Below are 230,686 nucleotides of genomic sequence, written 5' to 3'. Positions count from 1 at the left end.
ATGGACGGCCGCGCCGTCCAGGTCGGTCCGCTCGTCGAGAAGGCGGAGGGCGGCCCGCTGAGCGCCTACTACGCGAGGTTCGGCAGGGGCGAGGGGGCCGCGCTGCCAGCAGGTTACGCGAAGGTGTGGATGGTCATCACCGGTGCGCTGACCCTACGCACCGGCGGGAGCACCCTCCCGGCGGGCCCCGGCGACCTCCTGCATGTTCCGGAGGACTCCCCCGGCGAGCTGACGGCGGACGAGGACACCGAACTGGCGTGCGTGTCGGTTCCGGTTCATTGAGGAGCCAACAGAACCGCCGCCTTTATGTCGTAGATTTCCGAAGTGCCCGGAAATTGTCCCCGTCAGTCCGTACCCGAAAATAGAGACCGCCGCCCCCAAGCGACTCATCGCCACCGAACACGCCGCGCTGGCAGCCGACCTCAAGGGGCTGAGCGGTCCGGGCCTGAGCGAACTGACCCTGCGGGTGGATCGGTGACCGGGGGCCATCGGGTCAGGACGGCGGCTGCTCGTCGTCCCCCGACACGAGCATGGTGTGCTCCCGGCCCCGATTCGCTCCGGGTGGGACCGGTCCCCTGCTCCTGGGTGACGATAGGAGGGGTGCTGGACGCGGAGGCCGGCTCCACCTGCCAGGTGGGCGCCTACCCGCGAGCCCGTGGCTTCAGCCACGGGTAGTCGCCCGCGCTGCGACCGCCTGAGCTCCTGCCGCACCCGCGCGCCGTCGAGGGCCACGCGAAACAGCAGAGGAGAACCGTTGTGCCTGCTCACATCCCTCCTGAAAAAACCTCTGAGAAAAACTGAACCGAACCCGTCGAGCATCCGTGTACCGGGTGACAACGAAACTTCGGGTCGGGACTCAGCAGCCGCGGATTCTGATCGCAACCCGGAACGGGAAACGACGGAAGGACGCGAAGCATGCGTGCGAAGAGGTTCCACTCCCTGGCCGCGGGAGCGCTCGGCCTGGCACTGCTCACCGGCTGCGGGAACGCCGCCCCGACCACCACCGACCCCTATGCCGCGGACCCTCCGCAGGAGCAGCCTGCCGCAGACACCGGGGTCGAGGACACCGGCATCGCCGACGGCGTGCTGAACCTGGTCCTGCGGGGGCACGAGACCCTCGGCGAGCTGGTCACCGACGCCGCCGGTCACACCCTGTACCGCTTCGACGAGGACTCCCCGGACGAGGAGTCCTCGGCCTGCTACGGCGACTGCGCCGACAACTGGATCCCGGTCGCCGCGGCGCAGGAGATGACGATCCCCGGCGGCGACGAGTTGTTGGACAGCTTCGAACGCGAGGACGGCATCGAGCAGGTCACCCTGGACGGATGGCCGCTGTACCGCCACGCGGCCGACGCCGGTCCCGGCGACACCAACGGGGAGGGAGCCCAGGAGGCCTGGTACGCCGCGAGCCCGGTGGGCACCAAGGCCCAGGACGAGCCCTGGACCGAGGGCTACTGCCCGCAGGGCTTCCAGGTGCGGCAGGATCCGGAACTGGGCGACATCGTGGTCGACGACGAGGGCTTCACCCTGTACCGCTTCGAGGAGGACTCCGCCAACCCGCCCGAGGCGACCTGCTTCGACGAATGCGCCGAGATCTGGCCCCCGGTGCTGGCCATGTCCCAGTTCGACTTCGGCCAGGGCCTCGACACCGCCCTGTTCGGCGAGGTGGAGCGGGAACACCGGCTGTCCCAGGTGACCCTGAACGGATGGGCGCTCTACCGCTACGCCGAGGACAACGCCCCCGGCGAGGTCAACGGCCACGGGGTGGGCGACGTCTGGTACGCGGTCACCCCGGAGGGCGCGATCGCCGGCGGCGGAGCCGACAGCGGTAACGCCGGCAACGACGATACCGGCGACAGTGACAGCGGCTACGGCGACGATGACGACTCCGGCAGCGGCTACTGACCCCGCGCACAGCGCGTACCCGCGGCCTCTGGGCGGGGGCCGACTCCCTCCCCCGTCCAGAGGCCCCCGCCCGTCCTCCGACTCCGCTCCTGCCGACATACCTCGCCTCGATCCTCCAGAGGGATTGCGCTCGCAACCCCGCTCCGCAAAGCTTGGGGTCCTACCGTCGAAGGAGGAGGGATGGATGGCGTTGTGGGGATCGCGTCGTCGGCGCGAAGCCGAGGACGAGGCGCTGATCCGTTCGCTCTACAACGAGCACGGCAGGGCCCTGATCGCCTACGCCACCCGCCTGACCGGTGACCGGGCCGCGGCCGAGGACGTCGTCCAGGAGACCCTCATCAGGGCCTGGCGCAACCCCGACGCGCTGGTGAACTCCAAGGGATCGGTCCGCGGCTGGCTGCTGACCGTGGCGCGCAACATCGTCATCGACCGGGTCAGAGCCCTCCAGGCACGGCCCGCGGAGGTGGCCCCGGTCGCGGGGGCCGAGCCGACACAGGACGACCACGCCGACTCCGTGGTGGACTCGATGGTGGTGATGGAGGCGCTGGAGAGTCTCTCCGAGGACCACCGCGCGGTCCTGATGGAAGTGTATTTCCGCAGGCGCAGCGTCGCGGAAACCGCCCAGACACTGGGGATACCGCCGGGTACGGTCAAGTCACGATCCCACCACGCCCTCCAGGCGCTCAGACGCCGTTTCGGCAGCCGCACACCGTCAGGGAAGGGGTGACCAGATGGCAGCAGGTAACCACGACCCGAAGCCGTTGGGCGCCTACGCCCTGGGCACGCTGAACGCGGAAGAGGCCGCCTCCCTGGCGGCCCACCTCGCGGGCTGTGAACCGTGCCGGGCGGAGCTGCGCGAGCTGAACGCCGTCCGCGACACCCTGGGGGAACTGCCCCCCGAAGCCCTGTTGGACGGGCCTCCGCCCGAGGGAGGCGCGGCCCTGCTGCGCGCCACGGTCGAGCGGGCTGGGACCGAACGCGCCGTCGGCCGCCGCCGACGCGCACTGCGCCTGGCCTTGGCCGCGGTCCTGGCCGGAGCCGTTCTCGCCGGGGTCGGGGGCGTCGTCGGACGGGCGTCGGCGCCCGCACCGGAGCAGGGGGAGGTGACCCAGCTGGCGGCGGGAACCGTGATCGCGGCGCAGGAGAACCCGGACACCGGGGCGAGCGCCACCATGCGGCTGGAACCCGAAGGCGCGGGCCTGCGGCTCCAGTCGTTCATCACCGGCATCCCGGAGGGCGAGGAGTGCGAGCTGGTCATCCTCACCGAGGACGGCCGCACCGAGGTCGCCGCCGTCTGGACGGTCTCCGCCGAAGCGGAGGCCGAGGGCAGCCGCCCCGGCGGGTTCGCCGACATCGACCCGCGGGACGTGGCCTCGGTGGTGGTGCGCAACACGGCCGACACGGAGTTCGTGAGCATCACCTTCTGAGCCGGGCCGGGCCATGGGAAACAGGAGGGGGCGGTGACCGGTTCGCCCGGCCACCGCCCCCTCCTTGTCTGCCGCTCACCTCTCGTGCGCGCCGGTCCCATACACGCCGGCGGCGTTCTCCGCCGGTCCGCGCCCTCGGCGGTCACGGTGTCCGCGCCCCCACCCAGCTGGGCGGCGGCGACCCCGGGCGCCACCGCGTGAAGGTCGGGGTGCCCGCCGCGCCCGGACCGGTGCGGGTCAGAGGGGCCGAGTGAGAGCTCGGCTCAGCGCCCGGGCCCGCGCGAGGCACGAGCCATCAGTGGCGCCCCGTTACCCATCGGCTCCGCGCGGGGCGTGCACTCGTCCGGACCCGTGGGTATGAGCAACACAGGCCCCGGCAGGGGCGAGCCGGTCGGCAGCCGATCCGGGCCGAAAGGCCGGTAGGGCGTGTGCCCCAGGTCCCTGGTCCGGCCCCGCCTGTGGTGTGAGGCTGATAGCCCGGACGTGTACGCGCAGGCGAGGCCCTACCGACCACGGACCGGTGCCGCGGAGGTGGTGCAGCAGTGACGAACAGCAGGAGACCCGCTCTTTTCCTGACCGAGATCGAGGCGGTCGCCTTCGACATGGACGGGGTCGTCACCGACACCGCCTCCGTGCACGCCGCCGCGTGGCAGCGAACCTTCGACACCCTGCTGAGCACGCTGGAGCCGGGCCCGAACACGCGGCCCTTCGACCCTGTCGGCGACTACCTCACCCACCTGGACGGCCGTTCCCGCACCGACGGCGTCCGCGCTTTCCTCGCCGCCCGCCGGATCAACCTCCCCGAGACCTCGGAGGGGCACTCCGGTACCCCCAGTGTCGCCTCACTGGCCCGTGACAAGGACCGCTTCTTCCTCGAACAGGTAGCCGCCCACGGGGTGAGGGCCTTCCCCTCCACCCTGGACCTGGTCCGCGCCCTGCGCGCCGCAGGAGCGGGCGTCGCGGTGGTCACCGCCAGCCGCAACTGCTCCGTGGTCCTGGAAGCCGCCGGGGCCGCCGACCTGTTCGACGCCCGCGTCGACGGAGTCGAGGCGGCCCGGCTCGGCCTGCCCGGCAAACCGGACCCCGCCCTCTTCCTGGAGGCCGCGCGCAGGCTGGGCCGGCCCGCATCCCGGACGGCGGTGGTGGAGGACGCGCTGTCGGGGGTGACGGCCGGGGCGCGCGGCGGGTTCGGGCTGGTCGTCGGCGTGGACAGGTCGGCCTCCAACGCAGCGGGACGCCGGGAACAGTTGTACCGGTACGGCGCCGACGTCGTCGTCACCGACCTGGCCGAGCTGCGGATCGAGGCGGCTTCGCGGTGAGCGCGTGGACGCTGGTCCACGAGGGCTTCGCCCCCGAGGAAGAGGGTCGGCGCGAAGCCCTGCGCACCCTGGGCAACGGGTACTTCGCCACCCGCGGCGCGGCCCCCGAGGCGCGGGCGGACGGGGTCCACTACCCCGGCACCTACGTCGCCGGGTGCTACAACCGCCTCGTGTCCCGCGTCGACGGGCGGGCGGTGGAGAACGAGGACCTGGTCAACGCCCCCGACTGGCTCTGCCTCACCTTCCACCTGCCCGGTTCACCCTGGCTGGCCGGCGGCGACCCGCGCGTCCGGGAGCAGCGGACCGAGCTGGACATGCTCCGGGGCCTGCTCACGCGCACCTTCCTCGTGACCGAGGACGACGGGCGTAGCACCCGGGTGTGCCAGCGCAGCCTGGTCTCGATGGCCGACCCCCACCTGGCCGCGGTCGAGACGACCTTCCTGCCCCGGAACTGGTCCGGGACCCTCACGGTCCGCTCCGGCCTGGACGGGCGGGTGACCAACGACGGCGTGGCTCGCTACCGGCAGTTGGACGGACACCACCTGCGCGCCCGCGGGAGCGGTGGCGCCACCCCCGACCTGACCTGGCTGCTGGCGCGCACCAGCGCTTCGGACATCACGCTCGCCATGGCAGCGCGTACCCGGGTCGCTCATGGCCCCGCACCGGCCTCGGGACGGGTCGGAACCCACCACGACCTGGTCACCGCCGAGCTGGGCATCGAACTCACCCAGGGGACGGAGGTGACCGTCACCACCACCGTGGCCCTGCACACCTCGCGCGACACGGCTGTCAGCGACCCGCTCACGGCGGCCCGCGAGAGGGTGGGATCGGCTCCGGGCTTCGACCAGCTCCGCACGGAGCACGCACTGGCCTGGCGGCACCTGTGGAACCGGTGTTCGGTGGACGTGGGCGACGAGGGCGACCAGCGCGTGCTCAACCTGCACCTGTTCCATCTGCTCCAGGTCCTGTCCCCGCACATCGTCGACCTGGACGCGGGGGTCCCCGCCCGGGGACTGCACGGGGAGGCCTACCGCGGGCACGTCTTCTGGGACGAGGTGTTCGTCTTCCCGTTCTTGGACCTGCACTTCCCCGAGACCGCCCGTGCCCTGCTGCGCCACCGGTGGCGCAGACTGCCCAAGGCGCGGGCCGCCGCCCGCGAGAAGGGTCTGAGGGGAGCGCTCTTCCCCTGGCAGAGCGGCAGCGACGGCCGTGAGGAGACCCAGCGCGCCCACCTGAACCCGATGTCGGGCCGCTGGTTGCCCGACCACTCCCACCTGCAACGCCACGTGAACGTCGCGATCGCCTACAACGTGTGGCAGCACCACCGGGCCACCGGCGACCCCGGCTTCCTCGCCGACTTCGGCGCCGAACTGCTGCTGGAGACCGCCCGCGCCCTGGCGGACCTGGCCGTCTACGACCCCGGCCTGGGCCGGCACGTCATCCGGGGTGTCATGGGCCCCGACGAGTACCACCAGGGCTACCCCGACCGCGCCGGCCCCGGCCTGGACGACAACGCCTACACCAACGTCATGACCGCCTGGGTGCTGCTGCGCGCCCTCGACGCCCTGGAGGCCCTGCCCACGGCACGGCGCCGGGAACTGGCCGCGGAGATCGGTCTGGGCGAGGAGGAACTGGAACGGTTCGTCGTGCTGACCCGCACCTTGCGGGTGCCCTTCCACGACGGGGTGATCAGCCAGTTCGCGGGTTACGAGCACTTGCGGGAACTGGACTGGGCGGGACTGCGCGCGGAGTACGGGGACATCCGGCGCCTCGACCGGATCCTGGAATCGCGGGGCGACAACTGCGACCGCTACAAAGCGGCCAAACAGGCCGACGTGCTCATGCTCTTCTACCTGCTGCCAGCGGAGGAGCTCGGCGACACCCTCAGACGGTTGGGCTACCCGGTCGACCCCGGACTGATCCCGCGCACCGTCGCCTACTACCTGGAGCGCACCTCCCACGGCTCCACCCTCAGCTCCGTGGTGCACTCCTGGGTGCTCGCCCGTACCGACCGCGAGCACTCGTGGCGGTTCTTCCGCGAGGCGCTGCGCTCCGACATCGACGACACCCAGGGCGGCACCACCGCCGAGGGCGTGCACCTGGGGGCCATGGCGGGCACCGTGGACCTTCTCACCCGCTGCTACAGCGGCCTGAGTACCCGCGGCGGCGTCCTTGACCTGAGCCCGCTGCTGCCCGCCGAGCTCGACGAACTCTCCTTCGAGCTGCGCTACCGGGGGCACTGGGGTATCCGTCTGCGCCTGTTCCGGGACCGGGTGGAGGTCCGGGTGCCGCCGTCGGACCTGCCGCCCCTGGAGGTGCGGGTCAAGTCGCGTACGGCCACCGTGGCACCGGGGACCTCGTGCTCGCTGCCCATCCGCTGAAGATCCGCCCGGACCGTCCGGGCCGAACCTGAAGGAGGCGCTCCCATGCTGGTCGCACAGGTCATGCGCACCCCGACTGTGCTGTTGACCGAGGAGAGCTCGATCCGCGAGGCCGCGGCGGAGTTCGTGGCACAGGGGGTGATCGCCGCCCCCGTGGTGGACCGCGCGGGCGAACTGGTGGGGATCGTGACCGAGATCGACCTCCTGCGCCGCGGTTTCCTGACCGACCCCCGGGCCACGGCGGTACGCGGGCCCGAACCCCGACAGGACCCGCCGCGCACCGTGGGGGAGGTGATGACCCGCAATGTGGTCACGACCCGGGAGAACCGCGACGTGGCCGAGCTGACCGAGCTCATGGTGCGCGAACGCATCCGGACCGTACCCGTGGTTCGGGACGGCCGTCTGGTCGGTCTGGTCGGCCGTACCGACCTCCTGCGCGCCCACAGCAGCCCCGACGCCCACGTCGAGGCTGCCCTGGACGAAGCGCTGTCCGTGGGGGCGCCCTACGTCAAGGGATGGAAGGCCGCCGTCACCGCGGGCACGGCGCGGATTTCCGCGCCCGGCGCCAACGCCGCCGAACAGGGGCTGCTCGCCCTGGTGGCCCGGACGGTACCGGGGGTGAACCGGGTACTGGTCACCGACGGGGCCGAGGAAACCGCCAGCGCTGAGGAGACCGCGACGGGCACGCACTCGGCACCGGCCGACGAAGGGTAGGCGATCATGTCCACGAAGACCGGGTACGCAACGGCCGAGTTCGTCACGGATACCATGGCCGCCTGGGAGGTGGCCGAACCCGGACCCATCGAGTCCGAGCCCCTGCGCCCGGTGCGCAGGCCGGTGCCCGAGCCAGGACCGGACGAGCTGCTGATTCGTGTCCTGGCCTGCGGTGTGTGCCGCACCGACCTGCACGTCAGCGAGGGTGACCTGCCGGTACGCCGGCCCCGGGTGGTGCCCGGACACGAGGTCGTCGGTGAGGTGGTCGGCACGGGCCGCGACGCACAGGGCGCTCCGGTCGGCTCGCTGGTGGGCGTGGCCTGGCTCCGCCACACCTGCGGGCGGTGCCGGTTCTGCCTGCGGGGTGAGGAGAACCTGTGCCCGCGTTCGCGCTACACGGGCTGGGACGCCGACGGCGGATACGCCGAGTACACCACGGCCCCGGCCGCCTACGCCTACCGCCTCCCCGCCGGGGCCGACCCACGAGGGACCGCGCCGCTGCTGTGCGCGGGCATCATCGGCTACCGGGCCCTGGAGCGCGCCCGCCTGCCCGAGGGCGGCCGTCTGGGCGTCTACGGCTTCGGCGGCAGCGCCCACCTGGCCGCCCAGGTCGCCCTGGCGCGAGGGGCTCGGCTGCACGTGCTCACCCGCGACGAAGCGGCGCGGAGGCTCGCCCTCGAACTCGGCGCGTCCTCGGCACGGGGCGCCTACGACCAACCGCCGGAGAAGCTCGACTCCGCGATCCTGTTCGCCCCGGTCGGCGAGCTGGTCCCCGTCGCGCTGAGCGCGCTCGACCGGGGCGGGGTGCTGTCCGTGGCCGGGATCCACCTGAGCGACGTGCCCCCGCTCAACTACCAGGAGCACCTGTTCCAGGAACGGGAACTGCGCAGCGTCACCTCCAACACCCGGGCCGACGGCCGCGCCTTCCTTGAGGAGGCCGACCGTGCCGGTGTCTCGGTGACCGTCACGGCGTACCCGCTCGGACAGGCACAGCAGGCGCTCAAGGACCTCAAGGCGGGCCGGTTCGCCGGAGCAGCCGTCCTGGTCCCCGGGGCCGACTGACGGCGGACCCGGACGGCCCTGCTCCTGGTTCACCTGTTTGTCGGGCGTGCAATCCCAGTCGTTCACCACTGTGCCCGAGGAGTCGCGCACCGGTCGTGGCGGTTCTGCCCTCGTGCCGTCCCTCCCGGGTTTGAGGTCCTCCACCACGTCCAGCACGAAACACCCTCTGGTGGTCGGTCCGACGGATGGCTGGACTGCTGGCGCGGCCGCTCGGCCGAGTGTTGTGTTGCCGCTCACTGCGCCTGCCCCTAAAATGAATGTTGATCATTTAACTGTGGCCTAGGAGACATCATGGGCAGCCGCCTGCAGAACTTCATCAACGGCACATTCGTCGACGCGCACGGACAGGGGCACCTCGACGTCGTCAACCCCACGGACGGAACGACGGTGGCCGTCTCCCCCGTCTCCGACCAGGTCGACGTCGACGCCGCCTTCGGCGCCGCCCGTGACGCCTTCGCCACCTGGAAGAAGGCCACGCCCGGCGAGCGCCAGCGCCTGCTGCTGAAGCTCGCCGACGCGGTGGAGGCCCACACCGACGAGATCGTCGAGGCCCAGCACCGCAACACCGGTCAGCCGCGCTGGCTCATCTCCCAGGAGGAGGTCGGCATGGGCGTGGACCACCTGCGCTTCTTCGCCGGGGCCGCGCGCACCCTGGAGGGCCGCGCGGCGATGGAGTACATGGAGGGCCACACCTCCTACATCCGCCGCGAGCCGGTCGGCGTCGTGGCCCAGGTGGCCCCGTGGAACTACCCGCTGCTCATGGCGGTGTGGAAGATCGGCCCCGCCCTGGCCGCGGGCAACTGCGTCGTGCTCAAGCCCTCGGACACCACACCCGAGTCCACCCTGGTCCTCACCCGCCTGATCGGGGAGATCTTCCCGGCCGGCGTGTTCAACGTGGTCCTGGGCGACGCCAGCACCGGACAGCTCATGGTGGAGCACCCCGAGCCCGTGATGGTCTCGATCACCGGTTCGGTCCGCGCGGGCCAGCACGTGGCCGCCTCAGCCGCCAAGAACCTCAAGCGCGGCCACCTGGAGCTGGGCGGCAAGGCCCCCGCGGTGGTCTTCGCCGACGCCGACCTCCCCGCCACAGCCAAGGCGCTGGTGGAGTTCGGCACCTTCAACGCCGGCCAGGACTGCACCGCCGTGACCCGGGTGCTGGTCGAGGAGAGCGCGCACGAGGAGTTCGTGGAGCTGCTCGCCGAGGCCGCGCGTGCGACGCGGACCGGTGACCCCGACGAGTCCCAGAACGACTTCGGCCCGCTGAACAACGCCCGTCACTTCGCCTCGGTCACCGACAAGCTCGCCCGGCTCCCCGAGCACGCCACCGTGGTCACCGGGGGCAAGGCCGTCGAGGGCTCCAAGGGCTTCTACGTGGAGCCGACGGTGATCACCGGCGTGCGCCAGGACGACGAGCTGGTCCAGGAGGAGACCTTCGGGCCGATCCTGACCGTGCAGACCTTCAGCTCGGAGGAGGAGGCCGTCCGGCTCGCCAACGACGTGGAGTACGCGCTGGCCTCCAGCGTCTGGACCGCCGACCACGGCGCCGCCATGCGCCTGACCCGCGACCTCGACTTCGGCTGCGTCTGGGTGAACACGCACGTGCTGCTCACCGCGGAGATGCCGCACGGCGGCTTCAAGTCCTCCGGGTACGGCAAGGACCTGTCGCTGTACTCGGTGGAGGAGTACACCCGGGTCAAGCACGTCATGCACGCCCTGGAGGCGTGAGGACGGCCTGACTCGGCGGTCCGGGCCTCAGTCGACTCCGGCGTCGGTGAACTTCTGGCGCAGGCCGCTGATCAGGGCGTCGAGCGCGAGCTCGAAGGCCCGGTCGGCGGCCGCCCGGGGGTCCGGCGAGCGCTGGGCGGCGAAGCGGATGAAGGTCGGGGCCAGGTCCCCCAGGCTGCCCGGATCGAAGATGTCGGTCGGGGCGGTGGCGTCGTAGGCGGCACCGAAGACCAGCGCCTCGATGCCGACGATGATGTCCACGGCGTCCGCGCCGACGATCCCGGCGTCGTGCAGGGCGCGGGTGACGCGCTCGTACATGCGCAGCGTCTGGGGCGAGTCGGCCACGGGCAGCACCGCCATGACCGGGATGAGCGCGGTGTGCTCCATGAAGCACTGCCGGTAGGAGCGCGCCCAGTCCCGCAGCGCCTGGTCCCAGGGTTCGGTGTCGAAGGACGAGCAGTCGATCTGTTCGTTGATGCGGTCCTGGATGAGCACCAGCACGTCGCGTTTGGACGAGACGTGGTTGTACAGGGCCGAGGCCGCCACCCCGAGCTCGCGGGCCAGTGAGGCCATGGTCAGATGGCGGTAGCCCTGGTCGGTGACGATCCGGATCGCCGCCTGGCTGACGCGTTCACGGGACAGGATGGGTGAGGAGGGCCTGCCCCTTCCCCGTCCGCTGCGCGCTTGCTGGGTCACTGACGCCTACTTCCTGTTGTCCGTCCGGTCGGGCACCAACCAGATTTCCCTCAAGTGTAGAAGCGGCGCGCACGCGTCGGATCGGCGTAGTGGTGGGCCTTCGGCCCGCTGACCGGCCTCTTTGGCCCCCTGATGGCGAGTGTGAGCCACTTGACATCGGGGACGCCTTCCCCGTTAATGAATACAGTTCATTTTGATGTTCGAAGGAGCACACCCATGAGTGGCACACACGTCATCGGCAGCGACGAGATCCTCGATCGTGATGTCGTGATCGTGGGCGCCGGCCCCGCTGGGCTGATGGCCGCACGCACCCTCCAGGCCTCCGGCCGGTCCGTGGCGGTCCTGGAGGCCCGGGACCGCGTGGGCGGTCGCACCTGGTCCCGCGAGATCGACGGCGCCTTCCTGGAGATCGGCGGCCAGTGGGTCTCACCCGACCAGACCGAGCTCCTCGGGCTCCTGGACGAGCTGGGAATGAGCACCTATCCCCGCCACCGCGAGGGTTCCAGCGTCTACCTGGCCGCCGACGGCTCCCGGCACGAGTTCAACGGGGACATGTTCCCCGCCGGTGAGCAGACCGAGGCCGAGATGGAGCGGGTCATCGCGGCCCTGGACAAGCTGGTCGCCGAGATCGGCGTCGAGCGCCCCTGGGCCCACCCGCTCGCCCGCGAGCTGGACACCGTCACGTTCACCGAGTGGCTCCGCCAGCAGACCGACGACGAGGCCGCCCGGGAGAACATCGGCATCTTCATGGCCGGCGGCATGCTGACCAAGCCCGCCCACGCGTTCTCCGCGCTCCAGGCGGTCCTGATGGCCGCCTCGGCCGGGTCGTTCTCCAACCTCGTGGACGAGGACTTCATCCTGGACCGCCGTGTGGTGGGCGGTATGCAGTCGGTCTCGCAGAACATCGCCGCCGCCCTGGAGGAGGGCACGGTCTTCCTGGAGACCCCGGTGCGGACCATCCGCTGGAGCGAGGACGAGGCCGACGGCCGGGTCCTGGTCCGGTCCGAGCGCGTAACCGTGCGGGCGGACCACGTGATCGTGGCCGTGCCGCCCAACCTCTACTCGCGGATCTCCTTCGAGCCCGCCCTGCCGTGGCTCCAGCAACAGATGCACCAGCACACCTCGATGGGTCTGGTCATCAAGGTGCACGCCGTCTACGAGCGCCCGTTCTGGCGGGACAAGGGCCTGTCCGGCACCGGCTTCGGCGCCAAGGAGCTGTGCCAGGAGGTGTACGACAACACCAACCACGGGGACACCCGCGGCACCCTGGTCGCCTTCGTCTCCGACGAGGTCGCCGACGGCCTCTTCCGTCAGCCCGCGGAGCAGCGCCGCGCCGCGATCCTGCGCTCCCTCGCCAACTACCTCGGTGAGGAGGCGCTGGAGCCGACCGTGTACTTCGAGTCGGACTTCGCCTCCGAGGAGTGGACCCGCGGCGCCTACGCCGCCAGCTACGACCTGGGCGGGCTGCACCGCTACGGAGCCGACCAGAGCACCCCGGTGGGTCCGATCAGCTGGGCCTGCTCGGACCTGGCCGCCGAGGGCTACCAGCACGTGGACGGGGCGCTGCGCCAGGGCCGTCGGGCCGCGGAGGCCATCCTCGCCGCGAACGGCTGAGACGGATGACCCGGGCGGGTGTTCGGTGAGATCGCGATCGGACACCCGCCGTCCCCGGGGAAACGCAACGGCGCGTGAACCCCGCCCCCTGGTGAGTTCGGCCCGCCCCGCTCACCGGTTCCCGCGGCGTCGCCCCGTCGGCGCCGACACCCATCCCGGCGACCATCAGGAAGTACCCATGACCCACACCACCGATCGGCCCGCGCAGGCAGGTGCCGACACCCCGAACAACTGGAAGGGCCTCAGCAGGGGAGCCATCGGACTCCTGGGAGGCCTGGTCATCGGCGTCTCCACCATCGCCCCGGCCTACACGCTCTCCGGTGCCCTGGGCCCGACCGCCTCGGCCGTCGGTGAGCACCTGCCCGCGATCCTGCTGGTCGGTTTCGTTCCGATGCTGCTGGTGGCGATCGGCTACCGGCAGCTCAACAAGGCCATGCCGGACTCGGGCACCACCTTCACGTGGGCCTCCCGGGCCTTCGGCCCCTGGATCGGGTGGATGGCCAGCTGGTGTCTGCTGGCCGCGACCATCCTGGTGCTGTCCAACCTCGCTGGCATCGCGGTCGACTTCTTCTACCTGGCGATCGCACAGCTGACCGGGCAGGAGCAGATCGCCGCCCTGACCCGCAACGTGCCGGTCAACATCGCGACCTGCCTGGCCTTCATGGCGGCCGCCGCATGGATCTCCTACCGGGGTCTGGAGGCCACCAAGGCCTTCCAGTACATCCTGGTCACCTTCCAACTGGTGGTGCTGGCGTGGTTCTCGATCGCCGCGTTCATGCAGGTCAGCGCTGGATCTGCGTTCGATGCCACCCCGGTGCGGCTGGACTGGTTCAACCCGTTCGGGGTGGAGTCCTTCTCCGCCTTCGCCGCCGGAGTGGCGCTCTCGGTCTTCATCTACTGGGGCTGGGACGTGGTCGTGACGATGAACGAGGAGAGCCGCGGCGCGACGAGCACCCCGGGCAAGGCGGCCATCGCCACCATCCTGGTGGTCGTGGCGCTCTACATGGCGGTGTCGGTGGCCACGCTCTCCTTCGCGGGTGTCTCCGACGGTGAGTTCGGCCTGGGCAACACCGACATCCAGGAGAACATCTTCGCGGCGCTGGCCGGTCCGGTGATGGGGCCCTTCGCGGTCCTGATGTCGCTGGCGGTGCTGTCCTCCTCGGCCTCCTCCCTGCAGTCCACCATGATCTCCCCGGCGCGCACGATGCTCGCGATGGGCCACTACGGGGCGCTCTCCCCGAAGTACGCCCGGGTCAGCCCGGTGCACAAGACCCCCGGGTACGCGACGGTCGTGTCGGTGGTGATCGCCTCGGTCTTCTACGCGGTGATGCGCGTGGTCTCCGAGAACGTCCTGTGGGACACCATCACCACGCTGGGCATGATGGTCTGCTTCTACTACGGCGTGACCGCCCTCGCGTGCGTCTGGTACTTCCGCCGTGAGGCCACCGCGTCGTTGCGGAGCCTGGCGACCAAGGTGGTGGCACCCCTGCTGGGCGGACTCCTGCTGCTCGTCTTCTTCTTCCAGACCGCCTGGGACTCCATGGACCCGGCCTACGGCTCCGGATCGCAGATCGGCGGGGTGGGGCTGGTGTTCCTCCTGGGGGTCGCCATCTTCGTGATCGGGGGCGCGGCCATGGTCGTCCAGTACCTGCGCAGCCCCGAGTTCTTCCGGCGCCGGTTCGAGACCACGGAGTACCCCACCGCGAGCTAGAGGTTCGAGGTGCGGGGGCCGGATCCAGCACGGGTCCGGCCCCGCTCCGGGCCCCGGGACCACCGGCGCCCTGTTCCATGACAAGGATTGAGATGTTCGCTCACAAGTCCGCCGACCAGTCCGGCGGCGCCTCGCCCGCCACGGTGATGCCGCCGGAGTGGGCACCGCACGAACGCACGTGGATGGCGTTCCCGCCCGCCAACGACACCTTCGGCCGGCCCGGGAGCGACACCCTGGAGCGGGCCCGCAGGGCGTGGGCGACGGTGGCGCGCACCATCGCCCGCCACGAGCCCGTGACGGTGGCGGTCGCGCCCGAGGACGCCGAGGCGGCCCGGGCTCTGCTCGGCGGCGGGATCGAGACCGCGGTGATGCCGCTGGACGACGCCTGGATGCGCGACATCGGGCTGACCTTCGTACACGGGCCGGGCGGTGAGGTCTGGGGCGTGGACTGGGTGTTCAACGGCTGGGGCGCCCAGGGGTGGGCGGCCTGGGAATCGGACCGGCTGGTGGGCGGCCGGATGGCCGAGCTCGCCGGGGTCCGCCGGATGCCGAGCACGCTGGTCAACGAGGGCGGCGGCTTCCACGTGGACGGTTCGGGCACGGTCCTGCTCACCGAGACCGTCCAGCTGGACCCGGGGCGCAACCCGGACCTGGGCAAGGCGGAGGTCGAGGCGGAGATCCACGCCAGGCTGGGCACCGCCCACGCCGTGTGGCTGCCGCGCGGGCTGACCCGCGACTACGACGAGTTCGGCACCCGCGGGCACGTGGACATCGTGGCCGCCTTCACCGAGGCGGGCACCGTGCTGCTGCACCGCCAGCACGACCCACGCCACCCGGACCACCAGGTCACGCGGGGCCTGCGCGAGGTCCTGGAGCAGGCCGTGGGCGCCGAAGGCGAGCCGCTGCGGATCGTGGACGTACCGGCGCCCGAGCAGATCCGGGACGAGGACGGCGAGTTCGTCGACTGGTCCTACATCAACCACTACGTCGCCAACGGGGTCGTGGTGCTGTGCGCCTTCGACGACCCGCAGGACGAGGTCGCAGCAGGCATCCTGGCCGAGGCCTACCCGGGTCGCCGGATCGAACTGGTCGACGCCCGAGACATCTTCCTCTTCGGTGGCGGCATCCACTGCATCACCCAGCAGCAGCCCGCCCCGCGAGCCCAGTGGAGGACCCTGTGACCGAGAACAACGCCATGACCGAGTACTACGACGTCGTCGAGACCCCGATCGCGCAGCTGCGCACGGACCTGGAACGGGGACGGGTCACCAGCGAGGCGCTGGTGCGCGCCTACCTGGCCCGGATCGAGGCCTACGACCGGGGCGGGATCCGGCTCAACGCCATGGTGGTGATGAACCCCGAGGCCCTCGCCGAGGCCCGGGAGTCCGACGAACGCCGGGCGCGCGGGCAGGCCCTGGGCCCGCTGGACGGCATCCCCTTCACCGCCAAGGACAGCTACCAGGCCCGCGGTCTGACCGTCGCGGCCGGGTCGCCCGCCTTCGAGGACCTGATCGCCCAGCGCGACTCGTTCACCGTGGGACGGCTGCGGGAGAGCGGGGCGGTGCTGATCGGGCTGACCAACATGCCGCCCATGGCCAACGGCGGCATGCAGCGCGGTGTGTACGGGCGCGCCGAGAGCCCCTATAACGGCGACTACCTGACCTCGGCCTTCGCCTCCGGTTCCTCCAACGGTTCGGGGACCGCGACCGCGGCCAGCTTCGCGGCCTTCGGCCTGGCCGAGGAGACCTGGTCCTCCGGGCGCGCGCCCGCGTCCAACAACGCGCTGTGCGCCTACACCCCCTCCTGGGGCGCGATCTCCATCCGGGGGAACTGGCCGCTGGTGCCCACCATGGACGTGGTGGTTCCGCACACCCGCACCATGGCGGACATGCTGGAGCTGCTGGAGGTCGTCGTCACCGACGACACCGAGACCCGCGGGGACTTCTGGCGATGCCAGCCGTGGATCGAGGTCCCGCCGGCCTCCAGGGTGCGGCCCGCCCGCTTCTCCGACCTGGCCGTGGCCGACGCCGACGCGGGACGGCAGGCGCTGTCCGGGCTGCGGATCGGCGCTCCACGGCTCTACACCGGCCGGGACCCGCAGGCGGGTACCGCGGAGAACCCCGGTATCGGCGGGCCGACCGGGCAGCGGGTGGCGACCCGGCCCAGCGTGCTGCGGCTGTGGGAGGAGGCACGGGCCGACCTGGAGGCCTCCGGGGTCTCGGTCCAGGACACCGACCTGCCCGTGGTGACCAACTACGAGGGCGACCGCCCGGGCGCACCCACCATCAAGTCCCGGGGGCTGGTGAGCCGGGAGTACCTGGACCGCGAGCTGATGGACCTGTCGGCGTGGGCCTGGCAGGACTTCCTCCAGGCCAACGGCGACCCGAAGCTGAACGATCTGGGCCAGGTGGACGGCACGCGGATCTTCCCGGACGTCCCGGGCGCGCTGCCGGACCGCTACGACGGGTTCGACGACGACATCGCCGCCTACCCGGAGTTCGTGCGCCGCACGGGGATCTCCTCGTTCACCGACATCCCGTACCTGGAAGAGGGTGTCCGGGGCCTGGAGCGCACCCGCCGGATCGACTTCGAGGACTGGCTGGACGAGCTGGGCCTGGACGCGATCGCCTTCCCGGCGGTGGCCGACGTGGCTCCGGCCGACGCCGACGTGAACCCGGAGTCCGCCGACATCGCCTGGCGCAACGGGGTGTGGGTGGCCAACGGCAACCTGGTCTGGCGCCACCTGGGCATCCCCACGGTGACGGTCCCGATGGGCACGATGCCCGACACCGGCATGCCGGTGGGGCTCACCTTCGCCGGACGCGCCTACGACGACGCGCGCCTGCTGCGCATCGCGGCGGCTTTCGAGGCGACGGGAGAACGCCGCCAGGAACCGCCCCGTACCCCGCGCCTGCGGTAGAAGCCGGGGAGGGAAAGATGGTCAGCCGCGCTGGGGGCAGAGCCCTCAGCGCGGCTTCAGTGTGCCCGGGGCCAGGCCCAGTTCGCGTTCGGCCACGGACTGCACCAGTCCGTCCAGTACCGGGTGCTCGACCCGGGTGTCGCTGTTGGCGGAGGCGTGCAGCCCGTCGATGACGACCAGGAGGACGAGGCAGACGCGTTCGGGATCGGCCGCGGTGAACTCGCCCGCGTGCTGCCCCGCGGTGATGAGTTCGGTGAGGCCGGCGCGCATCCGCGCCTCCTGCTCGTCCACCACCCGGCGCAGCTCGCCCCGGTAGCGGGCCAGGTGGCGCCCGTTGATCCAGAGGCGGCCCAGTTCAGCGAACCGCTCCCCCGCGACCCGGCCGAGGAACTCCCGTAGGCGGTCAAGGGCAGGGGCGCCCTGGGGTGCTTCGAAGAGCGCTTCCCGTTCGGCGGTGACGGCGTGTTCGAAGGCCTCGCAGTGCAGGGCGTCGATCGAGGCGAAGTAGTGGCTGATCAGCCCGGGCCGCACCCCGAGTTCGGTGGCGACCTGTTTCATCGTCACGCGCTCGATCCCCTCGTCCAGGGCGAGCCGCGCGGCGGCGTCGAGGATCTCCGCGCGCCGCTCCTCGGGGGCTTTGCGGACGCGTTTGCCGGGGGTGCTTGACGTGATCTGGGCCATGCTGTTGAATGCTACACCAATAGCTATTGGTGTCGACACCAATAATGCTTGCCCTCCCAGCGCCCTCCCCGAAGCCGAAGGGTCCCCCGAGCATGCGCAGCACCAATCCCGGACACACCGCCAGTCGCGGTGTCGACCGCCCCGGCAGCATCGAGACCCGCGGTATCGACCAGGTACCCGCCGAGGAACGCCACGGCTCCCCGCGTGAGCTGTTCGTCGTGTGGGCCGCCCCCAACGTCAGCTACCTGAGCATCATCGTGGGCGCCGCCCTCGTCCTCATGGGGCTCTCACTCATCGAAGCCCTGCTGGTGATCGTGGTCGGCAACCTCTTCTGGCTGCTGACCGGGTTCATCGGCGTCAGCGGCACCGCCTCCGGCACCACCGGGTCGGTCATCTCCCGCGCCATGTACGGAGTGCGGGGCAACAAGGTCCTGGTGGCGATCTCCGGGTGGCTGATCGCCGCCCTGTACCTGGGGCTGAACTGGGCCGCGGCCTCCGTCGCCGGGTTCGGCCTCACCCGCTACCTCGGGCTGCCCGAGACCGCGCCCGTGGAGGTCGGTGTGGTCTGTGTGATCGCCGCGGCCACGATCCTGGTCTCGGTGTACGGCCACGCCACCATCGTGCGGCTCTACTCGGTGCTCACGATCCTGCTGCTGGCGGTGTTCGCGGTACTCACGGTGCTGATCCTGGCCAACGCCGACTTCGCCTACGTCCCGGCCGAGCCCCTGACCGGCTGGGGCAGGTGGATGGTGCTGACCATCGCGTTCACGATCGTGGCCTCGACTTCCTTCTCCTACGTCAACAGCCCCGACCTGGCCCGCTACCTGCCGCGCGACTCCAGCAGGGTCGGGATCACCTTGTGGAGCGCCGCCGGAGGCTTCGTACCCAGCGTGGTCTTCACCGCAGCCGGAGCCCTGGCCGCGACGGGACTGGACATGAGCGACCCGCAGGGCGCCCTGGAGAGCATCATGCCGGGCTGGTTCGTGCCGGTCTTCGTGATCGCCGTGGTCCTCAACACCATCGCCAACAACGGCGTGACCGCCTACAGCGCGGGGCTGGCCATGCAGTCCGTGGGCGTGCCGCTGCCGCGCGTGCCCGCCGTCCTGGTCATCGGTCTCATGGGCACCGCCCTGGCGGTCGCGGCCGTCAGCGTCGTGGACTTCATGGACGCGGTGAACATGATGCTCGAACTGGTCGTGGTGCTCACCGTGCCCTTCATGACGGTCTTCGCCACCGACGTCGTCATGCGCCGCAACCGGTACCTGGGCGAGCAGCTCCACGACCAGGGCCGGGGCGGGCCGTTCTGGTACCGGGGCGGGGTCAACCCGGCCGGGGCCGCGGCCACCGCCGTCGGCGTCGTCGCGTCGGCGCTGTGCGTGAGCACCGAGATCTGGGCCGGTCCGGTCAGCGAAGCGCTGCACGGGCTCAACCTGGCGGTTCCCGTGGGCCTGGTGGTGTCCGCGGCCCTGTACTGGTTGCTGTCGCGCGGCAGCCGGTCCGCACGCGCCGAGCAGATTTCTGAAACACCTGTGAGCAGCATGGAGGCCAGCCGTTGAAGATCGACCGCGTCATCACCGCCGGTGAAGTCGAGACGCTCGACGCCGTGACGGGCGCTACGCCCAGTGCCGTGGCACTGCACGAAGGCGTCATCACGGCGGTCGGCGGTCCCGAGCTCCTCCAGGCCTGCCGTGGCTCTGACGCCAAGGTCACGGAGTTTCCCGGGGCGACGATCCTGCCCGGGTTCACCGACGCCCACACACACCCGGTGTGGGGGTCCGTCGACGCCGAGACCGGGCTGGACCTGGCCGGGGAGAGCACCCTCGACCAGGTGTGCCGGCGGGTCGGTGAACGGCTGCGCGACCTTCCGCACGGGGAGTGGGTCACCGGGTTCAACCTGGACGTGAACGTCTTCGACGACGCACCCGGCGGCGCGGTGTTCGAGCGGGAGTTCCCCGACGCGCCCGTGTCCTTGATGACCAACGACGCCCACGCCCTGGTCGTGAGCCCGCGGGTGGTCGAACTGTGCGGTCTCACCGGTCGGGAGGTCTTCGACGACGCCTCCCAGGTGGTGGTCGGAGCCGACGGCGCACCCAGCGGGTACGTGCTCGAACTCCAGGCGATGGACCTGGTCCTGGCGCACTACGCCCGCCCCCCGGTCGCCGAGACCGCCGCCCACGTGGCCAAGCATCTGGGTCTGTTCGCCGCCGCGGGGGTGACCCAGGTGCACGCGCTGGACTTCGCCGACCCCTCCGAGGACGTGCTGCGCGAGATCGAGCGGACCGGTGAGCTTCCGGTGCGGGTTAGGGCTTCTCCGCTGGTGCCCGCCGACTCTGGTGTGGCGGCCTGGCGACACGCGCTGGACCTTCAAGGCGTCGGCGGGCGGCGCTGGGAGGTCCGGGGGGCCAAGTTCATGCTCGACGGGACCGCCGACAACGGATCGGCCTGGTTCGACGAGCCGGACTGCCTGGACCAGAACACCCGGCCCCTCTGGAAGGACCTGGGCGCCTACCGCCGCGCCGTCCGCTTCTTCACCGGGCACGGGGTGCCCACCGCCACCCACGCGATCGGCGACCGGGCGGTCCAGTTCGTGCTGGACGTGATCGAGGAAGTCGGGCACCCCGAGCGCGGACCGCACCGGATCGAGCACGTCGAGTCGGTCCCCGACGACCTGGTGGGCCGGTTCAGCGAGGTGGGGGCGGTGGCGAGTATGCAGCCCACCCACGCCACCCGGATGACCCGGGCCGACCAGAGCGACAACTGGTCGCGTCGGCTGGGGCCCGAACGCGCCGCGCACGGGTGGCGGATCCGGGACCTGATCGACGCGGGCGCGACCGTGGCGCTGGGTTCGGACTGGCCCATCGGCCACCGGGATCCGCGGGTGACCATGGCCGACGCGCAGCTGCGCCGCCCGGTGGAGCGGGCTTCGGTACCGGCGGTCCAGCCCGACCAGCGGATCAGCGCCAGTGAGGCCCACCTGGGTATGACCCGGGGCCCCGCCCTGGCCGCCGGTCTGGGCCCGGTCGCGGGGCGCGTCGCTCCCGGTTACCGGGGCGACCTGACCGTCCTGGCCCGCAACCCGCTGACCCTGACCCCGCAGGACCAGGCCGCCAACCCGGTCCTGGCCACCGTCGTCGCCGGTGACGTCATCCGGCACATCTGAGGAGAACCATGGACCTGTCCGACTTCCGCCCGACCGAGCGCCCGCACCTGGTGATCGACTCCGCGGACCCCCGGGAACGCGGCCGCCTGCGCGGCCGGGCCCTCGAGCTCGCGCACACCCTCGACACCTACGACCGCCTCTTCCGCAGCGCCGGTCTCACCGAAACCCAGGTCCGCGACGCCGGGCACCGAGCCCTCGACATCATCGCCAGCCACCGTGCCGGTCTCGCCGGGCAGATCCTCGGCCTGGCCCAGGGAGCGGGACTGGAACCCTGGCAGATCGCCGCGCTCAACGCCCGCACCGAAATCCTCGCCCAGTCGGCCTCCGCCCCCGGCGAGTGCTCCACGGTCGTGCAGGAACTCCCCGGCCGAAACGCCCACGTTGGGGTCCAGACCTGGGACTGGCACGTCGAACTGAGCGCCAGCTGGCACACCGTCGAGTCCGGCGGCGCCGACCACCGCTACGCGGGACTGACCGAACACGGCATCCTGGCCAAGATCGGTGTGAACTCCGCGGGGCTGGCCCTGCACTTCAACATCCTCGGCCACCGGCAGGACCGCCTGAGCGGTGTCCCCATGCACATTCTCGCCGCCACCGTTCTGGAAGAGGCCGAAAGCCCCAACCACGCCCAGGAGATCGTGCGCGGCACGCCGGTCACCTCGTCGGGTTCCCTGATGCTCTTCACCGAACACGAGTCCGTTCTACTCGACATCAGCCCCGAAGGCGTCTACGTCGTCCCCTCGAAGGTGCGCACCAACCACTTCCTCACCGAGCGCCTCTCCCCCAACGAGAAGTCCTGGCTGTACCAGCCCGACTCCACCCAACGCCGCGACCTCCTCCTCCAACGCCTGGCCCGAGCAACCCCCCGGACCGAGAAAGAGCTGCTCTCCCTCCTGGTGTCCACCCCCGAAGAGGCCTCCCTCACCTGCCTGCCCGACTTCGCCCTCCCCCTGGGCCGACGCTGGGCCAGCCTGGCCACAGTGCTCCTGGACCCGGGGCGGAAACGGGCCACCATCCTGGACGGCACCCCCGCCGAACAGACCACCCGCCCCTGGTACACCCTCCAGGCCTGAGCCCAGCCCGAGGCCCGGTTGCCCGCGTATGCCCGCCAACCACAACCCCGAGTGGAGAACGACAGCGAAGGCGGCGGTCTCCTGCCCCCGCACAGACCGGGCCGGACGTCGCGGCCAGTCATGCCGCGCAGCGCCAGAGGGCGCGGGGTTGCCCACAGGCCGGAGTGGACGCCACGGCGCCGCCCCTAACCGGAGATCGCGCCGTGAACAAGCAGGTCGGGCAGTCCTGCGAGCACCCGGTCCGCGGCCTGGGGCGGGGTGAGGCGGGTGTTGTCGACGACCACGTCGGCCCACTCGCGTAGCCACTCCTGGTAGGCCTCGTAAAAGGGGTCGACCTTGGACCGCCGGAAGGCGCGGGCGTCCTCGCTCGCCTCGGGGTGGCCCGGGGCGACGTCGTGGCCGGCGACGCGCTCCTCGAGCACCGACCGCTCAGGGGCGAGGACGACCCGGTGCACCCCCAGTCCTCGGGACCTCAGACCGGTCTCGACCTCCTCGGCGTACTCCCGGCGCAGGATGCTCATCGGGGCGATGAGGGCCTGCCCGGTGAAGGCGTGCACCTGGGCCGCGGCCGCGTGGAAGAGAGCCCGCCAGGGCGGGAGGTCCTGGAAGTCTCCGGGGTACTCGGGCAGCAGGTGGCGGAGCATGAAGCCGATCTCCTCGGGATCGAAGAGCCGACTGCCGGGCACCTGTTCGACGAGGAGTTCGGCGGTGGTGCTCTTGCCACCGCCGAACGGTCCGTTGAGCAGAACGATCACGTTGGACTCCCGTTCCCCGTCGGTCTCGCGGTACCCAACCACCGGTGAGCCGAGGGTAGCGGAACACGTTCAGGCCCGCTGTTCGGTTGCGATCCGCGCCGGTGCTCGTCGTTCGCGGCCGTGTACTCCGCGCTCGATCGCCCACTCGGCGAGCACGAGGGTGATCACCAGGCTGGACCACACGCCGATACTCGTCGCGCTCTGCAGCATCAGTTCCTCGCTGCCGCCGAAGCGGGTCTCTGTTCGAGGCGCCAGGAAGACGATCGCGGGCACGCTGACCAGCCTGCTCACGATGATCGACATGGTCAGCGCGAAGCTGCGCAGCATCCACCTTCGGTGTTCGGCGAAGCGCAGCCGCAGGGCCATCCGAAAGCCGATGGCGGTGACGGCGAGCCACAGCAGCGCGATGACGGTGTTGGCCACTTGCACGGAGGGACCGAAGGGCGTGAACTGCCCGACGTAGAGCCCGGTCAGCCCGGCCGGAAGCACTCCGGCGAGCACGTAGATGCGACCGGTGAGCCGGTGCCCTCCGGGGTGGCGGCTCCGGAACCGGGGCCAGACCTGGAAGCAGCAGGTGATCATCGCGACGGCACCGAACAGGACGTGCGCGACCAGGATCGGGTAGTAGACCGGGTTTCCGGGTGGCGGTTCCAGGTTGGACAGCGCCGGGTCCAGGGTCAGGTACCGCGGGACGGAGAACCCGAGGAACACCGCCACCAGCAGGAACAGAGGGCCCATCCAGGGTCTGCGCCACCAGGGGGCGACGGGGCGGCTTCGGGTGGAGATGCTGGTGGTCATGGAGGGCCCCTCGTCCGAACAAAAACTCTGTATGCCATACATGTTAATGTATGACATACAGAGTTTTAGAGTGGGGGCATGACGAGCAACAACGGACTCGAGCGCAGCCTGGCCCTGCTCTGGCAGGAACAGGCACCGGGACGACGAGGCCCACGCGCCAAGCTCAGCGTCGGTCGGATCGCCCGGGCGGGGGTCGAGGTGGCCGACGCCGAGGGCCTGGACGCCCTGTCCATGCAGCGGGTCGCCTCGTGGCTCGGCTACACCACGATGTCGCTGTACAACCACGTCCCCAGCAAGGACCTGCTGTTGGAGGTCATGGCGGACACGGCGGCGGGCGAGGCGCCCGAGGTCGCCGGGTTCGACGACTGGCGCGAGGCGGTCCTGCACTGGGCGGCCGAACTGTGGGGCGCCTTCCAGGCGCACCCGTGGGTGCTGCGCATCCCCATGGACCACGCGCCCATGGGCCCCCGACAGCTGGCCTGGCTGGACCGACTCCTCCACCCGCTCCTGGGTCGGGGGTTGGCGCCCCAGGAGGCGATGGCGGGGGCCCTCCAGATCATCGCGTCGGTGCGCGGCGCCGCCCAGGTGGACACCGACATCGCCCGGAGCAGCGACACGTCGGAGGCGAGCCCCCGAATGGACCGCCTGATGGCCGATGTCCTCGACTCCGAGCGCTTTCCCGCACTGGCCCAGGTGTACGCGGCGGGCGCCCTCTTCACCCCGGGAGCAGACGGGGCGCCTGCCGAGGCCTCCCGGAGCGTTCTGCCGCCGCACGTGCGTTTCGGACTCGAACGCCTGCTGGACGGCCTGGACTCCTGGTCCCGCTGAGCCCCTTGCATCGGGCACCGGGCCGTGGGTCCTGAGCTGCGCACTCCGATTCCCCGTCTCGGGTCTCGCGGTGGAGCACCACATCGTACTCTGCCCGCAGGTGGGGCTCGGCGGAAGCACCGCCGTCGGGAGCCTGGCACGCCGAGGGATCGGTGAACGGCACGACCGGCTCGTCCCTGGCCCCGAAGACCACGTCGGTGGCGAGGTGGTCCGCGCCCTCCTGGAACAGGTGGGTGATCAGGCGCGCGAAGCCCGGCTCCTCGATCGGGAAGCGGGTGCGCGCGGCCGGAAGGAGCTGGTGTCCGCACGGTTGACGGGCTCGCCCACGGGCCCGTCCAGCGGAATGGTGTACCGCTACGTCGAGTTTCATCAACTCTCGGCATCCCGGGCGTTGCCGTCCGGGAGGTCCGGCACAGTCTCGCCGCGGCCCGAGCTGTTCGGCCCCTTGGGGACGGTGTTCCGTTTCCTTCCGCTCGCTCGGTCTCGCGCGGCCTGGGCGTCCCGCACCTGCCCCTCGTCAATCGTTCGTTATACGGACACAGGTCAACGTTTGTGATGCTGCGTTCCGGCCCGGCTCAGGTCAAGCCCTCGATGAGGACTTCGACAGCTCGAGGGAAACCCCCTGGCCCTCCTCCCGGACAAGAGCGAGATCCCACCGAGGGGTGGCCAGTAGTCCGGCGACCGCACATGGACCTTCGTCCGGGATATCGGTGAAGCAGCGGTGCCTCGACCGGATAGCGTCAACCCGGAGAACACCGACATCGAGGAGAGACTCCCCATGAACGCGCACGCCGATTTCCCTTCAGGCCGCCCCGTCGTGCTGCGCGGCGGCACGGTCCTGACCATGGACGCCGCACGAACGGTCCTGGAAGGCGCCGACGTCCTGGTCGTCGACGACCGGGTGAGCGCGGTGGGCCCGAACCTGTCGGTTCCCGTGGGCACCGCGGAGATCGACGCACGCGGCGGCATCGTCATGCCGGGGATGATCGACACCCACCGGCACATGTGGCAGACGGTCATGCGCGGTTACGGCGCCGACTGGACCCTCACCCAGTACTTCGTATGGAACTACCTGGAGCACGGCAGGCACTTCCGCCCCCAGGACGTGCGCGCGGGCAACACCCTCGCCGCCCTGGAGGCACTGGAGGCCGGGGTGACCACGGTCGTGGACTGGTCCCACGGACTACAGACCCCGGACCACGCCGAAGCCGCGGTGGAAGGCCTGAAGTCGGTGCCCGGCCGCTACGTGCTGGCCTACGGCAACATCCAGCAGGCACCCGCCGAGTGGAGCGCGACCCCCGAGTTCCGCTCCTTCGTGGAGCGCCACCGCGGCGGTGACCTGTTCGACCTCCAGATCGCCTTCGACGTCACCGGCGACCCGTCCTTCCCCGAGAGACCCGCCTTCGAGGTGGCCCGGGAACTGGGGCTGCCCGTCACCACGCACGCCGGGGTGTGGGGCGCCACCGGCGACAACAGCATCAAGCTCATGCACGAGAACGGTTTCATGGGACCCGAGACCATCTACGTGCACGCCGCCTCGCTGTCGGACGACTCCTACCAGCGCATCGCCGCGACCGGGGGTTCGGTGTCGGTGTCCACCGAGAGCGAGCAGAGCGCCGGTCAGGGTTACCCGCCGACCTGGACGCTCCGCAGGCACGGCATCCCGGTGTCGCTGTCCATGGACACGAGCGTGTGGTGGAGCGGCGACCTGTTCAGCGCGATGCGTTCCACGCTGAGCGCCGACCGCTCCCGCGAGCACCTGGAGGCGCAGCGCCAGGGGAACACCGTCACGCACTCCGCGCTGCGGGCGGCCCAGGTGACGGAGTGGGCCACCCGGGGCGGGGCGGCCGCACTGGGCCGCGACGACCTGGGCCGGATCGCCCCGGGGGCCAAGGCCGACCTCGTGCTCATCCGCAACGACGACTCCCCCGTCTCGTTCCCGATCCTGAACCCCCACGGCCACGTGGTCTTCCAGGCCCAGCGCGGTGACGTGCACACGGTGCTGGTGGACGGCCGGGTGGTCAAGTACCGGCACCGGCTCGTGGACGCGGACCTGGCGGCGGTACGCGCGGATGTGGGCGCCACCGTCGACTACCTGCGTTCCACCATCGGTGAGCAGGAGTGGGCGGCGGGCATGAACCCGGACGTCCCCGAGTCGAAGGTGCTGGACAACCCCTACACCTACACCGACTACCGGGACGCGAGCACCCACGCCGGTTAGACCGCGAGAACCGCTCGGTACCGGGGCGTCCGACCTCCCTGACGGCTCGCGGATATGCTGGCGCTTCCACGGCGCCGACGGAGGGAAGGCACGCCGCGCGAGGCATCGGGCCTGACTTCGCCGAGGCCCTGGCACGAGGCCTGGACGTGATCCGGGCCTCCCACCGCAGCGGCCGGTGATGACGCTGGCGGAGGTCGCGAAGGAGACCGGGTCGGCCCGGCCGACGGCGCGGCGGATCCTGCTCAGCCTGCAGGAGTTGGGGCACATGCGCCCGGACAGCGCGAGGTTCGTGGGGCGTTCGACCGGGCTTGTGGGAGATGGCCCGTCCGCACCTGGAGAAGCTGTCCGAGAGCACGGGTGAGTCGTGTTCGGTCGCACGGCTGGACGGGTCCGGCGTCGTCCACATCGCCCGGTTCGCGGTGCCCGAGACCGTCACCCCGGCCCTGCGGATCGGCACGCGTTTCCCGGCACTGCCGACCTCCCCGGGCAAGGTGATGCTGTCCGCGCTGCCCGCCGAGGAGGTGGATCGGGTGCTCGCCGAACCGCTCGGGCCTGGAGCACCTGATCCAGCACCACCTGCCGCTGCTGTTGGCCGCGACGGGAGAGATGGGCGCCGACTTCGCCCGAGCGGAGTCCGCGCCCCGGGTGACCCGCGAGCTCTGAGCCCTGTTCCTGCGGGCGGAGGCGCCGAAGAGGTCCGCTGTGCTCGCCTCGCGACTGCTCCTCCGGCGTTGCCCCGCAGGTCGGAGCGAAGGCCCTACCCGCCCCGATCCCACCCCCTCGCGATGCGGCCCGGGGTGGGATCGGCGGCCCCGTGGTCAGTCCAACGAACGCGGGGTGCTGCTACTCGGAGGTTGAACCTGGGGTGCGGCGGCGGACGCCGGGTGTCAGTCCACTCCCGCGGCTTCCAGGGCCCGGGTGCTGGGGGCTCTGGTGAGCAGGCTGGCGACGACCAGCGCCAGCACGGCGGCGGGCAGGGCCACGATCACGCCGTTGAATCCGCCGGGTGCTCCGAGCACCTGCCAGCCGATGGTGACGGCGGTGCCAACGACCAGGGCGGCCACGGCACCGGCCGTGGTGGCGCGCTTCCAGAACAGTACCGCCAGTACGGCGGGGGTGATGGCCGCCCCGTAGATCGTGTACGAGTACATCTGGAGGTCGAGCACGGTCGGGAAGTACAGCCCCAGGGCAATCGCGATCAGGGCGATGGCCACGACGGACAGGCGTTGCACCACCAGCGTCCCCCGTTCGCCCGCTTTGTCCCCGCCGAACCTGGCGAACAGGTCGAAGGCGATGTTGGAGGCGGCGGAGAGCATGAACGAGGAGCCGGTGGTGATGACGAACGCGACGGCTCCGGCGAGCAGCAGGCCGCCGATGAGCGTGGGCAGGTGGCCCTCGGAGGCCAGTCGCAGAACGGACTCGTCGCCGTTGATGTCGGGCATGATCACGGACGCCGAAGTGGCCAGGATGATCACGGGGACGAAGACCAAGAAGCTGGCGAAGAGCATGCCCAGCGTGGAGTTGCGGGCGGAGCGCTCGTCCTTGGCCGCGGCCAGCCGCTGGTAGAGGTTCTGGTCGCCCAGCAGGAGCAGGAAGAGGGGGAGGAAGTAGCCGAGCAGTTGGAGGGGGCTGAGACCGCCGGTGGGGGTGCGGGAGGTCTCGGGGAGCCCTTCCCAGTAGACGGGCAGGCCTCCGAGGGCGACCAGGACCAGCGGCACGGCCACGATCAGGGCGCTGAGGACGAGGACGGCGGAGACGAAGTCGGTGTAGGCGACGGAGAACAACCCGCCGGTGACCGTCAGGACCGTCACGACCCCGGCGACGATCAGTGCTCCCTGGGTGGTGGTGAGCGGGGTGATGAGGGCCAGGACGTAGCCGCCGCCGACGAACTGGGAGGCGACCAGCCCGACGTAGGCGAGGGCGGTGACGACTGCCGCCACCGTGCGCACCCCGGCACCGAACCGGGCTTCGAGGAGTTCGGGGACGGTGTGCCGGGCCGCCCTGCGGATACGGCGCGCGGCCAGCAGCAGCACGAGGATCCCCAGGGGCGTTCCGGCGAAGAACACCATGCCCGCCACGGGTCCGTAGTTGTAGGCGAAGTTCGCGCCTCCGATGATCGTCCCCGAACCGACCCAGGTGACGACGAGTGTCGCGACCATGACGGGGGTGGGCAGGCTCCGCCCGGCGAAGAGGAAGTCCTCGCCGGTGCGGATCTTGGAGGATCGGGAGTGGTACAGGCCGATCCCGACCATCACCAGGAGATAGAGGGTGATGAGGAGCAGGTGGGTCGTTTGCATGGACTGCCTCGGAAGGGGACGTGAACGGGTGAACAGCGGGTGAGGCCCGATGTAACCAGCAACACCTTCACGCATGCAATGGTTGTTGCATCTAATGTGATCCAGATCACTGAAATGGATCCGCCCAGTTCAGAACAGTTCCGCGCGCTCCCAGAGCCGTTCCGCGCGCCTCACGGCGACGAGAGCCTCCTCACCACCGATCCGGGCCAACTCCGCCAGAACCGCGTGCACGACCGCCATCGCCGCCGTCAGCGACGGGAACATGCCGACCCCCTCGCTGGGCACGGCCACGACGTTCCCGGCCAGCGGCACCAGGGGGGAATCACGCCGGTCCGTGATGAGGGAGACCGCCACGTCGCCCTCGGCCGCGATCTCCACCGCGCGGCGCAGCGCCACCGGAAGCATCCACAGGTCGCACACCACCAACAGGTCGCCCTCCCCCATCCTGGCCAGCGAGTTGGCCAGAGCGGTACCACCGGAGTCCTGGACCCGCACGTCATAGCCCATGATCGCGGCGGCGTGGGAGAGCTGGACTCCGGGTGCCGCGAAAGTGCCCGAACCCAGTACCAGGGTGCTGCGGGCCCCGTGGATGGCCGCGGCGATCGCCCTGACCCGTTCGGGTTCGAGCGTGCGCTCCAGCAGCCTGAGGTTCTCCCGGTCCGAGCGCACGGCGGCGCGCACCGGGTCGACGTCGGACCCGGAGTGCTCGGCCAGCACCTCCCCCGCGCTGAGCGAGGCCAGGTAGCGCGAGCGCAGCTCCACGCGCAGCGCGGGCCAACCGGTGAACCCCAGCTGTTGGGCCGCGCGCACCACCGTGGCGACGTTGACCTCGGCCCGGCCGGCCACCTCGGCCGCGGTTGCGTACGAGACGAACCGGGGTTCGTCGCGCAGCACGTACAGCACCCTCTCGGTGGCCCTACCCAGGCGCCCGCGCGCCAGCGTCTCCTCGATCCAGTCCGCCATCGGTCTCCTCTTCCTCCGTTCGAGCGGTCCGGAGCACCCGGGTCACGCCAACCACAGCGATACCACCCCGCCTCGACCACGGAAAGCACATGCAACGTATATTGCATTAAGTCGTTGCGAGTCGCTCCGCAGCGGACCGCCTATCCGACCCATGGAGGTTCCCCGTGTCCGAGAGTCCTCGGCCCACCGTCCACACGAACACCGCTCTGCTCGACCCCGAGACCGGCTCCCGCGCCCCAGGGTCCTGGCTGCTCGTCGAGGACGGCGTCATCGCGGCCCGCGGGACGGGCGAGGTACCGGCCGCCGTCACCGACCGGGCCGAAACGGTCGACCTCGGCGGAGCCACCCTCATGCCAGGGCTCATCGACGCCCACGTACACGTCACCGCCCTGAGCGCTGACCTCGGTGCTGTCGTCGACCATTCCCCCTCCTACGTCGCCGCCTACGCCGCCAACTCCCTGTCCGACATGCTCGGCCGCGGCTTCACCACGGTGCGCGACGTCGGCGGCGCCGACTGGGGACTCGCCCAAGCCGTGGACGAGGGGCTCGTGGACGGCCCCCGGCTGATCTTCGGCGGCAAGGCCCTCTCCCAGACCGGCGGACACGGGGACTTCCGGCCGCGGGGCCGACACGGCACGGACCAGCACGGGTGCTGCCCCGGCGCCGGGCTGGTCTGCGACGGCCCCGTCGAGTTCCGCCGGGCCGCCCGCGAGCAGCTCCGCACCGGAGCACACCATGTCAAGGTGATGCTCTCGGGCGGGGTGGCCTCCCCCACCGACCGGATCGACTCCACCCAGTCCTCGGAAGACGAGCTGCGCGCGGTCGTGGAGGAAGCCGAGGCCGCCAACCGCTACGTCACCGGTCACGCCTACACCGCGCGGGCCGTCAACCGTGGTCTGCGCCTGGGGGTGCGTTGCATCGAGCACGGCAACCTCATCGACCAGAGCAGCGTGGAGCTGTTCGTGGAGCACGGCGCGTTCCTGGTCCCGACCCTGGTCACCTACCGCGAACTCGCACGTCAGGGCGCGCGCAACGGACTGCCCGCCCAAAGCCAGACCAAGGTGGACACGGTCCTGCACCGAGGGCTGGAAGCTCTTCGGATGGCACACGAGGGGGGTGTACGCCTGGTATTCGGCACAGACCTGCTCGGCGGCATGCAGACCCACCAGAGCGCGGAGTTCGCCATCCGCGGTCAGGTCCAGCCCGCTGCGGACGTGGTGCGCTCGGCCACCAGCGAAGCGGCGGCGCTGCTCGGCCTGGAGGGTGAGGTCGGCACGCTGCGCACGGGGGCGCGCGCGGACCTGATCGTGGTCGACGGCAACCCGCTCGCCGACCTCTCCCTGCTGGCCGAGCCCGAGCGGGGGGTACGCGCGGTACTGCGTGCGGGTGTCGTGCGACGCGAACGCTCCTGAGGCCGTGCTCTGCGCGACCGCCGGTCACGGAGGCGGTGTCCGGGTCCCGTAGGCCGACCTGCCGAACCGGGAACATGCGGGCACGACGACTAGAGAACCCTGCCGTGAGGCAGCGAACCGAAGTGTGGGCCACCGTCTCCCCATATCGTTCCGGTGGCCTTCCGGCACCATTGGCATCCTGGGGGTGTTCGCGCATGAGCGGCGCGTGGTCATGGCCTCCCCGATCCCAGGGGCCCGCCGTCTCAGGGATACCGACGCACCCGCCGATGTCCGCTTCCGGCCGTCCGGTGGCCGGAATCCCCTTGTGACCCCGTCGACCAACCGGAGTAGTTCAGGTCCTGGGCGAGGTGGCGCGGCACGGGGCCGTAGTCGGGATGGGCCAGGGCTGAGGCGAACTGGGCGACCAGGTAGTCGGCCGGGTTTCCGGTGTCGTACCAGCGGCCCCGAATGACCTGGCCGTAGACCGGGTGCGCGGCGGCGTGGACGTTGATGGCGTCGGTCAGGTAGATCTCGCCGGTGCGATGCGTGTACCACTGCTCGGTCTGGGCGCGCAGTTCCTCGACGATGTCCGGGGTGATCACGTAACCGCCGATCGCGGCGTAGCCGGAGGGCGCGTCCTCGGGTTTGGGTTTCTCAACCAGGCCGGTGACGCGCAGGAGGCCGCCGGAAAGGTCTTCGGCCACCCTCGGAACACCGTAGCGGCGCGAGTCGGCGGGGTTCATGGGCATGAGGGCGAGCACAGGGTGTCCGGTGCGTTCATAGGCGCTGACCAGCTGCTGGGCACGGGGATGTCGGCGACGAAGACGTCGTCGGGCCACAGGACGAGTATCGGTTCGTCGTGCGCGCCGCGGGCCGCGTTGAGGACCGGGGTGCCGTTGCCGTAGGGACCGTGCTGGTCCAGATGGGTGATGTGCCCCAGGCGGGCCAGTTCGCCGACCTCCGCCACGGTGTCGGCATGATCCCGTTTGCCGTCCGCGCGCAGGCGCTCGACCAAGTCGGGGCGGGGCGGAAATGGTCCTGAATGAGAGACTCGCCGCCGGAGACGACGATCGTGATGTCGGTGATCCCGGAGACCACGAGCTCGCGGACGGCGTGCTCGATGACCGGCTTGTCGCCGACGGGGAGCATCTCCTTGGGGATGGCCCTGGTGAGCGGTAGGAGCCGTGACCCCAGGCCTGCGGCGGGGATCACCGCGCGTCGGATCGTCGTGGTCATGTGTGTTGTCCCCTTGGCCGTGGGTCGCCGGTGGTGGCCGATGCTATCCGCGGGAGGGGCTGTGTTGGCGAAGGCATGGGCCGCGACTCGGGCGCTTCGGACAGTTCAGGCACCAGGTCTTGCCGCCAGCCGCGCCCCGGATAGAATGAACACATGTTCATTCAAAAATTGGGGAGTTGACGGCTCGATGCCACGGAGTCCCGAGCAGTACGAGGCGATGCGCGCCGCCACCCGCGAGCGGGTGCGCTCGGCGGCGGTCCGGCTGTTCGCACGCCAGAGCTTCGCGACGGTGAACATGCGGCAGATCGCGGAGGAGGCGGGCATCAGTACCGGATCCATCTACCGCCACTTCGCCACCAAGGAGGAGCTCTTCGGCGGCCTGGTCGCCGAGGCGGCCCGCGGGTTGGGGAGGACCGTCGACCTGTTCCGCGGCTCCGGAGACCCCGCGGAGTCGCTCCGGGCGTTCACCGAGGAGTTCCTGGCAGATCTGACCGGCACGGGCGACTTCGTCGAGTACTTCCTGCTCATGCATCAGGCGTTCACTCAGGGGACCGCTTCCGGGGAGGATGCGCCGACCGCCGTCCGCGACCTGATCGCACGCAACGCGGAACTGCTCGAGGCGACCGTCCGGCTGATCGAACGCGGCCAGGCCGAGGGGTCCATGCGCCCGGGACCGGCCGAGGAACTGGCGTCCTGCTACTTCGCGATGTTCGACGGCCTGGTGACCATGCGTTTCGCTCTGGGCGAGGGGTGCACCGTGCCGAGCACGGCCACCGTGATGGGGCTGCTGCTCAAGGAGGGTGAAGATGCCTGAGACATCTGGGGAAACGGTGCCGATCGAAGTCAGACGGGCAGACGAGCTGGGCGAGCGGTACCGAAGGCGCATCGCCCGGGTGTTCGTCGAGGGGTTCGGCCAGGACCTGGAGTACTTCGCCAGGGACCCGGAACGGCTCACCGAGGCCGTCGAGCACATGCTGGTACCGGAGCGGTTCCACGTGGCACTGATCGACGGCGAACCCGCGGCACTGGCCAGCCTCACCGAGGCAGACCAGGAGGCCATCGACCACGACGCCAGCGTCCTGCGCAGGCACCTGGGTCTGGTCAAGGGCACCATCGCGGACCGGGTCTTCCGCACCCACTTCCAGGGGAGCTCCCCCGTACCGAAGCCGGGCCTGGCCGAGATCGGCTTCGTCGCCAGCGCCAGGCGCTTCCGGGGCAGGGGCGCCGCCAAGGCCGTCCTGAACCACCTCCTCACCCTCCCCGCGTACGACGAGTACACACTGGAGGACATCAAGGACACCAACGAACCCGCGATCAGGCTCTACGAGCGCGTCGGCTTCCACGAGTACAGACGGCGCGAGGTCAACCATTCCAGGTGGAGCGGCTTCAACGCGTACGTGTCCATGAAACTCACGCAGCGCTGACCCCGGACAGGCGCGGATACCAGCGAGGGGGCGGCGGCCGGGGACGGTGCGAGGACTGGCGCCGGGGAGGGCAACGGGTTCGAGGTCGAGGTACGGTCTGGGGGTCGGGGGCGCGGGCTCACAGAACGGTCACGTCCACCTTGCGGCCGTCGGGATCGGTGAGCAGGTGCTCGCCCGGGGAGAGCGGTGGATTGGTATCAGCCCCCGCCAGGGCGAGGCTCAGCCGGAGGTCGCTGGTTCGATGGTTGTGCGTGGTCGGGTGGATCTCCAGGACGGGGCCCAGGGGCATTCGGCAGGAGTAGCGCATCAACCCGTCGGCGAGGGGATAGCGCTCCTCGCCGAAGGACAGGCCGAGCGAGGCGTAGAAGTCCCGGCACTCCTCGACCCGGTCGGTGTAGATCACGATCGCGTCGAGGCAGGCGTACGTGTCGAACATGGCTTCCGGCATGACCGTCCCTACTGCTCGATGAAGGGGAGAGACGGGGTGGACGGCTCTCCCGAACCCAAGTCTGCGGGGCGTGTCCAGCAGCGGCAAGGGCGAACTGCCACCTGTGGACAACTGGCCCGACCCGGCTCCGGGGCCCAGTTCAGGTGGGGGTCTCAGCTGGACAGGTGATGGAACTCGTTGATCGCCATGGCCGCGCCCCTCGGGTCCTGGAAGGCGCCGTAGCGCATACCGCCCATGTCGGCCAGGGGTGTGACGACCGTGCCGCCGAGCTGTGCCGCGCGAATCAGGACCGACTCCGCGTCGGCGACGGAGAACTCCACCGACCACTGCGCGACGGTTTCGGCGAGAGCCTCGTAAGGCACCGCGGACAGCCAGCCGACCGCGTCCGAGAACCCCTCGGGTGCGCCGGACTCGGCGTGCCGGTCCTTGGTGCCCGGCGCCAGTTCCTCCAGGAAGTCGCCGTATCCCGGCAGGAGCAGCATCGTGGCGTCCTGCGCCCCGCCCCCGAACCGCACGTTCTGGGTCCGCCAGCCGAACACCTTCCCGTAGAAGTCGGCCGCCGCCTCGGGGTCGGAGGTCACGAGGTTGCTGAAGTTCCAGGTATCGGGCCGGTTCACCAGGTGGGCACCACCGCTCCCCCGCGCTTCCCAGAGGCCGAACCGGGCCCCCGCGGGGTCGGTGCAGACCGCCACCCGGGCGACGCCCTCGACGTCCGTCGGCCCCTGGAGGACGGTGCCACCGGCCGTGCTCACCCGCTCGGCCGACTCATCAGCGCTGTCCACCCGCACGTAGGTGGTCCACACCGGGTTCTGGACGGGTTCGGCCAGCAGTGAGCCGAACCCCGCGACGTCTCCGTCCTGGTCGGGCAGGCTCGCCACGAAGTACGGCGCCGCCGCGCCCTCGGGTGCGCGGTCCTCGAACCGCCATCCCAGCAGGTCCCCGAAGAACGAGGTCGAGAGCTCGCCGTTGGCTTCGGTGAGCTCCACCCAGCAGGGCACCCCGGCCGGGTACCGGGCCTGTTCACGCGTGGCCATCACGCCCCCTCGCGTTGACGTCCGATGCCTCAAGGACCCTTCCCCGAAGTCAGTCCCCGGAATCCGGGAGCGAAGGCGCCGATCAGACCTGCCAGGGTGCGCAGTAATGGATGTTGGACCTGTGCACCCGTACCCGCTGCTTCACGCTCCCGCCTTCTTGCCGTGTCCTCGACCAGAAAGCCGCACTCTAGCCAGGTGTGCCGGCCTCGGTCAGGTCCTCTTCGGCGGATCCCCGAACGGGCGCGGTCGCCCTGGCATAGGACCAGACCGTCGCCCCCAACAGGGCCGTAACGGCGACCCCCGCCACCCCCTGGTACCACTCCCAGTCCGCGCCGAGACCGAAGAACCCTCCGGCCGCGACCATCACGGCACCCGAGGCGACCCCCAGCAGGGCCAGGGCCAGCAGCACCAGCATCAGCGGGCGCGGAATCCGGCGGCCCGCGGCGGTCACGGTCGCCAGGACCAGCGCGGCGGCGGCGAGTCCGGTGGCCACAGCCATCCACTGAGCCGTGGCCACGTCCACCACCTGGGAGTAACGCTCGTAATCCCCGGCGGAGGGGTCCGGCCCGCCGGGGAAGCCGAGGCGCCCCTGTGCCGCGCGGACGGCCTTGCCCAGCGCGTAACCGAGAAACAGCACCGCCATCGTGTACGCGGGCCACCGCACCCGCCCTTGCGGCCTCTGCCTCCGCGACCCCTGTTCTCCGTGGCTCCGGCTCCTGGGACTGAACGCCATCTCATCGCTCCCTGGTCGTGGTCGGCTCTGCCCCAGGATGCTCGCCCCGACCCGCCCCCGCCTCCCCCGCAAGCGGGTCCCCCTCCCTCTCCCGGGGGAACACGCTGCCCGCTCCCGCTTGCGAGGAGGGGCTCATGGACGAACGCGAGGACCTGGCCCGGCGCACCGGATGGCCGACCTGGCCGGGTCGGCCCACGTCGCCCCGGTCGCGCCCCACCCTCGGGCGCAGCCGACCGTAGTGGCCGAACTCGGGGGCGTCAGCACCTTCCCTTCCACAGCCGCCTCGTACCGGGGAACAGGGTCAGGGCGGGGTGACCAGGCCGCTGTCGTAGGCGGCGATGACCAGCTGGGCGCGATCTCGGGCGGTGAGTTTGGCGAGCAGGTTGCCGATGTGGGTCTTGACGGTCTTGACGGAGATGGTGAGGGCGTCGGCGATCTCGGTGTTGGACAGTCCGCGGGCGACCAGGGCCAGGACCTCGGTTTCGCGCTCGGTGAGACCGTCGAGCCCACGCGCGGGGGCCGCGCCGGGGCCGTGCAGGAAGTGCTCGACCACCCGGGTGAGGATGCTGGGCGCCAGGAGGGACTCCCCGGCGTGGGTACGGCGGATGGCGTCGACCAGCTGGTCGGGGTGGGCGTCCTTGAGCAGGAACCCGCTGGCTCCGGCGCGCAGGGCCGCGTGCACGTACTCGTCGAGTTCGAACATGCTCAGCACCAGCACCCTGGTTCGGGCCCGGTCGGGGTCGGCGGTGATCGACCGGGTGGCCTCGATCCCGTCGCCGCCGGGCATGCGGATGTCCATGAGGACCACGTCGGGGGCCAGATCGCGGCTGAGGGACACGGCGTCGCGTCCGGTGCCCGCCTGGCCGACCACGGTGATGCCGGGGGCGGCGTCGATGAGCAGGGTGAGGCTGCGCCGAAGCAGGGGTTGGTCGTCCACGACCAGCACACTTACGGCCGGGTTCGCAGTGCTGCGGGTGCTGGTGTCGGGCTCGGGCTCGGTCACGGCGCCTCCCGGTCGGGGATCCGCGCGGTGAGCACGAAGCTGGTGTCATCGGAGCCCGAGCCCGGCGCCCCCTCTGCCCCGGGGCCGGTGGTGTCGAGGGTGCCGCCGAGGGCACGGACGCGTTCGCGCAGGCCGATGAGCCCGTAACCGGCGCCCGGGCGGGGTTCCCAGTCGGTTGCCGGTCCCTCGTCGGCCACGGAGACCAGGATCGCGCGATCCTCCGCTCGGCGCACGCCCACCCGAACCGTGGTGGGTCCCGCGTGTCGGGCGGTGTTGTTGAGCGCCTCGCGGACCACGGCGCAGAGCGTGAGTTGCACCCCGGGTGAGACCGAGCCGAGTTCGGACAGGTCGAGGGTGACGGTCAGGCCCTGGTCCCGTGCTGCACGGACGATCCCGGGCAGGGATTCCAGGGTCTCGGCGGGCCGTACGGGGGCGGTCTCGGGGTCGGTGGAGCGCAGCACGGTGAGCATGCGTCGCAGCTCGGTGGTGGTGCGCCGGCTGACCTCCTCGATGTCGGCCAACGCGGTGACCCGCTCCCCGGGACCCGCCGGGCCGGTCGCCCTGACCGCCGCCGCGGCGCGCACGGTGACGGTGCCGAGCCCGTGGGAGACCAGATCGTGCAGGTCACGGGCGATCCGGATCCGCTCCTCCTGGACGGCCCGCTCCCCCGCCCAGGCCGCCAGTCGCTGTTCGTACTCCTCGCGTTGGCGGCGGGCACGCAGCACCGTCCACGTCGTCACCCCGGTGGCGGCCGCGGCGACCACCGCCATCAGCGCGAGGACGGCGGTCCCGCTGCCGCTGCTGCCCGTGGTCAGGGCCGCCAGGGCCACGGCGCAGAGCGCCAGTACGGGGATCAGCCACAGGCGGGGGACTCGGGACGGTCTGAGGTTGTGCACCGTCCTGATTCTAGGAGCGCGCTTCCGGCTGGACATCGGACCTGGGTCTGAGAGACCAGGGTCCCGGTCGGGCGGCCAGGTCCGGTCCAGGGCCCGATGCCCGGCCCGGGGCCGCGGTGTTCGCATGGCGCCATGCTGTCCATAGACAACCTCAACAAACGGCGCGGGTCCCGCGTCATCCTCTCCGACGTGACTTTCCGCGCCGAGCCCGGCCGGGTGACCGGTTTCCTCGGCCCCAACGGCGCCGGCAAGTCCTCCACACTGCGGATTCTGCTGGGGCTGGACCGGGCTACCAGCGGCAGCGCGCTGGTCGCCGGGCTCCCCTACCGGAGTCTGCGCTCGCCGCTGCGGACGGTGGGTTCGGTACTGGACGGTTCCGGGGCGCACCGGTCCCGGACCGCCCGCGACCACCTGGCCTGGGTGGCGCGCAGCAACGGGATTCCGCGCCGACGGGTCGGGGAGGTCCTCGAACAGGTCGGGCTGGCCGACGCGGGTCGGACGCGGGTGAGCCGGTTCTCCCTGGGGATGGGGCAGCGCCTCGGGTTGGCCGCGGCCCTGCTCGGCGAGCCCGGGGTTCTGGTGCTGGACGAACCGGTCAACGGCCTGGACCCGGAGGGCATCCGGTGGCTCCGGCGGTTGTTGCGCGCACACGCCGACGCCGGGGGCACTGTTCTGCTGTCGAGCCACCTGATGAGCGAGGTCGCGGAGATCGCGGACGACCTCGTGGTGATCTCCGGCGGCCGGATCGCCGCCACCGGACCGCTGCGGGAGATCACCGCGGGGTACGGGAACCTGGAGGAGGCCTTCTTCGCCCTGACCGATGGAGCCCGCGCATCTGAGGGGGGCCACCGGTGAACCTTCTCCGTCAGGTGAGCGCGGAGACGCGCAAGGCCCTCACCCTGCCAGCCGTGTTCGCCGGGCTGGCGGTGGCGATCCTCGGATCGCTCGCGGTCACCCTGCTGAACTCGTTCAGTGTCCGCAACGCCGTGGCGTCGGGCAACCCCGAGCTCGTCGCCGACACCTCGCCGATCGAGACCGTCTTCGCGGCCGTACCGCTGGGCACCATGGGCGCGGTGGTCCTCGGAGTGGTCGTCATCAGCAGCGAGTACACCGCCAACAGTAGTGACGCCGGTGGCGGGCGGCAGATCACCGCCACCCTCACCGCGGCCCCGAGCCGCCTGTCCGTGCTGACGGCCAAGGCCGCCGTCGTCACGGCGTTGTCAGCGCTCACCGCCGCCGTGACGATCCCGGCCGGCCTCGTCCTGGCCCGGGCCGCCATCGGTGACGCGGCGAACGAAAGCGTGGGGACCGGCGAGTTCGCGGCCCGCTCGCTCGGCGTCTTCGCCTACTGGGCGCTGACCGCGCTGTTCGCCCTGGGGCTGACCACCCTGACCCGCAACGGGATCATTCCGCTGATCCTGCTCATCGTGAACAGCTCCCTGGTGTCGTTCTCACTCTTGCTGTCGGACGTCACCCGCCTGGCCCGGTACCTGCCGGACCTCGCCGGGACCGCCATGGTGCTCGGCCCGAGCCCGGACCTGTTCGTCGACCCCGAGCTCCTGCTCGCCCCGCTGCCGGGCGGACTGGTGATGGCGGCCTGGACGGCCGGGATGCTGGTCGTCGCCGCCGTCGTCCTGCACCGGAGGGACGTATGAGCCGCCGTGCCGCGCCGGATTCCGACGTCGATCACGTCCCCGTACCCGTGCGTTTGCCCGAACCCGGAATCGAGCCAGCACGCACCTTCGCCGCCGAACTGGTCAAGCTCGTCACCCTGCCCGCGGCCCGCGCCACCGTGCTGGGCACGATCGCGGTCTCCGCGGGGATGGCGGCGCTCACAGCCGATCCTGAGCACGGTCCGGCGGACGCGGCCTCGACGGTCTTCGGGCTGATCGTGTTCCTCCAGGTCGGCACCGTACTGTTGGGGGTCCTGACCACGGCCAGCGAGTACGCCGGCGGCCAGATCCGCACCACCCTGGCCGCGACCCCGCGGCGCGGCGTACTGCTGGCGGCCAAGTCCGCCGCCTGTCTGATGGTCAGCGCTCTCACCGGGGCCGTCGCCGTGGGTACCGCGCTGACAAGCGCATGGCTGGTCACGGAGGGGAGCCTGCTCGGCGGGGCTTCCCCCTGGCGGCTGGTCGGAGCGGCGGTCTACCTGTCCCTGCTCGGATTGCTGGCCCACCTGATCGCGGTGGTAGCGCGCGCACTCCTGCCGCCGCTGGTAGGGGTGCTGGCCTTGGTCCTGATCGTCTCACCTCTGCTCGGCGGGCTCACCGAGCACGCGCGCTGGCTGCCGGACCGGGCCGGGCAGCCCCTCTACCTCCCCGGGGCCGACACGGTGTTCACGCCCTGGACCGGGCCCCTGGTGCTGTGCGGCTGGCTGCTGGCGGTGGGAGCGGTCGCTGCCCTGCTCTTCACCCACCGCGATGTCTGACGGATTCCCGGCCCTGTCCACCGTTCTCAGTACTCCCCGCCCCCGCTCGGGCACGCACTCAGTTACTCGTGCTCCAACTCCTGCTCAGTCAGCATCGGGCAGCCGGTAGACGGACACGTGGGAGCCGGAGTCGCCGGTGAACTCGCTCCCCTGCCAGTCCGCGTGCCGGGATTCCAGCTCGAAACCGGCGATGTGCGCCATGAGGTCGAGTTCGGCGGGCCAGATGTAGCGCTGCTTCACCCGGATCACCCGGGGTTCGCGTCCCTTCGTGAAGCTGATGTGGTGCGAGACCAGGTGCTGGTGCTTGAGGTCGAAGGTGTCCAGACCCACGTACCCGTCCCGGTGCGCGAACACCAACCCGTCCTGGCCGGGCGGAAGCCGTCTGAGACTGGGGACGCCCAGCTCGACGACGAACCGTCCGCCGGGCCCCAGGTGCCGGGCAGCGTTGCGGAAGCACTCGACCTGCTCGGCCTGGGTGAGCAGGTTCGAGACGGTGTTGTAGACCAGGTAGACCAGCGAGAAATCGCCCGCCACCCGGGTGGTGGCCATGTCACCGATCACCACCGGAACCGTGTCCTCGTCGGCCTTCGTCCGCAGCCGCTCGACCATCGCCACGGACAGCTCGATCCCGGTGACCGGGACCCCGCCCTCCGCCAACGGCACCGCGATCCGGCCGGTACCGACCGCGAACTCCAACGCCGCGCCGCCCTCGGCGAGTTCGGTCAACCGGGCGACCGCGGGGTCGACCTTCTCTGGCGCGAACATCCCCTCCCCCGGGGTGTCGTAACTGCGCGCCATCTCGGCGTCCCACACCGGTGCCGCTTCGGTCCGTGTCCGATCAGTGTCAGCCATGCGGGCAACCTAGTGCCGTCCCGGCGCCGCCGCCATGGGTTTTCCGGACAGTTTTCGGACAGTTTCTCCGGGATGCCCGGGCCGGGGCCCCGGTTGGGCTCGAGCGCCGGGGCCGGGGCGCTCGGGTTCAGTAGTTCAGCCTGTTCGGGATCAGCGGGTCTGGGGCCAAAGGCGGGGGCAGAGGCCGGGGTAACGGGGACCGGGCCAAGGGGTCCGGGTCAGGGGTGTTCGGTCCGGCCGTAGCGGTCCAGGAGTGCTCGGGAGCGGGTGACGACGTCACCGTCGGCCCGCGGCGGGCGCGGAACACCGTTCGCCAGGAAGGCTTCCTCCCGCTCGGCCAGGGCACGCTCCAACTCGTCCGAGGCCCCGGCCCGGTCGGTCGCGGCCCGTTCCAGCCCCTGCCCCCACAGCTCCCAGCGGGAACGGTAGTAGTCGCCGACCAACCCGGCCCACAGACGGCTGGCGTAGTCGTCGAGCTCTCCGTCACCGACGGTGGTCCACACCGTGAGGATCCGGCGGGCGTTGTCGATCAGCACCCGTCGCTCCTCCGGGGTCCGCGCCCACGCGAGGGCCTGGTCCTCCCAGCGCTGGTAGTGGTACTCGGGCCGGGTGGCCAGGAGCGAATCGAGGTCATCGACCACCGCCAGGAGCCCGTTCAGCTCCTCCCTGGAACCGGGCCCCTCCGTCCGGTCGGTCCCCTCTCCCGGTCGAGGACCGGCTCCCGACCGGGGACCGCCCGCGCCCACCCGCTCGACGAGGTTCAGGTAGCGCTGGTCGAAGACCCGGAGCACGACCGCCATGGCCACGTCGGCCAGGTCTGTGCCCAAGGCCCCCTCCACCGGTTCCGGGCTGCGCTCGGCCGCGCCGACCAGCTGTTCCCAGGCCGCGATCAGGTCCGGCCAGTCGTACCAGACCCGGGCGCTGACCCGGGCGCGCAGGTCCTCGGGGTCGGCCAGGTCCTGGTAGTGCGGACGATGGCCCAGGACCCCGTACTCGTCGGCCGGATGGCGGAGGTCTCCCGGTACCGAGTGGATGGTGGCGAGCAGCCCCCGCCAGCCCTCCAGCAGTGCGGGGTCGTGCCCCCTTCCGTAGCGGCGCCGCACGAACCCGGGCAGCCAGTCCGGTGCCACGTCCTCGGTCCGCTGCCACACCTGGTCGATGACCAGGTCGAAGAAGGCCGGGTTGTTGCGGGTGGCCTCCATGGCCAGCCCGATCCCGGCGGGACGGTTGCGGGCGCCCTTGGCGGCGTTGATCCCGTCGAGGGTGCGCTGAAGGTTGGCCATGGGATCGGTGCGGCCGCCGAAGTTGAGCAGCGCGCACCAGATCCAGCTCTTGTCCCCGAAGGAGTCGAACCGCGACCACTGCGGCTCGCGCTCACCGAACAGGTCGAGCAGCAGGAGGCGCTCGGCGGGGATGGCGTCGAGAAAGGCGGCGACCCTCTCATCGCTCCAGAAGGAACGCTGGTAGGAGAACGGCCAGCTCTGCAGTACCCACACGGCCTCGGGGTCGGCACGCACGAGCCCTTCGAGGGTGGCGTCGGCGACCGCCCCGGGAAAGGAGATGTCGGCGTCGACCGGGACCATCTCGATGAAGGGGTCGATGGCGTACAGGTGGTCGGTGCCGAGCAGTTCGATCTGGCTGCGGGTGATCTGCGCGCCGATCTCCGCGTAGAGGGGGTCGGCGGGGTCGAGCACGTGGGTGAGGAGCTTCTGCCAGCTACGGGTCCGGGTGCGTTCGCCCGGCCGTTCCCGGGCGATCTCGGGCGGGACGTGCCCGGTGAACCCGGGCAGGACGGGCGTCATGCCGAGCTCGCGCTGCCGGTTCAGGATCCGCCGTCCGAGTTCCAGGTGGCTGTCGGCCCAGGAGGCGGGCAGCGGTCCGGCGAAGTTGTCCAGGTTGCCCATGTAGTGCCAGGGCAGGTAACCGGGGCCGCCGATGAACGCGCGCGCCTGCTCGTCGCTCAGGCCCAGTTTGGCGTAGGCGTCGCGCAGGACCGCCTCGTGCCCCACCGCGGTCAGGGGTGTGGTGATCCCGTGCAGGGCCATCCAGTCGACCTCGCGCTCCCACTCGTCCCAGCCCCAGTAGGGGGAGGTGTAGCCGGTGGTGCAGAAGTTGAGGTAGTAGGCCCGGTCGACCTCGGCGGTGCGGCGCGTGGTCGGGGCGTCCGAGAACTCGGCGACCGGTAGCGGTAGATGCGCGTCCCAGTCCACGGTGACGGCACAGACCTCGCGCAGGTAGGCGTGCAGGCCCACGGCGGCCGCGATGGCGTCGGAAGCCGTGACCGTGAGTTCCCCGCACTCGGCGCGGTACTCGAAGAAGCGTTCCGGCCCGGCCTGTTCACGGAAGACGATCGTCCGGTGCTCCGGGCCGAGGATCCTGTCGGCCAGTGCGCTGAGGGCCGCGCTCCAACCGGGCGTGCTGGGCTCGCGACCGGTGTCCACCATTGACTCTCCTGGTTGCCGGGGGCACGTGTTGTCGGGGGTGCGGTCCCTCCGGGCATACCCGGGGCCCTGTGCGCGCATCCCCGCGACGCCCTGCGCGTTAGGGGGGCAAGCCGCCGGAGCAGGCGGTGAGGGAAGGGGACGCCCCTGCCATCATGTCGGCATGGGCGGGGGCCGCTGGGTCCTGGTCATCACGTGTTCGGTCGTCGCACCGCTCGCCGCGGACTCCCTCGGCCTCAGGTGGAACCAGGCCACCCGCTGGCCGCATCGGCCTCCGCGTCGGGGAGGCGTACCAGCACGCGACGCCCAGGCCCCGCCCGTACCAGGTGCGCGAGACCGGCACGGAGAGGTTGAAGGGCCGCGACGAGGAACTCCAGCACATGATCGAGTTCTGCGCCCGCTCTGGGCCCCGGACAGCCCTGCCGTCCAACGAGCTGCCCTCGTCCTTCGACTACGGGCTGGCGTCCCCCTCACCCGACTTCGCCGGGAGCCTGGTGTTCGGTGGCCAGGATCGGTCAGGTCCCGACCAGATCGGGCTCCGCAGGGGAGCAGCAGGTGGGAGCCGCGGCTGCGCGGGGGTGCAAGGCGCAAGAGCATGCTGCCGAAGCCACCCCGACGCCCCTGGCCAGCACGCCTCCCGGGGGTTATGAACTGCCCCCCTTTGAGTACATACGGGTGGGCATGCGTGTACATGAGCGGGTCCGGCAGGGACGGGGGTTCTGCTGGCACCGCACGGTCGTGGTCACCATGTGCGTGCGCCTCGGGACAACGGGTGCGGTGTCAGTGTTCGGGCCCCTTGCCACCAGCGCGATGGCCCGGCGCCTCCCGCACACCCTGACCGCACCCGCACGACCGAGTCGTGCGGGAACCGGCCTCCAGGAACCGGACCACGCACAGGACGCCTGTCACCGCCCCGGGGCCCGAGTACGCCGGGGAGCAGTGCGCCCAAGACCGTTCGGGGTGCGCGGCCGAGCGTGTGCGGCCCGTGCACAGCCTTGAGGAACGGTCGGAAACCGGCGCCTCAAAGGGTCTCGGGTGGGCGCGGCCCGGTCCGGCCCGTCGCGTCGTCCGCGAGCGCGCGTATCTGCGCAGCGACGGTGTGCCACACCGGCGCGGAGACCTCGTGCCCGACGCCCGGCAGCATGACCAGGCGCGCGCCGGGGATACGAGCGGCGATCGCGGTGGCCGCGCGCGGCCGGATCAAGGGATCGTCCTGGCCGTGCAGCACCAGGGTGGGTGCCGTGATGGCGCTGATCGCCGGGCCGTGCCACTGGGCCCCGATCTGACGGCTCTGCGCCTGGACGTCGCGGGCCCCGGTGTCCGCGAGGCGTTCGGCCCTCGTGCGTTCCTCGTCCTCGTCGAAGGGCTGATGGGGTGAGGCACAGAACCGGGCGACAGCGAGGCTGGCTTCGACGGCGCCCTCCCTGGTGTCGGGGAAACGCGTCCGACTGAGCCGGGCGAGGGCCCGGATGTTGATGTAGCGCAAGGTGCCCAGCCCCGCAGCGTCCGCGGGCACCGCCGACATGGAGGTCAGGGTGCGGACGCGGTGCGGATGGCGGATCGCGACTCGCTGGGCCACGGCCCCGCCGAGGGACACGCCGAACAGGTGTGCTGAGTCCCACCCCAGTTCGTCCAGTACAGCGATGACGTCGTCCGCCATGTCCTCGGCCGTGTAGGCCCTGCCGCGTCTGCCCAGGAGCGCGGTGACCGGCAGGCGGGTCCTCGTCGGCGGCAGCAGCGTCGACTCGCCGGAGTCGCGCTGGTCGAAGCGGGCGACCGCGAAGCGCTGGTCTGCCAGTACTCCGCACAGGCCGTCCGGCCACCACAGTCGGCTGACGCCCAGGCCCATGATGAGCAGAAGCGGATCGCCCTCGTCCGCGCCGATGAGCGTGTCGAAGGCCAGCCGGACATCGCCGTTCCGCGCCCACCTGGTCGGGGTCCACTGTCGTTGGCCCATGCGCCCGCTCCCTCTAATACTGCGATCATCGTTCTCAGTATTAGGATAGGGGGCGCGTCGCAACAGAACGAAACGGGGGGCCGGTGACCGAGGAACCGAGGACGGTGTGGAGCCGCCCCGAACGGGGCACCCGCGGCCCCGCGCCCTTGCGCGACCGAGCGCAGATCACCGCCGTCGCGATTGAGCTGGCCGACGCGGGCGGGCTCGCCGCGGTGTCCATGCGGCAAGTGGCCAAACGGCTGGGCACCGGCCCCGCCTCGCTGTACCGCTACGTCTCCACCAGGGACGAACTGCTCGACCTCATGGCCGACGCCGCCGCCGGGGAGATCGACCTCGGTGATCCGCTGAGCGGGGATCCGGTCGAGGACCTCGCCGTGCTGGCGAGTCGGGCGAAGCAGGTACACCTGTCCCATCCGTGGCTGCTCGATCTATCCGCGGCACCCACGCTCGGCCCCAGGGGCATGGACTACCTGGAGAGGTCGCTGCTCGCACTGGCCCCGACATCGCTGCCCTACCCGGCCCAGCTGGAAACCATCGGACTAGTGAACGGCATGGTGACGCTGTTCGCCCGAACCGAACTCAGCCGACAGCACCCGCCCGCCGATCCCCGGCGCGCGCACGGTTCCTACCTGGCCTCCGCCGCGACCGAGGAGCGACACCCGCTCATCACCGCCGCGTTGGCGCACGGCACCGGAACCGAGGCCCCCCAGAACACACACGTGCTGTTCGAACGGTTGGTACGCCGGGTGCTCACCGGCCTCGTCGACAGCCCCTGAGCCGACCGCTCTACCAGAAGTAGTCCACGATGACCTTGGCGTCGTCGGCCTGGTAGCCGTAGCGGTCGGGGTAGGCCGAACGCTGCACGTCCTGGGCGACGACACCGATCGAGGCGTCGTTCCAGCTCTCGTTGGGGTAGACGTTCTCCAGCTCGTCGAAGAAGGCGTCGGTGGCCCAGGCGACGTCGAGTCGGGACTCCGCGGAGCCGTAGTGGTCGCGCTGCTGGTACAGACCGACGCTGTCGCGGTCACCGCCGGTGAGGTTCTCCAGGTGGGTCTCGACGATGACCGTGGCCATCGCGATCGAGGCGGCCTTCTCGTCGAGTCCGCGTTCCTTCGCGGTTTCGACCACCCCACGGGCGCAGGAGGCGCGGTGGCCGTCCATGTGGCCCGCCATGTCGTCGCTCAGCTTGCCATTGAGGTCCTTGGCGGCCTTCTTGTCGGCGTCGGTGTACACATCCGCGCTGTCGTCGGAGCTCAGCGCCGCACACCCCTTCTCGGAGTTGTCGGAACCGTCATCGGCAGCGGCCACACCCGGCCCCGCCAGAAGGATTCCACCGGCCAAAAGCAGGCCAGTTGTCGCGGTAAACACACTCTTTGGCATCAGTTCTGTAAAGTTCACCCCTGCAACGTACGTCATGACCCGGGCTTTGACCAGGGCTGAAAATGCCCTGACCAGGTGCGATACGCAACACCACCCCGAAGCAACCTTCAGGCGCATGCGCCCACACCTCACCCGCTCCCCCGGTGCGGTCGGAGCCGAAGCGGGGACGTTGCACCGCCGTGACTTGACCTGAACGCGGGTGGCGATGGTCAGCCTCGGTTCCACCGCCCGCCATCAACGGCCCCGGTCCGGGTCAAGCCCACCGGTGGGAGTGGCGGGGATCGCGGCACGCATCGAGGTGAGCGCCAACAGGAGCACCGCCGCCACGGCGAACCCGACGCGCAGGTCGCCGGTGACCTCGCCCAGGGCACCCGCGGCGATACCGCCCAGGGCGGTGCCGCTCATCATGACCAGCTGGTTGCCCGCCGATACCCTGGACAGGTGGCTGTCGGGGGTCGCGCGTTGCAGGGCGGTGATCGCCATGACGCCGAAGACCGCGGCGGCGGCCGAACCCACGACCAGTCCCACCGCGATCACCCAGATCTGGGTGGTGAGAGCCAGCGCGACACTGTCAGCGGCCATGAGCGCGCAGGAGAGCGTGAGGAGGCGGAGCTCGCCCACCCGCGCCGCCAACCGGCCCGCGAGCAGGGCGCCGATCAGGCCGCCCAATCCCAGTGACGCCATCAGCAGGCCGAAACCCCAGGTGTCCAAACCGACCGGCCCTGGCGCGACCAAATGCAGGGCGAGCACGGCGAAGGTCAGGCTGCCCGCGAAGTTGACCATCCCGCCCCACAGCGCGATGACGGCGATACGGCGGCTGCGCACCAACAGGACGAGCCCCTGCCGTATCTCGTTGAACAGGGCGGTGCGCCTGGTCTCCGGTTCCGGTGACCTGTCGGGGACGGCACGCATGCGCCAGAGCATCAGCGCGGACAGTGCGTGGCACACGGTGGACACCAGCAGCGGCGCGGCCTTGGAGAGCGCGAACAGGGTGCCGCCGGCGGCGGGCCCCACGAGTTCGTTGGCCGTCATGGCGACGGCGTGCCGGCGGCCGTGCGCGCGGGGAAGCTCCTCCTCGGGGACCAGCCCGGGAACCATGGCGGGGGTGGAGGTGTCGAAGAACGCCTCACCGGCCCCGAGCAGGAAGGCCGCCGCGAACAGCATCCCCACCGTGAGCTGGTCCGTGAACAGGAGGACACCGACCGCACCCAACAGGACCGTTCTTAGGAGGGCGGCGCTCATGGCGATGGTGCGCCGGTTCAGCCGGTCACCGAGCGCCCCGGCCGGAAGGCCCACGAGGATCCAGGCCAGGGTGGTGGTGACCGCGACCCCGGCGACCAGTGCCGGGGACCGGGTCAGTTCGACCGCGACCAGGGGCAGCGCGACCCGGACGAGCCCGTCCGCCAGGCTCGCGCTGCCGGAGGCACCCCAGAGCAGGGTGAAGTCACGGCCCAGCGGCTGCGGCCGCCGCGCCGCCCTCTCGGGGTGTTCGGGTGTGGAGGGCGGGGGTGGAGAGGACACGGCGCTCATTCTGCTCGGGGGTTGTGGACGGGTGTGCGGACACAGCGGAAACCGTTGCCCAGTCCGCGCCACCAAGGCGGATGGTGCCCGCGGTCAAACACGCGAGCGGACCAGGAGGGGTACCCGAAGGAGCCGCCCCTGCAGACGCGTTCGGGCACCGTGGCCCCGGTGCCGAACTGCGCGTCCGCGCACCATTCCCATACGTTGCCACTCATGGAGCGCACACCGAAGGGAGAGCTCTGCCCGTCCCCGTCCAGGTCGGGCAGGGTGAGGCAGGCGTCGCGCCACGGGCGCCGGTCAGCGAAGGAGACCTGCCAGTCGCGCATGCTCGTGATGGTTCTGCCGAGCCACCGTTCGCTGGTGTTCGCCGCGGCGGGGTCGAACTCGTCGCCCCAGGGGAAACGGCGCCCGTCGTCCCCTCTGGCGGCCCTTTCCCACTCTGCCTCGCTGGGGAGCCTAGCGCCGGACCACCGGGCGTAGGCGTCGGCCTCGAACCATGAGACGCCGACGACGGGGCGCTCCTCCCTCCGCCATTCCCGCCAACCGTCCCGATCCCAGAACGCGGGGGCGCTGATGCCCTTGGCCCGCCGCCAGCGCCAACCCAGTGGAACCCAGAGTTCAGGACGTTCGTACCCTCCGTCAGAGACGAAGTCCGCGAACGCGGAGTTGGTCACCGAGAACACACCAATGGCGAACGGATCAACGTGGGCGGCCCTCATCGGCACCATCGTGCCGTGCAGGATCGCGGGGGCGTCCGGGTAGTGGTCCCGCATCCACTTCCGCTCGCCTTCGGGTGCTCCGACCAGGGTCTTACCACCGGGGACGGTGACCATACCGTTGGCCTCGGTGGGGATCACCGCCCGGCCCTCAGCTCCGCCAGCAGGTGAGAGCGCCCCGCGAGCTCCTCCAAGCGCTCGTCGTTCACAGGCCCCTGACGCAGCGCGACGTCGATCTGGGCGAAGGTGAGCGAGAAGCCGCGCATCACCATGGCCATGGTCAGCTGCGCCCCCGGAGGGCGCTCGGTCTTCTCCTCGAACCTGGTACCGGTGAACTCCACCTGTTCGTCGCCGGGCCACAGGCACCTGATCGCCTCCGCGACCACACCCATGGTGTAGATGATCTGGGGGCAGTGGACGCAGGGGCCGCCGACCTCGAGCAGACAGTGATCTGAAGCCAGCTCACGGATGGAGGTGCTCCCTCCGTCATGGTGCTGGCACTCGTTGATCCGACGCACCACGCGCCGTACCGCGGCCTCGAAGTCCTCGACGAGTGGCTCCGTGTCACCGTCGCGCCGCCGGAGCAGGGCATCGACACCCTCATAACTGATCTGGCCGAAAGCGACAGAGACCACGTCCACGTCACGCGGCGTGATTTCCCCTGCCTCGTGCAGTCCGGCCAGTCCCATCTCGCGAGCGCGGCTGCCACCCGGTGTCGGCCGCATCAACGCCTCCTCAAAGACCCGAGGTCGAGGGGGATGAACGTCGCTCCCCCAGGTGCTCCCCCGTCGGGGGAACCTCCCGAGCTGGGACAACCGCCGCACCCTCCTCCCACTGACGGGGACGGCAAAGTGTCACTGAGTCGGACCGGGAAGTCGTCCGTCGCGTTCAGCGGCCGCATACCTCGTCGGACGAGCGCCTTCTCGTGCCGGACCAGGTGCTTCTTGAAGTGGAATTCTGCCAGGGAGTCCTTGGTGCAGTACCTGGGCTCGTAGCTTCCGGTACGAACCACGGACTCGTACGCGCACCCCCCGGCGCACACCGGGAGGTAGGAGCAGCGCTCCTCGACACACTCGGATATGCGTTTGGTGGCGTTCATCTGACGGTCGTACGCGGAATCGTACTGTTCGCTGAAGACCGTTCCCACCGAGACCTCGGGGCGCCCGACCATGCTGATGCATTTGTAGAGGCTGCCGTCGGAACCGATGATGACACCGTGTTCGGACGTGAACATGCAGGGTGTGGTGTGCGCGGTCGACCCGTCGACGCGAAATCCCTTGTCCCGGGCGATCTTCCACCCACCGGTGTAGGCGTTGGCCATCTCCGGTGATTCCGGTGGAATGGGGTAGTCCGGGTCGTGGGAAACCGAGCTGTCCTCGAGTTGGGCGGCGATGGCTTCCAGTTTGACGTCGATCCTGTCACGCAGTCCGGCGGCGGCGACCTCGTCGAAGAGCTGGGCGAAGTATCCGACGTTCTGTCGGTCGAAGTTGACCTTCAGGGTCACACTCTCGAAATGGTCTACGGCGATGTGCAGCGCCCGCAGCGATTCCTCGAAGCTGGGTTGGTCCCTGTGGCCCTTGCGACGCAGGTTGTGGATGTGCGCGGGGCCGTCGAGTGAGATCTGGATCTGGTTGAGGCCCCGCGCGGAGAGTTGGGACGCGAGTTCATCGGTGAGCAGGACACCGTTGGTGGAGCAGTAGAAATACCCGGAGGCGCCGTGTCGCTCCATCATGGTGTTGAACTCGTCCATGAGCCGCAACAGCATCTTCGGCCGCATCAAGGGCTCACCACCGAACAGCCCGGGGTTGATCTCCGTGATGCCGTCCTCGACGACACGCCTTTCGAGCCAGGCGACGACGGCGTCGATGACTTCGTCGGTCATGTGCTGGGACTTGATGCCCTCCTCATAGCAGTACGTGCAGGCGATATTGCAAGCGGTCGTCACTGTGAGGAGGGGGAAGATGCGGGGAGGGTGGCGGCGCTTGTCCTCGAAGTCCTGGACGGCTCGGGCGATTTCGTCCTCGCCATGGGGCACCAGGTATCGGGATACGGCCAGTTTCCTGAGCGTGGTCTGGATCTGTGGAGTGGCTTCACCGTACGCCTTCGCCCCCTGAACGATACGTTTCCAGTCCTGGTCCGCGACGGTGAAGGATCTTCCGGTCTCGGTGTTGAAGACCAGGAGCTGACCGGGCATACCCCATTCGGACAGGTCCCTCGTTACGGTGAGATCACTGACTTTCAGCATGTGCGGGCGGCTCCTTCGCAATTCGTCTGGCTCTTGCGGCGTCGCTGAATTCGATGATTTTCTGTTCGGGGATGAGCCACCGCGAGTCCGGGTCCAGGGTCGCTCTGAACGGGGGTGAGCTCGTCAGGAAAACCGCGTTGGCCCGGCCCGTCTCCACACGGACATCCTGCCGTGATCGCGCACCGGAACAGAGTTCCAACTCGACGCACAGATGCGCGCCCGGCGTGAAAACGCTGAGCGTGCGAATGTCTATCGAGGTCCGGTACCGATCCGGCCCCCTTGTTTCCGTACTGCCGCTCATGTCGAATTCCAGGGTCCCCCGGTGGTGGATCCACTGCTCTCCGAACCAGATCAGGTCGCTGGAGGCCCGGGCCATGACGGTGAAGGCGTCCAAGGGCTGAGTCTGAGACCAGGTCAGCAGGTCGTGCAGGAAACCTCGGAAAGCCCTCTGCCCCAGGGACTCTCGCAGCATGGACACGAAGAAGCCCGCTTTGACACGCAGGGCAGCCATCCCGTCGGGGCCCTGGCGGGTGTTCCACAGTTCCGCCAGCGGCACGGCGGCCAGGCCACCGAGGCTGCGCAGGGCCGCCTTCCGGTAGGCCAGGCGCGGGCGGGCGTCCTCCAGCAAATGGAGCGTGAACTCGGCCAGCCCCTCTGCTATCCAGGCGTCTTCGTGCTCGAACTGACCGGGGCGCCCCCACCACAGGTGGCCCGCCTCGTGCGCCAGCACCGGCCATTGGTCGGGGCGGTCGAGCATCCCGGAAGGGATACGGACATAACCGGGTCGCGTGTAGCAGAAAGTGGAGTCAGCCCGGACGACCACGGGTTCGGGGCGCTTGGCCGGGCCGACCAGTTCGGACCACACCTCCATACCCTTGTCGAACCACGCCATCGCGGGGGCAGCCGCGGCGGCCCTGTTCCGTGCCGGTGTGTCCTCGCGGACGCGCATGACGAAACCGGGCGACCAGCTCCCGTCGTCGGGTTCGCTGAGGCGGAGTTCCCATCCGTCGGCGGGCCTGAGGTGCACCCCGGACCATCTGATCCCTCGGACGTGTTCGGTCACCGGCAGCCAGGCGGAGAGACCGTCCACTTCCACCAGGTCCGTGCGGAACCGGGCACCGCCCCGTGGGCGTCCACGAAGAGTGAGGTGTGCCGTGGTCTCGCCCTGCCGCCAGGTCAACAGCTCACGGGAGCAGCCGCCCACCACTGGGAGCGAGCGGTCGGGGGCGGCTTTCCCCCAGGAGCGGAGGTCGCCTCCGGAGCGGACGCTCACCGTGTAACCGTCGTTGATCACCAGGACCACTCGGTCGGCTCCGCCGTTGCGAGTGAGGCTGATGTCGAGCCTGAACCCGTCGGGGTCACACGTGCCCCTGACCGTCCCGGTGACCGGGGCGGGGGAGGCGGGACCGGGACGGAGGCCGCTCCAGGACGAACGCAGGGATCGTCGTGTCCGGTGAGCCGGGTCTTGTCCCCTCCCTGTCGTGCGCGACCACAGTTCGTGCAGGTCGGCGCGGTCGGTACGCAGTGTCAAAGCCGGACCCAGATACTGGTCCGCGTCGGGGACGGCATTCAGTAGAACCGCGTTCACCAGCGCGTCCACACGGTCGTCCGACCAGTGGGAGGGGTCGGCCGTGTCCCCGGGCGAGGCGAGACGGAAGGCGTAGCGCGCCGCGTCCCTCCCTGCCTTCTCGTCCCCGGCTGACGCATGGAGCAGCGCCAGCGCGTTGAGGCAGCTGACCGTCGGGCGCGAGTCCAGTGATCTCCGCAGCACGGCCACGGCAGCGCGGTGGTCGCGCCGGGAGAGAATCCGCCCGCGAATCTCCAGAAGCCTCTCCGGGGGCGCCCCGGCCTTCTTCGCCCGTTCGAGCCAGGCCGACGTGGAACGGTAGTCCGCCAGCGAAGCCGCCGAGCATGCTGCGGCGGCCGAGCGGTCGGCGGTGCCCTCGGAGAGGGCGTCGAGCCGCTCCCATGTCCGGAGTTCGAGTTCGTACTCGCCGAGCCGGTGCAACGCGTCAGCCAGACCGTGCAGGACCCGCTGGTGCGCCGGTTCCGTCGGGCGTGCGGCTGTCTGTTCATCCATCGCTGGCGCGGACCCTCCACGGGCTTGTGTCCGGCAGCCCTCCGATCGTGCAGGAAAGGGCTGCCGGACTGGGGGCTTCCCGGCAGTCACTGTCAGTCGGAGGACGCGGCCTTGTCCGCCGCGACGCGCTCCGCTGCCGCGTAGAGGTCGGTCGGCTGAACAGTCCCCTCGCGGACCAGGACGCCGATGACGGACAACAGTTCCTCGTCGTTGAAGCCGTAGAGCTCCAGGAGCTCCTCCGCTCCGGTGGTCTCGTCCGCGTAGGTGGGGCGCACACGGCAACCGGCCGCCATCAGATCGATGTCGAGCTCGTCGTCGCCGTTGAGGTCGTTGATAAGCGGGGAATCCGCCATAGTCGCACTCCTTGGAGTGTTGCCTTCAGGACGAGGAGTAACGTAACCCGCGAGACACGGGCAAAGAAGTAACCCTGAGCAATTATCGACAACTAAAAGCAATGAAAGGGTTCCTTGCGCAGGTGGGATCCAGAAAAACTGCAACCGTCCACAAACGGACAGTGATCACACCTGTCGGTCATTCCCACACTGTGGTATCCGCCCGGGCCCCGCTCGCCCCGAACCGTGCCGGGGGAACCTCATGAGGTTCCCCCGGCTGTCACCGAGCCCGCGGGCCACCTCGGTGACGCTACCGATCTCGGCCATCAGCTCCGGGAAACGTTCCCCCATCCGGGCCAGTTCTTGCCTGGAAACGACACGGTGGCCGCGACCTACCCAGAATCAGGGTTTCGCGGCCACCGGCAGAGCCCAAGGTGCCACCGCGGGGCCCGGAACGTCCTGGTCAGGGAATCAGGGTGTCAGGAGATCAGTTTGATGCTGACTTCTTCGGTGACGCCGTTGACCGTCACGCGGAGGGCGATGGTGGCCTCCGTGATCGCGGTGAGTTCCCCGGTGGCCGGGTCGAAGGCGGCCGCGTGGTCGGGGCCGGCGCCATCGACCGGACCGACGTGCAGGTTCTCCGAGCCGGACCAGTCCGCGCTGACCGGGTAGGCGACCGGGACGTCGGTGCCGTCGTTGTCCACCGTCGCGGTGACCTCGGCCTCTTCCCCGACGTCGATCGAGGTCGGGGCGTCCAGTTCCAGACCGTCCACGTGAGGGCGCAGCTCGGTCACCAGCCAGTCCTGGTCAGGGTTTCCGCCGGTGTCGGCGCCCCACAGCGACCAGCCGGTGAAGCCGCCGTCCGCGGGGCCCGCGGAGGGGTTCTTACCGACGTTTCCGCTGATGACGTAGGGCACGCCGTCCACCCGTTCGGCGTGGAACACACCCACGTGCGCTCCTATGAAAGCGGCGCCCTTGCCGGTCTGGGCCTGGAACTCGGACAGCCAGTTCTCGACGGTGGCCGCCTCCTTGCGGTCCGACAGTTCGCTCGCCTTGGAGGGCAGGGGGTCGCGGAAGGGCACGTGCTGGGCGACCACCACGGACGTCACCGCGGGGTCTTCGGCCGCGTCGTCGAGCTCCCGGCGCAGCAGCGGCAGCTGTGACCAGTCGCTGGCCCGGTAGGAGAACCGGGCCGTGTCCAGCAGGATGAACCTGGTGCCGTGGTGGTCGACCACCTGTCGGGTGTCGCCGAACGCGTCCCGGAAGTTGTCCAGCGTCCCCTCGGACACCTCGTGGTTTCCGGGCACGTAGTAGTAGGGCAGCTCGCCCTCCAGTTCCTCGTCGAGGATGCGCCGGGCCAGCGCGAAGTCCTCGGGGGCGGCCTCGTCGACGAAGTCGCCGTTGATGATGAGGAACTCGGCGTCGCTGGCGCGGATCTCGCGGAGCGCGCGCCGGGTGTAGGCGATGATCTCACTCTCGGGGTCCCGGGCGACGAACTGCGCGTCGGCCAGGACGGCGAACCGCCAGTCCTGGTCGGCCACCACCCGGCCGGGCGCCACGACCGGGTCGGCGACCGGTTCGGCGGGCGGCAGGTCCACCGGGGGCGGCACCATCGCGGTCAGTTCGTCCACGATCACCTCGCCGTGGTAGCTGGCGCCCGGTTCGGTCTCGGCGAAGTAGATCCGCCGCAGCGACAGCGGGTAGTGCGTGCCCGGGGGTACCCGGAAGACCAGCTCCTGCCAGCCCGGTTCGTCGAGGTAGCCGGCGCGCATCGCGGGCAGCAGCTGACCGGCGCCGTCCCATGCCTGCAGGCTGGCCCATTCGCCGTTGCCCTCGGCGTGTACCCACGCGCGCAGTTCCTGCGGCTGGCCGGGGATCTCCAACGCTCCCGGTGGCGCGATGCCGCCGGTCCGGGTCTGGGTAGAGGTGGTGAAGTCGTAGGTCAGCTCCAACGCGGAGCCGTCCCGGCCCTGGGTGAGCGCGACGCCTCCCTCGGCGCGCTCACCGAAGTAGGTCCAGTCGGCCGCGTCCTCGAAGTCGGCGACGACCACCTCGTCCAGTCCGACGGTGACCGCGAAGCTCGTCTCCACCTCGCCGACCCGGGCGGTGGCGACCGTGGCGCCGCTGTCGGTGGCGGCCCGGATCTCGAACCGCCCGTCCTCGTTCACCGAAGCCTTGGCGACGCTCTCGTCGATGGTCAGCTCGACGTCGGCCGGTTCGATCGGCGCGGCGAACCCGTGCGGGTCGTAGCCGATCACCTCGACCGCGGTGGCGGCATCGGCGTCGGCGAGCCCCACCCGCTCGGGTGTGGTCTCGATCCGGGCCAGCCCGCCCAGCACGGTCAGTTCGATGTCGCCGGTGGCGCTGCGCCGCGTGGCGGTGACGGTGGCGGTGCCGGTCGCACGGGCGGTGAACACGCCCTCGCGGTCCACGGTGCCGACGCGGCTGTCGTCGGAGCGCCAGTGCGGGTCCGCCTCGGCCGGGGCGTAGGTCTCGTCGTGACCGGCCGCGGTGAGTGCGCGGGTCAGACCGGGGAAGACCCGGTCGGGCCGGCTGGGAGCGACGTAGCCGGAGCCGTTGGCGCGTTCGGGTTCGATCCGGGTCCGGACCCAGAAACCGTCGAGCTCACCGCTGCCTTCGGGGGCGAACAGGGCGAGCCCGTTGGGGACCGGGCGTTCCTCGCCGTCCGAGGGCCGGTTCTCCAGTCGCACCTGCTCCGCTCCGGGGGTGCGCGCCACCATGGTGGCCGATCCGCCGCCGTCGAGGTTGACCGCGGTGTGCGCGCCCGCCTGGGCCATCATCTCGCCCAGCTCGTCCAGGCCCACGCCCTCGGCGAAGGAGGGCTGGCGTCCGTCCACGCTGAGCAGGTACATCTGGGAGCCGTCCGCGGAGAACCCGAGGGCCATGCGCGGGGCGCCCGGAACGTTGTTGCCCTCGCTGGCGCGCTGGACCTCGCCGTCGACGACGAGCATCTGGCGGCCGTTGAGCGCGGCGTGGATCTCCTGGTCCGCGCCGTCCCGCACGTCGTAGTCGATGCTGACCGCGTCGCCCTCGGCCAGGTCGGACAGTGCTTGGGCACCGTCCTCGCGGCCGACCAGGACGAAGGCGTCCTCGGCGATCCCGCCTTCGCGCGGTTCGGTCACGATCTCGGTGACGACGCCGTCGGTGACCACGACCTCCAGCGTCTCCTCCGCGCCCTCGACCGCCCGGCAGCGGCAGTACTCCCCCCACAGCGGGGTGAAGGCCGCGATCTCACCGGCGCCCAGCGCGGGTTTGTTGATCGCGTCCAGCGACGGTGTCCGACCGTTCGGCAGCTCGACGGTGCCCTCGAAGAACACCTCCCCGATCGAGCCGAGGCCGTCGGGGGTGAAGATCGCGGCGGACTCGCGGTAGTCGTTGGTGATCGGGGACTGGACCAGATCACCGTCCTGGACGCCCACTCCCTGCGGTGCGCCGGAGGCGTTGATGTCGAAGAAGTCGCCGTTCACCGCGGCGACCGCTTCGGTCCGGTCCGCCTGCTCGCTCAACGGTTGCGGGTCGGTCAGCCGGCCGGGGAAGAGGTAGTCGACGCTGACCCCGCCGGTGAGGTCGGTGGTCAGCAGGTCGGCCTGCAACCAGCTGGGGGTACCGGTGTACCCGTCGGGCCCGTAGGCGTCGAACGAGGTGAGCGTGACGCCGGGGGCGACCGGGCGTTCGGTGTTGAAGGTCTCCAACCGGGACTCGGGGGCGTCGGCCCGCGTGACCGAGCCAGCCGGTGGGATCTCGACGGTCTCGCTGAACGCGGTGTGTTCGCGCGGGTCCTCGTGCGGGGGACTCGCGACGGCGGCCGGAGCGAGGGTGAGCACGAGGACCAGGGCGGAACCCGCGGCCACCGCGGCCCTCGCGGACTTCGTACGTGAACGGGTCGGCCATCGGCGGTTCATCGCAAGCCTCCGGGCGGGGGATGACGGGGGAACCCTGTGCGTTGACTTCCTACCATCCGGTGGGACCGTTGTGTAGGAAGTCAACAAGTGTCGAATCCCGTTCAGTCCCAAGCCTTCCCGTCGACTCCGGCTGTTCGAGCACGTGTACCGGAGACCGACGGGCCACCCTGGCAGCGGCGTTGGAGAGCTTCGTCCTTGCGATCGCAGAGAGGAAGACATGGAACAAGACGAGGGCCCGGAGAGCGTCCCGCACCGTTTCGCGCAGGCCTGGAACCGCGGCGACGCCGACGGGATCGCGGAGCTGTTCGCCCCGGACGCGGATTTCGTGAACGTGGTGGGGCTGTGGTGGCACGACCGGAAGAGCATCCGCGATGCCCACGAATACGGTCTGCGTGTCATCTTCCCCGGGTCCACCATGCGTGTGTCAGGCGTCCGTTCCCGCATGCTCGGCACGGAGGCGGCCGTGGTGCACTGCCGCTGGTCGGTCAGCGGACAGGTGCTGCCCGACGGGTCTCCCTCGGGCCTACGCAGGGGTGTCTTCACGTTCGTGGTGAGCAGGTCGGACACCGGCTGGACGGCCGTGGCCGCGCAGAACACCGACCGCGTGTCCGGAGCGGAGAGCCTGGCACAGCAGGAGGGTGGCACCTCCCCCGTCGACTACCGCTGAGACGCCGGAGCCAGCAGGTCGTGCCCGGCCGGAGTCTGACCGCCCTGGGACGCAGTGCCGGAAACTTGACGCTTTGACCTCCTTGTGGCGGCAAGTCACCACGATGAGAATCGGCGTGACCCCACCGGGTCACCAAAAGCATCAGCGCCCCGCACCCCCAGGGAGACCCCCTCATGCTGAGACGCTTCCCCACACCGCTACTCGTCGCGCTGTGCGCGCTCACACTCACGCTGGTCGGCACCGCCCCGGTGAGCGCTGCGCCAACGAGCGCGGCACCCTCGAATCAGGCCCGGCAGCTGAACCAGACGATCCTGTACTACGACTCCAGCCGGGCCGCGGAGTACAGCTCCGCCGTCTCCTCGGCCGTGGACGTGTGGAACGCCAGCGTCGGCAACGTCCGCCTGGAGCCCGCAGCCAGCGGGCAGCACGCCGAGATCCGGATCATCACCGACGATGGCTGGCCGCGCGCCCATCTGGGGCCGGTGCGCCCGGGCGGGCAGGTGACCGTCTGGATGGGACGCCAAGGCACCGCCGAGGGCTACGACGCGGTGCGCATCGCCGCGCACGAGCTCGGTCACAGCCTGGGCCTGCCCGACACCAAATCCGGTCCGTGCTCCTCGCTGATGTCGGGCTCCACCGGCGGCGTGAACTGCACCAACGCCGCACCCAACGCTTCCGAGCGTTCGAGGGTCGAGGCCAACTACGGCCGCGGTCCGGCGGGCGAAAGCGCAGCTGACGGACGGCTCCTGGTCGACCGCCGCTGACCGGCCCCCTTTTACGTGAAGGGCACCGGGGTACGCTCCCGGGCGCATCTGCTGTCTGGGGGCGTACCCGGATCACGGGCCCGCCTGGAAACGAGGGTTCCGTTGGGTTCACCCGAGGCCGCCTACCAGTCCGGTGAGGGCAGCGCCCTCAGTGCCGACACCGCCTTCTACGACCGGCTCGCCGAACACGTCGAGGACCGCGAGCTCGTGGAGAGGTTCGTACTGCCGATCCGGTCCGGTCGGGCCTGGGAGGTCCCCGCCGGTTATCTGTGCCGAATCTCCACGCCGGAGGGCCCACAGGTCGGGGACCTCAACATCTGGAACCGGCACAACCCGCGCGAACGCCTGTGGGCCGCGCGGACCCGGCAGCTACAGGGCGCGCACGTGAGCAGGCACGACCGCCTGTGGTCGACGCTGCCGTACCTGCGCCCCCTGGTGACGATCACCGGCGACAGCCTGGACTGGTACGGGACGGACGAGGACGGCGGCCGGGTGCACGACCTGCTCGGTACCAGGTGCGACCCCTACGCGAACCGGATGCTGACCGGGGAGGACTTCGACCGGCACTGCCACTCGAACCTGACCCGCGCGGTGCTGCCCTTCGGGCTGACCGAGTTCGACGTGCACGACGTCCTCAACGTCTTCCAGTGCACCGGTCTCAACGAGCAGGACCAGTACTTCATGAAGGCCTCCCCCGCCCGGCCGGGTGACTTCTTCGAGTTCTTCGCCGAGCAGGACCTGCTCTGCGCGCTCTCGACCTGCCCCGGCGGGGACCTGTCGGTCCCGCTGTGGGGGCCGCGGGCCCGGGACCCGATCGACGTGTGCCGTCCCCTGGGTGTGGAGGTCCACCGCCCCTCCCCCAAGCTCGTCGAGGGGTGGAGCACGCCACCAACCGCCGCCTACCAGGGAAGACACGGGCTGATCGACCCCGGCTGACCTGTCGGTGCCGGTGGTAGGCCGGGTGGCCGACCGAAGCCGCCCCCTTGCATGACGAACCCGCAGCCCGGGAACGGCATCCCAGTCATCGTGCTGCCTGATCCCCCGACTCCCCCGTCATCCCCGTCTTCTCCGGCCTCTGCCCCTACGGTTACGGCGGCCCCGCCGCCCCGGCCGTTGCGCCGGGCCTGGGCGCTCCTCGCCCGGTATCCGCGTGTGCTGTTGGCGGCGGCCGCGCTCCCCCTCGTCCCCGGTTGGACGCTGACGGCGTACACGTCGATCACCGACGTGGAGGGCTGCCGGATGGTCAACGGCAGGGCCCACCCGGCGGTGGACGCCGCCCCCTCCGCTTTCCTGGAATGGACGACGGCACTGGTGTCCGTGCTCGGCGGCGCGTTCTCACTCGGGTTGACCGCGCTGGTGGCCGCGGGGCTCCTGCTCGACCGCCCGATCCCGTTCCGTGCCGCGCTGCGCCGCCTGTTCACCCGCCCTGGGTACTCATCGGCTGGTGCGCTCTGATCACTCTGGTCACCGCGGCCGCCGTCGCCGTGGCAGTGTTCGGGGTGGTGTCGGCGGTGGCGTCCTTCCTGTCGGGCACGTCTGCGCTCCAGGGCCTGCTGTGGATCCCGGGGGCCCTGCTCCTGTTCCTGCTCCTCCTCGTACTCGCCGCCGTGGCCCCGGCCTGGCCGATCGCGCTGTTGGAGGACCGCCCGCTGGACGACGCGATCGCCCTGGCCTGGAAGGCAGGTCGGGACCGTCGGGGCCCGCAACGTCCTGTGCATCCTGCTGGCGGCCGCTCTCGTGGTGGCGCCGGTTGTCGCGGGTCGCCTGTTCTCGGGCCCGGTGGAGGCGACCGGTCCCGCCCTCGCGGTCGGTTTCGCGGCCCAGGGCCTGCTCGAGTTCCTCAGGGCTCCGTTGGCGGCGCTCCTGGTCTGTGCCCCGGCGCTGTTCGCCGGGGGCGGTTCGCCCTCGGTCCTGAACTCGGACCGCGTACTGGAACGGCTGCCGGGGAAGGAGGCCCGGAAACCTTCGCGCCGCCCGGGAGCGGCCGCCCTCCTGGTCGCCGCCCTGGCCCTGCCCCCGCTCGCGGGCGCAGGAGTGCAGTGGTCCAATCCACACAGCGTTCCCGGGTCCACGGTGCCGTCCCTGCCTGACACGGAGGGACAGCTGTCGCGAATGTCGGTGGAACACGAGGGAGGCGCCGTACGGGTGGAAATGGTACAGGCCGCCCATCCGCAGACTCTCCTGTGCGACCCCGACTGCACGACCAGCGACGGCAACAACGTGCGCGGCTGGTCCAGGTCTGACCTGCCCGACGCGCAGACAGCGGTGACGGGCGGCTACGCCGCCACCCAGTGGCGCTGGCGGAGCGAGGACGAACGGGCCCACAGCGAACTCGAGCTGCGCGTGTGCCGGGACACCTGTGCGGACGGTGCGGAGACGACCGTGATCGACACGTTCTCCCACAACTCCGCGGACCCGGGCCCCTCCGACCGTTGGGGGCTGGTGTCCGCCGTGGCGCCCATGGGCGACGGCCTTCTGGTCGCGGCCGTGGACACCCCCTTGCGGGAGTCCTCCATGGCCCCGCCGGAGGAACCGATGGGGCTCCTGGCCTACCACTGCGCGGACCCGGACTGTTCGGCGCCCGAAAGCGTCCGCCTGCCGGACCTGCCCATGCCCGACCAGAACGTCTCCCCGTACCACTACAAGCTGGAGCTGGCGGCCGGGGGCGACGGTGCGTACTCGGTCCTGTTCCGGGACCTGAAGTCGGGCACCACCAGCCTGGTGACCTGCTCGGACCTCGAATGCGCCGAACCGGCCGCACGCGAGCTGCCCGATCTTCCCGGCGCGCGGGTCGCGATGCGCCCGGGCGGCGTCCCCGTCATCGCCCATCGCGCCGACCGGAACGCGGTACACCTGCTCGACTGCCAGGACCCGGGCTGCGCCGACTGGAACATCCGTGAGTTCGCTAGGGCCGGGCAGGAGAACGCCCCGGGGCTGACGGTGGACTCCCTGGGCCGCCCCCAACTCGCCTTCACCGGCCCGGACCCGGACAGCCTCACCTACGCGGCCTGCGCGGATACCGCCTGTTCGACGTGGGAGAGCTCCGTGGTCTTCCACCGCGAGGACGTCACACAGCCCTATCGGTTCAAGGACGTCCGCATCACCAGGGTCCTCCTGGACGAGGAGGACCGGCCGACTCTGGTGTTCGACCACGACGTCGTGCGCTGCGCGGAGCCCCGCTGCGGTGTGCCGGGCTGACCGGGGCTCCGGCCAGTGGCGCGTGTCGAATCAGTGCCGGTCACCAGGTGTACGGACGAAGACCGGCGGTTAGGGGACACGACAGGAGAACCGCAAGGCGAAGGAAAGAGAGTCATGAACGATCAGCAGCCACCAGCGCAGAGCCAGCCACACCCGGGGCGGACCGAACCCATGGATCCGCAGCCGCGCGACGAGATGCGCGGCTATGAGGGCCGAGGGCTTCTGGAGGGCAAACGAGCGCTGATCACCGGGGGCGACTCGGGTATCGGCAGGGCCGTCGCGGTGGCCTTCGCCAAGGAGGGCGCCGACGTCGTCTTCGGCTACCTCAGCGAGGACGCCGAGGCCCAGCACACCGTCGGCCTGGTCCAGCAGGAGGGCCGCCGGGCCGTGGGGGTCAGGGGCGACCTGGCCGACGAGTCGCACTGCGCGCACCTGGTCCGCCGGGCCGTGGAGGAACTGGGCGGGATCGACGTCCTGGTGGAGCACGCCGCCACCCAGAGACCGGTGGACAAGTTCACCGACCTGACCACCGAGCAGCTGCGGCGGACCTTCGACGTCAACGTGATGGGGGTCTTCTGGACGGTGCGTGAGGCGCTCCCGCACATGTCCGAGGGCGGCTCGATCATCATCACCGGGTCCATCAACGGTCTGAGGGGCAATGACTCGCTGATCGACTACGCCTCCAGCAAGTCCGCCGTGATGAACCTGTCCCTGTCGCTTTCCCAGGTGCTGATGGACCAGGGCATCAGGGTGAACTGTGTGGCCCCCGGGCCGGTGTGGACGCCGCTCATCCCGGCCACGCTCGGTGAGCAGGGGGCGGAGGGCTTCGGCAAGCAGGCGCCCATGGGGCGGGCCGCCGATCCGGACGAGATCGCGCCCTCCTACGTGTTCTTCGCGAGTGAGCGCATGTCGTCCTACTACACGGGTGAGACCCTCACCCCGACCGGCGGCGAGATCCAGGGCAGCTGAGGGCACTCTCTGACGGGTCAGATGAAGGGGACCACGGCACAGAGGGTGACCGCGCCCAGGATCAGGGCGAGCACCCGGTAGTTGCCGTACCACGGGGTCCCCTTCAGGTCCTCGGACTCCTTGAGCCAGGTGGCCCTGCTCCAGGTGATCGCCTCGACCTTCTCCTTCGCGGGGGCTTCGGTGGCCAGCGTCACGACCACGAACACCACCACGCTCAGCAGGAACATGATGCCGGTGGCGTACAGGAACTGGAGGTCGAACAGGCCGAAGACCTCACCGGCGAAGAAGGCCACCAACCCGAACGGCACCACCGCCAGGGTCCACACACCCGCCGCCGTGGAGGCCCTGCGCCAGAAGATCCCGCCGAGCAGCACCACGACCAGCGGCATGGTGACGTACCCCAGGAAGGACTGGAAGTAGGCCACGATGCCCGAGAACGTCGTGATCACTGGCGCCCACAGGGCCGCCACCAGCATGAACAGTCCCACCAGCAGGCGTCCGATCATGAGGAGCTGCCGCTCGGTGAACTCCCGTCCGCGGGTCTTGACGAAGTCGTTGACCACCAGGCTCGCCGCGCCGTTGAGCACCGAGTCGAGCGTGGACATCAGAGCGAAGATCAGCGCGGCCACCACGATGCCGCGCACGCCCACGGGCATGAAGTCGAACACCAGGGCGGGCCAGACCAGGTCGCTGTCGGGGACCTCGTCGGGTTCGTAGACGCCGCGGCCCAGGATGCCGGGAAAGATCAGGAAGATCAGCAGGGGCAGCTGCAGGGCGCCGGCGAAGAGCGCACCCCAGCGCCCGTGGTCGATGTTCTTGGCCGCCAGCACACGCTGGACCACCATGTGGTTGGTCACCCAGACATAGAAGGAAAGCCAGATCGCGCCGGTGAAGACACCCGGCCACGGCAGGAAGTCGTCGTCGGGCGGCGGCGCGACCGTGAAACCGTCCTCGGGGGCGAGCTCGGGCAGCACCGACCAGTCGAAGTCGAACTGCGCGAAGACCGTCACGAAGATCGCGGCTCCGGCCGCAAGCAGCACCGCGCCCTGGATGGTGTCGGTGACCATCACCGCTTTCAGACCGCCTACCAGGACGTATCCGCCGCCCAGCAGGGCGATGATGGCGATGTGCACGCCCAGGGGGACTTCGGGGAAGAGCAGGGACAGCACCAGCGAGCCGGCGAACATGGCGCCCGCGCTGTCCAGGAGCATGGCGGTGACCACGGTGAACCCGGAGAAGGCGTAACGGGCCCGGCGGTCGTAGCGCCTCTCCAGGAACTCCGGGACGGTGGTGATCTTGGACTGCAGGTAGAACGGCAGGATCAGCAGGGCGAAGACGAGCAGGACCAGTGTGGCCACCCACTCGAAGTTCCACACCGAGATCCCCGTCTCGAACCCCGCACCGGCCAACCCCAGGTACTGGGTTCCGCCGAACTGGGTGGCGAAGAGCGAGAAGCCCACAACGGGCCAGACCATGGTGCGTCCGGCGAGGAAGTAGCTCTCGGTGCCCTCCTGCCGGCGGCCCACCCACAGGGCGACGGCCAGGACCGCCCCCACGAACAGCACGACGACGACGATGTCGGTCGTGCCCAGCTGGAAATCAGGCACAGCGGTCTCCCGTCAGTGGTCCTCGTCCCCGTACGCACGCAGGCCACGGGCGGGTTCCGGGCTCGGCTGCCCGCGTACGACCAGGACCGAGCAGGGCGCGTCACCCACCAGCCGGGTGGAGAGGTCGCCCAGCGCCCTGCGCCGAACCGTCCCCCTGCCTCGGGCCCCGACCACGAGCAGGTCGGTGCCGAGATCGGCTGCGGCCCGGAGCACCGTCGCCTCGATGCTCCTGCCCAGTCGGACCTCGACGTGTTCGAGTCGGATGCCGTACTCGCCGATCCGGGCGGTTCGGCGCCCCACGAGTTCCTCCCCCTGCTCGCGCAGCTGGTCGACGCGGACCGGGGTTACGGTGGTACCGGCCACGGCCGGCTCCAGTGACTTGACGTGGACCAGGCTCAGTGCGGCGCCCGTGACCCGGACCAGGTTCACCGCCGCGTCGATCGCCCTCCCCGCCTCTGGGGAGCCGTCGTCCGCGATGAGGATCCTGGCGGGAAAATCCGGCATCGGAAACCACCTTCCGGGGGCCAGCGCAGTTGGCCGGGCCCTCAGCGCCCGTGCGGCAGGTACTCCTGGACCTTGGTGGCGATCCCGCGCGCCGCCACTCCGGTGCGGTCGGGGTCGCCCGCGAGCATGGACTTGAGCGTGTCGGTGACCTGGCCCCACTCGGTCTGGGGCGGGATCGGCGGCACGTCGCCGTCGCAGTGGACGTCGAGGACGACCGGGCGGTCCGCGGTCAGGGCGCGGTCCCAGGCCGGGCCGACGTCCTGGGGCCGGTCCACCCGGATCCCGACGAGCCCGACTGATTCGGCGAAGTCGGCGTAGGACATCTCGGGCAGGTCCTGTGAGTAGGGGGTCTTGGGTGATCCGGCCATGGCCCGCAGCTCCCAGGTGACCTGGTTGAGGTCGTTGTTGTGCAGGACGCACACCACCAGACCCGGGTTCTGCCACAGGTCCCGGTAACGGCGGGCGGTCAGGAGCTCGGTCAGGCCGTTCATCTGCATGGCGCCGTCGCCCACCAGAGCGATGGCCGGCCGGTGGGGGGCGGCGAACTTCGCGCCGATGGCGTAGGGCACGGCGCATCCCATCGTGGCGAGTGTCCCGGACAGGGAGCCGCGGTTGTCCTCGCCCAGGCGCAGGAAGCGGGCGTACCAGTTGGTGGCCGAGCCCGAGTCCGCGGTGACCACCGCGTTGGCGGGCAGCCGGGAGGAGAGCTCGTGCACCACGAGCATCGGGTTGACCGGGTCGGCGGCCACCCCGGCCTGGGCTTGCAGGACCGACCGCCAGCGGCTCACGTTCTCCTCGACCGTCTCACGCCACCGCTTGCGGCCCTTGGCCAGCTCGGGGCCGGTGTCGAGGCGCTCCAGCAGCGCACGCAGTGTGCTGGCCGCGTCGCCCACGAGGTTGACCTCGGTCGGGTAGCGCATGCCGATGAAGCGGGGGTCGATGTCGATCTCCACGGCCCGGCGCCCGAAGGGCGGCAGGAACTGGGAGTAGGGCAGGTTCGAACCCACGATGAGCAGGGTGTCGCAGTCGCGCATCAGCTCCCAGGAGGGCCGGGTGCCCAGCAGGCCGATGGCCCCGGTGACCTGGGGTAGGTCGTCGGGCAGGACGTCCTTGCCCAGGAGCGCCTTGGCGATACCCGCGCCGGTCGCGTCGGCCAGTCGCAGCACCTCCTCGCTGGCGCCTCGGGCGCCCTGGCCGATCAGGACCGCCAGCCGTTCCCCGGAGTTGAGCACCTCGGCCGCGCGGTCGAGTTCGGAGTCGGGCGGCAGGACCGTACCGCCGCCCACCAGCCGGTCGGGGGCGCTGGAGGGGACGTGCTTGAACTCGTGACCCGGAGGCGAGTAGTCGAGTTCCTGGACGTCGGCGGGCACGATGACGGTGGTCGGCGCGCGCTCGGACAGGGCCGTTCGCACCGCGCGGTCCAGGACGTTGGGGAGTTGTTCGGGGACGTTGACGGTCTCCAGGAAGGCGCTGGAGACGTCCTTGAACAGGCTGTGCAGGTCGATCTCCTGCTGGTAGGCGCCGCCCATGGCGCTGCGGCTGGCCTGTCCGACGATCGCGAGCACGGGTACGTGGTCGAGTTTGGCGTCGTACAGGCCGTTGAGCAGGTGGACGGCCCCGGGCCCTCCGGTGGCCATACACACGCCGACGCCTCCGCCGAACTTGGCGTACCCCACGGCCTCGAAGGCCGACATCTCCTCGTGTCGGCTCTGGACGAAGCGCGGGCCGTCCTCCACTTCGGCCATCTCGGCGACCAGGCCGTTGACGCTGTCCCCGGGGTAGCCGAAGATCTCGGTGACCCCCCATTGGGACAGGCGTTGCAGCAGGTGGTTGGCGACGTTCTGGACCATGTCCCCTCCTCCACTGGGCGGCCCGGCGCCGCGGCGTCCGTTCGGCGCCGGCCGGTGCCGTGCGGTTCAGCGGGAGCCCCCGCTCCCGGAGGTACGGCGGTTGCTCTCCTTCCGCAGTGCCTCCACCAGTTCGTCCTTGGTCATCCGGGAGCGGCCGGGGATGTCGAGCTGCCTGGCCCGCTCGTAGAGGTGGTCCTTGGTGGCGTTGGCGTCGACCCCGCCCGCGGTGGGCCGGTCCGGCCCGGGACGTTTCCCGGCCCGCGGGTTCTCGGCCTGCTCGTCCGAGGGCCCCTTCCCGTCGCCCTCCTTGGCCTCCCAGTGGTCGCCCACCTTCTCGAACCCGCGCTTGAGGGCGGCGAAGGCGACCCGGTGGGCTCGCTCCCCCTCCCCGTACTCCTTGACGGCGTTGTCGTGCGCCTTGATCCAGGTGCGCTGCGCCTTCTTCGGCGACCTGCGCAGGGTGTCCGGCAGTTCCTCCACTCCCGGCATCGTCCTCAACTCCTGTCTGTGCTGTGCCGTTGCTGTGTCGCTTGGCGGTTCTCTACCGCTGCCTCCGGCTCGTTCAGGGCCGGAAGAGGACCTTGAAGGTCCCCGCCGACTTGTCCTGGAAGTTCTGGTAGGCCCGCGGGGCCTCGTCCAGGGACGCGTGGTGGGTGGCGAAGCCGTCCACGCCCAGGACGTCGTCATCGTCGAGCAGCGGGAGGATCTCGGGCGCCCAGTGGCGGACGTTGGCCTGTCCCATCCGGAGTTGGATCTGCTTGTCGAAGAGCGTGAGCATGGGCAGCGGGTCGGCCATGCCTCCGTAGACGCCGATCAGCGAGATCGTCCCGCCCCGGCGTACGAGGTCGATCGCGGTCCGGAATGCGCTCAAGCGGTCCACTCCGGCGGTCTCCATCACCTTGGCAGCCGCGCCCTTGGGCATGAACGAGGCCATGCGCTGCGCGAACTTCGCGGATTCGTGGCCCTGGGCCTCCATGCCCACGGCGTCGATCACCGCGTCCGGGCCGCGCCCGTCGGTGCGGTCCCGGATCTGCTCGGTCAGGTCGTCGGTTCCCTCGGCGGAGTCGAAGACCTCGACCCCGCGTGAGGCGGCGCGGGCGCGCCGCTCGGCCACCGGGTCGACACCGAAGACCCGGCCCGCACCCAGGTGCTGGGCGACCCGGCAGCACATCTCACCGATGGGCCCCAGTCCCAGGACCGCCACGGACCCGCCCCGCGGGACGTCGGCGTACCGCACGGCCTGCCAGGCGGTGGGCAGCACGTCCGAGAGGAAGACGAAGCGGTCGTCCGGCCCCTGGCCGGAGACCGGGATGGCGTTGTCGTCGGCGCGCGGCACCCGCAGGTACTCGGCCTGGGCTCCGGGGACCGACCCGTACAGGGAGCTGTAGCCGTAGATGCTGGCCCCCGTCCCCTGGCCCTCGGCCCGGGTGTTCTCGCACTGGGTCTGCAGGCCGCTCCCACACATGGCGCAGTGCCCGCAGGAGATCTGGAAGGGGACGACCACGCGCTCCCCCGGTGCCAGCGAGGTGACGTCCGCGCCCACCTCCTCGACCACGCCCAGCGGTTCGTGCCCGAGGACGTCGCCCGGGCTCATGAACGGTCCGAGGACCTCGTACAAGTGCAGGTCGGAGCCGCACAGACCGGAACTGGTGACCCTGATGACGGCGTCGTCGGGCTGTTCGAGGCGCGGGTCGGGTACGTTCTCGGTCCTGACGTCGCGTGTGCCGTTCCACACCACTGCTCTCACGGTTCTCCTCCGATGCGCTCGCGGCTGCCGGTCCGTGCTCCGCTGTGTGCCGGGAACGGGACGGGCGCCCCGCCCGAGCCCCCTTCTACCGGGCGGGGCGCCGCCGTCCCCTGGTTGGTCTGGTCGGTGGACGCAGGTCTGCGGAGCCCTCAGCGGTTGGGCTCGGCCGCGCTCACGTCGGCCAGCGCGGACCCTTCGTCGATCACCCGGGCCAGGTCGCCCATGGTCACGACCCCTACCACCTCGTCACCCTCGACGACCGGAAGGCGACGCACGGTCGCCGTCCGCATGGCGTGTACGGCGTCCTTGACACTGCTCTGGCGGGGAATCGTCACCAGTTCGGTGCTGCAGGCCTCCCGCACCGTGGCGCTGTCCGGGTCCCCTCCCCCGGCCAGACACCGCACGACGATGTCGCGGTCGGTAAGGACGCCGCGCAGCCGACCGGATTCGCTGACCACCACGTCGCCGATGTCGGCGTCACGCATGATCTGGGCGGCCTCCCGAATGGTGGTGTCCGGGGTGACGGCGCGCACGTTCGAGTTCATCACTTCGGCGATGCTGTCCACCATGGCTTTCTCCCTTCACGTTGACTGCCTCGCACTGGGTCCACTAGCCGACCGCCCGTCGCGTAAACATCATCTGTCTCCCTGGTCCCGTCAGACCCCGTGGCCGTACAGCACTCCGTCCGATCGGGCCGGGGCCGCACGAGCGCGGGCCCCCGCGGCGGCCTCAGGCCGAGACCGCCTCGGTCGACCGGGTCCAGTCGCGGTGCGCTCCGATCAGGCGGGCGAACTCCCGGACCAGGCCCTCGTCCGCTGCCGGGGCCCGGACCACGCCGTGGGCGCTCTCGGTGTCCCTGGACGGCTGGCCGAGGGACTCGGGCAGCCCCGGCCCGGCGAGCAGAGCGGTACCCGCGCCGACCGCGGCGATGGCCTTGGCGTGCTTGTAGGCCTCCAGCACGAAGTGTCGGGCCTGGCCGTCCCGGGCCAGCGAGGCCGCGGCGTCACCACCTCCGGGAACGGCCACGGCGTCGTAGAGGACCGAGGAGACGGTCGTGTGGGAACGGTCCACCGGCAGGACGCCGCCCTCCCGGGTGCGCACCGAGCCGTCCAGCGGGGCGAGCACCTCCACCACGGCGCCCTCGGCCACCAGGGACTCCCGTAGGGCCTCGACGTCCGCGCCGTCCACACCGTGGTCGACCAGCACCGCGACCTGGCGTCCGGTGAGTTCCCCGAACGCGGTGTTGGCCTGGCTGAGCGCGGGTGAGGCGTCGGTGTGGCGGGCGCCCCCGGCGTCCTCGGGCGGCTCCACGCCCAGGCCCTCGGCGACCTCGACGGCCAGGCCGTGGTCGACGTGGGCCAGGTTGGCCACCGCCCGCTGGCGCACCGCGAGTTCCTCGCACTTGCCCAGCTCGAAGCGGAAGGCGGCCACCAGGTGCTCGCGCTCCCAGTCGGCGAGGCTGTTCAGGAACAGCCGGGCCTGGGAGTAGTGGTCCTTGAAGCTCTCCGCCCGCTTGCGGATCTTGGCCCCCTCGACTTTCTCCGTGTAGTGCCGGTACACCCCTTCGTCGGCCAGGGCAGGGCAGCCACCACCCAGGGAGTTCGGGAAGTAGGAGGTCTGGCCGCGGTGCACCCGGTGCTGGGCGAACCCGTCGCGCTGGTTGTTGCTCACCTGGCTGACGGGGCGGTTGACCGGGATCTGCTGGAAGTTGGATCCGCCCAGGCGCAGGAGTTGAGTGTCCAGGTAGGAGAAGTTGCGGGCCTGGAGCAGCGGGTCGTTGGTGAAGTCGATCCCCGGGACCACGTTCGCGGTGTGGAAGGCCACCTGTTCGGTCTCGGCGAAGAAGTTGTCCGGGTTGCGGTCCAGCACGAGCCTCCCGACGGGGCGCACCGGGACCTGCTCCTCGGGGATGATCTTGGTGGCGTCCAGGAGGTCGAAGTCGAAGTCGTGCTCGTTCTCCTCCGGAACGAGCTGGACTCCCAGCTCCCACTCGGGGTACTGGCCGCGTTCGATGGACTCCCACAGGTCACGCCGGTTGAAGTCGGGGTCCTTGCCCTGGATGCGCTGGGCCTCATCCCACACCAGCGAGTGCGTGCCCAGGAGCGGCTTCCAGTGGAACTTGACCAAGGTCCCCCGGCCCTGGGCGTTGACGAAACGGAAGGTGTGCACGCCGAAGCCCTGCATGGTGCGGTAGCTGCGCGGGATCGCCCGGTCCGACATCAGCCACATGATCATGTGGGTGGTCTCCGGTTGCAGACCGACGAAGTCCCACAGGGTGTCATGTGCCGACTGGGCCTGCGGGATCTCGTTGTGCGGCTCCGGTTTGACCGCGTGCACGAAGTCCGGGAACTTGATGCCGTCCTGGATGAAGAACACGGGCATGTTGTTGCCGACCAGGTCGTAGTTGCCCTGCTCGGTGTAGAACTTGACCGCGAAGCCGCGCACGTCGCGGACCGTGTCCGCGGACCCCCGGGACCCTGCCACGGTGGAGAAGCGGACGAAGACCGGCGTGGTGACGTCGGGCCCGCTGAGGAAGTGGGCCGCGGTCAGGTCGGAGAGGTCCTCGTAGGGGGTGAAGTGGCCGTAGGCCCCCGCGCCTCTGGCGTGCACGACCCGTTCGGGGATGCGCTCGTGGTCGAAGTGGGTGATCTTCTCCCGCGCGTGGAAGTCCTCCAGGATCGTGGGCCCGCGTTCACCGACGCTCAGGGAGTTGTCGGTGTCCTCCACCCTGACGCCGGTGTCGGTGCTCAGCGGGCCCCGGGAGTCGGTGCGGTCCTGTTCCAGGAGCCGATCCTTGGCGTCCTGCTCTCCGTCGGTCATGGTCGGATCCCTTCTCCGGGTTCGGGGCGCGTCCGAGTACGGACTGTCCTGCTTCGCCCTGACCGACCCTGCGGTCCCGTAAACACCCATGGCCGGGACTTGACCCCTAGTTCGCCTGCTCGGGGCGTGGCCGAAGGCCGCGTTCACGTGCGAGGCAAGCGTTCGTCCCGGTTCGGCGTGTCATCTGGAAGACCCCGGTCCGTCCCGCCGCACGGTGTCGGCGCGAGGCGGTGCGGCGCTGCTCGCGGGTTCGGCGCTGATCCGGCTGGGGCCTCCCGGGCCGGATGCGGTCGGCCGCCGACCCCGAGTACGCGCTGGTCCACCGGCGACAGCGGACGGCCGAACGCGCACAGGCCTCAGGACCGGGGGCCGAAGGAGCGACAGCCGCCACCGGAACCCGACGACCAGCGATGATTACCGGGCGTCCCCGAAGGGCAGTGTCGCACCCAGGGCCGGTAACCAGATTCCGCCCACAGAAGGGAAGACGACGGACGACGTGAGAGGAGGGGCTGCCATGACACTCGTCGAAGCCCCCATCCAGGACCGCTATCCCACACGCGTGGACCCCGATACCGGACGGGAGTGGATCGCACGCGAGGAGCCCACAGTCCACCCGGGTGGCCCCCAGGGGCCAGCCTCCGCCGAGGAGTTGTCCGCGCACGAGCGCGACGGCTTCCACATCCAGCGCGACCTGCTGTCCGACGAGGAGGTCGCGGCCTGCCGGGACGACCTCCAGGCCATGGTCCGGGACCCGTCGGTACTCGCCGACGAGCGCACGGTCACCGAACCGGGCACGGACGAGGTCCGCTCGGTGTTCGACGCCCACCTGCTGAGCGAACGGATCGCCCGCCTGATCCGGCAGCCGCGTGTGCTGGACCGGGCCCGGCAGATCCTGGGATCGGACGTGTACGTGCACCAGAGCCGGGTCAACCTCATGCCGAGCTTCCGGGGTAGCGGCTTCTACTGGCACTCGGACTTCGAGACCTGGCACGCCGAGGACGGCATGGCCGGGATGCGCGCGGTGAGCCTGTCCATCGGGCTGACCGAGAACCTGCCCTTCAACGGGGGCCTGATGCTCATGCCGGGCGCGCACCGGACGTTCGTGCCGTGCCTGGGCCGCACGCCGGACGGTAACTACCGGTCCTCGCTGCGGGCGCAGAAGGTCGGCGTGCCCCAGGAGGAGGACGTCGCCGAGCTGGCCAGGCGGCACGGCATCGAGCAGTTCACCGGGCCGAGCGGGTCGGCGCTGTGGTTCGACTGCAACAGCATGCACGGGTCCGGCAACAACATCACGCCCCATCCGCGCTCCAACATCTTCGTGGTGTTCAACAGCGTGGACAACCCCCTGGCCGAGCCCTTCTCCGCCGGGGAGCGCCGGCCCGAGTTCGTCGCCGCGCGCGACTTCACGCCCCTGCGTGCCTGATCGGCAACGGACCGGAAGGGGGAGGGCCAGAGAACGCCGCGGGGCCGCCGCTTGCGGCGGCCCCGCGCGCTGCGCACTGCGCGCTGCGCACTGCGCACTGCGCACTGCGCACTGCGCACTGCGCACTGCGCACTGCGAATGCAGGGTCTGTTCGGCGCGGTCCGGCCCGAGGTGTACGGCTTGGTGGCGGCTTCGGGGGCGGTGGTTCCGGTTTCGGTGATGACCGCTGCCGGAGAGGGGACTCCCGCCTTGCTCACCCCCCCACCCGGGCCTTCGGGCGCCTTCTCCTCCGGAGTCAGGTCGGATTCAGTCCGGGGTCAGGCGCGTACCGCCGCCGCGATGATGTCCTCGATCTGGCCGATGAGGGCCGAGCGGTTCTCCTCGAACTCCGGGTCGGTGACGGCGCCACCGGGGCCGAGCTCCAGGAACGGGGTGTGCACGTGGCCCGCGGGGATGTCGCGTCCGGTGGCGTCGCGCAGCAGGGTGTTGCGGTAGGCGATCTCGTTGGACAGGTAGTCGCCCCCGCTTCCGGCCCGCGCCGTGGATCCGGGGGTGGGGCCGTCCGGGCTCAGCACGGCTTCGCTCTCCCCCTCGGGGATCTCCACCACCATGGTGTTGTCGAACACGGGGAAGGGTTTCCCGTGGGTCCGCGCCACGATGGCGGGACGGTCCAGTGAGGAGTCCGACCACTGCGGCTGCGGGGTGAGGGTGGGCACGCCGTCCGGCACGGGGATGGTCTCCAACGCCTCGGCCGTCTCGTTGTCGGGGAAACCGCCGCGCCAGGCGCCGTTGTGGGCTTCGAGGTCGAACCAGTCGGCACCGCCCTGGCTGAGGGTGATGACGGCGTCGACCGGCCGGTCACCGATGTAGTGCGGCAGGAGGGCGTGTTCGACCATGCCGTCGGTGAAGTCCCGCCAGCGCACGGGGAAGAGCACGGCCTCGACCACCGCGACGCCCTCACCGGTCTCGAGGATCGCTCCGTCCAGGGCCAGGGCGGCCGCGCCGGAGGGGTTGGCCTGGCGGATGTCGTCGTCGAGGCCGAACGGGTCGAACCCGGTCACGATGACCCGGGAGGCCTCAGAGGCCCTCCCGGGTGCTCCCGCCGTTTCGGGGACCTCGGGGAAGCCCGCGTCGTGGTGTCCTCGGGAGCGGCGTTCCAGGTCGGCCACCAGCGCGCCCCGGTCTCCGGCGTCCAGTTCGAAACCCGGTTCCCAGCGGTTGAGGGCCGAGGTCATCGTGAGCCGCGCCCAGTAGAGCGGCCGGTCGTCCCCGGCGCTCAGGTCGCCCTCGGCGTAGCCGGTCTCCTGGACCCGGTCCACCGCCGTGCGCCAGAGCGCTTCACCGTGGCGCTCGACGACCGCGCCCGCCGCCTCCAGGTCGGGCGCCGCGCACAGGTCCCGGATGAAGCCCTCTGTTTGCGGGGTCAGCCCGGAGCGGTCGAGGATCTCCTGGGGGACTGCCCCGGTGACCCGTGCCTCCTCGATCGTGGCGCCTTCCTCAGCCAGGCACGCGGGTTCGGGTGCGGCGTGCGCCGAAGCCCCCATGGTGAGGACAGGGGCCAGGATCAGGGCTGACACCACCGCTCGGGGACCGGCCCCTCGCATGAACGCAACGGCTCGGCTGTCTGCTTCGGGTTCGCGCAACGGGATGACCCGCCCTTCGTGGTCGTTCGAGTTCTCCGTGTGACAACGAAGCTACGGAACAGAAGGGGTCGGGTCATCAACCGCGGGGACCAAGTCGCCGTCCTACCAACGTCGGTGTCTTCGGCGTCCGTGCCCGACGAAAGTGCGGGGGCGCAACCTCACCGGTCGTGCTCGGTCCAGTAGGCCTCCAGTTCCGGGCCGAGCTCCTCCGCGGCCTGCATGGGAAGGGAGTGGCTGGTCCCGGGCCAGACGGTGACGGGCCCCTTGCCCAGGTCACGGGCGCGCTTCGCGGCCTCCTCGCCGCCGGCCAGGGAGTGGTCGTCGGCGATGTCGACCCGCACCGGCACCGAGATCGACCCCCATTCCTCGTCGGAGAGGGTCCGCGGGGTCGGGGCGAGGGCCGCGTAGTGCTGGGAGCCCTCGTCGATCATCACCGACATCGGCGTGCGCTCGCGGACCTCCTCGACCGTGACGCCGCCGATCTCGGCCAGGGCGCGGTCCTTCCAGGACTGAGGCGCGGGCAGGAGCAGCAGTGACGACCAAAGGTAGACGGAGGCGGGCAGCCCGCGCAGGACCATCACCGGTTCGAGAAGGGTCAGGGAGGCGACCCGGCCGGGGTGATGGAGCGTGTGGGTGGCCGCGACGGCCGCACCGAAGGAGTGCCCCACGACGTGGGCGCGTTCCAGTTCCAGCCCTGACAACACCTGCTCCACCCAGGCGGCCTGGTCGTCGAAGGAGGTGAAGGGGACCGACTGGACCGACATCCCGGCGTCACCGATGGCGTCCATGGCGTAGAGGGTGCGGTCACCGATCCAGTGAAGGAGGTTCTCGCCCCACATGGGTGCCCCCGAACGGATCCCGGGCAGCAGCACGACCGGCAGCCTCTCCCCCGACGCTGTTTCCTCCTCCGCGTCCGTCCGCTCCTCCTCGGTCTCCCCGGCCCGCTCCCCGGTTTCGGTGGCCGCCCACTCGTACACGCGGACGGTGCCGTACTCGGTGGCGACGTCGTGGGCGCGGGCCGGCTCGGGCAGGGTGGCCATCACGTCGTCGTAGGCGGCCCGGTAGGCCTCGAAACCCTCCTGGCTGCGCCAGTGCCCCACGGTGGGTTCGGGCGCGATGACCGCGAGGGCCTTGTCGACCACCAGCCAGGCCACCAGTACCCCCGCCAGGGCCAACAACACCCGGCGACGGCGGATCCGGTGTTTCGACTCGTCCCTCACGACCCCTCCAAAAATACGATCGTATTGTTCAGGACTCCGAGTGTACACACCTTCAAATACGTTCGTATTTCTCCTTGGCTAGGATGACGGCATGAGCAACGCCGAACACGACGAGCGCCGCAGCGCGATCATCCACGCGGTGTGGCAGGTCATCGCGCACAGCGGCATGGGCGCGGTGTCCATGCGCAACGTGGCCGCGGCCGCCGACTCCTCCGTGGGCCGGGTCCAGTACTGGTTCCCGAGCAAGGACGAACTCCTGCGGGCCAGCCTGGAGGAGATGCTTTCGGCGGCCGCCCGAATCCACTCCGAGGCCACCGAGGACGCCGACGACCGCGAGGCGCTGTGGCGGCTGGTCGGGCACCCCATCCCCCTGGCGGAGTCCTCCCGCGCCGGTGTGTCGGTGTTCCACCAGTACGTGGCCGCGGCCTTCAACCACCCGGCACTGGCCCGCATGCTGGCCGAGGCCAAGGAGGGCGAGGAGAGCGCGACCTCCCTCCTGCTCGGCAGGGTCAATCCCGGGCTGGAGGACCCCCGGGCCGCCGCCCGGTCGCTGATGGCCGCCGCCGACGGCCTGTCCATGCGCGTCCTCATCGGCGGCCTGTCCGCGGCCGAGGCCGAACAGGCCCTGCGGACCGAGCTGGACCGGCTCACCGCCCCTGAGAAGGATTCGACGACGGGCACGGCACGCGGCGACCATCGACGAAAGTCGGTGGCCGGGTCCACCAAAGCACCGTCCGGGGACTGGCAGGGGCCGCCTTAGGCATCACCCCGGCGCCTCCCGCAGGTGGATGCCCAGGCAGGGGCGGGGGCCCTAGCGTGGAATGCGTAGTCAGGGGTCGGGTTCCGCACCGCGAAGGCCGCGGGCCGTCCCCGAGAATCCACAAGGGGAACTGTCACGTCGTTGCCGTCGTCCATCGAATCGATGCCCGTGGAGACCTGGGTCGCGGCCGTCCTCGTGGTCGGGGCGCTCCTGGTGGCCCTGGCCGCGTTCGTGCTCATCGTCGCCGCGGTGTTCAGCATCCTGTTCTCCGGGCTGGACGTACCGATGAAGCTCGTCTGGATCGTCCTCGTCTTCCTCGCCCCACTGATCGGAGCCCTCCTGTGGTTCCTCATCGGCCGCAACCGGGTCCCCGCCCCGCAGTACGGCTACCGCTGAGACCCGCACCGCTCCAGCGGCCCAAGGGCAAAAACCCGTTCTAGTAGGAGAAACGCAGGGCGAAGTGGTTGAGGGACGAGGGGAGCCCGTGGGACCGCAGCGGCGGAGCACCGTCCACCCGGTTCAGTGGGCCGCCCCTGAGCAGCGTCCGCAGCAGGAAGGAGACCGTCAGGGGAACCAGGTCACGCCCCGGGCACCCCGCGGGTCCGTGGCTGAAGGGCACGATTGCGGGTTCGCCCTCGGCGCGCCCGTCCGTCCAGACGCCGGGTTCGAAGGTGTCGGCGTAGGGCAGTCGTGCGGGGTCTCGGTGGAAGTAGGAGCTCATCACCAGGAACGCCGTACCGGGTTCGATGGTCCGCTCGCGCCAGACGGTCTCCCGTGTGCTCTCCCGGATCACCACCAGGGTGGTCGGCCACAGCCGGACCGACTCACGCAGGGTCGCGCGCAACAGGGGCAGGTCGGCCCCGTCCTCGGTCAGGGCCTCCGTACGGGCGGCCTCCGCGGCCGGGCCCGAGGAGGTCAGCAGGGCCAGCGCCCGGAAGGAGGCGATGGCGGCGGCGTCGAAGGCGAACAGCCAGTGGGCCACCTGGTCCTCCGGGCGTTCCCCGGACCCCGGTCGGCCCAGACGCGCGGCCAGGCTCCCGGGTTCGGCGCGGTCGATGTTCGCGCGGACACGGTCGAGGAACTCCTTCCTTCTCCTCTGATCCGCTGGGAGCAGGTACGACCAGTTGGCACGTGCCCGCAGAGCGCGCAGGAGCTCGGTGGCTCGGCGGTCCCGCACCGCGAAGCTCCCGAAGACCACCCTGCGTGCCAGCGCGTCGAAGGTCTCGGAGAACCGTGACCAGTCCAGTACACCGCCCTGCGGCCCCGCGTTGCGCAGGGCCAGGACCAGGGCTCGCGCCTCCGAGTACGCGTGCTCGGCGACGGTGTCGGCCTCGGGGTGGATCAGCTCTCCCAGTGCGAGGGCCTCCTCGTTGGCCCGGCGTCGGCGGGGGCGGGCCCCGTGGTCGGAAACCAGGGCGCCATGGGGCTGGAAGTGGGAGAGCGCTCCCCGTTTCTCGGCTCCGCCAGGAGAGAACGGGTCCGGGGTGCCCTCCAGGATCCTGCGGACGTCCGCCGGTGCCAGTACCAGCGCTATCCGTCGACCTGTGTGGCGCAGCGGAAGCGGGTCGTCACCGTGACGTTCCCGAAGCGATCGCAGGACCGAGACGATCCGGCGGTCGCTCTCGGTCGCCGTGGCCAGGGCCTCCCCCGCGGGGCGGCGCACGATGGCGCCGCGCACCACGGTGGGGAGCAGGACCGATGTCAGGACTTCCGCCGTCTCCGCGAGGCTCGATGGTTGACACGTGGTCGTGGGGGACGCGCTCCGTCCGTTCATGGGAAAAGCTCCTCTCGTCCGACTCGGTCACACGGCCAGCCCGGGTCCACGGCTCTCTTGCGTGCCCGGGGCCCTGGTCGGCGATGGCCTGTTCACTCCTCGCCTTCGTCCCGTGGCCGCCGTGGTCTGCTCTGCCCCGTGGACCTGTCACGGGCCCAGGCGTGCAGTGCCTTCCCGTCGCCCGCGGCGTCGGGGCTGACGGCGGTCTCGATCAGGGCCACACGGGTGAAGGCCTGGGGAAAGTTGCCCAGCTGGGTGCCGTCCGGTGCTGTTTCCTCGGCGTGGAGCACCAACTCCCCCGTGTTCGCGCACAGGCGGTCGAACCTGCGCCCGGCCCCGCCGGTCCGGCCGGCGGGGACCGGAGCGGACACCATGTCGAAGGATCGGAGCAGGAACGCGCCCTCAGGTGTGCCGGTCCCGTCGTCGGTGGCCTCCCTATAGGAGAGCGCCGCGTCCGAGCTGTGCCCGTAGACGTCCAACCGGTGCTGCGGGTAAGCGGCGTTCAGGTGAGCGTGCCGTCCGGTCCGGTGAGCGCGGCGGTGTGACAGTCCGAGAGGAAGCCGTGGTCTCCGATAGCTGTCTCCTTCTGGCCCATCGGTCCCCCGTCGTCCCGGCGCGGTCCTGTCCCACCCCTGCGCGGCCCTTCTCCGCCCTATCCGTCCGCCTGCCCCGGGAGGGCCACGGCGAAACAGAGGACGGGTGCACTCGTCCTTCGTTTCCGTCCTCGCTCCTCCGGAGGACATCGGACCCGAAGGGTCCCGCCGGGTCACCGGTGCCTGCCAGCACGGCTACGCGAACGGCACCCGCACCGCTCTGGTTCTGAGGGACGCTCGCGGCCGGGGCGTGGTCGTAGAGGTCGAATCCGCTCTGGACCTATCGGGGTTTCCTCTCCCAGGCGGCGTACCGCGGAGCCAAGCACGCGGTGCTTAGGGCCCAGGGCCGGTACCCGAAGTGCCGAGCCAGTGTGCCAGGGACCTCCCCAGTCGCGGGGTCCGCCCAGACACGGGGACGAGGTCCCGACGGGTTCCCTTCTTGCGTACGGGCGAGTGGGTGGTCAGTCCGGAACCGACGATCCTTTGCGGGGTGGCCAAGCCCCCGGCCTCGCGGCCCTGATCCGGACCGCGAAAAACGCGATGCCCGCTTCCCCGGCCCCGGTCGAACCCCGCCCCACCCGACCACGGGCCCCACACCACGAGCATTTCGGGGTCATCGGCGAACACGGCGGCGTTGACCTCACCTTCCACCCGGGCACCCCGCAGGGCGGCACGATGTTCAGGCTCGACCCGAGCCAGGACCGGCCCCGCCCCCTGTGGCGAGGCCTCAACGCCCTGGTTGGGGTGGGTTCAACAGCTGTTCAGGGCCTGGATCCGGCTGCGCAGTGACCTCTGGAGCATGACCGGGTACACGTGCAGCACGACGCCCAGAGCCACCAGCCACAGGGCTCCGCCCCAGGCCCCCGCCCACAGAGCGGCGACGGCAACGATCACGGTCACGGTCGCGCACATCAGGTGTCCGGTCTCGGAGCTCCGTGTGAGCTGGTCAAGCCCCAGCAGGCCCGCCCGGGTGCCGTCGAAAGCCCGATCACGCCTGACCACCCTGTTCCAACCAGTGCTTTCCAATACCCAGCCGAAGAGGCCCGCACCCAAAGCCCGGTAGCATCCCGGTTCCCAGGACCTGACACGGAACCAGGGGTGCTCCAACGGACCGGGCCGGGCGTCGAGGACGACGGAAACCCAGGCCATCAGCACGAAATGGGTGACCCAGGCGAAGGCGAAACCCCCCGGCCCGATCAGGAGCCACACCACAACGATCACGGCCGACGCAAGAGCCGTGACCGCCAGGACCCCGATGACCGATCGTGCACGGGAAGCGGAACCCAAGAACTCTGCTCCCTCCCCCCGCTCACTCCAACACCGAATCAACAAGCAGACCCTGCCAGCGGACCGGCCGCAAGCGGGTTCGCCCACCCGGGCCGGGAGCTCCCCGGACCCGCCCCACCACCAACACGCCAAAGAACAACCCTGATCAGAGGCACCGGGCCCGCAAACGCAGGACAACCGGGCAGAAGCATACTCAAGGGACCGGAGGAGGCCGCACATGGCCGGCTTCCTCAATAACTGACGCATCTGACGGTGCCGTCCAGGTCGTGCCCAGCGAGTCCGGGCGTTCTGTCCTTCGGGGCTCCCGCCACGGGGAGGCTGATCCTCCAACGCCGTTTCCTCGACAAGGGGAAGCAGGGGCGGATCGCCCAGGAGGTGGGCTTCCCCTGGACGCACGTGTCACGGCTGCTCACCGCCTCGTTGGACAGGCTCCGGGAGGTACTGGCCGAGGGGAAGTGATCGGGTCGTTCCGATGGGGAGGGCCCGGCTTCGGTCTCATGGCCGCCCGGCTACCCGGTGCGGGGCAGGGCAGGCCCCGAACCATGGGCGCGCACGGGCCTGGGCCCGGTTCGCGGTGCGCGGCCAGGGAGCGCCAGCGAGCGGTTCCATGTGTACGAGCCCGGCGACTCGGTTAGGGGATGTGCACGGAAGACCATGAGCGAGGGAGCCAGACGATGACGAACGAGACGAAGTCCCCACCGCGTCGGCCCCTACTCAGGGGAGCGGCCAGAGGCGCGGTGGCGGCGATGGCCATGAGCGGGGCGCGCCAGGCGGCGGTGGGGCTGGGGATGATCGAACGCACGCCCCCGGAGGCCATCCTTCGTGAGGGCGTTCCCGCCGTGCTCCGCAGGGTTCCGCAACACCGGCGGACCGCCTTCATCGAGTTCGCGCACTGGGGTTACGGCGCGGCCGCGGGTGCGGCCTTCGGACTGCTGCCCGGGCGTCTGCGGGTCTCCAGGCTCACCGGCCCGGTCTACGGCGTGCTCGCGTGGGGGCTGTTCGAACTGGGCCTGGCCCCGGCGCTGGGCCTGGCCCACGCCCGCAGGGCCCGCCCCCAGGAGCGTGCGGCCCTGCTGGTCGACCACGTGTTCTTCGGCCTCATCGTGGGTGCCCCGCCCGAAGCCACCATCGTCGAGCCCGAGGGGAGCCAGGACCATGAGAAGGGCTGACCGCGCAGGGGCGCTGAGGGCTCTCCCGGGCGCCTCCCGGGCCGCTGGTCCCCTTCTCAGATCCTCGGATTCCTTTTCCCGCCGTCGATGGCGCCGGGAACCCCCGCGACGCGTCCCCGGGGTGTACGGAGGACGACTCGTCGTGAACGGTGGACGGTAACGCTCCTGGTGGCTGCCCGAACGGGCCGCGCTCCGGCTGCCAGGTGACGGTGTAGCGGATGGCCCTACCGCCACACCGGCGGTGGTCGCGGGCGAAACAGCGGGCAGGGCCGGTGTAGACGCGGTACGCGGTGGCCCACACCGGGAAGCGGCGCAGGGCCCGGCCAGGGGAAGTGCGCCCAGGCGCTGTTGCGGCGCCAACGCCTCAGCCCGGCGGCACCCGGCCGCGGACGTGACTCTTTCCCAACGGCCGTTCAATCCTGGGCCTGCTGGAGACGCGTATAGGCGAGTTGCAGCCAATCGGAGACGGCCACTGCGCTGAACACCGCGCCCGCGCTGCGGGTGAGCGTGGGTGCGAAGACCAGGCCGAAGGCGTACCCCGTGGCGACCCACTGGGCCATGCAGAAGGGGCAGGTGATCAGTTCACCGATCGCCTTGCGACCGTCCGCCTCACGTACGTCCTCGTCGAGTTCGGCCGGTCCGGACGTGCCCTGGAAACGGGTAAAGAACGCTCTCAGCGGGCTGGTGACCGCGTCCTTGGCCAGCAGCCGCGAAAGCTTGTGCGTGGTGAGGCCCATCAGCGCCAGGTCCCAGGGACCCACGGTGGCGGCAGCCTCACGGGTTCCGTTTCGACGCGCCAGGAGCGTACCCGCCGCGACCAGGCCCGCGTAGGACGCGGCCGTCACCGCGTACCCGACGAGCGGTTGGTCACTGCCCGCGCGGTAGGCCTGCGCCTCACGCCGGGCGGCCCTGCGCACGCTCGCCGCCCCGCTGGTGTCGTCAGCCATCGTCTCGGTCCCTTCCTGTCCTCTCCGTGCCCTGGCCACCGCGGCGCACACCTGCTCCGGCCTGTTGAGCGGCCCGGTCACGGGCCCAGGCGTGCAACGCCTCCCGGTCCCCGGCGCCGTCCAGGTTGACCGCGGCCTCGATCAGGGCCAAATGGGTGAAGGCCTGGGGGAAGTTGCCCAGCTGGGTGCCGTCCGGTGCCATCTCCTCGGCCAGCAGGCCCAACTCCCCGGAACTCCCGCACAGGCGCTCGAAGCGGCGGGCCGCCTCCTCGCTCCGACCGGCGAGCACCAGCGCGGACACCAGGTCGAAGGAGCACAGCAGGAAGGCCCCCTCGGGTGTGCCGATCCCGTCGTCGGTCTCCTTGGGGTCGTACCTGTGCACGAGCCAGCCGTCCTGGCCGAGTTCGGTGTCGACCCGCTCCAGGGTGCCCAGCACCCGGGGGTCGTCGCCCGGAAGGAAACCCAGCAGCGGTAGCTGCAGCAGTGACCCGTCCACGTTGGCGGCCCCGAACGACTGGACAAAGGATCCGCTGGCAGGATCGTAGCCGTGACGGAGGACGTGGTCGCGGATGAGCCGGGCCTCCTCGCGCCAGGCCCGCAGCGGAACCTCCTGCTCGCGTCCGGTCGTCTCGGCGAGCTGGACCGCTCGGTCCAGGCACACCCAGGCGTAGAGCTTGGAGTTGGTCCAGTGGCGAGGATCCGACCTGACCTCCCACAGCCCCTCGTCGGGCTGATGCCACAGCTCCCGCGCCGACTCCACCACGGAGTCCAGCTGGGAGAGTTCCTCCGGTCCGAGGTCACCGGTGGCCTGCTCGTAGCAGAGCGCCGCGTCCAGGATGTGCCCGTACACGTCGAGCTGATGCTGGGCGTAGGCGGCGTTGCCGATCCGCACCGGCCTCGCTCCTCCGTGCCCGGCCAGGTGGTCGAGGGTTTCCTCCTCCGGCGGCGGTTTCTCGTCCACCGCCTGGACCGGCGGGACCCAGGTGATCGGCCGACCGCACATGCGCAGCAGGAAGCGCAGATAGCTCCCCGCCTCCTCCGCGTGGCCCAGGCGCAGGAAGGCGAGCACCACCAGAGCCGCGTCGCGGTGCCACACGTACCTGTAGTCCCAGTTCCTGGGCCCCTGCGGCCATTCCGGCAGGGAAGCGGTAGGTGCGGCGATCAGGGCGCCGCTCTCCTCGTGGAGCAGTCCGCGCAGGACGGTGGCACTGCGCCGCACGTGGTCGGCTCCCACGCCCCGGTAGTCGGTTCTGGACGACCAGGCCTGCCAGGCTTCGAGGGTCTGCCCGAGTAGCGCCTCCCCCTCTTCAAGGCCGATCCGGCGCTCACCGCGGAGGTAGTCCAGGGCGAAGACCGCGGACTCCCCTTCGGAAAGCTCGACGTGGAACTCGGGGTCTCCCGTCTCCGCCAGACGCGGGGAGGGCGCCCCCGACAGCAGCGGCCCCGACGCCTCCTTGAGGCCTCCGTCCACGTGTTCCCAGGAGGGCGGTACCCGGCCGAAGTCGGGGCGGGCGCGCAGCCGGGAGCGCACGGAGGCGCTCCCCGAGCGGCATTCGACGAGCCTGAGGAGCACACCCTCGCGCCAAAGGCCCTCACCGTGCTCGGGTCGCCCGATCGCGAGCAGGTCGCGGACGAGCACCTCCACGCCCCGGCCCTGCCACAGGGTCTCCAGGACGAGACTGTCTTGCGCGTAGGAGCGCGCCCTCGGGCGGGCGCCCCGGACCTGCACGGTCCACTCGCCGCCCCGCTCGGAGTCCAGGATTCCGGCGAGGAAGGCCGGGCCGTCGAACCTCGGTACGCACAGCCAGGAGATCGTGCCCTCCGGCGCGGTGAGCGCGGCGGTCTGGCAGTCGGAGAGGAAGGCGTGGTCCCCGATCATTGTTTCGCTCTGCCCCATGGATCCCTCCGGTCGCACTGGTGTGGGCCGTCCTCCTCGACTGCCCCACCATGCCTGTGCCGAAACCGCGGAGCGCCAGCGGTCCCTCAGGCACCCGGTCCCGCACATAAGAAACCGGTCACGGGGTAGCGCCGATGAGGAGAGGGACTACCGCGGACGGGCTGCACGAGTTCGAGGAACGGAGGAAGGCATGGCGGATCAGAACAGCGAACGCAAGGTGGCCGTGGTCAGCGGGGCCAGCGCGGGCGTGGGGAGGGCGACCGTGCGGGAGTTCGCCGACCGCGGATACGCGGTGGCCCTGCTGGCACGCGGCGAGGAGGGCCTGGCCGCCGCCCGTCGGGAGGCGGAGGAGGCCGGGGTCCCGGCTCTGGCCCTGCCCGTGGACGTCAGCGAGGCCGACCGGGTGCGTGCGGCAGCGGACCGGATCGAGGCCGAGCTGGGCCCGGTGGACGTGTGGGTGAACGCCGCCTTCGCCTCCGTCATCGCCCCCTTCTCAGAGGTGGAGCCCGAGGAGTTCCAGCGGGTCACGGATGTCTGCTACCACGGCTACGTGCACGGGACACGGGCCGCGCTGGAGCGCATGGCTCCCCGGGGGCGGGGCGTGATCGTGCAGGTGGGATCGGCGCTGGGTTACCGGGGCATCCCCTTCCAGGCGGCCTACTGCGGCGCCAAGCACGCGATCCGCGGCTTCACCGACTCCCTCCGCGCCGAGCTCGTCGACGCCGGTTCGGGAATCAGGTTGACGGAGGTGCACCTACCCGCGGTCAACACACCGCAGTTCTCCTGGGTCCGCTCACGGATGGGCGGACGGACCAGGCCGGTGCCGCCGGTGTACCAGCCCGAGGTCGCGGCCCGCGCGATCGTGTGGGCCGCCGAACACCCCGGACGGCGCCGCTACTGGGTGGGGGCCTCGACCGCGGGCACCGTGCTGGCCCAGCGCCTGGCACCGCGGGTACTGGACCTGCAGCTGGGCCGAACGGGACGGCGGAGCCAGGTGCGGGACGAACCCGCGCCCGCGAGGGACAACCTGTTCGCGCCCGTGGACGACGTCCGCGACTACGGATCGCACGGTGAGTTCGACGAGGAGGCGCGTCAGGTCAGCGTCCTGGACGAGGTGAACCGCAGACGGGGGACTGTTCTCCTGGTCGGTGCCGCTACGGGCGCGGCCGGAGCCGTCGGCTACGCCCTGCACCGTCTGACGAGGTAGGGGCCCAGGACCAGGACGTCCACCGGTGCGGATCCGAAGCATTCGAGCGCGTCACGGGGCGAGTCCACTCTCGGGCTCCCGGCCCGGCGCAGTTCGGTGTGTGCCAGGACGGGAAGGCCGGTGCGGGAGCCGAAGTCGCGGATCAGCCGCCAGGTGAGGGGGTCGTCTCCGGCCCGGACGGTCTGCGCTCTCGTCCTTGCGCCCGGACGGACGACGGCCGGTATCCGGGCGCGCCACCGCGGAGCCACGTGATGTTCGAAGAGCGGATACGGACAGGGCAGGGGACCGCCGGAGAAGATGTCCGGCGCGTGTTCGGCGGCCACCAGCGACGCCACCGGGCAGAACTCCCGCTCTCCCCGGACCCGGCCTATCCGGTCGAGGTTCTCCCTCCTTGAGGGGTCGGCCAGGAGCGAACGGCGGCCCAGTGCCGCGGGGCCGTACTCGGAGCGTCCCTGGAACCATCCGACGAGCGCGCCCTCGCTCAGCGCGCGGGCGACCTCCGCCGTGAGGTCGTCCGGGCGCTCGTACCCGATGCGCGCCGAGTCCAGGACGGCGGCCAGCGCGTCCTCGTCCCAGCCGCGGCCCAGGTCCGCGCCGGGCATCGGCTCGACCGTCTCGCCCAGGTCGGCCGCGGTTTGAAGGGCGCTGCCCAGGGCTGTCCCCGCCTCGCCCGCGGCGGGCTGGACCCACACCTCCTCGAAGGGTCCGTCCCTGGCCAGACGACTGTTGGCGGCGTGGTTCAGGGCCACCTCTCCGGCCATCGTCAAACGGCTCCGGCCGGTCTGCTCGTGCAGCCATCCCGCGAGTGCGAGAAGTACCTCCTCGACCCTGTTCTGGACGCTCGCGGCCAGGTCGGCGTGTTGTGGGGTGTGTTCAGCGCCCGGGGGCAGGGCCGGGGCCAGGGCCGCCCAGTCCACCTCCGATGCCGTGATCAGGCCGTCACCCCGGTAGGCGATCCGGTTCTCCAGCGGTCCGGCCATCGTCGGCTGCCCGCGGGCGGCCAGGGCCATGACCTTGTATTCGTCGCCGACCGCGCCAAACCCGAGGTGCTGGGCGAGCTCCCGGTAGACCAGACCGAGGGACTCCGGGAGGGGCTGGCGTACCAGAACGCGCGGTTGCGCCGCGCCGGAGTAGAAGCCCGCCAGGTGCGAGGTGCTCTCTCCCCTACCGTCCGCGACCAGGACCGCGCTGTCCTCGCGACCGCCCCCGGACGGTGGCGCGGCCAGGGCGGCGGAGGCTGCGTGCGCCAGGTGGTGCGGGACGTGGGTGACCCTGGCCGGCTGCAGACCGGGCAGGGCCGCCGCCAGGAAGTGCGCCGCGTGTTCGGCGTAGAGCGGCCGCAGCTGGCCCCAGGCGGGGTCCAGAGGGGGCCGAGGGCCCGAGAGCGGCTCCGAACCCGGTGGCAGAGCGAGTGAGGGATCGTAGGAGTAGGCGACCACGTCCAGGTCCACGGGGGCCAGTCCCGCCTCGTCAAGGCACCAGCGCATGGCCTGGACCGGAAGCTCCCAGGACGAGAAGGGGACCGGCTCCTTGCCGTGCTCGCGGCGGGAGAACCTCTCCTCCTCAGCGGCGGCGAGGACTCTGCCGTCCGCCACGAGTGCCGCCGCCGGGTCGTGAAAGACGGCGTTGACACCCAGCACCTTCATGATCTCCCCCTCCAGAACACGGCCCGGTCCGACCACGGGGTACATGGGTGGGAGTACCAGGGGACGGAGCTGTTAAACACGGCCGCCCCGAGCACTCCCGCGGCGGGGCAACTTGTGGCAATCATTCGACAACCAGCGTGACCGGATGTTCTCTCCGGCTCTCAGCGGGAAGCCTGGCCCCTGTGCACCGCTCATCCCCCGCAGCTCATCGAGGAGGACAGCATGCGTGCTTCAACCAGAACCGCCCTGCCCGGAGCGGGCGACCTGCCCGCTTCCTCTAGCGCGGGCGCGGAAGGCGCCGTCGTCCCGGCCCCGGCTCCGCCCAGCGAACCGTCAGAGGACGCCTCCGCCGAGGAGCTTCTGTCGTTGCTGAAATCCCTGGGCTCCGGGGACCCCAGGTGTGAGGGACTGCGGGAACGGGTCATGATGCACTACCAGCCCCTGCTGAACCGCATCGCCCACCGCTACGGCGGTCGCGGCGAGCAGGTCGAGGACCTGCGGCAGACGGCCCACGTGGGGCTGGCGAAGGCGATCCGCGGCTACTCGCCGGAGCGGGGGAAGGCCTTCATCTCCTATCTCCTGCCGACCGTGACCGGGGAGATCAAACGGCACTTCCGCGACCACACCTGGTCCGTGCACACGCCCCGTACCCCTCAGTCCCGCAGGCCCGAGATGAACCGGGTCCGGCGGGAACTGGAGCAGCGTCTGGCACGGGATCCGAAGCCGTCGGAGATCGCCGAGGAGATGGGGATCTCCGAGCAGGAGGTCGAGGAGGTCCTCCTGGTCTCGGAGGCCTACAACACCCTGTCGCTGAACGCCCCCGAACCGCACGGCGAGGACGGCACCCCCACTCTGGAGGAGTCCCTGGGCACGGAGGACCACAACCTGGACCTGGTCGTGGAGCGCGAGTCCGCGCGCGAGGCCATCAAGGTCCTGCCGCCCCGGGAGAGGCTGATCCTCAAACGACGTTTCTTCGACGAGTGGAAGCAGGAGCGGATCGCCCGCGAGGTGGGCTGTTCCCAGATGCACGTGTCCCGGCTGCTCTCCACCTCGCTGCAGAAGCTGCGGGACGAACTGACCCGGGAGGAGGACACGGACCGCCGCGAAGAGGCGAACCCGTCACGGCCCGACCGCTGCGGCTAACCGCCGACGGAGCGCAGCCGGACCATCAGGCGCCCGTCCACGACCGAGGTCTCCAACGGCTCCAAGGACGCGGTCGCGGGCCCGTGCACCACCGTCCCGCTGTCCAGACGGAACTCGCTTCCGTGCCACGGGCAGCGTACGCACCCCTCCACCAGTTCGCCCTCGCCCAGCGGGGCGCCCAGATGGGGGCACGTGCCCAGCAGGGCCCGCACCGACCCGTTCGTACGCGCCACCACGACGGGAACACCGTCCACGTCGCCCTGGCAGGTGTCGTCCTCCGGGAAGCCGTCCAACGGGCCGAGGTCATGCCATCCCTCGGGCACCAGGTCGAGGAGGTGGTCGGCCCGGTTGACGCCACCCGACCGGTAGTAGGTGAGGTGCCCGCCCAGGGTTCCTCCGATGCCGACGGCGCCCATCCCGGCCAGGGCGAGAGCCCTCCCCCACCCCTGACGGCCCAGGGCCCTGGCCACCGAGGAGGCCGCGAACATCAGCGCGCCCCCGCCGTTGGCCGCGGCGTGCGCCGCCCCTACCCGCTGCTGGCGCCCATGCTGCTCCGACCAGTCGGCCAGACCGCTGACCACCGCCGGCAGGCTGGCGAGCAGACCGATGTTGACCAGGGCGTGGGCACCGCGCCGGTGGTCGCCGGGCAGAGCGTCCAGCACGACCGCGGCCAGCCAGGTGCCCATGGGCAGGTGTACCAGGGTCGGATGCGCCGGGTGGCCCAGCGGCACGCCGTGCAGGAGATCGCGTACCGGGCCCGACGGGAGGTGGTCGGCCAGTCTCCTCAGCCGGAGGACCGCCGGGTCCCACCGCTCGTCGTTTTCGATCTCGCGGATGCGCTCACCGAGTCTCATGGTCGTCCGCCTACCCAGGGCGGGAGCGGAACAGTCCATCCGAACCGGGGAGGCGGGCAGACTTTGGCCGGTCTTTCCCCACCGGGCCAGGCCCCATCGTGAACCGGCCCGCCCGGGCGGGCGGGGGCCAGGAGAAGGCCAGCTGATGCGCCTCGGGACACCCTTCCCTCTGGGGGGTCCGGTCGATTCCGCACCGCTTTCGCCGTGCTCCGGAGAACCGCACCGCGACGCGGCGATCGGAAGGTCCCCACCTGCTGTTTCACCGTGACCTGGTCGGGTAGTCGCCCTCACACACCCTTGGCTTCACCCCTGGGGGAAGAGAGGAGAGGGGCGATGATCGCACGAAAGAACGCTCCGATCGAGGACTACGCCTCTGTTCCGGTCGGGACGCTCCGGCAGCGTGTCCGGGTACTGGACGCCGAAGAGATGCGTCGGCTCATCGCTTTCGAGGAGTGTTACGGCAGTCGTCACAGAGTGCTGGAGATGCTGCACGACCGCCTGCACCAGTTGGAACACGGCGCGGTGCCCTCCAGGAGCCCGAGCGGGCAGGCGCCGCACGGGACGAGGGATCAGGACTTTCGGCGAGAAGAGAGGTGAACCATGCGCTACGACGAGTTCCTGGCCGAGGCACGTGAACTCTGAGAGTACGAGGACCAGCGCGAGGCCGAGCAGGTGACGGCCGCTGTGCTCACAGTCCCCTCGTCCCGGGTCGTGCTCGCCGCTGGACGCAGACTCGCCCGAGAGCGGGAAGCGGAGAGCTGAAACGCCTATGGGGGCCGGCTAGGACCACCACCCTTTCGGGTGGGGCACCGGCCAGTGAAGTAGGAACCAGCGGACGCCGCGAGGCGCACCGCGGCTATGGCCGCGAGGCTATGGGAATCCCCGGGGGTTCGCCGCGGGGAGGACGTCAAGCGGTGATGTTCGGCAAGTCCGGGGTTTCGTGAGGCCGGGCGGCCCCGGCACGGCCGCCACCGTGGGACGCCGGTCCGCCCGGAAGCAGCCGCCTCCGGGCGGGTCCGCCCCGGTAGCCCTCAGGAGCGGTGCACGGTCAGGCTGTCGGATGCGGCACCGGCGTTCTGGCTGGAGACTGCTCCGGTGCGGGCGAAGTCGGCCCAGAGCCCGCGAACCGCCTTCCCTCGGCGGTCGAGATCCGTCCAGCTGGTGCGGCCCACGAGCTTGGTGTGCTCCCAGGCCTTCCTGGTGCCGAGCAGCAGGGGCAGGTCCACGATGTGCGCGGCGCCGAACGGACTGCCCTCCGGCTGCCAGGTGACGGTGTAGCGGGTGGCCCTGCCGCCGCCCCGGCGGTGGTCGCGGGCGAAGCGCTTGGCGGGGCCGGTGTAGATGCGGTACGTGGTGGCCCACACCAGGAAGCGGCGCAGGGCCCGGCCCACCAGCGGCAGTGCGCTCAGGCGCTGGATGGGCGGCAGGAAGTCGGCGAACAGCCCCGTCTCCTGGCTGGTCGCGCCGACGAGCACGTCGATCCCGGGCGCCGCCTCGCGCCAGGCGCGAACGCGCAGGGACTCCGGGGGCAGGGGGGCGTGCCCGTACTGGACACCGAAGGGCATGGCGCTGGCCAGGCCGAACTTCTTGGCCGCCGTGGCCGCTTTGCCCTCCAGCGCGACGATCTCGGCGGCCGGGGTGTCCGGGGCTGGCACACCGACAGCCGCCGCCATGGCCTGGGACATGCGAGAGCGACCGGTCAGGATGCCCAGCGGGGCGCTCTGGATGATCGCACGCCGGAAGAGGCCCTCGGTACCCCGGCTGATCATCAGGTGGGCGACGGCGTCGCCGCCCGCGGACTGGCCGAAGAGGGTGACCTGGTCCGGGTCGCCGCCGAACGCGGCGATGTTGGCGTTCACCCAGCGCAGCGCCTGGATCTGGTCGAGCAGGCCGAGATTGGCGGGGGCGGTGTCGCCGATGCGCAGGTAACCGAGCATGCCGAGGCGGTAGGTGACGGCGACGACGATGACGCGCTGCTCGGTGACCAGCCGGGTGGGGTCGAAGATCTCCATGTCCCCGGAACCGGTGACGTAGGAGCCGCCGTGGATCCACACCATGACGGGCAGGCGCTCATCGGGGGCGAGGTCGGCTGGAAGGGTGACCGAGAGCCGCTGGCAGTGTTCGTCGTGGCGGCCGACCGAGACGCCCTCCACGGCCGCGGACACCACCTTGGAGGAGAGCTGGGGTGAGGCGGGCGCGGGCTGAGTGGCCTGGAAGGGTTCGGTGAACGCGGGTTCGGGACGGGGCGGGGCGAAGCGTTCGGCGCGCGCGTAGGGGATGCCGAGTGCGCGGACGACGTCTCCCAGGACCCTGCCGACGACGGGGCCGACGGGGGTGTCGACGCGGCGGAGCTCGTCCCGGGTGAGGGAGGTCGATTCGGTCATGGGTCCCCCTGGTGTTCGGCCGGTCCGGATGAGCGGCGGGCTACCGGCGTGCCGTCAAGACGCGCCGATGGCAGTGTACGGCGAGGTGAGAGGCGCACCCGCGAACGGCCGGGCCGGCACGGACCCCGGCCAGGCCCGAGGCCACCCGCGGCTTCGGTCCGGTCGCGCTGACGGCCCGCTGGCAGAGGCCTTGCCGGAGCTCTCCTAGCCCCCGGCGCCGCAGCGCCGGGCAAGCGTTCGCGAACACACACCCGGGTGGCGGGACCCACCCTCCTCACCACCTCCTCGCTGGGCAAACGCACATAGACTCGTCCGGGTCGCCCCGGGCTTCGGGGCGTTCGCGACGTGCCACCCGAGGCTGGGGCAGCGCTTCGGTGGCGCTGTGGCGCCGTGGTGACGGCCGTCCCCGCCTCTGACTCCGGACTGCCTCCCGGCGCGCCGTGCAGCACGCCGACCGGAGGTTGCCTTCCCGGTCGGCTGTCCCCGATCGAGGAGAATCCTCTTCTTCATGTCTTCCGCCCCGCGTACAGGCGTGCCCGAAACCGGCCGCAGACCCGACCTCCGGGTCCTGGGTGTCTCCGGTTCCCTTCTGATCGCGTTCGTCCTGGCGGCACTGGTGGCCCCCAGCGGGGTCGGCGCCGCCGTCGACACCGCGTTCGCGTGGTCCGCTCGCTGGTTCGGCGCCTACTGGCAGGTCCTGCTCCTGGGCACCCTGGCCGTCGCCGCGGTCCTGGCCTTCTCCCGGTACGGGCGGGTCCGGATGGGCGGCACCGATACCCCCGGGTTCAGCTGGTTCCGGTGGGTCGCCATGGTGCTGACCACCCTGCTCGCCGCGGGCGGTGTCTTCTGGGCCGCCGCCGAGCCCCTGGCCCACTACGTCGACCCACCGCCGCAGTACGCGCAGGTGGAAGGCGGCATGGAGGGTGCCGCGCTCGCCCTCGCGCAGAGCTTCGTCCACTGGGGCTTCCCGGCGTGGGCGATCGGCGGTTCCCTGGCTACGCTGGTGATGATGCGCGGGGTGGAGAAGGGCATGCCCCTGCGGCCCCGCACCCTGCTGTGGCCGATCATGGGCGAGCGGATCCGCACCCACTGGATCGGCACCGTCACCGACATCAGCTGCGTGGTCGCGGTGGTGGCCGGGACGGTCGGCCCGATCGGTTTCCTCGGCCTGCAGATGTCCTACATCGGCGGCGAGATGTTCGGTGTGGGGTCCGGTTTCGGCACCCAGGTCGCCATCATCGTGGGTCTGACCGTGGTGGCGACCATCTCGGTACTCAGCGGCCTCGACCGCGGCATCCAGCTGCTCAGCCGGATCAACGTGTGGGCCGCGCTGATCCTCATCGTGTGCGTGGTGGGCCTGTCCTCGCTGCCCTATGTCGTGGACCTGTTCCTCCAGGCCAGCGCCGTGCACGTGCGTGAGTTCGTACCGATGACGCTGTTCCGCGGCGACGAGGGGTGGCTCGGCTACTGGACGGTCTTCTTCTTCGGCTGGTTCATCGGATACGGGCCGATCATGGCGATCTTCATCGCGCGTATCTCCAAGGGCCGCACCGTCCGGCAGATCTTCGTGGGGGCGACCGTGCTGCCCGCCGTGGTCACCTCCGTGTGGTTCACCGCGCTGGGCGGTAGCGGTCTGTGGCTCGAACAGAACGACCCCGGGGTGGTCTCCGGGCCCTACGCCGAGGACGGCCTGCCCGCGGCGGCCCTGGCCATCGTCCAGGCGCTACCGCTGAGCACGGTGCTGGCGCTGGTCATGGTCGTCGTAACGCTGATCTTCTTCGCGGCCACGCTCGACGCCATGTCCTACTCGATCTCCTCGGCGAGCACGCGCTCGGGCGAGCCGTTCGCGTGGGTGCGGGCGTTCTGGTGCGTGGGCATGGGCGCCGCCGCCATCGTGCTCCTGACCGTGGGCGACAACGGGGTGCAGGCGCTGCAGTCCTTCATCGTGGTGACCGCGGTACCGGTGGGGCTGATCCTGTTGCCCGCGCTGTGGAGCGCGCCGCGCCTGGTCAGGGAGATGGCGGTGGAACAGGGCATCGTCACCGTGCCCGGGCCGGGTGCCGCGACCGACGCCGAAACCACGGCCGGGACCGGGGCCGGAGTCGGCTAAGCACGGCCACCCCCTGAGCGGATGTGCGGTCTGGCCTCCCGCTTCGTCGGCACGATCACCGTCCGGCCGAGTCTGGCGCGGACGGCGATCGTGGCGCACAGGATCACGGCGAGCCCGCCCAGGACCGTGGGCCAGGTGAGCGGTTCGCCGAGCAGGAGCGCGGCCCAGCCGATGGTCATCACGGGTTGGCTGAGCTGGACCTGGCTGACCTGGGCCATCGGGCCGATGGCCAGGCCCCGATACCAGGCGAAGAAGCCGAGGTACATGCTCACCGCGGCCAGGTAGGCGAGCGCGCCCCACTCGACCGCGGTTCCGCTCGGCGGCTGCTGGACGGCGGAGGCGACGGCGAGCACGATCATCAGCGGTGCGCAGAGCACCAGCGCCCAGGAGACGGTCTGCCAGGCGCCGAGTTCGCGCGCGAGCAGGCCGCCCTCCGCGTAGCCGACCGCGGCCGCGACGACGGCGCCGAACAGCAGCAGGTCGGACCAGGCCAATCCGGAGCCGAAGCCGCCGCCCCGCAGAGCGGCGAAGCCCAGTGCCGCGACCGCCCCCACCGCCGCCATCGCCCAGAACACCGCCGGGGGCCGTTCGCGACCGCGCAGGACCGCCAGCACGGCGGTGGCGGCGGGCAGGAGGGCGATGACGACCGCGCTGTGGCTGGCCGAGGCGGTGGTGAGCGCGTAGGAGGTCAGTAGCGGGAAACCGATCACCACTCCCCCGCCGACCAGGGCCAGGCGGAACCACTGATCGCCCCGGGGCAGGCGCTGGCGGGTGAGCGCCAGCGCGGCGGCGGCGAGCAGGGCGGCGATGACCGCCCGGGCCGAGCCGACGAACAGGGGTGACAGGGTGCCGCTGGCGACGGCGACGCGGGTCATCGGGACGGTGAGGGAGAACGCCGCGACCCCGAGCAGCCCCCACCACAGGCCGGCACGCTGGGATAGCGCTGGAAGCATAATATGAGTAGCGCTACTATCAATCTTCATGTCAAACGATAGCAGTACGAAGATCGTCGAGGGACTCCGAGAGTGGATCGCGGCCGCCCCGGCCGGGGCGAAGCTGCCTTCGACCAGAGCCCTGGTGTCGCAGTACGGGGCCAGCCCGGTCACGGTGCAAAAGGCGCTGCGGACACTGGCCGGGCAGGGGCTGGTGGAGAGCCGCCCCGGGGTGGGCACCTTCGCTCGGGCGGTCCGGGTCGCCCGGCCCAACGACTACGGGTGGCAGACCGCCGCGCTCGGCGCACCCCAGCAGCGGACCTTCGGTTTGCACACGGCGTTGCGCAGCCCGCCCAACGACATGATCGCGCTGCACTCGGGCTACCCGGACCGGGAGCTGCTCCCCGAACGCCTGGTCCGCGCCGCGTTGAACCGCGCGGCCCGCGGCGAGGCGGCCGTCGGCAGGCCCCCGGCCGCGGGACTGCCCGAACTCCAGTCCTGGTTCGCCGCCGAACTCGGCTCCCACGCCCCGGCGGGCATAGCACCGCCCGCGCCCAGCGACGTGGTGATCCTGCCCGGCAGTCAGAGCGGGCTGAGTAGCGCTTTCCGCTCGCTGGTCGGCGCGGGGCGGCCGCTGCTGATCGAGTCGCCCACGTACTGGGGAGCGATCCGCGCCGCCGAGCAAGCGGGGGTGGAGGTCGTTCCGGTGCCCAGCGGGGTCGACGGGCCCGACCCGCGCGAGCTGGCCCGCGCCTTCGAACGGACCGGCGCCCGGGTGCTGTACGCGCAGCCGAACTTCGCCAATCCCACGGGGGCGCGCTGGTCCTTCGACCTGGCCGACCAGGTCCTGGCGACCGTGCGCCGGCACGGGGCGTTCCTGGTGGAGGACGACTGGGCGCGCGACTTCGGGATCGACGCGGACCCGACTCCGCTGGCGGCGCGGGACGACGGGGGGCACCTGGTGTACCTGCGCTCGCTGACCAAGAGCGTCTCCCCCGCGGTGCGCATAGCCGGGATCATCGCTCGCGGCCCGGCCCGCGAGCGCATCCTGGCCGACGTCCAGGCCGAATCCATGTACGTGAGCGCCGTACTGCAGGCCGCGGCACTGGACGTGGTCACCCAACCGGCGTGGCGCACCCACCTGCGCGGGCTGCGCCAGCAGCTGGCGGCCCGCCGCGACCTGCTCGTCGAGGCGCTACGGGAGCACGCCCCCAGCGCCTACCTGGAGTCGGTCCCGCAAGGCGGCCTCAACCTGTGGGTACGGCTGCCGGACACCGCCGACCTGCCCCGGGTCGTTCGCGAGTGCGAGGAGGCCGGGGTCCTCCTGGCACCCGGCGGCGAGTGGTTCCCGGCCGAACCCACCGCCCCGTACCTGCGCCTCAACTACGCGGGCCCCAACCCGGGCACCTTCCCGGAAGGGGTACGGCTGCTCGGCCGGGCCCTGGATGGTGGCAGCCCGTGCCCCGAACCAGCTCTGGAGCCATGACATCGCGGCCAGTAGCCGAACTGCTGTCCGTGCTCGGCATCACCACCCATCGGTACGGAGCACGCGATCCCCGGAGGGCCTTGCGGACCTCGCGCGGCGGAGTGGTCCGGGTTGGAGACCTGGGGGCGGGAGGGCACCGACGACGTCATCGACCAGATCGAGCGCGAGGGCGCCGACCCCAAGGAACAGGTGCACCGCGCGGGCATGCTCCCCTTCTCCGACGACCGCCTCCTGCCCGTCGATCTCGCGATCCGCGGCTGGGCCAGACGCGATACGGCGGTCGCGGAGCGGCTTCGGCGGGTCGACAACCGGCGGATGGAACTCCTGCGGGAGGAGATCGGTACCTTCTGCGCCGACCCCGACGAGGTGGAGGCCCGCAGCCTGCTCGCCTTCTGCGCCGCGATCGGGGAGCACTTCCTCGCCGCCGACCACCCCGGCCGCAGCCGAGCGGAGGTCCTGACCCGTGCGGCCGACTTCCTTCTCGACCGCCCACCAGGCCGGGCCGCCGCCCCACAGGCCCCGGAGCAGCGGGCTTGACATCGGCCTGGTCACCGTCCCGTCGGCCCCGCTCCATGGCCGGTGGCCTCAGTACTTCCATGACCCGGTACGGGCGGCCGTGGCGGCGTAGTCCCCGAACTCACCCGCCGGACGAGGCCAGGCGCGTTCCACCCCGCTGGCGGGCTTGGCGTCTTGGGCAAGGAGGCGCTGTCTCAGGTGGGGCGGGCCCGCACGCGGTCACCGACGCGGCCGCGGGGTGGGGGTTTCGGGAACCGCGTACGTCGACATCGCCAGCACCGAGACCGGCCTGTTCGTCGACGCCCTCCCCGCCCCGCGCCCCCCGCGTTCTGTCGGCGCGGGGAGCGCGGCGCTCGCCAACGGCCCTTCGCACGGACAGCGGCGCTAACTGGCCGCGTTGGACCGGGAACCGCACGTGGACGCGGTTTTGATCAGTGAGGAAGCAGGGGCCGCCAAACCGGACCCGAGGGCCTTGGCGCTGGTTCTGGTGAGCCTCGGCCCCCGCGGTCCTCAGGTCCGGGGCTTCGGTCCTAGTTCTTCCTTCCGGTGAGAGCCAGCAGCCTGGTCTGGGGATCGGCGCCCTCTCCCACCGGGACCGGAGCAGCGAACAGGTCACTGCCAGCGAAGACAGCCTCGTTCCCCTTGGCCCAGGTGAGCAGCTCCTCGGCCAGAGTCGGGTCGAGTCTCTCGTCAGCTCCGATCGCCCTGGCCAGGTCCCAGGAATGAATTCCCAGGTCAAAGGTCATCTGCCACAGGTACTCGCGGCCCGGGACATCACCGAAGGACAGGTGGACGGTCTGGTCCAGAGCCGAGGGCGCCAGCCAGGCGGTGCGGGACTCGCGGGAGGCGACCGTCCAGGTGGCCGCCGGTTCCTCACCCAGGTTGTCGCCGTCGAACCGGCTCCCGATCTCCTCGACGCGCGCCCCCGCGAGCAGGTGCGGCACCCACAGCTGTTCGGCGGTCAGATGGTTGACCAGGTCGTGCACGTCCCAGTCCGCGCAGGGCGTGGGCAGTGCCCAGTCGGTCAGGGTCACCTCGGCCACCCGGCGGTCGAACTCGGCCATCGCGGTGCCGTGCAGGTCGACCAGGTCGGTCATGTCTCCCCCTGTGCTTCCCCGGACGCGGTCGTGGACATCGCTGCGGGCCTGCGTACCCGGCGGACCCCGGGGGCCAAACCGGTTTCGGGACGCGTGCGAGACTGTGGGCGGCGCATCGAGCAACTCTGAGAGGCTGAACCACCTTGGAACGCGGGCACGACATCGTCCTGTTCGGCGCGACCGGATACACCGGGGCGCTGACCGCCGAGTACCTGGCCACGAACGCCCCGCGCGAGCTTCGGTGGGCACTGGCCGGACGGAACCGGGACAAACTCGAGTCGGTGCGCGCCGAGCTGGCCGAGATCGACCCGGACCGGCCGCTGCCCGAACTGCTGGTCGCCGACGTCAACGACCCCGCCTCGATCCGTGAGCTGGCCGCTTCGGCCCGGGTCGTCATCACGACGGTGGGCCCCTACAGCGAGTACGGCGAACCACTGGTGGCCGCCTGCGCGGCGGAGGGCACCGATTACGTGGACCTGACCGGTGAGCCCGCGTTCGTGGACCGCGTGTACGTCAAGCACCACGCCACCGCGGTGCGTACCGGGGCCCGGCTCGTGCACGCCTGCGGTTTCGACTCGGTCCCGCACGACCTGGGCGCGCTGTTCACCGTCGGGCGGCTGCCCGAGGGGGTCCCGCTGCACGTGGAGGGTTTCGTCCGGGCTCGGGGGAACGTCTCCGGCGGCACCCTGCACTCGGCCGTCGGTGCCTTCGCCGACCCCGCCGGCATGCTCGCGGCGGCCCGGGAGCGGCGTGAGCTGGAGGGCCTCCCGGAGGGGCGCCGGGTGCGGATCGACTCAGGCGGCCGCCCGCGCACCCGGCTGGCCCGTGGGTGGACGGTCCCACTGCCCACCCTGGACCCGCAGGTGGTGGTCAGGTCCGCGGCCGCCCTGGAGCGGTACGGGCCGGACTTCTCCTACGGCCACTATGCGGCCTTCCGCCGGTTGACCAGCGTGGTGGGCGCGGTCGGCGGCGCCGCCGGGGTGATGGCGGCGGCCCAGGTACCGCCGCTGCGCGACCGCCTGCTGTCGTTGCGCCCGCAGGGTGAGGGCCCCACCGAGGAGCAGCTCGCCAACGGGTGGTTCACCGTGCACTTCGCGGGTTCGGGCGGCGGCCGCCGGGTGCACACCCTGGTCTCCGGCGGCGAGCCGGGGTACGCGGCGACCTCGGGGATGCTCGCGGAGTCGGCGCTGTGCCTGTGGCAGGACGACCTTCCGCGGACCTCGGGCCAGGTGACCACGGCGGTGGCCATGGGCGAGGCCCTGATCCGCCGCCTGCCTCGCGCCGGTGTGGACTTCGAGGTCCTGCGCACCTTCGAGGTCTGATCCCGGGGAGGGCGGGCACTGAGGACTGATCCGGGCGCGTGAGCCCTGGGGAGCACGAGTCCCGGGGGCTGCCCCGGGGTTCGGGCTCCGAGGCCTGGGTTCAGCCCCGGCCTGGCCGGGTTCCGGGCCACCCCGCACAGGCGGCCCGGGCCAGGCCGATCGCGACCGCGTCCTCCACGACCGCGCCCACCCACGCCCCGCGACCGGTACCCCACAGGGACCTCCAGCGCACCCCGGCCGCGGCCCCCACCGGCGCGGCGGCCGCGGCGATCCCCGCCGTGGCCAGCACCGGCTGGCCCAGTCCGCGGGCCAGGAGCGCACCGCCCAGGCCACCGGCCAGCACCCGGACCGCTTTTCCCGGCCCGGCCAGACGGCTCGGCGCGCACGGGAGTTTGTCGGTCGCCAACTCGCCGGTGACGGCCAGGGCGATGGCGTACTGTGCGGGTCTGCTTCCCCGGGACCGCGCCCCGGCGAGCAAGGGCCCTGCCGCCCCGAGCGTGCTGCGGGACCCGGCGGCGAGCCCGAGCAGGACGGCCCGGGTGACGGTCGCGGCGGTCAGGTCGGTCGGTGCGGTCATGGTGTCCTCCCGGAGTCGGATCGTCACATCGAGTATCACACCGGAACCCGTGCTGGTCGGGGTGCGCTCGCGGGAGTTCCCGTTCTGGGTGGCCGATCCCGGCTCTTCCTCACAGCGTTCCCGGCCCTGGATTCCCTGGTTCTCCGGGTGCGGATTCCTAGACTGTGCCGGTGACAGACTTTTCTGACCTCTCCGACGGCACTTCCTCCGGCGGGCACGGTGACCCTGGTCCGGTGGCCTTCGTTCTCGGCGGGGGCGGGGTGCGCGGCGCGGTCGAGGTGGGCATGATCCGAGCGCTGCTGGAGGCGGGGGTCACCCCGGACCTGGTGGTGGGCACCTCCATCGGTGCGATCAACGGGGCGGTGCTGGCCGCCGACCCCACGATGGCGGCGGTGGAGCAGCTGATCAGGACCTGGACCTCCGAGGACGCCAACGCGGTGTTCGGGGACGCCGTGAGCCGCCAGCTGCGCCGCCTGGTGACGACCCGCACCCATCTGATCTCACCGGAGCCGCTGCGCCGCCTGCTGGTGGCCGCGCTGGGACCCGAGCCGGCCTTCGAGGACCTGGCAGTACCGCTGCGGGTGGTGGCGGCCAGTATCGAGCGCGCCGCCGAACACTGGTTCTCCGCCGGGCCGCTGGTCGAGGCGGTCATGGCCTCGGCGTCGGTGCCCGGGCTGCTGCCGCCCACCCGGATCGACGGGGAGCACTTCATGGACGGCGGGATCGTCAACTCCATCCCCATCGAGGGCGCGGTGCGGGCCGGTGCGCGCACCGTGTACGTGTTGCAGGTGGGGCGGGTGGAGGAGCCCCTGGCGGTGCCGACCAACACGGTGGAGACGGCTCGGGTGGCCTTCGAGATCGCCCGCCGCCACCGCTTCGCCCGGGACCTGGCGACGCTGCCGAAGGATGTCCGGCTGCACGTGCTGCCCAGCGGGGGTGCCTTGGAGGGTGACGAGAGTCCGCTGTCCTTCCGGCGGTTGGACACCGTCCACCGGCGGATCGAGCGGGCCTACGAGGCCTCCCGGAGCTACCTGGCCGGGGTCGAGGCCTGATGCGGCTGCCCCCGCGCTGGTTCCGGCGCCTGGTGATCGCCCCGACCGTCGTGCTGCTGGGCTTCCTGGTGCTGAGCACGCTGCCGCTGTGGTTACTGGTGGCGTTGGCGCTGGTGTCGATGGTGCCGAGGCGGATGCGCGTGCCCCGGGTGCTGTGGATGTTCATCTTCTACCTGCTGTGGGACGCGGCCGCGCTGGTGTCGCTGTTCGTGCTGTGGGTGGCCTCCGGGTTCGGCTGGCGGATCCGTACCCCGGCGTTCCAGCGGGCACACTACGCGCTGACCGGATACTTTCTCCGGGTGCTGTTCCGACAGGCGCGGTGGGTACTGCGGCTGCGTATCCGCGGCGTCGGGGACGGCACGGACACCGACTTCTTCGGGGATCCGATGGCTCCCGGGCGGCCGCTGGTCGTGGCCTGTCGGCACGCGGGGCCGGGTGACTCGTTCATCCTGATCCACACGCTGATCAACCGCGCGCACCGGGATACCCGGATCGTCCTCAAGGACGCCCTGCAGTGGGATCCGGCGATCGACGTCCTGCTCAACCGGCTGCCCAGTCGGTTCATCGCGCCCTCGCCGTTCACCAGGGGCGGCGGGCCGCGCCCGGAGGGGGTACGGGAGCAGGTCGGCCAGCTGGCGGCGGGGTTGGACGGCAACGACGCGTTCGTGATCTTCCCCGAGGGCGGGAACTTCACCCCGGACCGCAGGCGCAAGCGGATCGCCCGACTGCACGAGGGCGGTTCCCCGGGGCTGGCCCGGCGGGCCGACGGGATGCGCAACGTGATGGCGCCGCAGCCGGGCGGACTGTTCGCCGCTCTGGACGCGGCCCCGGACGCGGACGTGGTGTTCGTGGGGCACACGGGTCTGGACCGGATGGTGACGGTGGCGGACGTGTGGCGCGAACTGCCCATGGACAAAGAGATCGTGATGCACGGCTGGCACGTCCCGGCGGGGCGGGTTCCCCGGGGGCGCGAGGAGCGCGAGCGGTGGCTCTACGACTGGTTCGAGACCATCGACGCGTGGGTCGACGAGAACCGTCCGAAGTGAGTTCGGCCGACCTGGACACGGCCGGTCCGGATCCGACCCTCCCCCTTGACCTCAACCAAAGTTGAGCATTCAGGGTGGTGGTCATGACTACGATCGACATCGGCGCGGTGCTGCCCACCGCCATGGAAGAACTCACCGACCCCCGCACCCCCGGCGTCACCGAGGCCGCCATCGCGGTGGAGGAGCACGGCCTGGAGTCCCTGTGGGTCGCCGACCTGCTCCTGGGTGACGGCACCCCGGCCCTGGAACCGACCCTGACCCTGGCAGCGGCCGCCGCCGTCACCCAGCGGGTCCGGCTGGGCTTCGGGGTCCTGTCCGTCCCGCCCAGGCCCGCGCCCTGGCTGGCCGCGCAGATCGCCACCCTCCAGCACCTGTCCGCGAACCGCCTCCTGCTGGGCGTGGGCATCGGCGGGTTCCCCGACTCCCCGCTCTGGCGAGCGCTGGGCGTGCCCGCGAAGGGGCGGGGCCGGGCCACCGACACGACCCTTGACCTGCTGCCCCGTCTGGTCACCGGAGAGGAGGTGCGTTTCGAGGAAGCCGACACGACGCTGCGGCTGGCCCCGGCCGCACCCATGCCGCCGGTCCTGGTGGGCGGTACCGAGAAGGCGTTCGACCGGATCCTGCGGGTAGGCGCCGGGTGGCTGCCCTCCCAACTGTCCCCCGCCGGTCTGGCCGCGGCCGCAGAGCGCCTGCGTTCCCGCGCGCGGGAACAGGGTCTGCCCCGGCCCCCGATCACCGTGGGCGGCCACCTCGTCCTCGGCGAGGATCGCTCGGCTCGGCAGGCCTACGAGACCCTGGTCCGGCAGCTCGTCGAGGAGCACGGTATCCCCGAGGAGGAGGCCGCCCGGGGCCCGATGCTGGCGCGCGCACCCGAGGAGCTCGCCGAGCTCTACACCGCGTACGCGGAGGCCGGGGCCGACCGTGTCGTCGCGGGCGCGGACAACCTGGGCTGGGAGGAACAGCTGGACTTCATCGGCCGGGCCCGCGCCCTGCTGCCCAGTTAGGTGGCCGGGCCCTGCTGCTCGGATCACAGGTCGATGGTCACCACGTACACGCCTTCGGAGGTGGCTACCACGACCTCGCCGTCCAGGCCGGCCAGTAGGTCGCAGAAGCCGCCCGGGATCTCCCAGGGAATCGCGACGAGCTCGGGCTCCGCGCCGTCCGTGTTCTCCGGCACGTCCAGGAAGCAGTAGACCAACCGGATCGGCGGGACCCGCCCCGCCGCGGACGGCGGGTCCTCCTTCTTCTGCGCGAAGGCCGCGACCGGCCGCCCCTCCCACTCGGCCAGGGCCACCCCGACCGACAGGGGCACCCTGACCACCGGCGTCAGCTCCGGCAGGCAGAGCACAGACTGTTCCTGGGCCAGGTAGGAGTGCCCTCCCACGGTGGCGACCACGGCGGTGCCGGCCTCCGGTTCGACCTTCCCCATCCGTGCGCCGTCACTGGCCCGGTACACGCCCACCCGGGGTTCGGGGAGGTGCTCCGGAACGAAAGCCGGATCGTGGGCCGTGTACTCCACACCCCATACGACGTACTCCTCGTCCGGTACGGCCAGCCACTCACCGCCCAACGACATCCGCTCCTGGTGCTCCCTGTACATCGGGAACCAGTTTTCCCAGGCGAGGAAGGGTTCGGACGGATCCAGACCCACCACGGTCCAGCCGTGGTCGTGGCGGTTGGGGTTCTCCAGCAGGTACAGCACCGTGCGCCCGTCGATCCTGGTGAGAGCCGCGTCACTCAGGCTGCGGCACTCCCGCTCCGGCAGGGGGATCCGCTCCACAGGTCTCCCGTTCCTGGCGTCCTTGACCACCAGGGTTTCGGACTTCACGTAGGCCAGCACCGGCACCGGCCAGCGTTCGGGGACGTCGGCCAGGCAGACCCTCTCCGGGAGGGTGAAGACCGGGCCGAAGGGTTCACGGGTGCGCAGGTCGAAGGAGCGTGCGTGACACCCGCTCGTGCCGTAGTCCCAGCTCTCCTCCTCCAGAACCATGAGGATGGCGCCCTCCCGGTACAACCGGGGAGAATCCAGTGTCCGATCCCACAACCGCGTCACGTGCACGCCCGACCGTCCTTCGTCCCGGAACCGTCGCACCGCACGCTACCGACGGCCCGTCCGGGCCCGGCGCCCGGGGTCGGGCCGGGTCTTCAGTCCCGAACCGGCTCCGAGCCCCCGCCCTAGCCGTTCACGTGCAGCGCGTACACGCCCTCCGTGGTGGCCAGGACCACCACCCGGTCCGGGGCCGCGACCAGGTCCTCCAGCTCGCCCGGCCAGGTGCCGGGGATCTCGACGACCGGCTGGCCGGGCCGGTCCAGGTAGCGCACGCGCAGCCGGTCCAGGTACCAGGAGCCCAGACCACCGGGGCGGGCGTCCTCCTCCTGGTAGACCGCGACGGCCTCGCCCTCCCACTCCACCAGGGAGACCAGGGTGCGCGGGCCGCCGAGCTCGGCGACCAGGTCCAGGTCGGGCAGGGAATGGATGCGCCCGGCCACCGCCAGCAGCGGACGACCGCCGACCCGGGCGGCCACGGTCTCGGAGTCGGCGTGGCTCTCCACCTCGCCGAGGTACTCGCCGTCCTCCAGCCGGTACACGCGTTCGCGGGGGTGTTCGTAGTCGGCGAGGATGACCGGGTCGAAACCCGGGTCCTGGCCGGGGGCGACCAGGAAGTCACCGGCGAAGGACATGCGCTCGCCACGGGCTTCGTGGCCCGGGCGGGAGTCGGCGAGGTCGGGCACGGCCGCCCCGGTGTGCGGGTCCACCGCCCACCATCGGCTGCCGCCGTCTCCGTCCTCACCGAAGAGGAAGACGACCGCCTCCTTGTCCAGGACGCGCAGCGCGACGTCGTCGGGCCACAGCTCCCCCGGTTCGGCCAGGTCGGTCTCCAGCAGGGGACTGCCGGTACGCGGGTCGCGCACGCTCACCGAGCGACGCGAGGCCTGGACCAGGACCGTGCCCGGCCACCCCTCCCCTTCGGGTGACCGCGCCAGGTTGACCGGACCCTGCACCTCGAAGGCCGTGCCGAGCGGACGCAGCGACCGGGTGTCGAAGGCCCGGGCCTCGTAACGCGACTTCCTGGGGTCCGGGTTGGGATCGACGTCGCCGTGCACGAGGACCGTCCGGTCCGCCAGGAACAGGCGCGGAAACCTCAACCCCCTGCGCCACAGCCGTTCCGCGCGCACGAGTGGACCTCCCCCGGTTCTGCCGAATCTTCCGTACGTACTGTCGCCACGAAAACCGTAGCGGGTGCCGGAACGGGCCGCCCCCGGATCAGGCGGGCCGTCGGCCGGACCGGCGCGGTGTGCAGCGCTCCCTACCGTTTCCGTGACCTGCGACATTATCCGAAACCGGTCGGCATGCCCGGGGAAAGCGCCTCATTCGACAGCTGTCCGGTTCGCCCCGGGGAGGTACCCGAGAGGAAAACCGGGGTCCGCGGGGGCTCACCAAGAACGGGGTCGGCGTGGCAGACTCCCCGGACAGAGGTCGACGGCGACAGGGGTGTGTGCGTGTCGGAGTTCCGGGTGACGGTGTGTGCGGCGGACGAGCTTGAGCGCGAGGAGGTGCTCGCCCTGTACCGCTCGGTGGGGTGGAGCGCCTATACCGAGTCCCCGGAGGTGCTCCTGCGGGCACTGGCCGGGTCGCACCGGCTGGTGAGCGCCCGACGGGAGGGGGAGCTCGTGGGTTTGGCCCGGTCGATCTCCGACGGCGCCACGATCGTCTACCTCCAGGACGTGCTGGTGCACCCGGACGAGCAGCGCCGCGGGGTGGGCCGACAGCTACTGGACGAGCTGTTCGCGGGCTACGCCGGGGTACGCCAGCGGGTGCTGGTCACCGATGAGGAGGACCGGCAACGCGCCTTCTACGAGAGCCTGGGGTTCGTGGAGGTCCACGACCACGCCCCGCCGTTGCGTTCGTTCGTGCGCTTCGCGTGAGGGTCGGGCCCCGGCTCCGCATACCGGGCGGCGCCGGGGCCGCCCTCGTGGCGGACGGGTGTCGGCGGGCCGCCTTTCCCCGGGGGAGGCGGCCCGCCGACACCCGACGCGACCGGTCAGCGCGGAAGTCGCTCGGCCAGCCAGGCCTCGACGTCGACGGCAGAACGCGGCAGACCGGCCGACATGACCGTGCGGCCCTCCTCGGTGACCAGGACGTCGTCCTCGATGCGCACGCCGATGCCGCGCAGCTCCCCGGGGACGGTGAGGTCGTCCGGCTGGAAGTACAGGCCCGGCTCGACGGTGAGCACCATGCCCGGCTTGAGCTCGCCGTACAGGTGCACCTCCTGGCGGGAGACCGCGCAGTCGTGCACGTCCAGACCGAGCATGTGACCGGTGCCGTGCAGGGTGTAACGGCGCTGCAGGCCCAGCTCCAGGACGCGGTCGACCGGGCCCTCCAGCAGGCCCCACTCGACCAGGCCCTCGGCGAGGACGCGCTGGGAGGCCTCGTGGAAGGCCTTGAAGGGCCGCCCCGGGGCCACGGCCGCGATTCCGGCCTCCTGCGCCTCGTACACCAGGTCGTAGACCCTGCGCTGGATGTCGGTGAAGGTGCCCGAGACCGGCATGGTGCGGGTGACGTCGGCCGTGTAGAGGGTGGTGGTCTCCACGCCGGCGTCCAGCAGGAGCAGGTCGCCATCGCGAACCGGGCCGTCGTTGCGGGTCCAGTGCAGGGTGGTGGCGTTGGCGCCGGAGGCGGCGATGGTGCCGTAGCCGACGTCGTTGCCCTCCACGCGGGCGCGCAGGAAGAACGTGCCCTCCACGAAACGCTCGGAGGTGTCCTTGGCCTGCGGTAGAGCCTTGGCCACGTCGCCGAAGCCGCGCACGGTGGCGTCCACGGCCAGCTGGAGCTGGGCGATCTCCCACTCGTCCTTGACCAGGCGGTGGTCGGCCAGGGCGACGCCGAGGTCCTCGTCCAGCTGAGCGGACTTGGCGCGGGCCTGGTCGTCGGCGTCGGCGCGCAGCTCGTCCACCAGGGCGTCGAGCTCGGCGTCGTGGCCGCGCACGATACGGGTGGTGACCGAGGCGTCGGCGCGCAGGGCCCCGGGCAGGGTGCGCACGTCGGCGGTGGGTACGCCGAGCAGGTCGGAGGCCTCGCCGAGGCTGTTGCGGCGGCCGGTCCACAGCTCGCCGTAGCCGCCGAGCCAGAATTCGCCGTTGTCGCGGTTGGAGCGCGGCTTGAGGTAGAGGACCACGTCGTGGCCGCCGTCGGCCCGGGGGGTGAGCACCAGGCAGTTGCCGTCGGTGGTGTCGCCGGTCAGGTAGGCGTAGTTGGTGGCGGCCCGGAAGGGGTACTCGGTGTCGTTGGAGCGGGTCAGGAGCTGGCCGGACGGGATGACCAGGCGGTCGCCGGGGAAGGCGGCGCTGAGCGCGGCGCGGCGGCGGGCGGTGTGCTCGGCCTGCTCGATCGGCTCCAGGTCGCGCAGCTCGGTGTCGGCCCAGCCGGTGGTCATCCACGCGGCGAGCTCGTCGGAGACCGACTGCGCCTGGCCGTTCTTTCGTGGACTGAACACGGGGGCGTTCGCCTCGGCCTCGGGACGCTGCTGCTCGCTCACGTTGTGACTCTCCAGAGTTGGTCGAAAAGGTGCGGGGCGGCCTGGCCGCTGGCGAGGACCGGCAACCTGGCCGGGGCCTTCGGCCTGGCCGTTTCCTCCATCGTACGGGGGTGTTCGTACCCCTGTCCGTTCCCCGGACATAGCGCTCCCCATAACGTCCGGCCCGCACGGGTCATGCCCGGCTGGGAGCTCCCGACCAGGCGGCTGCGGCCAGGTAGCTCCGGCCGGACAGCTCCGGTCAGGCCAACGGCTGTGGGGTTCGGTTCCGCAGGTCGTGGGCGAAGGGGATCGCCTTGGGGTAGGGGAGGTCCTCGACCGTGGTCGGGTCCACCCACCGGTAGCCGATCCGCTCGTACAGGGCGACCGCCTCGGGCTGGGAGGGTCCGGTGAACAGCATGACCCGGGTGTATCCGAGGTCGCGCGCGGCCTCTTCCAGGGCGGTCATGATCTGCCGTCCCAGCCCGCGCCGCCGGTGCCGGGCGGAGGTCCAGACGCGTTTGAACTCGACGGTGTCGGCCTGGTCGACCCGGCCCTTGCGGTAGGGGCGCAGAGCCCCTCCGGCGACGACCTCGCCGTCGAGTTCGGCCAGGACCAGGCATCCGTGCGGGGCGACGAACTCGGTGACCGGGTAGCGGCTGAGCTCGTTTGCGGCCCCCTCGGCCCCGTAACGCTCGGTGTACTCCTCCATGAGCCCGGCGAGCAGGCCCGCCACCCGGGGGTCGTCATGGGGCACCCGCAGCATGCGCACGGCGCCGGTGTGCACGTCGGCGCCGCCCGCTCCGCCGGTGCCCGTTCCGGCATCCGCCCTGGTGTTGGTCTCGGTCATCGGTGTCCCTCTCACACGCGTCACGTCCGTTCGCCCGCCGGAATCCTACGGCCCGTCGCGAACTCCGCGGAGTCGCGCACCGGGGTGCGAGCTTCACGCAGACGACACCCCCGTTTCGGTGGGGTCACGGCGTTCCGGCTAGTGTTCGAGCATGTCAGTCAGCGAACGCACCCTGTTGGGCCCGGGCCCGAGCAATCCGTACCCGGAGGCGACTCTGGGTCTGGCCGCTCCCCTGCTGGGTCACCTGGACCCCGAATTCATCACCCTGCTGGAACGCGCCTGCGGGCGACTGCGTTCCCTGTGGGGCACGGAGAACCCGCTCACACTGCCCCTGTCCGGCACCGGTTCGCTCGGGATGGAGACCGCCTTCGCCAACACCGTTCGCGACGGTGACGTGGTGGTCGTGGCCGTGAACGGGCTGTTCGGCGAGCGGATGTGCGAGGTGGCCGGGCGTTACGGCGCCGAGGTGGTCCGGGTGGACCACGAGTGGGGCCGGCCCGTGGACGTCCAGCGCGTCCTGGACGCCCACCCCGCGCCGAGGATCGTGGCGGCGGTGCACGCGGAGACCTCCACCGGCGTGGTCAGCGACATCGGAGCCCTGGGCCGCGCCTTGCGCGAGCGTTCGGACGACACCCTGCTGCTGGCCGACTGCGTCACCTCCCTGGGCGGCATGCCGATGGCCCTGGACGAGTGGAAGGTGGACATCGCCTACTCCGGCACGCAGAAGTGCCTGGGCGTGGCCCCGGGGCTGGCGCCCTTCACCTTCTCCGAGCGGGCCTGGGAGCGCCGGGTGCAGGCCCCGCCCGTGTGGTACGTCGACCTCGGCCTGCTGGGCGCCTACGTGCGCGGCGGCCCGGGTGGGCGCGCCTACCACCACACCGCGCCGACCGCGATGGTGGCTTCCCTGGACGCGGGGCTGGCCCGGATCGAGGAGGAGGGCCTGGAGGCCGTGGCGGCCCGCCACGAGGCGGCTGGTGCGCGGCTGCGCGAAGGACTGCTGGAGATGGGCCTGGAGCTGTTCGCCGCCGAGGGCCACCGCCTGTCGCAGCTGACGTCGGTGCGCGTACCGGAGGGCGTGGACTCGGGCAAGGTGCGCGAGCGGCTGCTGCGCGAGTACGGCCTGGAGATCGGCGCGGGCGTGGGCCCCTACGCGGCGACGGTGTGGCGCATCGGCCTGATGGGCCACAACGCCCGCCTGGACCGTGCCGAGCTGGCCCTGGCCGCCCTGCGCCGCGTCCTGGACCGGTGAAGGGACCCCGGTCCTGAAAGTCCAGGTTTGCACGCTCGACAAAGCGATGGAGTAGCCGGACCGCTGGATCGGCTCTGACAGCCGAGCCGGGGGCGGGCGGGGATTCCCGCCCGCCCCGACTGTTCCGGGTGGTGCTCAGGCCTTGGCGGGGATCCGCTGGGCGGGGGCGTCCGGGGGGCGGAAGGTGGTGCGGGACCGCAGGGCCCGGAATCCGTTCTCCACCTGGTATCCGGCCGCCAGGAGCCGCTCTCTGGCCTCGTCCGCGCTGCGTACCGTGGCCTCGTCGAAGATCAGGTTGTAGTAGCGCTCGGGGATCCGGTTGAGCCCTGAGCGCAGCGCCCTCAGGCCCGCGGTGGCCACCGGATCAGCTCCGGGCGGTTCCGGGAGCATGCCGTAGGCGCGGCGCGCCCAGGCGGGCAGGGTGGCGTAGGACAGCGCGCCCACCGGGAACCAGAGCGGTTTGAGCGGGGCCAGCCAGGCGAGTTGTTCGGGGACCTTGGGCCAGAGCAGGAAGCGCACCGCCTGGCGGGCCTCGGGGGTCACGCTCAGGCTCGGTCGGACCTTGGCGAGGTAGCGCCGCATGTCGGCGACGTTGCGGGGAACGTCGCTCGGGTCCAGACCGACGTAGGTGGCGGTGTGCGCCTGTTCGTCGAGGTAGCGGTCGAGGTCGGCGGTGCTGAGTTCGAGCCCCGCCCGGTGGCAGGTCTCCAGGTAGGAGGTGACCTCGGCGCAGTGCACCCACACGAGCAGGTCGTGCTGGTCGACCCGGTGGAGCCTGCCGGTGGCGGGGTCGGTGAAGCTCAGCGAGCGGTGGACGCGGCGGATGTGCTCGCCGAGGGTGTCGGCCTCGGACAGACTGCCGTAGGTGGTCACCGCCACGAAGTGGGCGGTGCGCAGCAGGCGGCCGGTGGGGTCGGTTCGAAAGTCGGAACGCTGCCAGACCCCCTGCATGGCGATCGGGTGCAGTGCCTGGAGCATCAGGGCGCGCACGCCCGCCACCCACATCGAACGGTCCAGGTGCACTCTCCAGGTGACGCTCTCGGGGGCCGCGACCGTAGGCTGCATCCTGTCTCCTCCGGGGTTGCGTGGGGGCCGGGCGAGGGTTCACCCGGGTTTCGCACCGTGTTGCAAGAAAACCGTGTGACGAGAAACCTTGTGGCAGAGCACTTCCACGATACGTCCGCTTCCCCGGGCCGATCCGCCGGATCGGCTGGCGGGGTGGCCGGGCCGGTCAGCGAGTCGGCCGAGGCGGGCACACCGATCCGTGACCCGCGCTTGAGCGAACCCTGAGCTGGTGCGGGTGGAGGGTGGAAAGCAGATCGCCCCGTTCCCGGCGGCGGCCCTCTCCCTCGCAGGTTTCCCGTTCTTCGCGGAAGGAGTCCGCACCATGGCCACCACGAGCAGCGGATCCGGTTTCGACCTCGATACCTTCCGGCGAGCCCTGGAGGAGGGTGACACCGACACCCTCATCAGCCAGTTCGCCGACGACGCCGACATCGAGACCGTCGACCGCCGTACCCCGCCCAGCGCGCCCACCGTCATCCACGGGCGCGACTCCATCGAGTACTACATGCGGCAGGTGTACTCGACGGACACCGACCACGAGATCCTCCAGTGCGTCATGGAGGGCGACCACGCCGCCTACACGGAGCGCTGTACCTACCCGGACGGCCTCACGGTCATGAGCATGACCATGCTGGACCTGACCGACGGCCGGATCACCCACCAGTCGACCGTCCAGGCCTGGGACGAGGAGGCCCCGGACACTCCCCAGGGCCCCGGAGTTCTCGCGGTTTGTCGGGGAAGTAACGAACGCCGGATCTACACCGCCTGTGAGGACATAACCGGGTTCTGACATGCAAAAACGGGCACGGGCCTGAAGGATCATGGAGTTGTCGAGACACCACTATCCGCAAGGCTCCGCACCCGCTGTGTCATCATCTCGCTCCCAAGGCGTTCTCACAACCGATCCCGCCGAACCGCTCACCCCGGACCTGATGGACCACCTGGCCACCATCGACGACCCCCGCCACCCACGCGGCCGCCGCTACCCCCTGACCGCCTTGCTCGCCCTGAGCGTGTGCGCTCTGACCACCACCGGCCACAACACCACCACAGCCATCACCGAATGGGCTCACAACGCACCCCCACCCATCCTCCTGCGCCTGGGGCTTCCCGTCTGCCCTTTCACAGGGCGGATTCACATCCCCGACGAGCGCACCCTGCGCGAGGTGCTCGCCCGCCTGGACCCCGCCCAACTCGCCCGGGCCGGCCTGGCCACCCTGGACACCCGCACCGGCCCACCACCCACACCCCACAGTGCGGCCCGCACCCCCGGCGGGGCACCCGAACGCGAACACCGCCGGTCCCACCGCACCCGCCAATGCCAGATGCCACCCCCACGGCTACGCCACACCGCCTACGCCGTGGACGGCAAGACCCAGCGCGGCGCCCGACCGCGCAAGGGCCGCGCTTCGATCTCGATGTCCTTGCACGCCGCCCGCCACCACGACGCCGCCGTGGCCGCCTGCACCCAGCTGGGCAACAAGAAGGGTGAGACCAGCGCCTTCACCGCCCTGCTCGACCAACTCCACGACACCGAGCTCCTGGGCGCGATCATCACCGCCGATGCCCTGCACACCGTGGCCGACCACGCCACCTACCTCCTTGAGCGCGGCGCCCACTACCTGATCTATGTCAAGGGCAACCGGCCCAGGCTGCACTCCCAGCTGTCCACTCTGCCCTGGTCACAGATACCGGTGGCCCACAGTCAGGGCCCCACCCACGCCCACGGACGCGAAGAACACCGGTCGGTGAAGGTCACCGCCGTGACGGGCCTGGCCTTTCCCGGGGCCCGACAGGTGGTGCGCATCGAGCGCCACCGCCGCGAGCACGGCAAGGCCCAGGGCAGCCGCGAGGTGGTCTTCGCCGTCACCGACCTGGACGCCCACCAGGTCTCGCCCGCGGAACTGGCGGCCCACGCTCGCGGTCATTGGACGGTGGAGAACCGGGTGCACTACGTGCGGGACGTGACCTTCAACGAAGACGCCCGGCGCACCCGCACCGGGGCGGCCCCGGTCGTGTTGGGTTGCTTGACCGACATCGTCCGCCAGGCGCTGAGCGCCGCGGGGTGGAAGAACACACAGTCCGGGCGCAGAGCCCACACAGGCAAGGACAAAGTCCTCGACCTACACGGCATCAGACGAACTCGGCCTGTATGGATCTAAACCGCGAGAACTCCGGGGCCCTGGGACACTCCCCGGGTGGCCGACTTCGCGACCACCGACGCCCGCGTGGAGTTCGACCACGGGCACACCGAGGCCGTGCACCTGGGCGGGCAGTTCCTCAACCGGATGACCCTGGAGCCGGGGTGGCGCTGGTCCGAGCACATGGGCGCCGAGGCCGGTACCGACCTGTGCATGCGCACCCACACCTGCCTGGGCATGGAGGGCACGCTGGCGTTCCGGACCGCGGACGGCGAGGAGCAGCGGGTCGGGCCCGGCCAGGTGGCGTTCATCCCGCCCGGCCACGACGCGTGGGTGGAGGGCGACGAACCCGCGGTGATCGTCGAGTGGAGCATGGACCGCTAGACACACGGGAGACGCGGCGCCACCGGAGAAGCCGGAGGACGGGCAGGCGCCCGGGCCCGGCTCTCCGGTCGGCCCGGGCCGCGTGAGGTGGGTGTACTGACCGGGGAGGCCGGCAGGCACGGGCCGACCGGTCCGAGTCAGGTGCTCTGGGTGCGCAGATAGGCCAGGACCGCCTGGACGCGGCGATGGATGTCGTCGTCGGGCGGCAGGTCGAGCTTGGCCAGGATGTTGCCCACGTGCTTGCCCACCGCCGCGTCGCTGACCACCAGCTTGCGGGCGATGGCGCCGTTGGAGTGGCCCTCCGCCATCAGTTCCAGTACCTGGCGTTCCCTTGCGGTCAGCCGTTCCAGCGGGTCGGAGCTGCGGCGCAGCAGCTGCCGGACGACCTCGGGGTCCACGAAGGTCGCGCCCTCCACGACCCTGCGCAGCACCGAGGCGAATTCACGGACATCGCCCACCCGCTGTTTGAGCAGGTATCCCACGCCCTTGCCGTCACCGGAGTCGAGCAGGTCGGTGGCGTAGCTGAGTTCCACGTACTGGCTGAGCGCCACCACGGCCAGTCCCGGGTTCTCCTGACGCAGCCGGACCGCGGCGCGCAGCCCCTCGTCGGTGAAGTCCGGGGGCATCCGGATATCGGTGACGACCAGACCGGGCCGGTGCTCGGTGACCGCCTCGACCAGGGCCTCGCCGTCCTCGACCGCGGCGACGACAGGGAAGCCGAAGCGCTCCAGGACACCCACCAGGCCTTCGCGCAGCAGAACGCCGTCCTCGGCGAGCACGGTCGGTACGGGGGTCACGGCGTCGGGTCCGCTGGAATCGGTCCGCACGGCAGCTCCACTCGGATTCGGGTCGGCCCGCCTGCGGGGCTCGTGAGCCCCATTGTGCCGCCCATCACGGCCACCCGGTCACCGAGCCCGGTCAGCCCGCTGCCCCTGGCCGCGTCGGCCCCGCCCACCCCGTCATCGGTGACCTCCACCGTGAGGGTGGCTGTAACGGTCCCCTGTGCGGCCCCGACCGCCCGGATGTCGCCGGAGGCCAGGTGCGCGCGGACGGTCACGGCGGTGGCCTCGGCGTGCTTGTAGACGTTGGTCAGGGCCTCGGCGACCACGAAGTAGGCGGTGCCCTCCACGTGCGGGGGCAACCGGTACGGGATCGCGGTCTCGACGGTGACCGGGACCGGGCAGTGGTCGGCAAGCTCCTGGAGCGCGTTGTGCAGTCCGCGATCGGTGAGCACGCGCGGATGGATGCCGCGCACCAGCTCGCGGATCTCGTCGATGAGCTCATCGGCCTTGGCCTGGGCGGCGACGACCCTGCGGTCGGCCGGGGAGCCCTCCTCCAGTTCGATGCGGGCCATGCCCAGGTCCATGCTGAGCGCCACGAGCCGCTGTTGGGCGCCGTCGTGCAGGTCGCGTTCGATCCTGCGGCGCTCGTACTCGAAGGCGTTGACCAGGCGGGCCCGGGACTCGGTGACCTCGTCGAGTTCGGCCCGCAGCTCCTCCTTGGGCGGGCCGACCAGGAGGGCGCGGGCGATGACGCCGTGGCCGTAGGACATGGCCCCGCAGCTGTAGAGCAGCAGGACCACCACGAGCGGGGAGAGCAGGGCGTAGGGCAGTGCTTCGAGTGGGGTGGCGAGGGTGGTCCAGCCCATGGCGATGGGGGGCTCGTCCTCGTCGAGCAGGATGAGGGGCGTGACCGCCAGGGCGATGGTGACGCTGGCCAAGGTGAACGCCACCAGGAAGGCGACCCCGACGAGCGGGAACATGACCGCGGCGTAGGCGACCTCGCGCCAGGTCGCGGCCTCGGCGTAGCGAGTGCGGATCCAGCCCCACAGGCCGGGCGGCGGCGTACGGTGTCCGCTGCCGTTCTCTCCGGGCATGACCAGGTACAGGCGACGGCGTTCCAGGGCGCCCAGCGGGATGGCCACGAGCGGGGCGAAGCAGAGCACCGTGAACAGGCCGGAGAGAAACGCGAAGGCGAATTCGCCGGTCGAGGCCCCGGTACCGGTCATCGCGACGAAGAGGGTCCAGGGCATGTACACGGGTATCGCCACGAAGAGCAGGACGCCCCCGACCAGCAGGGTGGTCAGTACGTAGGCCAGGGACCGCCAGGGCCAGGCCGAGATCAGGTATCTGGGGCCGGCGAGAGCCTTGAGTAGGGTACTCGGCGCTCTTGTGTGGACGTTCCGCGTGTTCATGGATCCAACGCTAGGACGCCGCCCCCGGGCGGGGACATCCGCTGAGCCCGCCGGTTCACGGTAGGGACGGCCCTACCCGGGTGCTGGGGCGGGCCTGTGCGCGCCCGCCCCAGCTCAGGGCGATAGAGTGACACGACGTGAGCGCGAAACCTGTGATCCCCGATGTCCTGGCCGCCCGCTACGCGTCCGCGGAGCTGACCCGGCTGTGGTCCCCCGAATACAAGGTGGTCGCCGAACGGCGGCTGTGGCTGGCTGTACTGCGTGCCCAGGCGCGTCTGGGCGTCGACGTCCCGGACGGTGTGGTGGAGGACTACGAGAAGGTCCTCGAGCAGGTCGACCTGGCCTCCATCGCCGAGCGCGAGCGGGTCACCCGGCACGACGTCAAGGCCCGGATCGAGGAGTTCAACGCCCTCGCCGGGCACGAGCACGTGCACAAGGGCATGACCTCGCGCGACCTGACCGAGAACGTCGAGCAACTCCAGGTCCGCGACAGCCTGCTGCTGGTGCGCGACCGCGTGGTGGCGCTGCTGGCACGGCTCGGCCGCCTGTCCGCCGAGTACGGCGAGACGGTCATGGCGGGCCGTTCCCACAACGTGGCCGCGCAGGCCACGACGCTGGGCAAGCGGTTCGCGTCGATCGCCGACGAGGTGCTGGTGGCCTACGGCCGCCTGGAGGAGCTGATCGCCCGGTACCCGCTGCGCGGGATCAAGGGCCCGGTGGGCACCGCCCAGGACATGCTGGACCTGCTCGGCGGCGACCGCGCGGCCCTGAACACCCTGGAGAACGAGGTCGCCGCCCACCTGGGCTTCGAGCACCGGTTCACCAGTGTGGGCCAGGTGTACCCGCGTTCCCTGGACTTCGAGGTGCTCACCGCCCTGGTGCAGCTGGCCGCCGGGCCGTCCTCGCTGGCCAAGACGATCCGCCTGATGGCCGGGCACGAGCTGGTCACCGAGGGCTTCGCCGAGGGCCAGGTCGGTTCGTCCGCGATGCCGCACAAGATGAACACGCGTTCGTGCGAGCGGGTCAACGGGCTCACCGTGATCCTGCGCGGTTACGCGTCGATGACCGGCGAGCTGGCGGGCGACCAGTGGAACGAGGGCGACGTGTCGTGCTCGGTCGTGCGCCGGGTGGCGCTGCCGGACGCGTTCTTCGCCTTCGACGGCCTGGTGGAGACCATGCTGACGGTGCTGGACGAGTTCGGTGCCTTCCCCGCGGTGATCTCGGCGGAGCTGGACCGCTACCTGCCGTTCCTGGCCACCACGAAGATGCTGATGGCCGCGGTGCGGGCCGGTGTGGGCCGCGAGACCGCGCACGAGCTCATCAAGGAGCACGCGGTGGGCTCGGCCCTGGCCATGCGGCAGGAGGGCGTGGGCAACCAGCTGCTGGACCGGCTGGCCGCCGACGAGCGCTTCCCGCTGGACCGCGCCGCCCTGGACGCGCTGCTGGCCGACCGGATCACCTTCACCGGTGCCGCCGCCGACCAGGTCGACTCGGTGGTGTCCCGGATCGGGGAGATCACCTCCGCCCGCCCCGAGGCCGCCGCCTACGCCCCGGGGTCGATTCTGTAAGCCCGCTCCGCCCCAGGGGGCCGGCCCCACTGCCGAGCGGGATCCTGTTGGTTAATTCCGGGGTGCGGACCGGGTGGGGACCGGGGTCTGGGGTTCGGGTTGGGGTTCCCCCGTTTCCCGCCGCTTGATGGTTGCCGTCTGCGCTGCGCGCGTCAAGGTCGTCGCGTCAAGGGCTTCGCCCGCAGGGCGCTCCACCTTGACCCGCTTCGCCGCGACGGCGGTGGGCGGCTATCGGGAAACGGGGGAGGAGTGGTCCGGGGTGGCCAACGGGGCCGGGCCCCGAAGGGACCCGGTGGATTCAAGGGGGCCCGACTACCTCGGCCTTCGGCCGGTGCCTTCCCCAGGCCGGAGCCCAGCGCCTGGCCGTGTCGCGGCCGGTCATTCGCCCGGACGGAAAAGCGGCAGCGCAGGCGCCAGGCTCCCAAGGCCCGCGCGCATCGGATCGCGTGTCGCGGCCGGTCATGCGTGCCAGCGAACACCACCAGCGGCCCTCCAGCCCCCCGGGCCCGGTTTCGGCCCCCCTTTTCAAAGATGATCTTGCTACCAGGAGCAAGTTCAGCGCCGAACTTGCTCCTGGTAGCAAGATCACCGGGGATGAGAGGGTTTCGGAAGCAGCGGACACCCCCAGGTGCAGGTTACGGACACCCCGACTTCCTCCAGAGCCAACACCACAGCGCTGAACCCCACCCTCACCACCGCGTGTGCCGATGGCACGCATGACTTGACGCGCGCAGCGCAGACGGCCACCCTCAAGCGGCGGGAAACGGGGAACCCCAACCCGAACCCCAGCACCCAACGCTGCCGATTCGCCAACAGCGACCCGAGCGGCACCGAGACCCTTTTCGACATCTGGGTATGACACAGTTCACTTAAGCTAACGCTGGGTTTGAAAGTTAACGCCTATTACGGTGTGGATGTAGGCGCACCCCTCGGCACCTGGAGAGCCCCTGTGATCGACCCCGACTCGTTCGGCACCGCCCTGACCGCGTTGGCGGTCATCGCCGCGATGGTGATCGCCTTCGGCCTGGCGATCCTGTCCGACATGGCCATGCGCCGCCGCGAGGACCGCGCGGCCGCCGTGAACCGGCACTCCACGGAAGACTGATCCGAGGGCTCCGGAACGCAAGCCCTCTCAGATACGAGCGGCCAGACGCCAGGCCTCGCGAGCGCACCCTGTGCGCCCTGGCGGTCGCCGCCACGAACCGTGGCGTCCACCTGCTTGGGCCCCGACGACAGCCCTGGCTGCCCGCGCTTCAGGGGGCGGTCGCGAGCAGGGCCGCCAGCACGTAGGCGGCAGCCATGGCTCTCCGTAATTTGGCCTAAGACGCGAGGATTGCACAGCCATACGACACCCACCGAACCACGAACGCGGCTTCGGCTACCGGGGCCGCCGTACCGGCTTCTCACTCTGCGTGTTCAGGACCGTCGAATTCGGTCATTCAGGTCGAGCCGAGACCCCGGCCTCGCTATGGTGCTGATTCGCCGCACCGTGCGGCACGGTGATCGGCGCTCGCTCCGCCCTCCCCTTGACCTGAGACGGAGCATCCTTGTCCCTTCCTCCGCATGTACCGGGTCCACCCCCGGGGCCCGGTAAGAAGCTGTCTCCACTGGCCAAGATCGGGCTGGGCTGCGGCGGCTGTGCCTCCCTGGCCTTCTTCGGGTTCTTCGGGCTGGTCATCCTCGGGTTGCTCCTGCCTTCCCCACCACCGGACGAGGGATCCGTGGCCGTGGCCGTGTCTGAGTCCCCCTCGGCGGAACCGGAGCTCGAACTGGTGGGGCTGCGCCTGCCGAAGGCCCAGGAGCTGGTGGCCGAAGCCGACCTCGAGCTCGGGGACCTGGTACTCGCCGCGGCTGGCGAGGGCGTGGAGTGGACCCGCTCGGCGATGGTCGTGTGCGGTCAGGACGTGACGGAGGAAGCGGCCGAACTGGCCGTGGTGCCCGAGGGCGTGGACTGCCCCGAGGACGGTGACGCCTCCGAGGAGTGGCCCGAACTGCCGGGGTTCACCGACGGGACCGTCGACGAGGCCAGCGAATGGATCGATGCCGCGGGTCTGAGGGTGGCGGTCGGGAGCGCCTTCGGGGATGTGGACGCCCCGGACCTGGCGGACGCCGCCGGGGACACCGTGTGCGGGCAGTCCCCCGGCAAGGGCGAGAAGACGGCACCGTTCTCCGACACCCTCGAAGTGGAGCTCCTCGTCGTCTCCGACGACACGGACTGCCCCGAGGAGATCGGTGACCCCAGCCCCACGCCCGAGCCGGAGCCCGAACCCGAGCCGGAGCCCGCTCCGGCCCCCGATCCGGAACCCGCCCCCGAGCCCGAGCCCGCTCCCGAACCCGAACCCGCCCCGGCTCCCGTGCAGGGCGTGCACCCGGGGGCGTTCTGCTCACAGCACTGGCAGTACGGCCACACGAACAACGGCACACTGATGCGGTGCACCACCACGGCGGAGGACAGCCGCTTCCGTTGGCGCGCCGCCTGACCGGCACGGGTGAGCAACGGAGGGCGAGCCACGGACCAGTGTGCCCGGGACCCGGCGGCCGCGACCCCGGGGCGGCGTAAGCGGCGGTACGGACGAGTGCTGGCGTGCCCCCGCTCCCGGCCTCCCACCCAACTCCGCCACGCCCTCCTCAGACGAGGGCGAGAACCAGGTCCCGGCAGGCACGGGCGCACTCGCGGCACACCTGGGCGCAGACCCGGCAGTGCTCGTGGGCCTGCGCGTGTTCCTCGCACTCCGCGGCGCACCTGTCACAGGCCTGGGCACACGCCTCCAGAACCGACGTGACGAAACCGTCCTCCTCGGCGGTTCGCCGCACGAGCACACGCTGGGTGGTCTCGCAGACGTCGGCGCAGTCCAGGTCGGAACGGGCGCAGGAGACCAGTTCGGCCACCTCGCCCTCCCGCATACAGGCGTCCGCGCACACCACGCAGACCTGGGCACAGAGCCCGCAGGCCTCCACTGCCGCCCGCACCTTCTCCCCCACTCCCTCCGGATCGTCGGGGTGGGCGTACAGCATCTGTCCGAGCACACTCATGATGGCTACCTCCTGTTCTCCTGTTGACCGTTGTTTCCTGGTAGACGCACTGCTAAGCGGGGCGCCGTGGACCAGGTACCTCGGACGTACCGCCGGACCGGCGGGTTCTCCCGGGGTTCGGCGAGCATCCGCAACCCGAGTTCCACGTGTTCGGGCAGGGGTTCGTGTTAGCGCAGTACCCACGGGCGCCCCGCCAGCGCCTCAGCCCGAGGTTCCGGCCTGTCCCCGGTAGACCAGACTGCGGGAGCCGGCCACCGCGTAACGGGCACCACCGCCGTCAGGGGTACGCAGAAGCAGAATCCCCGTACCCGCCTCCACAGTCTCCCGGGGCAACCGGGCACCATCGAGAGGGCCGCCGATCACCTCGAACTCGGCACGGTGCCGCCCGCTCAGGCAGAACAGTACGACCGCCGCGACCAGAACCCCGGCGGAGACGGCGAATACGGTCCCTCCGGTCCAGGTCCACACCATCATCAGACCCGCCGCGGACAACAGGAGGGAGAAGACCGCGGCGGAGCGTCCTCTCGGAAGGACCGCGCCGGTCAGCGGGGCGCTCGTGCTCACGACAGGATTCTCCTCTTCATTCACTGCGCGGTGTCTCCTCTGCGGCGGGCTCACGTGCGTTCCGGGTCGGTCTTGACAGGAGAGGCCGCATACGGGTGGTTGAGGTCGAAGGCCGGACGCTCGGACCGGATCCGGGGCAGCGACGTGAAGTTGTGTCGCGGCGGCGGGCAGGAGGTCGCCCACTCCAGCGAGTTGCCGTAGCCCCACGGGTCGTCCACGTTGACCATCGGCGCGTTCTTCGCGGTGATGTACATGTTCCAGAAGAAGATGAGCGTCGAGGCCGCGAGCACGAACGCCGAGATCGAGGAGATCTGGTTGAGCTCCGTGAAGCCGTCCCCGGGCAGGTAGTCCGCGTACCGGCGCGGGAAGCCCATGGCACCCAGCCAGTGCTGGACCAGGAAGGTGCCGTGGAAACCCAGGAAGAGCAGCCAGAAGTGGAACTTGCCCAGCTTCTCGTTGAGCATCTTGCCGGTGAACTTGGGCCACCAGAAGTAGAAGCCCGCGAACATCGCGAACACCACGGTGCCGAACACCACGTAGTGGAAGTGCGCCACCACGAAGTAGGAGTCGGTGACGTGGAAGTCGATGGGCGGCGAGGCCAGCAGCACACCGGTCAGACCACCGAAGAGGAAGGTGGCCAGGAAGCCGATACTGAACAGCATCGGCGTCTCGAAGGTGAGCTGACCGCGCCACATCGTCCCGATCCAGTTGAAGAACTTCACCCCGGTGGGGACCGCGATGAGGAACGTCATGAACGAGAAGAACGGCAGCAGCACCGCGCCGGTCGGGAACATGTGGTGGGCCCACACGGTCACGGACAGACCGGCGATGGCGATGGTGGCCGCCACCAGGCTCTTGTAACCGAAGATCGGCTTGCGGCTGAACACCGGCAGGATCTCGGTGACGATGCCGAAGAACGGCAGCGCGATGATGTACACCTCGGGGTGACCGAAGAACCAGAACAGGTGCTGCCAGAGGATGGCACCGCCGTGCTCGGCGTTGAAGACCTGGGTGCCGACCATGCGGTCCGCGCCCAGCGCGATCAGGGCCGCGGTCAGCACCGGGAAGGCGATGAGCACCAGCACACTGGTGAGCAGGGTGTTCCACACGAAGATCGGCATGCGGAACATCGTCATACCGGGCGCGCGCATGCACAGACCGGTGGTGATGAAGTTGACCGCGCCGAGGATCGTGCCCAGACCGGACACGATCAGGCCCAGGATCCACAGGTCACCGCCCAGACCCGGCGAGCGGACCGCGTCGGACAGCGGCGTGTAGGCGAACCAGCCGAAGCTGGCCGCGCCACCCGGGGTCAGGAACCCGCCGAGGACGATGAGGCCGCCGAACAGGAACAGGTAGTAGCTGAACAGGTTCATCCTGGGGAAGGCCACATCGGGGGCGCCGATCTGCAGCGGCACGATCACGTTGGAGAACCCGACGAACAGCGGGGTCGCGAACAGCAGCAGCATGATCGTGCCGTGCATCGTGAACAGCTGGTTGAACTGCTCGTTGGCCATGAACTGCATGCCCGGCGAGAACAGCTCCAGCCGCATCAGGAGCGCCATCACGCCACCGACGAGGAAGAAGGCGAAGGAGGTGATCAGGTACATGTACCCGATGACCTTGTGGTCGGTCGACGTCAACCATTTGACAAGGATCGAACCCCTGCCTTTGTCCCTCGCCTCCTCGGGCAGAGAGCTCTGCACACCGGCCTCAACCGACATATGGTTCCTCTCAATTCTTTTCTGACGGGCCCTGTGGGCCGAGCCCTCAAGGGCTGATCGGGATCGACAGGGGAACCAGCGAGCCCCAGCACCCACACCAGCAGGCCGATCACAGAAGCGACCGTTGTCGTTATTTCACCCAAGAAGCCCGAAACTTTCGAAATACCCAACCCGCAGCAGCTCGGTTTCGCCCCCGCCAACCGATCAATCAAGCCACCAAGCTACCAAGGACAGAAGCCTTCACGCAGGAATCATCAGAGCCCCGTCAAACCTTGCCTGAACCAGATTCCCCTTTTCGTACGATTAATTTATTTATTAAAAAAATTTATGACTCTGATCGCAGATCGGTGCATTTTCAAGAAGCAACTGCAAGGACCCGGACGAAGGCCCCGGCTGCCTTCTGCGGCGGCCCGAGCGGAGTCGGGCGCCTCCCCCGGCGTGTCCTCCAGAAGCACAGGGCCCCGAGCGTCCGGAGCGTGTCCGCTGCCCCGCGCAGAGCCGGGCCTGCCTCTGGGGAAGGGGGCGCACGGGCAGCGGCTCCGCACGGGACCCTCCGGACCCGGAACGAACGTATGAACGCGAGGTGCCACGGGTAGCCGTGATGGGTGAGGGTGGCGCATGGGGCGTTCGAACGCGTCTGCAGCGCCCACCGCGCGGTACAGGGAAGCACCCGCCCGTGGACCGGTGCCGGTGCGCCCGCCGAGAGAAGGGGAGATTGCGATGGCCGTAAGCGATCCGAACACCGACCGTGTCTGGGAAGAGTTCCACACGTCGGTCAACATGACCGGTGAGGAGCTCCGCCGATGGCTTCTCACCGACGCTTCCGGGGAGGACGCCCTGCCGGCCTCGGGCGGTGTCGACGCCGAGGGAGAACAGATCGTTCGGCTGCTGAACAAGCGCAGGACCGATGTGACCTCCTCCGACCTCGAACTCATGGAGCGGGTCTCCGGGTTCGTCCGGGAGGAGCTCTCGGACCCCCGCCCCGAGGACGATGCCTGGCGTAGAAGGCTGATGCGCGTCGGTCACGACCCGCTGGGCCCGGGGTCCGAACCGATCGACCTCTGATGGGCGCATTCGCGCCGAGGTCCAGTCGGGAGCCGTCCCGGGAGGTGGCTCACGACCTGGCCTGCCCCGGGTAAGGGCCCGGGGCAGGCCAGGTCCGGGCCACGAGCCGACCGAACAGGTCCGGGTCGACGTTTCCGCCGGAGACCACCGCGACCGTGGCGCCCGGCCGGCCCGGAACCGTGTCGACCTTCCCCGCGAGTACCGCCGCCGCGGCCAGGGCACCGCTGGGTTCGGTGACCAGGCGCGCGCCGTGTGCCAAGGCCGCGACCGCACTGGCGATCTCCTCCTCGGTGACGGTGACGATCTCGTCCAGGCGGACCGCCAGGTGCGCGAAGGTGCGTTCGGAAAGGCAGGTACGCACCCCGTCGGCCATGGTCCGGTAGGTGAGCTCGGGGCCCCAGGTGACCAGTCGCCCCTCCCGAAGACTCTCGGCGGCGTCGGCGGCCAGCTCCGGTTCCACGCCCACCACCCGGACCCGGTGCGGGTGCACCGTCCCGGCGGCCGTGGCCACCCCGGAGGCGAGCCCTCCCCCGCCGACCGGCACCACGATGGTCGTGACCTCGGGTGACTGTTCCAGGATCTCCAGCCCCACGGTGCCCTGACCGGCGATCACCCGGGGGTCGTCGAAGGGCGGGACCAGTGCGAGGAGTTCGCGGTCGCGGAGCTCGGTGGCGGCCGCGAGGCGTTCGGCGGGCGGCACGGTCACCACCCGGGCGCCCAGGGCCCGGATCCGGTCCACCTTGGTCTCGGGCGCGCCCTCGGGCACCACGACGGTGCAGGACACTCCCTGGCGGGCGGCGGCATGGGCCAGGGCGAGGCCGTGGTTTCCCGAGGAGTGGGTGACCACCCCGTGTTCGCGCTGGACCGGGTTGAGCAGGGCGACGGCGTTGGTGGCGCCGCGCAGTTTGAAGGCACCGGTGGGTTGGAGGCTCTCCGGTTTGAGGAGGAGGTCGGATTCTTCGGGAGCGGCGGTCAGCGGGGTGCGCACCACATGGCCCTGGAGGCGGGTGGCGGCGGCCCGGACGTCGTCGGCGGTGACCAGTTCCATCCGGCGAGTATGCCACCGCGTGCCCCGGCACACGGGATAATCGGTGCCGATGCGTACCGAACACACCCCTGACGACCTGCCCGGCCGGGCGTTCTACAAACTGATGACGTCGCTGGTGGTCCCTCGCCCGATCGCGTGGGTCTCCACCACCTCCGAGTCCGGTGTGGACAACCTGGCTCCGCACTCCTTCTTCACCATCTCGTGCACCGAACCGCCGATCGTGCAGTTCACCTCGGTGGGGCGCAAGGACTCACTGCGCAACGCCGAGGCGACAGGCGAGTTCGTGGTCAACCTGGCCACCGAGCCGCTTCAGGACCAGATCAACGCGAGCGGGACCGACTACCCGCCGCACGTGAGCGAGTTCGACGCGCTGGGCATCGAACGGGAGGCCAGTACGGCGGTGCGCCCGCCGCGGGTGGCCGGGTCCCCGGCAGCGGTGGAGTGCGCCCTGCACTCGACCCTGCGGCTGGGCGACTCCACGGTGGTCTTCGGCCGGGTGCTGAACGTGGCCGTGGACGAGTCCGTGGTGGTGGACGGCCTCCCTGAGGTCACCCGGCTACGCCCGATGGCCCGGCTGGGCCGCAACGAGTGGTCCACCCTGGGCGAGGTGCGCGCGATCGACCGCATCCCCTACGCCCCCTGACCCCCTGTGCCTGTGAGCGGGCGTTCCCGCCGTGCCCCCGCGGGGCTGGTTCACGATCACACGGCCAGGTCTGTCTGGGGCGCGGGCAGGGTGGGCAGGAACGGGGCCACCGGGGCGGGGTCGGCGCCGGTCCAGTCCATGGCCAGGATCTGGTTGACGCTACGGCGGCCGGTCACTGCCCGGGCCAGTTCGAAGGCGGTGCCGCTCAGGGTGAGCGCGGCGCCCTCGCCGAGGCTCCACTCCTGGCCGGTGTCGGTGGCGACCACGCGTACCGAGGGGGCTTGGGCTGGCCAGCCCTTCGCCAGGCCGCCCAGCGGGAAGTCCGCGAGCTGGTCGGCGTCCTCGGTCTGCGCGGTCAGGCCGAGGGCGCCGCGGATGTCGTTCTCGTGGTGCCACACGTCCAGCGCGGGCAGGGAGTAGCGTCGGCGCTGCTGGGTGCGCAGCAACGCGACCAGCCCGGGGCCGGTGCGCGTCCACTCGGCGATAAGGCGTTCGATGCCGTGGCCGGCTCGCGCCGCGACCTGTCGACCGGTGACCTCGTCGGTGGCCGGGGGTGTGACGTCGCCGTTGACGACGTCCGTGGCGAGTCCGGCGAGGTGTGCGTAGACCTGCTGGACGGTCCAGTCCGGGCAGGCGGGCACCACGGTGGCGAGCTGGTCCCGGTCCAGGGTGGCGGCCAGTTCCAGGAGCCGGTTCTGACAGTTCTCGTAGATGCGCGCGGAGTCCATCGGACCATCGTAACTAACACCGTTAGGAAAAACGGGGCCGGCCCCGGTGTGCCATCCGGGGCCGGTCCGTTCAGCGAGCGTTCGAGACCTGTGGGGATCAGTTCTCCTGGCACTCCACCCGGGGCTCGATGTTTGCTCCCTCGAAGGTGGCGGTGAAGCCGAAGGACGTGGAGTCACCGGCCGCGAGGGTGCCGTTGTGGGCGACGTTGGAGGCCTCGAAGTGCGCTCCGTGGTTCACGACCGAGGCGTTCCAGATGTTGGTGATCTCCTGGCGGTTGGCGAAGACCCAGTCCACCATCCACCCGTTCACCCCGTCCTCGCCCGCAGTGACCTCGACCTCCGCCTGGAAGCCGTCGGACCACTCGCTGGTGACCGTGTACTCGGCCGTGCAGTACTCGGCCGCGGGCGGGTCCGTGGGGTCCGGCGTCGGGTCGGGGCCGGGCGGGTCCGTGGGGTCGGGCGTGGGGTCGGGGTCCGGACCCGGGTCGGGGTCGGGGCCGGGCCCCGGGTCGTCGCCGAAGACGACGTCGGAGCAGTTGTAGAAGGCCTCCGGACTGTCGGAGCGCTCCCAGACCGAGTAGACGAGATGACGTCCCTCACGGTCGGGCAGGTCCACGTCCCAGTAGTACTCGGCGCCCGCCACTCCCCCGCTGCGCAGCGGCGGGTCCACGGCCTCGTCGATCAACTCCAGGTCGTCCCAGTTCAGGGGCGAGCTCGGGTCCCAGCCGTCGACCGTGACGTAGGTGAAGAAGGTGCCCGGGTGGGGGGCCCACGCGTTGTGGTGGAACTCCACCGTCGTGTTCGGCTGCAGCTGGGTGGAGGGCCAGTCGGTACGGGCCGCGTTGAAGGCGCTGAACTGGTCGGTCGGCCCGCAGAGCTCCCCGTCGGCGACGAACTCCCGGTGTTGGCCGTTCGAGTTGCTGATCAGGTTGCCGAACCAGTTCCAGAAGGCATAGTCCCCGCCCTCGGCGAGGGCGTCGGCGCAGGCCGGGTTGACGGGCTGGAGGGCACCGCCGGAGCTACCGCCGGTGGCGTCCTGGAAACAGGCGTAGGTGCGGGAAGCGGGATAGGTGAAGGCCCCGTGGGCTTCGGCTGGCTGGGGCGAGGCCACGACTGCGTAGCCGATGGCCAGGCCGCCGAGTGCCAGGGTCGTGGCGATGGTGTGACGTGATCTCATGGATCACTCCTCCTCCGGTCGGGGGGAATCCGGCCGAGCACCGTGCGCGGCCGGGGCGGGCGGGGGCGGTAGGCCCCGGTCAGGGGCCCGAGGTGCACAGCACGTCGGGCACGGTGACGGTTCCGGTATGGCTGCCGGTGAATCCGAACGAGGCCGATTCACCGGCGGCGAGTGTGCCGTTGTGAGCGGCGTTGGCAGCGGTGACGGTGGCGCCGTTGGTGCTGACTCCGGCGTTCCAGGCATGGCCCACGCTCTGGCCGTCGGTCAGGGACCAGGAAACGTTCCAGCTGTCGACGGCGTTCAGGGCGGTGACGGTCACCTGCGCCTGGAAACCACCCGGCCACTCGCCGACGAGCTCGTAGGAAGCGGCGCAGTCAGCGTCGGTGGGCGGGTCGGTGGGTTCCTCCGTGGGTGGGTCGGTGGGCGGGTCGGTGGGACCGCCGTCCCCGCCGTAGACGGGGGCCTCGACCGAGGTGTCGGCGATGCCGTCGGGGCCGTGGAAGATGCGCTCACCCCAGGGGGTCAGGGAGTCGACGTCGAAGTTCTCGACCATGTCGAGGTAGGCGACCCCGGCGCTGTTGCCGCTCCAGGACCAGCCGATGTAGCCCAGGCCGAGCCGTTCGGTGTGGTGCATGATGGCGTCCTCGTCGGGGGTGCCGTCACTGTGGTCGAAGCCGAACTCCCCGACGATGAGGGGCAGCCCGCGCTCGGTGAAGTGCTCCAGGTAGTCGACGATCACCGGCTCCTGCTCGTAGACCCCGTACATGTGGATCGAGAACACGGTGTTGGCGTGCGGGTCGGAGTCGAAGACGTCCTGGGCTCCCTCGCGCATGATCCCCTGCCAGTCCTGGCCCCAGTTGGGGGCGTCCACGACCAGGGTGTGGTCGAACCCGGCCGCGCGTAGCCGTTGGATGGCGTCGGAGGTGTCGTCGGCCCAGCCCTGGTTGGTCACCGCGTCGTTGCCGTAGGGCTCGTTGCCGATGTTGACGAGGACGTGGTCCTCCTCGCCCTCGATCACGTCCTGGATCCGCAGCCAGTAGTCGACGGCCTGGTCCAGGGTGCCGGCTTCGGGATCCTCGCCGTAGCCGGTGGTGTCGTGGACCTCCAGCATGCAGATCAACCGGTTGGCCTTGCAGAGCGAGACCACGTTGTCCACGTCCGCGGGCCCGTTCTCGTACCAGCGGTCACCGCTGCTGAGGACCACGCGCACCGTGTTGGCGCCCAGTGACTTGATGTCGGCGAAGGCGCCGGTCTCCTGCGTGTACCAGGAGTGGGGGTGGCTGACCCCGCGGATGACGAAGTCGTTGCCCGAGGCGTCGACGAGGCGGCCCTCGCTGACCCGGAACCCGTTGTCGGCGTGGGCGGGCAGAACGTGCACGAGCAGCGCGGCGATCAGGGCGAGGACGGCCGCCGAGGCGATCGTCAGGCGTTGTCTCATGTGGCTCCGTTCGGGCGGGGCAGCGGCCCCGTGCGCTCACACGCACGGGGCCCTGACGGGTCATCGGACGGTGCAGCTCTCACTGCCCAGGGAGAATCCGCCGGGCACCGACGGCCCTCCCGTGTGGGTTGTCTGGAAGCCGAAGGAGACCTGGCCCCCGGCGGGGATGGCACGGTTCCACTCCACGGGTGCGGCCGTGACGGTGTTACCGCTCTGTTCGATCAGGGAGTTCCAGGCGGAGGTGATCTGTTCACCGGAGGGCCGCGCCCAGGTCAGGGACCAGTCCTGGACGGCGGAGGCCGAGCCGTTGTGCACGGTCACCTCCACCACGGCTCCCTGTTCCCATTGGGAGGTGAATTCGTAGGCGACCTCGCAGGTTCCGGTGCCCGGCTCGCCGGGTCCCGGGTCGTCCGGCCCCTGACCGTCGCCGCCCAGGGCCTCGTGGACCGACCAGTAGGCGGGCTTGGGCTGATAGTTCTCGTCGATCGGCAGGGCCGCGCCCTCACCCGTGAAGTGGTCCGGGACCCAGGAATGGGCGTCGGTGACGCCCCACACCGTCACACCGGAGCAGCCGGAGACCGCGAGGCAGGCGTCCATGACCTGGGTGTAGTCCCTGGCCTGCTGTTCGAGTTTCTGCTGGGTGACGGGCATGGTCATGCGGATGTCGAGTTCGGTGATCATCACCTCCAGGCCCAGGTCGGCGAAGCGCTGGATGTTCTGCTGGATGTCCTGGGGCAGCTGTCCGGAGATGAGGTGGCCCTGGAGGCCGATGCCGTCGAGCGGTGCGCCCTGGGCGAGCAGGTCCTGGGCCAGTTCGTAGTAGGCGTCGCTCTTGGCGTTGATCCCGTCGATGTTGTAGTCGTTGATGAACAGGGTGGCGTCGGGGTCCGCCGCTCTGGCCATGTGCAGGGACTGGGCGATGAAGTCCTCGCCCAGGACGCGGTGGAACACCGAGTTCCTGAACTGGGCGTCGTCGCCGATCGGCTCGTTGACCACGTCCCAGGTCTGGATCTGTCCCCGGTACCGGCCCATGGTGGTGTCGATGTGGTCTTCCATGACCTGGGTCAGTTCGGCCGGGGTGAAGCTTCCGTTCTCCACCCAGGAGGGCAGCTGGCTGTGCCACACCAGTGTGTGGCCGTGGATCTGTTGACCGTTCTGTTCGGCGAACTCCACGAGCCGGTCGGCCCCGGACCAGGAGTACTGGCCCGGCTGGGGCTGGACGCTCTCCCACTTGAGGTCGTTCTCGTGGGTCACGGAGTTGAACTCCGCGGCGGCCGTGCGCCGGTAGTCCGCGTCGTCCAGGAGGTGGGAGGCGACCGCGGCTCCCATCCTGAATCCCTGCTGGTCGGCCAGGTCGCGGAGCGGGGGCTGCTGTGCGTGCGCGGCGGTGGCGGTTCCGGCCGCCAGTAGGACGGCGGCGGTCAGTGAGGCGAACGCGGCTCTCAGCCGCACGGGTGTTCTCGGCATGATGCCTTCCGTTGTTGACGATCGGCCCGGGGGCCGGGGCTGGTGAGGGAGGGGCCGGGCGCTCTGACGGGGCCCGGCCCCGTTACGGCTGTGGTCTCCTAGGACCCGAACAGCTCTCCGTGGGTCGCCAGGGCGGTGGCCACGTCGACCTGCGCCCAGAAGCGGTGGTAGGTGAACTCGGGAACCGGGCCCCCGTCGAGGTAGTCCTCCACCTGGCCCCAGTTCGGGTCGTCCTGGTAGAAGGAGCGGATGGAGGCGAAGGTGGCGTCGGAGTCGATGACGTCACCGTTGGGCATCGTGCCGGTCCAGCCCTGGGGGACGTAGGTCCCCTCTCCGGTGGCCGGGTCGTAGGGGTCGCCGAAGCGCTCGTAGTCAGCCCTGGTCTCCGGGATGGCCACGCCGAGTTCGCCCTCGTGTTCCAGGAGGGCTTCCAGCAGGGCTTCGGCCATCTCCAGGGAGGCCTGGTCCCCGGTGGCGGCGGAGTAGTGCATCAGGGTCTTGGCCAGACCAGCCGCGATACCGACGTCCTGGTTGTGCGAGACCACCTCGACGCTCAGCCCCGGGTTACCGGTGGGGGTGCCGGTCCAGCTGTCGGGCGCACCGCTCCATTCCATTTCGGCGGGGATGGCGAAATCACCGCCGGTGCCGATCGTGGTGTTGGCGATCACCCAGGGCACCCACGAGTCGAGGACGTCCCCGGCCCGCTCGTCACCGGTGAGGCGGTGGTACTCGGCGACCCTCTCGATGTCCCAGACCTGGAAGCCGAACCACTGGTTGGAGGGCGGGTCGTGCCAGACGGGCTTCTCGTCGTAGTACATGCCGTAGAAGGTCGGAGTACCCGCGGGCGGCTCACCGTAGACGCCCTCCCAGCTGTTGGTCGCGCCCCCGGCGATGCCGCCCTCGGAGGACTGCAACCACTGGATGAACTCCAGCTGGCGGTCCAGGCTCACGCCCCAGTCGTCGGCTCCGGTGGCTGACTGCGGGCGCAGCGCCTCGGTCTCGGAGAGGGCGTAGGCGGCCATCACGTTCTGGTAGCCCTGGTGCGCGGAGGATCCGCCGATGCGCCAGGCCCAGGGGTACTCGGCGCTCTCCAGGGCGCCGCCCCAGGAGTAGTACCAGGACAGCAGGTAGTGGGCGGAGTCCCGGCCCGTTCCGGGCGGGCAGGACTCGGCGCCGACGCAGTCCCCGATCTCCTTGAAGTACTTGTCGAACATGGCGTAGCGCAGGTAGTCGCCCATCATGGAAGCCTTGGCGACGCTGTCGGCGACCTCGGACTCGTTGCCCTGCTCGGCGGCCCACTCGTGCGCGAGGTAGGCGACCTGGACCGCACGGGCGTCGGCGTCGGGCGCGTTGGTGTAGCGCCACTGCTCGGAGTAGGTCTCGTCGTCGGTGAACAGGTCGAGGTAGCCGTTGTCGCCGCCGTGCGCGAAGGTCTCGCAGGAGGGGTGCGGGACGGTCTCCCAGACCGACTCGTTGGAGCCGCGCTGGAAGGTGTTCAGGTAGGCCGGGGCGTCGTCGGTGCCGTCGCCGCAGAAACCGAAGCCGTAGGTGTTGTCGACGTCCAGCAGCCAGTGCATGCCGTAGACCTCGTCGGTGCCGTACGTACCGCTGAGCTCCTCGGCGAGCGGGTCCTGCCCGACCTGGACCTCGGGCCGCAGCGGCATCGGGTAGTCGCTGGGCTGCAGGGACTCGGCGATGTAGGTGGCCGGGTCGGCGGGGTCGTAGGAGGCGTTCGTGGGCTGGTCCGCGGTGCCCGGGATGATGAACGCCTCCATGGAGTCCCAGGCGGAGTTGAACGGGGCCCAGTCCTGGGTGATGCGGCCGTAGGTCGCCTCCAGCCACAGGTAGTAGCTGTAGGCCTCGGACGTGGTGGCGTGACCGTGGTCGGGAGCCTCCACGATCAGGGTCTCCACGGCGTGATAGGGCACCAGGAGCCCGTCGAAGTCACGGAAGTAGCCGCTGGCGGGGTCCTTGATCCTGTCGTACTGGTCGAGGAAGCGCTGCTCGTAGTCGCTGGTCGCCTCGGCGCGTTCCCTGGCGGTGACGACGACGGACTCGTAGCCCTGGGCGGAGACGGTGAACTCGGCCTGGGCCGGTTCGCCGGAGGAGGCGCCCGAGGAGGCGACGGTGACCTCCTGCGGGGTGCCCCAGTCGGACTCGTCGAAGGTGAGGGGTTGCGTGGAGCTCACCGACAGGGTCTCGCTGCCCTGGGTGCGGTCGACGGCGACCTGTACGGTGCTGTCGGGTTCGCTGGACAGGACGACCTCGAAGCCCGCCTCGCCTCCCGGGTCCAGGGTGAGCGTGGCGGGTTCGACGAGCAGGGCGTGCTCCTGCGCGGGGGGCTCCTCCTGGTCCGCGCAGCTCACCCCGTTGAGGGTGAAGTTCTCCGGGGCGGGGTTGTCGCCGCTGTGGGTGGCCTGGAAACCGAAGGTGGTGCTCGCACCCTCGGGTAGTCCCGGGGCCCAGGCGGGGCCGGTCGCGGTGACGGACGCGGCGTCCTGGGAGACCTCGGCGTTCCAGGCGTTGGTGACCTGTTGGCCGGAGTCGAAGTCCCAGCCCAGGGACCACTGGGAGAGGCCGGCTGACTCGTTGGTGAGCGTGACCTCGGCGGTGAAGCCCGAGCCCCAGTCGTTGGTGATGCGGTAGTCGACCGAGCAGGGGCCCTGGGCCTGCGCGGGGCTGCTCGGCAGCAGTGCCGCGACCAGGGCCGTGGTGATGAAGAGGGAGCCGAGGCGCGGGCGACGGCCCGGGACCCGGTCTGAGCGGGGGGTGATCATGTTGTCCTCCTGTGGGGGACCCTGCTCGGCGCGGGCCGGTGCCCGGAGGGCGGGCGCGGGCGCGACGGCGCCACCGTGCGGGCGCACGAGAGGGCTGGTTCTGTGGAGGGGCCGGGGCGGTGCCGCCGCCCCGGGCCGGGCTCTGCGTGAGGTTTCGCTGACGCGGTGCCACCGGGCCGGGCGCCCGCCCCGGAGGGGAGGGGGGAGGGGCAGGCGCCCGGCGGTCGGGATCTCTACCGCAGGGTGGTCACTGGACCGGGGGGTGGGCGTTGGCCAGCAGTTCCTGGAACTGCTCGGAGAACCAGTGGCCGGCGACCGGCGCGTCGGGCAGTGCGCCGCTCATGCTGTGGTTGTTGCGCGGGTTTCCCTCGTAGGTGGGGTCGCACATCCGGTCGAAGCCCTTGCCCTCGTCGTTGGGGATCTCCTCGCTGGAGCCGTCCGACTCACCCGGGGGCTTCATCCACACGTAGGCGTCGATCCCGGGCTCGGGGGCGGTGGTGGGGCGCTCGCCCAACCCGGCGCCGGCCTGGTTGCACCAGTTTCCGTACTGGATACGGCGGTCGAAGCGGCCGCCGTCCACGTAGGCGTCGACGTCGGTGGTCGGGCCCGCGCTGATGGGCCGGTCGGGTCCGCCCCAGCCGTTGCGGGAGGTGTCGATGAGCATTCCGATCCCCGGGTCGAAGCCCTGGGAGACCAGTTCCACGCGCAGCGCCTGGGCGAAGGAGAGCTCGTCGACGTAGTTGTTCCAGTCCACCCAGCTGGACTGGCGCACCGGTGTGCCGTTGACGGTCTCACCGATCGCGAAGTGCTCCTCCTTCAGGGCCGAGTAGTTGGCGGTGTTGGCGATGAAGCCGTGCACGTCGTCGGGGCTGGCCCCGTTGGCGTTGGCGGCCTCGTAGAAGAGCGCGGCGGAGGGGGCGAAGTTGTCCTCCCAGCCGATCCAGCCGTGGTGCCCGGCGTCCACGTAGTTGTAGACGTTGCTGATGGCTCCGAGCTGGGCGAGCGCGTAGCCGACCCCGTTGACGTAGTTGCCGTTGGCCAGCATGACGTCGCACTCGGGCGTGGCCGTCTCACGGGGCGAGATGTTGGTGATCAGGTTGGGCAGGGAGTCGATCTCGATCGTGGTGACCACGCGCAGGGACGTGTCCTCGTAGTCACGCAGGATGTCCGCGATCGGATCGATGTACTCCGACTCGTAACGGTCGATCTCCTCGGGGCCGAGTTCGCCGTTGGAGGCCAGGGCAGCGCAGTCACGGCCGGGCAGGTTGTAGATGACCAACTGGAAGACCAGCGGTTCGCCCGCGGCCTGCGCGACCGCCTCGTCCAGGTGGTCGCGCAGCCCCATGTCTCCCGTGGTGGGGCTGTCGTTGCCCTCGATGGCGCTGGTCCGGTCCATCCAGACCCCGGTGGGCTGGTCGGCCACGGCCTCGCCGCCGGGTTCGGCCGCGGCGTTGGCGGACCAGATCGGGTTCACGTACACGTCCGCGCCCACGTAGGGGTTGTCCACCCGCTCGCCGGGCGTGGGATCCGGGTCCGGGTCGGGGTCGGGATCGGGGTCCGGATCCGGGTCGGGCCCCGGGTCCACGCTGCCCTCGCAGAGGACCCCGTTGAGGGTGAAGTCGGTCGGGACGGCGTTGCTCCCGGAGTACGCGGCTTGGAAGCCGAAGGAGACGGTCGCGTCCTGGGCGATGGCGGCGTTGTGTCCGGCGTCGGTGACCGAGACGCTCTGGCCGGACTGGCTGTGCGTACCGCCCCAGGTGTTGCTGATCTGCTGGTTGCCGTCGAAGGTCCAGTCCAGGGTCCAGCCGTTGACCGCGCTTCCCAGGTTGGTGATCTGGACGTCGGCGGTGAAGCCCGAGCCCCAGTCATTGAGCTGGTAGTCGACGGAACAGCCGGTGGCGGCGGTGGCCGGGGCGGAGGCGGTGAGTGCGGTGGCCACACCCAGGAGCAGGGCGGAGGCCGTGGCAAGCGCCCGGCGGGGCAGGGTTCTGTGAGAGGAGGAGGGGGCTCTGCTCATCGTGGTTTCCTCGCGTAGGGGGGTGCCAGGAGTGTGAGCTTGCGGGGAACGTCGCATTACTTCCGGAAAAATCCGGAAGGGCGACGCGGAGCACGGCGCCTCGGAGGGACGGGACTACCTCCCGCTCCGGGCCGTACGCCTGCCGGTCGTGGTGCGGTCCAGACGGTGCACTGAGGGTCCACCCCAATTCGGGAGCGCTCCCATGCAGCACTTTCCGGAAAGTTAACACCATTGAAAAGCAACTGCAACGGGTGATGAGAGGAAAACTCAGCGGAACTCGCATCCGGCCGTCACCGGCCACCGCGCCCGTTTCCCGCCCCTGGGGTCCGTTCCCGCCGGGGACCGGCGGGAACGGACGGTCATCTCCCCAGGCCGGACATCAGATCGGTGAAGGGAGTGGGTTCCTCGTAGGGGTCGGCCACGGCCGGAGCGTTCTCCGTGGCGAGCATGGCCAGCTGCCGGGCCGCCCGGGTGATGCGTTCGGCCAGTTCGCGGCCGCCGCTCTCGCCCGCGCCCCAGTCCTCGGAGGCGGCGTAGACGCCCGTGGGCACCACCACCGAACGGGTGTAGGAGAACATCGGGCGCAGCGCGTGCTCCAGCACCAGCGAGTGGCGCGGACTGCCACCGGTGGCGGCCACCAGGACCGGCTTTCCGTCCAGCACACCGGGTTCGACGACGTCGAAGAACGACTTGAACAGGCCGCTGTAGGAGGCGTTGAAGACCGGAGTCACCGCGATGACCCCGTCCGCCTCGGCGATGTCGGCCAGGACCCCGGGCAGGTCTCCGGTGGGGACCCGGGTGGTCATGGCGTTCATGATGTCGTGGGCCACCTCGCGCAGCTCGACGGTCCTGGCCTCGACCTTCTCACCGCGGTCGGCCAGGGCCTCCTCGGCGGCTCCGGTCAGTCGGTCGGCGAGCAGCCGGGTCGAGGAGGGGCTGCTGAGCCCGGCCGTGACGGTGACGAGCTTGCGGGTCATTCCTGGACCTCCGTGTTCGTGGTCGCGCGCTCCTTCGCGGCCAGGAGCGAGGCGTGGGTGGGCGCGTCGGGCACGTGCTCGGGCTTCTTCGCGGCGAACTCCTTGCGCAGCACCGGGACGACCTCCTCGCCGAGGAGGTCCAGCTGCTCCAGGACGGTCTTGAGCGGCAGGCCCGCGTGGTCCATCAGGAAGAGCTGGCGCTGGTAGTCGCCGAAGGACTCCCGGAAGCCCAGGGTACGGTCGATGACCTCCTGCGGGCTGCCGACGGTCAGCGGGGTCTCACGGGTGAACTCCTCCAGGGAGGGACCGCCGCCGTAGACCGGCGCGTTGTCGAAGTAGGGCCGGAACTCCTTCACCGCGTCCTGGGAGTTCTTGCGCATGAACACCTGTCCGCCCAGCCCGACGACGGCCTGGTCGGCCCGGCCGTGGCCGTAGTGCTCGAAGCGGCGGCGGTACAGCGAGATGAGCTTCTTGGTGTGGGTGGCCGGCCAGAAGATGTTGTTGTGGAAGAAGCCGTCACCGTAGTAGGCGGCCTGTTCGGCGATCTCCGGGCTGCGGATGGAACCGTGCCAGACGAACGGCGGCACGCCGTCCAGCGGGCGCGGGGTGGAGGTGAAGCCCTGCAGCGGGGTGCGGAACTTGCCCTCCCAGTCGACGACGTCCTCGCGCCACAGGCGGTGCAGGAGGTTGTAGTTCTCCAGCGCCAGCGGGATGCCCTGTCGGATGTCCTGCCCGAACCAGGGGTAGACCGGTCCGGTGTTGCCGCGCCCCATCATCAGGTCCACCCGGCCGTCGGCCAGGTGCTGGAGCATCGCGAAGTCCTCCGCGATCTTCACCGGGTCGTTGGTGGTGATGAGCGTGGTGGAGGTGGACAGGACGATCTTCTCGGTCTGCGCCGCGACGTAACCGAGCATGGTGGTGGGCGAGGAGGCGACGAAGGGCGGGTTGTGGTGCTCGCCGCTGGCGAAGACGTCCAGACCCACCTCCTCGGCCTTGAGGGCGATCCGCACCATCGCCTTGATCCGCTCGCCTTCGGTCGGCGTACGTCCCGTCGTCGGGTCGGTGGTCACGTCGCTGACCGAGAAGATTCCGAACTGCATGGCCGTTCCCCGCTCCAACTAGCTTCCCAGGAAAATGCTTTCTATAAAACTATCATGCCGAACCCCGGCCCGGACTCAGGTATTCCCCCGCACCTACCACGGCAGACCTTCGCGTACACAAAAGCGGGGCCGGTGCGCCCTCGTGCACCGGCCCCGCCCTTGTTCACGTCGCTCCCACCGCCCCGGACCGGGGCCTATCCCGCCGGCAGGAAGGACCCCACCAGCTCAATCTCCCCGTGGATGTGCGCGTTGAACTCGGCCAGTTCCCCGGCTGGCACCCACAGTTCCAGGATCGTGCGCCCGCCCACCTGCCGGACCGGATACCGGGAGGCGAATCCGGCGTCCACCCGGAAACGGGTGACGTGCCCCTCACCGTCTCGTGGCAGGTTCCACTCCCGGGCGATCCGCGTCGCGTAGTCCTCGTTCAGCACCGGGTAGAAGATGGGCTGCTCGGGCAGGCGCGGCGGCCACTCCCGCCAGCCGGAATCCCTTACCAACGCGAGCTCCGCGGGCCCGGTGGGCCGCCACAGGGTCACCGGTTCGGGCATGTCCGCCTCCTTCGCCGCCCGGGTCCGAAGAGGAGCTTAGGGTTCCGTGCCCCACTCCGCACCCGCTTTTTACCGGGCCGGATGAAAATCCGCTGCCGGGGCGGGAACACCTCACCTGTACGAAGCGTTCTTACAGGTGAAGCACCCCAGACCGACCCCGACCCCAACAATCCCACCAGCGTCTGTGCGAAGCTTCGAACATCACCTTCAGACCATGCGCGGTTGTACGCGTTCGTGTCGGCAATGGGGGTTTCCGACACGAAACCATCGCTACAACCGCCTTCCCAGCGGCCAGACCGCACCTAGTGCGTAGGCCGCGCGGTCGGGTCCCGCGTTGGGGGACGTGGGACCCGGCCAAGACCAAGCGAATACGAGTGTCCGCGTCGTAAATGGGGGTTTCCGACACGGAATGATCACCGTATTCGCCGCCCAGCGGCCGTACCGCACTCAGTGCGCGGGCCGCGTGGCCGGTTCCGCGTTGGGGGACGTGGAACCGGCCAGACTTCAGGGGGCGCGCCCGGTGGCGCGCCCCCTTTCTTGTGCCCGAGGCCGCGTCCGCAGGTCAGTCCCGTAGCTGGAAGTCGATCAGGATGATGGGGACGATGTCGGCGTCATAGAAATCGGGTGATGCCTCGGTGGGTTCGGTGAAGTTCGTGATCGGCCTGCAAGGAAGAAGGGGGGTGACGTTCTCGGTGGGGTCCGGTTCCTCTCCGAAGTCGAGGTTCCAGCCGTCGCCACAGGCCACCGTTTCGTCGATCGCCCTGGCCGTACTCCTGGAGAACCGACCGAAGAGGAACGTCACCCGGTCCTCCTGGCCTGACGAGTCCGCGACCACACCCGCGATATCCATCGCATCGTCGCAGCTCATGTCCCAGCCGCTGGCCTGGACATCCCATTCCTGCTGGGCGGGCCAGCCCGAGAGAATACTCCCGCAGACCGGGGCGTACACCACATCCCAGCGAAGGTCATTGTCGAGCGCCCACAGCTGGGGATCCTCAATCGGCACCCGGGTGTCCCTCTCCTCGAAGTCGATCCGCACCTCCCGCTGGTCCGTGGTGTACTCGGCCCACAGCGGTGCCCCCTCTTCGTCGAGTTCGACCCGGGCGATCGCCTCTGTCTCCACGAAGGCCCCCTCATCGAGGAGCCCGAACAGTGTGGGCCCCGTATACACCCCTTCCTGCCCCTCCACCGTTTCCGCCTCGCCCCTCTCGGCCAGGGCTCGCAGCGGCTCGGTGACCAGGGTGACGGCGACGGATTCCGGACCGACGCCGGGAGCGAGTTCGATCCGCTCGGGCAGGGGCCAGCCGTCCTCCGGACCCTGTTCGTACACGTACAGGTCGCCCCGGTGGTTGGCGACCCCTGTGGTACCCGGGCCCATCGCCGCACCCCGGATGAGGAAAGTCTGGTCCGCCGCCGAGTACAGGTACTCCTCCTCGACCAGGCTGCCCTCCACCACCTGGTCCACGGGGGTTCCGGTGCGTTCGGCGACCCGCTCGGCATGCGACTGGGAGAAGGAGCGGGTCACCCTGGCGGTAAACCCCTCGCTCTCCTCCAGCACGCCCGCCGCGGCGGCGACCGTCTCCGACGGGCTCTCGCTCACCTGGTTGTAGACCACGAACCCGCCCGCGGCCAGACCGGCCACCGCCAGCACACCAGCACCCGCCAGGCCCAACTTGGATGTCGCGATGCCGCTCATCATGCCGCCGGTCGCCGTGCCGGCCGCACTTCCCCCAGCGGTCACCGCCCCCGAACCGGCAACCGTGGGACCTGCTCCAGCCGTGCCGGCTGCCGCACCGGCCCCAGCTGCCGCACCGGATCCAGCGGCGCCTCCCGATCCCATCGCGCCCGCACCCACAACACCGGAACCCAGCGCGCTCGTGCCCAGACCGACCACGGAGGCGACGCCCAGGGCCGCCGCCCAGCGCCCTGGGTCGTGGCCCGCGTCGTCCACGCCGCGCCAGTAGTCGCGCAACATCCCGCGCAGGGAATCGGCCGTGGCCGGCGGGCGCCCGTACTGGTTCTGCGTTTCCTCGGCGGGTACCGGCATCAACGCCCGTACAAGGGCCTGAGAGTTCGGGCGCTGTTTCGGGTCCACCGACAGCGCGGCCCTCACCAGGCCGAGCAGGTCCTCGGGTACGCCTTCGACGTCGTGCTCCCCCGCCTTCACCCGCCGGGCGAGCTCGTTCGCGTCCGCCTTGCCGAAGGGCTCACGCCCGGTCGCGGCCAGCGCCACCAGCCCACCCCAGGCGAACACGTCCGCCGACGGGTCCGCGACCGCCCCGGAGTAGCGCTCGGGGGCCGTCCAACCAGGGGTGCCGTAGGAAGAGGACGGATCATCGGAGTTCTCTGTGCCGACCTCGACCGCGATACCGAAGTCCACGATCTTCGGCCCGTCCGGAGACAGGATCACGTTGCCCGGCTTGACGTCGCGGTGCGCGATCCCCGCCGCGTGCAGCGCGACCAGACCCTCAGCCGCCCCCAGGGCGAAGGTGCGCAACATACCACCCGCCAACGGACCGAACTCACGCACGTGGGCCCGCAGATCACGGCCGGGAACGTAGTCGAAGGCCAGCCACGGAACCTCCGCCTCCGTGTCAGCCGCATGGAGCCGAGCCGTGCTGACCCCGTCCGCCCGCCCCAGCATCTCGACCTCACGCGCGAAGGCCTCCCGAAACCGGGACTCACGGGCGATGTCAGCGTGCACGGTCTTGACCGCCACACAGCGCCCGTACACGTCCAGGGCCCCGAACACGGCACCCATCCCGCCCGCACCGATCCGCCCCACCACCCGGTAGGGCCCGACCTCGGCCGGGTCACCCGCTTCCAACGACGCAAGCCCGGGCGGTGGGGAAGTGTCAGGGGAGACGGACATCGGTGCCCTTCATGAGGAGGTCGGCGAAGGAGGTGAGCTGGGGGACTCGCCCCGGACGTTCTGATGTCCCGGTAACGCGGAAGGTTCGTCGCCGGGAGGATCCTTGGTTCGGGCCCGGACAACGGTACGATGCGCCTGCGTGGGAGGGGACCGAAGTGGCGAGTGGGAACAGCGGTGGCGGGGCACCCGGCGGGCGGCCGACCATGGCCGATGTCGCGGCGCACCTGGGGGTCTCCCGGCAGCTGGTCTCGCTGGTCCTGGGCGACCGCCCGGGCCCCAGTGCCGCCACCCGGGAGCGGGTGCTGCGCGCCGCCGAGGAACTCGGCTACCGCGCCGACACCGCCGCCCAGCTGCTGCGCCGGGCCCGCAGCCGTCAGGTGGGCGTGCTCTTCACCATGGAGCACCCGATGGACGCCGACCTGGTCGAGGCGCTGTACCCGGAGGCGGCCCGGCTCGACTACAGCGTGGCCCTGAGCGCCATGCTGGCCAACCGCACCGAACGCCAGGCGATCGACGAACTCGTGGGGCTGCGCTGCGAGGCGCTGGTACTGATCGGGATGTCCGCGCAGGCCCCCGAGGACCTGGCCAGGGTCGCCGAGCGGGTGCCCGTGGTGGAGATCGGTCAGCGCACCAACGCGGCCGGGACGGACAGTGTGCGCACCGACGCCGTCTCCGGGGTGCGTCAGGCGGTCGACCACCTGGTCGCCCTGGGCCACCGGCGCATCGCACACGTGCACGGCGGTGACCTGCCCAGTGCCCCCGAGCGCCGGACCGGTTACCTGGAGGGCATGCGCGCACACGGCCTGGACGGGTTCGTGGACCTGGTGCCGGGCGCCTACACCGAGGAGGCGGGGGCCCGCGCCGCGGCCGCTCTGCTGGCCCGCGAGGAACTGCCGACGGCCGTGGTGTGCTGCAACGACCAGTCCGCGCGCGGACTGTTGGAGACTCTGCTGCGCGCGGGTCGTTCGGTGCCCGAGGAGGTGTCGGTGGTGGGCTACGACGACAGCCGGGCCGCCCGGTTGTCGTTCCTGAGTCTGACCTCGGTCCGTCAGGACGTGACCCGCATCGCCGAGCTCACTCTGGGCGCGGTGGCCGAACGTCTGGAGGAGGGGCGCACCGAGTGCACCCACGTGGTGCTGCCCACCACGCTCACCGTTCGCGGAAGCACCGCTCCCCCGCGCCCCGCCTGTTCCTGAACCTCGCCCGCTGGATCCCACAGGCCCCGGGCGCCCGCCCGGGCCCGGCGCGAGGCAGATCACGCGCCGCGCCGTTGATGATCGGCGCTCATAGGTGACATCATTGATTTAGCACGTGCTAAATCACTTGGCGCGACCCCGAATCCGGACCGCGCCCGATCACACGGCGACGAACCTCCCAGGGCATCGACGCCCCACCCCGCCATCACGTCTGGGCCGACGCCCGCGAGGCCGCGCGGACACCGCACACACTCCACCACCCTCCGGAAGGGGCACATCCATGCGCCTGGCACTGCTCGCTCTGGCCCTCGGGGCCTTCGCCATCGGCACCACCGAGTTCGTGATCATGGGCCTGCTGCCCGAAGTCGCCGCCGATCTCGGCGTGTCCATCCCCACCGCGGGACACCTCATCTCCGCCTACGCCCTGGGAGTGGTGGTCGGCGCTCCCCTGCTCACCGCGCTGAGCACACGCCTGCCCCGCAAGAACGCCCTGCTGCTGTTCATGGCGGTCTTCCTCCTGGGAAACCTGCTCACCGTGGTGGCGCCTTCGCACGAGACCGTGCTGGCCGCCCGCTTCCTCGCCGGCATCCCGCACGGCGCCTACCTGGGGGTGGCCGCCCTGGTCGCGGCCCACCTGGCCGGGCCCGCCCGCCGGGCCACTGCGGTGGCGCGGGTGATGCTGGGACTCACCATCGCCAACATCGTCGGTGTGCCCGCGGGAACCCTGCTGGGCCAGCTGACCGGCTGGCGCACCGCCTTCCTGGTGGTGGCGGCGATCGCCGCCCTCACCGTCCTCGGGGTGGCCCGCTGGGTGCCGCACGTGCCCATCGCCCAGCGGGGCGGCCTGCGCGGGGAGTTCTCCGCGCTAGCCCGGCCCCAGGTGCTGCTGGGCCTGCTCACGGCGGTGTTCGGCTTCGCGGGCGTGTTCGCCGTCTACAGCTACATCTCCCCGATGATGACCGAGCTGGCCGGGATGCCCAGCGCCGGAGTGCCGATCGTGCTGGCGCTGTTCGGTGTGGGCATGACCCTGGGCTCGCTGATCGTGGGCCCGCTCGCCGACCGTTGGCTGCGCCCCACCATCTACGGCTCCCTGGCGGGCCTGGCGGTGGTGCTCGCGCTGTTCGCCGTGGCCGTGCAGAACCCCTGGACCGCCGCGATCGGCGTCGTGGTGCTGGGCGCCGTCGGTTTCGGCGTGACCGCACCCCTTCAGGTCCTGGTGATGAGCCGGGCGGGTACCGCGCCGAGCCTGGCGTCGGCCTCCAACCACTCGGCGTTCAACCTAGCCAACGCGGGAGGCGCCTGGCTGGGCGGTCTGGGTATCGCGATGGGGTTCGGCTACGCCTCCCCGGCGGTGATCGGCGCGGTCCTCGCCGTGGCGGGCCTGGGCATCGCCGTCACCGCGGGTCTGATCGACCGCAGGGGCTCCGCCCCGGAGGCCTCCGTCCGCGCATCCGAACCCGCCTCCGTATCCGCCATCAGGGCCTGACCCGCCGCTGGCCCACTCCCGCTCCACCGCTTCCAGAGCGCCCGCTCCCCTTCTTCGGGGCGGGCGCTCCGTCGTGCGCGTCGTGCGGGTTTGGGCGCCCTCGGGGGGTTGACTTCATCGATTGTTAACGCCAACAATATTGCCCAGGTCACATTAGCCCTCTTGGAGTCCCGGACATTGGCCAGCCAAGGGGGACTATTCAGCACGTCCATCCGCGAAGGGAACTCTCGTTGGCCGCGAATGTTAGCGCGAACAATCATCACTCCGCGGGTACCGAACCCGACACGGTGGTGCTCGGGGTCGACTTCGGAACCCTCTCCGGCCGTGCCGTCGTGGTCCGGGTCGCCGACGGCACCGAACTGGGTTCGGCCGAGTACACCTACCGGCACGGGGTCATCACCGACCACCTGCCCGGCCACACGGACCCCCTCGAACCGGACACCGCCCTCCAGCACCCCGACGACTACCGCGAGGTCCTGCGCCGGGCCGTCCCCGCAGCCCTGCGCGAGGCCCGGGTCTCCCCCGGTCAGGTCATCGGGATCGGTACCGACTTCACCTCCTGTACCGTCCTGCCCGTGACCGCCGAGGGCACCCCCCTGTGCGAACTCCCCGACCTGGCGGGCCGCCCGCACGCCTGGCCCAAACTGTGGCGTCACCACGCCGCCCAGCCCGAGGCCGACGAGATCAACGCCCTGGCCGCCGAACGCGGTGAACCCTGGCTGCCCCGCTACGGCGGGAAGATCTCCTCCGAGTGGCAGTTCGCCAAGGCCCTGCAGGTCCTGCGCGACGACCCCGGGGTCTACGAGCGCACCGAACGCTGGATCGAGGGCGCGGACTGGATCGTCTGGCAGCTGTGCGGGTACGAGACCCGCAACGCGGCCACCGCCGGTTACAAGGGCATCTACCAGGACGGGTCCTGGCCCACCAAGGACTTCCTCGCCGCCCTGGACCCCCGCTTCGCCGACTTCGCCGTGAGCAGGCTCGACCACCCCCTGTCCCAGCTGGGCGAACGCGCCGGAGGGCTCACCGCACAGGCCGCCGCCTGGACCGGCCTGCCCGAGGGCCTGCCCGTGGCCGTCGGCAACATCGACGCGCACGTCACCGCCGCCACGGCACAGACCACCGCTCCCGGGCGGATGCTCGCCATCATGGGCACCAGCACCTGCCACGTGATGAACTCCGAGGTCCTGGCCGAGGTGCCGGGCATGTGCGGCATGGCCCTGGGCGGTATCACCCCGGGCATGTGGGGCTACGAGGCCGGGCAGAGCGGCGTGGGCGACATCTTCGGCTGGTTCGTGGACTCCTACGTGCCGCCCGCCTACCACGATGAGGCAGCCGAACTCGGACTCTCCGTCCACGACCTGCTCTCCCGCAAGGCGGCCGAGGCCGCCGTGGGCGAGCACGGCCTGGTGGCCCTGGACTGGCACAGCGGCAACCGCTCGGTGCTGGTGGACCACTCGCTGTCCGGCGTGCTGGTGGGGATGACCCTGGCCACCAGACCCGAGGAGGTCTACCGGGCGCTGGTGGAGGCGACCGCCTTCGGTACCCGCACCATCGTCGAGGCCTTCACCGCCGCCGGGGTTCCGGTCGAGGACCTCACCATCGGCGGCGGGATGGTCCGCAACCCCTTCGTCCTGCAGATCTACGCCGACGTCCTGAACCGGCCGCTGCGCGTGGTGGCCACGGAGCAGAGCTGCGCGGTGGGTTCGGCGATCCACGCCGCGGTCGCCGCCGGGGCCCACCCCGACGTCCACGCCGCCTCCGCGGCGATGGGCCGGGTACGCGAGGGCACCGTCGACCCCGACCCGGAGCGGGCCGCCGCCTACGACCCCCTCTTCGCCATCTACTCCGAACTCCACGACCACTTCGGCCGCGGCGGCAGCGACAGCCTGCGCCGCCTGCGGTCCCTGCGACACGCCGCGTACACCAGCGGCCCCACCACCCCCGAGGGAAAGCGATGACCTCAACCGACCCGCTCCAGCGACAGCTGGCGGACCACCGCGCCGAGGTGGAACGCCTGCGCCAGAAGGTCTGCGAACTGCACGGGGAACTGCCCCGGTGGAACCTGGTCACCTGGACCAGCGGCAACATCTCGGCGCGCGTCCCCGATACCGACCTGATGGTGATCAAACCCAGCGGTGTCTCCTACGACGACATCACCCCGGCGGACATGGTCGTGTGCGACCTGCACGGACGACTGGTCGAAGGACACCACAAACCCTCCAGTGACACCGACGCCCACGCCTACGTCTACCGGGCCCTCCCGGACGTGGGCGGGGTGGTGCACACCCACAGCCCCTACGCCACGGCCTGGGCCGCCCGCGGTGAGGCCGTCCCCTGCGCCGTCACCGCGATGGCCGACGAGTTCGGCGGGGACATCCCGGTGGGCCCGTTCGCGCTCATCGGCGACGACTCCATCGGCAAGGGCATCGTCGCGACCCTGGAGGGCCAACGCTCCCCGGCCGTGCTGATGCGCGGCCACGGTGTGTTCACCGTCGGCGCCACCGCCAGGGCCGCGGTCAAGGCCGCAGTGATGTGCGAGGACGTGGCCCGCACCGTGCACATCGCCCGCCAGGGCGGGCCCGTCGAGCGCCTGCCCCAGGAAGACGTGGACGCCCTCTACCACCGCTACCAGAACGTCTACGGACAGTAAGGACCCCCTGTGTCTCTACCCACGCCGCCCCCGAGCCAGAACCCGGCGGTGCGTTCCAGCCGCCCCCGGATCGGCCTGCTCGGCATCATGCAGCCGCTCTACGACGCCATGATCCCCGGCATCACCGAACACCAGGCCGCCTACGCCCAGCGGCTCGCCGAAGGGCTATCGGAGGTCGCCGAGTGGACCGTGGCCCCGCCGGTGCGGGGTCGGGAGGACGCCGAGAGCGCGATCCGCGACTTCGAGGGCGCCGACCTCGACGGGGTCCTGGTCGTCATGCTCACCTACGGCCCCTCCATCCGCGTCACCCGGGCGCTGACCGGGACCCGGCTGCCCGTGGCGCTGGCCAACACCCAGCCCGACCCCGCGGTGAGCGCGTCCTGGAACATGGACGACATGACCTACAACCAGGGCATCCACGGGGCCCAGGACACCGCCAACGCGCTGGTCCGGGCCGGGGTCGACTTCGACGTCATCACCGGTGACTGGCAGAGCCAGGAGTTCGCCGCGCGGGTGGACCGCTGGGCCCGGGCCGCGCACACCGTCAGTGCCCTGCGGCGGTTGCGCGTGGGCGTGTTCGGCTATCCCATGAACGGCATGGGCGACGCCCGGGTGGACGAGACCGCGTTCCTGCGCAAGCTCGGCCCCGAGGTGCACGTCATCGCCCCCGGCACGCTGCACCGCACCATGGCCGACCTGCCCGAGCAGGCGGTGAGCGACCTGCTGGCGTGGGAGGACGGCGCCTTCGACGTGGACGAGCGGCTGTCCAAGGAGGAGCGCGAGGACCACGCCCGCATGCAGTTGGGCATCGAGCACCTGCTGGAGGAGTCCGGCTGCGGCGCCTACTCCACCCACTTCGACGCCATCGGCGAGGACGGTCGTTTCGCCCGGCTGCCCATGGCCGCCGCCTCCACCCTGATGGCGCAGGGGTACGGGTTCGCCGGTGAGGGCGACGTCCTGGCGGCGTCGATCGTCTACGCGGGCCACCGCCTGGCCGGGGACGGCCACTTCACCGAGATGTACGCGATGGACTTCCCCAGCGACTCCATCCTGATGAGCCACATGGGCGAGGGCAACTGGCGGGTGGCGCGCGAGGACGAGCAGGCCCGCCTGATCAAACGCCCCCTGGGCATCGGCGGCCTGGCCGACCCGCCCACCATCCTGTTCCGCTACCGGCCGGGCCCGGCGACCCTGGCCTCCCTGGTCTCGCTGGGCGGTGAACGCTTCCGGCTGGTGGTGGCCGAGGGCGAGGTGCTGGACTCCCCCGAACTGCCCGCGCTGGAGATGCCCTACGGCCAGTTCCGTCCCTCCTCTGGGGTGCGGGGCTGCATGGACGCCTGGCTGCGCGCGGGCGGCACCCACCACATGGTCATGAACTCCGGCCACATCGCCCAGGACTGGAAGGTCCTGTGCGAGCTGGCCGGGATCGAGTACGCCCCGGTCTGAGCGACCGGCCCCGGCGCCGCACGGCGCCCCCACCCCCCAGAGGGAGGGCCCGTTCCGGGCCCTCCCGCCCCCAGCGCAAGGAGTACACCGTGCGCGACACTTCGCACCACCCATCCCCCCACCACCCTCCGCCCGTACCCGGTGTCGGGCGCAGAACACTGTTCACCGCCGCCCTGACCACGGCCGCGGTCACGGCGGCCGGCTGCGGCGCCTACGACCCCCTGGCAGGTGAGCGCACCCGTCTGCGCCAGTGGAACCTCTTCGGCGGCGGTGACGGTCTGCGCATGCTGCAGATGCACGAGGACTATCAGGCGGAACACCCCGACGTCGACTTCCGCGCCACCACCTTCGAGTGGGGGGCGCCCTTCTACACCAAGGTCGCCATGGGCGCGGCCGGAGGGCGCGGCGCCGACATCGCCACCGTCCACGTCTCCCGGCTGGAGAGCCTGGCCCCGGGCCGCCTCCTGGACCCCATCGATCCGGCGGCCCTGGCCGAGGCCGGGATCGACGAGACCATGTTCCTGCCCAACATCTGGGAGGAGTGCTTCTTCGAGGGGCAGCTCTACGCCATCCCGTTGGACACCCATCTGCTGGTGCAGTTCTACAACCTGGACGTGTGCCGCCAGGTCGGGCTCCTGGACTCCGACGACCGGCTCGTACCGCTCGACGGCAGGGACACCTACGTCGAGGCCCTGCGCGAGATCAAGGCCGCCACCGGCGGTTTCGGGCTGTCCCTCGACACCTGGGGGCCCTGGTCCAACTTCTGGGCTCTGTACCGCCAACAGGACGGTGAGCTCGTCTTCGGCGAGGACGACTTCGAGCTGGACGACGACAAGGCCCTGGCCGCCATGGACTTCCTCTACCGGCTCTCCGAGGAAGGCCTGTCGCCGCGTGTGTCCCAGGGCGCGGACACCTCCGCCAACCTGGCCAACGGCCAGTCGGGGCTGATGATCCACGGCAACTGGGAGATGACCACACTGGACGCCACGGACGTGTCCTTCTCCGTCACCCAGTTCCCCAACGTCTTCGGCAACCACCGGACCCGGGGCGACTCGCACTGCTACGTGTTCCCGCACCAGCGCGACCGCGACCCCGCGAGGACCCGGGCAGCCCTGGAGTACGCGGCGTGGATGCTGCGGAACAGCCTCTCCTGGTCCGAGGGCGCGGGCCACATCCCCGCCTACCTGCCGGTCGCCGAGAGCGAGGAGTACGACCGGCTGCACCCGCAGTCGGAGTACCGCGAGGCCGCCGAGAACGTGCAGTTCGAACCCGAGGCCTGGTTCAGCGGCTCGGCCGGGCGCCTGCAGGACGACGCCACAGGTCCCCTGACGGCGCTGCACCAGGGCACCCAGACACCCGAGGAAGCGCTGCAGCAGCTCAAACGGACCTTCCGCACCATGATCAACGCGCCGGCACCGGTGTAGGAGGCGAACATGTCCGAGCGAACACACACCCCACGCGTTCAGGGGTCCGGCACGGCCGGATCCGGGCTGGTGGACGTGCGCCGCAGGCCCGCCACGTGGACGGGACTCTGGTACGTCCTCCCCTTCCTCGCCTTCTACCTGCTCTTCCTGGTCTGGCCCGCGATCGTGGGCCTGGGCTACACGTTCACCGACCGCAGCCTCGCCGGCGGCCCCGTCTCCTTCGTCGGCTTCGACAACTGGAACGAGACGCTCACCGACCCGGCGCTGTACGAGTCCCTGTGGAACACCCTCGTGTTCACCGTGCTGAGCGTGCCCGTCATGGTGCTGCTCGCCCTGGGGCTGGCCCTGCTCACCGACCACGCCCGACGGCTGGGGTGGTTCCTGCGGCTGTCCTTCTTCGCGCCGTTCGTGCTGCCGGTGGCGGTCATGGCGCTCATGTGGGAGTGGATGTACAACCCCAGCCTGGGGCTGTTCAACGGGATCCTGGGCCAGCTCGGGTTCGAGGGCTCCGAGTGGCTGTTCAGCGAGAACACCGCGATGGTCTCGGTGGTCATCGCCACGGCGTGGTGGCAGGTCGGGTTCAACTACCTGCTGTACCTGGCCGCCATGCAGTCCATCCCCAAGGACGTGTACGAGGCCGCCGCGATCGACGGCGCGGGTGCCTGGCAGCGCATCGGCCGGATCACCCTGCCGCTGCTCGCCCGCACCACGGTGCTGATCACCGTCCTGCAGCTGATCGGCTCGCTCCGCGTGTTCGAGCAGATCTACCTGATGACCGGGGGCGGCCCCAACTTCGCCACCCGCACCGTCATCCAGTACATCTACGACTCCGGGTTCGTCGGGCTGCGCATCGGTCTGGCCTCGTCCATGGCCTACGTGTTCATGGTCCTGATCATCATCGCCTCCGTGGCGCAGTTCCGCCTCTTCTCCCGGAAGGAGGGGTGACATGACCACCACCACCGACCGCCCCGCACCGACCGCCGCCCCCCAACGCCCGGCGGCCGTGCGGCGCGGGCGCCGGCCCAACGCAGGTCGGATCATCCTCTACACGACCGCTTTCCTGGCGGCCCTGCTGTGGCTGGTTCCGCTGCTGTGGTCGTTCGCGACCTCGATCAAACCCGAGGGCGAGACCACGATCACGCCCCCGACCTGGTTCACGGCCAACCCCACCTTCGACGCCTACGCGCAGGTGCTGGGTCGCGGGGACATCATCCGGTGGACGTTCAACTCGTTCGTCACGACCTCGATCGTCACGGTCCTGACCCTCATCGTGTGCGTGCTGGCCGCCTACGGGTTCTCCCGCTTCGACTTCCGCGGCCGCCCGTGGCTGTTCGCACTGATCATCGGCGGCATCCTCATCCCGCCGCAGACCCTGATCGTTCCCCAGTTCATCCTGATGACCCAGCTGGGACTGGTGGACACCTACTGGGGGATCGCCCTGCCGCAGGTGGTCGCGCCCGTGTTCGTGTTCATCCTCAAACGGTTCTTCGACGCCATCCCCCGTGACTACGAGGACGCAGCGAAGATCGACGGCGCCGGTTCCCTGAGGATCCTGTGGAACGTGATGCTGCCGTTGTCCCGGCCCATCCTGACCGCGGTCGGTATCTTCACCTTCATCGGCGCGTGGAACAACTTCCTGTGGCCGTTCCTCGTCACGACCGACCCGGACACGATGACCCTCCCCGTCGGAATGGGCACGGTGATGGGCGGCTACGGGATCCAGTACGCGCAGGTCATGGCCTCCGCGGTACTGGGAGCCCTCCCACTGCTGATCGTCTTCCTGCTGTTCCAGCGGCACATCGTCACCGGTGTCGCCGGAGCAGGCATCAAGGGCTGACCCGCTCCCGACCCCCAGGAGACCCCCGTGAGACACGCACTCCCCTGGACCGTGACGGCACTGGCCGCCGCGACGCTGACGGCCGTGCTGGCCGCCAACCTGGTCGGGCCGCCGCCCGGCTCCCAGGCCACGGCGGCCTCGGCCCAGGACGACTGGGACGTTCCGCCCAACAACCCCGGGCTGCCCCTGTACGGGCACCAGCCCGACCACCTCCACCCCTTCGCGGGCGGGCTGCGGGTCCACGACCCCGGCCTGCACGCGGGCGGTGAGGGCGAGGACTGGTACGTCTTCGGCACCGGCAACCCCGAGATCGGGGACGGCAACATCCAGATCCGCTCCTCCCCGGACGGCTCGTACTGGACGTTCACCGGCACCGTCTGGGACACCAGGCCCGGATGGATCGACGAGGCCGTGCCCGGGGTGGAGACCCTCTGGGCACCCGAGATCCACCACTCCGACGGCACGTACTACCTGTACTACGCCGCCTCCACCTTCGGCTCCAACCGGTCACTGATCGGCCTGGCCACCAACACCACGCTCGACCCCGACGACCCCGCCTACGAGTGGGTCGACGAGGGCATGGTGCTGGAGTCCTTCGAGGGCGACTCCTACAACGCCATCGACCCGGGTATCGCCACCGACGCCCAGGGGCGCCACTGGATGACCTTCGGCTCCTTCTGGAGCGGAATCCACCTGGTCGAACTCGACTGGCCCAGCGGCAAGCCGGTCCAGGGAGCGGAGCCCGTGCACCTGGTCGACCGGACCGAAGCGCCCAACGCCGTCGAGGCGCCCTTCCTGACGGCACACGGGGGCTACCACTACCTGTTCGTCTCCTTCGACCACTGCTGCCGGGTCGACAGCGACTACAAGATCGCCGTCGGCCGCTCCGAGGACATCACCGGCCCCTACCTCGACGCCGACGGCGTCCCGATGCTCGAGGGCGGCGGCACCGTGATCGTCGCCGACGAGGGCACCATCACCGGATCCGGCGGCCAGTCCGTCTCCGGGGGCCTGCTCGCCTACACCTACTACGACACCGACCTGGGCCCGGACTTCGACTTCCGGATGGCCATCAGGGAACTGCACTGGACCGACGACGGATGGCCCTACGTCCGATAGCGACCGCGGGATCAGCCAGGGGCCCGGCTCCACACAGGCCGGACCCTCCCACCAACCGAGGAGACCCATGCTCAACGCCTCACTGCACGTCGACCCCGCCGACCCCGTCGCCCCCGTCCACCGGCGCACCTTCGGCTCCTTCGTCGAGCACATGGGCCGTTGCGTCTACACCGGTATCTACGAGCCCGGCCACCCGGCCGCCGACCCCCACGGCTTCCGGCGCGACGTCGCCGACCTGGTCCGGGAGCTGGGGGTGAGCACCGTCCGCTACCCCGGCGGCAACTTCGTCTCCGGCTACAAGTGGGAGGACGGGGTCGGCCCCCGGGAACAGCGCCCCGTCCGCCGCGACCTGGCCTGGCACAGCATCGAGACCAACCAGTTCGGCCTCGACGAGTTCATGACCTGGTGCCGCGACCTGGGGATCGAACCGATGATGGCGGTCAACCTCGGCACCCGGGGCCTGGCCGAGGCCCTGGACCTGCTGGAGTACTGCAACCACCCCGACGGCACCCACCTGTCCGACCAGCGGGTCGCCAACGGGCACCCCGCCCCCCATGACATCCGCATGTGGTGCCTGGGCAACGAGATGGACGGCCCCTGGCAGATCGGCAACCTGGACGCCCGCTCCTACGGGCGCAAGGCCGCGCAGGTGGCCCGCGCCATGAAGACGGCCGACCGCGACCTGGAACTGGTGGTGTGCGGAAGCTCCGGGTCCTCCATGCCCACCTTCGGAGAGTGGGAGGCCACCGTCCTGGAGGAGACCTACGACAGCGTCGAGTACGTCTCCCTGCACGCCTACTACGAGGAGCACGACGGCGACCTGGGCTCCTTCCTGGCCAGCGCCACCGACATGGACGCCTTCATCGACTCGGTGACCGCCACCGCCGACGCCGTGGGGGCGCGGCTGCGCAATCCCAAGCGCATCCAGCTCTCCTTCGACGAGTGGAACGTGTGGTATCTGAGCCGCCACCAGGCCGAGGCCGCCGTCCAGCCCACCGACGACTGGCGGGTGGCACCGCGCGTCATCGAGGACCAGTACAACGTCGCCGACGCCGTCGTGGTCGGCAACCTGCTGATCAGCCTGCTGCGGCACAGCGACCGGGTCACCGCCGCCAGCCAGGCCCAGCTGGCCAACGTCATCGCCCCGATCATGACCGAGCCCGGCGGCCCCGCCTGGCGGCAGAGCATCTTCCACCCCTTCGCGCTCACCGCGCGCGCGGCCCGCGGCCAGGTGCTGCGCACCCGCCTGAGCACGCCCGAGTACGCGACCGAGCGCCACGGCACCGTTCCCGCGCTGGACGCCGTCGTGACCCACGACGACCAGGACGGAAGCACGTCGCTGTTCGTGGTCAACCGCTCCACCGACCAGCACCTGACCCTGGACGCCGATCTGAGCGCCGTGGCGCCCGGGGCGGTCACCGACGCCCAGACGCTGTCCGACGAGGACCCCTACGCCGCCAACACCATGGACGCCCCCGACCGGGTCGTGCCCCGGCCCGCCAAGGACGTCCGGTTGGCGGACGGTCGGCTCACCGCGGTGCTGCCGCCCGTGTCCTGGTCCGTCATCACCCTCTCCCCCGCCAACGGCTGAACCGGCCCCTTCCAGGAAGAAGACCTCACGATGCCACGTCCACCACACACGGCCCTGACCGCCGCCCTCACCACCGGGGCTCTGCTGCTGACCGCCTGCGGCGGTGTCGGCGACGCCGCCCGCACCGACGGCGAGAACGGCGTCATCGGTATCGCCATGCCCACCCAGTCCTCCGAGCGCTGGATCAACGACGGCGCGAACATGGTCGCCGAGTTCGAGGAGCGCGGCTACGGCACCGACCTGCAGTACGCCGAGGACGTCGTCCAGGACCAGATCTCCCAGATCGAGAACATGATCACCCGGGGCGTGGACGCCCTGGTCATCGCCTCCATCGACGGGGAGGCCCTGGGCGACGTCCTGGACACCGCCGCCGACAGCGGCATCCCGGTGATCGCCTACGACCGCCTCATCATGGGAAGCGAGAACGTCGACTACTACGCCACCTTCGACAACTTCGAGGTCGGCGTCATCCAGGGGCAGTACATCGTCGACTCCCTGGACCTGGAGAACGAGGACGGCCCGTTCAACATCGAGCTGTTCGGCGGAGCCCCCGACGACAACAACGCCTACTTCTTCAACGACGGCGCCATGTCGGTGCTGCAGCCGCACATCGACGACGGCACCCTGGAGGTGCGCAGCGGCCAGACCGAGATGGGGCAGATCGCCACCACCCGCTGGGACGGCTCCGTCGCCCAGTCCCGGATGGACAACCTGCTCAGCGCCAACTACTCCGACGAGGACGTGCACGCGGTCCTGTCGCCCTTCGACGGCATCAGCCTGGGGGTGATCGAGTCCCTGCGGGCGGTGGGCTACGGCACCGACGCCCGCCCCCTGCCGGTGGTCACCGGCCAGGACGCCGACCTGTCCTCGGTGCGGTCGATCATCGCCGGGGAGCAGACCCAGACCGTCTTCAAGGACACCCGCGAGCTGGCCGCGCAGACCGTGGACATGGCCGAGGCGGTGCTGGCCGACGAGGAGGTACCGGTCAACGACACCGACAGCTACGACAACGGGACCAAGGTCGTGCCCTCCTTCCTGCTGGAGCCGGTCTCGGTGGACCTGGAGAACTACCACGAGGTCCTGGTCGAGAGCGGCTACTACGAGGAGTCCGAGCTCGAATGATGAGCGCTGACACCGAACCCGCCGCCCCGGGGCCGCTGCTGCGCATGCGCGGCATCCGCAAGGAGTTCCCCGGGGTGCGGGCCCTGGACGGGGTGTCCCTGGACGTGGCCCACGGCAGCGTGCACGCCCTCATGGGGGAGAACGGGGCGGGCAAGTCCACCCTGATGAAGGTGCTGAGCGGTGTCCACCCGGCCGGTTCCTACACCGGCCTGGTGGAGGTGGACGGCGAGCCCCGCGCGTTCGCCGACGTGGCCGCCAGCGAAAGGGCCGGGATCGCGATCATCCACCAGGAGCTCGCGCTCATCCCACAGCTGTCCATCAGCGAGAACGTGCTGCTGGGCCACGAGGTGACCCGCTTCGGCGTCATCGACTGGGGCGCCACCCACGCCCGTGCCCGGGAACTGCTGCTCCGGGTCGGCCTGGAGGAGAACCCGGCCGCGCCCGTCTCGACGCTGAGCATCGGCGCCCAGCAGATGGTGGAGATCGCCAAGGCACTGGCCAAGGACGTGCGGCTGCTGATCCTGGACGAGCCGACCTCGGCGCTCAACGAAGCCGAGAGCGACCGGCTGCTGGACCTGCTGCTGGAACTGCGCGAACAGGGTGTGGCGTGCGTGCTCATCTCGCACAAGCTCGGCGAGATCATGCGGGTCAGCGACGAGGTCACCATCCTGCGCGACGGCCGGACCGTGGAGACCCTGGCCGTGGAGCGCGACGCCGACGGCCGCCCCTCCGTGGACGAGGACCGCGTCATCCGCGGGATGGTCGGCCGCGACCTGGACCAGCGCTACCCCGACCGCGAGGGGGAGATCGGCCCGGTCCGCTTCCAGGTGCGCGACTGGACGGTGGACCACCCCACCCAGGCGGGGCGGCGCATGGTGCGGGGGGTCGACCTCGACCTGCGCGCCGGCGAGGTCGTGGGACTGGCCGGGCTCATGGGCGCCGGGCGCACCGAGTTCGCGATGAGCCTGTTCGGGCGCTCCTACGGCCGCTACGTCCGGGGGGCCCTGCTGCGCGACGGCGAGGAACTGCGCGTGGGCGACGTCGCCGACGCCATCGCCGCCGGGGTCGCCTACGTGCCCGAGGACCGCAAGTCCCTGGGGCTGGTCCTGGACGACGACATCCGCCACAACACCACGATGGCCGCACTGGGCCGCGTCTGTACCCGGGGTGTGATCGACCCGGGCCTGGAGACGGTGGAGGCCCAGCGCATGAGCGAACGCATGCGGGTGCGCAGCCACGGCGTCAACCAGACGGTGCGCACCCTCAGCGGCGGCAACCAGCAGAAGGTCGTGCTGGGCAAGTGGATGTTCACCCGGCCCGACCTGCTGATCCTGGACGAGCCCACCCGCGGCATCGACGTGGGCGCCAAGTACGAGATCTACCTGATCGTGCGCCGTCTGGCGGCCGAGGGGGCCTGCGTGCTGCTCATCTCCTCGGAGCTGCCGGAGATCCTGGGCATGTGCGACCGCGTCTACGCCATGTGCGAGGGGCGGATCACCGGCCAGGTGCCCCGGGCCGACGCCGACCAGGAGACCCTGATGAGACTCATGACCCGAACCGGGGACCCGACGTGAACGACCTGACCCGAAACCCCTCGCGCTCCCGCCTGCGGGAGCTGCTGCGGGGCAACACCCGCCAGTACGGCATGGCCATCGCCCTGGTCGCCGTCATCATCCTGTTCCAGGTCCTGACCGGCGGGCTGCTGCTCACCCCGCTCAACATCACCAACCTGATCATGCAGAACTCCTACATCCTGATCCTGGCGATCGGGATGATGCTGGTGATCATCACCGGGCACATCGACCTGTCGGTCGGTTCGGTGGTGGCGTTCACCGGTGCGGTGTCGGCGATCATGCTGACCTCCTGGGGCCTGCCGACCGTCGTGGTCGTCCCCCTGGCCCTGCTGCTGGGCGGCCTCATCGGCGCCTGGCAGGGGTTCTGGATCGCCTACGTGGGCGTGCCCGCGTTCATCGTGACCCTGGCCGGGATGCTGATCTTCCGCGGCGCCACCCTGGCGGTGCTGGGCGGGGAGTCCATCGCGCCCCTGCCGCAGTCGCTGCGGGTGATCGCCAGCGGGTTCCTGCCCGGGCAGACCGACGGTCTGCACCTGCCCACCCTGGCCCTGGGTCTGGGCGGGGCCGCGGTGATCGTGTGGATCCAGTGGCGCACGCGGGCCCGCTCCCTGGCACGCGACCTGCCCACGGCCCCGGCGGCGGTGACCGCGGCCGGTTCGGCGCTGGTGGTGGCCGTGATCGTGGCCTTCACCTACACGCTGGCCGGCCACAACGGCCTGCCGCTGGTGGGCGTGCTGCTGGTCGCGCTCATCGCCGGGTACGCGTTCGTGATGCGCTCCACCACGATGGGGCGGCGCGTGTACGCGGTGGGCGGCAGCGAGCGGGCCGCCGCGCTGTCGGGTATCCGCACCAAGCGCACCACGTTCTGGGTGTTCGTGAACATGGGGGTGCTCTCGGCGCTGGCCGGGCTCGTCTTCACCGCCCGGCTCAACGCCGCCACCCCCGGCGCGGGCACCATGTTCGAGCTGGACGCCATCGCGGCGGCCTTCATCGGCGGCGCCTCAGCGGCTGGTGGTGTGGGCAGCGTGATCGGCGCGGTCATCGGCGCCCTGTTCATGGGCGTGCTCAACAACGGCATGTCGCTGATCGGCCTGGGCGTGGACTGGCAGCAGTTCATCAAGGGCCTGGTGCTGCTGCTGGCGGTGGCCTTCGACATCTACAACAAGCGCCGGGTGGGCGGCTCCGCGCCGATCCTGCCGGGCTTGCGGTGGCGGCTGCGGCGAAGCGGGCCCGAGCGGAGCGGAGAACCCGACCGGGTGTCCGGCGGGGCCTGACCGGCCTGAGCCGGTAGGCGCGGCGGTGACCGCGGACCCGCCACCCCAGGCGGGGTCGCGGTCACCGGCGTGCACGACGGCTGCTTCAGGACCGTACGGGTGGCCTCGGCCTGGTTCCGAGCACGCGCCCTGATCCGCCAACGAGGCAGCACGACACCCGCGTCCGCGGTTCACGGCACGCCGAGGAGCGGTCCGGCGTCGGCGCTCCGGGAACCCCTGTGCGGTGCCCATGCGCACAGGGGTTCCCGGCCGCAGCGCCCTCCTGAGGCGCAGCCCCCTTCCGGCTCTGCCCCAGGCGTTTGCGGTATCGGGGACGGACGCCTCTTCCATCGGCGCGGAACCGTGCCCTCACCGCGGGCGGCCACCCTGCTCCGTGGCCGGTGCTGCTTCGGCACGGTCCCCTCGGCCGTTTCCGGGCACCTCGCCGCCGTGGCGCTCCGGAACCGACCGGCCCTACCCCTCGGGCCACCGCCGATGCGTCCCCCGCCCTACCGGAGGACGTACCGCGAGAGAGGCGCCGTCGTCCGTCAACCGTGATCCCGTGGTCGGTGAACCCGAGTGCGTTCTCCGACCGGTGTGCGGGCCGGAGGTCCCCTGGCCTGGAGATCCATGGCCCCGTCCCGTTGCGGGTGAGCGTGCGAAGCGCTCGGGGAACCCGCCCCTTCCCCCCGTAGGTCGGGGACCCGACCGTCCCCGGCTCGGAGCCGGTCACTGGAGGCGGGGACCTGGGCTCGGATGTCGGAGGCTCCCCGGACCCCCGGGTCCGCGTTTCCGGGGGGGGGTGCCTCCCAGGTCCGTGCCTGCCGGGACGGTGTCGCCGGAAGGGTCGTGGCCTCCTGCGAACGTGATCGGGGCGGGGCCCTGCGCACCGTACCGGGAGCGGTTCGGGGTACCGGTCGGATCGGAGCCCTCGGCCGGTACCCGCGGCGCGCTCCGGTCGACCGCCAGTACCGGTGGGTTGTCCTCGACGTCGAAGCGGAGCCAGGCCGTGGTCCCGGACTCGTCGCGTTCCCCGAGGCGCAGGTCGATGTGGGGTTCTCCGTGGTCCACGGCCCACTGGTAGGCCTCGGTCACGTCGAACTCGACACCGCCGCTCACCGGGCAGGCGGCCCGCCCGCCCCTGACCCTTTGCGTGTCGAGCAGGGCGCGGGCCGTCGGCTGATCGTTCCAGGTGGTCCCGCCGTCGAAGGGGTCGACCCGGTGCAGTTCCAGGAAGGAGTCGCTGTGGCAGTCATAGGACCAGGCGACCTCGGTACGCAGCACGGCGGAGTCCACAGCGGCTCCCGGACCCGACTCGACCGGGAACCGGAACAGGGCCCTACGGGTGTAGACGCGGTCCCACACGAGGCGCCCGGTACCCACGCTGGTGATCTCCGCGCCATGGTGGGGGCTGTCGGGAGAGGCCAGGTCGACGTAGGTCCACAGGGAACTCTCGGTCTCGCTCCGACCCTCGCCGAAATGTGCGGGGTCGAGAGTGCCATCGGCGGCAGAAGTGCTATCGGACCCGGTCAGGTTGCGGTCTGCCACATCGGCAGGGAGGATCCCGCCCAGTTCACCGCTCCGCTGCTCGGAGGCGGCCGTGCCACCGGTGGCGGCTGAGGCATCGGCGTCGGCTGCGGCAGGAGCAGCGACCCCCATCGAAAGCACGAGGGTGTAAGCCACACAAGCCGCCGTCGCGCGGGTCAGGGAACGACGCATTACGGGTGGTGCCTGCACATTCTAACTACGACCGAAAAGAAATCCGAGCGGGCATCAATACCCCGCTCCAACCACCAGCAATTTACCCAATTCCCATCGGCGCCCACAAATTCCTCCGGTATAAATGCAGTCCAAAAATATAGTTAGCGCCATCTGAAAAACCGGAACCAGAGAAAGCCGCCCGACCAGGCCGAATGACCCCGGGGCCGCAACCCTCTTTATCCGGCGGCCACCAAATACAGGTTCATATCAAACCGAAACCTGGTAGCCCGAATGGGGATGTCGCGCACCCGCATCGGCACCGCCCACTCATAGATGAGGACAGCCAGAATTCCGAACAGGGGTGCGACCCAGATACCCGCTTTCAAGAAACCTTGGCTGGACGGGGACGGGCGACTCGAAGGACAGGCCTTCCCGTGAAGACTCCTCCAGGCGAGCGCCCCGGGACCCGATACGGGGTGTGGTCTGCGAGAGCGGCTCAGACCTGACTCACGAAGCAGGGAATCGGGGCGATGCGACCTACGGCACCGCCCCGAGACGAGAAGTGTGGCCTCAGGTGGCCAGGCTCAACCAGGTGCGCACCGCGGCGGCCAGATCATCGAACTCCCCCGACGCTTGCACCACCGAGGAGTGCTCCCTGCTGAGGCGAGCCCGCTCCGCGTCGTGGAACAGGTAGGGGCGCACCCCGCGCACCCCGTCGTCGTCCACGCACCACCCCTGCTCCGAGGGGTGGGGCTGTCGGGGTCGCGGCACTCGCACCGGCCCCGGTTCAGGTTGGGGTTCGCCCTCCCGAGCGGCGAGTTCGGCCACCGTCCTGCTCCGCGTCACGGCAGAGGAGGCGGTCAGGGCTTTGGGGGTCGCGCGGCGTTCCAGCACCGCCCGGCCTTCGCCCCTGGGACGGTCGATGCTGCGGCGCGTTGCGACTTCGAGCGGGCTGCACAGCACGGCGGCCAGGACCGCGCCGAACAGCCACCGCACGCGCTGTCCCCAGCCCCGTACGGGTTTGCGGTGCCTACCAGTAGGCTTCTCCACGGATCTCCTCCTGCTCATTCAGGTGGGGATTTCAGCCCCGGCCCGGTGTTCGCCGCACCGCGTCGGGGCGCCTCCACTTCTGGGTCCTTCTTCGTTGCTCGGCATGGGCGGGTGTCTGTGGCCCCGAGGTTTCATGCCGCCCGGGGCTGCGCTTCCCAGCCACGCCGCACAGGGCCCACGGCCCTGGATCCCCCGCTGGACACGCCGTTCCCGCGAGGGGTGGTCGATGTTCGCTTGGGTGAGCGAGCTGCTTCAACCCCTGTCGGCCACAATCCGATCGCGGGGATTCACGCGGCAATCCGGGTTCGCCCGGATCGGTCGAAAGCGGCCCGAACCATCAACCCGCCGTCGGGCTCGCGGGTGAAGTCCCAGTACAGGGCCATCGCGTCCACCAGGGCCAGGCCGTATCCGCCCTCGACGAGCAACCCGTCAGCCCCGCACAGCCCCTCCACCGGGCGTGCCTCGGGCACGGTCGCCTCCGCCTCGGGGCGGGGCCCGTCGTCGGTGACACGGAGCAGGAACAGTCGCCGTCGCCGCTCGATCTCGATACACGCACCCGCCCACCGGGCAGCCCCGAAGCGCTGTGATTCAACGCGTTGGTGTGCAGCTCGGAGAGCGAGACCAGGAGCGGGTCAGCGCTGGCGGGGGTGGTGCGGGCCACGTGGGTGGCCCAGCTACGGGCGGCCTTGAGGTGCCAGAGCTGGTGCCCGCACTCCAGAGAAGCCTGCTCGGGGTCTGTGCAGCGGATCCGCCGGGGCAGGTCGAGGGGCGGCCGGGTGGGAGTCATGGAATCCACCGGTTCCTTTCGTTGTCGCGCTGGTGGCTGCGGGCCCGCGACAGCAAGGGTGTGGCCTGGGGCAATGGCATGTGAAGGCTGCTCGGAGAGCTCACGAATCTTCCACAGGCGCTTGGAATTCTCTGGAATCCCCCACAGGGCGTCGCCCCTTGTGTTCCTATGGCTACATGCACACGGACGAACGGGATCTGAAGGCATTCGGGCGGGAGCTACGCAGGCTTCGAGTAGAAGCAGAGCTGACCCAGCAGGCCCTGGCACGAAGGATCAGCCAGCGAGGCACGACCATCAGCGATTCACACCTGTCCGACGTCGAGAACGGCCGAGCCATGGCGCGCCCCTGGTTGAGGAAGTTCCTGGACGAAGTCCTTGAAAGCGACGGCAGGCTGGACAAGCTCTGGGAGGAGCTCACGGGCTCCGGACGCCAGGTGTGGCTGCACGAAGTCACCAAACGAACCCACGATGCCGACGCCCTGTTCGAGTACCAGCCTCTGGTGTTCCCGGTTTATCTCCAGACACAGGAGTACTCGTACGCGCTCATCCGATATGGAGCACCGTGGCTTTCCCAGGAGCAGGTCCTCGCCCTGGCCAAGGAGAGGAACGACCGGGCGAAGCGTATGGCAGAGGCCACGTCTCCGGTGATCTGGCTGATCATCGACCAAAGCGTGCTCTGGCGACGCTACGGCTCCCCGCAGGTACAAAAAGAGCAGTTGGCGTATGTAGCCCATCAGATCGAGCGTGAACGGGTCACCGTGCAGATGCTTCCGATCCGGGCACCACGGCACGCGGGGACGTCGGGGCCCAGGCGGATCATCACCACAGCAGAAGAACCCGAGGTGGTGTACATGGAATCCGCTGAGGAGGGCCGCATCATCTCCGGCTCAGCGGACATCAACCGGAGCCGTATGGTGTTCACTGCTCTACAGGGAGCCGCCAGGGACCCACAGGAAACACTGCAGGCCATCTACGACGAGATGAAGGCGATTGACAATGAGTGACTGGCACAAGAGCAGCTACAGCGGCGGAACCAACGAGTGCGTCGAATCCCGGGAGCACGAGACCGGAGCCGACGTGCGAGACACCCAGAACAGAGAGCTGGGCCACCTGACCTTCACCCGCACGGAGTGGAACGCTTTCGTCGAGGCCACTCTCCACAGCCACCGGTAATCCGTTACGCGACGGCCTCGCCGCTCTCCAGATAGAGCGTGGTCTCTTCACGACGTGCACGATCCCCTTGAGTAATCCTTCGAGCGAGCCGGGGGATCGTTGCCATCCCAACCTCGGCCACCTCATGGAACCCTTATCCCGCCAACTCGTCTTGGTCGAGGACGATCCGGTCCAGCCAGTACTGGTCGAGCAGTCCGCCGTCAAAGACGAACAACTGTTTACCCCCTCCGATGGCGTGAGTGCCCAGTCCACGACCAGCAACCGCCCGATCGGCGGAGCGACCCCCAAATCTTCCTTCACCTCACGCGCCACGGCCCGAGTCGGGACCTCCCCGTGCTCCATGTACCCGCCAGGGATCTCCAGGTAGTCCTTGTAGGCCGGAACCACCATCCTCACCCTAAGAATTATCAAGTTCAGGCAAACTCCTGCGTTATGTAGAAACCCATAGGAATTTTTCCTTCAACTACTTTCCAAACAGGGGATCGCTGCACCAGGCCGAGCCATTCATCGAAAACAATCCCATCCCCGCGGAACCACCAGGAACTGTGACTTTTAAGCGACCGAAGGTCGGCATCGGAAAGGTACCGATACTCAAATTCAACCTACAAGTAGCCTTCATGCTCCACCTCTGCGCCAACCAGTTCCATCTGACGCACAAAACCCAACGTGAACGTAGACTCAGAAAACCAGTTCACTTCGCAATATTGAAAAAGGAATCCATCTGAGTCAGGACCAGACGGGACATTAAACTCAATCTGAGCGAAATCACGAATAGCTGCCACCGCATCCTGCACAGATGATATCCATCCATCCGATCTCGGCTGATCAATAATGTCTTTCGCCATGCTTAATGCAGAGCCGATTGGCTGCTTCATTATTCATCTCGCCCTGCCACTTTAAGAAGCTTCCTGCCTTGCTATAGCACGAATTCACACACCGCTCGTAGGACGAACCAGAAGCTAGCGGATCGGACGTGTTTGAGTATAGCGCACCCGCCCAAGTAAACCCCGGGAGTTAAACCTGGTCGAGGCGCTTCAGTCACGAATAAAGAACCATCTGGAAAACCGTACGTTCAGCTTTGAGGATCCGGAGAATTCGCTGCGGTTACATCTGCCCCCGACCCAGCGGCGCCCGGGGCTGCCTCTCGGTCCCACCTGATTTATGACTGAACTGAATCCTGGCCTATCTAACCGAAATTCTTCTCGAAGAGGAGCAGAAGAACTGATCAGCTTTGACGCACCCCACCCACAAGGGAGACCGCTTCAGAGCCAGCCCAAGTCATTAGTCCGTGTGAAAATCAGATGAACTCAGCAAGAGAATTCCAGACAAAGTGAAACCCGAAACCTCCTCAATATAAGGTCTTTCCTCCTCCCTGGCCGCACAGAATGTAACATGGCCGGTAATAATCGATTCATCATAGAGAGCCGGGGAGATTGATACATAGGCGACAGCTGGCGGAGATCCGGGAATCTCGCCCAGATCAAGGAGGGCCCTCCGAGCAAAGGAATACGCCCGCCGAAACAATGACTCAGCCAGGAACTCCCCTTCCTCGATATCAAAATCAGGAATCGACCTACCATTAACTGCGGCTTCATAGCCAGTAACATCAGAGAATTTCGAAACAATACCCGAGTAGTCCTCACGAAAACGCTGGAGCACCCAGGCACCATTAGCCTCTGCACACCAACCAGCATCCAGAACTTCCTTGTGAAACTCGGTCATATCACCATCAGAAATCGAGTCAACGATACTCATGTCAACCATCTCACTGAGAAGTGAGTTGTAAATCATCCGCACTCGCCACCCCAAAACAAACATGACATGATTAGACCCCACCCAAATTTCACCAAAAATGACTGCACCCACCCCACCCTCTTCATGGAGCCATATCAACCACCCCTTTCCCAAAGCCCAGGAATATCCCTTCGCATGTTATCGAAAGCCACACTGAGGCCTTCCCAAAGCAACGTGACCCGGAAAACCGGTTCAAGTTCATGAAAGAGACATAAGTAGACACCGGGGAATCACCCCACACAGACGCAAGGCCCCTGTTAGGACGGTTCTCACCACAAGATCGGTCGTAGAGTTCCTCGCTCGGCTCCTGGAGGTTTATTCATAAGCCTCGAAGTATCGAGTGAAGAAGTACAGACCGATGATCACGGACAGGGCCTCACTGAACTTGGCCAGCGGAGCGCGGTAGCGGGTCTGGAGCATGCGCCAGTTCTTCAGGTGGGCGACAGCTCTTTCCACCGCGGCTCGAAGCTGTTGACCCGGATTCGTCAGGGGTCTGATCGCGTCTTCTGATCCGGCACTTCGCCCATGGTGTCCCTGGTCCGGGCAGGAACGAGCCCTCGCGTGACGCCGCGGTGCGCGCCGGGCTCCACGAACCCCGGAACTGCGTGCTCCCTCCTTCCTGCTGCTCGTCGGATCAGGTCCCGATCCTCAGGTGAGGGTCGGCAGAGCGGTCAACCGCTGCCAGCAGGTAGTGAACGCCTCCGCCCAGGGCCAGGACCGTTCGATACGCAGGAAGCGGCGGCGGGCGTGGCGGGCCAGACGGGCGGGCAGGTGGTAGATCCGAAACCGCATGCTCTCAGGCTCGGCATCCGCGAGGTCCTCCGCATCGTGCAGGGTGAGCAACCGCAGCCAGGCGTCCAGATCCGCGGCCAGGTTGGCCGCGAGCACCCACGCCTGGTTGACCTGCCAGGACGATGACGGCAACAACGCGAGCCCCATCGCCTTGTTCGTGCGCACCCGATCCTCGACCTCGGCGTGGTCTCGGTGCAGCGCGTCCAGAAACTGGGCCTGGTGGGAGCCCGGCACCCGATGCATCCGCTTGATGTTGGTCGCGCAGATGGCGTAGCGCCAACCGGTCTTCCTCTCCATGGCGGTGAGCTTGGCGGTGTGGCGGCGGGAGGGGCGTACCCGGCGGACGATGAGCCGCATCCCCTTGGGCCAGCCTTCGCGGGTGTTGAGCCCGGTCAGTTCGGCGACCTCATAGCCCTCTTGGAGGTCGCCTTTCTGGTCCACGGCGCTCTCCCACGCGCTCTCGGGGATCTTCGCGATCGCCTCCTCGTCCGCGGTGGTGATCTTCCACCCGACGGTGAAGCGCACCGTCCTGCGGCTGGTGTTCAGCTTCTCCAGGTACTCGAGGAGGTCGTGGGTGGCGCCGGCTCCGTCGATACGGACGAGGATCTTGGCCCGGGAAGAGCCGGGGACCTGATCCAGGGCCCAGGTGAGCACGTTGATGTGGTCGCTCGCGGTGTTGGCTCCGGCGTTGCCGGGGCGCAGCAGCATGGCCAGGCACTCGCCGGTGTTGGCGCACCAGGCGGCCAGGGGGTGGAACCCGAAACTGGACTTGAAGGTGGGTGCGGCCCCTTCCTTGTTGGAGGTGGTGGTGATGATCGTGGCGTCGGCGTCCAGCACGATCCATCCCTTCAGGGGTTTGCCCGCGACCTTCACTTGGGGGAACCCGCCGGGGCGCAGGTGCAGCAGCGTCCACACGTGGCGGCGGATCTGCCGCCGGGCCTTGGCGATCGCCGCCAGGGCCCTCTCGTCGAGGACGTTCAGGGCGCGGCGCAGGGTGGAGTCGGAAGTGGGTGGGCCGAACACGGGCCGGTGGTGCAGGCCCAGGCGTTCGGCTTCGGAGAGGTTGCGGGCGCCGAGCACGATGGCGATGACCAGGTGGACCAGGGTGGTGGCCCGGTCCCGCCAGCCGTTGGCGGTGCTGGTGGGCAAGGCTGTGGCGAGGGCCCGGGTGAGGCCGGTGCGGTCGGCGAGCTGGCGGAGCAGGACGGCTCCGGCATGCCCGACGAGGTTGGTGCTGTTGGCGGTCACGGACAGGCGGTGGTCCCAGGTAGGCTCGTGCACCAGAAAGGTGCTCCTGATTCTGCTGTGATGTTTCCTAGACAGTCACATCTTTGCAGGTAGGGGCACCTTTCGTGCTGTCAGGGGTCGGTCCTCCCAATTCCGCTGAATAGCCGGGGTTGATCACGGTGTTGTTGGCCTCCTGCTCCGGGGAGAGATCTCCGCCCGGAGGTTTCCTGGCCGGTGAGATGTCCACGTGGGCTTGGTAGCCCTTGTCACCCAGGGTGCTGTCCAGGTCGGCGATGAGATCGGCCAGACCGCTGGCGGTCAGGGCGTGGGCGTCATGGCGTGATCCGGGCACGGGCACGGGACCGATTGCGGCGATGTCGCCTGCGGGTGTGCAGGCGATCTGGAGGTTGAAGCCGGTGGTCTGGTGTTTTCCTGAGTACATGCCTTCGGCGTGCTTCCAGTCCCAGGTGGGGGCGAGGGTGCCATCGACCAGGACGGTCGATCCTCCTACGGTTTCGGTGGGGTCCAGGACGAAGGCGGCGAGTTCGGTGGCGATGAGTGGGCGGAGCAGATCCCATCGGCGGCTGACGGTGGGTTGGGAGACGTTGAAGAGGGCTCCGGCCAGGTCTTGGGTGAGGTTGTGGCGGTGCAGGGCCGTGACCAGGGCGACGGAGGCGTGCAGGCCGATCGCGGCAGGTCTACCGCCGGGCCGGGCGAGAGGGCCGAGTTTGTGGTGGATACGGGCGGTGAGCTCGGTGAGTTGTTCGGGTGAGAGTCCGGTTATACGCTGCAGGTCCAACGGCTTCTTCGCGGGTCTGGTTTTGGTTTGGTAACCCCCAGATTTCAGCGGAGGAGCCGTTGCTGTGTCTTGGTAACGCGGAAACTCAGCACGTCTGCATGGTGGGTCATTTCATCGGATGATCGGACTTCATCTCATCATGGAGCTTGTGAATAAGCCTCCTGGTCGCGCACTGCCGAGCCGTCGGCACCCCGAAGGGTCCCAAGTCCTGACCCCATTCCTGCAAACGGCCTTCGCCCTACGCTGGTTCCGGGAAGCCGGATGCGCGTACCGCCTAGCATGCGATACGCGCATCTCTCAGGCCACCGGCTACCGCCACTTGCACGAAACCATCGATGTCCTGGCCGATCATGCCCCGACCCGCACCACGTCCTCCAACACTGCCAGGCCCAAGGCATGGGCCACCTGATCCTGGGCTCTACACTGGCGTTCTCGGCCTCCAGCTTCAACCGGCCCGCGATCTGGCGGGGTGTGCGGCCCCGGCCCAGGTCGGCCAGGACCCGCTCACGGACGATCGCATCGGTGTCGATGCGGCGCTGCTGGGGACGGGACCGGCGGGTCCTGGCGCGCTGGTGGGCGGTGGTGGCCCGGTAGCCGCGCTTGCTGGTGTTGCGGTCGATCTCCCGGCTGACCACGGACGGGTTCCGGTCCAGAGCACGGGCGATGGAGCGTACGCCCTCACCCCGTGTGTGTGCGAGCGCGATCTCCTCGCGATCCTCCAAAGTGAGCGTCCGTCGTGTCCCCATCGGCAACCCTTCTGACCTGCGGTGTTGCTACGACGGTATGACACCACCCACGGGCGTTCACCTCGTGCTGGCATCGGTTGGGGGAGCTGCCCGCGTTCAGATGAGGCGGGCCTGCCCCGACGAGCAGCAGGAGGGAGGAAGAGGACGGTGGAACCCGGCGCGGCCCGCAGCGACACGCGAAGGTCTCGCCCCCGCATCGCGGGGGCGAACCGGGGGGAACCCAACCGCTCCTCAGCCCATCCCCACCACTGAAGAATCGAGGCTGACTGCAGTCAAGATCCCGAGAGACCCCGCCGGATTCAAGAACTACCAGCGAAGCTTCTGCTTTTTTAAACTGACAATTCCTGCTGAGCCTCGGCATAAGAATTATCCGGGACAAGCTCGGACATCTTCTGAAAGAAGGCCATCCCAGCATCTTTGATAGCCTTCAGAAAATCCACAGATGAAACATCTACCATCTTCGTTTCCTTGCCAATCTTGGCGGCCACCAAGGTACGAGACCCTACAACCCGAAAAGCGAGCTTGATCGGCTGATCAGGGAAATATATCTCTGCGTAACCCAACGACTGCATTTTCGCCACCATCTCGGCAATGTAACACCAGAGCTGGTCAACGTAGTCCCACTCTTCAAAGCCGATGATTTCTAATCCATCAACGGACATCCGGATGGCACCTTCAATATAGTCAAGGTCGGGCGGCGGGACACGGCAGGCTTCCAACCGCACGAACCCACCGTCCGCACCCTTCAGGAACGTCTCAATCTCAACCACGTTTCAGGCCCCTAGATGGTGACTATTCCGGATAGAACTGACCCACTCGACCTCTGTTCATGCCGAGTACATAATCGATGCCTTTAACATTACCGCGAATCTGGTACATGCCCTGACTTCCTCGCTGAACCAGCGTATCGCGGTTCTGCCGCATGACTTGACCGATAGCACCTTGGACGTCGCCAACACTCATTCTCGAATCGAAGAAGGACTGCGTCTTCTTTACCGAGCCATCCCAATAATTCGGGTGATGACGAGTGAGGATGTGCTCCATTCCCTTCTTATCAAGCAAGAAGGACTGATTCCCGAACTGGAATCGCTGACTGCCCCAATCCCGGAGGGCAGGAAGACATCCTCCACTGTTATGAACCAGAACCGAAGTCTGCCCAGCGAGTACATAGTACGTGTGGATGCCCTGGATGGTGAGGTTGTGGACCGTGGCAGGCTGTACCCAGGCATGGAGCCCGGTGACCTGGACCAGAGTGCCCTCGGAGGAGAGCAACCACATCCCCGGCACCAGATCGATGGCATCGATCCAGGCATCCAGTTCCGGGGACCAGAAGGGGTGCTCGTCCGTGGCGATGATGACATCGCCCAACACCATCGGCCCCGGACGAGCGCCCGTCTCCTCGAACTCACCCTGTTCCAGGCCCGCGAGCTCGACCTGGGTGGTGGTGTCCACGGTGATCTCGACCAGGGTCTTGACCCCCGACCCCACGATGGTCGCCAAAACCTCGCGCGGGCCCTCCACCCCCGTTTCGGGGTCGGTGGCCAACACCTGCTCACCGACCTGAACCTCTTCGATGGGTCTGGTACTGCCGTCGGCCATCACCACCAACGTGCCCGCAGCGAAACTGTTACAGCGACTGCTCCCACCACGACGGAACTTATTGAACAGACCCGAAAGCTTGTCGCCGTTACGTAGAGCCCGCAGGCCGGTACCCGCGGGGATGGGACCGGTCGCCGCCTCCACAGCGATATCGACGGTCGCCTCGCCAGCCTTGAACGCACCAGAGTTGGAGTTGATCCCCACACTCGCCAACTGCTGGTCCCAGGTCATTCCACGACCGGTTTTACGCACCGCGTAATCACCCAGGACACGCGCCGGACTCCAGGTCAAGACACTGCCCACACCAGCGATGAAGTTGCGCGGACGCTGGGGAACCCGGCGCACCGTCCGATTCACGAAGCTGTGCGTGCGCCGAGCCCGGGAGACCACCGTGCGCCGCACCGTGGAGCGGATGTTGCGTACTCGCGAGGAGTTCCACACCCGTCGCACCGAAGTACGGGCACGGTTCTTCACTCGACTGGCAGTACGGCGAACTTTGTTCCAGGTTTTGCGCAGGAACAGCCCGTCGGGGTCGGTGAAGCTGACCGGGTTGCTGTTGGCGTAGGCGTACCCGTGCATCTGCTGCGGGTCGGCCACGTCCATGACCGGGTCGGCCGAGATGAACCGGCCCAGCGCCGCGTCATAGGCGCGAGCCCCGATCTGGGTCAGGCCGGTGGAGGCGTCGATCGTGCCGCCGACGAACCCGTGCTCGCTGGGCCAGGCCCCCGCGCCGACGCTGCGGTCGGCTCCAAAAGCGGTGAAGCGGCGCTGGGTGATCTCCCCGCCCTCAGCTGCCACGGCCAGCTGTCCGGTGCCGTGGTGGTCGGCGAAGACCCAGGTGACGTTGTTGTCCGCGTCTCGGACCGCGATGGTCTCGCCGTGGTGCTCATAGAAGCGCAGCGCCCGGGTGACCAGGGTGGTGCGTTCGTGGTGGATCTCCATGCCGGGCAGGTAGAGGGTGGAGGTGGTGGCGTCGCGGCGGATGAGTCGGTCGCCGTTGGCATCGTAGGTGTAGGTGCTCACCCCGGTGGAGGCATCTTCGACGCGGACCAAGAGCCCTTCAGCGTCCCATTCCAGGCCCTGTTCGTGGGCGGGAGTGGTGCGCGAGACCATGTTGCCGGCCTCGTCGTAGCCGTAGTGCTCCAACCGCTCACCTGCGGGACCGCTCTCGTGGACCTGGGTGAGGGTGTGGGGCTGGTCCTGGCCCGCATTGGGGTGGGTGTAGGTGCGTTCGGTGGCACCGCCGATGCCGCCGTGCTGGGTTTCGGTGACACGATTGCCGACGGCGTCGTAGGTGTAAGAGTGCCAGTAGGGGGCGGGGCCTCCCAGGTCCTCCACCTGCGGGGCCGCCTGACAGGCCCCGGCGCCGGTGGCGTCGGGGGTCCAGGCCTCGGTGAGCTGGCGCATGTGGTCGTAGGCGAAGCACTGCACGTCGGCGGGGCGTTCGCTGTCGCTGGGCTCGTCGCGCAGGGACAGGATGTTGCCTGCGTCGTCGTAAGCGAAGTGCAGGTGTTGCAGGGAACCGGTGCCGAACCGGGGGGTGACCCAGCTTTCGTTGAGGCGGTTGGTGGCCTGGTTATAGTCCCACGCCTGCCAGTAGCGGTTGGCGCTGTTGGAGGTACGCGCCAGGATCCGCATGACGAGGTTGCCGACCTTGGAGTACTCAGCCGCGGTGACGTAGGCACCGTCACCGGCCACAGCGGTTACCCTGCCCAGGTTGTCGTAGGTGTAGCTGATGTTCTCCTGCGAGAGCCCGCCCGCGGCAGGGGAGACGTGGCTGCGGATGCTGCCGTCGGGGTTGAAGCGGGTGATGAACCGATAGGTGCCGCCCAGTCCGGTTTCTTCCTGGGGGATGGTGACGGTGGTGGCCATCGCCCGGTACAGGTCGTCGTAGGACAGGACCTGGTTGCTGTAGGCCAGGTCACCGTCGTGACGGGTGGTGGAGGTCAGCTGCCCCTTGGCCAGTGTGTCGTAGACCCACTCGATGCGCAGCGGGCCGTCGGTGGAATCCTCATGCAGGGCGACTTTGCGGCCGAGCGCGTCGTAGACGTGTGCCAGGGTCTGACCGCGTGCGTCGGTGCTGGAGGTCACCTGGTCCAGCGCGTCGTAGGTGTAGGTGGTGGTGCCGGTGTCGGGGTCGGTGCTGGCCGTGCGGCGCCCGTTGATGTCGTAGGTGTAGCGCCACTCGTTGCCCGCGGTGTCGGTGACGGTCTCCAGTTCGTCGCTGGAGGTGTAGGTGTAGTGGATGGCGTCATAGTCACCCGTGGGTTGGCGTCCGTGGTGGTGACGTAGTTCGACGGTGTTGCCGCGCAGATCAGTGATGGTGGTGGTGCCGGTGCCGCCTTCCGGCGGGGTCATCCGGGTCTGTTCGCCCGCGTATTCGGTGGTGGTGCGGTACTGCTCCTGGCCCCGTGACATCTGGATCTGGTGGAGGGGGCGTTCGGCCCCGTCATGGACGGCGAGGGTGTAGCGGGGGATCTCATCGGTGTTGTTGACGACGAAGAGGGTGCCGCTGGGAGCGTCCTCGTTGGGGTAGGCGGCTCGGGTCTGGACCTGGAGTCCGCGGGTGTCGTGCAGGATGTCGCTGATCAGGCGCCCGCCCCCGGAGGTCGGGGTCTGGGTCTGGCGTACGCGTAGCCAGCCGTCGTGGATCTGGTAGCTGGTGACGTAGTCGCCGTGGGGGTTGAGCGCGCTGCTGGTGACGTAGGTAGGGGCATCCTTGGACAGGTGGTAGCCGAATCTCATACTCGGCGTGAGCCGGGCTTTGGGCCGGTCGGCGAGCCAGACCTCGGTGAGACGCCCCAGAGGGTCGTAGGCCAGGTCGGTGCGTTTGCCGTTGGAGTCGATCTCGGCGATGGTGAGTGAACGTGCGGGGTCGAGCTCGATCGTGCTGGTGTGGCCGAGCGGGTTGGTGGTGGTGATCTTGGTGGTGTTACCGCCCAAGGTGTGGTCGGTGTACTGCGTGGTGGTGGTGTTGCCTTCGGCGTCGGTCTGGGTGAGCTGGCGCCCGTACCGGTCGAAGGTCGAGTTTTCGGTGACCTGGTAGCGGGGGGTGGAGCCGTCGTAGCCGACCAGTCGTTCGGAGGAGGTCTGCACGCCGTGGGTGGGGGTGGCTCCGAAGGCTTTGCCGTCGTAGTGGGTGCGGATGTCGCCGATCACGTCCTTGGGACGGTCGGGGGTCGCGTCACACCCCACGGACACCAGTTCTTCCCGGGAAGCCAGTTCCAGTAGGTGTTTGGCGGTGTTGCGGGTGTAGGTGGTGCGTGCGCACACCTCGTCCCCGCTCACCGAGACGTCACCGCGGTCGAAGACCTCGATAGGTAGGCCGTAGTCGTCATAGGTGGTGTCGACGCGGTGCTGGCGCCAACCGCCCTCGGCCAGGGGGGCGTAGCTGCGGACCGAGGCCGTGTCGACCATGTGGGCTTCCACGGTGCCCCAGGAGTAGGTGCGTGAGCCGGTCTTACGGCTCCAGGGCAGGCTGATCTCCTTCTCCACCACCTCCCCGCCGGGCCCGTTACGGGTCAGTGTCTCCAGGGTCTGGCCGTTGTAGCGGTCGTGGTCGGTGTGCTCACCGCCCTCGGTGTCGGTGACCTTCACGCTTCGAGTACCGCTGGGCAGGTGGTCGCCGTGCATACCGCGGAAGAAGCGGTGCTCCTCCTCGGACTGGGTCTCGTCGGCGAGTCCGCTCCGGACGCGGACCACCTCGTAGCCGCGCCACTGGGACCAGGTGCGCTTGTCGTCCTTGGTGAACCCGTCGGCGTCCATGTACCGCCAGGCACCGCCGCCCCGGTAGTCGTAGGTGGTGACCACGTCCGGTTGGTCGGTGACCAGGTCGACTTCCGCCACCTGGGTGACGACGTACTTGTGGAACCAGTCGGTGATGTCGTCGTCACCGCGCCCGCTGGGCACCCACCGGACGGGATAGCAGCGCTTGGTGTTGGTGTGCGGGGTAGGGGTGGATCCGGCGATGCAGTCCGGGTCGGAGTAGGAGACGTCGAGCTGGCCGCCGGTCTCGGTGTAGACGGCGGTGATCCGCCACTTGTTGAGCGGTGCCACACCGTCGCTGGTGGAGTCCACACGGTTGGGCATGGGCGTACCCGCGAAGGTCAGCGAGGGGTTGGCCAGGGTGCCGCCCACGTGGCCGGTGTGGGTGATGGAGTCCAACCACAGGGTGGGGTCGGTTCCGTCACCGGGCGCGGGGAAGAGGTGTTCGAACTTCCAGGAGTCGACGGTGGAGTAGGACGAACCGTCGTGGATCTGGGTGGCGACCCTGTCCAACCGTTTGGTGGTGAAGAAGGTCGGTGAGAGTTTGTCGGTGCACTTGGCCCCGGCCTTGCAGTCCTGGTCCAGCGGTACGTCGGGCCAGTGCTTGGCGTTGGTCTTCTCCCGCTTTTCGGGTGCGCAGTCGAAGGAATCGGTGGCCAGGCAGCGCTCGGCGACGGTGAAGTTCACCCGGGCCGGGGCGGTGGCGAACACGTCGTCGCTGTTCAGCCCGTACTCGATACGGCGCAGGTACCCGCCGCGGTCGTAGGGGGTGGCGTCGTCGGCCTTCATGTTGCGGCCGTAGTGGTTCTTCTCCTTGGTGTAGTGCAGGGTCATGACGTTGCCCTGCACGTCGACGACGTAGTCGAGGTTCCACCGCCATGCCTGCTGGCACCAGGAGTCAGCGAAGGAGGACTTGTGGCAGGGCTCCCCGGAGTTGTTGCCGTAGACCGGCATGGTCCAGGCCGAGTTCGTCTCGGGTTTTCCCGAGGACCAGCCGGGCAGGCGGTTGCGGCCGAAGAAGTACTGGGTGCCGTCGGTGGTGGTGAGCTTCCAGTACTCACCGTCGTTGTCGCCGTTGGTGGCACCGGTCAGGCGTTCGACCTTGGAACCGTCGTCGCCGCGCATTCTCCAGGTGCCGTCGGAGTCGAAGAGGAGTTCACTGGACATGCCGTTCAGGGACAGGGTGGCGTTGTGTCGTTTCCAGCACATGTCCCCGGTCTTGTTCGGGTCCTTCTGCCCGTCCTCGGCACAGGGGATGTAGGTGCGCTCGATGAAACCGGGGTGGTAGTCGAAGCCCTCACCGATCCAGGAGGCCTGGTTGTTGGTGGAGGCGGTACGGCCGTCCACGGAGCCAGAGGAATAGGACAGGGCGATGTCGGGTGCCAGGTCGGCGGCCACGTCCGGGATCTCCAGCGGGTAGGTCCAGGAGAAGTCACCGGTCTGCAGGCTCACGTCCCAGGAGGCCGAGGGTGACAGGTCGCTGGCCTGGTAGTCGCCGTTCCCGCCGTTGCCGCCGCCCCCTCCGGATGCGGCCATGAGCATCACCCCGGAGGTGGTGGCCGGAGCGATGACGCTCAGAGTCTTGGTCGCCGGGTCGTTGACCGACCCCAGGTCATAGGCCCGGGTGCACTCCTCTTCCTGGTCGGTGTCGCAGTCGGCCAGGGCCACAAGGCGGAGCCGGGATCCGTAGTCACCGCCGAAGGCGGAGTCGAATTCGGAGTAGTCCAGCACGACCTCGACCGGGCCGGGCGCTTGGATGCCGTCGGTGCGGGTCACCTCGAGCAGGAGTCCGTCCACCCCCGTTTCGGCGGCCTCTTCCTTGCTGAGGAGCTCGACCCGCGCTGACTCCACTGGCTGGGGGACCTCGTCTTCGACGGGTTCAGCGTCAGCGGTCTCGTCCTCGGCCGCCTCTCCCCCGTCCCCCTCGTCGCTCTCTTCGGCCTCGGGGTGTTCCTCGCCCGGGTCTTCGCTCGGTTCGGTTTCCGGCTCGGGCTCAGTGACACCCTCGGGAGAGGTCTCACCGTCGGGTTCCCTGGGCGCGCGTCGTTCCTCGCGAAGGTCAGCATCCTCCAAGGGTTCCTCGACGGGAAAGGGCATCTCCCATGTGTCCATGACCTCGGTGGGTACAGTGCCGATACCCACCACGGCGCCCTCGTCCTGGGCCATGGTGGACAGCGCGTCCACGTCCTCGGTCCCGTCCGCCTCGGCGGTGAGGTCAGCGGTCTCCGGCTCGGGCCAGCGCACCTGCTCCAGTGTGGAGATCGATGCCTCGTCCGCCGCGTCATCCTCCTCGATCGCAGCGGCGACGACCTCGTTACCCTCGATCCACGGCTCGTCCTCGACCTCCGGAGCCGAGTTCTGAGGGGTGGCCTGTGAGGAGGGGGCCGCCAGCAGCGTCGCCACCACCGCCAGGGCGACCGTGTTGGACAGTCCCCGGCTCAGTACGCGACGGACGCGAGCACCTCTGGATACGGGTTCGTCGACGCCGTCTTTGTTGGTGGAAGGGTATTCGGACACAGGAGGCCTCCGTCCCGGCGGTCGTCGTTGCCGCCGGGTTCAGTGAACGAGTAATGGGGTGAGGTGTGGGGGTGGGTGGGGGCGAGATTCAGAGGGAGCTCGTCGGGATCAGGCCCTCGTAGACGTTGTAAATGTCGTTTTGGGACAGCACCCCTTGGTAGAGGTGGACGTCGGAGACCTGACCTGCGAACAGATCGTCCTGGCCCATCCGCCAGGCCCGGCCGATCACCGTGCCGTGCTTGGCGTGCCAGGGGGTACGCCACTCACCCACAGTGGTTTGGCGTTGGCCGTTCACGTACAGGGTGAGCTCGTTGGTGGCGTGGTCGTAGGTGGCCACCAGGTGGGTCCAGGTCCCGAACTCGGCCGCGTGGTCGGAGATCGCCCGCGACCAGGGGCCCGCCCCGGACCCGGCCACGTCAGCGGCAGCGGTCTCCAGTACCCACTTGTCGTCGAAACCGGACTGGTGGCCCAGCAGGAACCCGGACTGCTCCGCGCCCGTTTGGGAGACCATCGTTCCGTTGCCCGAGGCCTCGTCCAGACGGGTCCAGGCCGCCGCGCTCCAGGAACGGTCAGTGCGGATCGCCGACTCGGCTCGGATGTGTTCGCCCGCGCCGTCGAAGGTCACCCCGGGGGCGAAGGTGACGTCGTTCAGTGCCCGGTTCCAGGCGGTGGCCGGGTCCGCGTGCAAGGTGCCGTCCAGGCCGTGGTCGGAGGAGTCGGCCACCACGGTGCCCTCGCTCTCGTCGAGCTTCCAGCGCCCTTCCAACGCCGCGGGGCGGTTGGCCAGTTCCCACACCTCGGAACGTTCTCCGTCGTCCTCGGTCAGTGGTTGGTCGAAGACCATCCGGTCCCACACCCGTACGTCGTCGATGGCCCCGGGCCAGTGGTAGGTCAGATCGCCCTGGTGCTTGGCACCGCCGATCACCAGACCGCCCTGGGCGTTCCAGGCCTGGGGGTGTTGGTTGCGGGACTGCTCCACACCGTTGACGTACAGGGTGAGTTCGCCGGTGTCGGGGCTGTAGGTGCCCAGCAGGTGGGTCCACACGCCGAGCTGCGCGGGTTCGGTGGCGTGGGCGTAGACCCAACCAGCACCGCCGGAGGTGGGCCCGTCGTCGTGCGGGGCCATCTTGAAGGTCCAGGTGCGTGTTGATCCGGCCTGGTAGCCCAGATGGAACCCTGACTGGAAGTCGCCTTCCTGGGCCAGGGCCGTGACATTCGTACTGGGCTGCTCATCCAGGTACACCCAGGCCGAGGCGGAGAAGGCCTCGGTGGTGTCGATGACCGCTTCGGGGGTGTTCAACAGCGACTGACCACCGGTGTTCACTGCGGTTCCCTCCAGCCGGTAGGAACCCCCCTGACGATGGCCGATCCGACCTCGGGTCCAGTCGATGCCGCCCGAGGCGTTCGCGGTGCGGCCCGCGTCCATCACGTCGGTAGCGGTATTCCCCTGTCCCTCATCCAGCGGGAAGTAGGAGACCGAATCAGCGGGCGGAGCAACCGTGAAGACATACACCAAACCGCATTCGGAGGAGTTACCGAAGCCGTCGGTGATGCGGGCGTGGATCAGGTTCGGCCCATCACGAGTCGGGGTGATGGGCACCGTCACCGACGCTCCCGGTGAATCGAGTTCGATCTCGGTGGCACAGGTCGCGTCGTTGACGCTGTAGTGGTAACTGGTGGCCTGCTCGACACCGTTGTTGGCGAAGGTGAACTCCCCCGAACGACCCACCGAACCGTGGGCTTCATCGCCAGCCGGGTAGTCGGTGGAGGTCACCTCAGGGCCGGAGTCGGGTTTGGTGGTGTCGACCTGAATAAAGCACCACGAGGACCACGGTCCCCAGTGGGAGCGGTCATGGCCGCGCACCCGGTAGGCGATCAACTCCCGCTCCGGTAGATCTCTAGCGGTGACCGGCCGGTAGGAGCCGCCCGACCACTTACCCACGGTCACATAGGTCGAGTCGGCGGTTCCCAACCGTTCGTCCACCCCGGTGAGTTTCCACTCGAACTGGGACTTGACCTGCTGACCCACCCAGTAGGAGTCCCGGTCCCGGATCTGAGCGTTGAACCTGACCGTGGTGTCGTTGATCAACCGAGGCTAGGTGCGGTCGGTCTGGCACGCCCCGCCCAGCGAGTCGGAGATGGTCGAGGTCACCGGCTTTTCCGGCGGGTGGTTGTAGTCCACCACCAAAACCGGCGGCTTCTTCTTCACGTCGAACCGGCGCCAAGCCGCGGTTCCGGACTCGTCGCGCTCCTTGAGCCGCAGGTAGATGTGGGAGGCGTTGTTGTTGACCCCCCACCGGTAGGCGGAGGTGGCGTTGAATTCCACCCCACTGGAGGAGGGGCAGGTCGCCCACCCGCCGCGCACGTTCTGGGTGTCCAGGACCCCGCCCTGGGTGGAGGGCTGGTTGTTCCAGGTGGTGTTGCGGTTGAAGGCGCTTACTCGCTGCAGTTGGATGTAGGAGTTGCTGTTGCAGCTGTAGGCCCAGTCGACCTCGGTGCGCAACGTGGCGGAGTTGATGATCGTGTTCGGGTGGTTGGTGCGCCCGGCCACCGTGAACTGGAAGAACGCCCGGCGGGTGTAGACCCGGTCCCATTCCACACGCCCCACACCCACAGGATCCGCGGACGATGGGTTGAAGTAGGCCTGGTTGGGAAAGGCCCGGTCCACGTACGCCCAGTTGGGGCGGCTCACACTCACCGACGGGTCGATGTAAACCGGGAACTCGGTGGCCTCGTCCACCAGCATGCCCTCATCGGGAACCAGGCTGATCCGGTCGACCTCCACCGAGGTCTCCAGCAGCTCCATCCGGGCACCGGAGGGAGCGGCCACCGTCGGGTCCTCAGCCGAGGTTTGTTCTTCCCCTCCAGTGGAGTCCCACATGGCCGGGGCCTGAGCGGAGAACACGCTCTGCCCGCCCTCGTCACCGGTCGCGTCAAGGTTGCCGTGCTCGTCGGCACTCATGGTCACCCCGGTGGTGTCCAGGGGCAATTGCAGCTCGGTCAGCTCGGGAAGTTGGGCGGCCTCGGGGGTATGCACGACCAGGACCTGGGTGAAACCTTCCACCCCGGCGGTCAGCACCAGGTCCACCTCGGGCAGCACATCGGGGTAGGTGGCCTGCTCCCCGTCCAGCGTCGGCTCAGGGAGCTTGTCGACCCATCCCAGAGCCACGCTGTTGGAGCCGATCCCGATGCGGGCCATCACGTCATCGCCACCGCCGGAGAAGGCGATGTCCATACCCGCCGCCTTGGGACGCACCAGCCCGTCCTCGGCCCGCACCAGGGTGGTGTCCACATCCACCCAGGAATCACCCGATCGCACCCGCACCGGAAGCGCGGAGATCTCCGCGGTCAATGACCCGTCCGGGTGGGCGAAGTGCTGGGTCTTCTCATCCGTGAGCCCCGGGATCTCCACCGGCTCACCGGTCTGCTCCGCCAACGCCAACGCGTCCAGTTCCTGCTGTTCCTCAGAGCTGGTCGAGTCCGACGGCGCGGGTTCAGCGGCCACAGAAGGGGCGTAGAGCAGGGACAGAGCCAGGGCAGCAGCGGTCGAGACCGCCATCGCACGGGTCCAGGGGCGACGCATGAGAGTGCCGTTCGTGTAAGAGGGCTACGAGGACCCGGGAACGAACCTCACTCCTGGGAACAAAGCAGAACCTTAGCCAGCCCTCACATCGCCCACAATTACCCAAAACCCCCACTTTGCCAAAGTGGAACCGGGAACCACTCTTGACCTGCAGCACCCTGCCTTTGGCCACATCTGGCCACCCCAACAGGTAAACCCTTCCAATCCGACGGCCACAGGTTCGAACCCTGCCGAGTGCACCACAAAACCCAAGGTCAGAAGCCCATAAGATCAGGATTCAGCAGAGTCGTCGGGCCAGTCTGTCCAGAGTGGGACCGAGGTCGGGCCAGGTCTTCCACTCATGCCTTGTCCATACCCGTGCCAGCAGGCTCAGTCGGCACCCGCGGCGTCAGTCACGAAGACCAAACCAGTCATCTCCTATGCGGTCAGTAACGAGACACCACGGCGACTGGGTACCTGCTCCACTCCTGCTCCAGCAAGACCCGAACCTCACGAGTGACGGGAGGCGATCCCGGCACACACCAGAACTCGGACAAGGCTCCTCATCTACTGCGGATCTGCAGGAGACAAATGGATCTTCACCCACCGGGCCTCCTCCGGTCGACGGGGATCCAGGTCGACCTGCATCAACCAACGCCCGGGACGAAGGGAGATCTCGTCGAAGCCGTCTGCGTCACCGATCGAGAGAACCCCGGAAGGCAGAACGATCACGGACGCGTAGTCGGACGAGGCCATGGGAACAGCATGGACGTACGCGTTCAGCTCGACGTCAGCGTCTTGCGGATCCACTATGCGGCTGTTGGCCACCTGGATGGCGACATGGTCGTCCACGGCGAAGAACGGGCCGTCGCCGGAGAGGTGGTCGTCATCCCCGTCGTAGCCTTCGATGTCAAAGCAGTAGATGCAGCCCCAGTAGTAGTCGCGTACGCAGTGGAGCACGGGTTCGGTCGTCATGGTCACCCAGTGTGTGATACCGCAGCGACACTCCACCTCGCCGTCAGGGCCAGCTCAAGGGCCCGGCGACACTGGCGCGCAAGCTGAGGCCAGACGACGTTCGGTCACACACCCCGGCAAACGGACGATGGACGAGAACCTCGCGAGGTGCCATCGGACGCCGTCAACCACCCGTGTGTGCTCCGTTTGTGCTCCGCAGTTTTGGACCGGAACGTCACCGGGCGGCACAACGCGGCACACAACGACAGCCTGATTCGGATGGCGCAGAACGCAACGGTACGTAGCGAAACGTCACGATACGCGACCATGGAACTTCTAATCCCATGCCGGAGATGGATACGTCCGCGTGCCCGGAGGGCGCATGCTCCCCAGCGGAATGCAGCGTGCTGCAGCCCAACCGGGCGGCCTCCTCCCCACGAACTGTGGGTTCTCCAACCGGCTGAGGTCAGCCCACTCCCCCACCAGCCTTCGAGTCTCGTCGTTCACTCACCAGCGCAGACTCAAGCCTCTGACCGGCGTGTCCACGCCGGTCAGAGGCTTCCGTGTTGTCGGGGCCGGCTATACGCGCACGCAGCGGCGCGCAGCCCCGCTCCCAGGCCACGGACCATCGCAGCTGGTCCGGCGTCCCTCCCTCCGACGGGAAAGGCGCCGGACCGCAGGTCCTCTCACTACGACGTTCCCTGGCACATGACCCGAGGAAACAGCCTCACTGCCCCTCCTCGGCCTGGACGTCGGCCGTGCCGGGTCCGTGGTCGGGCATGGCCGAGCGGGCCTGCGCCTCCCGGTGCAGGCGCAGGAACTCCAGGTGCTGCTCGTACTCGTCGAGGATGTTCCCGATGAGCTGCTCCTTGGTGTAGCCCATCACGTCGTAGCCCTGGCTGCCCTCGGTGAGGTAGACCTCGAAGCGCACGTAGGTGTCGTGCTCGGCGAGCGAGCGCATCGCGAACGCCGGGGTGGGGACCACGACCGGCCACACCCGGTAGCTGAAGTCCTCCTCGTCACCCATGGGCACTTTCAGGTCCAGGTGCGGGATCTTGGCCTCCTCGTCGACGCCCTCGGTCACCGAGGCCTGCGCGCCCTGGTCGCGCAGTTCCTCGGCGACGTCCTCGAACGCGGGGCGGCACACCTGCTGGACGAACCTGTCGGCCGCGCGCCTGCCGGGGAAGCTCACCGCCCTGGCGATGCGCTGGCGCCAGTTGCGCTCCGCGCCCCGGCGGTCGACCGTGGTCCGGTCCGACAGGGAGGACGACAGGGTCGTGCGGAACGCGTCCTGCCGGAACCGTTCGACTCTCAGCGCCTTGTACAGCCCCCAGATGATCAGGAGCATCACGAACGAGAACGGCAGCCCCATGATGATGGTGGCGCTGGTCAGCGCGTCCAGCCCGCCGACCAGGAGCATGGCCAGGGTGAGCAGGCCGGTCGCCGCCGCCCAGAAGACGCGCAGCCAGGCGGGCGCGTCGGTGACCGGTGTGCGCAGGTGGGAGCTGAGGTTACCCATGACCAGCGCACCGGAGTCGGCCGAGGTGACGTAGAGGAGCAGGCCCACGACCGTGGCGAGTCCGGCGCTGAACAGCACGCCCGGGTACTGCGTGAGCAGTGTGTAGAAGCCCCGTTCGGGTTCGTTCATGGCGAGTTCCCCGAACGCCACGTTGCCCTGGCGCACGACGCTCAGGGCGCTGTTGCCGAAGACCGACAGGAACGTCAGCGTGTACAGCAGCGGGACCACCAGGGTCGCTGTCACGAACTGCCGGATGGTGCGTCCGCGCGAGATCCTGGCCAGGAAGAGACCGACGAAGGGCGCCCAGGCGACCCACCAGGCCCAGAAGAACAGCGTCCAGTCGTTGAGCCAGTCGATCGGCGGATCGTAGGCGAAGGTGTTCAGCGTCATCGAGGGGAACCGGCTGACGTAGTCGCCGATGTTGAGCACGAGGGCGTTGAGGAGTTGGACGGGGTTCTCGAAGACCAGCACGTAGAGCATCAGCACGATCGCCAGCACGACGTTGATCTGTGACAACCGTCGGATGCCCCGGTCCACGCCCGCCACCGCCGACACGGTGGCCACGAGCACGGCGACGACGATCAGGCCGATCTGCGCGGCGGTCCCCTCTGGGATTCCGAAGAGGAAGTACAGCCCGTAGTTGAGCTGGACCACGCCGATGCCCAGCGACACGGAGATACCGAAGATGGTGCCGATGACGGCCGCCAGGTCGACCGCGTCGCCGATACGGCCGTGGATGCGCTTGCCGATCAGCGGGTACAGGGCCGAACGGATGGCCAGGGGCAGGTGGTAGCGGAACGAGAAGTAGGCCAGGGCCATGCCCATCAGCGCGTACATCGCCCACCCGGTGATGCCGTAGTGGAAGAGCGTCCACACCACGGCCTGCCGCGCCGCTTCGACGGTCTGCGCGTCACCCTCGGGAGGCGCCAGGTAGTGGGTGACCGGACCGGCCACGGAGAAGAACATCAGGTCGATGCCGATCCCCGCCGCGAACAGCATCGAGGCCCACGCGAACACCCCGTAGTCGGGCCGGGAGTGCTGGGGGCCGAGCTTGATGGTGCCGTACCGGGAGACCGCGACGAACACGACGAACCCCAGGTACAAGGTGGCGGCGAGGAAGTAGTACCAGCCGAACACCTGGGTGATCCATCCCACGACGGTGCCGATGACGTACTCGGCTCCGGTGGGGGTGATGATCGCCCAGACCGAGAGGGCGAGGATCAGGATCGAGGAGCCGAAGAACACGGTCCGTTTGAGCCGGCTGCGTCGGGGCCCGGCCTTCTCCAGGTCCGCCGGGGGCGGCGGTTCCGCCTCGTCCTCCTGGCGGTTCCGTCCTCCGTCATCGGTCGCCACCGATCTCACCTCTCGTTCCCGCGGTACCGGTCTCGGCTCCTCGCTGGCGTCGGTGCCGGGGGCGTCGTGGAGGGGACCGGGGGTCTTCCGCGGCCGCGGCCGGGTGGCGCGCCGGGGAGCGCGCGGTGCCGGCGCGGAGCGCACGGGCCTGGCCGGTTCCCGCTCGGGTGCCCTCCGGGCACAGTGGTGCCGACGGGAAGCGAACCGGGGACTCAGGTAGTCCTCGGCGCCATCTTCACCGATCCGCCGCCGAGGCGGCCGTAACCCGGATGCGGCGGCGTGGCGTGCCGTCCGCGGACGCGGGTGCTCTCACGAGGCCCTCAGCCGATCTGTGGCTCACGGAGCGGAGTGATTCCGGGGTCACGCGTGAGCCGGAGTCGCCCCTCAGGTGTTTTCGAGATGAGCTCCCGGCTTCGATGCTCACAGCGACAGCCTCCTCACCAGGAGTTCTGGCGCACCACCAGGTGGCGACCACCGATCCTTGCGGAATGTTTCCGTAAATTACGGCTTGACTTCCGGTGTGTTATCGCTCAGATTCAACGGCAAGGACGATGACGCCCTGACTTTCCGGGGAGGTCTGACGCACCGGAGTCCACTTCGGCCATGCGCCATTCCACTCGGAAGATTGTTAGCGCTAACACCCCCGAGCGCAGGCCCAGGACTCGCACGCCCCTCGAGCGGGCCGTGCGGCTCCAGGCCTTTGGAGGAACGACCATGTCTATGAGCAAGCCCGCGAGCACCCCGCACTCACGGCTACGACGATGGTTACTGCGAGTCGCCGCCGCAGGCGTGATGGCCGTGGTGGTCGGCAGCGCCGGTGCCGTGGTGACGCCGACACCCGCCGCGTCGGCGACGGTCGACACCGACGCCTGGTACGTGCTGGTGAACCGGGACAGCGGCAAGGCGTTGGACGTGTACAACCAGGCCACCAACGACGGGGCCCGCATCACCCAGTGGACCCGCAACGACCAGCACCAGCAGCAGTGGCGGTTCGTCGACTCCGGCGACGGTTACCACCGGTTGGAGTCACGCGTCTCGGGCAAGGTGCTCGACGTGCACAACTGGTCGACCGCCAACGGCGCCGGCATCGTCCAGTGGACCGATCACGACCAGGCCAACCAGCAGTTCCGGTTGGAGGACTCGCCCGGCGGCCACGTCCGGCTGATCAACCGGCACAGCGGCAAGGCCGTGGAGGTCCAGGGCGGCTCGGGCGCTGACGGCGCCAACGTCGTGCAGTACGACGACTGGGGCGGCGGCAACCAGCAGTGGCTGCCCGTCCGCGTCGACGGCGCGGGGCCGGGCGACACGTGCGCTCTTCCGTCCTCCTACACCTGGACGTCGACCGGCCCGTTGGCTCAGCCGGATCCGGGGTGGGTCTCGCTCAAGGACTTCACCCACGCCCCCTACAACGGCCAGCACCTCGTCTACGCGACCACCCACGACACCGGAACGTCATGGGGATCGATGAAGTTCGACCTCTTCGACGACTGGTCCGACATGGGCTCGGCCAACCAGAACCCGATGCCCTTCAACGCCGTGGCACCGTCGCTCTTCTACTTCGCCCCCGACGACGTCTGGGTGCTCGCCTACCAGTGGGCCGGACCCGCCTTCTCCTACCGGACCTCGACCGATCCCGATGACGTGAACAGCTGGTCACCGGCGCAGACGCTCTTCGACGGAAGCATCGGCGACTCCGACACGGGCCCCATCGACCAGGCGCTCATCGGCGACGACACGCACATGTACCTGTTCTTCGCCGGGAACAACGGCGAGATCTACCGGTCCAGCATGCCCAACAGCGAGTTCCCGGGCAATTTCGGCACGTCCTCCACGGTCATCATGCGCGACACCCGGAGCAACCTCTTCGAAGCGGTCCAGGTCTACAGGATCGAGGGCCAGGACCAGTACCTCATGATCGTCGAGGCCATGGGGGCCAACGGCCGCTACTTCCGCTCGTTCACGGCCACCAGCCTGGACGGTGACTGGACGCCGCAGGCCACCACCGAGGGCAACCCCTTCGCCGGCCAGGCCAACAGCGGCGCCGACTGGACCAGGGACATCAGCCACGGCGAGCTGATCCGCACCAACCCCGACCAGACCATGACCGTCAACGCCTGTGACATTCAGTTCCTCTACCAGGGACGCGACCCCGGCTCCGACGGCACCGACTACGGCCTGCTGCCCTACAGGCCCGGTCTGCTGACGCTGCAGCGCTGACGGGGAGCGGCGGATCGTGGGATCCGACTGGTCGCCGGTGGAGTCGTGGTTGAAGCCGTCGGCCCCCGGTCGGGTTCGGCCATCGCAGCCGTAGCCCTCACGCAACATCAGGTGGCGGGTCCGCCTTACCCGCCCGCCGGACTGGGAACGCACCCAGATGCACGGAACTGAGCTCATCGGTTCGCGACTCCCGGTCCGGCGGGTCCCGGCCCCCGAAGGGGTCGGTGGCAGCGGCGGAGCACTCCCCCACTCACCGAGGTCGGCTGAACCGGTTGACCGGCCGGAACCGTGAGGGGAAATGGGCGTTCCGTCATCCGTCGGCGAGCGTCCCCGGCCACGGGTCCGGCCGTGAGGAAGCCGCCGAGCGGGAAGCACGGGTCTGATTTCCGCCATCCGCTCCACACGAATGACGGCCATCGGGCCGCGAAGATCCTTCGCACGCCAAAGGCCGTCCTCGCGTCGGGGGTGCGACGGCGGACACCCGGGCCACCGGTTGACGCGCCCGGTGCCCGTACCACCCCTGATAGGGAAATGCGTCCGGGAGCACGGGTCCGATCCCGTGAGCGGGCGCTGCCTGCCGGGCCGGACCCTCCCCCCTGGCCGGCCAACAATTCGGCCGTGGCCGCCCCGCAGGAGCGGTGGCGATCGCTACCCTGCCACAGTCGCTGTGCGGTGGGCCTGCCCAACGGCCTGATCAGGCACGATCACGCGCTTCGTCCCTGGACGCATCCACGCGATCCGACCCTTGTCGCAGGCTCAGTAGGTGTTCGGAGCGCATTCGGGGCCGTCACGCCAGAGTGTGCCGGCGGACCCCGCGTCGAGGTGGTCCTCGTACAGCCCGACCTTGAAATCGATGACGTCGAGCGACTGCTGGAGTTCGGCCATCCGCTGCCGTACACGCGCCTGGTGTCCCCGCAGGAGCTCGAACCGCTCGGCCACGGTCTCCTAGCCCTGCCGGACCAGTTCCGCGTACCGGCGGATGTCGGGCAGGGGCATGTCCGAGTCACGCAACCGAGCGCACACTCGCAGCCAACCGACCTCCTGTTCGCTGAAGGTCCGCCGTCCCGCCGAGTCCCGCCGGACCGACTCGACCAGGAGGCCCTGCTGTTCGTAGAAGCGCAACGTGTGAGCGGACAGTCCGGTCCGTTCGCTCACCTCACCGATGGCCATCGACTTCTCAGATGTGGCGCTCATGGCCCGAGTATACGAAGCGGAGTCTTGACCTCGAGTCGACTCGAACTCCTACTGTCGGCCACAGCCAACGACGGAAGGCAGCCCCATGACCAGAACATGGTTCATCACAGGTACGTCCTCAGGATTCGGTCGCCTGCTCACCGAACAGCTCCTCGACCGGGGAGACCGCGTGGCGGCGACGCTCCGCACTCCGGAGGCTCTTGACGGGCTGCGCGCCGAGCACGGCGACCGGCTCTGGGTGGCGCGGATGGACGTGACCGACACCGGAGAGGTGCAGAGGGTCGTCGACCGTGCCTTCGCGGACCTGGGCAGTATCGACGTCGTCGTCAACAACGCCGGGTTCGGCGTCTTCTCAGCTGTGGAAGAGGCAACCGACGAGCAGATCCGCGCGGTGGTCGACACCAACCTGCTCGGGTCGATCCACGTGGTGCGCGCGGTCCTGCCGCATCTGCGAGCGCAAGGGCACGGCCGGATCCTCCAGGTGTCCACCGCGGGGGGACAGACGACCTACCCGAATTTCTCGTACTACCACGCCTCCAAGTGGGGCATCGAGGGGTTCTGCGAGACCGTCGCCCAGGAGATCGCGCCCTTCGGCATCGGTCTGACCATCCTCCAGCCCGGGGCGACTCCCACCGGATTCGGCGGCGCGCTGGCGTCCGGACCCGTCATGCCGGAGTACGACGACGGGCCCGCCGGGGACGTCCGGCGTTCCCTCGCCGATGGTTCGTTCGTCTTGGTCAACTCTCCCGAGAAGATCACCGGTGCGATGATCGACCTCATCGACAGCGGTGAGGTGCCACTGAGACTGCCTCTCGGTTCTGACACCTACCACCACGTACGTCGATCCCTGGTGGCACGGTTGGAGGAACACGACGCGGGGCGCGAGGTCGCGCTATCGGTGGTGCGCGACGACCTCGTCCCGTCCGAGTAACCGCGACCGGGGCCGGACCCGACCAGCGCGGCCCTCCGGCCCCGCGTGCCCGCACGATGCTCCGCGGCGGCCGACGAGGCAGACGCCGCCCTGTTCGGGTCGGCCTGGGTTCCGCCCCCTCCTCAAAGATGATCTTGCTACCAGGGGCAAGTTCGGCGCCGAACTCGCCCCTGGTAGCAAGATCTACTGGTTCACCATGGTGGGTGTCGGGAGGGTTTCGACGGGAGCCGCCCGGCAGCGGCGCTGGGGTGACTCCAGCAAGATCTGTCCCGCGTGGACCTATCGATGACCTGTCCACCAGCGCTCGCAGGCCAAGGCCCTGGCCGCGGGAGTGACCTCATAGAAGCCTGTGCAGCCGATAACTCACAGTAGATCTGTCCCCCGGGCCAGGGCCCTGGTAGTCGTCCCGTTCCTGACCAAGAGGAAGCAGGACACCACCATGGTGACAGTGGGTATCGATCCGCACAAGGACATGCACCAGGCCGTCGCGCTGGCCCAGGACGGCACCCGCCTGGGCAGGGCCAAGAAGGTCAACACGGGCCCCCAGGCCCTGGGCCAGCTCTTGGCCTGGATCCGTGCCCTGGCCGCAAACAGCCCGGTGCTGTGGGCCATCGAGGGCGGCCCCGGCCTGGGCCGGGCCCTGGCCGACGCTCTGCTGGGGGCGGGCCAGGAGGTGGTGTGGGTGCCACCGCGTGCTATGGCCGCCCACCGCCGCCTGGGCGGGCCGGTGGGCGCCAAGTCCGACGTGATCGACGCGGTGGCCATCGCGCGTGCGGCCCTGGCCGACCCTGGCCTGGCCCGTCACCGGATCGACCCGCAGGTGCGGCAGGTGCGTGTGCTGGTGAACCTGCGCCAGAACCTGACCGATCAGCGTGTGGCCCTGACCAACCGGGTGCTGGCGGCGGTGCACATCGAGCTGGACCACCGTCTGGGCCAGGGGGCGTTGGCCACCCGGGCCAAGGTGGGGCGGGTGCGTGCGCTGGTGGAGGGGGCCGGGTTGGACGAGATGGTGCGGTGGGCTCTGCTGGAGCAGTTGGAGGAGATCCACACCCTGTTCGTGCGTGCGGCCGAGGTGGAGCGGCGCCTGAAGGAGTTGGTGGAGCCGTTGGCGCCGAACCTGTTGGGGATTCGTGGTGTGGGTGTGGTCTGGGCTGCGGTGTTGCTCTCGCAGGTGGGGGATGTGTCGCGGTTTGCGACCTCGGCGAGGATGGCGCGGTGGGCGGGGAGCGCGCCGATTCCGGTGTTTTCCTCGGGGCGGGATCGGCACCGGTTGCACCGGGGTGGGAACCGGCAGGTGAATCGGGCGTTGCACTCGATCGGGGTGGTCCAGGTCCGGCTGGGTGAGCCAGCGCGGGAGTTCGTGCGTTCCCGGGAGGGGGCCAAGGGCACCAAGGGTGCGTATCGGGCTTTGAAGCGGCATCTGGTGGATGTGGTGTATCGGGCGATGGTCGCTGATCAAGTGGTGAGAGGGCGGGCTGAGGTCTGTCTTCAACCCGCCACTTGACATAGAAGCGTCATCGGGGATAGAAGCGGACGGACTGCGTCACCGGGTCCGTTCCGTCAGGGCCACGGGGCCGCCGGGGAAGACCCGCAGGTACGGTGCGCCCGGCAGCTCGGCCAGGCGCAGGTGCTCGGCGAGGTCGGCCACCACCTCGGCGTTGTCGCCCTCGGCCGCCACCCGGGAGTAGGAGGCGACGGCGAGCACGCTCATCCCGTGCGTCTCGACCAGGGTGCGGCGGGGCTGAGCGCGGGGGGCGGCCGAGCGCGGGGTCGGCGGCCTCCCCGGCGCCGACCCGCAGTGCCAGGGCTCGGGCTCCGGCGGCGTGAGCCAGACGGACGACCTCCTCCAGTGGCCGCCCCGGGGCTCCGAGGGTGGACACCTCGAAACGGGGCACGGCGGGGCGGTCGAAGGTGCCCTGTGCCGAGGGGTTCCTCTCTCAGGGGCCGGGGAGGCACCGCACCCGGTGGGGTCAGCGGGTCGCCGGGCCGGATACCGGGACGCGCCAGGCGGTGACGGCGCGCGGCGCGAGGACGCGCTCCTCCTCTCCGGCCGCGACGGCCCCGGTCAACGGGGTGCCGGGCAGTTGGTGGAGTTTGACGGGTTCGTCGGTGCGGTTGGTCAGGAAGCGGTACTCGACGCCCTCGCCGGCGCGCACGGTCAGTTCGACCCGGCCGCGCAGCTCCTCGGGTAGTTCGCTTTCGACACCGGCCCCGTCCAGCAGCCGGTTCAGCAGGGCGGTGCGGTGCTCCTCGTCCAGGCGGGTGGAGACGTAGGCCGCGCTGCCGCCGCCCGGCAGGGCCCTGCGGGTCAGCGCCGCTCCCCCGGCCAGGGGACCGTCGGCGTAGCGGGCCCAGACCTGGGTCCCGGCGTCGGTGACGGTGATCCGGTCCGACCACAGGGTCCCGGTGGAGCCGTCGTCCAGAGCCACCCGGACTCCCTCGGGCAGGGGCGCGAACTCCTCGACGCGCAGGCCCAGCAGCTCACGGAGCGGGCCCGGGTAGCCGCCCAGGTGGACGTGGTCGTTCTCGTCGACGATCCCGGAGAAGTAGGTGGTGACCAGGTGACCCCCGCCCTCGGCGTAGGAGGTCAGGCGGCGCGCGGTCGCCTCGGGCAGCACGTGCAGCAGGGGCGTGACGACCAGGTCGTAGCCCTCCCAGTCGGCGTCGGTGGGCAGCACGTCCACCCGCACGCCCGCGTCGAGGAAGGCGGTGTACCAGCTCATGGCCTCGTCGTGCACGTCCAGCAGCGAGCTGGGCAGGGAGTCTCGGCGCACCGCCCAGCGCGATTCCCAGTCGAAGAGCAGGGCGGCGCGGGCGGGCAGCCGTCCGCTTCCGGCGACCTCGGCGAGGTCCTCCTTCAGGACCCGGCCCAGTTCGGCCACGTCCCGGTAGACCCGGCTGTCGGCTCCGGCGTGCGGCACCATCGCCGAGTGGTACTTCTCGGCGCCGCCGGCCGACTGCCGCCACTGGAAGTAGCAGACGGCGTCGGCGCCGTGCGCCACGTGCAGCAGGGAGTCGCGGGCCATCTCGCCGGGGGCCTTGGCCGGGTTGACGCTGCGCCAGTTGACGGCGCTGGTGGAGTGCTCCATCAGGTACCAGGGGCGGCCGCGGGCCAGTCCGCCGGTGAGGTTGGCGCTGAAGGAGAGCTCGTCGGCGCCGCCGGGTTCGGGGCGTACGTAGTGGTCGTTGGCGATGAAGTCGACCTCGTGGGCCCAGTCGGCGTAGTTCATGTCCGCGGTGTGGCCCATGACCATGAAGTTGGTGGTGACCGGGATGCCGGGGGTGAGGCGGTGCAGGATCTCGCGTTCGGCGCGCAGGTGGTCGCGCAGGGCGTCGGAGGAGAAGCGCGCGAAGTCGAGCTGCTGGGTGGGGTTGGCGTGGGAGGCGGCCAGCCGGGGCGGTAGGACCTGTTCCCAGTCGGTGTAGCGCTGGGACCAGAAGTCGGTGGCCCAGGCGTGGTTGAGCCCGTCGATCGTGGTGTAGCGGCCGCGCAGCCAGGTGCGGAAGGCGGCCGCGGCGTCGTCGGAGTAGTCGTGGACGTTGTGGCAGCCCAGTTCGTTGTTGACGTGCCAGGCGGCCAGGGCGGGGTGGCCGCCGTAGTGTTCGGCCAGGGCGGTGGTGAGTTCGAGCGCGTACCGGCGGAACACGGGCGAGGTGGGGCGCCAGTGCTGGCGGGCGCCGGGGCCGACGGTCTCGCCGGTGCGGGTGAGGGGCAGGACCTCGGGGTGGGCGGTGGTGAGCCAGGCGGGCGGGGACGCGGTGGCGGTGGCCAGGTCGACGGCGATGCCGTTCTCGTGCAGCCGGTCCATGATGTCGTCCAGCCAGCCGAAGTCCCAGGTGTCCGGGCCGGGCTGCAGCCGCGACCAGGAGAACACACCGAGGGTGACGATGTTGACCCCGGCGCGGCGCATCAGGCGCAGGTCCTCCTCCCACACCTCGCGCGGCCACTGCTCGGGGTTGTAGTCGGCGCCGTAGGCGAAGCGGGGGCGGTCGGGGTCGTGCGGCCAGCGCAGCCAGTCGCGGGAGGCGGCGTCGGTCATGGTGGATCCCTTCGAGTGGACACGGGTACGGGTGGGGACGGCTCCGGGCCGCCCCCACCCGGGTCGGGTGCTCGGTGTGGAGTGGGTCGGTGTCAGTCGCCGGTGGTCACGGTGAAGCCCTGGTCCTGGCCGTAGCGGACCGAGACGTCCTGCCAGGCGGCCAGCCCTTCGGCGAGCGTGGTGTCGGAGACGTAGGCCTGGCCGACGGTGTCGTTGAACAGCGAGTTGGCGTGTGCCTGGTAGGGCAGGTAGTGCCACCCCTCGCGCACGTTCGCCGCGGACTCGGCGTAGATCTCGTTGACCGCCTGGCCGCCGAAGTACTCTGACTCGGCGGCAAGGAACTCCGGCGACTCCAGATCCGCGACGGTGGCGGGGAAGGCGCCCTGGTCGATCCGGTGCCGGACGCCGTCACCGGCGTTGGCGTACTCGATGAACGCGTAGGCCAGCGCCTGGTTCTGCGCCCCCACGGGCACGGCGAGCGCGCTGCCGCCGCTCTCGGCGCTGGACGTGTCCCCCTCCTCCCACGCGGGCGGCGGGGCGACCCGCCAGGAGCCGGCGCCGTCGGGGACACCGGCTTCGAGGTTGAGTCCCATCCATGCGCCGGTGACCAGGGTGGCGACGCTGCCGTCGCCCAGCGCCTGGTACCACTCGTCACTCCAGGCGGTCACCGGCAGGAGCAGGTCCTCGTCGATGAGCTGCTGCCAGGTGTCGGTGAAGCGGGCGGTGCCCTCGTCGGTGAAGTCGATCGTGACGTCCTCCCCCTCGACCCGGTAGGGCTGTCCGCCCGCCTGCCAGACGAAGGTGGTGGTGGCCCCCGCGTCGCCGTTGTCGGCGGCGACGTAGACGTCGGGGTCGGCCTCCTGCAGTTCCCGGGCGACCTCCACGTACTCGTCCCAGGTAGCGGGCACCTCCACGTCGTGTTCGTCGAAGACGTCCTGGTTGTAGAACAGGGCGATGGGGCCGGAGTCCATGGGCAGGCCGTGGATCGCGCCCTCCTCGCCCTGGACCGCGCCCCACGGGCCGGGGGTGTAGTCACCCTCCAGTTCCGCGGCGCCCAGCGGCGCCAGGTCGACCAGGTTCCCGGCGATGGTGAACTGGCCCAGCGCGAAGTACTCGATGTGGGCGACGTCCGGCAGCCCCGATCCGGCGGACAGGGCGTTCTGCAGGGCGGTGTACTGCTCGTCTCCGGTACCGACGTTCTCGACGTTCACGGTGACGCCGGGGTGTTCGTCCTCGAACGCCTCGGCGACCCGGTCCAGGGTGGGCTCCCAGGCCCAGACGGTGATCTCACCGCCTTCCTCGAGGGCAGCGCCGACGTCCTCGGCGCCGATGTCGGGGGCGGTGCCGTCACCCGAGCCGCAGGCGCTCAGCGCCAGGCACAGGGCGCCGACCGCGGCGGCGGCTCGGGGGAGCCGGGCCATGACGGTTCGGCGGGCGTCCGGTTGGCTTCTCATGGGGGGTCTCCTCGGTCGTGGTGGTGGTCCGGGCCCGAACGGTTCCGTCGCCCGGGAACGGTTCAGCCCTTGAGGCTTCCGGCGGTCAGGCCCGACCTCCAGTAGCGCTGGAGCAGTAGGAACGCGGCGATCAACGGGATGACGGTGAGCAGTGAGCCGGTGATGACCAGGTGGAAGACGGGTTCGCCGCCGATGGTGGCGGCCTGGGCGTTCCAGGCGTTGAGGCCGAGGGTGAGCGGGAACCAGTCGGGGTCGCGGATCATGATCAGCGGCAGGAAGTAGTTGTTCCAGGTCGCCACCATGGTGAAGAGCAGGACCGTGGCGGTGCCGGGGGCGAGCAGCGGCAGGGCCACGGTGAAGAAGGTGCGGATCTCCCCGGAACCGTCGATGCGCGCCGCCTCAAGCAGCTCCCTGGGCACGGCCTGGGCTGCGAAGACCCACATCAGGTACAGGCCGAAGGGCGAGATGAGGGAGGGGACGATCACCGCCCAGGGGGTGTTGGTCAGGCCCATCTGGCTGAACATGAGGAAGGTGGGCACGGCCAGGGCGGTGCCGGGTACCGCGGCCGCGCCCAGGACGAGGGCGAAGACGGCGCGGCGGCCGGGGAACTCGAACTTGGCCAGGGCGTAGCCGCCGAGCATCGCCAGCAGGGTGGCCCCGCCCGCGCCCGCCACCACGTAGAGCACGGTGTTGAGCAGCCAGCGGACGAACACCCCGTCGTCGTAGGCGAGGGTGGCGGCGATGTTGTCGAAGAGCGCGAAGTCGGAGCCGAACCACAGCCCGAAACTGGTGAGCAGCGACTGCTGGCTCTTGGTGGCGTTGACGACCAGCCAGACCAGTGGCACCAGGGAGTAGAGCAGGGCCAGTCCGGTGAGCAGGGTCAGGGCGGCGCTGCGGCGGGGGTGGGCCGGGCTGCCGCCGCGGCGCGGCCGGAGCCGTGGACGCGGTGGGCGCAGCGGGCTGGGGGCGGTGCGGCGGCGGAGCCGCGGGGTGGGGGGCAAGGTGGGGTTGCCCATGGTTCACGCCGCCTTTCGCATGCCGAACAGCTGCACGGCGTAGGCGATGACCATGGTCAGCAACCCCATGATGATCGCCACGGCCGCGGCGTAGTTCTGTTGTTGACCGGAGAAGGCCAGGGAGTAGGTGTAGAGGTTGGGCGTGTACCCGCTGGAGATGGCGTTGGGTGCCAGGCTGCGCAGGATGCTGGGTTCGTTGAACAGCTGGAAGCTGCCGATGACCGAGAAGATCGCGGCGATCACCAGGGCCCCGCGCAGGGCGGGGAGCTTGATGGCGGTGATCACCCGCAGCTGGCCCGCGCCGTCGACCTCGGCCGCCTCGTACAGGTTGTGCGGCACCGTGCGCAGAGCCGAGTAGAGGATGAGCATGTTGTAGCCGACGAACTGCCAGGTGACGATGTTGCCGATGGAGGCCAGGATCAGCCCCGGCGAGAGCGGGTCGGGCAGGGTCACGCCCAGGATGTCGTTGACGTTGCCGACCAGCCCGAACCGGCTGCCGTACATGAAGCCCCACATCAGGGTGGCCACGACCGCGGGCACGGCGTAGGGCATGAAGATCGAGATCCGGAAGAAGTCGCGCCCGTAGAGGCGGCCGCTGTCCAGGGCCAGAGCCAGCAGCAGGGCCAGGAACAGCATGACGGGGACCTGGACGGCGAGGAAGAGCGTCACCCGGGTCACCGATTCCCAGAACACCGGGTCGGTGAGGGCGCTCCGGTAGTTGGCCAGGCCCACGAAGGAGTTTCCGCCGACCAGCTGGTCGCGGTACACGCTCAGGTGGAGCGAGTAGAGGATCGGCGCCACGAAGACCAGCGCGAAGACGGCCATGAACGGGGCGAGGAAGCCCCATCCGGTCCAGCGGTGCCGGGGGCGACCGGGCCTCGGCGGCCGGTGCGGGGTGCGTTCGGCGGTGGTCGTTGACGTCATCGGATCCCTCGTCGAGCAGTCCGTGTCGACCGTGGTGACGCCCCTGGGACCAGGGGCGAGGGGGTGGACACCGAGTGATGTTTACGCAAACATTGCGGTGCCGGGAGTGTTGCACCCGTGTTGCCGAACGGTCAAGGGGGTGAACGGGTCAATCGCGACCTCGGGGCCCGTCCCGCGGGACCCGCGGGGCTCACCCCCGGGGCGGCGCCGTACTGGCCCGCACGACGAGTTCCGTGGGCACGAGTGTGGCCCCGGGATCCTCGGCCTCGCCGCGCAGCCTCCGCAGCGCCTTGGCGACGAGCAGGCGGCCGACCTCCGCGAAGTCCTGGCGGATGGTGGTCAGCGGCGGCAGGAACGAACCCGCCTCCGCGATGTCGTCGAAACCCACCACGCTCACGTCCCCGGGAACCGAGCGGCCCTGCTCGTGCAGGGCGCGCAGCAGACCCAGGGCCATCTGGTCGTTGGCCGCGAACACCGCCGTGCACTCGGGATCGGCGGCCAGCGCCCGCCCCGCCCGGTAGCCGCTCTCAGCCGACCAGTCGCCGTTGACCGGCGCGGGAACCGGGCGGCCCCGTTCCTGGAGGGTCTGGCGCCAGGAGCGGGCGCGGCGTTCGGCGAAGAAGGACTCCGCGGGGCCGGCGAGGTGGTGCACCGTGCGGTGGCCGAGGCCGAGCAGGTGCTCTACGGCGTCCCGGGACCCGCTGATCTGGTCGGTGTCGACCACGCCGTACCGGTCGTCCACCTCGGAGTCGGCGACGACCACCTGCAGCCCGGGCGGCAGCCGGAAGTCGGCGGCGTCCAGCAGGTGGACCTCCATGATCACGATCACCGCGTCCACGGCCAGCTCGCCCAGCCGGGTGAAGGCGCCCAGTACCTCGTCCTGGCTCGGCACGGCCACCGGGATGAGGGTGATCGCGTACCCCTCCTGGGCGGCCGAGGTGGCGATCGCCTCAAGGGTGCGTACGTTGCCGGTGGTGGACAGGGTGAAGACGATGACCCCGAGCGTGCGGAACTCACCGCGTTTGAGGGCGCGGGCGGCACTGTTGGGCCGGTAGCCGAGCTCGCGCATGGCCGCCAGGACGCGCTCACGGGTCCTGGGAACCACGCTGGGGCTGCCGTTGGAGACCCGGGAGACGGTTTGCGAGGAGACCCCGGCACGCCTGGCCACATCGGCCATGGAGACCCGGGCACCGCGCCCGCGCGCTCCCGCCGCGGTCTCCGCTCCCTCGGACATCCGCACGCCCCCGTATCCGTGGCGGACATCGCCGCCGTTGTGCCCGACGGCGCACAGTGTAGTCACACGGGGGCATGCGGCCGCTGCGGCGCCCGGAGCCGGAGCCGATCCGAGGACGCGCGGCGGGCGGGCCCCCGTCGGTCACTCGGGCGGCGGGGCCACGCTGTCGCGTTCGACCAGGGTCGGAACGATCACCCGCCGGGTGGAGTAGCCGTGCTGGTCCTCTTCCTCTCCGACGATGGAGGCCAGGAGCACGCTCAGCGTCTCAGCGGCCACCTTGTCGAAGTCGGGCCGCACCGTGGTCAGCGGAGGGATGAAGTAGGCGGCCTCGGGCACGTCGTCGAAGCCCACCACGCTCACGTCACCGGGGACCGGGCGGCCGCGTTCGTGCATCGCCCGCAGGATCCCCAGCGCCAGATGGTCGTTGGCGGCGAAGACGGCCGTTACCTCCGGCATCCGGGCGAGCATCAGGCCCGCACGGTAGCCCGAGGCGGCGCTCCAGTCCGCCGGGCTGACCGGCGGGACCTCGGCGTCGCGGTCCTCCAGGGCCAGCTTCCAGCCCCGCAGCCGTCCCGCGGCGTCGAACCAGTCGGCGGGGCCCGCCACGTGCCAGACGGTCTCGTGCCCCGCTTCCAGGAGGCATCGGGTGGCTTCGTAGGCTCCGGCCTCCTGGTCCACCGTCACCAGACCGTGCTGGCGCGTGGGGTCGCCGTCGATCGTCACCAGGGGCATGTCGGTGGGCAGCTGGGCCAGGGCCTCGTCGGCGGCGGCGGTCGGCGCTATCACCACGATCCCGGCGGCGCGCTGTTCGCGGTGGTGTTCCACGGCCGCGGCGATGGCGACGGGGTCGAGCACCTCGACGCGGCGCACGCTGACCACGAAACCCCGGGCGGCGGCGGCCTGTTCGAAGGCGGCCAGCAGCGAGGAGGGGCCGAACAGAGTGGAGTTCTGCGCCACCACGCCGAGGAGCTGGGATTTTCCGGTGGCCAGGGTGCGGGCCGCCCGGTTGGGCCGGTATCCCAGTTGCTCGATGGCGGCGCGTACCCGCAGGCGGGTCCGCTCGCGGACGTTGGGGTGTCCGCTCAGCACCCGGGAGACCGTCTGGTGGGAGACGCCCGCGAGCCGGGCTACGTCCGTCATCGCCGGTTCGCGGTTCACTCGGACGGACTGGGAAGTGCGCTCCACCCATGACTCCTTGGCTGCCGGGGCTACCGCTCACCGCCTTTGTGAGCACTACCAGGCTATGTGATCGGTTCGTCGGACATCTGGCGGTTTCACCTGGGCGCAGGCTCCCGCGCGGCTCGCCCTGACAGCTCCCCAGGGGCCCGCACACAGACACCGAGCAACTCTTTCGGAAACATAGTTGGCGTTAACATACTGCACTCTCCGATGGTCGACAAGAACCCTGAAATATCCGGTTAACGGGATTGACGCGGGAAATGTTAGCGCTCACTATATTGGCAAAGTGACCCGGATCACCCCCACCCCTCGGGTCGCACTGACTTGGAGGACCCCCGATGAAGAAGTGCATCACCGCCTCCGCGGCGGCACTCGCCCTGCTGGCAGTCACGGCCTGCGGGTCGGGCGGCTCGCCCGCGGCCGACGACGGGACCATCACGCTGGGCTTCTCCCAGGTCGGTGCCGAAAGCGGCTGGCGTACCGCCAACACCGAGTCGATCCAGCAGGCGGCCGAGGACGCCGGGATCGACCTCCAGTTCTCCGACGCCCAGCAGAAACAGGAGAACCAGATCCGGGCCATCCCCTCCTTCATCCAGCAGAACGTCGACGTCATCGCGTTCAGCCCGGTCGTGGAGACCGGCTGGGACGCCGTCCTGCTGGAGGCCCAGCGCGCCGACATCCCGGTCGTCCTCACCGACCGGGCCATCGACTCCGACGACGACACCCTCTACGAGGCCTTCCTCGGCTCCGACTTCGTCGAGGAGGGCCGCAAGGCGGGCGAGTGGCTGGTCGACAACGCCGAGGGCCAGACCAACGTGGTGGAACTCCAGGGCACCACCGGTGCCGCGCCCGCCATCGACCGGCAGGAGGGGTTCGCGGAGGTCATCGCCGACCACCCCGACATCGAGGTCATCGCCACCCAGACCGGTGACTTCACCCGTTCGGGCGGCAAGGAGGTCATGGAGGCCTTCCTGCGCTCCCACGACGACATCGACGTCGTCTACGCGCACAACGACGACATGGGGCTCGGCGCCATCGAGGCGATCCGCGCCGCCGGTCTGGAGCCCGGCGAGGACATCCGGATCATCACGGTGGACGCCGTCCGAGCCGGGATGGAGGCCCTGGCCGAGGGCGACATCAACTTCATCGTCGAGTGCAACCCGCTGCTGGGCGAGCAGCTCATGGAACTCGTGGAGCAGGTCGCGGCCGGCGAGGAGGTCCCCAAGCGGATCGAGGTGGAGGAGACCACCTTCACCCAGGAGGAGGCCGAGGCCGCTCTCCCGGACCGCCAGTACTAGGACCCCCTCCTCGGAGCCCCGGCGCGCCCCTGACCCGCACCCACCGCTGAACTGCTCCCTGGAAGTTGGACTGGAAATCCAGTTCCATCGACCAGGGAGCAGTCCCATGAGAGCGAACAGCTCACTCACCCAGGACCAACGCCACCAAGCGATAGCGTTGTTCGAGCAAGGCAGAGCCGATCACGCGGTAGCGGCCTCTCTGGGGGTCTCGCGATGGGCGGTCCGAAGCCTGTACCGACGGTGGCGGATCCACGGCCCGGGAGCGCTGGTGACCAAACAAGCGAAGAAGTCCTACTCCTTCGAGTTCAAGGTCGAGGCGGTGCGCCGCCTCCTGGCGGGCGAGCCCAAGACCGAGCTGGCCAAGGAACTGGAACTGTCCTCACCCAAGCTGCTGGAATCGTGGGTGCGCACCTACCGCACCCAGGGCTCAGAAGGGCTACGCCCCAAGCAGCGAGGACGCCCGCCCAAGAGCGCACCACAAGAGCCAGCCTCAGAGCTGGAACGACTACGCCGTGAGAACGAGCTCCTGCGTGCCCAGAACGCCTACCTGGGAAAAGTGCGGGCCTTGAGGGAACATCCACCAGAGTGAGGGTTCACGCTGTGGTCGCCCTCAAGGCCGAACACCGATTGGACGTGCTGCTGCGGGTTGCTGGGCTGGCCCGCTCCACGTTCTTCTACCACCAGGCCCGACTCCAAACCCCGGATCCCCACGCAGCGCTCAAGGCCCAGATCAGGCAGCTCTTCGACAAGAACAAGGGCCGCTACGGGCACCGCCGGATCCATGACCAGCTCCTCAAGAAGGGGTGGCGGGTAGCGAAGAAGACCGTACTCAAGCTCATGAACCAGCTGGGCCTGGTCTGCCGGGTGCGCCGCAAGAAGCCCTACGGCTCCTACCGGGGCCAGGCGGGCCAGGTGGCGCCGAACCTGCTGGAGCGTGACTTCACCGCGCAGGGGCCGAACCAGAAATGGGTGACCGACGTGAGCGAGTTCGCCGTCGCGGGCCACAAGGTCTACCTGTCACCGGTCATGGACCTGTTCGACCGGCAGATCATCTCCTACACGGCCGCTCTGTCACCGAACCTGGAGTTGACCAACACCTCCTTGCGGGAGGCGTTGAAGACCCTGCCCCCTGGTCAGAGCCCGCTGGTCCACTCCGACCAGGGGTTTCAGTATCAGCACGTGTCCTGGCGGCGGCTGCTCGCCGGGGTCGACGGTCTTCAGTCGATGTCGCGCAAGGGCAACTGTCTGGACAACGCGGTGATCGAGAGTTTCTTCGGTCACCTGAAGGAGGAGTTCTTCACCCACTCCGAGTTCGAGACCGTCGAGGAGTTCACCGCAGGGCTGGATGAGTACATCGCCTGGTTCAACCACGAACGCGTCCATAGCTATCTTGAGGGCCTGAGCCCGGTGCAGTACCGAGCTCAGGCCCTGGCGGCCTAACCTTTAGTTAGCCGGTCCAACTATCGGGGACCAGTTCAATCCTGTTCGTCTCCCACTTCCTGGACCAGGTGTACGAGATCGCCGACCGGATGACCGTCCTGCGCAACGGCGCCCTGGTCGGTGAGTACCTTCCGCAGGAGACCGACCGCCTCGAACTGGTCTCGGCGATGCTCGGCCGGGAACTGGGCACCCTGGAGGAGGTGGAGCGCCGCTCCGAGGAGCGCTCCCCCGGCACCGCACCGGTGCTGACCGCCCGCGGGCTGGGCCGCACGGGCGCCATCGCCCCCTTCGACCTGGAGATCCACGCCGGTGAGGTGGTGGGCCTGGCCGGGCTGCTCGGTTCGGGGCGCACCGAGACGGCGCGGCTGCTGTTCGGCGCCGACCGGGCGGACAGCGGGACGCTCAGCGTCGACGGCCGCCGGGTCCGCCCCCGCGGCCCGCGCCCGATGATCGCGCGCGGGGTGGCCCTGTGCTCGGAGGACCGCAAGGCGGAGGGGGTCATCGCCGACCTGACCGTGCGCGACAACCTGGTCCTGGCCCTGCAGGCCGCCCGGGGGTGGATGCGCCCGGTACCCCGGCGCACCGCCGACGCGCTGGTGGAGGAGTACATCGAACGGCTCGACATCCGTCCGGCCGACCCGAACGCCGTCATGGGGAACCTGTCCGGCGGGAACCAGCAGAAGGTCCTGCTGGCGCGCTGGCTGGTCACCCGGCCCCGGTTACTCATCCTGGACGAGCCCACACGCGGTATCGACGTCGGCGCCAAGGCACAGATCCAGAAGGTCGTGACCGACCTGGCCGCCGACGGTATGGCGGTGCTGTTCGTCTCCGCGGAGCTGGAGGAGGTGGTCCGGGTCTGCGACCGCGTGGTGGTGCTGCGCGACCGCCGCAAGGTGACCGAACTCGACGGTGACGGGGTCACCGTGGACGAGGTGATGGCGGCCATCGCCGGGCACGAGCCGACGGCGGTGTCCCCGTGATCCGACACCACCTCTTCTGGCCGGTCGCCGCCCTGGTGCTGCTGATCGTGCTCAACGCCGTGGTCAACCCGGCGTTCCTGGAACTGCGCCTGCAGGACGGGCGCCTGTACGGCGGGGTCGTCGACATCCTGCGCAACGGCGCGCCCACCCTGCTCATCGCGGTGGGCATGACCCTGGTGATCGCCACCCGCGGTATCGACCTGTCGGTGGGCGCGGTCGCCGCGATCTCCGGGGCCGTCGCCTGTACCTGGATCGCCGGGGGCGGGCACGCGTTCACCGCCATGGTCCTGGCACTGGCCGTGTGCGTTCTCCTGGGCCTGTGGAACGGGTTCCTCGTCTCGGTCCTGGGTATCCAGCCGATCATCGCGACCCTGGTGCTGATGACCGCCGGTCGCGGCGGCGCCATGCTGATCACCGAGGGTCAGATCATCACGGTCAACGATCCGCTCTACCGGCAGATCGGAGCGGGTTTCCTGGTGCTGCCGATCGCGATCCTGATCAGCCTGGGCGTGCTGCTGCTGGTGGGCGCCCTGACCCGCGGTACCGCCCTGGGCATGCTGGTGGAGGCCGTGGGGACCAACCCGCGGGCCGGCCGGCTCGCCGGGGTGGGCTCACGCACCATCGTGTGGACCGTGTACGTGTTCGCCGGGCTGTGCGCCGGGGTGGCCGGTCTGATGATCAGCTCCAACGTCAGCGCCGCCGACGCCAACAACGCGGGACTGTGGATCGAGATGGACGCGATCCTGGCCGTGGTCATCGGCGGTACGTCGCTGGCCGGCGGGCGCTATTCGCTCACCGGCACACTGGTGGGCGCCCTGGTGATCCAGACCCTGACCACCACCGTGTACAACGTCGGGATCGCGCCCAACGCGATCCTGGTGTTCAAGGCGCTCGTGGTGATCGCCGTGTGCCTGCTGCAGTCCCCCCGCTCCGCCCGGCTGTTCGGTCCCAGGCGGCCCGCCGGGTCCGCCCCGTCCCGTTCCAAGGAGGTGACCGCGGCATGAGAGTCCTGGACGTGACCCGGGCGCGGAACCGCGTCGAACGCCTGCCCCAGCGGTTCCTGCCGGTCATCGCCACGTTCGCGGTGTTCGTGCTGACCTTCGGCACCGGGGCGGTGCGCTATGACGGGTTCGCCTCCGCGCAGATCTTCACCAACCTGTTCGTGGACAACGCGTTCCTCATCGTGCTCGCGGTGGGGATGACCTTCGTGATCCTGACCGGCGGCATCGACCTGTCGGTGGGCGCGGTGGCGGCGCTGTCCACGATGATCGCCGCCGCCACCCTGCAGGCGGGCTGGCCGCCGCTGATGTCGGTGCTGGCAGTCCTGGTCACCGGTACCACGCTGGGCCTGCTCATGGGGCTGGTGATCCACGTCTTCGACGTACAGCCCTTCATCGTCACCCTGGCCGGGATGTTCCTGGCCCGGGGGCTGTGCCTGCTGATCAGCGTGGAGTCGATCTCCATCACCGATCCCCTCTTCCGGACGATGGCCACCGGGACCATCACCCTCACGGACGGGGTGACCCTGACCTACAGCGTCCTGATCGCCCTGGCCGTGGTGCTGGCCGCCGTGTACGTCCTGCACCTGACCCGGTTCGGCCGCACCGTGTACGCGGTGGGCGGCAGCGCTTCCTCGGCCCGTCTGATGGGCCTGCCCACCGGCCGGGTCCGGGTGGGCGTGTACGCGGTGAGCGGGTTCTGCTCGGCCCTGGGCGGGCTGTTGTTCAGCCTGTACATGCTCTCCGGGTACGGGCTGCACGGGGTCGGCATGGAGCTGGACGTGATCGCCGCGGTGGTGATCGGCGGGACCCTGCTGACCGGCGGGGTCGGCTACGTGGCCGGCTCGGTGCTGGGCGTGCTGGTGCTCGGCACTGTGCAGACGCTGATCTCCTTCGAGGGTTCCCTCAGCTCCTGGTGGACCCGGATCGTCATCGGGGTGCTGCTGTTGGCCTTCATCATGTTCCAGCGCCTGATCGTGCGCCGGACCGAATGACCCGGCCCGGCTCAAACGCGTGGCCCCGTCCACTGGACCCCGTGTCCCGCGGACGGGGCCGACCCGTGCGTCCATGCGGCCTCGGTCGGGTCAGACCGGAACGCTGGTGAAGGAGCGTCCGCACCACGACGACCGGACTTCGCAGTACCGGGATGTCAGCGGCCGCAGAAAAGGCGGCGTCCCGCTCGGGCGGCCACGAACGAAGGGCCGCCCGAGCGGGACGTCAGGACTTGCCTCTTGACAAAACCCTACATATCAGGGCAGGTGGAAGATCTCCGTCAGCGGGACCATCCCCTCGTCGGGGCGACCGTCCAGGCCCTCGAAGAACGGCGCCATCTCGGCCTGCCACCGGGCGTTCACCTCGGTTCCGGCCATGGCCTCACGGGCGGCGTCGAAGTCCTCGGTCTCCAGGTAGCCGACCACCGTGCCGCGCTCGTCGCAGAACAGCGAGTAGTTGTGCCACCCGCTCTCCGACAGCGCTCGGCGCATCTGCGGCCAGACCTCGGCGTGGCGCTGTCTGTACTCCTCCAGCCGGTCCTCGCGCACCTTGAGTACGAAGCAGACGCGTCGCATGCCTTACCTCCGGTCAGAAGTCGAAGTCGTCGATGTTGTCGGCGTCGAAGACCTGCGGCGGGCCGAGCACGATCTCGCGATCGGTCTCGAAGGTGTACTCGCCCAGGCGCCCGGCGGTGAAGGTCTCGCCCTCGGCTCCGGTGATCTGCCCGGCCTTGAGCGCGGCACCGGTGTACCCGGCCAGGTAGCCCAGGTCGAGCGGGTTCCACAGGGCGAACTCCTCGACGGTGCCGTCGTTGACGAACTCGCGCATCTGGTTGGGCGTGCCCAGGCCGGTGACGGCCACCTCGCCCTTGTACTCGGAGTCGCTGACGTAGCGCGCCGCCGCCGCCAGGCCCACCGTGGTCGGCGAGACCACGCCGCCCAGGTCGGGGTGCGACTGCATCAGGCCCTGCATCTCCTGGAAGGACTGCAGGTCGTCGTCGTTGCCGTAGACGGTGTCCACCAGCTCCAGGTCGGCGTACTCCTCCTCCTGGAGCACCTCCTCCATCGCCGCGATCCAGGCGTTCTGGTTGGTGGCGTTGGGGGTGGCCGACAGGACCGCGAAGGTGCCCTCGCCGCCGAGCTGCTCGGAGACCATCTCGACCAGCGTGCGGCCGACGAGCTCGGTCGTGGACTGGTTGACGAACACGTCGGTGCAGTTGGCGTCGGAGTCGTAGCCCACGATGGCCGCTCCGTTGTCCCGGGCCTCGTTGAGCGCGGGGCACACCGCGTCGGGGTCGTTGGCGGCGATGACGATGACGTCGCTGCCCGCCTGGCTGGCGGCGTTGATGTACTCCACCTGGGAGTCGGCGGTGGCCTCGGTGCCCCCGCGCTCGGTGGCGTTGCCGGAGACCTCCTCCACCGCCTCGGTGCCGCCCTCGTTGACGATGTCGAAGAAGGGGTTGTTGAGCTGCTTGGGCAGGAAGTCGATCCGCAGGCCCTCGGGGATCTCGGCGCCGGGGTCGGCGGTCCCGGTGGGGCGGGAGTCGTTCTCCTCCTCGGCGCTGTCGATGGTGGTGCCGCCGCAGGCGGCGGTCATCAGCACGGCGAAGGCGGACGCGGCCAGGAACAGGTGGCGCGGGCGGGGCTGGGTCATGACTGTTCTCCCTTGGTGGAGGCGGACACGGGGGCGGGCGGTGGGGACGGGTGGGGCGCGCGGGCGGCTCTGAGCCGGGCCAGGAGGTTGGGGGTGACGACGGAGGCGATGAGGATCAGGCCGGTGACGACCTGGAGCACGTCGCTGCCGATGCCGAACAGCTGGAGCGCGTTGCGGATGACCCCGAGCAGCAGGACCCCGCTCATCACTCCGAGGGCCGATCCGACGCCGCCGAAGATGGAGACCCCGCCCAGCAGGACGGCGGCCACGACCTGGAGCTCCAGGCCGAAGGCGGTGTCGGCGCGCGAGGTGCCGTACTGCAGGGTCCAGAAGACGCCCGCGGCGGAGGCGACGGTGCCGCTGAGGGTGAAGAGCCAGAACTTGGTCCAGCGCACCGACACCCCGGTGAAGCGCGCGGCCTCGCTGTTGTTGCCGATGTCGAACAGCGACCGGCCGACGGCGGTGGCGTGCAGCAGCACCCCGAACAGCACGGCCAGGGCCAGGACGGCCACGGCGATCCACGGCAGACCGGGCAGGCCCAGGAAGTGCTCGCGGGCCCCGCCCACCCAACTGCTGGGGTAGCTGGCCACGGCCCGATCGCCCAGCAGCACGTAGGCCAGGCCCCGGTACAGGGCCATGGTGCCGATGGTGACGGCCAGGGAGGGCAGCCCGCACACGGTGACCAGGAAGCCGTTGAAGGCACCCAGGAGCGCGCCCACACCCAGGCAGATCCACAGCGCGGCCTCGATGGGGACCCCCGACTCCCACAGCACGCCCAGGGTCGCGCTGGTCAGGGCCAGGGTGCTGGCCACCGACAGGTCGATCTCACCGGTGATGACGATGAGCGTCATCGGCAGCGCCATCAGGGCGATGGCCGCCACACTGAGCAGCAGGAAGTCGATGTTGCGCGCGGTGGCGAACATGTCCACGAACAGCACGGCGCCCAGGACGGCGACCAGGAGCGCGGAGACGACCGGGGTCTCACGTGCGGACAGCAGGGAGCGCAGGCGGGCGGCCCGGGAGGACCTGTTCGGTCCCGGTTCCGGGTCGGCCACCCGGTCCGGTGCGGTCGCGGTGACGGTGCGTTCAGGCGCCACGGGCACCTCCTCCTCGAAGTTTGCGCGCGGTGCGCAGCGCCAGCAGCCGGTCCAGTCCGATGGCGGCCAGGATGAGCGCGCCCACCACGGCCTGGTGCCAGAACTGGTCGATGCGCCAGATGGGCAGGGCGGCGGTGATCGTGGTGAGCAGGACCGCGCCCAGGGCGGCGCCGTAGACGGTGCCCACTCCCCCAGCGATGGCCACGCCGCCCACCACGGCGGCCGCCACGACCTGGAGTTCCATGCCGGTGCCGACGGTGGAGTCCACGGTGCCGTAGCGGGCGGCGAACAGGACTCCGGCGAGCCCGGCCAGGGCCCCGTTGGCCGCGAAGGCGAGCATGACGCGACGGGTGGCCGGGATGCCCGACAGGCGGGCGGCGTCGGCGTTGGAGCCGATGGCGTACAGTTCCCGCCCCGAGCGGTAATGGGCCAGGTAGAAGCCGACCGCGGCGACCACGGCGATGGCGACAGCCGCCGGCAGCGGCACGCCCAGGACGCTGACCCGCCCCAGCAGGAGGAAGGCGGCGGGCATGTCGTGCGCGTTGACCTGGCCGCCGTCGGCCCACCAGTGGTTGAGGCCGCGATAGGCGTACAGGGTGCCCAGGGTGACCACCAGAGCGGGTACCTGGACGGTGGTCACGAGCAGGCCGTTGACCAGACCGCACACCAGGCCGATGCCGACCCCGGCGAGTACGGCCACGGGGACGGGCAGGCCGGGGAAGGTCACGAAGAGCAGTCCCGTGCCGAAGGCGGACAGGCCCATGACCGAACCGACCGACAGGTCGACGTTCCTGGTGATGAGCACCAGGGCCTGGCCGACGGCCAGGACGGCCAGGACGGTCGCGCCGAGGAACAGGTCGCGCACCCCCTGGCTGGACAGGAATCCGGGGTTGTGCAGCCAGGTGGCGGTGATGAGCACGAACACGGCCAGGAGCACGCCGAGTTCGCGGAACTGCCGCTGGCGGCGGGCGGGGCGCCCGCTGGGTTGGGGCGGCGCGCCCGCGGTGGAGGTATCGGGGGCGTTGGCGGGGGCGTTCGTCATGCGGCCTCACCCGGTCGCTGTCCGGTGGCCGCGTACATGACCGACTCCTCGTCGGCCTCGGCGCGGTCGAGTTCGGCGGTGATACGGCCCTCGTGCATGACCAGGACCCGGTCGGCCATGCCCAGGACCTCCGGCAGTTCGCTGGAGACCATGACGATGGCCAGGCCCCGGCCTGCCAGGGTGGAGAGCAGGCGGTGCACCTCGGCCTTGGTGCCCACGTCGATTCCGCGCGTGGGCTCGTCGACGAAGAGCACACGGGGTTCGGTGGACAGCCACTTGGCCAGCACGACCTTCTGCTGGTTGCCGCCGGAGAGCGTGGACACCGGGTCGTCGAGTCGGCCGAACCTGAGGTTGAGCCGTTCGCCCCAGTGCTCGGCGAAGGCGCGTTCGGCAGCGGAGCGCAGCAGCCCGAGGCGGCTGAGCGCCCGGCGGCGGGTGGCGGTGGCGTTGCGTTCGATGGAGGACTCCATGACCAGTCCCTGTTGGCGCCGGTCCTCGGGGACCAGGGCGATGCCCGCGGCCATGGCCGCCCCGGGTCTGCCGCCGGCCAGGTCCCGGCCCCGCACGCGGACGGACCCGGCGTCGTAGCGGTCCACACCGAACACGGCGCGGATGACCTCGCTGCGTCCGGCGCCCACGAGTCCGGCCAGGGCGACGATCTCCCCGGCCCGTACGCTGAAGGACACGTCGGCGAAGACGCCTTCGCGGGTCAGGCCCTGGACCTGCAGGACGGTCTCCCCGTGCTCGGCCTCCTCCTTGGGGTAGAGGCTGCTCACCTCGCGTCCGACCATGCGGCGCACCACGGTGTCCACGTCCACCTCGGAGACGGGGTCACAGGAGACGAAGGCTCCGTCGCGCACGACCGTGATGCGGTCACACAGGGAGAAGACCTCGTCGAAGCGGTGCGAGATGAACAGCAGTGCCGCACCGGTCTCGCGCAGCGTCCGTGCGACGGTGAACAGGCGCTCGGACTCCACGCCGGACAGGGCGGCGGTCGGCTCGTCCATGACCAGGACCCTGGCCTGACGGGTGAGGGCCTTGGCGATCTCCACCAGCTGCTGGTCGGCGATGGACAGCCCGCGTGCGGGGCGGTCGGGGTCCATCTGGACGCCGAGCCGGGTGAAGACCTCCGCGGTCTCATGGCGCATCCGTCGCCGGTCGATGGTGCGCAGTCGGGTGCGGGGCTGGCGGCCGACGAAGATGTTCTCGGCCACCGACAGGTCGGGGAAGAGCGTCGGTTCCTGGTAGATGACCGCGATGCCGGCGTTCTGGGCGTCCGCGGGCGCGGAGAAGGCGGTGGGCTCTCCGTCCACGAGCACCTGTCCGCCGTCGGGCCGGTGCACTCCGGCGATGGTCTTGACCAGGGTGGACTTGCCCGCCCCGTTCTCGCCGACCAGGGCGTGGATCTCTCCGGAGCGCAGTTCCAGGGACAGTCCTCGCAGGGCCCTGACGCTCCCGAAGGACTTGGTGACGTCGACCAGGGCGAGGGGTGGGGGGACCTCTGTCGGGTCCACGTGCGCCCTCCTTTTCGGTGCGGGTCCGGCAATGGACCACCAGGCTAAAAAACGTTTTAATATGATGGGGATGTTAAGTGCAGCACATTCCACCGTCAAGGGGATCATGGGAAAATGAGCAGGTATCGCCCTGGCAACGACGCCGCGACCTCCATCGGAACGCTTACGCAGCAGAGCCAGAGGCCACACCGGCGGGCCATCTGGCGTTGACACGTTTCAATCCGGATGTGAACATGTGACCCCAACGGGCCGCGCACACAGCCGGAGACGCGTCCGGGTCAGTACGATGCCTCCCGTCCCCCCAGTACACGCACGGGAGAGAATCCTTGTCCACCAGGTCCCGCTCCACCCGCCGCACCGTGGGCATCACCGAGGTCGCCCGGCACGCCGGGGTCTCCCCCGGCACGGTCTCCAACGTGCTCAACCGGCCCGAGCGCGTCGCCGAGGCCACCCGGCTGCGCGTGGAGTCCGCCATCGCCGAGCTGGACTACGTGCGCAACTCCTCCGGCAGCAGCCTGCGCTCCGGGCGCAGCGAGTCCGTGGGGCTGCTGGTACTGGATGTGACCAACCCCTTCTTCGCGGAGGTCGCGCGGGGTGTGGAGGACGAGGCCGCGACCTCGGGGCTGGCCGTGGTCCTGCTCAACTCGGCCGAAACACACGAGCGCCAGCGACGCAACGTACGGCTGCTGGCCGAGCAGCGCGCGGCGGGGGCGGTGGTCATGCCGGTGGACGACGACCTGTCCGACCTGCTGTGGCTGAGCCGGCGGGGAACCTCCTGGGTGGCGCTCGACCGGGGGGACGTCTCCGAGGACGTGGGGTGCAGCGTCAGCGTGGACAACCACGAGGGCGGCCTGGCGGCCGGGCGGCACCTGATCGGGTTGGGCCACGAGCGGGTCACCTTCCTGACCGGACCGTTCGCCATCGAGCAGGTCCGACGGCGCCACCAGGGGCTGCGCGCGGCCTTCGAGGAGGCCGGTCTGGACCCGGACGCGGCGGTGCGGGTGGTGGAGCAGCCCCTGCTCAACCCCGAACACGGCGAGCGCGCGGTGGACGAGGTGCTGACCGGAGGGCCCAGGCAGCGGCCGCGGGCGGTGTTCTGCGCCAACGACCAGCTCGCGCTGGGGCTGATGAAGGGACTGGGCAGGCGGGGGCTGCGCGTCCCCGAGGACATCTCGGTGGTCGGTTACGACAACCTGGACTTCGCCGACCTGGTGCACCCCGGACTGACCACCGTGGCCCAGCCCAAGTACGAGCTGGGGCGGGAGGCGATGCGGCTGCTGCACGCCGAACTCAACGACCCGGACCACCTGCACGAGCGGGTGCTGTTCACCCCGGAACTGGTCGTGCGCGGATCCACGGCGGCCCACCGGAGCTGAGCACGGAGGGCCCCCGTTCCTGAACTGGTCCCCGATAGTTGGACCGGCTAACTAAAGGTTAGGCCGCCAGGGCCTGAGCTCGGTACTGCACCGGGCTCAGGCCCTCAAGATAGCTATGGACGCGTTCGTGGTTGAACCAGGCGATGTACTCATCCAGCCCTGCGGTGAACTCCTCGACGGTCTCGAACTCGGAGTGGGTGAAGAACTCCTCCTTCAGGTGACCGAAGAAACTCTCGATCACCGCGTTGTCCAGACAGTTGCCCTTGCGCGACATCGACTGAAGACCGTCGACCCCGGCGAGCAGCCGCCGCCAGGACACGTGCTGATACTGAAACCCCTGGTCGGAGTGGACCAGCGGGCTCTGACCAGGGGGCAGGGTCTTCAACGCCTCCCGCAAGGAGGTGTTGGTCAACTCCAGGTTCGGTGACAGAGCGGCCGTGTAGGAGATGATCTGCCGGTCGAACAGGTCCATGACCGGTGACAGGTAGACCTTGTGGCCCGCGACGGCGAACTCGCTCACGTCGGTCACCCATTTCTGGTTCGGCCCCTGCGCGGTGAAGTCACGCTCCAGCAGGTTCGGCGCCACCTGGCCCGCCTGGCCCCGGTAGGAGCCGTAGGGCTTCTTGCGGCGCACCCGGCAGACCAGGCCCAGCTGGTTCATGAGCTTGAGTACGGTCTTCTTCGCTACCCGCCACCCCTTCTTGAGGAGCTGGTCATGGATCCGGCGGTGCCCGTAGCGGCCCTTGTTCTTGTCGAAGAGCTGCCTGATCTGGGCCTTGAGCGCTGCGTGGGGATCCGGGGTTTGGAGTCGGGCCTGGTGGTAGAAGAACGTGGAGCGGGCCAGCCCAGCAACCCGCAGCAGCACGTCCAATCGGTGTTCGGCCTTGAGGGCGACCACAGCGTGAACCCTCACTCTGGTGGATGTTCCCTCAAGGCCCGCACTTTTCCCAGGTAGGCGTTCTGGGCACGCAGGAGCTCGTTCTCACGGCGTAGTCGTTCCAGCTCTGAGGCTGGCTCTTGTGGTGCGCTCTTGGGCGGGCGTCCTCGCTGCTTGGGGCGTAGCCCTTCTGAGCCCTGGGTGCGGTAGGTGCGCACCCACGATTCCAGCAGCTTGGGTGAGGACAGTTCCAGTTCCTTGGCCAGCTCGGTCTTGGGCTCGCCCGCCAGGAGGCGGCGCACCGCCTCGACCTTGAACTCGAAGGAGTAGGACTTCTTCGCTTGTTTGGTCACCAGCGCTCCCGGGCCGTGGATCTGATCTTGCTTCGGTTCGGTGGACAGGTGTCCGCTTTCGGATACTTTGTCATTGAACGAGGAGATTGAAGTGCCCAAGACCCGCCCTGCGTACCCGCCGGAGTACCGCGATCAGATCATCGCGCTGGCCCGCTCCGGCCGTAGCCCCGAGGACCTGGCAGCTGAGTTCGAACCCTCGGCCCAGACGATCCGCACCTGGATCAATCAGGCCAAGATCGACTCCGGCCAGGCAGAGGGCACCACCAGCGATGACAAGGCCGAACTGGCCCGCCTTCGCCGAGAGAACGCCCAGCTGCGCGAAGAGCGCGAGATCCTGCGCAAGGCCACGGCTTTCTTCGTCCGGGAGACCAGTCGGTGATGTTCCGGCTGATCGACGAAGAAAAGACACGCCACTCCGTCTCCCTGATGTCCCGGCTGCTCGGCGTATCGCGGCAGGGCTACTACAAACACCACCACCGAATCCAGGACGGCCCCACGGCCAAGGAACGCTCCGACGCTGACCTGTCCGAGCGCATCCAGGGCCACCACGAGCGCTCCCGCGGCACCTACGGCTCCCCCAGGCTCCAGGCCGACCTGGCCGAGCTCGACGGCATCCGCGCTGGACGCAACCGCATCACCCGGCTGATGCGCCGCCAGGGCCTGGTCGGGGTCCACCGCCGCACCGGCCGCAAAAGCCTGACCTCCCAGGACCGGATGGCCACAGCCCCACCGGATCTGGTCGGTCGTGACTTCACCGCCCATGCCCCCAACACCAAGTGGAGCGCGGACATCACCTACGTGCCCACCGACCAGGGGTGGGTGTACCTGGCGGTGGTGATGGACCTGTTCTCGCGCCGCATCGTGGGCTGGGCGATGGCCCCTCACATGCGCGCCGATCTGGTCTGCGACGCGCTGGCCATGGCGGTGACCGCCCGCCGTCCCGGTCCGGGGCTGATCCATCACTCGGACAAGGGATCGCAATACACCAGTCTGGCCTTTGGTCGCCGCTGCGAAGAGGCAGGGATCGCTCCCTCGACGGGGCGGACGGGGTCGTGTTACGACAACGCCGTCACCGAGAGCTTCTTCGCGTCGTTGGAGACCGAGTTGATCGACCGCACCCGTTTCGCCACCAGGGCGGATGCGGAGCGGGAGGTGTTCTCCTATATCGAGGGGTTCTACAACCCCTGGCGGCGGCATTCGGCCAATGGTCAGCTCAGCCCGGCTGAGTATGAACGTCGCCACACCGAAGTTGCTCAAGACAGGCTTGCGGCGCTGTCTCAGGCCGCGTAAAACCCCAGCTCACAGGTGTCTACCGAACTGAAGCAACATCAATCCGCCACCGTCGGTACAGGCTTCGGACCGCCCATCGCGAGACCCCCAGAGAGGCCGCTACCGCGTGATCGGCTCTGCCTTGCTCGAACAACGCTATCGCTTGGTGGCGTTGGTCCTGGGTGAGTGAGCTGTTCGCTCTCATGGGACTGCTCCCTGGTCGATGGAACTGGATTTCCAGTCCAACTTCCAGGGAGCAGTTCATCCACGTGCGGTGGAACAGGGGCCCCATGCTTCAGAAAACCGGAAAGGATCTACACCACGCCGGTTCCGCTCCCGCGCCGGGCAGCGCCCCAGCCGGCCTGCGTCGCTTCGTGTGCGGGTCAGCGCTGAGCGCTGGGGAAGAGCCCTTCGTAGACGCTGGAGATCGAGTGGGCCTCGAGGACGCCCTGGTAGGCGTGGACATCGTCGATGTCACCGGGCCAGTGGTCGGTGTTGGAACCGCCGTGCTGGGCGCTGCCGATGCGCAGCGGGCCCTCTGCGTGCCAAGTGTGTTCCACCGCCGCACGAGAGGCCTCGAAGCCGTCCACGTAGAGCACCAGTTCACCGCTGGTGTGGTCGTAGACACCCGTCAGATGGGCCCATTCCCCCGGCTGGGCGAGCCAGGCGGAGGAGGCGGAGGTCCACTCGGTCGAACCCACGGCGTTCGCGTCATCATGGGCGGCCATCTTGAACACCCATCGGCCGCTGTCGCCCTGGTAACCCAAGTGGAAGCCGCTTTGATGCGTGCCGGCCTGGCTGACGGCGGTGGCGTCGACACCCTCGCCGGTCTCGTCCAGACGCACCCAGGCCGCGATGCTGAAGCTGCGGTCCGTGCGCAGAGCGGGGCCGGATGTCTCGACGTACTCGTCGTCACCGTTCAAACGAAGCGCGGGAGAGAAAGTGATGTCGTTCTCCGCAGCGTCCCAGGCAGTGAGGGGATCTGCGTGCAGGGTGGCTTCGAGTCCGTGGTCGGTGGCGTCGGCCACGGACGTGCCGTCCCACTCGTCGAGCATCCACCGGCCTTCGGCCGCGAGAGGGCGATTGGCCAGTCGCCACACTTCGGAGTTGGTTTCGGAGCCGGCCACGGCCTCGTCCAGGACGAGTCGGTTCCACACACGAACGTCGTCGATAGCGCCGGACCAGTGGTGACCGCCCGTGCCCTCGGACAGGGTGCGTCCGATGGCGAGCGGCCCCCGGGCGTTCCATGGCCCCGAGTGGGTGACGGTGCCCTGTTCGATGCCGTCGACGTAGAGGGTGATCTCACCGGTCTGGCCGTCGTGGGTGCCCAGCAGGTGCGTCCACACCCCGGTCTCGGCGGAGGCGGTGGATGCGGCCACCGCCCACTCCCGGGAAGTGTCCCCGGACTCGTCTTCGGGGAACATCCTGAACACCCACTGACCGGTGTCTCCTTGGTAACCGAGCTGGAAGGCGCTCTGCGCGGCGCCCGACTGAGCAACGGCTATGTGGTCGGCGCGGGCACCCTCCAGCTTCACCCAGGTGGAGACGGAGAAGGAACCGGAGGTGTCCACGGTGGAGTGGTTGACGGTGATCTCGGCGTCGGTGCGGCCGTTGGTGTGGACGGCCGTGCCCTCCAGGCGCGGGGCAGGGTTGGTGTTGGGGTTCTCGACCGTCCCGACTCGGCCGCGGACCCACTCCACACCCTCGGACAAGGTGGCGCCCTGGTCGGGGTTGACGAGGTCGGCGGCACGGTTTCCCTGCCCCTCGTCGAAGGCGAAGTAGGCCACCGGATCACTGGGCGGAGCGACCAGGAAGGAGTAGACGGACGTGCAGGCGGAGGACTTGCCGGAGGCGTCCACTGTGCGTGCGTAGATCCTGTTGGGCCCCGCGTGACGCGGGGTGAGGGTCACTGTCACCGACCCGCCTGGTTCCTCAGGCACGGCTTCGCGAACACAGCTGCCGTCATTGAGGCCGTAGAAGTAGCTCTGGACGTCCTCGGCGCCACGACTGGAGAAAGTGAAATCGCCGGGCTGACCGGGCGAGCCGTGGAACTCGTTCCCGGCAGGGTAGTCCGCAGAGGTGACCTCGATCCCGACATCTGCGAAGGCCGGCACGGGAAGGAAGGGAAACAGGAGGACGAGCGCCAGAAGGGCGGCGACCCGAACCCGAGCACGACGGAGCATGGCAGACTCTCTAGCCCAGGATGGGGATCACCTGTGGGGGCCGTGCCGTCTGGACGCGGCCGGTGGTTGCCCTGGGACAAGAGGCGAAGCTATCAGGCGCAGGGGAACAGCTGACGGGTGCCCGCCTGGCGCAAATACACGCATATCGACCCTAAGCTGAGAAAACCCTCCGGAAGATTCATGTCAAAAAAGGCCGAATGCGGCCACAGCGAGAGTTTTGCGCCGGCCCCGGGCCACCTAAGCTCACCAGTCCAGTCGGCTCCTGACTGCTTCGCTCCGCAAGCGTGAGGACCTGGAGAGGGAAAGACGCACCGAAAGCACGCGAAGGACCCCGGAGGCACCACGGGTCGTGGCGGTTCCTCCGGTGTCCTCGGGGCCCTGTCCGGGGTCAGCCCCAGAGGCGCCGCTCGGCGTCCTCCCAGCGGGCCCGGTCCCCCTGCGGCTCGTAGCGCCGCAGCTCGAAGGAGGCGGCCACGATCCGGCGCAGGTCCGACAGCTCCCCCTCGACCGCGCCGACGGCACGGGCCTGCACCAGCAGGTTGCCCGCGGCGGTGCCCTCGGCCGGACCGGCCACGACCGGCAGGCCGGTGGCTTCGGCGGTCAGTCGGCACAACAGCGTGTTGCGCGACCCTCCCCCCACCACGTGCACCACCTCGACGTCCCGACCGGAAAGTTCGGCGGCCTGGCGCACCGCTCTGCGGTAGGCCAGGGCCAGGGAGTCGATGACGCACCGGGCCAGCTCGGCCTCGCCCTCGGGCGGCCGCTGCCCCCTCTCGGCCGCGCACGCGGCGATCCTCGCGGGCATGTCGCCCGGCGGCAAGAACCGGGGATCGTCCACGTCGACCACGCAGGCCAGCGCCGGCACCCGGGCAGCCCGCTCCAGCAGGTTGGCCAGGTCCACGTCACGGCTCTGCTCGCGCCAGGTGCGCAGGGACTCCTGCAGTAGCCACAGGCCCATGACGTTGCGCAGGTAGCGGACCGTGCCGTCCACGCCGAGCTCGTTGGTGAAGTTGGCGGCCCGGCTCTCCTCGCTGCGCACCGGGGCGTCCAGCTCCACCCCCACCAGCGACCACGTCCCGCACGAGACGTAGGCGAAGTGGGGAGTGGCGGCCGGGACCGCGACCACCGCCGACGCGGTGTCGTGCGAGCCGACCACCACCAGCGGCGCCCCCGCCGCGCCTCCCACCGACGCGCGGGCGCACAGCCGGCCCACGACCGTGCCCGGTTCGACCAGACGGGAGAGCATGTCGCGCACCGGCACCCCGAAGGACCCCTCCAGCACGTCCAGGCACTCCTGGGCCCAGTCCCGGGTGCGCGCGTCCACCAGCCCGGTGGTGGACGCGTTGGTCACCTCCCACACCCGCTCCCCCGTAAGCCAGTATCCCAGCAGGTCCGGGACGAGCAGCGCGTCGCGGGCCAACGGCACCAGCTGGGGGTCGTCGGCCGCCGCGGCCAGCTGGAACACCGTGTTGAACCGCTGGACCTGGAGCCCGTTGACGGCATACATGCGGTCGGCGGGCAGGTACCCGAACACCTCCTCCGGCACACCCTCGGTACGGGCGTCCCGGTAGTGCACCGGGTTCCCGAGCAGCGCCCCGTCGGCGTCGAGCAGCCCGTAGTCCACCGCCCAGGAGTCGATGCCCACCGAAGCCAGGCCCCCGTGGGACCCGGCCACCGCGCGCAGCCCCTCCAGGGCTCCCCGGTACAGGGACAGCACGTCCCAGTGCAGGCGCTCGCCGCCCTCCACCGGCACGGTGACCGGGGTGTTGGCGAAGCGGGCCGCCTCCTCGGTGCGCAGGACACCGTCGCGGACGCGGCCGGTGATCACCCGGCCGCTGGAGGCGCCCAGGTCGATCGCGGCGTGCACTGCCGCGCCCCCCTTCTCGACCACGGCGCTCACCTCAGGAACGCGGCGGCCACGCCGCTGTCGACGGGAACGTGCAGGCCGGTGGTGTGCGACAGCTCCCCCGAGGTGAGTGCGAACACCGCGGCCGCCACGTGCTCGGGCAGCACCTCGCGGCCCAGGAGGGTGCGCTTGGCGTAGAACGCGCCGAGCTCCTCCTCCTTGACGCCGTAGACCTCGGCGCGCTGGGCGCCCCAGCCGCCCGCGAAGATGCCCGAACCGCGTACCACGCCGTCGGGGTTGACCCCGTTGACGCGGATGCCGTGCTCGCCGAGTTCGGCGGCCAGCAGGCGTACCTGGTGGGCCTGGTCGGCCTTGACGGAGGAGTAGGCGATGTTCTTGGGTCCGGCGAACACCGCGTTCTTGGAGGCGATGTAGACGATGTCGCCGCCCATGTCCTGCTCGATCATGATGCGGGCCGCCTCGCGCGAGACCAGGAAGGAGCCCTTGGCCATGACGTCGTGCTGCAGGTCCCAGTCGCGTTCGGTGGTCTCCAGCAGCGGTTTGGAGATGGACAGCCCGGCGTTGTTGACCACCAGGTCCACGCCGCCGAAGGCCAGCGCCGCCTCGCCCAGGGCCCGGGCGACGGCCCGGCCGTCGCGGACGTCGCAGGCCACGCCGATGGCGGTGTCGGCGCCGCCGAGTTCGGCGGCGGCCCCGGCGGCCTTGTCGGCGTCCAGGTCGGAGACGACCACGCAGGCGCCCTCGGCGGCCAGGCGGGTGGCGATGGCCTTGCCGATGCCGCTCGCGGCGCCGGTGACGAAGGCGACCCGGCCCGCCAGCGGTTTGGGCTCGGGCAGGCGGGCGAGCTTGGCCTCCTCCAGGGCCCAGTACTCGATGCGGAACTTCTCCGACTCCTCGATGGGCCGGTAGGTGGAGACCGCCTCGGCGCCGCGCATCACGTTGATGGCGTTGACGTAGAACTCCCCGGCCACGCGCGCGGTCTTGGCGTCCTTGCCGAAGGAGAACATGCCCACGCCGGGGACCAGGACGATGGCCGGGTCGGCGCCGCGCATGGCGGGGCTGTCGGGCCGGGCGTGGCGCTCGTAGTAGGCGCGGTAGTCGGTCCGGTACTGCTGGTGGAGTTCGCGCAGCCGCTCCGCCGCCTGTTCCAGCGGTGCGTCGGCGGGCAGGTCGAGCACCATGGGGCGGACCTTGGTGCGCAGGAAGTGGTCGGGGCAGGAGGTGCCCAGCGCGGCCAGGCGGGGGTGCCCGGCGGCGGCGAGGAAGTCCAGGACGACGTCGCTGTCGGTGAAGTGGCCGATCTGCGGGTGGTCGGTGGAGGCCAGTCCGCGGATGAGCGGCGCCAGGGCGGCCGCGCGCTCGCGGCGCTCCGCCTCGGGCAGGGCGCCGTAGCCCTCCAGGGCGGGGCCGAAGGGCTGGGGCCGTCCCCTCTCCTCCAAGAAGCGCTCGGCGGTGCGGATGATCTCCAGCGAGTTGGCCTGGCACTGCTCGCTGGTCTGGGCCCAGGCGGTGATGCCGTGGCCGCCCAGGATCGCGCCGATGGCGTCGGGGTTGTCCTCGGCGATCTGCGCGATGTCCAGGCCGAGCTGGAAACCGGGCCTGCGCCAGGGCACCCAGACCACGCGGTCGCCGAAGCACTCGCGGGTCAGTCGTTCGCCGTCGGCGGCGGTGGCCAGGGCGATGCCGGAGTCGGGGTGCAGGTGGTCCACGTGGGGGGCGCGCACCAGGCCGTGCATGGCGGTGTCGATGGAGGGCGCGGCGCCGCCCTTGCCGAAGGCGCAGTGGTCGAAGGCGGCGACCATCTCGTCCTCGCGTTCCTCGCCCGGGTAGACGTCCACGAGGGCGCGCAGGCGGTCCAGCCGCAGGACGGCCAGGCCCTCCTCGGTGAGGGTGCCCAGGTCGCCGCCGGATCCCTTGACCCAGAGCAGTTCGACCGGCTGCCCGGTGACGGGGTCGGTGCGGGTACCGGCGGCGGAGGTGTTGCCGCCCGCGAAGTTGGTGTTGCGCGGATCGGCTCCCAGGGCGTTGCTGCGTTCGACGAGCTGGGCGACGACGGATTCGGACACGGTGCTTCCCTGTTCGGTGTCGTGGTGGGGCCGGGCGGGGTGCTGGGCGGGCGGGGTCATGCGCCCCATCCGGCCTGGGCGCCGCCCCTGCGCTCCTGCGCCACGCGCTCCGCGTAGCCGGACGCGGCGTGGGCGGCCATGGGGTCGGGGTGCAGCCCCTGCTCCTCGCGCAGGTCGGCCAGGAGCGGGCGCACGTCGGTGTTGTAGGCGTCCATGAGCACGGCGTTGGCGCCCAGGACGTCACCGGCCTCCTGGGCGCGGGCCAGGGCGTCGGGGTCCACGAGCAGGGCCTTGGCCGTGGCCTCCTGCACGTTCATCACCGAGCGGATCTGCCCGGCGATCTTGGGTTCGATGTTGTGGCACTGGTCGAGCATGAAGGCGACCTGGGTGTCGGCGGCCATCGCGCCGCCGCGCACCACCTCGTACATGATGCGGAAGAGCTGGAAGGGGTCGGCGGCGCCGACCATGAGGTCGTCGTCGGCGTAGAAGCGGGAGTTGAAGTCGAAGGCCCCGAGCCTCCCGGCTCTGAGCAGGAAGGCGACGATGAACTCGATGTTGGTGTGCGCCGCGTGGTGGCCGGTATCGACGCAGACCACGGCCCGTTCCCCCAGTTCGAGGCAGTGGGCGTAGGCGGTGCCCCAGTCGGGGACGTCGGTGGCGTAGAAGGCCGGTTCGAAGAGCTTGTACTCCAGCTGGAGGCGCTGGTGGGGGGCGAGGCGCCCGTAGACCTCGCGCAGGGCCTCGGCCAGGCGGTCCTGCCGGGACCTGAGGTCGTCCTGGCCGGGGTAGTTGGTGCCGTCGGCGAACCAGAGCTTGAGGTCGCGCGAGCCGGTGGCGTCCATGACGTCGACGCACTCCAGGAGGTGGTCGATCGCCTTGCGGCGCACCCGGGGGTCGGAGTTGGTGACGCTGCCGAGCCGGTAGTCGTCGTCCTGGAAGACGTTGGCGTTGATGGTTCCGATACCGATGCCCAGGTCACGTGCGTGGTCGGCCAGAGCGCTGTAGTCGTCCACCCGGTCCCAGGGGATGTGCAGGGCGACGGTGGGGGCCGCACCGGTGTGGCGGTGCACCTGGGCCGCGTCGGCGAGCTTCTCCCAGGGGTCGCGGGGCACTCCGGGCTGACCGAACACCTTGAAGCGGGTTCCGGAGTTCCCGAAGGCCCAGGAGGGGAGTTCGATGTGCTGGCGGCGCAGGACCGCGAGGGTGTCGGAGTGCGAGGCCGCATGCGGTGTGACCACGGTGGGGCTCCGTTCGGCTGGTACGGGATCGCGGCTCAAGCGATCATTGAATCGTTTTATCCAACTGGCGAAAAAGCTATCCTTACACCAGCAGAGGTGTCAACAGTCACACTGGGAGACAAAGAGAAAGCACCAGGGGCCGCTGCTTACAACGTTTTACCCGATCACCTGAGCCGTCCGCCTCCACCCAGGGATCCCAGGGCGGACAGGCCGCATAGAAAGCGCTTTCCTTCCATCTTCGGGCTCCTGCGCCGCTTTTGTCCACCATGCCCGCGGACACGCGGAAAGGGCCGGGGCAATCGCCCCGGCCCTGCCGCCCCACCGCCCCGGACTACCCGTTCCGGGGCAGGGTGCGGCTGCGCCCGCGGAACTCGGCGATGACCTCCTCGCCGCGGCGAACCGTGACGTCGTAGAGGCCGCTGCGACCGTAGACCACGCGCTCCACGGCGGTCGCCACCAGCACGTCGCCCTCCTTGGCCGGGGCCACGAAGGTCACGTCGGCCCCGGAGGCCACCGTCACCCCGCCTCCGTCCAGGTTGCAGGCGCAGGCGAAGGCGGTGTCGGCGAGCGTGAACACGAACCCGCCGTGCGCGATGCCGTGACCGTTCACCATCAGCGGCCCCACGGTCATCTCCACCACCGCGAGCCCTTCGCCGGCCTCGACCAGGCGCATGCCCAGGTTCTTGGAGGCCCGGTCGGCCTCGAACATCCGCCAGGCGGTCTCGTTGCGCTTCCCCGGCGCCGCCTCCGCGCTCACGAGTCGAAGTCCACGGTGACGGCGTCGGTCTGCGGCAGCGCCTGGCAGGCCAGGGCGTACCCGGCCTCGACCTCGGCGGGGGTGAGCGCGTAGTTGCGGCGCATCTTCACCTCACCGCCGCACACCTTGACCCGGCAGGTTCCGCACACGCCGCCCTTGCAGGCGAAGGGCAGGTCGGGGCGGTAGCGCTGCGCGGAGTCCAGCACCGGGACGCCCTGGGGCAGGGTCAGCGTGGTGGTGCGGCCGTCCAGGACGACGGTCACCTCGCTGGCCGGGCCCTCGATCCCGGGCTCCTCGTGGCGGGACTGGGGCGGCGGCTCGGCGCCCTCGACGAAGAACAACTCCTGGTGGACCCGCTCGCCCTCCACCCCGTGCCGGGCCAGTACCTCCTGGGCGTCGGTGACCATGCCGTAGGGACCGCACAGCCACCAGTGGTCGACCGCGTCGGGGGCGATGATCGTGGACAGCAGCGCGTCCAGCTTCTCCCCGTCCAGACGGCCGCTGAACAGCTCGGACTCGCGGGGTTCACGGGAGAGCACGTGCACGAGTTCGAGCCGGGGGCCGAAGGCGTCCTTGAGGTCGGCGAGCTCGTCGGCGAACATCACCGTGTCGCTGCGGCGGTTGCCGTAGAGCAGCGTGACACGGGAGTCGGTGCGGCGCAGCAGCGAGGACGCCACGGACAGCATCGGTGTGATGCCCGAACCCGCGGCGACCAGCACGTGGCGGGCGGCCTCGGTCAGGTCGGGGCTGAACCGGCCGGCGGGCGGCCCCACCTCGATCTCGTCGCCCGGCTCGACCTCGCGGACCAGCCAGCTGGAGAACAGGCCCCCGGAGACCAGGCGCACTCCCACGCGGGGGGCCTCGCCCACGGGCGCGCAGATGGAGTAGCTGCGCCGCTCGTCCACGCCGCCCACCTGGCGGCGCAGGGTCAGCGACTGGCCCGGAGCGAAGGCGAACTCCTCGGCCAGGTGGTCGGGGACGTCGAAGGTGACAGCGACGGCGTCGTCGCACAGGCGCTCGACGGCGGCCACGCGCAGCCGGTGGAACGCCGCCCGGCCGCGCGCGGCGGCGGGAGCGGTCTCGGTGACGGGTGTGGTCACGGTCAGATCTCCTTGACGTGCTCGAACGGTTCGAGGCAGCTCCGGCAGCGGTGCAGCGACTTGCAGGAGGTCGCGCCGAACCGGGACAGTTCCTCGGTGTCGGCCGCGCCGCACAGCGGGCAGCGCGGGACGGTACGGGTCGGCATCAGGGTGAGCGGGACGGGACCGGCAGGGCGCTTGGGCGCCCCACCGGGCGGGGAGATGCCGTGCTCGGTGAGCTTGCGCCTGCCCTCGTCGGTGATCCAGTCGGTGGTCCAGGCCGGGGAGAGCGCGGTGCGCACCTCCACGCGCTCGAACCCGGCGGCGCGCACGGCGCGGTCCACGTCCACGCGCATCTCGGCGAGGGCGGGACACCCGGAGTAGGTGGGGGTGATCCACACCGCGGCGGTGCCGTCGTCCTCCACCGCGACGTCACGCAGGATGCCCAGGTCGGCGAGGGTGAGCATCGGCAGTTCGGGGTCGGTGACCGCGGCGGCGGCCTCCCACAGCTTGCGCTCGGCCCCGGCACCCCGAGCCGTGCCGGTTCCGGTGTCCGTGCTGGTGCTGGTTACCATGTCGCCTCCGGGTGCTCCCGGGCCACGCGCTGGAGCTCCTCCAGCAGCGGGGCGAGTTCGCTGGTGTGCCTGCCCTCGCGTCCGGCGACGGCGCTCTGGGGGAACGGTGCCGGGGCGGCCAGGGTCGCGGCGGTCAGTACCCGGGTGAGGACCTCGTGGACCTCCTCGCGTACCGAGGCGGGGTCCACGCCCACACCCTGGGCGGCCAGGGCGGCCTCCACGGGGTGGGTGGCGAAAAGCTCGCCGGTCAGCGGCCACACCTCGGCGACGGCCTCGCGCATGCGCTCGTTGGAGTAGGGGGTTCCGTCACCCAGGCGCAGGGCCCAGGACACGGCGTACTCGCGGTGGTAGGCGAGTTCGTTCACGCCCTTGGCGGCGATCGCGGAGAGCACGGGGTCCTTGCTGTCGGCCAGGCGGGTGAAGACGGCCAGGCGCCAGCTGGAGAGCACGAGCAGGGTGGCGATCGCGCGGGCGAAGTCGCCGCGCGGGGCCTCGGTCAGGTGCGTGTTGCGGAACTGCGCGGGGTCCCGGTGGTAGGCGAAGGCGTCCTCGTCGCGGCCGGTGCCGTCGGCCTGTCCGGCACGGGCCAGCAGGAGCCGGGCCTGGCCGAGCAGGTCCAGCGCGATGTTGGCCAGGGCGACCTCCTCCTCCAGTTCGGGGGCGTCGGTCACCCACTGGACGAGGCGCTGGGACTGGACGAGGGCGTCATCGCCGAGCATCTGGCAGTAGGTCGCCAGGTCCGCACCGTCCACCCCCGCGGGCAGGGTGGTGTCCACGCCCGCGAGCGCCTCGGTGAAGCCGGTGCCGAAGGCCCAACGGGCGTCGCCGTCGTGCTCCTCGGTCAGACCGGTGAAAATGTTCTCGCCACTCATGTTTGTTCCTTGAAGACTCGTGCTGACCTGGCCCCGGCGCCTTGCGGGCGGCGCCCCGAACGGCTCGGTGTTCCGCTAGATGTGCGGGACGTCCTCGGGGATGGGGTAGAAGGTCGGGTGGCGGTAGACCTTGTCACCGCTGGGCTCGAAGTAGGGGTCCTTCTCGTCCGGGCTGGACGCGGTGATGTTCTCGGCGAGCACGACCCAGATGCTCACGCCCTCGTTGCGGCGGGTGTAGAGGTTGCGGGCGTTGTGCAGCGCCATGACCTCGTCGGGGGCGTGCAGCGAACCGACGTGCACGTGGTTCAGGCCGCGCTTGCCGCGGACGAAGACCTCGTAGAGGGGCCACTCGGGGCGGGCCGGGGCCGCGTTGTCGTTGCTGCTCATACGGCGGCCTCCTGGGCGCTCTTCTTCTGCTGCTTCTCGGCGTAGGCGGTGGCGGCCTCGCGGACCCACGCGCCCTTCTCGTGGGCGGCGCGCCTGCGGGTGATCCGCTCGGCGTTCTTGGGGCCGGCCCCGGAGATGACCTGCTTGAACTCGTTCCAGTCCGGGTCACCGAAGTCGTAATGGCCGCGCTCGGCGTTCCAGGCCAGCTCGGGGTCGGGCAGGGTCACGCCCAGCTTCTCGGCCTGGGGGACGGTCATGTCGACGAACTTCTGGCGCAGGTCGTCGTTGGTGTCGATCTTGATGCCCCAGGTCATGGACTGCTGGGTGTTGGGCGAGTCGGCGTCGGGCGGGCCGAACATCATCAGGGACGGCCACCACCAGCGGTCGACGGCGTCCTGGACCATCTTCCGCTGGCCCTCGGTGCCCTCCATCATGCGCATCAGCAGCTCGTAGCCCTGCCGCTGGTGGAAGGACTCCTCCTTGCAGATGCGCACCATGGCGCGGGCGTAGGGGCCGAAGGAGGTGCGGCACAGCGGGACCTGGTTGCAGATCGCGGCGCCGTCGACCAGCCAGCCGATGACGCCGACGTCGGCGTAGCTCAGCGAGGGGTAGTTGAAGATCGAGGAGTACTTCTGGCGGCCCTCGATGAGCCGCTCGGTGAGGTCGCCCCGGTCCACGCCGAGGGTCTCGGCGGCCGCGTACAGGTACAGGCCGTGCCCGGCCTCGTCCTGGACCTTGGCCAGCAGGATGGCCTTGCGGCGCAGGCTGGGCGCGGTCGCGATCCAGTCGCCCTCGGGCTGCATCCCGATGATCTCCGAGTGCGCGTGCTGGGAGACCTGGCGGATGAGGGTCCTGCGGTAGGCCTCGGGCATCCAGTCACGCGGCTCGATGCGCTGGTTGGCGGCGATCCGGGCGTCGAATTCCGCCTGGAGCGCCTCGTCGGCGCCGGGGGGCGCTTCCTGGGCCGTGGTCGACATTGCTCTTTCCCCATTCATAACCGAACGTTCGGTCAGTAATTAGTATCCCCGGATCCGGGCGCCCAACGCAAGTCCCCGGGCCCCCGAATCCGAGCAGGTCACTGAGCCGGCGCCCCGCCGGTGCCCCGCGGGGACCGGCTACGGGCCCTCCAGCGGACTTCTACTGACCCGTGAAGGTCGGCTTCTGCTTGTTCAGGAAGGCCTTGACCGCGCCGACGTGGTCGGCGGTCACACCGAGCTGGTTCTGCAGCTCGGCCTCCTCCTCCAGCAGCTCAGGCAGCTCCATCTGGCCCTCGGCCGCCGAGCGCACCTCGCGCTTGGCCGCCACGAAGGCCGCCGTCGGGCCCGAGGCCAGCTGGACGGCGAGCTCGCGGGCGCGCTTCTCCCAGTCCTGGTCGTCCACGACCTCGGTGACCAGGCCCAGCTCGCGGGCGCGCTCGGCACCGAACACCGTGCCCAGCAGCATGAGCTCCATGGCGCGCGCTTGGCCCAGCGAGCTCACCAGGCGGTAGGCCAGCCCCGAGTCCGAGGCCAGGCCGATACCGGTGAAGGCCGTCCCGAACTTGGCCTTGCGGGCGGCCACGCGCACGTCTCCGGCGAGGGCGAACCCCATCCCGGCGCCCACGCAGGCACCGCCGATCCCGACCACGACGGGAACCTGGATCTCCTCCAGGCCCAGCACGATCTTGTTGTAGTGCTCGCGCACCGTGGTCAGCGCCTGGTCGGGGGTCTCCGACAGGATCTGCGCGTGCTCGGCCAGGTCCTGGCCCAGACAGAACGCCTTGTCCGAACCGAGGAACAGCACCGCGCGGGCGGTGGTGGACTCGGCCGCCTGACGCACCGCGGCCAGCAACTCCTCCTTGGCCCCGCGGGTCAGCCCCGGTCGGTTCAGCCGGATGGTGGCGACCCCGTCGGCCTCGACGAACTCCGCCGCCTTGACTTCACTCACGCCTTGTCTCCCTTATCCCTTGTCCCAGATGTGGAAGCCCTCGCCGCTCTTGCGGCCGAGCTTGCCCTCGGCGACCTTACGGCGCAAGAGCTCCGGCGGCGAGAACCGGTCCCCCAGTTCGGTGGCCAGGTACTCGGCGATGGCCAGGCGCACGTCGAGCCCGACCAGGTCGGTGAGCTTGAGCGGGCCCATCGGGTGGCGGTAGCCGAGCTCCATGGCCGTGTCGATGTCGGCGGGCGAGGCGACGCCCTCCTCGACCATGCGGATAGCCTCCAGGCCCAGCATGACGCCGAGGCGGCTGGTGGCGAAGCCGGGGGCGTCGCGGACCACGATCTCGGTCTTGCCCAGGGCGCCGGCCCAGCCGCGCACCGCTTCGAGGACGGCGGGGTCGGTCTCGGGGGCGGTCACGATCTCCACGAGTTTGGAGGCGGGGACCGGGTTGAAGAAGTGGGTGCCCAGGAAACGGCCGGGGCGCTTGAGCGCGGCGGCCAGCTCGGTGACCGACAGCGAGCTGGTGTTGGAGGCCAGGACGGCGTCCTCACCGACGGCGGCCTCGGCGGCGGTGAGCACCGCGAGCTTGAGTTCGGGCCTCTCCGGGACGGCCTCCACGACCAGACCGGCGTCGGCCGGAATGTCCGAGGCGTCGGTGACGGTGCTCAGCCGGGCGAGGTAGGCGGCGGGCTCGGCGTCGATCTTGCCGCGCTCGCGGGCCTTGTCCAGACCGGCGCCGACCCGGCCGCGACCGGCGTCGGCGGCCTCGGCGGTGGCCTCGACCAGCACCACGCCCGCGCCGGCCATCAGGAACTGCTGAACGATGCCGGCGCCCATGGTGCCGCCGCCGATGACGGCGACGGTGGCGGGCACACCCTGCGGGGTGATGCCGGAGGCGGTGTCGTCGGGGGCGCTGCTGTCGGAGCTCAACGCTTCTTCCTCTCCAGGAAACGGGTCATGCGGTCGTGCTTGTCGGCGCTCTCGAACAGCACCGCCTGTGTGAGGTCGTCGGCCAGCGGGTGCACGCCGTCGGCGTCCAGCACCATCTTGGTCATGCGCAGGGCCATCGCCGAGGAGGCGGCCATCCGGTCGATCAGGCCGTGCGCGCGCTCACGAAGTGTCTCGGACGGGACGATCTCGGCGACCAGGCCGTGGCGCAGCGCGGCCTCGGCGTCCAGCTTGAATCCGCCGATCAGCACCTGCTTGGCGACCGAGGTGCCGACCAGTTCCTTGAGCCGCCAGCAGGCTCCGGCCCCGGCGATGATGCCCAGGCCCGGCTCGGGCTGGGCGAACACGGCGGTGGGGGTGGCGATACGGATGTCGCAGGCGTAGGACAGCTCGGCGCCACCTCCCAGCGCGAAGCCGTCGACCGCCGCCACGGTGGGCGCCTGGAGCCGGTGCAGCCGCTCGAACAGACGGCTGTTGATCCCGGCCAGGGCTTCCTCCCGGCCGCGTTCGCGCAGCTCGGAGATATCGGCCCCGCCCGCGAACACGGTGCCGTGGCCGGTGAGCAGCAGCGGTTTGGGAGCGGCCTCGATCCGGGCGCACACCTGGTGCAGCTCGGCGATCATCTCGGCGTTGATGGCGTTGCGGGCCTCGGGGCGGTGCAGTTCGACCACCACACGGTCCTCGCGCCACTCGACCTCAAGCGTCTCGAACCGGGTTTCGGAGTACTGGCTCACGGGCGCTCCACCAGGAGTGCGGTGCCCTGGCCCACGCCCACGCACAGGGTGGCCAGACCTCGCTGGGCGTCCTCGCGCTCCATGCGGTTCACCAGCGTGACCAGGATGCGGGCGCCGGAGGAGCCGAGCGGGTGGCCCAGGGCGATGGCGCCGCCGTCGGCGTTGACCCGGGACTCGTCCAGGCCGAGCTGTCGCATCACGCCCAGTGACTGGGCGGCGAAGGCCTCGTTGAGCTCGACCGCGCCGACCTCGTCCAGCTTCCACCCGGCGCGGGCCAGAACCTTCTGGGCGGCCGGGACCGGCCCCAGGCCCATGACCTGGGGGTCGACCCCGGCGGAGGCGGATGCGACCACCCGGGCGCGGGGGGTGAGGTCGTACTTGCGCACGGCCTCGGCGCTGGCCAGGACCAGCGCGGAGGCGCCGTCGGAGAGCGAGGAGGAGTTACCGGCGGTGACGATGCCGCCCTGGCGGAAGACCGGGCGGAGCTTGCCCAGGCTCTCCATGGTGGAGCCCGGGCGCGGGCCCTCGTCCTCGGTGACCTCGTGGGTCTGGCCCTTGCGGCCGTGCACGGTGACCGGGACGATCTCGTCGGCGAAGCGGCCCGCCTGGGCGGCGGCGACGGCGCGCTCGTGGCTGCGCAGTGCGAAGGCGTCGCACTCCTGGCGGGTGAGGCCCTCCAGGGTGGCGACCTCCTCGGCGGTCTCGCCCATGGACAGCGTGTAGCGCAGCTCGTCGGGGGCGGCGCCGTCGGCGACCTTCGCGTCGGCCGCGGCGAAGCGCGGGTTGGTGAAGCGCCAGCCCAGGGAGGTGTCGGCGACCTCGCCCGGCTTGGCCCAGGGGGTGCCGGGCTTGGCCATCACCCAGGGGGCGCGGGTCATGGACTCCACGCCGCCGGCGACGATCACGTCGGCCTCACCGGCGCGGATGGCCTGCGCGGCCGAGGAGACGGCGGTCAGGCCGCTGGCGCACAGCCGGTTGACGGTGTAGCCGGGGACCTTGGGGTCCAGTCCGGCCAGCAGGGCGGCCATCCGGGCCACGTTGCGGTTGTCCTCACCGGCCTGGTTGGCGGCGCCGAGGATGACCTCGTCCACGACGTCACCGGGGACTCCGGCGCGGCGGACCACCTCGGACACGACCCGGGCGGCGAGGTCGTCGGGACGGACGGCCGCGAGGGCGCCCCCGTAACGGCCCTGAGGGGTACGCACCCCGTCGACCACGTAGACGTCGCTCACGAACGGCCTCCCATGTTGACTACGGTGGTCTGCGCCACCGTCCAGTGTGAACTCATCGACACACCTCCTTGACACGGCATGTCGGAGACTGAGTAAATGCATTAGTAACCGAACGTTCGGTCAGTAAGCAAGTCGGCCCTCCCAGCGGACCGGCCGAAGATCCACCTCAGCGCGGCCGCGCCGCCGAACCTCCCAGGCCCCGCAAGCCTGACGGAACACCGCGCACAGTACCCGGAGAGGCCCATGGCAAGCCAGGACACCACCACGCAGTCGGCCGGTACCGCCCTCCAGCAGCGTCTGGGACAGGCTCCCGCCCCCGAGTCCCTGGACCCGGCCGAGCGCATGAGTGTCGACGAACTGCGCGCCCTCCAGTTCGAGCGCCTGCGCTGGACCCTGGAGCACGCCTACACGAACGTGCCCCTGTACAAGCGCAAGTTCGACGAGGCCGGTGTGCGCCCCGAGGACCTCAGGACCCTCGAGGACATCTCCCTCTTCCCGCACACCACCAAGGCCGACCTGCGCGACAGCTACCCCTTCGGGATGTTCGCGGTCCCCCAGGAGCAGGTCAGCCGCATCCACGCCTCCAGCGGCACCACCGGCAAGCCCACCGTCGTCGGCTACACCCGTGAGGACATCGACACCTGGGCCACCGTCGTGGCCCGTTCGATCCGCGCCGCGGGCGGCCGCCCCGGCCACAAGGTGCACGTCTCCTACGGCTACGGCCTGTTCACCGGCGGCCTGGGCGCCCACTACGGCGCCGAAAGGCTCGGCTGCACGGTCATCCCGGCCTCCGGCGGGCAGACCGCCAAGCAGGTCCAGCTCATCCAGGACTTCCAGCCCGAGATCATCATGGTCACGCCCAGCTACATGCTGACCCTGATGGACGAGTTCGAGCGCCAGGGCATCGACCCGCGCACGACCTCCCTGAAGATCGGAATCTTCGGCGCCGAACCGTGGACCGAGAAGATGCGCCTGGAGATCGAGGAGCGCTTCGACATCAACGCCGTGGACATCTACGGCCTCTCCGAGGTCATGGGTCCGGGTGTGGCCAACGAGTGCGTGGAGACCAAGGACGGCCTGCACGTCTGGGAGGACCACTTCTACCCCGAGGTGCTCGACCCCCTCACCCAGGACGTGCTGCCCGACGGCGAGAACGGGGAACTGGTCTTCACCTCGCTGACCAAGCAGGCCATGCCGGTCATCCGCTACCGCACCCGCGACCTCACCACCCTGCGACCGGGCACCGCCCGCCCGATGCGCCGTATGGACAAGGTCACCGGCCGCAGCGACGACATGATCATCCTGCGCGGGGTCAACGTCTTCCCGACCCAGATCGAGGAGATCGTCCTGGGCCTGGACGGGCTCGCCCCGCACTTCCAGCTGGTGCTCACCAAGGAGGGCCGCCTGGACCGCATGGCCGTGCGCGTGGAGGCCGCCCCGGACTGCACCGCCGACCGCCGGGTGACGCTGAGCAGGGAGATCACCGCGACGATCAAGGACCGCGTCGGTGTGAGCGTGACCGTGGACGTCGTCGACCCCGAGCGGATCGAGCGTTCGGTCGGCAAGTTCCGCCGCATCATCGACCAGCGACCCAAGCAGTAGACCCACGCACACCTGCCCCGGGTCCGTACACACCAGTCACGGTGCACGGACCCGGGGCTTACCTGTGTCCGGCCCCCGGGCCTACCAGGGCGCACCCGCGTCGTGTCCCGATGTCGTGCCGCTGGAGCATCGCTGGGCTCTTCCCCGGGGCACCGGAAGGGGCCTGGTCTGCGCCACGGTGGCTGACGCGCCCGAGGGCCGCATCACGAGACGTCATTGGGGGGTTCACTGGCGTTCACCCGCTCGGTCCTTGCCTGGCCTGTGACTCCCGGAGGGTGCGGGATTCCTCGGGCTTGAGCCCTGGGCTTCACACCCCGCCGTTACCAGCGACGCATGTCAGGGTGGGAACAGGCCTGAAACACTGACCTGGAACCATCTGTTCGGCATCCACCGCCCCCTCTTTGCGTAGTTCACTCATCACGTGCGACTTTCCTGTCGCACTAGGGTTTGCGGGCCACCCCGCCGTATTCGGCAACCGGGCGGATACTGCCGACCTCGGCCGGTTCCGGGCGCCACAGCGAGCAGGAGACCACTCCCGGCTCCAACAGCTCCAGACCCTCGAAGAGCGCCTCGATGCCGGCCGCCGAACGGATGGTGAGCTTGGGGGTGCCCTTCTCGTTCCACGCCGCGGCCACCTGGTGGGCGCGTTCCTTGTCGATGTCGTCGGTGGGGTGGGAGACCACCAGGTAGCTACCGGGTGCGAGAGCGCCCAGCAGCCGGTCCAGGATCGAGCGCACCTCCCCGTCGTCGGCCACGAAGTTGACCACGCCCAGCAGCATCAGGGCCACCGGCTGGCTCAGGTCCAGGGTCTTGGCGGCCGCGGACAGGATGGAGTCCGGGTCGCGCAGGTCGGCGTCGACGTAGTCGGTGGCACCCTGCTCGGAGCCGGTGAGCAGGGCCCGGGCGTGCGCGAGGACCAGCGGGTCGTTGTCCGCGTACACCACGCGCGCGTCAGGGGCCACCGCCTGGGCGACCTCGTGGGTGTTGTTGTGGGTGGGCAGCCCCGTACCGATGTCCAGGAACTGCCGGATCCCCTTCTCCTCGGCCAGGTAGGTGACGGCGCGGACCAGGAAGGCACGGTCGGCGATGGCGTTGTCGACGATCTCGGGGAAGAACGAGCGGATCTGCTCACCCATCTCCCGGTCGACGGGGTAGTTGTCCTTGCCTCCCAACCAGTAGTTCCAGATCCTGGCGTTGTGCGGAACGGCGGTGTCGATCTTCGGTTCGGGGATCTCGGGGTTCTCGGGGGGCACGGTCCTGCTTTCCACTGCCGCGCCCGACTGGTGCCGGGCGAACTACGGGACCAGTAAACGGACTCCACAGCCGCCCGACAAGTACCAAAACTCCCTTTTATTCGGTCGTCGGAGCCACCGTGGTCCCGATAGGTTGCGGCAGACACGGCAACCGAACAGGGAGGCCCAGGTGAAGCACTCCACCGAGGAGTTCGCCCGCGTCGCCGAGCAGG

The 230,686-nt window shown here is 70.0% G+C and carries 193 protein-coding genes and 4 pseudogenes (2 of these 197 only partly in view); 86 read left to right on the top strand and 111 right to left on the bottom strand.

Annotation, left to right across the window (positions count from 1 at the left end; all coding sequences use genetic code 11):
* The 9 genes from HNR07_RS05760 to HNR07_RS05720 form a co-directional block, all read left to right on the top strand.
* Nucleotides 1-282: the 3' portion of a cupin gene (locus HNR07_RS05760; RefSeq protein WP_246420132.1), read on the top strand. 39 nt of this gene lie to the left of the window's left edge; only the last 282 of its 321 coding nucleotides appear in the window; the start codon falls outside the window, past its left edge; it ends in the stop codon at nt 280-282.
* 633 nt (nt 283-915) lie between these two features.
* Nucleotides 916-1,905: a hypothetical protein gene (locus HNR07_RS05755; protein WP_184362856.1), complete on the top strand. Its 990-nt coding sequence runs from the start codon at nt 916-918 to the stop codon at nt 1,903-1,905.
* A gap of 184 nt (nt 1,906-2,089) precedes the next feature.
* The gene (locus HNR07_RS05750) at nt 2,090-2,632 is read left to right on the top strand and encodes a sigma-70 family RNA polymerase sigma factor (RefSeq protein WP_184362853.1); all 543 of its coding nucleotides are present in this window, start codon (nt 2,090-2,092) and stop codon (nt 2,630-2,632) included.
* Nucleotides 2,633-2,636: 4 nt separating this feature from the next.
* On the top strand, nt 2,637-3,332 hold the full coding sequence (locus HNR07_RS05745; RefSeq protein ID WP_184362850.1) for an anti-sigma factor family protein: 696 nt from the start codon (nt 2,637-2,639) through the stop codon (nt 3,330-3,332).
* Nucleotides 3,333-3,874: 542 nt separating this feature from the next.
* Complete coding sequence (locus tag HNR07_RS05740; protein WP_184362847.1) at nt 3,875-4,651, top strand: HAD family hydrolase; 777 nt, start codon at nt 3,875-3,877, stop codon at nt 4,649-4,651.
* Entirely contained in the window at nt 4,648-7,032 is a 2,385-nt protein-coding gene (locus HNR07_RS05735; protein WP_184362844.1) for a glycoside hydrolase family 65 protein, read from the top strand. The genes HNR07_RS05740 and HNR07_RS05735 overlap by 4 nt, the downstream gene beginning before the upstream one ends.
* A gap of 45 nt (nt 7,033-7,077) precedes the next feature.
* Nucleotides 7,078-7,746, top strand: coding sequence for a CBS domain-containing protein (locus tag HNR07_RS05730; RefSeq protein WP_184362841.1), 669 nt, complete (start codon nt 7,078-7,080; stop codon nt 7,744-7,746).
* Nucleotides 7,747-7,752: 6 nt separating this feature from the next.
* On the top strand, nt 7,753-8,808 hold the full coding sequence (locus HNR07_RS05725) for a zinc-binding alcohol dehydrogenase family protein (RefSeq protein ID WP_376769904.1): 1,056 nt from the start codon (nt 7,753-7,755) through the stop codon (nt 8,806-8,808).
* Nucleotides 8,809-9,099: 291 nt separating this feature from the next.
* The gene (locus tag HNR07_RS05720) at nt 9,100-10,533 is read left to right on the top strand and encodes a gamma-aminobutyraldehyde dehydrogenase (RefSeq protein ID WP_184362837.1); all 1,434 of its coding nucleotides are present in this window, start codon (nt 9,100-9,102) and stop codon (nt 10,531-10,533) included.
* A gap of 27 nt (nt 10,534-10,560) precedes the next feature.
* Here HNR07_RS05720 and HNR07_RS05715 read toward each other — a convergent pair whose 3' ends face one another.
* Nucleotides 10,561-11,229 carry a TetR/AcrR family transcriptional regulator gene (locus HNR07_RS05715; protein WP_184362834.1) on the bottom strand — a complete coding sequence of 223 codons (669 nt, stop codon included), beginning with the start codon at nt 11,227-11,229 and terminating at the stop codon, nt 10,561-10,563.
* Nucleotides 11,230-11,445: 216 nt separating this feature from the next.
* Between HNR07_RS05715 and HNR07_RS05710 the strand changes: the two genes are divergently transcribed.
* The 4 genes from HNR07_RS05710 to HNR07_RS05695 all read left to right on the top strand — a co-directional run bounded on the left by HNR07_RS05710 (nt 11,446) and on the right by HNR07_RS05695 (nt 17,474).
* Complete coding sequence (locus HNR07_RS05710; protein WP_184362832.1) at nt 11,446-12,843, top strand: flavin monoamine oxidase family protein; 1,398 nt, start codon at nt 11,446-11,448, stop codon at nt 12,841-12,843.
* A gap of 178 nt (nt 12,844-13,021) precedes the next feature.
* Nucleotides 13,022-14,554 carry an APC family permease gene (locus tag HNR07_RS05705; RefSeq protein WP_184362830.1) on the top strand — a complete coding sequence of 511 codons (1,533 nt, stop codon included), beginning with the start codon at nt 13,022-13,024 and terminating at the stop codon, nt 14,552-14,554.
* Nucleotides 14,555-14,646: 92 nt separating this feature from the next.
* Nucleotides 14,647-15,735, top strand: coding sequence for an agmatine deiminase family protein (locus HNR07_RS05700; RefSeq protein ID WP_184362827.1), 1,089 nt, complete (start codon nt 14,647-14,649; stop codon nt 15,733-15,735).
* Nucleotides 15,732-17,474, top strand: coding sequence for an amidase (locus tag HNR07_RS05695; protein ID WP_312893625.1), 1,743 nt, complete (start codon nt 15,732-15,734; stop codon nt 17,472-17,474). Before HNR07_RS05700 ends, HNR07_RS05695 begins: the two co-directional genes overlap by 4 nt.
* Before the next feature lie 45 nt (nt 17,475-17,519).
* Here the strand turns inward: HNR07_RS05695 and HNR07_RS05690 are convergent, their stop codons facing one another.
* Nucleotides 17,520-18,155: a TetR/AcrR family transcriptional regulator gene (locus HNR07_RS05690; protein ID WP_184362824.1), complete on the bottom strand. Its 636-nt coding sequence runs from the start codon at nt 18,153-18,155 to the stop codon at nt 17,520-17,522.
* A gap of 92 nt (nt 18,156-18,247) precedes the next feature.
* On the opposite strand from HNR07_RS05690, the gene HNR07_RS05685 reads away from it, so the two are divergent.
* Genes HNR07_RS05685 through HNR07_RS05675 form a run of 3 tightly spaced genes read left to right on the top strand, consistent with a single transcriptional unit; the run spans nt 18,248 to nt 22,388 of the window.
* Entirely contained in the window at nt 18,248-19,711 is a 1,464-nt protein-coding gene (locus HNR07_RS05685) for a purine-cytosine permease family protein (RefSeq protein WP_184362821.1), read from the top strand.
* On the top strand, nt 19,708-21,315 hold the full coding sequence (locus tag HNR07_RS05680) for an amidohydrolase (RefSeq protein WP_246420129.1): 1,608 nt from the start codon (nt 19,708-19,710) through the stop codon (nt 21,313-21,315). Before HNR07_RS05685 ends, HNR07_RS05680 begins: the two co-directional genes overlap by 4 nt.
* 8 nt (nt 21,316-21,323) lie before the next feature.
* The gene (locus HNR07_RS05675) at nt 21,324-22,388 is read left to right on the top strand and encodes a C45 family autoproteolytic acyltransferase/hydolase (protein ID WP_184362818.1); all 1,065 of its coding nucleotides are present in this window, start codon (nt 21,324-21,326) and stop codon (nt 22,386-22,388) included.
* 185 nt (nt 22,389-22,573) lie between these two features.
* On the opposite strand, the gene HNR07_RS05670 is transcribed toward HNR07_RS05675, so the two are convergent.
* Together HNR07_RS05670 and HNR07_RS05665 are read right to left on the bottom strand one after the other, a co-directional pair.
* Nucleotides 22,574-23,185: a nucleoside/nucleotide kinase family protein gene (locus HNR07_RS05670; protein ID WP_184362815.1), complete on the bottom strand. Its 612-nt coding sequence runs from the start codon at nt 23,183-23,185 to the stop codon at nt 22,574-22,576.
* 27 nt (nt 23,186-23,212) lie between these two features.
* Entirely contained in the window at nt 23,213-23,941 is a 729-nt protein-coding gene (locus tag HNR07_RS05665; RefSeq protein WP_184362813.1) for a DUF2306 domain-containing protein, read from the bottom strand.
* 78 nt (nt 23,942-24,019) lie between these two features.
* On the opposite strand from HNR07_RS05665, the gene HNR07_RS05660 reads away from it, so the two are divergent.
* The 4 genes and pseudogenes from HNR07_RS05660 to HNR07_RS36270 form a co-directional block, all read left to right on the top strand.
* Entirely contained in the window at nt 24,020-24,769 is a 750-nt protein-coding gene (locus HNR07_RS05660) for a TetR/AcrR family transcriptional regulator (RefSeq protein ID WP_184362810.1), read from the top strand.
* Between the two features lie 778 nt (nt 24,770-25,547).
* Entirely contained in the window at nt 25,548-26,990 is a 1,443-nt protein-coding gene (locus HNR07_RS05655; RefSeq protein WP_184371537.1) for an amidohydrolase family protein, read from the top strand.
* 178 nt (nt 26,991-27,168) lie between these two features.
* Entirely contained in the window at nt 27,169-27,351 is a 183-nt protein-coding gene (locus HNR07_RS36050; protein WP_221318726.1) for a helix-turn-helix domain-containing protein, read from the top strand.
* Nucleotides 27,308-27,469 (top strand): annotated as a pseudogene (locus HNR07_RS36270) (IclR family transcriptional regulator domain-containing protein); the annotation flags it as partial. The gene HNR07_RS36050 and the pseudogene HNR07_RS36270, both read left to right, overlap by 44 nt.
* 408 nt (nt 27,470-27,877) lie before the next feature.
* Here the strand turns inward: HNR07_RS36270 and HNR07_RS05645 are convergent.
* Together HNR07_RS05645 and HNR07_RS05640 are read right to left on the bottom strand one after the other, a co-directional pair.
* On the bottom strand, nt 27,878-29,287 hold the full coding sequence (locus HNR07_RS05645; protein WP_184362808.1) for a sodium:solute symporter family protein: 1,410 nt from the start codon (nt 29,285-29,287) through the stop codon (nt 27,878-27,880).
* 129 nt (nt 29,288-29,416) lie between these two features.
* Nucleotides 29,417-30,250, bottom strand: coding sequence for a MurR/RpiR family transcriptional regulator (locus HNR07_RS05640; protein WP_184362805.1), 834 nt, complete (start codon nt 30,248-30,250; stop codon nt 29,417-29,419).
* Nucleotides 30,251-30,414: 164 nt separating this feature from the next.
* Here HNR07_RS05640 and HNR07_RS05635 point away from each other — a divergent pair, with 164 nt between their 5' ends.
* Nucleotides 30,415-31,662 (top strand): metal-dependent hydrolase family protein, encoded by a 1,248-nt coding sequence (locus HNR07_RS05635; RefSeq protein WP_184362802.1) that lies wholly within the window; start codon nt 30,415-30,417, stop codon nt 31,660-31,662.
* Nucleotides 31,663-31,904: 242 nt separating this feature from the next.
* Here the strand turns inward: HNR07_RS05635 and HNR07_RS34270 are convergent, their stop codons facing one another.
* The 3 genes and pseudogenes from HNR07_RS34270 to HNR07_RS36045 form a co-directional block, all read right to left on the bottom strand.
* Nucleotides 31,905-32,390, bottom strand: coding sequence for a sugar phosphate nucleotidyltransferase (locus HNR07_RS34270; RefSeq protein ID WP_246420128.1), 486 nt, complete (start codon nt 32,388-32,390; stop codon nt 31,905-31,907).
* The gene (locus HNR07_RS34720; protein ID WP_246420127.1) at nt 32,381-32,656 is read right to left on the bottom strand and encodes a glycosyltransferase family protein; all 276 of its coding nucleotides are present in this window, start codon (nt 32,654-32,656) and stop codon (nt 32,381-32,383) included. The genes HNR07_RS34270 and HNR07_RS34720 overlap by 10 nt, the downstream gene beginning before the upstream one ends.
* 53 nt (nt 32,657-32,709) lie before the next feature.
* Nucleotides 32,710-32,877 (bottom strand): annotated as a pseudogene (locus HNR07_RS36045) (sugar phosphate nucleotidyltransferase); the annotation flags it as partial.
* A gap of 187 nt (nt 32,878-33,064) precedes the next feature.
* Here HNR07_RS36045 and HNR07_RS05625 point away from each other — a divergent pair.
* Together HNR07_RS05625 and HNR07_RS05620 are read left to right on the top strand one after the other, a co-directional pair.
* Nucleotides 33,065-33,691, top strand: coding sequence for a TetR/AcrR family transcriptional regulator (locus HNR07_RS05625; protein ID WP_246420126.1), 627 nt, complete (start codon nt 33,065-33,067; stop codon nt 33,689-33,691).
* A complete protein-coding gene (locus HNR07_RS05620; RefSeq protein WP_184362799.1) occupies nt 33,684-34,301 on the top strand; it encodes a GNAT family N-acetyltransferase in 618 nt (205 codons plus the stop codon). The genes HNR07_RS05625 and HNR07_RS05620 overlap by 8 nt, the downstream gene beginning before the upstream one ends.
* Nucleotides 34,302-34,419: 118 nt before the next feature.
* Here HNR07_RS05620 and HNR07_RS05615 read toward each other — a convergent pair whose 3' ends face one another.
* From HNR07_RS05615 to HNR07_RS35455, 5 genes are all read right to left on the bottom strand, one after another.
* Nucleotides 34,420-34,737 carry a hypothetical protein gene (locus tag HNR07_RS05615; protein ID WP_246420124.1) on the bottom strand — a complete coding sequence of 106 codons (318 nt, stop codon included), beginning with the start codon at nt 34,735-34,737 and terminating at the stop codon, nt 34,420-34,422.
* Nucleotides 34,738-34,901: 164 nt separating this feature from the next.
* Nucleotides 34,902-35,783, bottom strand: a complete 882-nt coding sequence (locus tag HNR07_RS05610) for a VOC family protein (RefSeq protein WP_184362793.1) — start codon at nt 35,781-35,783, stop codon at nt 34,902-34,904.
* Nucleotides 35,784-35,970: 187 nt separating this feature from the next.
* Complete coding sequence (locus tag HNR07_RS05605; protein WP_221318723.1) at nt 35,971-36,426, bottom strand: hypothetical protein; 456 nt, start codon at nt 36,424-36,426, stop codon at nt 35,971-35,973.
* A gap of 391 nt (nt 36,427-36,817) precedes the next feature.
* On the bottom strand, nt 36,818-37,519 hold the full coding sequence (locus tag HNR07_RS05600; protein ID WP_184362788.1) for a response regulator: 702 nt from the start codon (nt 37,517-37,519) through the stop codon (nt 36,818-36,820).
* Complete coding sequence (locus HNR07_RS35455; RefSeq protein WP_184362786.1) at nt 37,516-38,415, bottom strand: sensor histidine kinase; 900 nt, start codon at nt 38,413-38,415, stop codon at nt 37,516-37,518. Before HNR07_RS35455 ends, HNR07_RS05600 begins: the two co-directional genes overlap by 4 nt.
* Nucleotides 38,416-38,547: 132 nt before the next feature.
* Here HNR07_RS35455 and HNR07_RS05590 point away from each other — a divergent pair, with 132 nt between their 5' ends.
* Genes HNR07_RS05590 through HNR07_RS05580 form a run of 3 tightly spaced genes read left to right on the top strand, consistent with a single transcriptional unit; the run spans nt 38,548 to nt 40,846 of the window.
* Nucleotides 38,548-39,270, top strand: a complete 723-nt coding sequence (locus HNR07_RS05590) for an ABC transporter ATP-binding protein (protein ID WP_184362784.1) — start codon at nt 38,548-38,550, stop codon at nt 39,268-39,270.
* Entirely contained in the window at nt 39,267-40,070 is an 804-nt protein-coding gene (locus tag HNR07_RS05585; protein ID WP_312893620.1) for an ABC transporter permease, read from the top strand. The genes HNR07_RS05590 and HNR07_RS05585 overlap by 4 nt, the downstream gene beginning before the upstream one ends.
* Complete coding sequence (locus HNR07_RS05580; RefSeq protein WP_184362782.1) at nt 40,067-40,846, top strand: ABC transporter permease; 780 nt, start codon at nt 40,067-40,069, stop codon at nt 40,844-40,846. The genes HNR07_RS05585 and HNR07_RS05580 overlap by 4 nt, the downstream gene beginning before the upstream one ends.
* Nucleotides 40,847-40,930: 84 nt before the next feature.
* Here the strand turns inward: HNR07_RS05580 and HNR07_RS05575 are convergent, their stop codons facing one another.
* The 3 genes from HNR07_RS05575 to HNR07_RS05565 all read right to left on the bottom strand — a co-directional run bounded on the left by HNR07_RS05575 (nt 40,931) and on the right by HNR07_RS05565 (nt 46,096).
* A complete protein-coding gene (locus HNR07_RS05575) occupies nt 40,931-41,698 on the bottom strand; it encodes a class I SAM-dependent DNA methyltransferase (RefSeq protein ID WP_246420123.1) in 768 nt (255 codons plus the stop codon).
* A 218-nt stretch (nt 41,699-41,916) separates the two neighbouring features.
* Nucleotides 41,917-44,142, bottom strand: coding sequence for an alpha-N-acetylglucosaminidase (locus HNR07_RS05570; RefSeq protein WP_184362780.1), 2,226 nt, complete (start codon nt 44,140-44,142; stop codon nt 41,917-41,919).
* A 1,018-nt stretch (nt 44,143-45,160) separates the two neighbouring features.
* The gene (locus tag HNR07_RS05565) at nt 45,161-46,096 is read right to left on the bottom strand and encodes an alpha/beta fold hydrolase (RefSeq protein WP_184362777.1); all 936 of its coding nucleotides are present in this window, start codon (nt 46,094-46,096) and stop codon (nt 45,161-45,163) included.
* An 83-nt stretch (nt 46,097-46,179) separates the two neighbouring features.
* Here HNR07_RS05565 and HNR07_RS05560 point away from each other — a divergent pair, with 83 nt between their 5' ends.
* Complete coding sequence (locus HNR07_RS05560) at nt 46,180-46,872, top strand: TetR/AcrR family transcriptional regulator (protein WP_184362774.1); 693 nt, start codon at nt 46,180-46,182, stop codon at nt 46,870-46,872.
* A gap of 10 nt (nt 46,873-46,882) precedes the next feature.
* Here the strand turns inward: HNR07_RS05560 and HNR07_RS05555 are convergent, their stop codons facing one another.
* The 8 genes from HNR07_RS05555 to HNR07_RS05520 form a co-directional block, all read right to left on the bottom strand.
* Nucleotides 46,883-47,404: a hypothetical protein gene (locus HNR07_RS05555; RefSeq protein WP_312893617.1), complete on the bottom strand. Its 522-nt coding sequence runs from the start codon at nt 47,402-47,404 to the stop codon at nt 46,883-46,885.
* Nucleotides 47,405-47,710: 306 nt separating this feature from the next.
* Nucleotides 47,711-49,006 carry an MFS transporter gene (locus HNR07_RS05550; RefSeq protein WP_184362768.1) on the bottom strand — a complete coding sequence of 432 codons (1,296 nt, stop codon included), beginning with the start codon at nt 49,004-49,006 and terminating at the stop codon, nt 47,711-47,713.
* On the bottom strand, nt 49,003-49,854 hold the full coding sequence (locus HNR07_RS05545; protein ID WP_221318721.1) for a formylglycine-generating enzyme family protein: 852 nt from the start codon (nt 49,852-49,854) through the stop codon (nt 49,003-49,005). Before HNR07_RS05545 ends, HNR07_RS05550 begins: the two co-directional genes overlap by 4 nt.
* The gene (locus tag HNR07_RS05540; protein ID WP_184362765.1) at nt 49,851-50,438 is read right to left on the bottom strand and encodes a hypothetical protein; all 588 of its coding nucleotides are present in this window, start codon (nt 50,436-50,438) and stop codon (nt 49,851-49,853) included. Before HNR07_RS05540 ends, HNR07_RS05545 begins: the two co-directional genes overlap by 4 nt.
* On the bottom strand, nt 50,438-51,958 hold the full coding sequence (locus HNR07_RS05535) for a radical SAM/SPASM domain-containing protein (RefSeq protein ID WP_184362762.1): 1,521 nt from the start codon (nt 51,956-51,958) through the stop codon (nt 50,438-50,440). Before HNR07_RS05535 ends, HNR07_RS05540 begins: the two co-directional genes overlap by 1 nt.
* Complete coding sequence (locus HNR07_RS05530) at nt 51,942-54,038, bottom strand: gluzincin family metallopeptidase (protein ID WP_184362759.1); 2,097 nt, start codon at nt 54,036-54,038, stop codon at nt 51,942-51,944. The genes HNR07_RS05535 and HNR07_RS05530 overlap by 17 nt, the downstream gene beginning before the upstream one ends.
* Nucleotides 54,039-54,130: 92 nt before the next feature.
* A complete protein-coding gene (locus HNR07_RS05525) occupies nt 54,131-54,391 on the bottom strand; it encodes a hypothetical protein (protein ID WP_184362757.1) in 261 nt (86 codons plus the stop codon).
* A gap of 458 nt (nt 54,392-54,849) precedes the next feature.
* Complete coding sequence (locus HNR07_RS05520; protein ID WP_184362752.1) at nt 54,850-58,293, bottom strand: phosphodiester glycosidase family protein; 3,444 nt, start codon at nt 58,291-58,293, stop codon at nt 54,850-54,852.
* 217 nt (nt 58,294-58,510) lie between these two features.
* Here HNR07_RS05520 and HNR07_RS05515 point away from each other — a divergent pair, with 217 nt between their 5' ends.
* From HNR07_RS05515 to HNR07_RS05490, 6 genes are all read left to right on the top strand, one after another.
* On the top strand, nt 58,511-58,960 hold the full coding sequence (locus HNR07_RS05515) for an SgcJ/EcaC family oxidoreductase (RefSeq protein ID WP_184362749.1): 450 nt from the start codon (nt 58,511-58,513) through the stop codon (nt 58,958-58,960).
* A 173-nt stretch (nt 58,961-59,133) separates the two neighbouring features.
* A complete protein-coding gene (locus HNR07_RS05510; protein WP_184362746.1) occupies nt 59,134-59,724 on the top strand; it encodes a snapalysin family zinc-dependent metalloprotease in 591 nt (196 codons plus the stop codon).
* A gap of 102 nt (nt 59,725-59,826) precedes the next feature.
* Nucleotides 59,827-60,660 (top strand): urea carboxylase-associated family protein, encoded by an 834-nt coding sequence (locus tag HNR07_RS05505; protein ID WP_184362743.1) that lies wholly within the window; start codon nt 59,827-59,829, stop codon nt 60,658-60,660.
* Between the two features lie 216 nt (nt 60,661-60,876).
* Nucleotides 60,877-61,179 carry a hypothetical protein gene (locus tag HNR07_RS05500; RefSeq protein ID WP_184362740.1) on the top strand — a complete coding sequence of 101 codons (303 nt, stop codon included), beginning with the start codon at nt 60,877-60,879 and terminating at the stop codon, nt 61,177-61,179.
* A gap of 285 nt (nt 61,180-61,464) precedes the next feature.
* A complete protein-coding gene (locus HNR07_RS05495) occupies nt 61,465-62,922 on the top strand; it encodes a hypothetical protein (RefSeq protein WP_184362737.1) in 1,458 nt (485 codons plus the stop codon).
* A gap of 114 nt (nt 62,923-63,036) precedes the next feature.
* Nucleotides 63,037-63,891: an SDR family oxidoreductase gene (locus HNR07_RS05490; RefSeq protein WP_184362734.1), complete on the top strand. Its 855-nt coding sequence runs from the start codon at nt 63,037-63,039 to the stop codon at nt 63,889-63,891.
* Between the two features lie 17 nt (nt 63,892-63,908).
* Here HNR07_RS05490 and HNR07_RS05485 read toward each other — a convergent pair whose 3' ends face one another.
* From HNR07_RS05485 to HNR07_RS05455, 7 genes are all read right to left on the bottom strand, one after another.
* Nucleotides 63,909-65,498 (bottom strand): sodium:solute symporter family transporter, encoded by a 1,590-nt coding sequence (locus HNR07_RS05485; protein ID WP_184362731.1) that lies wholly within the window; start codon nt 65,496-65,498, stop codon nt 63,909-63,911.
* Nucleotides 65,499-65,510: 12 nt separating this feature from the next.
* A complete protein-coding gene (locus HNR07_RS05480) occupies nt 65,511-66,002 on the bottom strand; it encodes a universal stress protein (protein WP_184362728.1) in 492 nt (163 codons plus the stop codon).
* Between the two features lie 41 nt (nt 66,003-66,043).
* The gene (locus HNR07_RS05475) at nt 66,044-67,852 is read right to left on the bottom strand and encodes a thiamine pyrophosphate-requiring protein (protein ID WP_184362725.1); all 1,809 of its coding nucleotides are present in this window, start codon (nt 67,850-67,852) and stop codon (nt 66,044-66,046) included.
* Between the two features lie 66 nt (nt 67,853-67,918).
* Nucleotides 67,919-68,341, bottom strand: a complete 423-nt coding sequence (locus tag HNR07_RS05470) for a ChaB family protein (RefSeq protein ID WP_184362722.1) — start codon at nt 68,339-68,341, stop codon at nt 67,919-67,921.
* Nucleotides 68,342-68,414: 73 nt separating this feature from the next.
* Nucleotides 68,415-69,599 (bottom strand): alcohol dehydrogenase catalytic domain-containing protein, encoded by a 1,185-nt coding sequence (locus HNR07_RS05465; protein WP_184362719.1) that lies wholly within the window; start codon nt 69,597-69,599, stop codon nt 68,415-68,417.
* Between the two features lie 149 nt (nt 69,600-69,748).
* Nucleotides 69,749-70,168 carry a CBS domain-containing protein gene (locus HNR07_RS05460; RefSeq protein WP_184362716.1) on the bottom strand — a complete coding sequence of 140 codons (420 nt, stop codon included), beginning with the start codon at nt 70,166-70,168 and terminating at the stop codon, nt 69,749-69,751.
* Nucleotides 70,169-70,328: 160 nt separating this feature from the next.
* Nucleotides 70,329-72,419 (bottom strand): catalase, encoded by a 2,091-nt coding sequence (locus HNR07_RS05455; protein ID WP_184362713.1) that lies wholly within the window; start codon nt 72,417-72,419, stop codon nt 70,329-70,331.
* A 514-nt stretch (nt 72,420-72,933) separates the two neighbouring features.
* Here HNR07_RS05455 and thpD point away from each other — a divergent pair.
* Entirely contained in the window at nt 72,934-73,842 is a 909-nt protein-coding gene (gene thpD, locus HNR07_RS05450; RefSeq protein ID WP_184362710.1) for an ectoine hydroxylase, read from the top strand.
* 317 nt (nt 73,843-74,159) lie between these two features.
* Here thpD and HNR07_RS05445 read toward each other — a convergent pair whose 3' ends face one another.
* Entirely contained in the window at nt 74,160-75,446 is a 1,287-nt protein-coding gene (locus tag HNR07_RS05445; protein ID WP_184362707.1) for a pyroglutamyl peptidase, read from the bottom strand.
* A gap of 197 nt (nt 75,447-75,643) precedes the next feature.
* Nucleotides 75,644-76,705, bottom strand: coding sequence for an alpha/beta fold hydrolase (locus HNR07_RS05440; RefSeq protein WP_184362704.1), 1,062 nt, complete (start codon nt 76,703-76,705; stop codon nt 75,644-75,646).
* 91 nt (nt 76,706-76,796) lie between these two features.
* Here HNR07_RS05440 and HNR07_RS05435 point away from each other — a divergent pair, with 91 nt between their 5' ends.
* Together HNR07_RS05435 and HNR07_RS05430 are read left to right on the top strand one after the other, a co-directional pair.
* Nucleotides 76,797-77,465, top strand: a complete 669-nt coding sequence (locus HNR07_RS05435) for a TetR/AcrR family transcriptional regulator (protein WP_184362702.1) — start codon at nt 76,797-76,799, stop codon at nt 77,463-77,465.
* Nucleotides 77,466-77,627: 162 nt separating this feature from the next.
* Nucleotides 77,628-77,861 (top strand): PLDc N-terminal domain-containing protein, encoded by a 234-nt coding sequence (locus HNR07_RS05430; protein ID WP_184371522.1) that lies wholly within the window; start codon nt 77,628-77,630, stop codon nt 77,859-77,861.
* A gap of 40 nt (nt 77,862-77,901) precedes the next feature.
* Here HNR07_RS05430 and HNR07_RS05425 read toward each other — a convergent pair whose 3' ends face one another.
* From HNR07_RS05425 to HNR07_RS05415, 3 genes are all read right to left on the bottom strand, one after another.
* A complete protein-coding gene (locus HNR07_RS05425) occupies nt 77,902-79,239 on the bottom strand; it encodes a cytochrome P450 (protein ID WP_184362699.1) in 1,338 nt (445 codons plus the stop codon).
* A 92-nt stretch (nt 79,240-79,331) separates the two neighbouring features.
* Nucleotides 79,332-79,718: a hypothetical protein gene (locus HNR07_RS05420; RefSeq protein ID WP_184362695.1), complete on the bottom strand. Its 387-nt coding sequence runs from the start codon at nt 79,716-79,718 to the stop codon at nt 79,332-79,334.
* A gap of 864 nt (nt 79,719-80,582) precedes the next feature.
* Nucleotides 80,583-81,119, bottom strand: coding sequence for a glycosyl-4,4'-diaponeurosporenoate acyltransferase CrtO family protein (locus HNR07_RS05415; protein ID WP_184362692.1), 537 nt, complete (start codon nt 81,117-81,119; stop codon nt 80,583-80,585).
* A 252-nt stretch (nt 81,120-81,371) separates the two neighbouring features.
* On the opposite strand from HNR07_RS05415, the gene HNR07_RS05410 reads away from it, so the two are divergent.
* Both HNR07_RS05410 and HNR07_RS05405 read left to right on the top strand, forming a co-directional pair.
* Entirely contained in the window at nt 81,372-81,578 is a 207-nt protein-coding gene (locus HNR07_RS05410; RefSeq protein ID WP_184362689.1) for a sigma factor-like helix-turn-helix DNA-binding protein, read from the top strand.
* A gap of 287 nt (nt 81,579-81,865) precedes the next feature.
* Nucleotides 81,866-82,288, top strand: coding sequence for a hypothetical protein (locus HNR07_RS05405; protein ID WP_184371519.1), 423 nt, complete (start codon nt 81,866-81,868; stop codon nt 82,286-82,288).
* Between the two features lie 413 nt (nt 82,289-82,701).
* Here the strand turns inward: HNR07_RS05405 and HNR07_RS05400 are convergent, their stop codons facing one another.
* Entirely contained in the window at nt 82,702-83,235 is a 534-nt protein-coding gene (locus HNR07_RS05400) for a DUF1360 domain-containing protein (protein WP_184362686.1), read from the bottom strand.
* Nucleotides 83,228-85,132 (bottom strand): glycoside hydrolase family 15 protein, encoded by a 1,905-nt coding sequence (locus tag HNR07_RS05395; RefSeq protein WP_184362684.1) that lies wholly within the window; start codon nt 85,130-85,132, stop codon nt 83,228-83,230. The genes HNR07_RS05400 and HNR07_RS05395 overlap by 8 nt, the downstream gene beginning before the upstream one ends.
* 190 nt (nt 85,133-85,322) lie before the next feature.
* On the opposite strand from HNR07_RS05395, the gene HNR07_RS05390 reads away from it, so the two are divergent.
* Nucleotides 85,323-86,339 carry an SDR family oxidoreductase gene (locus tag HNR07_RS05390; RefSeq protein WP_184362679.1) on the top strand — a complete coding sequence of 339 codons (1,017 nt, stop codon included), beginning with the start codon at nt 85,323-85,325 and terminating at the stop codon, nt 86,337-86,339.
* Here the strand turns inward: HNR07_RS05390 and HNR07_RS05385 are convergent.
* Entirely contained in the window at nt 86,312-87,985 is a 1,674-nt protein-coding gene (locus tag HNR07_RS05385; protein WP_184362677.1) for a carbamoyltransferase family protein, read from the bottom strand. The two genes, HNR07_RS05390 and HNR07_RS05385, sit on opposite strands and share 28 nt — an antisense overlap.
* Before the next feature lie 222 nt (nt 87,986-88,207).
* On the opposite strand from HNR07_RS05385, the gene HNR07_RS05380 reads away from it, so the two are divergent.
* Nucleotides 88,208-89,128, top strand: a complete 921-nt coding sequence (locus HNR07_RS05380; RefSeq protein ID WP_184362674.1) for a SigB/SigF/SigG family RNA polymerase sigma factor — start codon at nt 88,208-88,210, stop codon at nt 89,126-89,128.
* On the opposite strand, the gene HNR07_RS05375 is transcribed toward HNR07_RS05380, so the two are convergent.
* Nucleotides 89,125-89,982 carry a Rieske 2Fe-2S domain-containing protein gene (locus HNR07_RS05375; RefSeq protein WP_184362671.1) on the bottom strand — a complete coding sequence of 286 codons (858 nt, stop codon included), beginning with the start codon at nt 89,980-89,982 and terminating at the stop codon, nt 89,125-89,127. The genes HNR07_RS05380 and HNR07_RS05375 overlap by 4 nt on opposite strands.
* A 333-nt stretch (nt 89,983-90,315) precedes the next feature.
* Between HNR07_RS05375 and HNR07_RS05370 the strand changes: the two genes are divergently transcribed.
* Nucleotides 90,316-90,579: a hypothetical protein gene (locus tag HNR07_RS05370; protein ID WP_184362668.1), complete on the top strand. Its 264-nt coding sequence runs from the start codon at nt 90,316-90,318 to the stop codon at nt 90,577-90,579.
* Nucleotides 90,580-91,013: 434 nt separating this feature from the next.
* On the opposite strand, the gene HNR07_RS05365 is transcribed toward HNR07_RS05370, so the two are convergent.
* Entirely contained in the window at nt 91,014-92,366 is a 1,353-nt protein-coding gene (locus HNR07_RS05365; protein ID WP_184362665.1) for a carboxylesterase family protein, read from the bottom strand.
* A 508-nt stretch (nt 92,367-92,874) separates the two neighbouring features.
* On the opposite strand from HNR07_RS05365, the gene HNR07_RS05360 reads away from it, so the two are divergent.
* Nucleotides 92,875-94,476 carry a BCCT family transporter gene (locus HNR07_RS05360; protein ID WP_184362662.1) on the top strand — a complete coding sequence of 534 codons (1,602 nt, stop codon included), beginning with the start codon at nt 92,875-92,877 and terminating at the stop codon, nt 94,474-94,476.
* Here the strand turns inward: HNR07_RS05360 and HNR07_RS05355 are convergent.
* Nucleotides 94,473-95,429, bottom strand: coding sequence for a DMT family transporter (locus HNR07_RS05355; RefSeq protein ID WP_184362659.1), 957 nt, complete (start codon nt 95,427-95,429; stop codon nt 94,473-94,475). The genes HNR07_RS05360 and HNR07_RS05355 overlap by 4 nt on opposite strands.
* 28 nt (nt 95,430-95,457) lie before the next feature.
* On the opposite strand from HNR07_RS05355, the gene HNR07_RS05350 reads away from it, so the two are divergent.
* On the top strand, nt 95,458-96,894 hold the full coding sequence (locus HNR07_RS05350; protein ID WP_184362657.1) for an aminotransferase-like domain-containing protein: 1,437 nt from the start codon (nt 95,458-95,460) through the stop codon (nt 96,892-96,894).
* Nucleotides 96,895-97,005: 111 nt separating this feature from the next.
* Nucleotides 97,006-97,431 carry a hypothetical protein gene (locus HNR07_RS05345; RefSeq protein ID WP_246420120.1) on the top strand — a complete coding sequence of 142 codons (426 nt, stop codon included), beginning with the start codon at nt 97,006-97,008 and terminating at the stop codon, nt 97,429-97,431.
* Nucleotides 97,432-97,940: 509 nt separating this feature from the next.
* Here HNR07_RS05345 and HNR07_RS05340 read toward each other — a convergent pair.
* Complete coding sequence (locus HNR07_RS05340) at nt 97,941-98,507, bottom strand: TIGR03086 family metal-binding protein (RefSeq protein ID WP_184362654.1); 567 nt, start codon at nt 98,505-98,507, stop codon at nt 97,941-97,943.
* Between the two features lie 143 nt (nt 98,508-98,650).
* On the opposite strand from HNR07_RS05340, the gene HNR07_RS05335 reads away from it, so the two are divergent.
* Nucleotides 98,651-99,829: a saccharopine dehydrogenase family protein gene (locus HNR07_RS05335; protein WP_184362652.1), complete on the top strand. Its 1,179-nt coding sequence runs from the start codon at nt 98,651-98,653 to the stop codon at nt 99,827-99,829.
* A 100-nt stretch (nt 99,830-99,929) separates the two neighbouring features.
* Here HNR07_RS05335 and HNR07_RS05330 read toward each other — a convergent pair whose 3' ends face one another.
* On the bottom strand, nt 99,930-100,406 hold the full coding sequence (locus tag HNR07_RS05330; protein ID WP_184362648.1) for a hypothetical protein: 477 nt from the start codon (nt 100,404-100,406) through the stop codon (nt 99,930-99,932).
* A 170-nt stretch (nt 100,407-100,576) separates the two neighbouring features.
* Here HNR07_RS05330 and HNR07_RS05325 point away from each other — a divergent pair, with 170 nt between their 5' ends.
* The 3 genes from HNR07_RS05325 to HNR07_RS05315 all read left to right on the top strand — a co-directional run bounded on the left by HNR07_RS05325 (nt 100,577) and on the right by HNR07_RS05315 (nt 103,508).
* Nucleotides 100,577-101,458 carry a patatin-like phospholipase family protein gene (locus HNR07_RS05325; protein WP_184362646.1) on the top strand — a complete coding sequence of 294 codons (882 nt, stop codon included), beginning with the start codon at nt 100,577-100,579 and terminating at the stop codon, nt 101,456-101,458.
* A complete protein-coding gene (locus HNR07_RS05320) occupies nt 101,458-102,504 on the top strand; it encodes a 1-acyl-sn-glycerol-3-phosphate acyltransferase (RefSeq protein ID WP_184362643.1) in 1,047 nt (348 codons plus the stop codon). Before HNR07_RS05325 ends, HNR07_RS05320 begins: the two co-directional genes overlap by 1 nt.
* An 83-nt stretch (nt 102,505-102,587) precedes the next feature.
* Complete coding sequence (locus tag HNR07_RS05315; RefSeq protein ID WP_184362640.1) at nt 102,588-103,508, top strand: LLM class flavin-dependent oxidoreductase; 921 nt, start codon at nt 102,588-102,590, stop codon at nt 103,506-103,508.
* Between the two features lie 23 nt (nt 103,509-103,531).
* Here HNR07_RS05315 and HNR07_RS05310 read toward each other — a convergent pair whose 3' ends face one another.
* Together HNR07_RS05310 and HNR07_RS05305 are read right to left on the bottom strand one after the other, a co-directional pair.
* Entirely contained in the window at nt 103,532-104,563 is a 1,032-nt protein-coding gene (locus tag HNR07_RS05310) for a hypothetical protein (protein ID WP_184362637.1), read from the bottom strand.
* Between the two features lie 116 nt (nt 104,564-104,679).
* Entirely contained in the window at nt 104,680-105,681 is a 1,002-nt protein-coding gene (locus tag HNR07_RS05305; protein ID WP_184362634.1) for a hypothetical protein, read from the bottom strand.
* 174 nt (nt 105,682-105,855) lie between these two features.
* Between HNR07_RS05305 and HNR07_RS05300 the strand changes: the two are divergent.
* Nucleotides 105,856-106,329: pseudogene (locus HNR07_RS05300) on the top strand (GNAT family N-acetyltransferase); the annotation flags it as partial.
* 218 nt (nt 106,330-106,547) lie between these two features.
* On the opposite strand, the gene HNR07_RS05295 reads toward HNR07_RS05300, so the two are convergent.
* Complete coding sequence (locus tag HNR07_RS05295; RefSeq protein ID WP_184362628.1) at nt 106,548-108,041, bottom strand: aminopeptidase P family protein; 1,494 nt, start codon at nt 108,039-108,041, stop codon at nt 106,548-106,550.
* 238 nt (nt 108,042-108,279) lie between these two features.
* Entirely contained in the window at nt 108,280-108,867 is a 588-nt protein-coding gene (locus tag HNR07_RS05290; RefSeq protein ID WP_246420115.1) for a GNAT family N-acetyltransferase, read from the bottom strand.
* A gap of 151 nt (nt 108,868-109,018) precedes the next feature.
* Here HNR07_RS05290 and HNR07_RS05285 point away from each other — a divergent pair, with 151 nt between their 5' ends.
* The gene (locus HNR07_RS05285; protein ID WP_184362625.1) at nt 109,019-110,116 is read left to right on the top strand and encodes a pyridoxal-phosphate-dependent aminotransferase family protein; all 1,098 of its coding nucleotides are present in this window, start codon (nt 109,019-109,021) and stop codon (nt 110,114-110,116) included.
* A 135-nt stretch (nt 110,117-110,251) separates the two neighbouring features.
* Here HNR07_RS05285 and HNR07_RS05280 read toward each other — a convergent pair whose 3' ends face one another.
* Entirely contained in the window at nt 110,252-111,181 is a 930-nt protein-coding gene (locus HNR07_RS05280; protein WP_184362621.1) for an oxygenase MpaB family protein, read from the bottom strand.
* 322 nt (nt 111,182-111,503) lie between these two features.
* On the opposite strand from HNR07_RS05280, the gene HNR07_RS05275 reads away from it, so the two are divergent.
* From HNR07_RS05275 to HNR07_RS05265, 3 genes are all read left to right on the top strand, one after another.
* Entirely contained in the window at nt 111,504-111,971 is a 468-nt protein-coding gene (locus tag HNR07_RS05275) for a nuclear transport factor 2 family protein (RefSeq protein WP_312893610.1), read from the top strand.
* A 76-nt stretch (nt 111,972-112,047) separates the two neighbouring features.
* Complete coding sequence (locus HNR07_RS05270; protein ID WP_221318720.1) at nt 112,048-113,343, top strand: ISAs1 family transposase; 1,296 nt, start codon at nt 112,048-112,050, stop codon at nt 113,341-113,343.
* A 36-nt stretch (nt 113,344-113,379) separates the two neighbouring features.
* A complete protein-coding gene (locus HNR07_RS05265; protein WP_184362618.1) occupies nt 113,380-113,706 on the top strand; it encodes a cupin domain-containing protein in 327 nt (108 codons plus the stop codon).
* A 137-nt stretch (nt 113,707-113,843) separates the two neighbouring features.
* Here HNR07_RS05265 and HNR07_RS05260 read toward each other — a convergent pair whose 3' ends face one another.
* Nucleotides 113,844-114,533 carry a response regulator gene (locus tag HNR07_RS05260; protein ID WP_184362615.1) on the bottom strand — a complete coding sequence of 230 codons (690 nt, stop codon included), beginning with the start codon at nt 114,531-114,533 and terminating at the stop codon, nt 113,844-113,846.
* Nucleotides 114,500-115,900, bottom strand: coding sequence for a sensor histidine kinase (locus HNR07_RS05255; protein ID WP_184362612.1), 1,401 nt, complete (start codon nt 115,898-115,900; stop codon nt 114,500-114,502). The genes HNR07_RS05260 and HNR07_RS05255 overlap by 34 nt, the downstream gene beginning before the upstream one ends.
* Before the next feature lie 137 nt (nt 115,901-116,037).
* Here HNR07_RS05255 and purB point away from each other — a divergent pair, with 137 nt between their 5' ends.
* From purB to HNR07_RS05240, 3 genes are all read left to right on the top strand, one after another.
* Nucleotides 116,038-117,468 (top strand): adenylosuccinate lyase, encoded by a 1,431-nt coding sequence (gene purB / locus HNR07_RS05250; RefSeq protein WP_184362609.1) that lies wholly within the window; start codon nt 116,038-116,040, stop codon nt 117,466-117,468.
* Nucleotides 117,469-118,417: 949 nt separating this feature from the next.
* A complete protein-coding gene (locus tag HNR07_RS05245) occupies nt 118,418-118,573 on the top strand; it encodes a hypothetical protein (protein ID WP_184362606.1) in 156 nt (51 codons plus the stop codon).
* A gap of 442 nt (nt 118,574-119,015) precedes the next feature.
* Nucleotides 119,016-119,948 (top strand): serine/threonine kinase, encoded by a 933-nt coding sequence (locus HNR07_RS05240; RefSeq protein WP_312893608.1) that lies wholly within the window; start codon nt 119,016-119,018, stop codon nt 119,946-119,948.
* A 148-nt stretch (nt 119,949-120,096) separates the two neighbouring features.
* Here the strand turns inward: HNR07_RS05240 and HNR07_RS05235 are convergent, their stop codons facing one another.
* The 3 genes from HNR07_RS05235 to ctaD all read right to left on the bottom strand — a co-directional run bounded on the left by HNR07_RS05235 (nt 120,097) and on the right by ctaD (nt 122,789).
* Entirely contained in the window at nt 120,097-120,501 is a 405-nt protein-coding gene (locus tag HNR07_RS05235) for a four-helix bundle copper-binding protein (RefSeq protein ID WP_184362604.1), read from the bottom strand.
* A 201-nt stretch (nt 120,502-120,702) separates the two neighbouring features.
* Nucleotides 120,703-121,065, bottom strand: a complete 363-nt coding sequence (locus tag HNR07_RS05230) for a hypothetical protein (RefSeq protein WP_184362601.1) — start codon at nt 121,063-121,065, stop codon at nt 120,703-120,705.
* Between the two features lie 50 nt (nt 121,066-121,115).
* Complete coding sequence (ctaD, locus tag HNR07_RS05225; RefSeq protein ID WP_184362598.1) at nt 121,116-122,789, bottom strand: aa3-type cytochrome oxidase subunit I; 1,674 nt, start codon at nt 122,787-122,789, stop codon at nt 121,116-121,118.
* A 720-nt stretch (nt 122,790-123,509) separates the two neighbouring features.
* Between ctaD and HNR07_RS05220 the strand changes: the two genes are divergently transcribed.
* Entirely contained in the window at nt 123,510-123,854 is a 345-nt protein-coding gene (locus HNR07_RS05220) for a DUF3140 domain-containing protein (RefSeq protein ID WP_184362595.1), read from the top strand.
* Between the two features lie 49 nt (nt 123,855-123,903).
* Here the strand turns inward: HNR07_RS05220 and HNR07_RS05215 are convergent, their stop codons facing one another.
* Nucleotides 123,904-124,902, bottom strand: coding sequence for a threonine ammonia-lyase (locus tag HNR07_RS05215; protein WP_184362592.1), 999 nt, complete (start codon nt 124,900-124,902; stop codon nt 123,904-123,906).
* 49 nt (nt 124,903-124,951) lie between these two features.
* Here HNR07_RS05215 and HNR07_RS05210 point away from each other — a divergent pair, with 49 nt between their 5' ends.
* The gene (locus HNR07_RS05210; RefSeq protein ID WP_184362589.1) at nt 124,952-125,545 is read left to right on the top strand and encodes a flavin reductase family protein; all 594 of its coding nucleotides are present in this window, start codon (nt 124,952-124,954) and stop codon (nt 125,543-125,545) included.
* A 56-nt stretch (nt 125,546-125,601) separates the two neighbouring features.
* Here HNR07_RS05210 and HNR07_RS05205 read toward each other — a convergent pair whose 3' ends face one another.
* From HNR07_RS05205 to HNR07_RS05160, 10 genes are all read right to left on the bottom strand, one after another.
* Entirely contained in the window at nt 125,602-126,273 is a 672-nt protein-coding gene (locus HNR07_RS05205; protein WP_184362587.1) for a maleylpyruvate isomerase family mycothiol-dependent enzyme, read from the bottom strand.
* A 97-nt stretch (nt 126,274-126,370) separates the two neighbouring features.
* Nucleotides 126,371-127,450, bottom strand: coding sequence for a lytic polysaccharide monooxygenase (locus HNR07_RS05200; RefSeq protein ID WP_184362584.1), 1,080 nt, complete (start codon nt 127,448-127,450; stop codon nt 126,371-126,373).
* A 79-nt stretch (nt 127,451-127,529) separates the two neighbouring features.
* The gene (locus HNR07_RS05195; RefSeq protein ID WP_184362581.1) at nt 127,530-128,888 is read right to left on the bottom strand and encodes a cellulase family glycosylhydrolase; all 1,359 of its coding nucleotides are present in this window, start codon (nt 128,886-128,888) and stop codon (nt 127,530-127,532) included.
* 60 nt (nt 128,889-128,948) lie between these two features.
* Complete coding sequence (locus tag HNR07_RS05190) at nt 128,949-130,355, bottom strand: endo-1,4-beta-xylanase (protein WP_246420112.1); 1,407 nt, start codon at nt 130,353-130,355, stop codon at nt 128,949-128,951.
* A 98-nt stretch (nt 130,356-130,453) separates the two neighbouring features.
* On the bottom strand, nt 130,454-133,132 hold the full coding sequence (locus HNR07_RS05185; RefSeq protein WP_184362578.1) for a glycoside hydrolase family 48 protein: 2,679 nt from the start codon (nt 133,130-133,132) through the stop codon (nt 130,454-130,456).
* Nucleotides 133,133-133,379: 247 nt separating this feature from the next.
* A complete protein-coding gene (locus HNR07_RS05180; RefSeq protein ID WP_246420110.1) occupies nt 133,380-135,149 on the bottom strand; it encodes a glycoside hydrolase family 6 protein in 1,770 nt (589 codons plus the stop codon).
* 359 nt (nt 135,150-135,508) lie between these two features.
* The gene (locus HNR07_RS05175; RefSeq protein ID WP_184362574.1) at nt 135,509-136,126 is read right to left on the bottom strand and encodes an FMN reductase; all 618 of its coding nucleotides are present in this window, start codon (nt 136,124-136,126) and stop codon (nt 135,509-135,511) included.
* Nucleotides 136,123-137,226: an LLM class flavin-dependent oxidoreductase gene (locus tag HNR07_RS05170; protein ID WP_184362571.1), complete on the bottom strand. Its 1,104-nt coding sequence runs from the start codon at nt 137,224-137,226 to the stop codon at nt 136,123-136,125. Before HNR07_RS05170 ends, HNR07_RS05175 begins: the two co-directional genes overlap by 4 nt.
* Before the next feature lie 194 nt (nt 137,227-137,420).
* On the bottom strand, nt 137,421-137,774 hold the full coding sequence (locus HNR07_RS05165; RefSeq protein ID WP_184362568.1) for an ADP-ribosylation/crystallin J1: 354 nt from the start codon (nt 137,772-137,774) through the stop codon (nt 137,421-137,423).
* Nucleotides 137,775-138,336: 562 nt separating this feature from the next.
* Entirely contained in the window at nt 138,337-140,646 is a 2,310-nt protein-coding gene (locus tag HNR07_RS05160) for a serine/threonine-protein kinase (protein WP_184362565.1), read from the bottom strand.
* Nucleotides 140,647-140,849: 203 nt separating this feature from the next.
* Between HNR07_RS05160 and HNR07_RS05155 the strand changes: the two genes are divergently transcribed.
* From HNR07_RS05155 to mmsB, 13 genes are all read left to right on the top strand, one after another.
* Nucleotides 140,850-141,842: a LacI family DNA-binding transcriptional regulator gene (locus tag HNR07_RS05155; RefSeq protein WP_184362562.1), complete on the top strand. Its 993-nt coding sequence runs from the start codon at nt 140,850-140,852 to the stop codon at nt 141,840-141,842.
* A gap of 280 nt (nt 141,843-142,122) precedes the next feature.
* Nucleotides 142,123-143,328 (top strand): MFS transporter, encoded by a 1,206-nt coding sequence (locus HNR07_RS05150; RefSeq protein WP_184362559.1) that lies wholly within the window; start codon nt 142,123-142,125, stop codon nt 143,326-143,328.
* 287 nt (nt 143,329-143,615) lie between these two features.
* Nucleotides 143,616-145,289, top strand: coding sequence for a ribulokinase (gene araB / locus HNR07_RS05145; protein WP_184371500.1), 1,674 nt, complete (start codon nt 143,616-143,618; stop codon nt 145,287-145,289).
* Complete coding sequence (locus HNR07_RS05140; RefSeq protein WP_184362556.1) at nt 145,286-145,981, top strand: L-ribulose-5-phosphate 4-epimerase; 696 nt, start codon at nt 145,286-145,288, stop codon at nt 145,979-145,981. Before araB ends, HNR07_RS05140 begins: the two co-directional genes overlap by 4 nt.
* Before the next feature lie 9 nt (nt 145,982-145,990).
* The gene (locus HNR07_RS05135; protein WP_184362553.1) at nt 145,991-147,427 is read left to right on the top strand and encodes an L-fucose/L-arabinose isomerase family protein; all 1,437 of its coding nucleotides are present in this window, start codon (nt 145,991-145,993) and stop codon (nt 147,425-147,427) included.
* An 89-nt stretch (nt 147,428-147,516) separates the two neighbouring features.
* Nucleotides 147,517-148,851 carry an extracellular solute-binding protein gene (locus HNR07_RS05130; RefSeq protein ID WP_184362551.1) on the top strand — a complete coding sequence of 445 codons (1,335 nt, stop codon included), beginning with the start codon at nt 147,517-147,519 and terminating at the stop codon, nt 148,849-148,851.
* Nucleotides 148,852-148,860: 9 nt separating this feature from the next.
* Nucleotides 148,861-149,796 (top strand): carbohydrate ABC transporter permease, encoded by a 936-nt coding sequence (locus HNR07_RS05125; RefSeq protein ID WP_184362549.1) that lies wholly within the window; start codon nt 148,861-148,863, stop codon nt 149,794-149,796.
* 1 nt (nt 149,797) lies between these two features.
* Entirely contained in the window at nt 149,798-150,688 is an 891-nt protein-coding gene (locus HNR07_RS05120; protein ID WP_184362547.1) for a carbohydrate ABC transporter permease, read from the top strand.
* Between the two features lie 27 nt (nt 150,689-150,715).
* Nucleotides 150,716-151,807, top strand: coding sequence for an arabinan endo-1,5-alpha-L-arabinosidase (locus HNR07_RS05115; RefSeq protein ID WP_312893605.1), 1,092 nt, complete (start codon nt 150,716-150,718; stop codon nt 151,805-151,807).
* A 67-nt stretch (nt 151,808-151,874) separates the two neighbouring features.
* Nucleotides 151,875-153,398, top strand: a complete 1,524-nt coding sequence (arfA, locus tag HNR07_RS05110; protein WP_184362545.1) for an arabinosylfuranosidase ArfA — start codon at nt 151,875-151,877, stop codon at nt 153,396-153,398.
* 30 nt (nt 153,399-153,428) lie between these two features.
* Nucleotides 153,429-154,520 (top strand): multiple monosaccharide ABC transporter substrate-binding protein, encoded by a 1,092-nt coding sequence (chvE, locus tag HNR07_RS05105; protein WP_184362543.1) that lies wholly within the window; start codon nt 153,429-153,431, stop codon nt 154,518-154,520.
* Nucleotides 154,517-156,094 (top strand): sugar ABC transporter ATP-binding protein, encoded by a 1,578-nt coding sequence (locus HNR07_RS05100; RefSeq protein ID WP_184362540.1) that lies wholly within the window; start codon nt 154,517-154,519, stop codon nt 156,092-156,094. The genes chvE and HNR07_RS05100 overlap by 4 nt, the downstream gene beginning before the upstream one ends.
* The gene (gene mmsB, locus HNR07_RS05095; RefSeq protein ID WP_184362537.1) at nt 156,091-157,368 is read left to right on the top strand and encodes a multiple monosaccharide ABC transporter permease; all 1,278 of its coding nucleotides are present in this window, start codon (nt 156,091-156,093) and stop codon (nt 157,366-157,368) included. Before HNR07_RS05100 ends, mmsB begins: the two co-directional genes overlap by 4 nt.
* 708 nt (nt 157,369-158,076) lie before the next feature.
* Here mmsB and HNR07_RS05090 read toward each other — a convergent pair.
* From HNR07_RS05090 to HNR07_RS34705, 3 genes are all read right to left on the bottom strand, one after another.
* Nucleotides 158,077-159,030 carry a DNRLRE domain-containing protein gene (locus HNR07_RS05090; protein ID WP_312893604.1) on the bottom strand — a complete coding sequence of 318 codons (954 nt, stop codon included), beginning with the start codon at nt 159,028-159,030 and terminating at the stop codon, nt 158,077-158,079.
* Nucleotides 159,031-159,618: 588 nt separating this feature from the next.
* Nucleotides 159,619-160,098 (bottom strand): hypothetical protein, encoded by a 480-nt coding sequence (locus HNR07_RS05085; RefSeq protein WP_184373087.1) that lies wholly within the window; start codon nt 160,096-160,098, stop codon nt 159,619-159,621.
* Between the two features lie 287 nt (nt 160,099-160,385).
* A complete protein-coding gene (locus tag HNR07_RS34705) occupies nt 160,386-160,568 on the bottom strand; it encodes a hypothetical protein (protein WP_246420109.1) in 183 nt (60 codons plus the stop codon).
* A 493-nt stretch (nt 160,569-161,061) separates the two neighbouring features.
* On the opposite strand from HNR07_RS34705, the gene HNR07_RS05075 reads away from it, so the two are divergent.
* A complete protein-coding gene (locus HNR07_RS05075) occupies nt 161,062-161,889 on the top strand; it encodes a helix-turn-helix domain-containing protein (RefSeq protein ID WP_184362531.1) in 828 nt (275 codons plus the stop codon).
* On the top strand, nt 161,882-162,058 hold the full coding sequence (locus HNR07_RS05070) for a DUF397 domain-containing protein (protein WP_184362528.1): 177 nt from the start codon (nt 161,882-161,884) through the stop codon (nt 162,056-162,058). The genes HNR07_RS05075 and HNR07_RS05070 overlap by 8 nt, the downstream gene beginning before the upstream one ends.
* 602 nt (nt 162,059-162,660) lie before the next feature.
* Here the strand turns inward: HNR07_RS05070 and HNR07_RS05060 are convergent.
* The 11 genes and pseudogenes from HNR07_RS05060 to betT form a co-directional block, all read right to left on the bottom strand.
* Nucleotides 162,661-162,933 carry a hypothetical protein gene (locus tag HNR07_RS05060; RefSeq protein ID WP_184362525.1) on the bottom strand — a complete coding sequence of 91 codons (273 nt, stop codon included), beginning with the start codon at nt 162,931-162,933 and terminating at the stop codon, nt 162,661-162,663.
* Nucleotides 162,934-163,339: 406 nt separating this feature from the next.
* Nucleotides 163,340-163,813 carry a hypothetical protein gene (locus tag HNR07_RS05055; RefSeq protein WP_184362522.1) on the bottom strand — a complete coding sequence of 158 codons (474 nt, stop codon included), beginning with the start codon at nt 163,811-163,813 and terminating at the stop codon, nt 163,340-163,342.
* 687 nt (nt 163,814-164,500) lie between these two features.
* Nucleotides 164,501-165,925: an IS1380 family transposase gene (locus tag HNR07_RS05050; RefSeq protein WP_312893591.1), complete on the bottom strand. Its 1,425-nt coding sequence runs from the start codon at nt 165,923-165,925 to the stop codon at nt 164,501-164,503.
* A gap of 34 nt (nt 165,926-165,959) precedes the next feature.
* Nucleotides 165,960-166,670, bottom strand: a complete 711-nt coding sequence (locus tag HNR07_RS05045; protein WP_184362520.1) for a transposase family protein — start codon at nt 166,668-166,670, stop codon at nt 165,960-165,962.
* 413 nt (nt 166,671-167,083) lie between these two features.
* Nucleotides 167,084-167,416, bottom strand: a pseudogene (locus HNR07_RS36265) (transposase); the annotation flags it as partial.
* A gap of 329 nt (nt 167,417-167,745) precedes the next feature.
* The gene (locus HNR07_RS05035; protein ID WP_184362516.1) at nt 167,746-168,186 is read right to left on the bottom strand and encodes a hypothetical protein; all 441 of its coding nucleotides are present in this window, start codon (nt 168,184-168,186) and stop codon (nt 167,746-167,748) included.
* 22 nt (nt 168,187-168,208) lie between these two features.
* Nucleotides 168,209-175,297: an RHS repeat-associated core domain-containing protein gene (locus tag HNR07_RS35845; RefSeq protein WP_184362514.1), complete on the bottom strand. Its 7,089-nt coding sequence runs from the start codon at nt 175,295-175,297 to the stop codon at nt 168,209-168,211.
* An 88-nt stretch (nt 175,298-175,385) separates the two neighbouring features.
* Nucleotides 175,386-177,386, bottom strand: a complete 2,001-nt coding sequence (locus HNR07_RS35840; protein WP_312893603.1) for a LamG domain-containing protein — start codon at nt 177,384-177,386, stop codon at nt 175,386-175,388.
* A 6-nt stretch (nt 177,387-177,392) separates the two neighbouring features.
* A complete protein-coding gene (locus HNR07_RS35835; RefSeq protein ID WP_312893602.1) occupies nt 177,393-178,856 on the bottom strand; it encodes a hypothetical protein in 1,464 nt (487 codons plus the stop codon).
* A 570-nt stretch (nt 178,857-179,426) separates the two neighbouring features.
* Complete coding sequence (locus HNR07_RS05020; protein WP_221318718.1) at nt 179,427-179,834, bottom strand: hypothetical protein; 408 nt, start codon at nt 179,832-179,834, stop codon at nt 179,427-179,429.
* A gap of 706 nt (nt 179,835-180,540) precedes the next feature.
* Complete coding sequence (gene betT, locus HNR07_RS05015; RefSeq protein WP_312893601.1) at nt 180,541-182,685, bottom strand: choline BCCT transporter BetT; 2,145 nt, start codon at nt 182,683-182,685, stop codon at nt 180,541-180,543.
* Between the two features lie 792 nt (nt 182,686-183,477).
* On the opposite strand from betT, the gene HNR07_RS05010 reads away from it, so the two are divergent.
* Nucleotides 183,478-184,902 carry a non-reducing end alpha-L-arabinofuranosidase family hydrolase gene (locus HNR07_RS05010; RefSeq protein WP_184371491.1) on the top strand — a complete coding sequence of 475 codons (1,425 nt, stop codon included), beginning with the start codon at nt 183,478-183,480 and terminating at the stop codon, nt 184,900-184,902.
* Nucleotides 184,903-185,658: 756 nt separating this feature from the next.
* Here HNR07_RS05010 and HNR07_RS34690 read toward each other — a convergent pair.
* Both HNR07_RS34690 and HNR07_RS34685 read right to left on the bottom strand, forming a co-directional pair.
* Nucleotides 185,659-185,841 carry a MerR family transcriptional regulator gene (locus tag HNR07_RS34690; RefSeq protein WP_246420108.1) on the bottom strand — a complete coding sequence of 61 codons (183 nt, stop codon included), beginning with the start codon at nt 185,839-185,841 and terminating at the stop codon, nt 185,659-185,661.
* A gap of 6 nt (nt 185,842-185,847) precedes the next feature.
* Nucleotides 185,848-186,096 carry a MerR family transcriptional regulator gene (locus HNR07_RS34685; RefSeq protein WP_246420105.1) on the bottom strand — a complete coding sequence of 83 codons (249 nt, stop codon included), beginning with the start codon at nt 186,094-186,096 and terminating at the stop codon, nt 185,848-185,850.
* An 85-nt stretch (nt 186,097-186,181) separates the two neighbouring features.
* Between HNR07_RS34685 and HNR07_RS05000 the strand changes: the two genes are divergently transcribed.
* Nucleotides 186,182-187,027 (top strand): SDR family oxidoreductase, encoded by an 846-nt coding sequence (locus HNR07_RS05000; protein ID WP_184362509.1) that lies wholly within the window; start codon nt 186,182-186,184, stop codon nt 187,025-187,027.
* Between the two features lie 439 nt (nt 187,028-187,466).
* A complete protein-coding gene (locus HNR07_RS04995; protein WP_184362507.1) occupies nt 187,467-188,531 on the top strand; it encodes an IS110 family RNA-guided transposase in 1,065 nt (354 codons plus the stop codon).
* A 39-nt stretch (nt 188,532-188,570) separates the two neighbouring features.
* Here the strand turns inward: HNR07_RS04995 and HNR07_RS34680 are convergent, their stop codons facing one another.
* The 7 genes from HNR07_RS34680 to HNR07_RS04960 form a co-directional block, all read right to left on the bottom strand.
* Nucleotides 188,571-188,738, bottom strand: coding sequence for a hypothetical protein (locus HNR07_RS34680; RefSeq protein ID WP_246420102.1), 168 nt, complete (start codon nt 188,736-188,738; stop codon nt 188,571-188,573).
* 259 nt (nt 188,739-188,997) lie between these two features.
* Nucleotides 188,998-191,067, bottom strand: a complete 2,070-nt coding sequence (locus HNR07_RS04985) for a beta-galactosidase (protein ID WP_184362505.1) — start codon at nt 191,065-191,067, stop codon at nt 188,998-189,000.
* A 92-nt stretch (nt 191,068-191,159) separates the two neighbouring features.
* On the bottom strand, nt 191,160-192,521 hold the full coding sequence (locus HNR07_RS04980; protein WP_184362503.1) for an ABC transporter substrate-binding protein: 1,362 nt from the start codon (nt 192,519-192,521) through the stop codon (nt 191,160-191,162).
* A 62-nt stretch (nt 192,522-192,583) separates the two neighbouring features.
* On the bottom strand, nt 192,584-193,537 hold the full coding sequence (locus tag HNR07_RS04975; RefSeq protein WP_184362501.1) for a carbohydrate ABC transporter permease: 954 nt from the start codon (nt 193,535-193,537) through the stop codon (nt 192,584-192,586).
* A gap of 3 nt (nt 193,538-193,540) precedes the next feature.
* Complete coding sequence (locus HNR07_RS04970; protein WP_184362499.1) at nt 193,541-194,461, bottom strand: carbohydrate ABC transporter permease; 921 nt, start codon at nt 194,459-194,461, stop codon at nt 193,541-193,543.
* Between the two features lie 190 nt (nt 194,462-194,651).
* On the bottom strand, nt 194,652-195,761 hold the full coding sequence (locus HNR07_RS04965; protein WP_312893600.1) for a LacI family DNA-binding transcriptional regulator: 1,110 nt from the start codon (nt 195,759-195,761) through the stop codon (nt 194,652-194,654).
* 75 nt (nt 195,762-195,836) lie between these two features.
* The gene (locus tag HNR07_RS04960; RefSeq protein WP_312893599.1) at nt 195,837-196,880 is read right to left on the bottom strand and encodes a LacI family DNA-binding transcriptional regulator; all 1,044 of its coding nucleotides are present in this window, start codon (nt 196,878-196,880) and stop codon (nt 195,837-195,839) included.
* 332 nt (nt 196,881-197,212) lie between these two features.
* Here HNR07_RS04960 and HNR07_RS04955 point away from each other — a divergent pair, with 332 nt between their 5' ends.
* From HNR07_RS04955 to yjfF, 6 genes are all read left to right on the top strand, one after another.
* The gene (locus HNR07_RS04955) at nt 197,213-198,172 is read left to right on the top strand and encodes an ABC transporter substrate-binding protein (protein WP_184362496.1); all 960 of its coding nucleotides are present in this window, start codon (nt 197,213-197,215) and stop codon (nt 198,170-198,172) included.
* A 268-nt stretch (nt 198,173-198,440) separates the two neighbouring features.
* On the top strand, nt 198,441-198,761 hold the full coding sequence (locus HNR07_RS34260; protein WP_221318717.1) for a helix-turn-helix domain-containing protein: 321 nt from the start codon (nt 198,441-198,443) through the stop codon (nt 198,759-198,761).
* On the top strand, nt 198,758-199,612 hold the full coding sequence (locus tag HNR07_RS34255; RefSeq protein ID WP_312893595.1) for an IS3 family transposase: 855 nt from the start codon (nt 198,758-198,760) through the stop codon (nt 199,610-199,612). Before HNR07_RS34260 ends, HNR07_RS34255 begins: the two co-directional genes overlap by 4 nt.
* 68 nt (nt 199,613-199,680) lie before the next feature.
* Nucleotides 199,681-200,592, top strand: coding sequence for an ATP-binding cassette domain-containing protein (locus tag HNR07_RS04945; protein ID WP_312893598.1), 912 nt, complete (start codon nt 199,681-199,683; stop codon nt 200,590-200,592).
* Nucleotides 200,589-201,596 carry an ABC transporter permease gene (locus HNR07_RS04940; protein WP_184362494.1) on the top strand — a complete coding sequence of 336 codons (1,008 nt, stop codon included), beginning with the start codon at nt 200,589-200,591 and terminating at the stop codon, nt 201,594-201,596. The genes HNR07_RS04945 and HNR07_RS04940 overlap by 4 nt, the downstream gene beginning before the upstream one ends.
* Nucleotides 201,593-202,585, top strand: a complete 993-nt coding sequence (gene yjfF / locus HNR07_RS04935) for a galactofuranose ABC transporter, permease protein YjfF (RefSeq protein ID WP_184362491.1) — start codon at nt 201,593-201,595, stop codon at nt 202,583-202,585. Before HNR07_RS04940 ends, yjfF begins: the two co-directional genes overlap by 4 nt.
* Before the next feature lie 255 nt (nt 202,586-202,840).
* Here yjfF and HNR07_RS04930 read toward each other — a convergent pair whose 3' ends face one another.
* The 5 genes from HNR07_RS04930 to HNR07_RS04910 are packed head-to-tail and all read right to left on the bottom strand — an operon-like array spanning nt 202,841 to nt 207,889.
* A complete protein-coding gene (locus HNR07_RS04930) occupies nt 202,841-203,158 on the bottom strand; it encodes an L-rhamnose mutarotase (RefSeq protein WP_184362488.1) in 318 nt (105 codons plus the stop codon).
* Nucleotides 203,159-203,171: 13 nt separating this feature from the next.
* A complete protein-coding gene (rhaS, locus tag HNR07_RS04925; RefSeq protein ID WP_184362485.1) occupies nt 203,172-204,236 on the bottom strand; it encodes a rhamnose ABC transporter substrate-binding protein in 1,065 nt (354 codons plus the stop codon).
* A complete protein-coding gene (locus HNR07_RS04920) occupies nt 204,233-205,339 on the bottom strand; it encodes an ABC transporter permease (RefSeq protein WP_184362481.1) in 1,107 nt (368 codons plus the stop codon). Before HNR07_RS04920 ends, rhaS begins: the two co-directional genes overlap by 4 nt.
* The gene (locus tag HNR07_RS04915) at nt 205,323-206,375 is read right to left on the bottom strand and encodes an ABC transporter permease (protein ID WP_184362478.1); all 1,053 of its coding nucleotides are present in this window, start codon (nt 206,373-206,375) and stop codon (nt 205,323-205,325) included. The genes HNR07_RS04920 and HNR07_RS04915 overlap by 17 nt, the downstream gene beginning before the upstream one ends.
* Nucleotides 206,372-207,889, bottom strand: a complete 1,518-nt coding sequence (locus HNR07_RS04910) for a sugar ABC transporter ATP-binding protein (RefSeq protein WP_184362475.1) — start codon at nt 207,887-207,889, stop codon at nt 206,372-206,374. Before HNR07_RS04910 ends, HNR07_RS04915 begins: the two co-directional genes overlap by 4 nt.
* A gap of 326 nt (nt 207,890-208,215) precedes the next feature.
* On the opposite strand from HNR07_RS04910, the gene HNR07_RS04905 reads away from it, so the two are divergent.
* Nucleotides 208,216-209,265 (top strand): LacI family DNA-binding transcriptional regulator, encoded by a 1,050-nt coding sequence (locus tag HNR07_RS04905; protein ID WP_184362472.1) that lies wholly within the window; start codon nt 208,216-208,218, stop codon nt 209,263-209,265.
* A 58-nt stretch (nt 209,266-209,323) separates the two neighbouring features.
* On the opposite strand, the gene HNR07_RS04900 is transcribed toward HNR07_RS04905, so the two are convergent.
* Both HNR07_RS04900 and HNR07_RS34250 read right to left on the bottom strand, forming a co-directional pair.
* Nucleotides 209,324-210,178 (bottom strand): IS3 family transposase, encoded by an 855-nt coding sequence (locus HNR07_RS04900; RefSeq protein ID WP_312893595.1) that lies wholly within the window; start codon nt 210,176-210,178, stop codon nt 209,324-209,326.
* Nucleotides 210,175-210,495 carry a helix-turn-helix domain-containing protein gene (locus HNR07_RS34250; protein ID WP_221318717.1) on the bottom strand — a complete coding sequence of 107 codons (321 nt, stop codon included), beginning with the start codon at nt 210,493-210,495 and terminating at the stop codon, nt 210,175-210,177. Before HNR07_RS34250 ends, HNR07_RS04900 begins: the two co-directional genes overlap by 4 nt.
* Nucleotides 210,496-210,586: 91 nt before the next feature.
* Here HNR07_RS34250 and HNR07_RS04895 point away from each other — a divergent pair.
* Nucleotides 210,587-211,785 (top strand): IS3 family transposase gene (locus tag HNR07_RS04895; protein WP_184371482.1). Its coding sequence is split into 2 segments (ribosomal slippage): nt 210,587-210,830 and nt 210,830-211,785, totalling 1,200 coding nucleotides; the frame shifts between segments, so codons are not numbered across the junction.
* Nucleotides 211,786-212,147: 362 nt separating this feature from the next.
* On the opposite strand, the gene HNR07_RS04890 is transcribed toward HNR07_RS04895, so the two are convergent.
* The 14 genes from HNR07_RS04890 to HNR07_RS04825 all read right to left on the bottom strand — a co-directional run bounded on the left by HNR07_RS04890 (nt 212,148) and on the right by HNR07_RS04825 (nt 227,619).
* The gene (locus tag HNR07_RS04890) at nt 212,148-213,947 is read right to left on the bottom strand and encodes a LamG domain-containing protein (protein ID WP_184362467.1); all 1,800 of its coding nucleotides are present in this window, start codon (nt 213,945-213,947) and stop codon (nt 212,148-212,150) included.
* A gap of 388 nt (nt 213,948-214,335) precedes the next feature.
* A complete protein-coding gene (locus tag HNR07_RS04885) occupies nt 214,336-215,847 on the bottom strand; it encodes a rhamnulokinase (protein WP_376769903.1) in 1,512 nt (503 codons plus the stop codon).
* The gene (locus tag HNR07_RS04880; RefSeq protein WP_184362462.1) at nt 215,844-217,949 is read right to left on the bottom strand and encodes a bifunctional aldolase/short-chain dehydrogenase; all 2,106 of its coding nucleotides are present in this window, start codon (nt 217,947-217,949) and stop codon (nt 215,844-215,846) included. Before HNR07_RS04880 ends, HNR07_RS04885 begins: the two co-directional genes overlap by 4 nt.
* On the bottom strand, nt 217,937-219,118 hold the full coding sequence (gene rhaI / locus HNR07_RS04875) for an L-rhamnose isomerase (RefSeq protein WP_184362459.1): 1,182 nt from the start codon (nt 219,116-219,118) through the stop codon (nt 217,937-217,939). Before rhaI ends, HNR07_RS04880 begins: the two co-directional genes overlap by 13 nt.
* A gap of 331 nt (nt 219,119-219,449) precedes the next feature.
* Nucleotides 219,450-219,827, bottom strand: a complete 378-nt coding sequence (gene paaI / locus HNR07_RS04870; RefSeq protein ID WP_221319186.1) for a hydroxyphenylacetyl-CoA thioesterase PaaI — start codon at nt 219,825-219,827, stop codon at nt 219,450-219,452.
* 44 nt (nt 219,828-219,871) lie between these two features.
* Nucleotides 219,872-220,975 carry a 1,2-phenylacetyl-CoA epoxidase subunit PaaE gene (gene paaE / locus HNR07_RS04865; RefSeq protein ID WP_184362453.1) on the bottom strand — a complete coding sequence of 368 codons (1,104 nt, stop codon included), beginning with the start codon at nt 220,973-220,975 and terminating at the stop codon, nt 219,872-219,874.
* Nucleotides 220,976-220,977: 2 nt separating this feature from the next.
* Nucleotides 220,978-221,529: a 1,2-phenylacetyl-CoA epoxidase subunit PaaD gene (gene paaD, locus HNR07_RS04860; protein ID WP_246420092.1), complete on the bottom strand. Its 552-nt coding sequence runs from the start codon at nt 221,527-221,529 to the stop codon at nt 220,978-220,980.
* Nucleotides 221,523-222,401, bottom strand: a complete 879-nt coding sequence (gene paaC / locus HNR07_RS04855; protein ID WP_184362451.1) for a 1,2-phenylacetyl-CoA epoxidase subunit PaaC — start codon at nt 222,399-222,401, stop codon at nt 221,523-221,525. Before paaC ends, paaD begins: the two co-directional genes overlap by 7 nt.
* 75 nt (nt 222,402-222,476) lie before the next feature.
* Nucleotides 222,477-222,788, bottom strand: a complete 312-nt coding sequence (gene paaB, locus HNR07_RS04850) for a 1,2-phenylacetyl-CoA epoxidase subunit PaaB (RefSeq protein ID WP_184362449.1) — start codon at nt 222,786-222,788, stop codon at nt 222,477-222,479.
* Nucleotides 222,785-223,765 (bottom strand): 1,2-phenylacetyl-CoA epoxidase subunit PaaA, encoded by a 981-nt coding sequence (gene paaA / locus HNR07_RS04845; RefSeq protein ID WP_184362447.1) that lies wholly within the window; start codon nt 223,763-223,765, stop codon nt 222,785-222,787. The genes paaB and paaA overlap by 4 nt, the downstream gene beginning before the upstream one ends.
* A 160-nt stretch (nt 223,766-223,925) precedes the next feature.
* Complete coding sequence (locus tag HNR07_RS04840) at nt 223,926-224,714, bottom strand: enoyl-CoA hydratase/isomerase family protein (RefSeq protein WP_184362445.1); 789 nt, start codon at nt 224,712-224,714, stop codon at nt 223,926-223,928.
* 12 nt (nt 224,715-224,726) lie between these two features.
* On the bottom strand, nt 224,727-225,635 hold the full coding sequence (locus tag HNR07_RS04835; RefSeq protein ID WP_184362443.1) for a 3-hydroxyacyl-CoA dehydrogenase family protein: 909 nt from the start codon (nt 225,633-225,635) through the stop codon (nt 224,727-224,729).
* Entirely contained in the window at nt 225,632-226,387 is a 756-nt protein-coding gene (locus HNR07_RS04830; protein WP_184362441.1) for an enoyl-CoA hydratase/isomerase family protein, read from the bottom strand. The genes HNR07_RS04835 and HNR07_RS04830 overlap by 4 nt, the downstream gene beginning before the upstream one ends.
* A complete protein-coding gene (locus HNR07_RS04825) occupies nt 226,384-227,619 on the bottom strand; it encodes a thiolase family protein (protein ID WP_184362439.1) in 1,236 nt (411 codons plus the stop codon). Before HNR07_RS04825 ends, HNR07_RS04830 begins: the two co-directional genes overlap by 4 nt.
* Before the next feature lie 243 nt (nt 227,620-227,862).
* On the opposite strand from HNR07_RS04825, the gene paaK reads away from it, so the two are divergent.
* Nucleotides 227,863-229,221 carry a phenylacetate--CoA ligase PaaK gene (paaK, locus tag HNR07_RS04820; RefSeq protein WP_184362436.1) on the top strand — a complete coding sequence of 453 codons (1,359 nt, stop codon included), beginning with the start codon at nt 227,863-227,865 and terminating at the stop codon, nt 229,219-229,221.
* A 440-nt stretch (nt 229,222-229,661) separates the two neighbouring features.
* Here the strand turns inward: paaK and HNR07_RS04815 are convergent, their stop codons facing one another.
* Nucleotides 229,662-230,474 (bottom strand): SAM-dependent methyltransferase, encoded by an 813-nt coding sequence (locus HNR07_RS04815; protein WP_184362434.1) that lies wholly within the window; start codon nt 230,472-230,474, stop codon nt 229,662-229,664.
* A 169-nt stretch (nt 230,475-230,643) separates the two neighbouring features.
* Between HNR07_RS04815 and HNR07_RS04810 the strand changes: the two genes are divergently transcribed.
* Nucleotides 230,644-230,686, top strand: partial view of a nucleotidyltransferase domain-containing protein gene (locus HNR07_RS04810; protein WP_184362432.1) — the 5' portion only. 731 nt of this gene lie beyond the right edge of the window; 43 of the gene's 774 nt are visible here — the first part of the coding sequence; the start codon lies at nt 230,644-230,646; its stop codon lies beyond the right edge, outside the window.

It is taken from the genome of Nocardiopsis metallicus (assembly GCF_014201115.1).
Taxonomy (GTDB): domain Bacteria; phylum Actinomycetota; class Actinomycetes; order Streptosporangiales; family Streptosporangiaceae; genus Nocardiopsis; species Nocardiopsis metallicus.
Note: the sequence above shows the minus strand (reverse complement) of the source record. Positions and strands in the feature narration are given on the sequence as shown.

What these genes read in the sequence shown, in the direction of transcription:
- HNR07_RS05755 (WP_184362856.1), top strand. Translation starts at nt 916, where the DNA reads ATGCGTGCGAAGAGGTTCCACTCCCTGGCCGCGGGAGCGCTCGGCCTG.
- HNR07_RS05750 (WP_184362853.1), top strand. Translation starts at nt 2,090, where the DNA reads ATGGCGTTGTGGGGATCGCGTCGTCGGCGCGAAGCCGAGGACGAGGCG.
- HNR07_RS05745 (WP_184362850.1), top strand. Translation starts at nt 2,637, where the DNA reads ATGGCAGCAGGTAACCACGACCCGAAGCCGTTGGGCGCCTACGCCCTG.
- HNR07_RS05730 (WP_184362841.1), top strand. Translation starts at nt 7,078, where the DNA reads ATGCTGGTCGCACAGGTCATGCGCACCCCGACTGTGCTGTTGACCGAG.
- HNR07_RS05725 (WP_376769904.1), top strand. Translation starts at nt 7,753, where the DNA reads ATGTCCACGAAGACCGGGTACGCAACGGCCGAGTTCGTCACGGATACC.
- HNR07_RS05720 (WP_184362837.1), top strand. Translation starts at nt 9,100, where the DNA reads ATGGGCAGCCGCCTGCAGAACTTCATCAACGGCACATTCGTCGACGCG.
- HNR07_RS05710 (WP_184362832.1), top strand. Translation starts at nt 11,446, where the DNA reads ATGAGTGGCACACACGTCATCGGCAGCGACGAGATCCTCGATCGTGAT.
- HNR07_RS05705 (WP_184362830.1), top strand. Translation starts at nt 13,022, where the DNA reads ATGACCCACACCACCGATCGGCCCGCGCAGGCAGGTGCCGACACCCCG.
- HNR07_RS05700 (WP_184362827.1), top strand. Translation starts at nt 14,647, where the DNA reads ATGTTCGCTCACAAGTCCGCCGACCAGTCCGGCGGCGCCTCGCCCGCC.
- HNR07_RS05690 (WP_184362824.1), bottom strand. Translation starts at nt 18,155, where the DNA reads ATGGCCCAGATCACGTCAAGCACCCCCGGCAAACGCGTCCGCAAAGCC.
- HNR07_RS05685 (WP_184362821.1), top strand. Translation starts at nt 18,248, where the DNA reads ATGCGCAGCACCAATCCCGGACACACCGCCAGTCGCGGTGTCGACCGC.
- HNR07_RS05675 (WP_184362818.1), top strand. Translation starts at nt 21,324, where the DNA reads ATGGACCTGTCCGACTTCCGCCCGACCGAGCGCCCGCACCTGGTGATC.
- HNR07_RS05665 (WP_184362813.1), bottom strand. Translation starts at nt 23,941, where the DNA reads ATGACCACCAGCATCTCCACCCGAAGCCGCCCCGTCGCCCCCTGGTGG.
- HNR07_RS05660 (WP_184362810.1), top strand. Translation starts at nt 24,020, where the DNA reads ATGACGAGCAACAACGGACTCGAGCGCAGCCTGGCCCTGCTCTGGCAG.
- HNR07_RS05655 (WP_184371537.1), top strand. Translation starts at nt 25,548, where the DNA reads ATGAACGCGCACGCCGATTTCCCTTCAGGCCGCCCCGTCGTGCTGCGC.
- HNR07_RS36050 (WP_221318726.1), top strand. Translation starts at nt 27,169, where the DNA reads ATGACGCTGGCGGAGGTCGCGAAGGAGACCGGGTCGGCCCGGCCGACG.
- HNR07_RS05645 (WP_184362808.1), bottom strand. Translation starts at nt 29,287, where the DNA reads ATGCAAACGACCCACCTGCTCCTCATCACCCTCTATCTCCTGGTGATG.
- HNR07_RS05640 (WP_184362805.1), bottom strand. Translation starts at nt 30,250, where the DNA reads ATGGCGGACTGGATCGAGGAGACGCTGGCGCGCGGGCGCCTGGGTAGG.
- HNR07_RS34270 (WP_246420128.1), bottom strand. Translation starts at nt 32,390, where the DNA reads ATGCCCATGAACCCCGCCGACTCGCGCCGCTACGGTGTTCCGAGGGTG.
- HNR07_RS05625 (WP_246420126.1), top strand. Translation starts at nt 33,065, where the DNA reads ATGCCACGGAGTCCCGAGCAGTACGAGGCGATGCGCGCCGCCACCCGC.
- HNR07_RS05620 (WP_184362799.1), top strand. Translation starts at nt 33,684, where the DNA reads ATGCCTGAGACATCTGGGGAAACGGTGCCGATCGAAGTCAGACGGGCA.
- HNR07_RS05615 (WP_246420124.1), bottom strand. Translation starts at nt 34,737, where the DNA reads ATGTTCGACACGTACGCCTGCCTCGACGCGATCGTGATCTACACCGAC.
- HNR07_RS05610 (WP_184362793.1), bottom strand. Translation starts at nt 35,783, where the DNA reads ATGGCCACGCGTGAACAGGCCCGGTACCCGGCCGGGGTGCCCTGCTGG.
- HNR07_RS05605 (WP_221318723.1), bottom strand. Translation starts at nt 36,426, where the DNA reads ATGGCGGTGCTGTTTCTCGGTTACGCGCTGGGCAAGGCCGTCCGCGCG.
- HNR07_RS05590 (WP_184362784.1), top strand. Translation starts at nt 38,548, where the DNA reads ATGCTGTCCATAGACAACCTCAACAAACGGCGCGGGTCCCGCGTCATC.
- HNR07_RS05580 (WP_184362782.1), top strand. Translation starts at nt 40,067, where the DNA reads ATGAGCCGCCGTGCCGCGCCGGATTCCGACGTCGATCACGTCCCCGTA.
- HNR07_RS05575 (WP_246420123.1), bottom strand. Translation starts at nt 41,698, where the DNA reads ATGGCTGACACTGATCGGACACGGACCGAAGCGGCACCGGTGTGGGAC.
- HNR07_RS05570 (WP_184362780.1), bottom strand. Translation starts at nt 44,142, where the DNA reads ATGGTGGACACCGGTCGCGAGCCCAGCACGCCCGGTTGGAGCGCGGCC.
- HNR07_RS05565 (WP_184362777.1), bottom strand. Translation starts at nt 46,096, where the DNA reads ATGGGCCAACGACAGTGGACCCCGACCAGGTGGGCGCGGAACGGCGAT.
- HNR07_RS05550 (WP_184362768.1), bottom strand. Translation starts at nt 49,006, where the DNA reads ATGAGCGCCGTGTCCTCTCCACCCCCGCCCTCCACACCCGAACACCCC.
- HNR07_RS05540 (WP_184362765.1), bottom strand. Translation starts at nt 50,438, where the DNA reads ATGCGGCCGACACCGGGTGGCAGCCGCGCTCGCGAGATGGGACTGGCC.
- HNR07_RS05535 (WP_184362762.1), bottom strand. Translation starts at nt 51,958, where the DNA reads ATGCTGAAAGTCAGTGATCTCACCGTAACGAGGGACCTGTCCGAATGG.
- HNR07_RS05530 (WP_184362759.1), bottom strand. Translation starts at nt 54,038, where the DNA reads ATGGATGAACAGACAGCCGCACGCCCGACGGAACCGGCGCACCAGCGG.
- HNR07_RS05525 (WP_184362757.1), bottom strand. Translation starts at nt 54,391, where the DNA reads ATGGCGGATTCCCCGCTTATCAACGACCTCAACGGCGACGACGAGCTC.
- HNR07_RS05520 (WP_184362752.1), bottom strand. Translation starts at nt 58,293, where the DNA reads ATGAACCGCCGATGGCCGACCCGTTCACGTACGAAGTCCGCGAGGGCC.
- HNR07_RS05515 (WP_184362749.1), top strand. Translation starts at nt 58,511, where the DNA reads ATGGAACAAGACGAGGGCCCGGAGAGCGTCCCGCACCGTTTCGCGCAG.
- HNR07_RS05510 (WP_184362746.1), top strand. Translation starts at nt 59,134, where the DNA reads ATGCTGAGACGCTTCCCCACACCGCTACTCGTCGCGCTGTGCGCGCTC.
- HNR07_RS05490 (WP_184362734.1), top strand. Translation starts at nt 63,037, where the DNA reads ATGAACGATCAGCAGCCACCAGCGCAGAGCCAGCCACACCCGGGGCGG.
- HNR07_RS05480 (WP_184362728.1), bottom strand. Translation starts at nt 66,002, where the DNA reads ATGCCGGATTTTCCCGCCAGGATCCTCATCGCGGACGACGGCTCCCCA.
- HNR07_RS05475 (WP_184362725.1), bottom strand. Translation starts at nt 67,852, where the DNA reads ATGGTCCAGAACGTCGCCAACCACCTGCTGCAACGCCTGTCCCAATGG.
- HNR07_RS05470 (WP_184362722.1), bottom strand. Translation starts at nt 68,341, where the DNA reads ATGCCGGGAGTGGAGGAACTGCCGGACACCCTGCGCAGGTCGCCGAAG.
- HNR07_RS05460 (WP_184362716.1), bottom strand. Translation starts at nt 70,168, where the DNA reads ATGGTGGACAGCATCGCCGAAGTGATGAACTCGAACGTGCGCGCCGTC.
- HNR07_RS05455 (WP_184362713.1), bottom strand. Translation starts at nt 72,419, where the DNA reads ATGACCGACGGAGAGCAGGACGCCAAGGATCGGCTCCTGGAACAGGAC.
- thpD (WP_184362710.1), top strand. Translation starts at nt 72,934, where the DNA reads ATGACACTCGTCGAAGCCCCCATCCAGGACCGCTATCCCACACGCGTG.
- HNR07_RS05445 (WP_184362707.1), bottom strand. Translation starts at nt 75,446, where the DNA reads ATGCGAGGGGCCGGTCCCCGAGCGGTGGTGTCAGCCCTGATCCTGGCC.
- HNR07_RS05435 (WP_184362702.1), top strand. Translation starts at nt 76,797, where the DNA reads ATGAGCAACGCCGAACACGACGAGCGCCGCAGCGCGATCATCCACGCG.
- HNR07_RS05430 (WP_184371522.1), top strand. Translation starts at nt 77,628, where the DNA reads ATGCCCGTGGAGACCTGGGTCGCGGCCGTCCTCGTGGTCGGGGCGCTC.
- HNR07_RS05425 (WP_184362699.1), bottom strand. Translation starts at nt 79,239, where the DNA reads ATGAACGGACGGAGCGCGTCCCCCACGACCACGTGTCAACCATCGAGC.
- HNR07_RS05405 (WP_184371519.1), top strand. Translation starts at nt 81,866, where the DNA reads ATGGCCATGAGCGGGGCGCGCCAGGCGGCGGTGGGGCTGGGGATGATC.
- HNR07_RS05400 (WP_184362686.1), bottom strand. Translation starts at nt 83,235, where the DNA reads ATGGCTGACGACACCAGCGGGGCGGCGAGCGTGCGCAGGGCCGCCCGG.
- HNR07_RS05395 (WP_184362684.1), bottom strand. Translation starts at nt 85,132, where the DNA reads ATGGGGCAGAGCGAAACAATGATCGGGGACCACGCCTTCCTCTCCGAC.
- HNR07_RS05390 (WP_184362679.1), top strand. Translation starts at nt 85,323, where the DNA reads ATGGCGGATCAGAACAGCGAACGCAAGGTGGCCGTGGTCAGCGGGGCC.
- HNR07_RS05385 (WP_184362677.1), bottom strand. Translation starts at nt 87,985, where the DNA reads ATGAAGGTGCTGGGTGTCAACGCCGTCTTTCACGACCCGGCGGCGGCA.
- HNR07_RS05380 (WP_184362674.1), top strand. Translation starts at nt 88,208, where the DNA reads ATGCGTGCTTCAACCAGAACCGCCCTGCCCGGAGCGGGCGACCTGCCC.
- HNR07_RS05375 (WP_184362671.1), bottom strand. Translation starts at nt 89,982, where the DNA reads ATGAGACTCGGTGAGCGCATCCGCGAGATCGAAAACGACGAGCGGTGG.
- HNR07_RS05370 (WP_184362668.1), top strand. Translation starts at nt 90,316, where the DNA reads ATGATCGCACGAAAGAACGCTCCGATCGAGGACTACGCCTCTGTTCCG.
- HNR07_RS05365 (WP_184362665.1), bottom strand. Translation starts at nt 92,366, where the DNA reads ATGACCGAATCGACCTCCCTCACCCGGGACGAGCTCCGCCGCGTCGAC.
- HNR07_RS05360 (WP_184362662.1), top strand. Translation starts at nt 92,875, where the DNA reads ATGTCTTCCGCCCCGCGTACAGGCGTGCCCGAAACCGGCCGCAGACCC.
- HNR07_RS05355 (WP_184362659.1), bottom strand. Translation starts at nt 95,429, where the DNA reads ATGCTTCCAGCGCTATCCCAGCGTGCCGGCCTGTGGTGGGGGCTGCTC.
- HNR07_RS05350 (WP_184362657.1), top strand. Translation starts at nt 95,458, where the DNA reads ATGTCAAACGATAGCAGTACGAAGATCGTCGAGGGACTCCGAGAGTGG.
- HNR07_RS05340 (WP_184362654.1), bottom strand. Translation starts at nt 98,507, where the DNA reads ATGACCGACCTGGTCGACCTGCACGGCACCGCGATGGCCGAGTTCGAC.
- HNR07_RS05330 (WP_184362648.1), bottom strand. Translation starts at nt 100,406, where the DNA reads ATGACCGCACCGACCGACCTGACCGCCGCGACCGTCACCCGGGCCGTC.
- HNR07_RS05320 (WP_184362643.1), top strand. Translation starts at nt 101,458, where the DNA reads ATGCGGCTGCCCCCGCGCTGGTTCCGGCGCCTGGTGATCGCCCCGACC.
- HNR07_RS05315 (WP_184362640.1), top strand. Translation starts at nt 102,588, where the DNA reads ATGACTACGATCGACATCGGCGCGGTGCTGCCCACCGCCATGGAAGAA.
- HNR07_RS05290 (WP_246420115.1), bottom strand. Translation starts at nt 108,867, where the DNA reads ATGACCGAGACCAACACCAGGGCGGATGCCGGAACGGGCACCGGCGGA.
- HNR07_RS05285 (WP_184362625.1), top strand. Translation starts at nt 109,019, where the DNA reads ATGTCAGTCAGCGAACGCACCCTGTTGGGCCCGGGCCCGAGCAATCCG.
- HNR07_RS05280 (WP_184362621.1), bottom strand. Translation starts at nt 111,181, where the DNA reads ATGCAGCCTACGGTCGCGGCCCCCGAGAGCGTCACCTGGAGAGTGCAC.
- HNR07_RS05275 (WP_312893610.1), top strand. Translation starts at nt 111,504, where the DNA reads ATGGCCACCACGAGCAGCGGATCCGGTTTCGACCTCGATACCTTCCGG.
- HNR07_RS05255 (WP_184362612.1), bottom strand. Translation starts at nt 115,900, where the DNA reads ATGAACACGCGGAACGTCCACACAAGAGCGCCGAGTACCCTACTCAAG.
- HNR07_RS05235 (WP_184362604.1), bottom strand. Translation starts at nt 120,501, where the DNA reads ATGAGTGTGCTCGGACAGATGCTGTACGCCCACCCCGACGATCCGGAG.
- ctaD (WP_184362598.1), bottom strand. Translation starts at nt 122,789, where the DNA reads ATGTCGGTTGAGGCCGGTGTGCAGAGCTCTCTGCCCGAGGAGGCGAGG.
- HNR07_RS05220 (WP_184362595.1), top strand. Translation starts at nt 123,510, where the DNA reads ATGGCCGTAAGCGATCCGAACACCGACCGTGTCTGGGAAGAGTTCCAC.
- HNR07_RS05215 (WP_184362592.1), bottom strand. Translation starts at nt 124,902, where the DNA reads ATGGAACTGGTCACCGCCGACGACGTCCGGGCCGCCGCCACCCGCCTC.
- HNR07_RS05210 (WP_184362589.1), top strand. Translation starts at nt 124,952, where the DNA reads ATGCGTACCGAACACACCCCTGACGACCTGCCCGGCCGGGCGTTCTAC.
- HNR07_RS05205 (WP_184362587.1), bottom strand. Translation starts at nt 126,273, where the DNA reads ATGGACTCCGCGCGCATCTACGAGAACTGTCAGAACCGGCTCCTGGAA.
- HNR07_RS05200 (WP_184362584.1), bottom strand. Translation starts at nt 127,450, where the DNA reads ATGAGATCACGTCACACCATCGCCACGACCCTGGCACTCGGCGGCCTG.
- HNR07_RS05195 (WP_184362581.1), bottom strand. Translation starts at nt 128,888, where the DNA reads ATGAGACAACGCCTGACGATCGCCTCGGCGGCCGTCCTCGCCCTGATC.
- HNR07_RS05190 (WP_246420112.1), bottom strand. Translation starts at nt 130,355, where the DNA reads ATGCCGAGAACACCCGTGCGGCTGAGAGCCGCGTTCGCCTCACTGACC.
- HNR07_RS05185 (WP_184362578.1), bottom strand. Translation starts at nt 133,132, where the DNA reads ATGATCACCCCCCGCTCAGACCGGGTCCCGGGCCGTCGCCCGCGCCTC.
- HNR07_RS05180 (WP_246420110.1), bottom strand. Translation starts at nt 135,149, where the DNA reads ATGAGCAGAGCCCCCTCCTCCTCTCACAGAACCCTGCCCCGCCGGGCG.
- HNR07_RS05175 (WP_184362574.1), bottom strand. Translation starts at nt 136,126, where the DNA reads ATGACCCGCAAGCTCGTCACCGTCACGGCCGGGCTCAGCAGCCCCTCC.
- HNR07_RS05170 (WP_184362571.1), bottom strand. Translation starts at nt 137,226, where the DNA reads ATGCAGTTCGGAATCTTCTCGGTCAGCGACGTGACCACCGACCCGACG.
- HNR07_RS05165 (WP_184362568.1), bottom strand. Translation starts at nt 137,774, where the DNA reads ATGCCCGAACCGGTGACCCTGTGGCGGCCCACCGGGCCCGCGGAGCTC.
- HNR07_RS05160 (WP_184362565.1), bottom strand. Translation starts at nt 140,646, where the DNA reads ATGTCCGTCTCCCCTGACACTTCCCCACCGCCCGGGCTTGCGTCGTTG.
- HNR07_RS05155 (WP_184362562.1), top strand. Translation starts at nt 140,850, where the DNA reads ATGGCCGATGTCGCGGCGCACCTGGGGGTCTCCCGGCAGCTGGTCTCG.
- HNR07_RS05150 (WP_184362559.1), top strand. Translation starts at nt 142,123, where the DNA reads ATGCGCCTGGCACTGCTCGCTCTGGCCCTCGGGGCCTTCGCCATCGGC.
- HNR07_RS05140 (WP_184362556.1), top strand. Translation starts at nt 145,286, where the DNA reads ATGACCTCAACCGACCCGCTCCAGCGACAGCTGGCGGACCACCGCGCC.
- HNR07_RS05125 (WP_184362549.1), top strand. Translation starts at nt 148,861, where the DNA reads ATGTCCGAGCGAACACACACCCCACGCGTTCAGGGGTCCGGCACGGCC.
- HNR07_RS05120 (WP_184362547.1), top strand. Translation starts at nt 149,798, where the DNA reads ATGACCACCACCACCGACCGCCCCGCACCGACCGCCGCCCCCCAACGC.
- arfA (WP_184362545.1), top strand. Translation starts at nt 151,875, where the DNA reads ATGCTCAACGCCTCACTGCACGTCGACCCCGCCGACCCCGTCGCCCCC.
- chvE (WP_184362543.1), top strand. Translation starts at nt 153,429, where the DNA reads ATGCCACGTCCACCACACACGGCCCTGACCGCCGCCCTCACCACCGGG.
- HNR07_RS05100 (WP_184362540.1), top strand. Translation starts at nt 154,517, where the DNA reads ATGATGAGCGCTGACACCGAACCCGCCGCCCCGGGGCCGCTGCTGCGC.
- HNR07_RS05075 (WP_184362531.1), top strand. Translation starts at nt 161,062, where the DNA reads ATGCACACGGACGAACGGGATCTGAAGGCATTCGGGCGGGAGCTACGC.
- HNR07_RS05070 (WP_184362528.1), top strand. Translation starts at nt 161,882, where the DNA reads ATGAGTGACTGGCACAAGAGCAGCTACAGCGGCGGAACCAACGAGTGC.
- HNR07_RS05060 (WP_184362525.1), bottom strand. Translation starts at nt 162,933, where the DNA reads ATGAAGCAGCCAATCGGCTCTGCATTAAGCATGGCGAAAGACATTATT.
- HNR07_RS05055 (WP_184362522.1), bottom strand. Translation starts at nt 163,813, where the DNA reads ATGAGTATCGTTGACTCGATTTCTGATGGTGATATGACCGAGTTTCAC.
- HNR07_RS35835 (WP_312893602.1), bottom strand. Translation starts at nt 178,856, where the DNA reads ATGGCGGTCTCGACCGCTGCTGCCCTGGCTCTGTCCCTGCTCTACGCC.
- HNR07_RS05020 (WP_221318718.1), bottom strand. Translation starts at nt 179,834, where the DNA reads ATGACGACCGAACCCGTGCTCCACTGCGTACGCGACTACTACTGGGGC.
- HNR07_RS05010 (WP_184371491.1), top strand. Translation starts at nt 183,478, where the DNA reads ATGGCCGTGGTGGTCGGCAGCGCCGGTGCCGTGGTGACGCCGACACCC.
- HNR07_RS34685 (WP_246420105.1), bottom strand. Translation starts at nt 186,096, where the DNA reads ATGAGCGCCACATCTGAGAAGTCGATGGCCATCGGTGAGGTGAGCGAA.
- HNR07_RS05000 (WP_184362509.1), top strand. Translation starts at nt 186,182, where the DNA reads ATGACCAGAACATGGTTCATCACAGGTACGTCCTCAGGATTCGGTCGC.
- HNR07_RS04995 (WP_184362507.1), top strand. Translation starts at nt 187,467, where the DNA reads ATGGTGACAGTGGGTATCGATCCGCACAAGGACATGCACCAGGCCGTC.
- HNR07_RS34680 (WP_246420102.1), bottom strand. Translation starts at nt 188,738, where the DNA reads ATGAGCGTGCTCGCCGTCGCCTCCTACTCCCGGGTGGCGGCCGAGGGC.
- HNR07_RS04985 (WP_184362505.1), bottom strand. Translation starts at nt 191,067, where the DNA reads ATGACCGACGCCGCCTCCCGCGACTGGCTGCGCTGGCCGCACGACCCC.
- HNR07_RS04980 (WP_184362503.1), bottom strand. Translation starts at nt 192,521, where the DNA reads ATGAGAAGCCAACCGGACGCCCGCCGAACCGTCATGGCCCGGCTCCCC.
- HNR07_RS04975 (WP_184362501.1), bottom strand. Translation starts at nt 193,537, where the DNA reads ATGGGCAACCCCACCTTGCCCCCCACCCCGCGGCTCCGCCGCCGCACC.
- HNR07_RS04970 (WP_184362499.1), bottom strand. Translation starts at nt 194,461, where the DNA reads ATGACGTCAACGACCACCGCCGAACGCACCCCGCACCGGCCGCCGAGG.
- HNR07_RS04955 (WP_184362496.1), top strand. Translation starts at nt 197,213, where the DNA reads ATGAAGAAGTGCATCACCGCCTCCGCGGCGGCACTCGCCCTGCTGGCA.
- yjfF (WP_184362491.1), top strand. Translation starts at nt 201,593, where the DNA reads ATGAGAGTCCTGGACGTGACCCGGGCGCGGAACCGCGTCGAACGCCTG.
- HNR07_RS04930 (WP_184362488.1), bottom strand. Translation starts at nt 203,158, where the DNA reads ATGCGACGCGTCTGCTTCGTACTCAAGGTGCGCGAGGACCGGCTGGAG.
- rhaS (WP_184362485.1), bottom strand. Translation starts at nt 204,236, where the DNA reads ATGACCCAGCCCCGCCCGCGCCACCTGTTCCTGGCCGCGTCCGCCTTC.
- HNR07_RS04915 (WP_184362478.1), bottom strand. Translation starts at nt 206,375, where the DNA reads ATGACGAACGCCCCCGCCAACGCCCCCGATACCTCCACCGCGGGCGCG.
- HNR07_RS04890 (WP_184362467.1), bottom strand. Translation starts at nt 213,947, where the DNA reads ATGCTCCGTCGTGCTCGGGTTCGGGTCGCCGCCCTTCTGGCGCTCGTC.
- HNR07_RS04880 (WP_184362462.1), bottom strand. Translation starts at nt 217,949, where the DNA reads ATGGGGCGCATGACCCCGCCCGCCCAGCACCCCGCCCGGCCCCACCAC.
- paaI (WP_221319186.1), bottom strand. Translation starts at nt 219,827, where the DNA reads ATGTTCGAGGCCGACCGGGCCTCCAAGAACCTGGGCATGCGCCTGGTC.
- paaD (WP_246420092.1), bottom strand. Translation starts at nt 221,529, where the DNA reads ATGGTAACCAGCACCAGCACGGACACCGGAACCGGCACGGCTCGGGGT.
- paaC (WP_184362451.1), bottom strand. Translation starts at nt 222,401, where the DNA reads ATGAGTGGCGAGAACATTTTCACCGGTCTGACCGAGGAGCACGACGGC.
- paaB (WP_184362449.1), bottom strand. Translation starts at nt 222,788, where the DNA reads ATGAGCAGCAACGACAACGCGGCCCCGGCCCGCCCCGAGTGGCCCCTC.
- paaA (WP_184362447.1), bottom strand. Translation starts at nt 223,765, where the DNA reads ATGTCGACCACGGCCCAGGAAGCGCCCCCCGGCGCCGACGAGGCGCTC.
- paaK (WP_184362436.1), top strand. Translation starts at nt 227,863, where the DNA reads ATGGCAAGCCAGGACACCACCACGCAGTCGGCCGGTACCGCCCTCCAG.